The 225,632-nt window shown below is 66.4% G+C and carries 224 protein-coding genes, 1 tRNA gene, 6 pseudogenes and 1 riboswitch; of the genes and pseudogenes, 122 read left to right on the top strand and 109 right to left on the bottom strand.

The window, feature by feature from the left end; genetic code table 11:
• The 3 genes and pseudogenes from AWC06_RS00760 to AWC06_RS00770 all read right to left on the bottom strand — a co-directional run.
• Window positions 1-98, bottom strand: a pseudogene (locus AWC06_RS00760) (WXG100 family type VII secretion target); the annotation flags it as partial.
• 117 nt (window positions 99-215) lie between these two features.
• On the bottom strand, window positions 216-1,400 hold the full coding sequence (locus AWC06_RS00765; RefSeq protein WP_085193430.1) for a PPE family protein: 1,185 nt from the start codon (window positions 1,398-1,400) through the stop codon (window positions 216-218).
• A 37-nt stretch (window positions 1,401-1,437) separates the two neighbouring features.
• The gene (locus AWC06_RS00770) at window positions 1,438-2,346 is read right to left on the bottom strand and encodes a PPE family protein, SVP subgroup (RefSeq protein ID WP_085193432.1); all 909 of its coding nucleotides are present in this window, start codon (window positions 2,344-2,346) and stop codon (window positions 1,438-1,440) included.
• Between the two features lie 222 nt (window positions 2,347-2,568).
• On the opposite strand from AWC06_RS00770, the gene AWC06_RS00775 reads away from it, so the two are divergent.
• Window positions 2,569-2,642, top strand: a tRNA-Leu gene (locus AWC06_RS00775).
• A gap of 33 nt (window positions 2,643-2,675) precedes the next feature.
• Here the strand turns inward: AWC06_RS00775 and AWC06_RS00780 are convergent.
• Window positions 2,676-3,893 (bottom strand): class I SAM-dependent methyltransferase, encoded by a 1,218-nt coding sequence (locus tag AWC06_RS00780; protein WP_085193434.1) that lies wholly within the window; start codon window positions 3,891-3,893, stop codon window positions 2,676-2,678.
• A 528-nt stretch (window positions 3,894-4,421) separates the two neighbouring features.
• Between AWC06_RS00780 and AWC06_RS00785 the strand changes: the two genes are divergently transcribed.
• The 6 genes from AWC06_RS00785 to AWC06_RS00810 are packed head-to-tail and all read left to right on the top strand — an operon-like array spanning window position 4,422 to window position 10,443.
• Entirely contained in the window at window positions 4,422-5,459 is a 1,038-nt protein-coding gene (locus AWC06_RS00785) for a YncE family protein (RefSeq protein ID WP_139819838.1), read from the top strand.
• 46 nt (window positions 5,460-5,505) lie between these two features.
• Window positions 5,506-7,137 carry a long-chain fatty acid--CoA ligase gene (locus AWC06_RS00790; RefSeq protein WP_085193438.1) on the top strand — a complete coding sequence of 544 codons (1,632 nt, stop codon included), beginning with the start codon at window positions 5,506-5,508 and terminating at the stop codon, window positions 7,135-7,137.
• Between the two features lie 27 nt (window positions 7,138-7,164).
• Window positions 7,165-8,226, top strand: a complete 1,062-nt coding sequence (locus AWC06_RS00795) for an NAD(P)H-dependent amine dehydrogenase family protein (protein ID WP_085193440.1) — start codon at window positions 7,165-7,167, stop codon at window positions 8,224-8,226.
• Window positions 8,226-8,705: an SRPBCC family protein gene (locus AWC06_RS00800; protein WP_085193442.1), complete on the top strand. Its 480-nt coding sequence runs from the start codon at window positions 8,226-8,228 to the stop codon at window positions 8,703-8,705. Before AWC06_RS00795 ends, AWC06_RS00800 begins: the two co-directional genes overlap by 1 nt.
• An 11-nt stretch (window positions 8,706-8,716) precedes the next feature.
• On the top strand, window positions 8,717-9,586 hold the full coding sequence (locus AWC06_RS00805) for a class II glutamine amidotransferase (protein WP_085193444.1): 870 nt from the start codon (window positions 8,717-8,719) through the stop codon (window positions 9,584-9,586).
• Window positions 9,583-10,443, top strand: coding sequence for a patatin-like phospholipase family protein (locus AWC06_RS00810; RefSeq protein ID WP_085193446.1), 861 nt, complete (start codon window positions 9,583-9,585; stop codon window positions 10,441-10,443). The genes AWC06_RS00805 and AWC06_RS00810 overlap by 4 nt, the downstream gene beginning before the upstream one ends.
• Window positions 10,444-10,458: 15 nt before the next feature.
• On the opposite strand, the gene AWC06_RS00815 is transcribed toward AWC06_RS00810, so the two are convergent.
• Both AWC06_RS00815 and AWC06_RS00820 read right to left on the bottom strand, forming a co-directional pair.
• A complete protein-coding gene (locus tag AWC06_RS00815; RefSeq protein ID WP_227370943.1) occupies window positions 10,459-11,031 on the bottom strand; it encodes a TetR/AcrR family transcriptional regulator in 573 nt (190 codons plus the stop codon).
• A gap of 71 nt (window positions 11,032-11,102) precedes the next feature.
• On the bottom strand, window positions 11,103-12,095 hold the full coding sequence (locus tag AWC06_RS00820) for an NAD-dependent epimerase/dehydratase family protein (RefSeq protein ID WP_085193450.1): 993 nt from the start codon (window positions 12,093-12,095) through the stop codon (window positions 11,103-11,105).
• A 78-nt stretch (window positions 12,096-12,173) separates the two neighbouring features.
• Between AWC06_RS00820 and AWC06_RS00825 the strand changes: the two genes are divergently transcribed.
• Window positions 12,174-12,983, top strand: coding sequence for an SDR family NAD(P)-dependent oxidoreductase (locus AWC06_RS00825; protein WP_085193452.1), 810 nt, complete (start codon window positions 12,174-12,176; stop codon window positions 12,981-12,983).
• Here AWC06_RS00825 and AWC06_RS00830 read toward each other — a convergent pair.
• Window positions 12,980-13,768 (bottom strand): SDR family NAD(P)-dependent oxidoreductase, encoded by a 789-nt coding sequence (locus AWC06_RS00830; protein ID WP_085193454.1) that lies wholly within the window; start codon window positions 13,766-13,768, stop codon window positions 12,980-12,982. The two genes, AWC06_RS00825 and AWC06_RS00830, sit on opposite strands and share 4 nt — an antisense overlap.
• An 84-nt stretch (window positions 13,769-13,852) precedes the next feature.
• Here AWC06_RS00830 and AWC06_RS00835 point away from each other — a divergent pair, with 84 nt between their 5' ends.
• Both AWC06_RS00835 and AWC06_RS00840 read left to right on the top strand, forming a co-directional pair.
• The gene (locus AWC06_RS00835; RefSeq protein ID WP_085193456.1) at window positions 13,853-14,413 is read left to right on the top strand and encodes a carboxymuconolactone decarboxylase family protein; all 561 of its coding nucleotides are present in this window, start codon (window positions 13,853-13,855) and stop codon (window positions 14,411-14,413) included.
• Between the two features lie 54 nt (window positions 14,414-14,467).
• Window positions 14,468-15,208, top strand: coding sequence for an alpha/beta fold hydrolase (locus AWC06_RS00840; RefSeq protein ID WP_085193458.1), 741 nt, complete (start codon window positions 14,468-14,470; stop codon window positions 15,206-15,208).
• Window positions 15,209-15,301: 93 nt separating this feature from the next.
• Here the strand turns inward: AWC06_RS00840 and AWC06_RS00845 are convergent, their stop codons facing one another.
• The 4 genes from AWC06_RS00845 to AWC06_RS00860 all read right to left on the bottom strand — a co-directional run bounded on the left by AWC06_RS00845 (window position 15,302) and on the right by AWC06_RS00860 (window position 19,889).
• Entirely contained in the window at window positions 15,302-16,591 is a 1,290-nt protein-coding gene (locus AWC06_RS00845; protein ID WP_085193460.1) for an amidohydrolase family protein, read from the bottom strand.
• Between the two features lie 80 nt (window positions 16,592-16,671).
• On the bottom strand, window positions 16,672-18,360 hold the full coding sequence (locus AWC06_RS00850) for a CocE/NonD family hydrolase (RefSeq protein WP_085193462.1): 1,689 nt from the start codon (window positions 18,358-18,360) through the stop codon (window positions 16,672-16,674).
• Between the two features lie 2 nt (window positions 18,361-18,362).
• Complete coding sequence (locus AWC06_RS00855) at window positions 18,363-19,391, bottom strand: patatin-like phospholipase family protein (protein WP_085193464.1); 1,029 nt, start codon at window positions 19,389-19,391, stop codon at window positions 18,363-18,365.
• 72 nt (window positions 19,392-19,463) lie between these two features.
• Window positions 19,464-19,889, bottom strand: coding sequence for a lipoprotein LpqV (locus AWC06_RS00860; protein ID WP_372457974.1), 426 nt, complete (start codon window positions 19,887-19,889; stop codon window positions 19,464-19,466).
• A gap of 111 nt (window positions 19,890-20,000) precedes the next feature.
• Here AWC06_RS00860 and AWC06_RS00865 point away from each other — a divergent pair, with 111 nt between their 5' ends.
• Together AWC06_RS00865 and AWC06_RS00870 are read left to right on the top strand one after the other, a co-directional pair.
• Window positions 20,001-20,561, top strand: coding sequence for a cysteine dioxygenase (locus AWC06_RS00865; protein ID WP_085193468.1), 561 nt, complete (start codon window positions 20,001-20,003; stop codon window positions 20,559-20,561).
• A complete protein-coding gene (locus tag AWC06_RS00870) occupies window positions 20,558-20,944 on the top strand; it encodes a rhodanese-like domain-containing protein (protein WP_085193470.1) in 387 nt (128 codons plus the stop codon). Before AWC06_RS00865 ends, AWC06_RS00870 begins: the two co-directional genes overlap by 4 nt.
• A 270-nt stretch (window positions 20,945-21,214) precedes the next feature.
• Here the strand turns inward: AWC06_RS00870 and AWC06_RS00875 are convergent, their stop codons facing one another.
• Window positions 21,215-21,988 (bottom strand): enoyl-CoA hydratase, encoded by a 774-nt coding sequence (locus tag AWC06_RS00875; RefSeq protein WP_085193472.1) that lies wholly within the window; start codon window positions 21,986-21,988, stop codon window positions 21,215-21,217.
• Complete coding sequence (locus AWC06_RS00880; RefSeq protein ID WP_085193474.1) at window positions 21,985-23,046, bottom strand: enoyl-CoA hydratase/isomerase family protein; 1,062 nt, start codon at window positions 23,044-23,046, stop codon at window positions 21,985-21,987. The genes AWC06_RS00875 and AWC06_RS00880 overlap by 4 nt, the downstream gene beginning before the upstream one ends.
• Before the next feature lie 219 nt (window positions 23,047-23,265).
• On the opposite strand from AWC06_RS00880, the gene AWC06_RS00885 reads away from it, so the two are divergent.
• Together AWC06_RS00885 and AWC06_RS00890 are read left to right on the top strand one after the other, a co-directional pair.
• Entirely contained in the window at window positions 23,266-24,117 is an 852-nt protein-coding gene (locus tag AWC06_RS00885) for a Bax inhibitor-1/YccA family protein (RefSeq protein WP_085193936.1), read from the top strand.
• A gap of 105 nt (window positions 24,118-24,222) precedes the next feature.
• The gene (locus tag AWC06_RS00890) at window positions 24,223-25,077 is read left to right on the top strand and encodes an endonuclease domain-containing protein (RefSeq protein ID WP_085193476.1); all 855 of its coding nucleotides are present in this window, start codon (window positions 24,223-24,225) and stop codon (window positions 25,075-25,077) included.
• 54 nt (window positions 25,078-25,131) lie between these two features.
• Here the strand turns inward: AWC06_RS00890 and AWC06_RS00895 are convergent, their stop codons facing one another.
• Window positions 25,132-26,349, bottom strand: coding sequence for an acetyl-CoA C-acetyltransferase (locus AWC06_RS00895; RefSeq protein ID WP_085193478.1), 1,218 nt, complete (start codon window positions 26,347-26,349; stop codon window positions 25,132-25,134).
• 68 nt (window positions 26,350-26,417) lie between these two features.
• The gene (locus AWC06_RS00900) at window positions 26,418-27,356 is read right to left on the bottom strand and encodes an SGNH/GDSL hydrolase family protein (protein ID WP_264479784.1); all 939 of its coding nucleotides are present in this window, start codon (window positions 27,354-27,356) and stop codon (window positions 26,418-26,420) included.
• Window positions 27,357-27,620: 264 nt separating this feature from the next.
• On the opposite strand from AWC06_RS00900, the gene AWC06_RS00905 reads away from it, so the two are divergent.
• Genes AWC06_RS00905 through AWC06_RS00920 form a run of 4 tightly spaced genes read left to right on the top strand, consistent with a single transcriptional unit; the run spans window position 27,621 to window position 31,915 of the window.
• Window positions 27,621-28,673 (top strand): alpha/beta hydrolase, encoded by a 1,053-nt coding sequence (locus AWC06_RS00905; protein WP_085193938.1) that lies wholly within the window; start codon window positions 27,621-27,623, stop codon window positions 28,671-28,673.
• Between the two features lie 35 nt (window positions 28,674-28,708).
• Window positions 28,709-30,103, top strand: a complete 1,395-nt coding sequence (locus tag AWC06_RS00910) for a cystathionine beta-synthase (protein WP_085193481.1) — start codon at window positions 28,709-28,711, stop codon at window positions 30,101-30,103.
• A gap of 13 nt (window positions 30,104-30,116) precedes the next feature.
• Window positions 30,117-30,758: an RDD family protein gene (locus AWC06_RS00915; protein ID WP_085193483.1), complete on the top strand. Its 642-nt coding sequence runs from the start codon at window positions 30,117-30,119 to the stop codon at window positions 30,756-30,758.
• A complete protein-coding gene (locus AWC06_RS00920) occupies window positions 30,755-31,915 on the top strand; it encodes a cystathionine gamma-synthase (protein WP_085193485.1) in 1,161 nt (386 codons plus the stop codon). The genes AWC06_RS00915 and AWC06_RS00920 overlap by 4 nt, the downstream gene beginning before the upstream one ends.
• On the opposite strand, the gene AWC06_RS00925 is transcribed toward AWC06_RS00920, so the two are convergent.
• From AWC06_RS00925 to AWC06_RS00935, 3 genes are all read right to left on the bottom strand, one after another.
• The gene (locus AWC06_RS00925; RefSeq protein WP_085193487.1) at window positions 31,903-32,577 is read right to left on the bottom strand and encodes a GOLPH3/VPS74 family protein; all 675 of its coding nucleotides are present in this window, start codon (window positions 32,575-32,577) and stop codon (window positions 31,903-31,905) included. The genes AWC06_RS00920 and AWC06_RS00925 overlap by 13 nt on opposite strands.
• A 42-nt stretch (window positions 32,578-32,619) precedes the next feature.
• The gene (gene greA / locus AWC06_RS00930) at window positions 32,620-33,111 is read right to left on the bottom strand and encodes a transcription elongation factor GreA (RefSeq protein ID WP_085193489.1); all 492 of its coding nucleotides are present in this window, start codon (window positions 33,109-33,111) and stop codon (window positions 32,620-32,622) included.
• A 257-nt stretch (window positions 33,112-33,368) separates the two neighbouring features.
• Window positions 33,369-33,803, bottom strand: a complete 435-nt coding sequence (locus tag AWC06_RS00935; RefSeq protein ID WP_085193491.1) for a DUF4307 domain-containing protein — start codon at window positions 33,801-33,803, stop codon at window positions 33,369-33,371.
• A 65-nt stretch (window positions 33,804-33,868) separates the two neighbouring features.
• Between AWC06_RS00935 and mca the strand changes: the two genes are divergently transcribed.
• The 4 genes from mca to AWC06_RS00955 are packed head-to-tail and all read left to right on the top strand — an operon-like array spanning window position 33,869 to window position 37,382.
• Entirely contained in the window at window positions 33,869-34,741 is an 873-nt protein-coding gene (mca, locus tag AWC06_RS00940) for a mycothiol conjugate amidase Mca (protein ID WP_085193493.1), read from the top strand.
• The gene (locus AWC06_RS00945; protein WP_085193495.1) at window positions 34,738-35,022 is read left to right on the top strand and encodes a hypothetical protein; all 285 of its coding nucleotides are present in this window, start codon (window positions 34,738-34,740) and stop codon (window positions 35,020-35,022) included. The genes mca and AWC06_RS00945 overlap by 4 nt, the downstream gene beginning before the upstream one ends.
• Window positions 35,006-37,000, top strand: coding sequence for a thioredoxin domain-containing protein (locus tag AWC06_RS00950; protein ID WP_085193497.1), 1,995 nt, complete (start codon window positions 35,006-35,008; stop codon window positions 36,998-37,000). Before AWC06_RS00945 ends, AWC06_RS00950 begins: the two co-directional genes overlap by 17 nt.
• 10 nt (window positions 37,001-37,010) lie before the next feature.
• Complete coding sequence (locus AWC06_RS00955) at window positions 37,011-37,382, top strand: nuclear transport factor 2 family protein (protein ID WP_085193499.1); 372 nt, start codon at window positions 37,011-37,013, stop codon at window positions 37,380-37,382.
• 10 nt (window positions 37,383-37,392) lie between these two features.
• On the opposite strand, the gene trhA is transcribed toward AWC06_RS00955, so the two are convergent.
• On the bottom strand, window positions 37,393-38,133 hold the full coding sequence (gene trhA, locus AWC06_RS00960; RefSeq protein WP_085193501.1) for a PAQR family membrane homeostasis protein TrhA: 741 nt from the start codon (window positions 38,131-38,133) through the stop codon (window positions 37,393-37,395).
• Window positions 38,134-38,197: 64 nt separating this feature from the next.
• Here trhA and AWC06_RS00965 point away from each other — a divergent pair, with 64 nt between their 5' ends.
• The 3 genes from AWC06_RS00965 (at window position 38,198) to AWC06_RS00975 (ending at window position 40,930) form a co-directional block, all read left to right on the top strand.
• Window positions 38,198-38,986, top strand: a complete 789-nt coding sequence (locus AWC06_RS00965) for a (2Z,6E)-farnesyl diphosphate synthase (protein ID WP_085193503.1) — start codon at window positions 38,198-38,200, stop codon at window positions 38,984-38,986.
• 31 nt (window positions 38,987-39,017) lie between these two features.
• Window positions 39,018-40,370 carry a hypothetical protein gene (locus tag AWC06_RS00970; RefSeq protein WP_085193505.1) on the top strand — a complete coding sequence of 451 codons (1,353 nt, stop codon included), beginning with the start codon at window positions 39,018-39,020 and terminating at the stop codon, window positions 40,368-40,370.
• A 140-nt stretch (window positions 40,371-40,510) separates the two neighbouring features.
• Window positions 40,511-40,930: a hypothetical protein gene (locus AWC06_RS00975; RefSeq protein ID WP_085193507.1), complete on the top strand. Its 420-nt coding sequence runs from the start codon at window positions 40,511-40,513 to the stop codon at window positions 40,928-40,930.
• Window positions 40,931-41,078: 148 nt separating this feature from the next.
• Here AWC06_RS00975 and coaA read toward each other — a convergent pair whose 3' ends face one another.
• Window positions 41,079-42,017, bottom strand: a complete 939-nt coding sequence (gene coaA, locus AWC06_RS00980) for a type I pantothenate kinase (protein WP_085193509.1) — start codon at window positions 42,015-42,017, stop codon at window positions 41,079-41,081.
• Between the two features lie 67 nt (window positions 42,018-42,084).
• Between coaA and AWC06_RS00985 the strand changes: the two genes are divergently transcribed.
• The 6 genes from AWC06_RS00985 to AWC06_RS01010 all read left to right on the top strand — a co-directional run bounded on the left by AWC06_RS00985 (window position 42,085) and on the right by AWC06_RS01010 (window position 49,407).
• Complete coding sequence (locus AWC06_RS00985) at window positions 42,085-43,296, top strand: DUF885 domain-containing protein (protein ID WP_085193511.1); 1,212 nt, start codon at window positions 42,085-42,087, stop codon at window positions 43,294-43,296.
• A 4-nt stretch (window positions 43,297-43,300) separates the two neighbouring features.
• Window positions 43,301-44,740, top strand: a complete 1,440-nt coding sequence (locus AWC06_RS00990; protein ID WP_085193513.1) for a glycine hydroxymethyltransferase — start codon at window positions 43,301-43,303, stop codon at window positions 44,738-44,740.
• A 91-nt stretch (window positions 44,741-44,831) separates the two neighbouring features.
• On the top strand, window positions 44,832-46,112 hold the full coding sequence (gene glyA, locus AWC06_RS00995) for a serine hydroxymethyltransferase (RefSeq protein WP_085193940.1): 1,281 nt from the start codon (window positions 44,832-44,834) through the stop codon (window positions 46,110-46,112).
• 52 nt (window positions 46,113-46,164) lie between these two features.
• Window positions 46,165-46,992 (top strand): acyl-ACP desaturase, encoded by an 828-nt coding sequence (locus tag AWC06_RS01000; RefSeq protein ID WP_085193515.1) that lies wholly within the window; start codon window positions 46,165-46,167, stop codon window positions 46,990-46,992.
• Between the two features lie 191 nt (window positions 46,993-47,183).
• Window positions 47,184-48,491: an RNA 5'-3' helicase PhoH2 gene (gene phoH2 / locus AWC06_RS01005; RefSeq protein WP_085193517.1), complete on the top strand. Its 1,308-nt coding sequence runs from the start codon at window positions 47,184-47,186 to the stop codon at window positions 48,489-48,491.
• Between the two features lie 31 nt (window positions 48,492-48,522).
• Window positions 48,523-49,407: a polysaccharide deacetylase family protein gene (locus tag AWC06_RS01010; protein WP_085193518.1), complete on the top strand. Its 885-nt coding sequence runs from the start codon at window positions 48,523-48,525 to the stop codon at window positions 49,405-49,407.
• 13 nt (window positions 49,408-49,420) lie between these two features.
• Here the strand turns inward: AWC06_RS01010 and AWC06_RS01015 are convergent, their stop codons facing one another.
• Genes AWC06_RS01015 through glpX form a run of 4 tightly spaced genes read right to left on the bottom strand, consistent with a single transcriptional unit; the run spans window position 49,421 to window position 53,346 of the window.
• Window positions 49,421-50,392: a hypothetical protein gene (locus AWC06_RS01015; protein WP_085193520.1), complete on the bottom strand. Its 972-nt coding sequence runs from the start codon at window positions 50,390-50,392 to the stop codon at window positions 49,421-49,423.
• Between the two features lie 19 nt (window positions 50,393-50,411).
• Window positions 50,412-50,888: an ester cyclase gene (locus AWC06_RS01020; RefSeq protein ID WP_085193522.1), complete on the bottom strand. Its 477-nt coding sequence runs from the start codon at window positions 50,886-50,888 to the stop codon at window positions 50,412-50,414.
• A complete protein-coding gene (locus AWC06_RS01025; RefSeq protein WP_085193524.1) occupies window positions 50,885-52,291 on the bottom strand; it encodes a class II fumarate hydratase in 1,407 nt (468 codons plus the stop codon). The genes AWC06_RS01020 and AWC06_RS01025 overlap by 4 nt, the downstream gene beginning before the upstream one ends.
• A 26-nt stretch (window positions 52,292-52,317) precedes the next feature.
• The gene (glpX, locus tag AWC06_RS01030; RefSeq protein ID WP_169715266.1) at window positions 52,318-53,346 is read right to left on the bottom strand and encodes a class II fructose-bisphosphatase; all 1,029 of its coding nucleotides are present in this window, start codon (window positions 53,344-53,346) and stop codon (window positions 52,318-52,320) included.
• A gap of 55 nt (window positions 53,347-53,401) precedes the next feature.
• On the opposite strand from glpX, the gene AWC06_RS01035 reads away from it, so the two are divergent.
• Complete coding sequence (locus tag AWC06_RS01035; protein WP_227370944.1) at window positions 53,402-54,046, top strand: DUF4245 domain-containing protein; 645 nt, start codon at window positions 53,402-53,404, stop codon at window positions 54,044-54,046.
• Complete coding sequence (locus tag AWC06_RS01040; RefSeq protein WP_085193528.1) at window positions 54,047-54,844, top strand: dienelactone hydrolase family protein; 798 nt, start codon at window positions 54,047-54,049, stop codon at window positions 54,842-54,844.
• Here the strand turns inward: AWC06_RS01040 and AWC06_RS01045 are convergent.
• The 4 genes and pseudogenes from AWC06_RS01045 to AWC06_RS01060 all read right to left on the bottom strand — a co-directional run bounded on the left by AWC06_RS01045 (window position 54,825) and on the right by AWC06_RS01060 (window position 58,124).
• Window positions 54,825-55,924, bottom strand: a pseudogene (locus AWC06_RS01045) (AI-2E family transporter). The gene AWC06_RS01040 and the pseudogene AWC06_RS01045 overlap by 20 nt on opposite strands.
• Before the next feature lie 32 nt (window positions 55,925-55,956).
• Entirely contained in the window at window positions 55,957-56,796 is an 840-nt protein-coding gene (locus AWC06_RS01050) for an SDR family NAD(P)-dependent oxidoreductase (RefSeq protein WP_085193943.1), read from the bottom strand.
• Complete coding sequence (locus AWC06_RS01055; RefSeq protein WP_085193530.1) at window positions 56,793-57,038, bottom strand: hypothetical protein; 246 nt, start codon at window positions 57,036-57,038, stop codon at window positions 56,793-56,795. The genes AWC06_RS01050 and AWC06_RS01055 overlap by 4 nt, the downstream gene beginning before the upstream one ends.
• 18 nt (window positions 57,039-57,056) lie before the next feature.
• Window positions 57,057-58,124 (bottom strand): NAD-dependent epimerase/dehydratase family protein, encoded by a 1,068-nt coding sequence (locus AWC06_RS01060; protein WP_085193532.1) that lies wholly within the window; start codon window positions 58,122-58,124, stop codon window positions 57,057-57,059.
• Window positions 58,125-58,183: 59 nt separating this feature from the next.
• Between AWC06_RS01060 and AWC06_RS01065 the strand changes: the two genes are divergently transcribed.
• Complete coding sequence (locus AWC06_RS01065; protein WP_085193534.1) at window positions 58,184-58,462, top strand: DUF1876 domain-containing protein; 279 nt, start codon at window positions 58,184-58,186, stop codon at window positions 58,460-58,462.
• A gap of 4 nt (window positions 58,463-58,466) precedes the next feature.
• On the top strand, window positions 58,467-58,991 hold the full coding sequence (locus tag AWC06_RS01070) for a 2'-5' RNA ligase family protein (protein WP_085193536.1): 525 nt from the start codon (window positions 58,467-58,469) through the stop codon (window positions 58,989-58,991).
• Window positions 58,992-59,008: 17 nt separating this feature from the next.
• Here AWC06_RS01070 and AWC06_RS01075 read toward each other — a convergent pair whose 3' ends face one another.
• The 4 genes from AWC06_RS01075 to AWC06_RS01090 are packed head-to-tail and all read right to left on the bottom strand — an operon-like array spanning window position 59,009 to window position 62,231.
• A complete protein-coding gene (locus AWC06_RS01075; RefSeq protein WP_085193538.1) occupies window positions 59,009-60,130 on the bottom strand; it encodes a 3-beta-hydroxysteroid dehydrogenase in 1,122 nt (373 codons plus the stop codon).
• Between the two features lie 55 nt (window positions 60,131-60,185).
• Window positions 60,186-60,428, bottom strand: a complete 243-nt coding sequence (locus AWC06_RS01080; RefSeq protein WP_085193540.1) for an exodeoxyribonuclease VII small subunit — start codon at window positions 60,426-60,428, stop codon at window positions 60,186-60,188.
• Window positions 60,418-61,662, bottom strand: a complete 1,245-nt coding sequence (xseA, locus tag AWC06_RS01085; RefSeq protein WP_085193542.1) for an exodeoxyribonuclease VII large subunit — start codon at window positions 61,660-61,662, stop codon at window positions 60,418-60,420. The genes AWC06_RS01080 and xseA overlap by 11 nt, the downstream gene beginning before the upstream one ends.
• The gene (locus AWC06_RS01090) at window positions 61,659-62,231 is read right to left on the bottom strand and encodes a lipid droplet-associated protein (protein ID WP_085193544.1); all 573 of its coding nucleotides are present in this window, start codon (window positions 62,229-62,231) and stop codon (window positions 61,659-61,661) included. Before AWC06_RS01090 ends, xseA begins: the two co-directional genes overlap by 4 nt.
• 87 nt (window positions 62,232-62,318) lie before the next feature.
• On the opposite strand from AWC06_RS01090, the gene AWC06_RS01095 reads away from it, so the two are divergent.
• Window positions 62,319-63,320 (top strand): 4-hydroxy-3-methylbut-2-enyl diphosphate reductase, encoded by a 1,002-nt coding sequence (locus tag AWC06_RS01095; protein ID WP_085193547.1) that lies wholly within the window; start codon window positions 62,319-62,321, stop codon window positions 63,318-63,320.
• Window positions 63,321-63,329: 9 nt separating this feature from the next.
• On the opposite strand, the gene AWC06_RS01100 is transcribed toward AWC06_RS01095, so the two are convergent.
• Window positions 63,330-64,373 (bottom strand): DUF6542 domain-containing protein, encoded by a 1,044-nt coding sequence (locus AWC06_RS01100; protein ID WP_139819839.1) that lies wholly within the window; start codon window positions 64,371-64,373, stop codon window positions 63,330-63,332.
• Between the two features lie 106 nt (window positions 64,374-64,479).
• Between AWC06_RS01100 and ychF the strand changes: the two genes are divergently transcribed.
• Window positions 64,480-65,553 carry a redox-regulated ATPase YchF gene (gene ychF / locus AWC06_RS01105; protein ID WP_085193551.1) on the top strand — a complete coding sequence of 358 codons (1,074 nt, stop codon included), beginning with the start codon at window positions 64,480-64,482 and terminating at the stop codon, window positions 65,551-65,553.
• On the opposite strand, the gene AWC06_RS23845 is transcribed toward ychF, so the two are convergent.
• Together AWC06_RS23845 and AWC06_RS23850 are read right to left on the bottom strand one after the other, a co-directional pair.
• Window positions 65,550-65,930: a DUF742 domain-containing protein gene (locus tag AWC06_RS23845; RefSeq protein WP_264479792.1), complete on the bottom strand. Its 381-nt coding sequence runs from the start codon at window positions 65,928-65,930 to the stop codon at window positions 65,550-65,552. The two genes, ychF and AWC06_RS23845, sit on opposite strands and share 4 nt — an antisense overlap.
• Window positions 65,910-66,446, bottom strand: a pseudogene (locus AWC06_RS23850) (peroxiredoxin); the annotation flags it as partial. The pseudogene AWC06_RS23850 and the gene AWC06_RS23845, both read right to left, overlap by 21 nt.
• Before the next feature lie 90 nt (window positions 66,447-66,536).
• On the opposite strand from AWC06_RS23850, the gene AWC06_RS23920 reads away from it, so the two are divergent.
• Both AWC06_RS23920 and AWC06_RS01120 read left to right on the top strand, forming a co-directional pair.
• A complete protein-coding gene (locus AWC06_RS23920) occupies window positions 66,537-66,863 on the top strand; it encodes a hypothetical protein (protein WP_085193555.1) in 327 nt (108 codons plus the stop codon).
• 85 nt (window positions 66,864-66,948) lie between these two features.
• Entirely contained in the window at window positions 66,949-67,269 is a 321-nt protein-coding gene (locus tag AWC06_RS01120; protein WP_085193557.1) for a DUF732 domain-containing protein, read from the top strand.
• Window positions 67,270-67,275: 6 nt separating this feature from the next.
• Here AWC06_RS01120 and AWC06_RS01125 read toward each other — a convergent pair whose 3' ends face one another.
• Window positions 67,276-67,956, bottom strand: a complete 681-nt coding sequence (locus tag AWC06_RS01125) for a guanylate cyclase (protein WP_372457982.1) — start codon at window positions 67,954-67,956, stop codon at window positions 67,276-67,278.
• 75 nt (window positions 67,957-68,031) lie between these two features.
• On the opposite strand from AWC06_RS01125, the gene AWC06_RS22845 reads away from it, so the two are divergent.
• Entirely contained in the window at window positions 68,032-68,193 is a 162-nt protein-coding gene (locus tag AWC06_RS22845; RefSeq protein WP_139819840.1) for a hypothetical protein, read from the top strand.
• Here AWC06_RS22845 and AWC06_RS01130 read toward each other — a convergent pair.
• Window positions 68,190-68,996: an adenylate/guanylate cyclase domain-containing protein gene (locus tag AWC06_RS01130; RefSeq protein ID WP_139819841.1), complete on the bottom strand. Its 807-nt coding sequence runs from the start codon at window positions 68,994-68,996 to the stop codon at window positions 68,190-68,192. The genes AWC06_RS22845 and AWC06_RS01130 overlap by 4 nt on opposite strands.
• A gap of 120 nt (window positions 68,997-69,116) precedes the next feature.
• Here AWC06_RS01130 and AWC06_RS01135 point away from each other — a divergent pair, with 120 nt between their 5' ends.
• Together AWC06_RS01135 and gnd are read left to right on the top strand one after the other, a co-directional pair.
• The gene (locus AWC06_RS01135; protein ID WP_085193563.1) at window positions 69,117-70,523 is read left to right on the top strand and encodes a glucose-6-phosphate dehydrogenase; all 1,407 of its coding nucleotides are present in this window, start codon (window positions 69,117-69,119) and stop codon (window positions 70,521-70,523) included.
• A gap of 15 nt (window positions 70,524-70,538) precedes the next feature.
• Entirely contained in the window at window positions 70,539-71,561 is a 1,023-nt protein-coding gene (gnd, locus tag AWC06_RS01140; protein WP_085193565.1) for a phosphogluconate dehydrogenase (NAD(+)-dependent, decarboxylating), read from the top strand.
• Here gnd and AWC06_RS01145 read toward each other — a convergent pair.
• A complete protein-coding gene (locus AWC06_RS01145) occupies window positions 71,558-72,421 on the bottom strand; it encodes an alpha/beta fold hydrolase (protein WP_085193567.1) in 864 nt (287 codons plus the stop codon). The genes gnd and AWC06_RS01145 overlap by 4 nt on opposite strands.
• A gap of 111 nt (window positions 72,422-72,532) precedes the next feature.
• On the opposite strand from AWC06_RS01145, the gene AWC06_RS01150 reads away from it, so the two are divergent.
• The 5 genes from AWC06_RS01150 (at window position 72,533) to metX (ending at window position 76,268) form a co-directional block, all read left to right on the top strand.
• Complete coding sequence (locus tag AWC06_RS01150; protein WP_085193569.1) at window positions 72,533-73,015, top strand: VOC family protein; 483 nt, start codon at window positions 72,533-72,535, stop codon at window positions 73,013-73,015.
• Between the two features lie 28 nt (window positions 73,016-73,043).
• Window positions 73,044-73,559 carry a hypothetical protein gene (locus AWC06_RS01155; protein ID WP_085193571.1) on the top strand — a complete coding sequence of 172 codons (516 nt, stop codon included), beginning with the start codon at window positions 73,044-73,046 and terminating at the stop codon, window positions 73,557-73,559.
• The gene (locus tag AWC06_RS01160; RefSeq protein WP_085193572.1) at window positions 73,556-74,053 is read left to right on the top strand and encodes a hypothetical protein; all 498 of its coding nucleotides are present in this window, start codon (window positions 73,556-73,558) and stop codon (window positions 74,051-74,053) included. The genes AWC06_RS01155 and AWC06_RS01160 overlap by 4 nt, the downstream gene beginning before the upstream one ends.
• Before the next feature lie 35 nt (window positions 74,054-74,088).
• On the top strand, window positions 74,089-74,994 hold the full coding sequence (locus AWC06_RS01165) for an alpha/beta fold hydrolase (protein ID WP_085193574.1): 906 nt from the start codon (window positions 74,089-74,091) through the stop codon (window positions 74,992-74,994).
• Between the two features lie 146 nt (window positions 74,995-75,140).
• A complete protein-coding gene (gene metX, locus AWC06_RS01170; RefSeq protein WP_085193945.1) occupies window positions 75,141-76,268 on the top strand; it encodes a homoserine O-acetyltransferase MetX in 1,128 nt (375 codons plus the stop codon).
• A 210-nt stretch (window positions 76,269-76,478) separates the two neighbouring features.
• Here the strand turns inward: metX and AWC06_RS01175 are convergent, their stop codons facing one another.
• On the bottom strand, window positions 76,479-77,081 hold the full coding sequence (locus tag AWC06_RS01175) for a TetR/AcrR family transcriptional regulator (RefSeq protein ID WP_085193576.1): 603 nt from the start codon (window positions 77,079-77,081) through the stop codon (window positions 76,479-76,481).
• 129 nt (window positions 77,082-77,210) lie between these two features.
• On the opposite strand from AWC06_RS01175, the gene AWC06_RS01180 reads away from it, so the two are divergent.
• On the top strand, window positions 77,211-77,972 hold the full coding sequence (locus AWC06_RS01180; RefSeq protein WP_085193947.1) for a hypothetical protein: 762 nt from the start codon (window positions 77,211-77,213) through the stop codon (window positions 77,970-77,972).
• A gap of 142 nt (window positions 77,973-78,114) precedes the next feature.
• A pseudogene (locus AWC06_RS23475) lies at window positions 78,115-78,261 on the top strand (Rv2629 family ribosome hibernation factor); the annotation flags it as partial.
• A gap of 8 nt (window positions 78,262-78,269) precedes the next feature.
• On the opposite strand, the gene AWC06_RS01185 reads toward AWC06_RS23475, so the two are convergent.
• Window positions 78,270-79,637 (bottom strand): HNH endonuclease signature motif containing protein, encoded by a 1,368-nt coding sequence (locus AWC06_RS01185; protein ID WP_085193577.1) that lies wholly within the window; start codon window positions 79,635-79,637, stop codon window positions 78,270-78,272.
• Window positions 79,638-79,731: 94 nt separating this feature from the next.
• On the opposite strand from AWC06_RS01185, the gene AWC06_RS01190 reads away from it, so the two are divergent.
• Window positions 79,732-80,970, top strand: a complete 1,239-nt coding sequence (locus tag AWC06_RS01190; RefSeq protein WP_372457976.1) for a WS/DGAT domain-containing protein — start codon at window positions 79,732-79,734, stop codon at window positions 80,968-80,970.
• 1 nt (window position 80,971) lies between these two features.
• Here AWC06_RS01190 and AWC06_RS01195 read toward each other — a convergent pair whose 3' ends face one another.
• From AWC06_RS01195 to AWC06_RS01205, 3 genes are read right to left on the bottom strand one after another with little or no spacing between them, the layout of a single operon-like run.
• Window positions 80,972-81,565 carry a MarR family transcriptional regulator gene (locus AWC06_RS01195; protein ID WP_085193579.1) on the bottom strand — a complete coding sequence of 198 codons (594 nt, stop codon included), beginning with the start codon at window positions 81,563-81,565 and terminating at the stop codon, window positions 80,972-80,974.
• Window positions 81,558-83,051: a pyruvate, phosphate dikinase gene (locus AWC06_RS01200; RefSeq protein ID WP_264032969.1), complete on the bottom strand. Its 1,494-nt coding sequence runs from the start codon at window positions 83,049-83,051 to the stop codon at window positions 81,558-81,560. The genes AWC06_RS01195 and AWC06_RS01200 overlap by 8 nt, the downstream gene beginning before the upstream one ends.
• 30 nt (window positions 83,052-83,081) lie before the next feature.
• A complete protein-coding gene (locus tag AWC06_RS01205; protein ID WP_085193583.1) occupies window positions 83,082-83,690 on the bottom strand; it encodes an NADPH-dependent F420 reductase in 609 nt (202 codons plus the stop codon).
• A 101-nt stretch (window positions 83,691-83,791) separates the two neighbouring features.
• On the opposite strand from AWC06_RS01205, the gene AWC06_RS01210 reads away from it, so the two are divergent.
• Window positions 83,792-84,115: a winged helix-turn-helix transcriptional regulator gene (locus tag AWC06_RS01210; RefSeq protein ID WP_085193585.1), complete on the top strand. Its 324-nt coding sequence runs from the start codon at window positions 83,792-83,794 to the stop codon at window positions 84,113-84,115.
• A 15-nt stretch (window positions 84,116-84,130) separates the two neighbouring features.
• Window positions 84,131-84,637: a DoxX family protein gene (locus AWC06_RS01215; RefSeq protein WP_085193587.1), complete on the top strand. Its 507-nt coding sequence runs from the start codon at window positions 84,131-84,133 to the stop codon at window positions 84,635-84,637.
• Here the strand turns inward: AWC06_RS01215 and AWC06_RS01220 are convergent.
• Complete coding sequence (locus tag AWC06_RS01220; RefSeq protein WP_085193950.1) at window positions 84,621-85,988, bottom strand: flavin monoamine oxidase family protein; 1,368 nt, start codon at window positions 85,986-85,988, stop codon at window positions 84,621-84,623. The genes AWC06_RS01215 and AWC06_RS01220 overlap by 17 nt on opposite strands.
• Before the next feature lie 10 nt (window positions 85,989-85,998).
• Window positions 85,999-87,429 (bottom strand): short-chain fatty acyl-CoA regulator family protein, encoded by a 1,431-nt coding sequence (locus tag AWC06_RS01225; RefSeq protein WP_085193952.1) that lies wholly within the window; start codon window positions 87,427-87,429, stop codon window positions 85,999-86,001.
• Between the two features lie 128 nt (window positions 87,430-87,557).
• Between AWC06_RS01225 and prpD the strand changes: the two genes are divergently transcribed.
• The 3 genes from prpD to AWC06_RS01240 are packed head-to-tail and all read left to right on the top strand — an operon-like array spanning window position 87,558 to window position 91,080.
• Complete coding sequence (gene prpD / locus AWC06_RS01230) at window positions 87,558-89,063, top strand: 2-methylcitrate dehydratase PrpD (RefSeq protein ID WP_085193589.1); 1,506 nt, start codon at window positions 87,558-87,560, stop codon at window positions 89,061-89,063.
• Complete coding sequence (gene prpB, locus AWC06_RS01235) at window positions 89,060-89,959, top strand: methylisocitrate lyase (RefSeq protein ID WP_085193591.1); 900 nt, start codon at window positions 89,060-89,062, stop codon at window positions 89,957-89,959. The genes prpD and prpB overlap by 4 nt, the downstream gene beginning before the upstream one ends.
• On the top strand, window positions 89,959-91,080 hold the full coding sequence (locus tag AWC06_RS01240; RefSeq protein ID WP_085193593.1) for a bifunctional 2-methylcitrate synthase/citrate synthase: 1,122 nt from the start codon (window positions 89,959-89,961) through the stop codon (window positions 91,078-91,080). The genes prpB and AWC06_RS01240 overlap by 1 nt, the downstream gene beginning before the upstream one ends.
• Here AWC06_RS01240 and AWC06_RS01245 read toward each other — a convergent pair.
• Window positions 91,060-91,401 (bottom strand): thiol-disulfide oxidoreductase DCC family protein, encoded by a 342-nt coding sequence (locus tag AWC06_RS01245; RefSeq protein ID WP_244898990.1) that lies wholly within the window; start codon window positions 91,399-91,401, stop codon window positions 91,060-91,062. The genes AWC06_RS01240 and AWC06_RS01245 overlap by 21 nt on opposite strands.
• Window positions 91,313-91,825 carry a hypothetical protein gene (locus AWC06_RS23480; RefSeq protein ID WP_227370956.1) on the bottom strand — a complete coding sequence of 171 codons (513 nt, stop codon included), beginning with the start codon at window positions 91,823-91,825 and terminating at the stop codon, window positions 91,313-91,315. The genes AWC06_RS01245 and AWC06_RS23480 overlap by 89 nt, the downstream gene beginning before the upstream one ends.
• Window positions 91,826-91,913: 88 nt before the next feature.
• Between AWC06_RS23480 and AWC06_RS01250 the strand changes: the two genes are divergently transcribed.
• Complete coding sequence (locus AWC06_RS01250) at window positions 91,914-93,650, top strand: DUF3556 domain-containing protein (RefSeq protein WP_085193597.1); 1,737 nt, start codon at window positions 91,914-91,916, stop codon at window positions 93,648-93,650.
• Between the two features lie 109 nt (window positions 93,651-93,759).
• On the opposite strand, the gene metE is transcribed toward AWC06_RS01250, so the two are convergent.
• Window positions 93,760-96,033, bottom strand: coding sequence for a 5-methyltetrahydropteroyltriglutamate--homocysteine S-methyltransferase (metE, locus tag AWC06_RS01255; protein WP_085193598.1), 2,274 nt, complete (start codon window positions 96,031-96,033; stop codon window positions 93,760-93,762).
• Between the two features lie 107 nt (window positions 96,034-96,140).
• Window positions 96,141-96,367, bottom strand: a riboswitch (cobalamin riboswitch).
• A 2-nt stretch (window positions 96,368-96,369) separates the two neighbouring features.
• Entirely contained in the window at window positions 96,370-97,014 is a 645-nt protein-coding gene (locus tag AWC06_RS01260) for an SDR family oxidoreductase (protein ID WP_085193599.1), read from the bottom strand.
• A 44-nt stretch (window positions 97,015-97,058) separates the two neighbouring features.
• Here AWC06_RS01260 and AWC06_RS01265 point away from each other — a divergent pair, with 44 nt between their 5' ends.
• Genes AWC06_RS01265 through AWC06_RS01275 form a run of 3 tightly spaced genes read left to right on the top strand, consistent with a single transcriptional unit; the run spans window position 97,059 to window position 99,834 of the window.
• Window positions 97,059-97,847, top strand: coding sequence for an adenylate/guanylate cyclase domain-containing protein (locus AWC06_RS01265; RefSeq protein ID WP_085193601.1), 789 nt, complete (start codon window positions 97,059-97,061; stop codon window positions 97,845-97,847).
• 47 nt (window positions 97,848-97,894) lie between these two features.
• Window positions 97,895-99,043, top strand: coding sequence for a thiolase family protein (locus AWC06_RS01270; RefSeq protein ID WP_085193603.1), 1,149 nt, complete (start codon window positions 97,895-97,897; stop codon window positions 99,041-99,043).
• The gene (locus AWC06_RS01275) at window positions 99,040-99,834 is read left to right on the top strand and encodes a crotonase/enoyl-CoA hydratase family protein (RefSeq protein WP_085193605.1); all 795 of its coding nucleotides are present in this window, start codon (window positions 99,040-99,042) and stop codon (window positions 99,832-99,834) included. The genes AWC06_RS01270 and AWC06_RS01275 overlap by 4 nt, the downstream gene beginning before the upstream one ends.
• Before the next feature lie 4 nt (window positions 99,835-99,838).
• On the opposite strand, the gene AWC06_RS01280 is transcribed toward AWC06_RS01275, so the two are convergent.
• Together AWC06_RS01280 and AWC06_RS01285 are read right to left on the bottom strand one after the other, a co-directional pair.
• Window positions 99,839-100,855, bottom strand: a complete 1,017-nt coding sequence (locus AWC06_RS01280; protein ID WP_085193607.1) for an NAD(P)/FAD-dependent oxidoreductase — start codon at window positions 100,853-100,855, stop codon at window positions 99,839-99,841.
• Window positions 100,852-101,352 carry an isoprenylcysteine carboxyl methyltransferase family protein gene (locus AWC06_RS01285; RefSeq protein ID WP_085193609.1) on the bottom strand — a complete coding sequence of 167 codons (501 nt, stop codon included), beginning with the start codon at window positions 101,350-101,352 and terminating at the stop codon, window positions 100,852-100,854. Before AWC06_RS01285 ends, AWC06_RS01280 begins: the two co-directional genes overlap by 4 nt.
• Before the next feature lie 95 nt (window positions 101,353-101,447).
• Between AWC06_RS01285 and AWC06_RS01290 the strand changes: the two genes are divergently transcribed.
• Both AWC06_RS01290 and AWC06_RS01295 read left to right on the top strand, forming a co-directional pair.
• Entirely contained in the window at window positions 101,448-102,587 is a 1,140-nt protein-coding gene (locus AWC06_RS01290) for an NAD(P)H-binding protein (RefSeq protein ID WP_085193611.1), read from the top strand.
• Entirely contained in the window at window positions 102,584-103,300 is a 717-nt protein-coding gene (locus AWC06_RS01295; protein WP_085193613.1) for a CPBP family intramembrane glutamic endopeptidase, read from the top strand. Before AWC06_RS01290 ends, AWC06_RS01295 begins: the two co-directional genes overlap by 4 nt.
• Window positions 103,301-103,403: 103 nt before the next feature.
• Here the strand turns inward: AWC06_RS01295 and AWC06_RS01300 are convergent, their stop codons facing one another.
• The gene (locus AWC06_RS01300) at window positions 103,404-104,204 is read right to left on the bottom strand and encodes an enoyl-CoA hydratase (protein WP_085193615.1); all 801 of its coding nucleotides are present in this window, start codon (window positions 104,202-104,204) and stop codon (window positions 103,404-103,406) included.
• Window positions 104,205-104,299: 95 nt separating this feature from the next.
• Between AWC06_RS01300 and AWC06_RS01305 the strand changes: the two genes are divergently transcribed.
• Together AWC06_RS01305 and AWC06_RS01310 are read left to right on the top strand one after the other, a co-directional pair.
• Window positions 104,300-105,382, top strand: a complete 1,083-nt coding sequence (locus AWC06_RS01305) for a CaiB/BaiF CoA transferase family protein (RefSeq protein ID WP_085193617.1) — start codon at window positions 104,300-104,302, stop codon at window positions 105,380-105,382.
• A 36-nt stretch (window positions 105,383-105,418) separates the two neighbouring features.
• A complete protein-coding gene (locus tag AWC06_RS01310) occupies window positions 105,419-106,171 on the top strand; it encodes a 3-hydroxyacyl-CoA dehydrogenase (protein WP_085193619.1) in 753 nt (250 codons plus the stop codon).
• Window positions 106,172-106,326: 155 nt separating this feature from the next.
• On the opposite strand, the gene AWC06_RS22850 is transcribed toward AWC06_RS01310, so the two are convergent.
• Window positions 106,327-106,482 (bottom strand): hypothetical protein, encoded by a 156-nt coding sequence (locus tag AWC06_RS22850; RefSeq protein ID WP_169715265.1) that lies wholly within the window; start codon window positions 106,480-106,482, stop codon window positions 106,327-106,329.
• A gap of 343 nt (window positions 106,483-106,825) precedes the next feature.
• Between AWC06_RS22850 and AWC06_RS01315 the strand changes: the two genes are divergently transcribed.
• A complete protein-coding gene (locus AWC06_RS01315) occupies window positions 106,826-109,180 on the top strand; it encodes an MMPL family transporter (RefSeq protein WP_085193621.1) in 2,355 nt (784 codons plus the stop codon).
• Window positions 109,173-109,874, top strand: coding sequence for a TetR/AcrR family transcriptional regulator (locus AWC06_RS01320; RefSeq protein ID WP_139819844.1), 702 nt, complete (start codon window positions 109,173-109,175; stop codon window positions 109,872-109,874). The genes AWC06_RS01315 and AWC06_RS01320 overlap by 8 nt, the downstream gene beginning before the upstream one ends.
• Here AWC06_RS01320 and AWC06_RS01325 read toward each other — a convergent pair.
• On the bottom strand, window positions 109,871-110,584 hold the full coding sequence (locus AWC06_RS01325) for an NAD-dependent deacylase (protein WP_085193625.1): 714 nt from the start codon (window positions 110,582-110,584) through the stop codon (window positions 109,871-109,873). The two genes, AWC06_RS01320 and AWC06_RS01325, sit on opposite strands and share 4 nt — an antisense overlap.
• A 52-nt stretch (window positions 110,585-110,636) precedes the next feature.
• Between AWC06_RS01325 and AWC06_RS01330 the strand changes: the two genes are divergently transcribed.
• Window positions 110,637-111,002, top strand: a complete 366-nt coding sequence (locus AWC06_RS01330) for an Rv1152 family transcriptional regulator (protein ID WP_085193627.1) — start codon at window positions 110,637-110,639, stop codon at window positions 111,000-111,002.
• 5 nt (window positions 111,003-111,007) lie between these two features.
• Here the strand turns inward: AWC06_RS01330 and AWC06_RS01335 are convergent, their stop codons facing one another.
• A complete protein-coding gene (locus tag AWC06_RS01335; protein ID WP_085193629.1) occupies window positions 111,008-111,529 on the bottom strand; it encodes a DUF1697 domain-containing protein in 522 nt (173 codons plus the stop codon).
• Window positions 111,526-112,350, bottom strand: coding sequence for a class I SAM-dependent methyltransferase (locus AWC06_RS01340; protein ID WP_085193953.1), 825 nt, complete (start codon window positions 112,348-112,350; stop codon window positions 111,526-111,528). Before AWC06_RS01340 ends, AWC06_RS01335 begins: the two co-directional genes overlap by 4 nt.
• A 40-nt stretch (window positions 112,351-112,390) precedes the next feature.
• Here AWC06_RS01340 and AWC06_RS01345 point away from each other — a divergent pair, with 40 nt between their 5' ends.
• Window positions 112,391-112,834, top strand: a complete 444-nt coding sequence (locus AWC06_RS01345) for a PPOX class F420-dependent oxidoreductase (protein ID WP_085193631.1) — start codon at window positions 112,391-112,393, stop codon at window positions 112,832-112,834.
• 21 nt (window positions 112,835-112,855) lie between these two features.
• Window positions 112,856-113,032 carry a DUF5302 domain-containing protein gene (locus AWC06_RS22855; protein WP_139819845.1) on the top strand — a complete coding sequence of 59 codons (177 nt, stop codon included), beginning with the start codon at window positions 112,856-112,858 and terminating at the stop codon, window positions 113,030-113,032.
• A gap of 45 nt (window positions 113,033-113,077) precedes the next feature.
• Here AWC06_RS22855 and AWC06_RS01350 read toward each other — a convergent pair whose 3' ends face one another.
• Both AWC06_RS01350 and AWC06_RS01355 read right to left on the bottom strand, forming a co-directional pair.
• On the bottom strand, window positions 113,078-113,731 hold the full coding sequence (locus AWC06_RS01350) for a nitroreductase family protein (RefSeq protein ID WP_227370952.1): 654 nt from the start codon (window positions 113,729-113,731) through the stop codon (window positions 113,078-113,080).
• A 75-nt stretch (window positions 113,732-113,806) separates the two neighbouring features.
• Window positions 113,807-114,517, bottom strand: coding sequence for an alpha/beta fold hydrolase (locus AWC06_RS01355; protein WP_085193634.1), 711 nt, complete (start codon window positions 114,515-114,517; stop codon window positions 113,807-113,809).
• 112 nt (window positions 114,518-114,629) lie between these two features.
• On the opposite strand from AWC06_RS01355, the pseudogene AWC06_RS01360 reads away from it, so the two are divergent.
• Window positions 114,630-114,734, top strand: a pseudogene (locus tag AWC06_RS01360) (HhH-GPD-type base excision DNA repair protein); the annotation flags it as partial.
• A gap of 90 nt (window positions 114,735-114,824) precedes the next feature.
• Here AWC06_RS01360 and AWC06_RS01365 read toward each other — a convergent pair.
• Complete coding sequence (locus AWC06_RS01365; RefSeq protein WP_085193636.1) at window positions 114,825-115,877, bottom strand: class I SAM-dependent methyltransferase; 1,053 nt, start codon at window positions 115,875-115,877, stop codon at window positions 114,825-114,827.
• Window positions 115,878-116,706: 829 nt separating this feature from the next.
• On the opposite strand from AWC06_RS01365, the gene AWC06_RS24040 reads away from it, so the two are divergent.
• Window positions 116,707-116,955: an Mtp family mycobacterial-type pilin gene (locus AWC06_RS24040; protein WP_483406798.1), complete on the top strand. Its 249-nt coding sequence runs from the start codon at window positions 116,707-116,709 to the stop codon at window positions 116,953-116,955.
• Window positions 116,956-117,087: 132 nt separating this feature from the next.
• On the opposite strand, the gene AWC06_RS01375 is transcribed toward AWC06_RS24040, so the two are convergent.
• Window positions 117,088-117,648 carry a phage major capsid protein gene (locus AWC06_RS01375; protein ID WP_085193640.1) on the bottom strand — a complete coding sequence of 187 codons (561 nt, stop codon included), beginning with the start codon at window positions 117,646-117,648 and terminating at the stop codon, window positions 117,088-117,090.
• Window positions 117,649-117,795: 147 nt separating this feature from the next.
• Here AWC06_RS01375 and AWC06_RS01380 point away from each other — a divergent pair, with 147 nt between their 5' ends.
• Window positions 117,796-118,383, top strand: coding sequence for an HhH-GPD-type base excision DNA repair protein (locus tag AWC06_RS01380; protein ID WP_085193642.1), 588 nt, complete (start codon window positions 117,796-117,798; stop codon window positions 118,381-118,383).
• A complete protein-coding gene (locus AWC06_RS01385) occupies window positions 118,380-118,526 on the top strand; it encodes a DUF1059 domain-containing protein (protein WP_085193644.1) in 147 nt (48 codons plus the stop codon). Before AWC06_RS01380 ends, AWC06_RS01385 begins: the two co-directional genes overlap by 4 nt.
• A 30-nt stretch (window positions 118,527-118,556) precedes the next feature.
• Here the strand turns inward: AWC06_RS01385 and AWC06_RS01390 are convergent, their stop codons facing one another.
• Together AWC06_RS01390 and AWC06_RS01395 are read right to left on the bottom strand one after the other, a co-directional pair.
• Complete coding sequence (locus tag AWC06_RS01390; protein ID WP_085193646.1) at window positions 118,557-119,480, bottom strand: Rv1157c family protein; 924 nt, start codon at window positions 119,478-119,480, stop codon at window positions 118,557-118,559.
• Window positions 119,481-119,548: 68 nt separating this feature from the next.
• The gene (locus tag AWC06_RS01395; protein ID WP_085193648.1) at window positions 119,549-120,193 is read right to left on the bottom strand and encodes a hypothetical protein; all 645 of its coding nucleotides are present in this window, start codon (window positions 120,191-120,193) and stop codon (window positions 119,549-119,551) included.
• Window positions 120,194-120,343: 150 nt separating this feature from the next.
• Here AWC06_RS01395 and AWC06_RS01400 point away from each other — a divergent pair, with 150 nt between their 5' ends.
• Window positions 120,344-121,594, top strand: coding sequence for a mannosyltransferase (locus AWC06_RS01400; RefSeq protein WP_139819846.1), 1,251 nt, complete (start codon window positions 120,344-120,346; stop codon window positions 121,592-121,594).
• Here AWC06_RS01400 and AWC06_RS01405 read toward each other — a convergent pair.
• The gene (locus AWC06_RS01405) at window positions 121,581-121,865 is read right to left on the bottom strand and encodes a 4a-hydroxytetrahydrobiopterin dehydratase (protein ID WP_085193651.1); all 285 of its coding nucleotides are present in this window, start codon (window positions 121,863-121,865) and stop codon (window positions 121,581-121,583) included. The two genes, AWC06_RS01400 and AWC06_RS01405, sit on opposite strands and share 14 nt — an antisense overlap.
• A 27-nt stretch (window positions 121,866-121,892) precedes the next feature.
• Between AWC06_RS01405 and AWC06_RS01410 the strand changes: the two genes are divergently transcribed.
• The 8 genes from AWC06_RS01410 to AWC06_RS01445 all read left to right on the top strand — a co-directional run bounded on the left by AWC06_RS01410 (window position 121,893) and on the right by AWC06_RS01445 (window position 134,068).
• Window positions 121,893-122,294 (top strand): (deoxy)nucleoside triphosphate pyrophosphohydrolase, encoded by a 402-nt coding sequence (locus AWC06_RS01410; RefSeq protein ID WP_085193652.1) that lies wholly within the window; start codon window positions 121,893-121,895, stop codon window positions 122,292-122,294.
• 418 nt (window positions 122,295-122,712) lie between these two features.
• Entirely contained in the window at window positions 122,713-126,411 is a 3,699-nt protein-coding gene (locus tag AWC06_RS01415) for a nitrate reductase subunit alpha (RefSeq protein WP_085193654.1), read from the top strand.
• A gap of 1 nt (window position 126,412) precedes the next feature.
• On the top strand, window positions 126,413-128,002 hold the full coding sequence (narH, locus tag AWC06_RS01420) for a nitrate reductase subunit beta (RefSeq protein WP_085193656.1): 1,590 nt from the start codon (window positions 126,413-126,415) through the stop codon (window positions 128,000-128,002).
• Window positions 127,999-128,652 carry a nitrate reductase molybdenum cofactor assembly chaperone gene (gene narJ, locus AWC06_RS01425; protein WP_085193658.1) on the top strand — a complete coding sequence of 218 codons (654 nt, stop codon included), beginning with the start codon at window positions 127,999-128,001 and terminating at the stop codon, window positions 128,650-128,652. The genes narH and narJ overlap by 4 nt, the downstream gene beginning before the upstream one ends.
• Window position 128,653: 1 nt before the next feature.
• Window positions 128,654-129,412, top strand: coding sequence for a respiratory nitrate reductase subunit gamma (gene narI, locus AWC06_RS01430; protein WP_085193660.1), 759 nt, complete (start codon window positions 128,654-128,656; stop codon window positions 129,410-129,412).
• A 24-nt stretch (window positions 129,413-129,436) separates the two neighbouring features.
• Entirely contained in the window at window positions 129,437-131,311 is a 1,875-nt protein-coding gene (gene typA / locus AWC06_RS01435; protein ID WP_085193662.1) for a translational GTPase TypA, read from the top strand.
• A 23-nt stretch (window positions 131,312-131,334) separates the two neighbouring features.
• Entirely contained in the window at window positions 131,335-133,239 is a 1,905-nt protein-coding gene (locus AWC06_RS01440; protein ID WP_085193664.1) for an ABC transporter family substrate-binding protein, read from the top strand.
• A 91-nt stretch (window positions 133,240-133,330) separates the two neighbouring features.
• Window positions 133,331-134,068, top strand: a complete 738-nt coding sequence (locus AWC06_RS01445) for a class I SAM-dependent methyltransferase (RefSeq protein ID WP_085193667.1) — start codon at window positions 133,331-133,333, stop codon at window positions 134,066-134,068.
• 2 nt (window positions 134,069-134,070) lie between these two features.
• Here the strand turns inward: AWC06_RS01445 and AWC06_RS01450 are convergent, their stop codons facing one another.
• Window positions 134,071-134,670: a TetR/AcrR family transcriptional regulator gene (locus AWC06_RS01450; RefSeq protein ID WP_085193669.1), complete on the bottom strand. Its 600-nt coding sequence runs from the start codon at window positions 134,668-134,670 to the stop codon at window positions 134,071-134,073.
• Between the two features lie 93 nt (window positions 134,671-134,763).
• Here AWC06_RS01450 and mshB point away from each other — a divergent pair, with 93 nt between their 5' ends.
• The 5 genes from mshB to AWC06_RS01475 all read left to right on the top strand — a co-directional run bounded on the left by mshB (window position 134,764) and on the right by AWC06_RS01475 (window position 140,296).
• Entirely contained in the window at window positions 134,764-135,669 is a 906-nt protein-coding gene (gene mshB / locus AWC06_RS01455; RefSeq protein ID WP_085193955.1) for an N-acetyl-1-D-myo-inositol-2-amino-2-deoxy-alpha-D-glucopyranoside deacetylase, read from the top strand.
• 91 nt (window positions 135,670-135,760) lie between these two features.
• Complete coding sequence (locus tag AWC06_RS01460; protein ID WP_372457980.1) at window positions 135,761-136,210, top strand: hypothetical protein; 450 nt, start codon at window positions 135,761-135,763, stop codon at window positions 136,208-136,210.
• An 89-nt stretch (window positions 136,211-136,299) separates the two neighbouring features.
• Window positions 136,300-138,870 (top strand): bifunctional FO biosynthesis protein CofGH, encoded by a 2,571-nt coding sequence (locus AWC06_RS01465; RefSeq protein ID WP_085193959.1) that lies wholly within the window; start codon window positions 136,300-136,302, stop codon window positions 138,868-138,870.
• Window positions 138,871-138,898: 28 nt separating this feature from the next.
• Window positions 138,899-139,663 carry a maleylpyruvate isomerase N-terminal domain-containing protein gene (locus AWC06_RS01470; protein WP_085193670.1) on the top strand — a complete coding sequence of 255 codons (765 nt, stop codon included), beginning with the start codon at window positions 138,899-138,901 and terminating at the stop codon, window positions 139,661-139,663.
• A 45-nt stretch (window positions 139,664-139,708) separates the two neighbouring features.
• Window positions 139,709-140,296 carry a YbhB/YbcL family Raf kinase inhibitor-like protein gene (locus AWC06_RS01475; protein ID WP_085193672.1) on the top strand — a complete coding sequence of 196 codons (588 nt, stop codon included), beginning with the start codon at window positions 139,709-139,711 and terminating at the stop codon, window positions 140,294-140,296.
• A gap of 5 nt (window positions 140,297-140,301) precedes the next feature.
• On the opposite strand, the gene AWC06_RS01480 is transcribed toward AWC06_RS01475, so the two are convergent.
• Window positions 140,302-142,320: an NADPH-dependent 2,4-dienoyl-CoA reductase gene (locus AWC06_RS01480; protein ID WP_085193674.1), complete on the bottom strand. Its 2,019-nt coding sequence runs from the start codon at window positions 142,318-142,320 to the stop codon at window positions 140,302-140,304.
• Window positions 142,317-142,862: a PadR family transcriptional regulator gene (locus AWC06_RS01485; protein ID WP_085193676.1), complete on the bottom strand. Its 546-nt coding sequence runs from the start codon at window positions 142,860-142,862 to the stop codon at window positions 142,317-142,319. The genes AWC06_RS01480 and AWC06_RS01485 overlap by 4 nt, the downstream gene beginning before the upstream one ends.
• 152 nt (window positions 142,863-143,014) lie before the next feature.
• On the opposite strand from AWC06_RS01485, the gene fdxA reads away from it, so the two are divergent.
• Genes fdxA through AWC06_RS01505 form a run of 4 tightly spaced genes read left to right on the top strand, consistent with a single transcriptional unit; the run spans window position 143,015 to window position 148,575 of the window.
• A complete protein-coding gene (fdxA, locus tag AWC06_RS01490; protein WP_085193961.1) occupies window positions 143,015-143,341 on the top strand; it encodes a ferredoxin in 327 nt (108 codons plus the stop codon).
• Window positions 143,342-143,364: 23 nt separating this feature from the next.
• The gene (gene dapC / locus AWC06_RS01495) at window positions 143,365-144,453 is read left to right on the top strand and encodes a succinyldiaminopimelate transaminase (RefSeq protein ID WP_085193678.1); all 1,089 of its coding nucleotides are present in this window, start codon (window positions 143,365-143,367) and stop codon (window positions 144,451-144,453) included.
• A 22-nt stretch (window positions 144,454-144,475) separates the two neighbouring features.
• Window positions 144,476-146,251, top strand: coding sequence for an acyl-CoA dehydrogenase family protein (locus AWC06_RS01500; RefSeq protein WP_085193680.1), 1,776 nt, complete (start codon window positions 144,476-144,478; stop codon window positions 146,249-146,251).
• On the top strand, window positions 146,248-148,575 hold the full coding sequence (locus AWC06_RS01505) for an APC family permease (RefSeq protein ID WP_085193963.1): 2,328 nt from the start codon (window positions 146,248-146,250) through the stop codon (window positions 148,573-148,575). Before AWC06_RS01500 ends, AWC06_RS01505 begins: the two co-directional genes overlap by 4 nt.
• Here the strand turns inward: AWC06_RS01505 and AWC06_RS23375 are convergent, their stop codons facing one another.
• Genes AWC06_RS23375 through AWC06_RS01520 form a run of 3 tightly spaced genes read right to left on the bottom strand, consistent with a single transcriptional unit; the run spans window position 148,576 to window position 152,337 of the window.
• A complete protein-coding gene (locus AWC06_RS23375; RefSeq protein WP_211281872.1) occupies window positions 148,576-149,037 on the bottom strand; it encodes a hypothetical protein in 462 nt (153 codons plus the stop codon).
• 31 nt (window positions 149,038-149,068) lie between these two features.
• Window positions 149,069-151,744 (bottom strand): cytochrome P450, encoded by a 2,676-nt coding sequence (locus tag AWC06_RS23855; RefSeq protein ID WP_169715268.1) that lies wholly within the window; start codon window positions 151,742-151,744, stop codon window positions 149,069-149,071.
• On the bottom strand, window positions 151,741-152,337 hold the full coding sequence (locus AWC06_RS01520) for a TetR/AcrR family transcriptional regulator (RefSeq protein ID WP_139819848.1): 597 nt from the start codon (window positions 152,335-152,337) through the stop codon (window positions 151,741-151,743). Before AWC06_RS01520 ends, AWC06_RS23855 begins: the two co-directional genes overlap by 4 nt.
• Window positions 152,338-152,435: 98 nt before the next feature.
• Here AWC06_RS01520 and AWC06_RS01525 point away from each other — a divergent pair, with 98 nt between their 5' ends.
• A complete protein-coding gene (locus AWC06_RS01525; protein ID WP_085193966.1) occupies window positions 152,436-153,704 on the top strand; it encodes an alpha/beta hydrolase in 1,269 nt (422 codons plus the stop codon).
• Window positions 153,705-153,851: 147 nt separating this feature from the next.
• Here the strand turns inward: AWC06_RS01525 and AWC06_RS01530 are convergent, their stop codons facing one another.
• Genes AWC06_RS01530 through AWC06_RS01545 form a run of 4 tightly spaced genes read right to left on the bottom strand, consistent with a single transcriptional unit; the run spans window position 153,852 to window position 160,896 of the window.
• Window positions 153,852-154,928, bottom strand: a complete 1,077-nt coding sequence (locus tag AWC06_RS01530) for a PDR/VanB family oxidoreductase (RefSeq protein ID WP_085193683.1) — start codon at window positions 154,926-154,928, stop codon at window positions 153,852-153,854.
• Window positions 154,929-154,938: 10 nt separating this feature from the next.
• Window positions 154,939-156,690 (bottom strand): SDR family oxidoreductase, encoded by a 1,752-nt coding sequence (locus AWC06_RS01535; protein WP_085193685.1) that lies wholly within the window; start codon window positions 156,688-156,690, stop codon window positions 154,939-154,941.
• A gap of 13 nt (window positions 156,691-156,703) precedes the next feature.
• Window positions 156,704-157,612 (bottom strand): metal-dependent hydrolase, encoded by a 909-nt coding sequence (locus AWC06_RS01540; RefSeq protein ID WP_085193687.1) that lies wholly within the window; start codon window positions 157,610-157,612, stop codon window positions 156,704-156,706.
• Between the two features lie 20 nt (window positions 157,613-157,632).
• Complete coding sequence (locus AWC06_RS01545; RefSeq protein WP_085193689.1) at window positions 157,633-160,896, bottom strand: thioester reductase domain-containing protein; 3,264 nt, start codon at window positions 160,894-160,896, stop codon at window positions 157,633-157,635.
• Window positions 160,897-161,629: 733 nt separating this feature from the next.
• Here AWC06_RS01545 and AWC06_RS01550 point away from each other — a divergent pair.
• Window positions 161,630-161,893: a hypothetical protein gene (locus tag AWC06_RS01550; protein WP_227370945.1), complete on the top strand. Its 264-nt coding sequence runs from the start codon at window positions 161,630-161,632 to the stop codon at window positions 161,891-161,893.
• A 2-nt stretch (window positions 161,894-161,895) separates the two neighbouring features.
• Here AWC06_RS01550 and AWC06_RS01555 read toward each other — a convergent pair whose 3' ends face one another.
• Window positions 161,896-162,903: a diacylglycerol kinase family protein gene (locus AWC06_RS01555; protein WP_085193968.1), complete on the bottom strand. Its 1,008-nt coding sequence runs from the start codon at window positions 162,901-162,903 to the stop codon at window positions 161,896-161,898.
• A gap of 125 nt (window positions 162,904-163,028) precedes the next feature.
• Between AWC06_RS01555 and AWC06_RS01560 the strand changes: the two genes are divergently transcribed.
• Complete coding sequence (locus AWC06_RS01560; RefSeq protein ID WP_085193970.1) at window positions 163,029-163,898, top strand: oxidoreductase; 870 nt, start codon at window positions 163,029-163,031, stop codon at window positions 163,896-163,898.
• Between the two features lie 88 nt (window positions 163,899-163,986).
• The gene (locus AWC06_RS01565) at window positions 163,987-164,916 is read left to right on the top strand and encodes a DMT family transporter (RefSeq protein ID WP_085193693.1); all 930 of its coding nucleotides are present in this window, start codon (window positions 163,987-163,989) and stop codon (window positions 164,914-164,916) included.
• Here AWC06_RS01565 and AWC06_RS01570 read toward each other — a convergent pair.
• Window positions 164,890-166,473, bottom strand: a complete 1,584-nt coding sequence (locus AWC06_RS01570; protein ID WP_085193695.1) for a PucR family transcriptional regulator — start codon at window positions 166,471-166,473, stop codon at window positions 164,890-164,892. The two genes, AWC06_RS01565 and AWC06_RS01570, sit on opposite strands and share 27 nt — an antisense overlap.
• 84 nt (window positions 166,474-166,557) lie before the next feature.
• Here AWC06_RS01570 and pruA point away from each other — a divergent pair, with 84 nt between their 5' ends.
• Both pruA and AWC06_RS01580 read left to right on the top strand, forming a co-directional pair.
• A complete protein-coding gene (gene pruA, locus AWC06_RS01575) occupies window positions 166,558-168,192 on the top strand; it encodes an L-glutamate gamma-semialdehyde dehydrogenase (RefSeq protein ID WP_085193697.1) in 1,635 nt (544 codons plus the stop codon).
• Window positions 168,192-169,211 (top strand): proline dehydrogenase family protein, encoded by a 1,020-nt coding sequence (locus AWC06_RS01580; RefSeq protein ID WP_085193699.1) that lies wholly within the window; start codon window positions 168,192-168,194, stop codon window positions 169,209-169,211. Before pruA ends, AWC06_RS01580 begins: the two co-directional genes overlap by 1 nt.
• Window positions 169,212-169,469: 258 nt before the next feature.
• On the opposite strand, the gene AWC06_RS01590 is transcribed toward AWC06_RS01580, so the two are convergent.
• Genes AWC06_RS01590 through AWC06_RS01600 form a run of 3 tightly spaced genes read right to left on the bottom strand, consistent with a single transcriptional unit; the run spans window position 169,470 to window position 171,528 of the window.
• A complete protein-coding gene (locus tag AWC06_RS01590; protein ID WP_085193702.1) occupies window positions 169,470-170,921 on the bottom strand; it encodes an MFS transporter in 1,452 nt (483 codons plus the stop codon).
• Window positions 170,922-170,950: 29 nt separating this feature from the next.
• On the bottom strand, window positions 170,951-171,334 hold the full coding sequence (locus AWC06_RS01595; RefSeq protein ID WP_085193704.1) for a type II toxin-antitoxin system VapC family toxin: 384 nt from the start codon (window positions 171,332-171,334) through the stop codon (window positions 170,951-170,953).
• Entirely contained in the window at window positions 171,331-171,528 is a 198-nt protein-coding gene (locus tag AWC06_RS01600; protein WP_085193706.1) for a type II toxin-antitoxin system VapB family antitoxin, read from the bottom strand. Before AWC06_RS01600 ends, AWC06_RS01595 begins: the two co-directional genes overlap by 4 nt.
• A gap of 91 nt (window positions 171,529-171,619) precedes the next feature.
• On the opposite strand from AWC06_RS01600, the gene AWC06_RS01605 reads away from it, so the two are divergent.
• Window positions 171,620-172,420 carry an esterase/lipase family protein gene (locus AWC06_RS01605; RefSeq protein ID WP_085193707.1) on the top strand — a complete coding sequence of 267 codons (801 nt, stop codon included), beginning with the start codon at window positions 171,620-171,622 and terminating at the stop codon, window positions 172,418-172,420.
• Here the strand turns inward: AWC06_RS01605 and AWC06_RS01610 are convergent.
• The 9 genes from AWC06_RS01610 to AWC06_RS01650 are packed head-to-tail and all read right to left on the bottom strand — an operon-like array spanning window position 172,417 to window position 180,146.
• Window positions 172,417-173,031 carry a TetR/AcrR family transcriptional regulator gene (locus AWC06_RS01610; RefSeq protein WP_085193709.1) on the bottom strand — a complete coding sequence of 205 codons (615 nt, stop codon included), beginning with the start codon at window positions 173,029-173,031 and terminating at the stop codon, window positions 172,417-172,419. The two genes, AWC06_RS01605 and AWC06_RS01610, sit on opposite strands and share 4 nt — an antisense overlap.
• On the bottom strand, window positions 173,028-174,098 hold the full coding sequence (locus AWC06_RS01615) for a zinc-binding dehydrogenase (protein WP_085193711.1): 1,071 nt from the start codon (window positions 174,096-174,098) through the stop codon (window positions 173,028-173,030). The genes AWC06_RS01610 and AWC06_RS01615 overlap by 4 nt, the downstream gene beginning before the upstream one ends.
• 11 nt (window positions 174,099-174,109) lie before the next feature.
• Entirely contained in the window at window positions 174,110-175,273 is a 1,164-nt protein-coding gene (locus tag AWC06_RS01620; protein ID WP_085193712.1) for a lipid-transfer protein, read from the bottom strand.
• Window positions 175,270-175,728, bottom strand: coding sequence for a MaoC family dehydratase (locus tag AWC06_RS01625; RefSeq protein ID WP_085193714.1), 459 nt, complete (start codon window positions 175,726-175,728; stop codon window positions 175,270-175,272). Before AWC06_RS01625 ends, AWC06_RS01620 begins: the two co-directional genes overlap by 4 nt.
• Window positions 175,725-176,831 carry an acyl-CoA dehydrogenase family protein gene (locus AWC06_RS01630; RefSeq protein WP_085193972.1) on the bottom strand — a complete coding sequence of 369 codons (1,107 nt, stop codon included), beginning with the start codon at window positions 176,829-176,831 and terminating at the stop codon, window positions 175,725-175,727. Before AWC06_RS01630 ends, AWC06_RS01625 begins: the two co-directional genes overlap by 4 nt.
• Before the next feature lie 5 nt (window positions 176,832-176,836).
• Window positions 176,837-177,238, bottom strand: coding sequence for a Zn-ribbon domain-containing OB-fold protein (locus AWC06_RS01635; protein ID WP_085193716.1), 402 nt, complete (start codon window positions 177,236-177,238; stop codon window positions 176,837-176,839).
• On the bottom strand, window positions 177,238-177,780 hold the full coding sequence (locus tag AWC06_RS01640; RefSeq protein ID WP_085193718.1) for an FAS1-like dehydratase domain-containing protein: 543 nt from the start codon (window positions 177,778-177,780) through the stop codon (window positions 177,238-177,240). The genes AWC06_RS01635 and AWC06_RS01640 overlap by 1 nt, the downstream gene beginning before the upstream one ends.
• Window positions 177,777-178,985, bottom strand: a complete 1,209-nt coding sequence (locus AWC06_RS01645; protein ID WP_085193720.1) for an acyl-CoA dehydrogenase family protein — start codon at window positions 178,983-178,985, stop codon at window positions 177,777-177,779. Before AWC06_RS01645 ends, AWC06_RS01640 begins: the two co-directional genes overlap by 4 nt.
• A 3-nt stretch (window positions 178,986-178,988) precedes the next feature.
• Window positions 178,989-180,146: a cytochrome P450 gene (locus AWC06_RS01650; RefSeq protein WP_372457983.1), complete on the bottom strand. Its 1,158-nt coding sequence runs from the start codon at window positions 180,144-180,146 to the stop codon at window positions 178,989-178,991.
• 177 nt (window positions 180,147-180,323) lie between these two features.
• Between AWC06_RS01650 and AWC06_RS01655 the strand changes: the two genes are divergently transcribed.
• Together AWC06_RS01655 and AWC06_RS01660 are read left to right on the top strand one after the other, a co-directional pair.
• Complete coding sequence (locus tag AWC06_RS01655; protein WP_085193722.1) at window positions 180,324-181,787, top strand: aldehyde dehydrogenase family protein; 1,464 nt, start codon at window positions 180,324-180,326, stop codon at window positions 181,785-181,787.
• Window positions 181,784-184,087: a CaiB/BaiF CoA-transferase family protein gene (locus AWC06_RS01660; protein ID WP_085193724.1), complete on the top strand. Its 2,304-nt coding sequence runs from the start codon at window positions 181,784-181,786 to the stop codon at window positions 184,085-184,087. Before AWC06_RS01655 ends, AWC06_RS01660 begins: the two co-directional genes overlap by 4 nt.
• Before the next feature lie 91 nt (window positions 184,088-184,178).
• On the opposite strand, the gene AWC06_RS01665 is transcribed toward AWC06_RS01660, so the two are convergent.
• The 3 genes from AWC06_RS01665 to AWC06_RS01675 form a co-directional block, all read right to left on the bottom strand.
• A complete protein-coding gene (locus AWC06_RS01665) occupies window positions 184,179-184,715 on the bottom strand; it encodes a pyridoxamine 5'-phosphate oxidase family protein (protein WP_085193726.1) in 537 nt (178 codons plus the stop codon).
• 30 nt (window positions 184,716-184,745) lie between these two features.
• Entirely contained in the window at window positions 184,746-185,282 is a 537-nt protein-coding gene (locus tag AWC06_RS01670; RefSeq protein ID WP_085193728.1) for an NUDIX domain-containing protein, read from the bottom strand.
• A 78-nt stretch (window positions 185,283-185,360) separates the two neighbouring features.
• A complete protein-coding gene (locus tag AWC06_RS01675; RefSeq protein ID WP_227370954.1) occupies window positions 185,361-187,019 on the bottom strand; it encodes a transposase in 1,659 nt (552 codons plus the stop codon).
• Between the two features lie 131 nt (window positions 187,020-187,150).
• Between AWC06_RS01675 and tnpA the strand changes: the two are divergent.
• The 3 genes and pseudogenes from tnpA to AWC06_RS01690 all read left to right on the top strand — a co-directional run.
• A pseudogene (tnpA, locus tag AWC06_RS01680) lies at window positions 187,151-187,393 on the top strand (IS200/IS605 family transposase); the annotation flags it as partial.
• A 9-nt stretch (window positions 187,394-187,402) separates the two neighbouring features.
• Window positions 187,403-188,794, top strand: a complete 1,392-nt coding sequence (locus AWC06_RS01685) for an acyl-CoA synthetase (protein WP_085193730.1) — start codon at window positions 187,403-187,405, stop codon at window positions 188,792-188,794.
• Window positions 188,785-189,135: a VOC family protein gene (locus AWC06_RS01690; RefSeq protein WP_085193732.1), complete on the top strand. Its 351-nt coding sequence runs from the start codon at window positions 188,785-188,787 to the stop codon at window positions 189,133-189,135. The genes AWC06_RS01685 and AWC06_RS01690 overlap by 10 nt, the downstream gene beginning before the upstream one ends.
• Before the next feature lie 19 nt (window positions 189,136-189,154).
• On the opposite strand, the gene AWC06_RS01695 is transcribed toward AWC06_RS01690, so the two are convergent.
• The 4 genes from AWC06_RS01695 to dapD all read right to left on the bottom strand — a co-directional run bounded on the left by AWC06_RS01695 (window position 189,155) and on the right by dapD (window position 191,747).
• A complete protein-coding gene (locus AWC06_RS01695) occupies window positions 189,155-189,508 on the bottom strand; it encodes a VOC family protein (protein WP_085193734.1) in 354 nt (117 codons plus the stop codon).
• Between the two features lie 2 nt (window positions 189,509-189,510).
• Window positions 189,511-189,912, bottom strand: coding sequence for a VOC family protein (locus AWC06_RS01700; RefSeq protein WP_085193736.1), 402 nt, complete (start codon window positions 189,910-189,912; stop codon window positions 189,511-189,513).
• Window positions 189,866-190,708, bottom strand: a complete 843-nt coding sequence (locus AWC06_RS01705) for a helix-turn-helix domain-containing protein (protein ID WP_085193978.1) — start codon at window positions 190,706-190,708, stop codon at window positions 189,866-189,868. The genes AWC06_RS01700 and AWC06_RS01705 overlap by 47 nt, the downstream gene beginning before the upstream one ends.
• Before the next feature lie 85 nt (window positions 190,709-190,793).
• Window positions 190,794-191,747, bottom strand: a complete 954-nt coding sequence (dapD, locus tag AWC06_RS01710; RefSeq protein ID WP_139819850.1) for a 2,3,4,5-tetrahydropyridine-2,6-dicarboxylate N-succinyltransferase — start codon at window positions 191,745-191,747, stop codon at window positions 190,794-190,796.
• A gap of 48 nt (window positions 191,748-191,795) precedes the next feature.
• On the opposite strand from dapD, the gene dapE reads away from it, so the two are divergent.
• Entirely contained in the window at window positions 191,796-192,860 is a 1,065-nt protein-coding gene (dapE, locus tag AWC06_RS01715) for a succinyl-diaminopimelate desuccinylase (protein ID WP_085193737.1), read from the top strand.
• On the opposite strand, the gene AWC06_RS01720 is transcribed toward dapE, so the two are convergent.
• The gene (locus AWC06_RS01720) at window positions 192,857-195,055 is read right to left on the bottom strand and encodes an AAA family ATPase (RefSeq protein ID WP_372457984.1); all 2,199 of its coding nucleotides are present in this window, start codon (window positions 195,053-195,055) and stop codon (window positions 192,857-192,859) included. The genes dapE and AWC06_RS01720 overlap by 4 nt on opposite strands.
• A gap of 117 nt (window positions 195,056-195,172) precedes the next feature.
• On the opposite strand from AWC06_RS01720, the gene AWC06_RS01725 reads away from it, so the two are divergent.
• The 7 genes from AWC06_RS01725 to AWC06_RS01755 all read left to right on the top strand — a co-directional run bounded on the left by AWC06_RS01725 (window position 195,173) and on the right by AWC06_RS01755 (window position 200,648).
• Window positions 195,173-195,736: a TIGR00730 family Rossman fold protein gene (locus AWC06_RS01725; RefSeq protein ID WP_085193739.1), complete on the top strand. Its 564-nt coding sequence runs from the start codon at window positions 195,173-195,175 to the stop codon at window positions 195,734-195,736.
• A gap of 55 nt (window positions 195,737-195,791) precedes the next feature.
• On the top strand, window positions 195,792-197,549 hold the full coding sequence (gene fadD6, locus AWC06_RS01730) for a long-chain-acyl-CoA synthetase FadD6 (RefSeq protein WP_227370946.1): 1,758 nt from the start codon (window positions 195,792-195,794) through the stop codon (window positions 197,547-197,549).
• 114 nt (window positions 197,550-197,663) lie between these two features.
• A complete protein-coding gene (gene folP, locus AWC06_RS01735) occupies window positions 197,664-198,488 on the top strand; it encodes a dihydropteroate synthase (RefSeq protein ID WP_085193984.1) in 825 nt (274 codons plus the stop codon).
• Window positions 198,485-199,423 carry a glucosyl-3-phosphoglycerate synthase gene (locus tag AWC06_RS01740; RefSeq protein ID WP_085193743.1) on the top strand — a complete coding sequence of 313 codons (939 nt, stop codon included), beginning with the start codon at window positions 198,485-198,487 and terminating at the stop codon, window positions 199,421-199,423. The genes folP and AWC06_RS01740 overlap by 4 nt, the downstream gene beginning before the upstream one ends.
• 32 nt (window positions 199,424-199,455) lie before the next feature.
• Window positions 199,456-199,800, top strand: a complete 345-nt coding sequence (locus tag AWC06_RS01745; protein ID WP_085193745.1) for a DivIVA domain-containing protein — start codon at window positions 199,456-199,458, stop codon at window positions 199,798-199,800.
• Window positions 199,797-200,366 (top strand): DNA-3-methyladenine glycosylase I, encoded by a 570-nt coding sequence (locus AWC06_RS01750; protein WP_085193747.1) that lies wholly within the window; start codon window positions 199,797-199,799, stop codon window positions 200,364-200,366. The genes AWC06_RS01745 and AWC06_RS01750 overlap by 4 nt, the downstream gene beginning before the upstream one ends.
• A 114-nt stretch (window positions 200,367-200,480) precedes the next feature.
• Window positions 200,481-200,648 carry a DUF3117 domain-containing protein gene (locus AWC06_RS01755; RefSeq protein WP_003406247.1) on the top strand — a complete coding sequence of 56 codons (168 nt, stop codon included), beginning with the start codon at window positions 200,481-200,483 and terminating at the stop codon, window positions 200,646-200,648.
• 3 nt (window positions 200,649-200,651) lie between these two features.
• Here the strand turns inward: AWC06_RS01755 and glgA are convergent, their stop codons facing one another.
• Window positions 200,652-201,815, bottom strand: a complete 1,164-nt coding sequence (gene glgA / locus AWC06_RS01760; protein WP_085193749.1) for a glycogen synthase — start codon at window positions 201,813-201,815, stop codon at window positions 200,652-200,654.
• 164 nt (window positions 201,816-201,979) lie between these two features.
• Between glgA and glgC the strand changes: the two genes are divergently transcribed.
• Entirely contained in the window at window positions 201,980-203,194 is a 1,215-nt protein-coding gene (gene glgC / locus AWC06_RS01765; protein WP_085193751.1) for a glucose-1-phosphate adenylyltransferase, read from the top strand.
• A gap of 12 nt (window positions 203,195-203,206) precedes the next feature.
• On the opposite strand, the gene AWC06_RS01770 is transcribed toward glgC, so the two are convergent.
• From AWC06_RS01770 to AWC06_RS01795, 6 genes are all read right to left on the bottom strand, one after another.
• Entirely contained in the window at window positions 203,207-203,881 is a 675-nt protein-coding gene (locus AWC06_RS01770; RefSeq protein ID WP_085193753.1) for a methyltransferase family protein, read from the bottom strand.
• 2 nt (window positions 203,882-203,883) lie between these two features.
• Entirely contained in the window at window positions 203,884-204,558 is a 675-nt protein-coding gene (locus AWC06_RS01775; protein WP_085193754.1) for a methyltransferase family protein, read from the bottom strand.
• Between the two features lie 10 nt (window positions 204,559-204,568).
• A complete protein-coding gene (locus tag AWC06_RS01780; protein WP_139819852.1) occupies window positions 204,569-206,209 on the bottom strand; it encodes an ABC transporter permease in 1,641 nt (546 codons plus the stop codon).
• Window positions 206,206-207,147 carry an ABC transporter ATP-binding protein gene (locus AWC06_RS01785; RefSeq protein ID WP_085193756.1) on the bottom strand — a complete coding sequence of 314 codons (942 nt, stop codon included), beginning with the start codon at window positions 207,145-207,147 and terminating at the stop codon, window positions 206,206-206,208. Before AWC06_RS01785 ends, AWC06_RS01780 begins: the two co-directional genes overlap by 4 nt.
• On the bottom strand, window positions 207,137-207,787 hold the full coding sequence (locus tag AWC06_RS01790; protein ID WP_085193758.1) for a TetR/AcrR family transcriptional regulator: 651 nt from the start codon (window positions 207,785-207,787) through the stop codon (window positions 207,137-207,139). Before AWC06_RS01790 ends, AWC06_RS01785 begins: the two co-directional genes overlap by 11 nt.
• Before the next feature lie 80 nt (window positions 207,788-207,867).
• The gene (locus tag AWC06_RS01795; RefSeq protein WP_085193759.1) at window positions 207,868-208,536 is read right to left on the bottom strand and encodes an O-methyltransferase; all 669 of its coding nucleotides are present in this window, start codon (window positions 208,534-208,536) and stop codon (window positions 207,868-207,870) included.
• A gap of 232 nt (window positions 208,537-208,768) precedes the next feature.
• Here AWC06_RS01795 and sigE point away from each other — a divergent pair, with 232 nt between their 5' ends.
• From sigE to tatB, 4 genes are all read left to right on the top strand, one after another.
• Window positions 208,769-209,545, top strand: coding sequence for an RNA polymerase sigma factor SigE (gene sigE, locus AWC06_RS01800; RefSeq protein ID WP_085193761.1), 777 nt, complete (start codon window positions 208,769-208,771; stop codon window positions 209,543-209,545).
• A gap of 106 nt (window positions 209,546-209,651) precedes the next feature.
• On the top strand, window positions 209,652-210,047 hold the full coding sequence (gene rseA, locus AWC06_RS01805) for an anti-sigma E factor RseA (RefSeq protein ID WP_085193988.1): 396 nt from the start codon (window positions 209,652-209,654) through the stop codon (window positions 210,045-210,047).
• Between the two features lie 84 nt (window positions 210,048-210,131).
• Entirely contained in the window at window positions 210,132-211,634 is a 1,503-nt protein-coding gene (htrA, locus tag AWC06_RS01810; protein ID WP_085193763.1) for a serine protease HtrA, read from the top strand.
• A complete protein-coding gene (gene tatB / locus AWC06_RS01815) occupies window positions 211,635-212,006 on the top strand; it encodes a Sec-independent protein translocase protein TatB (RefSeq protein ID WP_085193764.1) in 372 nt (123 codons plus the stop codon).
• An 83-nt stretch (window positions 212,007-212,089) separates the two neighbouring features.
• Here the strand turns inward: tatB and AWC06_RS01820 are convergent, their stop codons facing one another.
• The 4 genes from AWC06_RS01820 to AWC06_RS01835 form a co-directional block, all read right to left on the bottom strand.
• Window positions 212,090-213,268: an Mrp/NBP35 family ATP-binding protein gene (locus AWC06_RS01820; RefSeq protein ID WP_139819853.1), complete on the bottom strand. Its 1,179-nt coding sequence runs from the start codon at window positions 213,266-213,268 to the stop codon at window positions 212,090-212,092.
• Between the two features lie 9 nt (window positions 213,269-213,277).
• On the bottom strand, window positions 213,278-214,672 hold the full coding sequence (locus AWC06_RS01825; RefSeq protein ID WP_211281874.1) for a lytic transglycosylase domain-containing protein: 1,395 nt from the start codon (window positions 214,670-214,672) through the stop codon (window positions 213,278-213,280).
• Window positions 214,673-215,024: 352 nt separating this feature from the next.
• Complete coding sequence (locus tag AWC06_RS01830; protein WP_085193769.1) at window positions 215,025-215,570, bottom strand: DUF1003 domain-containing protein; 546 nt, start codon at window positions 215,568-215,570, stop codon at window positions 215,025-215,027.
• Entirely contained in the window at window positions 215,567-216,862 is a 1,296-nt protein-coding gene (locus AWC06_RS01835; protein WP_085193771.1) for a magnesium transporter MgtE N-terminal domain-containing protein, read from the bottom strand. Before AWC06_RS01835 ends, AWC06_RS01830 begins: the two co-directional genes overlap by 4 nt.
• 25 nt (window positions 216,863-216,887) lie before the next feature.
• Between AWC06_RS01835 and AWC06_RS01840 the strand changes: the two genes are divergently transcribed.
• On the top strand, window positions 216,888-217,850 hold the full coding sequence (locus AWC06_RS01840) for an HpcH/HpaI aldolase/citrate lyase family protein (RefSeq protein WP_139819856.1): 963 nt from the start codon (window positions 216,888-216,890) through the stop codon (window positions 217,848-217,850).
• Between the two features lie 3 nt (window positions 217,851-217,853).
• On the opposite strand, the gene AWC06_RS01845 is transcribed toward AWC06_RS01840, so the two are convergent.
• On the bottom strand, window positions 217,854-218,312 hold the full coding sequence (locus tag AWC06_RS01845) for a DUF4190 domain-containing protein (RefSeq protein WP_085193775.1): 459 nt from the start codon (window positions 218,310-218,312) through the stop codon (window positions 217,854-217,856).
• A 2-nt stretch (window positions 218,313-218,314) separates the two neighbouring features.
• Window positions 218,315-218,749 carry a DUF4190 domain-containing protein gene (locus AWC06_RS01850; RefSeq protein WP_085193776.1) on the bottom strand — a complete coding sequence of 145 codons (435 nt, stop codon included), beginning with the start codon at window positions 218,747-218,749 and terminating at the stop codon, window positions 218,315-218,317.
• Window positions 218,750-218,839: 90 nt separating this feature from the next.
• Between AWC06_RS01850 and AWC06_RS01855 the strand changes: the two genes are divergently transcribed.
• From AWC06_RS01855 to AWC06_RS01880, 6 genes are all read left to right on the top strand, one after another.
• The gene (locus AWC06_RS01855) at window positions 218,840-219,367 is read left to right on the top strand and encodes a YflT domain-containing protein (RefSeq protein ID WP_085193778.1); all 528 of its coding nucleotides are present in this window, start codon (window positions 218,840-218,842) and stop codon (window positions 219,365-219,367) included.
• 98 nt (window positions 219,368-219,465) lie between these two features.
• Window positions 219,466-220,878, top strand: coding sequence for an ABC transporter substrate-binding protein (locus tag AWC06_RS01860; RefSeq protein ID WP_085193780.1), 1,413 nt, complete (start codon window positions 219,466-219,468; stop codon window positions 220,876-220,878).
• Window positions 220,875-221,786, top strand: a complete 912-nt coding sequence (locus tag AWC06_RS01865; protein WP_085193782.1) for a carbohydrate ABC transporter permease — start codon at window positions 220,875-220,877, stop codon at window positions 221,784-221,786. The genes AWC06_RS01860 and AWC06_RS01865 overlap by 4 nt, the downstream gene beginning before the upstream one ends.
• A 4-nt stretch (window positions 221,787-221,790) precedes the next feature.
• The gene (locus AWC06_RS01870; RefSeq protein WP_139819868.1) at window positions 221,791-222,615 is read left to right on the top strand and encodes a carbohydrate ABC transporter permease; all 825 of its coding nucleotides are present in this window, start codon (window positions 221,791-221,793) and stop codon (window positions 222,613-222,615) included.
• Window positions 222,616-222,619: 4 nt separating this feature from the next.
• Entirely contained in the window at window positions 222,620-223,801 is a 1,182-nt protein-coding gene (locus tag AWC06_RS01875; RefSeq protein ID WP_085193786.1) for an ABC transporter ATP-binding protein, read from the top strand.
• The gene (locus AWC06_RS01880; RefSeq protein WP_085193788.1) at window positions 223,798-224,406 is read left to right on the top strand and encodes a suppressor of fused domain protein; all 609 of its coding nucleotides are present in this window, start codon (window positions 223,798-223,800) and stop codon (window positions 224,404-224,406) included. The genes AWC06_RS01875 and AWC06_RS01880 overlap by 4 nt, the downstream gene beginning before the upstream one ends.
• A gap of 13 nt (window positions 224,407-224,419) precedes the next feature.
• Here AWC06_RS01880 and corA read toward each other — a convergent pair whose 3' ends face one another.
• Entirely contained in the window at window positions 224,420-225,526 is a 1,107-nt protein-coding gene (gene corA / locus AWC06_RS01885; protein WP_085193790.1) for a magnesium/cobalt transporter CorA, read from the bottom strand.
• Between the last annotated feature and the right edge of the window lie 106 nt (window positions 225,527-225,632).

The raw sequence follows: 225,632 nt of genomic DNA on the forward strand, positions 1-225,632 counted from the left end.
ATCTTGCGGGCCTCGTCCTCCACCGTCTGGGCGTGCACATCAAAACGGCCCGCCATCGCCCGCATCTCGTGCGGGTCGGTCATAAAGCGTGTGGTCATTGGTTTCTCCTAACTAACTCGAAGTCTCGAATACGGTGTCGTCGGCTTAGCGTCAGGTTACGACGTGCCGATGAACGGCTGGCTTCTAATGCGTGACATGTTCTCTTCCCCTTCCCATCACACGAGAACCTGCTTGGGCATCACGGTGGGTTTGACGCCGTAGCGCGGCGCTCCAAAGCCATAGCCGCCGCGTCCGGCCGAGGCCATCGCCGGCATACCGGCCGGCACGGCTGCGACCTCGCTCTCCTCAGCCGCAGCGGTCCAGCCCGAGCCGGCCAGGGTGGCGCCGGTGCCCGCCGGCGTTGCCGCGGACCAACTGGCCGGCACTGACAGGCCGCCGACCGAGGACGAGGCGCCCAAACTGGCCAACACCGGTGCCCCACCAAAGCCGCCGACCGCCGGTCCCGTCGAACCCGCCAGGGTCATGCCCATGCCCAAACCGGCGCCGAGTGGGGTGACGTCGCTGATCGTGACGCCTGCCGGCGCGTTGGCCATGAAGTGGCCGAGGGTTGCCATGGCCGAGATCGTCATCATCGTGCACCAGGCAGCTGTGACATCAACGCCGTTGATGGTGTTCGCCACCATCGGGACACCGAAGAAGCCCTGGATAGCGTCCATGAGGCCGCTGAGTCCGCCGCTGCTGGCCGCCGGGCTGGCCAGCGCACTCAGCCCGCCCTGCAGGTTGCCGAGCAGCCCGGTCAGCCCCGACGTGGCCGCGTTGCTGCTGGCGGCGTTGGTGACGGCCGCAGCTTGTAGTCCCGCCCCGGCCGGGTTGGTGTTCTGCACCGGCGGCGTCAACGGTGACAGCATTGCGGCGGCCGACGAGGACGCGGCGTAGGCAAACAGGGCGGACGCGTCTTGCGCCCACATCTCGAAGTAGCGAGCCCAGTTGGCGGCGATCGCCGGCGTGTTCTGTCCCAGGATGTTCGTTGCGACGAGGACCGCCAACTCAGCCCGGTTCTCCGCGATCACCGGTGGCGGCACCGTCGCCATGAACGCGGTCTCATAGGCCCCCGCAGAGGCCATGGCCTGGGAGGCCGCCTGCTGCAGCTGCCCGGAGGTGGTGTTCAGCCAAGCGATGTAGGGCTGTGCCGCGGCGGCCATCGCCGCCGAGGACGGCCCGAGCCACTCCGAGCCGCTGAGCTGGGAGATCACCGCCTCATAGGAAGCCGCGTTCGTGCTCAGTTCCGCGCTCAGGCTGCTGAACGCCGATGCGGCGGCCATCATCGGCCCCGCCCCGGCACCGGCGTACATCAATGCGGAGTTGACCTCCGGCGGTCGCGCTGCGAAATCGAAGAACATTTCTTAGACCCCGTTTCTCTAATCGCCCGACTAGTTCCTAGGTGACCGTCGGCTTCGGCATCGCCGGCATCACCTTTGGCTTGACGCCATAACGCGGGGCTCCGAAGCCCATGCCTCCGCGACCAGCCGAGGCAACTGACGGCATGCCGGCGGGCATGGCCGTCACCCCGCTGGTCTGCGCTGCGGGCACGGTCCAGCTCTGACCCGCCAGGGTCACGGGTGTGCTCGCACCGGGGACTCCGGCCCAGCTGGGCGGCACCGAAAGGCCGCCGACTGACGCCGCCTGGCCGAGCCCGGCCAGAACCGGTGCCCCGCCGCCGACTGCGCCGAGGCCACCGGCCGCCGGAGCGACCGTCCCGTCCAGTCCGGCTGCCAGGCCGCCAAGGTCGCCGGCGGCCGATTCGGGGAGCGCCGTCAGCAGACCGCCGCCGGCCATACCGATAAGGTCCGAGCCCGCCGACGCCCAGTTTCCGGCCTGAATGTTGAGCAGGTTCGCGATGTTGCTGTTCAGCGGCGAGGCACTGAGCGCGCCGGTGATGCCGTTGATCAGGTTTGTCAGGTCATCTATCGGTGAGGCCGCAGCAGGAGCCGCGGCCGAAGTCGCCGACGATGACGCCCCGAACAGCGATCCGAGGCCCGACACCGGAGTCGAGGCGGCCGCGACCTGGTTGGCCACCTCGGTTTCTCCGTAGGAGCCGCTGCTGGTCGCGAGCAGGTTCACAAATTGCTGGTGAATGGCCTGCGCTTGGGCGCTCACCGTTTGGTAGAGCTGGCCGTAGGTAGAGAACACACCCGCCTGCAGGGCCGACACCTCGTCGGAGGCTGCGGGAAGAATCGTTGTAGTCGGGGCTGCGGCGGCCGCGCTTTCCGCGGAAAACGAGTTGCCGATACCCTCCAGCTGGGCCGCGGCTGCAGCTAGCGCCTCGGGCAGTGTTTTCACGAACATGTATGTCTCCTGGTGGAAATCGGCCGACCCGGTAAGAGGGGTCGGCCACGGTGATCAGTGCTGGTGTCTGGCAACGGATCCACGGCTCCACCTTGGCTTATCCAGAGGCTTAGGGGGTAGCGGGTTAATGGCTTCTTAACGTCCGCGGGCAAACTTTTAACACATCTCATGCGCTTCGGGCGCTCGGCCTCCTCCGGCGCCGACGCGCTAGATTCATCGAAAGCCCCCATAGCCCAATCGGCAGAGGCAGCGGACTTAAAATCCGCCAAGTGTCGGTTCGAGTCCGACTGGGGGCACGTTAAATCCTCGTTAAGCTCGCGACCGCCGGACTACCGGGGGCTCAAGGCGATCGCAAGAAAATCGAGACGCCACAGCGACTGGAACAGCTTGCGCGCGAAGTGCTCGAGGTCAGCAGTGGCGGCGGGGGATGTTTCGCTATCCTGCGCTACGCGCTCGGCGATCTGCCGGATCGTGCGACGGCCATCGATGTTCTGCACAAAAGGTAGCTGGGCCGGACTGAGAGCCATGCGCGCACCCGGCCAAAAAATCTCGGCGCCGGAGACACCGCAGCGGGTGCGCATCATCGGCACGTAGTCGAGAGACTCATCCGTCGAGAAATCAATTGTGTAGCTCTCTTTCGGACGCTCGGGACGGCACGACATGAAAAAATGGCAACCGTTCAATGTCTGGACACGTTCCATCACCGACCAGACCTTGTTCTCCGGCAACGCATTTACGGCCGGATAGAACTCGTTCGCCGGTGCAAACAAATCGTGGGGGTAATACGGCGTCTTGTGGAACCACCCCTGAAACACGAGTCCGGCCGAGGTGACCAGATCGATGCATTCATCGACGGTATAGTCACGCGTGCGCGCGGGCAGAAACGTATCCACCAGGGCGGCATCGGATTGCAAATCCCGCGCTATTTTGAGATAGCTTTGGGCGGGATGATCCGGCGGTAGCGCCGAGATCGTGTCTTTGATTATTTGCACCGATTTATCGTCGTCCCCCAGGCCCAAGTCCCGAAACACCGATTCCAGCAGTTCGACTCCGATTCGGCCGTACTTCGCATAGAGCATCACGGCTACAACGCCATCGGGTCGCACGCATCCTGCCAGTGCTTTCATGCCAGCCAGCGGATCTGCCATGTGATGCAGAACGCCGGTCGATACGACCAGGTCGAAGTCGAGTCCCAGCGACGGCAGCTCTTCGATCGGAAGCGAACGCAACTCCAAGTTCTGCAGTCCGTGCTTGTCTTTCAGGTGCCGCTGATGGCCCAGCGACGACTCACTGATATCGACCGCCACTACTTTGGCCGCACGGTTCATGAACGCAAAAACTGCGGCCTGATTGGTGCCACAACCCGCGATCAGGATATCCAGGTCAGGTTTGTATTCCCGGTCCGGCCATAGGATTCGGTGAGCATGCGAAGGGTCGAACCATTCCCAGTGACCGGCGCTCCATGCCTCGAGGTCTTCGATAGGGCGGGGGTATACCCAGCGTTCGTACTGGCGGCGGACAACATCGCCGTCCCCATCGTCGTTCACTGCGGCAAGGCTCCTTCGGGGCGAAGGCTTGATTATGGTTTACCGTCACGTCGCGGGCAATCCGACGTGCTAGGTGACGGCGACGCCGTGGTCGGTTGGCCCTGCTGCGCTCGACCAGGGTCCGTCCCGCGCATGGCGGGCCTGAGGCGTGCCCGATGTGATTTGGGCCTCTTTTTGTCGCTAAGGCTAAGAAATCCTTATTTATGCTAGCCGGCGCTCATGATGTCGGCGGCTTAGCTGATATCGGCAAGCCGCCTGGGATATCGGTCTAACGCGTTCGCTGTATGGCCGCAAGACAGGTCTGTGAAAATTGCTCCTTAAGTATTTTCTGAGCTCGCGAGCTTACTTGCGCCACAGCAGTCAAATCGCGCACTTTCGGTGCAAATTCTCCCGCTAGACTCGGCCGGAAAGGCGGCGTCACCGGGCGTCGCGTCCCACGACTCCGGGTCCGCCGAATTGCGGCAGTGTTTGACCGCCCGCGGGTCGACGTCCGCCCACCCCGGACGAACGAGTAAGGCTGGTGCCACTGTGAGCGATGTTAGCTATGTGAACGGCGTGGGAGCCGCCACCGGGGATTTCTCGGTGGTTGCCGAAATCGCCGTTGGGCAGGGCGCGATCAGCGCCATCGCGATTAGCTCCGACGGCGGGCGGCTGATGGCCACGCATTATCAAAACGATCGTGTCTCGGTGATCGCCAGCGGTGACCGCCCGCAGGTGCGCAGTGTCCTTGAGGCCGGCGAGCCGTTCGCCGTCGCCCTGGCGCACACCCGTCGCGGCTACATCAGCACCACGTCGACCGCGTATGACTCGATCGTGGCTTTGGACCTGAACACCGACCGCGTCGAGGCGGTGTATCCGGTGGCGCATGCCGTGACCGACTTGGCGGTAAGCCCGAACGGTAGGCACCTGTATGCCAGCCGCAATGCGGTCAACGGCGCCGACGTCGCGGTGCTCGACACCAAGACCGGCCGAGAGGATGCGATCGCTATCGCGGCCGCACCGGGAACCACCACCGAATGTGTGCGCGTCAGCCCCGACGGCAACCGGCTGTACGTCGGGATCAACGGGCCATCTATGGCGGAGCTTCTGGTGATCGATGCACACCAAAAGCAAGTGCTGAGCACGATTCAGATCAGTTCGCCGATCAGGGATGTCGCGGTCAGCCCGGATGGTGCCACCGCGTACGTCGCCAGCTGTGCCGCCGACTTTTCGGCAGTGCTCGACGTCGTCGACACCCGTACCGGCATGGTCGCCAGCACCCACAAGGTCGGCGAGATCACCGGCTGCCTCACGCAATTGGCACTGAGCCGCGATGGTGAGCGCGGGTATCTGGTCAGCGACGAAAGTGTCATGGTGCTGGACACATTGACGGCCAACGTCATCGCGAGCGTCGCGGTCGGTTCGCAGCCGTCCTGTGTGGTCGAAAGCCCGGATGGAAGTCGCCTTTACATCAGCGACTACGCCGGCTCGGTCACGGTGCTCGCGATCACGTCGTACGACGAGCCCACCGCTCCGCACCATTGGGCCCTCCCCGACCTGCCGGCGCTCGAGTCGGCCATGACCTAACCGAACCCCGGGCACCGCCCAGCCGCGGATCATAAGCTGTACGTCGATGTACAGCACAATGCAGCAGTTGCCGCTGACGATCACCGCCATCCTGCGACACGCCTCGGGTGTACATGGCGCACGGCGTGTCACGACCGCGACCGGTGATGATTACCGCACCTCCACCTACGCCGAAGTTGGTCAACACGCCGCACAGCTGGCGAACGCGTTGCGCCGCCTCGGCGTCACCGGCGACCAGCGGGTCGCCACCTTCATGTGGAACAACACCGAACACCTGACGGCCTATCTGGCGGTCCCGGCGATGGGCGCGGTGCTGCACACCCTCAACATCCGGCTCTTCGCCGAGCAGGTCGTCTATGTCGCCAACGAAGCCGAAGACCAGGTCGTACTGGTCGACCTGTCGCTGGCCAAACTGCTGGGGCCGATACTGGCCAAGCTCGACACCTTGCACACCGTGATCGCGGTCGGCGACGGCGAAACCGCGCCGCTGGAGGAATCGGGCAAGACGGTGCTGCGCTATGCCGACGTTTTGGCCGGCGAGTCACCCGAATTCGACTGGCCGCGGATCGACGAGAACTCCGCAGCTGCGATGTGCTACACCAGCGGCACGACGGGCAACCCGAAAGGCGTTGTCTACAGCCACCGTTCGAGTTACCTGCACACCATGGCGGCGTGTACGGCAAACGGCATCGGGGTCGGGTCCAGCGATTGCGTGCTGCCGATCGTGCCGATGTTCCACGCCAACGCCTGGGGTCTGCCGTATGCGGCGTTGATGGCCGGCGCGGACCTCGTGTTGCCGGACCGCCACCTGGATGCTCCGTCGCTGATCGACATGATCGAGACGTTGCGGCCCACGGTGGCCGGTGCGGTTCCGACGATCTGGAACGACGTCATGCATCACCTCGAGAAGGACCCCGATCACGACATCTCGTCCTTGCGGCTGGTGGCCTGCGGCGGCTCCGCGGTCCCGGTGTCGTTGATGCGCGATTTCGAAGAGCGACACGGCGTGCAAATCCGGCAGCTGTGGGGGATGACCGAAACCTCGCCGATGGCCACCATGGCCTGGCCGCCACCGGGCACGCCCGACGACCAGCATTGGCCGCTGCGCGGCACCCAGGGCCAACCGGTGTGCGGCGTGGAAGCCCGCATCGTCGACGACGAGGGCAACGTGCTGCCCAACGACGGCGAAGCCGTCGGCGAGCTGGAAGTGCGCGGGCCGTGGATCACCGGCTCGTACTACCGCGGGCACGACGAGTCCAGCTTCCAATCCGGTTGGCTGCGCACCGGCGACGTCGGCCGCATCGACGAACGTGGCTTCATCACGCTGACCGATCGGTCCAAGGACGTCATCAAATCCGGCGGGGAGTGGATCTCCTCGGTCGAATTGGAGAATTGCCTGATCGCCCACCCCGACGTGGTCGAGGCGGCCGTGGTCGGGGTTCCCGACGAACGGTGGCAGGAACGCCCGCTGGCCGCCGTCGTCGTCAAAGAGGGCGCATCCGTCAGCGCCGAGGATTTGCGAAAGTATCTGGCCGACAAGGTAGTTCGCTGGTGGCTGCCGGAGCGGTGGACGTTCGTCGATGAGATCCCACGCACCAGCGTCGGCAAGTACGACAAGAAGACCATCCGATCCCGCTACGCCGAGGACGGCTACCAGGTCACCGAGGTACGAGACTGAGCGCGCAGATCACGCGGAAGGAGTGACATGAGCTTGCGGGTTGTGCAATGGGCAACCGGGTCGGTGGGGGTGGCCGCGATCAAGGGAGTGCTCGAGCATCCCGAGCTCGAACTCGCCGGATGCTGGGTGCATTCGGAGGCCAAGAGCGGCAAGGACGTCGGCGACATCGTCGGCATGCCGCCGCTGGGAGTGAAGGCGACCAACAGCCTCGACGACATCCTCGCGCTGGATGCCGACGCGGTGATCTATGCGCCGCTGATGGCCAATGTGGACGAGGTGGCCGCGCTGCTGCGCTCCGGCAAAAATGTCGTCACGCCGGTTGGTTGGGTGTACCCCAGCGAACGGTCGGCTGCCCCGCTGGAAGTGGCCGCGCAGGCCGGTAATGCGACGCTGCACGGCGTCGGCATCGCACCCGGTGCCGTCAGTGAGCTGTTCCCGCTGATGCTCTCGGTGATGTCCACCGGCGTGACTTTCGTTCGCTGCGAAGAGTTTTCGGATTTGCGGACCTACGACGCTCCGAACGTATTGCGCCACGTGATGGGCTTCGGGGGGACGCCCGACAGCGCGTTGACCGGGCCGATGCAGAAAATGCTCGACAGTGGCTTCATCCAGTCGGCCCGATTGTGCGTCGACCGGTTGGGCTTCGCCGCCGATCCCCACATCCGCTCATCGCAAGAAGTGGCCGTCGCCACCGCACCCATCGACTCGCCGATCGGCGTGATCGAGCCCGGGCAGGTGGCCGGACGCCGCTTCCACTGGGAGGCGCTGGTCGGCGATACGCCGGTGGTCCGGATCACGGTGAACTGGCTCGTGGGCCAGGAAAACCTCGACCCGCCTTGGTCTTTCGGGCCTGCAGGGGAGCGATACGAAATCGAGGTCCGCGGAAACCCGGACACTTTCGTCACGGTCAAGGGCTGGCAGCCGGAGAGCGTGGAGGCCGGCCTGAAGAGCAACCCCGGCGTCGTCGCGACCGCGGCGCATTGCGTGAACGCGGTGCCGGCGACATGCGCGGCCCCGGCAGGTATCCAGAGCTTCTTCGATCTACCGCTGATCACTGGGCGGGCGGCGCCCGGATTGGCACGCCGCTGATGGGCAGGCCGCTGACTGTGGAGCAGTCGCGGGCAATCCCCGTTTCTGTCGACGACGCCTTCGCAGGCACGATGCCGATACCCCTCCCCACGCTGTTCCGTCATCGCTACGGGCCGATCCCGCCGATCAAGGAGGTGCGCGGCCAAACCGGCGACTGGAGTTCCGTCGGGCAGACGCGCACTGTGCTGTTGGCCGGCGGGGGCAGCATGCGCGAGGAGCTGACCAGTGTGGACCCACCACGGTCGTTCGGCTACACCCTGACCGACATCACCGGCCCGATGTCCCCGCTGGTCCGTCTGGTCGAGGGCGAGTGGATCTTCACTGCGGCGGGCGCCGGAACCACCGTCACCTGGCGCTGGACCATCCACGCCCGCTCGGCGCTGGCGGCACCGCTGGTGCCGGTGCTGGGCCGGCTGTGGAAGGGCTACGCGCGGCGGTCACTGGAGGAGTTGTCGAAGCAACTGGCTGGGAGTCGCTAACCTCGAAGGCCATGTGCCGACTCTTCGGGCTGCACGCCGGGACCGACGTTGTCACCGCGACGTTCTGGCTGCTGGACGCACCGGACAATCTCGCTGCGCAGAGCAGACGAAACCCGGACGGAACCGGTCTGGGTGTGTTCGACGCCCAGGGCCGCCCGCAGGTGCGCAAGCAGCCGATCGCGGCGTGGCAGGACACCGACTTCGCCACGGAAGCGCACGACCTGACCGGCACCACGTTCATCGCGCATGTGCGCTACGCGACCGCGGGATCGCATGACGTGGTCAACACCCATCCGTTCCTTCAGGACGACCGGATCTTCGCGCACAACGGCGTGCTGGAAGGTCTGGATGCGCTCGACGAGCGGCTGAGTGCGGTCGGAACCGCGGATTTGGTGTTGGGACAGACCGATTCAGAGCGGGTGTTCGCGTTGATCACCGCCTCGATCCGCGCGAGCGGCGGTGATGTCGGGGCGGGTCTGGTCGACGCGATGCGATGGCTGGCCGCGAATGTGCCGATCTATGCGGTCAACGTGCTGCTGAGCACGGCCACCGACATGTGGGCGCTGCGCTACCCGGAAGCACACGAACTGTATGTCTCGGACCGCCGCGAGACCCCGCCGGACAGCACATTCAGTTTGCGCACCGAACGCATTCGGGCCGACTCCGACCACCTGCGCTCTCGGCCTTCGGTGGTGTTCGCCAGTGAACCGATGGACGATGACCCACGATGGCGCCTGCTGGCGCCAGGAGAGCTGGTTCATGTCGACGCCGGGTTGCAGATCAAGTGCGACGTGGTGCTGCCGGATCCGCCCCGGCATCAGCTGCGCCGTGAGGATTTGAGCGCCGCCGCTCAGGCCGCCCAGCACACCCAAAGCGCGTGACGGCCAAACGCGCACTGGTGCTCGGCGGCGGCGGTGTGGCCGGGATCGCTTGGGAGACAGGAGTTCTGCTCGGCATCGCGGACGAATCGCCCGGTGCCGCGCGGGCATTGCTCGAGTCCGACATCCTGGTGGGGACGTCGGCCGGCTCGGCGGTGGCGGCGCAGATCGGCAGCGGCCGTACCCTCGACGAGCTGTTCGCCCGGCAGGTCGACGAACGCTCCGCCGAAATCGATCCCGGCGTCGACATCGAGGCCATCACGGAGCTTTTCCTGGCCGCAATGTCGGAACCGGACACCAACGTGCCGCAGAAGAGGCAGCGCATCGGGGCGGTCGCGCTGGCAACCGAAACCGTCGCCGAACCGGTCCGCCGCCAGGTGATCGCCCATCGGCTACCCGAGCATGACTGGCCGGAACGGGTAATCCGGGTCACCGCAATCGATGTCGCGACCGGGGAACTGGTGGTGTTCGATTCCGCCTCGGGTGTCCACCTGGTCGACGCGGTGGCCGCCAGCTGCGCGGTGCCGGGGGCATGGCCGCCGGTGACGATCGGGCAGCGGCGCTACATGGACGGCGGGATCGGCAGCACGATCAACCTGGACGTCGCCGACGACTGCGACGTCGCCGTGGTGTTGGTGCCCGCGGGCGTTTCGGCGCCGTCGTCGTTCGGGCCCGGACCCGCCGCGGAGATCGCCGCGTTTCGTGGTGCGGCACATGGTGTTTTCGCGGACCACCAGTCGCTGGCGGCATTCGGATCAAACCCGTTGGATCCGCGTTGCCGCATCGCCTCGGCTAGAGCCGGACGTGCGCAAGGCCGGCGCGAGGCCGCAGCGGTCGCGGCGTTCTTAGCGGGCGGCTGACGCGCGAGCCGCCGACTACCGAGCGGGTAGTCCTGCTCCGGCACGGATCTGACGGCGTGCGGCGTCAGCATCGACATCAGGAAAGATGTAGTGGCTCAGCGCTATTCGCGCGATGGCACCCGCCATGTCACGCGGGGCAACGGGAAAGACGATGTCTGCCTCATCGCCGCATTGGGTGAGAACGGCCGCCAACACGTCGGTCACCATCGGCAGCACATGCGCCATTTCATCGTTGACGAATCCAGGATCGATGTCGACCAGGCTGCGGGGCGGCTGTTCGCGAAGGAATGTCGCCACGACATCGACTGCCGCCTCGAGCCGCCGCAGGCCCGATAGACCCGAGATGGCCTTTTCCATGGCCAGATTGAGCCGGCGGTATTCGAGCTTCCCCAAGGCAGTGAGTAAGTCTTCCTTAGACGGGAAGTAGCGGTAAAGGGTAGGCCGCGAAACACCTGCAAGCGTGGCGACGTCCGTCAAGGACAATCTGCGGGCGCCCTGCTGGAGCACCAGCCGCCGCGCTGCGGTGAGTATTCGTTCGGCCGCATCACTGCGATCCGACGGGGATTGCGGTGATCGGGACGAGCTCACGACTGCGGTCGCTGTGTGCCCAGAGTCTCTCGCCGACCGCCGCTGGCGGTGAACCGGCGCGCCGCGTCGGCTCATTGGAGCCGACCGACTTTGCGCAGCCAGTCAATGAGCAAGCGCAGCCCGTCGTCGAAGGACATCGGCTGGTAGTTGAGCCGCCGACTCGTCAGGTTGTCGTCCGGTCTGGGCCTACGCACGTCCTTGGCCGCGGCTTCGGCGATCGCCATTAACGTCGGACCGAATTCGGCGGTCAATGCCTGCGGATCGGAGCGATAGTCGAGGTCCTCCACGCGGTGGTCGATCCCGGCTATCTCACACGCGCGATTGATGCCGGCAGCGGTGCTGAAGGTGTCCTCGGGCCGGCCGATCAGCAAGTAACGCTCGCCCGCCACCCCTCGGTCGAGGGCTGCGATCGATCCCGCTGCGACGTCTGCGCCCGCCACCCACGTCACCGGGAAAGCCAGATACCGCTTGATCCGTCCTCGCATCCCGGCCAACAGCACACGGTTGAAGCTGGTTCGGTGCAAGGCACGCTCGACGACCAGACCAGGACCGAAGATGGCACCCGGATGACAGGTCAGCACATCCTCGCCCGCCTCGGCGCGCTTGCGCGCCTCGGTAAATGCGGCCAGTTTGGTGACCGTGTAGGGGTCGCCTGGGGGATTGTCGAGGACCGGCGCCTCCTCGAAAGGCGCGTCCGTGCGCAGATTGAAGAACGTGGACGTGCTCAGCGCGACCACCCTACGCAAACCCAGCTTCTGGGCCGCATCCAGGACGTTCGTCGTGCCAATCGTGTTGACGGCCTTGAAGTCGCTTAAGTCTTGGCTTGCGCCCCCAAGCAGCGCCGCGCAGTGAATCGCGGCGTCGGCTCCGGTAGCCGCGCGTAGGACATCGTCGGCATCGGAGACGTCACCCTTGACGATCTCGACGCCGATCTCGGCCAATGCGGCGGCCTCGTCAGGGTTGCGCACCAGCGCGCGCACGTGATCGCCGCGCTCAACCAGCTGTTGGCAGACGTTGGACCCGGTCTGGCCGGTGGCGCCGGTCACGAGGATGCTGCTGGGCACGATAGGCCACCCTTTACATTCGCTACATCTGACGTAAAGAAAGTAACACGTCAGCTGCGCGTGTTCTAGGGTTGCTCCATGTCTATCGACCCTTCGAAGATCCTGCTGACTGACCGTGTTGCGGTGGTCACCGGCGGCGGCGCGGGCATCGGGCGCGGTGTTGCGGCAGGTCTCAAAGCGTTCGGCGCCTCGGTCGCAATCTGGGAGCGCAATCCCGAGTCGTGTGCCGCCGCGGCAGCACAGATAGGCGCACTGGGGATCACCACCGATGTCCGCGACAGCGCACAGGTCGACGCCGCGCTGGCGCGTACTGTTGCCGAACTCGGACCGGTGACCATCCTGGTGAACAACGCCGGCGGGGTGTTCCACTCCTCCATCCTCGAAACCAGCGAGAATGGCTGGGACGCCCTGTACAGGGCCAACTTGCGCCACATCTATCTGTGCACACAGCGGGTAGCGCGCGGAATCGTCGAGCAGAACCTGTCGGGGAGCATAATCAGCGTGAGCTCGATCGAAGGCATCAGGGCCGCACCGGGATTCGCGACTTACGCGGCCGCCAAGGCCGGCGTCATCAACTACACCAAGACTGCCGCCCTGGAGCTGGCTCCCCACGGCATCCGGGTCAACGCCCTGGCACCCGATATCACGCTCACCGAGGGCATCGCTGCGATCGCAGGCCCGGGTGCCGGCCAACAGTTCGGCTTCGTTGTGCCGATGGGCCGGGCGGGCCATGTCGATGAAATGGCCAGCGCCGCAGTCTTTCTGGCTTCCGATATGTCCAGCTACATCACCGGCCAGACCATCCACGTCGACGGCGGAACCCAGGCGTCGTGCGGCTGGTACCACCACCCGGATACACGTGAGTACGTTCTCGGCCCAACGCGCTAACGGTCAGTCCTGGCCGCGACGTGGGCCGACATACCACCGTCGATGCGGATCATCTGACCGGTGATGTAACGCGATTGATCCGATGCCAGAAACACCACGAGGTCTGCAATGTCCGCGGGCCGTCCTACATAAGGCGTCAACGTGGCTTTCGCCAGGCCCGTCAACGTATCCTGCCCGAGATGCGCTTTGACGGCGTCGGTTAGGATCAGGCCCGGCACAACGGTATTCGCCCGAACACCCTGCTTGCCGTGACTGGTCGCAACGTACATGGTCAGTGTGTTGACACCGGCCTTGGCGACGGCGTAGGCGACGCGGGTACTGTCAGCCGACAGCGCCGCGCCCGACGACATGTTGATGATCGAACCTCCACCGGCACGAACCATTGCGGGGATGGCGTGCTTGCACATCAGCATTTGGGAGCTGAGGTTCACAGCCACCGAGCGCTCCCATACCTCGAGGGCCATTTCGGTCACTGTGGTGTCGCGGGACAGAAAATCCGAAGCCGTCAGGGCAGCGTTGTTGTGCAGAATGTCCAGCCGGCCAAAGCGCGCGAGCGTGGACTGCACTGCCGCCGCCGCATCAGCTTCCACCGATAGGTCACCGCCGAGGGCGATCGCCTCGCCTCCCGACGCGATGACCTCCGCCGCGACGTCGGCCGCCTTGGCCTCGTCGACGTCGACGACAGCAACCGAGGCGCCGTTGCTTGCCAGCGCCTGCGCCGTCGCCCCGCCGATACCACCGGCGCCACCGGTCACAATTGCCACCTTGCCGACCAGTCGGGACACCTGCGCCGCCTCCCTCCATCATCGGCCCGCCACCAATTGGACAACCGCCGCCGGAAATGGCCCGGACGGCGATACTGTCAAGCTATGCCACGCATCGCACCGATCCCCATGGATCAGCTCAGCGAACAGTCTCGCGAAATAGTCGAGGGCGGTGTAGCCGACGGGCTCTACGCCACGCCGGTGCCGCTGCAGATCTTTGCCTATCGCAGCGCCCAACTCGCCCAGGTGAATATGGCGCGCAAATATCTGGGCGCCGACTCGCTACTGGGCGGCCGACTGTTGGAGCTCATTCGCATCCGCAGCGCGCAACTCGGCGAATGCGAGCCCTGCAGTCAATCGCGCAAGCACGACTCGATCACCGACGAGGACGTCGCGTGTCTGCTCGCCCCGGGCCACGGCACGCTGACGCCGCAGGAGCAGATCGCCATCGAGTTCATCGATCTGCTCTCAGCCGATCACCACGCGATTGATGACGCCTTCTACAAGCGTCTCGGCGAGCACTTCACGGCAGCCCAAATCGTCGAACTGGGCTTCACTTGCGCGTCGGCCATGGGGTTACACCGCTTCATTCACACCCTTGATATCTACGGCGACTCCGCTCCCGCCATCGAGTACTCCCCCGACCAGATCGACCGCGCCGTCTGACACCCAGCGTGATAAGGCTGCGGTTCTGCGCTCAAGGCGCTTGAGGGGTCCGCGATGGCACTGCCGACGTTGGTTCTGGTACACGGCGGTGGCCATGCCGCCGACTGCTGGGAACCCACAGTCGAGGAAATCCATCGCCAGGCGCCGGACCTGAAAGTGCTTGCGGTCGATCTGCCCGGCCGGCGTGGCAAGCCGGGTGACCTGCTGAAGATGACCATCGCCGACTTCGTGGATTCCGTGGTCGGCGACATCGAGGAGGCCGGGCTGGACGAAATTGTTCTCGTCGGTCATTCGATGGCCGGGCTCACCGTACCGGGCGTCCTCACCAAACTCGGATCTACCAGAGTGCGCGAGCTAATCCTCGCGACAGCATTCGTCCCCCCCGAGGGCAAGACCCTCGTAGACACGCTGACGGGACCGTTCGCGCGGCTCGCGCGGCGCGGAGCCCAGAAAGGCGAAGTTGGGGGGATGCCCGCCGCGCTGGCTAGGTTCGGATTCTTCAACGGAATGACCCGTGCCCAACGCCAATTCATAGCCCGCAAGCTCTGCGCGGATTCTACGAGCATTCTCACCGAGAACGTATCCCGGAAAGGCATGCCGAACGATGTTCCGCGCACCTGGATCCTTACCCTGCGCGATCGCGCTCTTTCGCTGAGGTCTCAGCGCCGCAGCATCGAGGCCATCGGCGGTGTGCAGACGGTCATTCCGATCGACACCTGTCACACGCTAATGGTCAGCAAGCCCAGAAGACTAGCGGAGATCCTTGTCGAACGCTGCGGGCTGTACGCAGAGTAGCGATGATCGATTCCGTACGAATTCCCCTAACGGGCTGCAGCAGAGGCAATTTCAAGGTCGGGATGGCGTCTCCATTGGCGTGCCGGCCCCTGGTTAGCGCACGTTAGACCGGTCCAGTTGCGCCTGCAACGCCGATGCTCCAAGGCTTGAGTCTTTCGCATGATGGGACATCGAGTGGATGGAGACATCGTGGCCTTCGGCGGCTTTGCGGAGGGCACCCACGGTGGCCTGTTCACGGTTGATGTGGGTGAACGGGTCGAAGTGATACCACCGCATCGCGTTCTCGAACGTCATCTTGTTGACCTCATCGTCGGGCACATTGTTGCGGGTCAGCACCTCGTGCAGCTGCTCGGGGGCACCCGGCCACATGCTGTCGGAATGCGGGTAGTCGGCTTCCCAGCAGATGTTGTCGATACCGATCTCGTTGCGCAGCGCGACCCCAACCTGATCGGAGATAAAACACGTCAGGAAGTGTTCACGGAACACCTCGGAGGGCTTTTTGCCGTTGAAGTCCTGACCCGTCCACGTCGAATGCATCTCAAATGTACGATCAGCGCGCTCCAAGAAATACGGAATCCATCCCGTGCCACCCTCGGCCAGCGCGATCTTGAGATCCGGATACTTCTTGATCGGCTTGGACCACAGCAGATCGGCGGCGGCCTGCACGATGTTCATCGGCTGCAGAGTGATCATCACATCCATCGGCGCATCCGGGGCCGTGATCGCCAACCGGCCTGAGGACCCGATGTGCACATTCATCACCGTTTCGGTGTCCACCAGGGCTTCCCACAACGGCGTCCAATACTCGTCATGGAAGCTCGGATACCCCATGGCGGCCGGGTTTTCGGTGAAGGTCAACGCATGCACCCCGCGGTTGGCATTCCTGCGGACTTCCTTGGCGCAGGCCTCGGCATCCCAGATCACCGGCAAACACATCGGGATGAACCGCGCCGGATAGGCCCCACACCACTCCTCGACATGCCAATCGTTGTAGGCCTGCAACAACGCCAATGAAAACGCTGGATCCTCTGTCACAAATAGGCGACCCGCGAAGCCCGGGAAGGTCGGGAAGGAGATCGACCCCAGCATGCCCCCGGCGTTCATGTCCTTGATCCGCTCGTCGACGTTGTAACAGCCCGGCCGGATCTCATCCAGCCCTTGCGGTTCGAGGCCGTACTCCTCTTTCGGGCGGCCGGCCACTGAGTTCAGGGCGACGTTGGGGATCACCACATCGCGGAACTGCCAGGTATCGCTGCCGTCGGGGTTGTGCACCAGCCGCGGCGCCTCATCCAGATATTTCTTCGGCAGGTGGTTCTTGAACATGCCCGGTGGCTCGACGACGTGATCATCAACGCTGATCAGGATCATGTCTTCTTTTTTCATGTCTGTGCCCCTTTACCGTATGGACGACAGCATAGACAGAACATGAGCGCGTTCTTGATCAATCAGGTCATCTGCGATCCTCAGCGGATCACCGGAATGAGCAAGCGGGCGTCGCGCTGCGGGCCCCAATGCAGGGCGCATCTGGTGCGCGGCCCAAGCTCATAGGCCGCGGGGAATTGCCCGGTGAGCGGATTGCGCGGCCATAGCCACCGACCCGCGACGACAAGCCGAAGTTGCTCGCCGGCCCGAAACAACGTCGCTGACGGTCCAAGTGGGATGTCGACTGGCACAACCTCTCCCGGCTGCAGCGGGCGTCGTGCATCGAGGGCAGGCACCGGCTCGAAGGGGCGGGAAGCAGCTTCGTCGAGTGTCCGCATGGACGTCCTCAACCAGCCGCAGGTGATCCGGTCGCGACCGAAGCCGTAGGAGCCCTCGAACGGCACATACTCGGTCCCGCGCCACTTTTCGACACCGACGAACAGGTCAATGTCGTCGCCGTCGTCTGCTTCGACGAATAGCCGTAGTGCCATCGGGCCGGTGATCTCGGTGTCGGCGGTTACGGTCCAGCCGAAACGTGCCCCGCCGGAACGGGTGTCGAATGTAATCGAGCCTTGCTGTTCCGACGGGGCGCTCGACAGGCCGGCCTCGGTCAGATGCAGCGGCGTCCATTCGGTGGATTCCAGCGGCCAGCTGGTTTCGTCACGAACGGTGACGACGCGGTCGCGGTCCTCGCGAACCTCCAAGCGCACCCGAGGCAGCGGCGCATCGGTCCCACCGCGCAGATGACGGTCCAGGAATGCCAGTTGCGTGCCCAGGGCGGACTCGGAATAAAACGTCGTCCACTTGCCGCCGCGATGGGTATACAGGTGCTTCTCGGCCGACTTGATCTGCTCGAAGCCGCGGACCGATCCGCGGCTATGCAGAAGGTTGTCGGAGAAGCTGCCGCAGATCAGCGCAGGCACCTCGATCTTGGACAGATCAGGAACCAGCGATCGCCAGAACTCGTCGCGCAGTGGCCGATTCGCATTCTTTTCGCCCAGTTGATATTTCAACCGGACGCCCTTCAGGCCGCGGCTCCAGATTTTGATGAAGCCGATCTCCTTGATTCCACCGGGGCGCGCCAGGTCGCGGTATGCGTCGGTGAATCCCTCCCACGGAACGATCGCCTTCAGGTGCGGCGGTCGCAGCGCGGCGGCCTTCCATTGTGAGATGGCAAGGTAGGACACCCCGATCATGCCGACCGCCCCGGTGCTCCAGGGCTGCGATGCTGCCCACTCGATGAGGTCGTAGACGTCCTCTCCTTCCTGATCGGAGAGCAGCGAGCCCACGCCCTCGGATCGGCCCGCGCCGCGCAGGTCGCAGTTCACCACTGCGAAGCCGTGGGAGGCCCACCACACCGGATCCGGCGCCTCCCAGGTGGTCAGGCTGGAAAACTGCACACGCGACGGTTGGCGCAACACGCGGTACTGAAACGGCACAGAGTAGCCGCGGCCCCGTTTCTTGGTGGGCAGCTTGTCCTTGCCGTACGGATGTGCGCACAACAGCACCGGGAACGGGCCCGCACCCGGCGGCCGGTAGACATTGGCGCGCAGCACGGTTCCGTCGCGAGCCGTCGCCGCCACGTCCTCGTCGACCACCACGGCACCGGGCGCCGGCGGGTAAACGATTGCGGGAGAACGCACAAAGCCGCGCAGCCGCTGCATCATGTAGCGAACCGATCCGGGCCGCTTCCACGGTCTGTCATGAGCAGGCGCGTCGAATGCGGCCATGCCTAGTCCTTCTCGCCGTCTTCGCCCGGTGCATCAGTCTCGAGACTGTCCAACGTCCGCGCGGCCAGCGTCCGGCCGATGTCTATCACCTCAGCCGCGCGGTGGAATTCCAGGCCGCGGCACGCCGAGCGCGGCACCTCGATCAGCAAGTCGGGTGGATAGGCGGCGAGCGTGTGGCGAGCCAACGCCGCCTGAGCGATGTCGATGGTGCGGTTCATCACTTCGAAGCTGCCCAGCCTGGGCACTTCCGGGGTCTCCTCGGGGTAATCCACCGGCTCTTCGGCGGATTCGGCATCGGTTTCGGGGTTCTCCGGGATCGAAGCGCCGAACCGGTTGAGCACCGCGCGCGCCGTCGGCCGGTCGAGCAGTGACCGGGCCGCGGAAGCGTCGAACAACGCAGAAGTGCTGCGCAGCATGCGATTCAGCCACTCGGTGGTGGGCCGGGGGTCGGCCTCGCGTTCGCCTTCGCTCTCGCTGCCGGACAGACTGACAGCGATGGTCAGATCCGCGTTGACCGCCGCAATCGGAGCCATCGGCAGCGGGTCGAGGATCCCGCCGTCGGCGAGCAGGCGCCCATCGTGGACGTGCGGCGCGATCACCCCCGGAATGGCGATCGACGCCCGGATGGCCTCGTCGACCGGCCCGCGCTGCAGCCACACCGACCTGCCGGTCAACAAATCTGTGGCGACAGCGGTGTATGGGACCGGAAGTTGCTCGATGGTCACCGCGCCCAGGATGTCGCGCACCGCGTCGAGGATTTTCTCGGCCCGCAGCACGCCCGCCGCGGTGATCGACGGATCCAGCAGGCGCAGGATGGCGCGCTGCGTCAACGACCGCGCCCACTCGGCGAACTCGTCCAGCCGTCCCGCCGCCTGCAAACCGCCCACCAGTGCGCCCATCGACGAACCGGCGATCCCGACAATCTCGTAGCCGCGGTCGTGCAGCTCATGGATCACCCCGATGTGGGCGTAACCGCGAGCCCCGCCGCTGCCGAGCGCCAGCGCCACCCGAGGCGGTGACGAATCGGCCATGGCTTCATTTTCGCCCCATGCTCGTCGACTTTTTTCAGCCGTGATCCGAATTCCGTCAGAGCCGGCCCGACTTCAGCCGCACTCGCCGTTGGCGGCCGCTCGGACTGCCACGATCACCGCCGCTTGCCGCGCCGGCGTCAGGTCCTTCCACGCGGTGTTCCAGGTGCCCCCGCCGGCGGCACCGGGCGCTTGAACCGTCGCCAGGTACGGCTCTATCAGCGCCTGACGGTTGCCGGGTCGGACCTGCATCCACACGTGCGCGGCATGGCAGGCCTGGAAGTATTCGCCTTCCGTCGACTTCGCCGGGACGCCGACTCTCGTCGTCACGCCGGCGGGCGAAACACCGACGGCCCCGGGCGGCAAGCTCGCCGCGGCATGGCTGGCGGTGGGCGTGTCGGAGGGCGCCCGCGACGATGCCGAGCAGGCCGCCACCGCCGACACGGCGGCCACGACGACGACCGCGCGCCACATCACCGGGCGTTCTGGGCAGCACCGCACCTTGTCAAGCTATGCAACACTGGCTGCCGTGATGGAGCGAATTGCATTTCAGGAGTGTTGTCGGCCCTAGCCTGCCGCCGCCCCTGACCCGCCCATCCTTCGGAGTTCGCCATGGTTTCCGCCAACCTGGTCGCCGATCCTGTCCGGCCCCGCCCTCCGGTCGTCCGGTCCGTCCCCGGACCCACCCGGCTGCGGCTCGCCGACCTGTTGCACACCACCGACCTCACCGCCGACGAAGTGCTGAGCGGCCGTTACGACCACCTGCTGCCGCCGGGTAGCGTGCCGACCGACCAGCGTTGGTTCGCCCGCCTGCATGGCGACGACGAAGTCGACGTCTGGCTGATCAGCTGGGTGCCCGGGCATTCCACCGAGCTGCACGACCACGGAGGATCGCTGGGTGCATTGACGTTGTTGTCCGGGTCGCTCGACGAATTCCGTTGGGACGGCCAACGATTGCGCAGCCGTCGCCTCGACGCCGGCGACCAGGCCGGGTTCCCGCTGGGCTGGGTGCACGACGTGGTTTGGGCGCCGAGCGGCCCTCCGGCCGGGCCGACGCTGAGCGTGCATGCGTATTCGCCGCCGCTCACCGTGATGTCTTACTACGAGATCGCCGACGACGACTCGCTGCGCCGCCGGCGCACCGAACTGACCGACCAGCCGGAGCGGCGATGAGCCGCATCGACCGGACACTGGAGGCCGCCCGCGGCCGGTTGCGGCGTCTGGCCGCCGACGAGGTACCCGATGCGCTGCGCCGCGGCGCGTTGCTCGTCGACATCCGGCCGCAGGCCCAGCGCGAACGTGAAGGGGAGGTGCCCGACGCCTTAAAGGCGTTAGTCATCGAGCGCAACGTGCTGGAATGGCGCTGCGACCCCACCAGCGACGCGCGGCTACCGCAAGCCGTCAGCGACGACGTGGAGTGGGTGATCCTCTGCTCGGAGGGCTACACATCGAGCCTCGCGGCGGCAGCACTGCAGGATCTGGGCCTGCGTCGCGCCACCGACGTCGTCGGCGGTTATCACGCCCTGGTCGCCGCCGGCGTGCTGGCCGGACGTTAGTACGTCTCAGGCGCCTGCGCCAGCGCCACCGCCGGTAGCAATGTCGATGCTGGTGTCATACCAGCTATCCCCAGGTGGGGGCGGTGCCGGTGCGGCGGGCGACGGAGCCGGGTCCGGCGGATCGGTGGGTGGAGCCAGCGCGATAAGCACGCCAGCCAGCGCAATCGTGGTAATGCTGCGGAGGCATGACGACATCGACTAATCGTGCATTTACCTGATCGACGGGGTAGTACTTCTTTACGGGTTCTTTACGGCGGGCTTGCTTGCGCCTTACCGGTGGCTGAAGTTCGGCGGCCGTTTCTGGATGAAGGCGGCCATTCCTTCGGACTGGTCGTCGGTCGCGAATGCCGAATGGAAGATTCGACGTTCGTAGAGCAGCCCTTCGGCGAGCGTGGTTTCAAAGGCGCGGTTAACCGCCTCCTTAGCCATCCGGGTCGCCGACAGCGACATCCCCGCGATGGTGGTGGCGACGGCCTTGGCCTCAGTGAGCAAGTCGTCGGCGGGGACCACCCGCGACACCAGGCCGCTGCGCTCGGCCTCGGCGGCGTCGATGGTACGGCCGGTGAGGATCAGGTCCATCGCCTTGGCCTTGCCGATGGCCCGGGTCAGCCGCTGTGAGCCGCCCATGCCCGGCAGCACCCCGAGCTTGATCTCCGGTTGGCCGAATTTCGCTGTGTCAGCGGCGATTAGCAGATCGCACATCATCGCGAGTTCACATCCGCCGCCCAGCGCGTGCCCGGCCACCGCAGCGATGGTCGGGGTCCGGACGGCTGCGAGCTTCGACCATGTGGCGAAAAAGTCGGAGCCGAAGACGTCGGCGAAGGTAAGGCTCGACATCTCCTTGATGTCCGCGCCGGCGGCGAACGCTTTGGCCGAGCCGGTGATGATGATCGCGCCGATACCCGGGTCCTGGTCGAATTCGGCTGCGGCGCCAGTGACTTCGTTCATCATCTGACTGTTGAGAGCATTCAGTGCCTGCGGCCGGTTCAGAGTGATGACACCGACGCGCCCGTCGCGGTCGACCAGGATGGTCTCGTAACTCATGACTTCTCCTCGAACGTCAGGTCCGGATCTGCGGGTGCGAAATAGGCCTCCACGTCGGCCGCGCTGACCTCGGCGAGCGTGGCCGGATCCCATTTCGGGTTGCGGTCCTTGTCGACAAGTTGAGCACGGATGCCCTCGATCAGGTCGTGTGAGCGCAGCGATCCGCACGACACCCGATATTCTTGCGTCAGAACGTCTTCCAAGGTGTCAAGCTTGGCGGCGCGGCGCACTGATTCCAGTGTCACCGACAGCGCGATCGGAGAGCGGGTGGCGATCAGCTTGACCGCGTCCTGAGCAGGTCCACCGCCCGGCCCGGCGTCATGGCCCCGCAGTGCGGCGACGATGTCGGCGACGGTGTCCCCGGCGTAGCACTGGTCTATCCAATCACGTTGTGCGGCAAGGCTACTCGGTGGCGGTTCGACGGCATGAGCCTCGAGTGCACCCTCGACGCCGTCAGTGACGATCGCTCGGGTCAACGCGTCGAGCTTGTCGTGGGGCACGTAGTGGTCGGCGAAGCCTAGCGCGATGGCGTCGGCACCGGAAAACGGCGCGCCGGTCAGCGCCGCATGCAGGCCCAGCGAGCCCGGCGCCCGGGACAGCAGATACGTGCCGCCCACGTCGGGGATGAACCCGATGCCGACCTCGGGCATCGCCATTTTGGTGGTATCGGTGACCACCCGCGTGTCCGCGTGCGAGCCGACGCCGACCCCGCCGCCCATCACGATGCCGTCCATCAACGAGACGTATGTCTTGGGGAAGCGGCCGATCTGGGCGTTGAGCAGATATTCGTCGTACCAGAAGCGTCGCGCCGCGACCCCGTCGGCGCGGGCGCTGTGGTAGATCGCCACCACGTCGCCGCCGGCGCACAAGCCGCGTTCGCCGGCGCCGGCCAGCACCACCGCGCGCACCGCGTCGTCCTGCTCCCATCCGGTAAGCACCGCGCTCAACTCGTTGACCATGGTCTGGGTCAGCGAGTTGATCGCCTTGGGGCGGTTGAGGGTCAGGAAGCCGATGCCGTCTTCGACGCGGGCCAAGATCTCGTCGGATTCGCCCGTCACGAGCGCGCTCTCCCCTCGTCGAACGGTGGGTTTAAAACAGGTCAAGCCTCGACGAGCAATCTAGATCGTTACCCCCTCCGAGGCGCCCGCGGGTAAGGTTTATCTCGAAGGTCCGGACCACAGCTGCGACGCCACCAGGTAGTTGGGAACCCGACCGGACCACGGTTCGTTGACCAGGTGTTCGCAGAACTCGAACTCCACGCAAGAGAGGATCCGACGGTGCGGGAGACTAGCAACCCGGTATTTCGCTCGCTGCCCAAGCAGCGCGGCGGATATGCGCAATTCGGTAGCGGCGCCGGCGCCGCAACCCAGTACGGGTATCAAGCCGATCCCTACCCGGCTCCGTACGTCGACCAGCGGGCCGGCGTCGCTCGTCCGCTGACCATCGACGACGTCGTCACCAAGACCGGTATCACGCTGGCGGTGCTGTCGGCGGTGGCCGTCGTCTCCTACTTCATGGTGGCGTCCAACCTGGCGCTGGCGATGCCGTTCACCTTCATCGGCGGGTTCGGCGGGCTGGCGTTGGTGCTCATCGCCACCTTCGGACGCAAGCAGGACAGCCCTGCGATCGTGCTGACCTACGCCGCACTCGAGGGGCTCTTCCTCGGGGCCATCTCCTTCGTCCTGGCCAACCTCTCGGTGTCGACCACCAACGCCGGCGTCCTCATCGGGCAGGCGGTACTCGGGACTATCGGGGTTTTCGCCGGGATGCTCGTCGTCTACAAGACCGGCGCCATCCGCGTGACCCCGAAGTTCACCCGGATGATCGTTGCGGGCTTGTTCGGTGTGCTGGCCCTGATGCTCGGCAACGCGCTGCTGGCGATGTTCCACGTCAACGGCGGTGAGGGCCTGGGGCTGCGCAGCGGCGGCCCGCTGGCGATCATCTTCTCGCTGGTGTGCATCGGCCTGGCGGCGTTCAGCTTCCTCATCGACTTCGACGCCGCCGATCAGATGATCCGCGCCGGAGCTCCCGAGAAGGCGGCCTGGGGTATCGCGCTGGGCCTGACCGTGACGCTGGTCTGGCTCTACATCGAGATCCTGCGCTTGCTCAGTTACCTACAAAGTGACTAGTCCCCGGTGCGTTGACTCTGCGCTGACGGCGCGGGTTACTCGCACTTTTGCGCCATAGACGCAGAGTCAACGCCATCTGTCAGTGCGCATTGCGACCATGCCTGCATGGGGTGGGAGGGTCAACCGTTCATTGGCAGTGGGGCGCTCGCCGCGGGCGCCGTGAGTCGGCACGAGCTGCGCAAGTACTACACAGCGATCATGCCGAACGTCTACATCGACAAGCACGTCGAACCGTCGCTGCGACAACGCACCACCGCTGCCTGGCTCTGGTCACGCCGTGAAGCAGTGATCGCCGGTGCTGCCGCCTCGGCGCTGCACGGCGCGAAATGGGTTGACGACGACGCGCCCGTCGAGTTGATCTGGCGCAACGCGCGCACGCCGCAGGGGGTCGTGACGCGGGACGAGCTGCTTTTCGATGACGAATTCCAGACGCTCGACGGCCTGTGCGTGACGACGCCCGAGCGCACAGCGTTCGACATCGGCCGGAGGGGACCCATTGGTCGCGCGGTTGCGCGCCTTGACGCGCTCGCCGGCGCTACCGGCTTCAAGGTGAGCGATGTCGAGGACCTCGCCGGCAACCATCCGCATACCCGTGGTCTGCGCAAGTTGCAGATGGCGCTGGGTCTCGTCGACGCGGGAGCTCAGTCGCCGAAGGAAACCTGGTTGCGGCTGTTGCTCATCCGTGCTGGGTTCCCGAAGCCGCGGACGCAGATTCCCGTTCTGAGTCCCGACGGCTATCCGCGGTACTTCATCGACATGGGCTGGGAAGACATCATGCTGGCGGTCGAATATGACGGCGATCAACATCGGACGAGCCGGCCGCAGTACGTCAAGGACGTCGAACGGCTCGAGTACATAAACCGGATCGGCTGGACCCATATCAGGGTGCTCTCTGAGCACGGTGGCCGCGATGTCATCAGCCGTGTTCAGCGTGCCTGGGATGCGTTGACTCTGCGCTGACGGTGCGGGTTACTCGCACTTCTGCGCCATAGACGCAGAGTCAACGCCATAAAGCTAGGACAGCCGCTCCATCACCATCGCCATCCCCTGACCGCCGCCGACGCACATGGTTTCCAGGCCGAACGTCTTGTCATGAGTCTGCAGGTTGTTCAACAGCGTGGTTGCGATGCGGGCGCCGGTCATGCCGAACGGGTGGCCCAAGGCGATCGCGCCGCCCGAGACGTTCAGCTTGTCCTCGTCGATTCCCAACTCGCGGGCGGAGCCGAGTACCTGCACAGCGAAGGCCTCGTTGATCTCGAACAGATCGATGTCCTTGATCGACATGCGGGCGTTCGCGAGCGCGTTTTTGGTTGCCTCGATCGGTCCCAGGCCCATGATCTCCGGGGACAACGCGCTCACCCCGGTGGCCACGATGCGCGCCAACGGTGTCAGGCCGAGTTCTTTGGCCTTGGTGTCGCTGGTGATCACCACCGCGGCGGCGCCGTCGTTGAGCGGGCAGGCGTTGCCCGCGGTCACCGTGCCATTGGGCCGGAACACCGGTTTGAGCTCGCTGACCTTCTCGTAGGTCGTTCCCGGTCGCGGGCCGTCGTCCACGCTGACGGTGGTGCCGTCGGGCAGCGTGACCGGTTCGATCTCGCGCTCGAAGAACCCGCTCTTGATCGCCTCCTCCGCCCGGTTCTGGCTGCGTACACCCCAGTGGTCCTGGTCTTCACGGCTGATTCCGGTTAGCAGGGCGACGTTTTCGGCGGTCTGACCCATCGCGATGTAGATATCGGGCACGGCCTCATCGGTGCGCGGATCATGCCACTCGTCGGCGCCCTCAGCGGCGGCGGCGGTACGTTGCTGGGCGTCGTCGAACAGCGGGTTCTTGGTGTCCGGCCACGAGTCCGAGTTGCCCTTGCCGAATCGAGACACCGTCTCCACGCCGGCGGCGATGAACGCATCGCCCTCACCGGCTTTGATCGCGTGGAAGGCCATCCGCATGGTCTGCAGTGACGACGAACAGTATCGGTTGACGGTGGTGCCGGGCAGGAAGTCGTAGCCGAGTGCGACGGCCACGACCCGGGCCATGTTGAAGCCCTGCTCGCCGCCCGGCAGACCGCAGCCCAACATCAGGTCCTCGATCTGGTGCGGGTTCAGCGCCGGCACCTTGTCGAGTGCGGCGCGCACGATTTGGACGGCCAGGTCGTCGGGCCGCATGCTGACCAGCGACCCCTTCATGGCCCGGCCAATCGGCGAGCGCGCGGTTGAGACGATGACAGCTTCCGGCATGACGGCTCCCTCCAGCCCAGTGGTCTGCGACCGAATCTAGCCCGCCGACGATGCGCGGCGTCGCGGGACTACCCGCTGGCAGGTACGACGAGGGGTGCAGGCACGCCGGTCGTGGGCCGCCGCCACAACCGAGATATCAGGCCGGTGGTGCGTCCGGCGTCGGATTCGGTGGCGGCCACCGAGCGCAGCGCCGGCTCCTGCGCGTCAGTGGACTCGCCGAGCGCGCGGCACAAAGCCGGCAGCAGCTGACTGGCCGCGAGCGCGTAACCGGCCGCCGACGGGTGGTATTGGTCGTCGGACAGCATCAGTTCGGGTGCGTGCCGAAACTCGGCGGTCATCAGCGAAGCCAGCGGCACCGGCACACCACCGGCCGCCTTGACGGCGGCCGACTGCGCGCGGGCAAGCCGCAGCCCCCGCGTGCGTGCCGTCCAGCGCAGCGGCTGCGGGATCGCGGTGATGACCCCGAAATCGGGACATGTGGCGACGACGACCACGGCGCCGCTGGCGCACAACCGCCGCACTGCGGCCCCGAGCCGGCGCGCCGAGGCGCCGATGCCGTTGAGCGCGGTGACGTCGTTGGCGCCGACCATGATCACCGCCGCATCCGGCGGCGGGCCGGCCACGAACATGGCGTCGACCTGACCGGACAATCCCTTCGATGTGGCACCCACGATCGCTTTGGTGCTCAACCGTATGCGTTTGCCACTCTGCTCGGCGAGCCCGCGCGCGAGTAGCACACCGGGCACTTCGTCGGCGCTGCGGCAGCCGTATCCCGTTGCCGTCGAGTCGCCGAAGATCATCAGGTGCAAGTCGAAGGGGACCCCGCGTTCCCAGCGCTGCACCGGCCCGCCGCCCGGGCCGTATACGCCGTCGGCGCGCGGCGGAATGTCCCACGACTTCGGGATGACGCTGCGCGCTCGTTGCGCCTGGACGATCAGCAGGTTGCGTGCGCCCAGATAGGCCGTGCCCGTCGACGCCAACGCACCCGCTGCGGCCAGCGCGATCATCGAACGCCGCGGCGCGCGTAGCTTCACATGATCATTTTAAGGTGCACTGGGCCGGTGCTCAGGGACCCGAAGGCCGACATGATCACAGAGCGGATCAAATGCGGTATCGAATCAGATTCTTTGATTGTTGAAGTTCTTATAGGTGTCAAGCTAGGTTTGCGAGGTTAGCTGAGCGCCCGTGTCGGGTACACCACATGGACCAGGGCTGAACCGGATGCTCTGCTACTTCGTCGACTGACTACAACGGCGTAGGAAGTGGTGAGCATGACCGCACCGAGCAAGGTACCCAGCCTTCCCCGTGATGATCTCCGCGCCATAAAGGCGCTCCGAGCACGCAGGTTTCCGGTCAGCGACGGCACCCCCGTCGAGGTCGTCGAAAGTGGTCCCAGCATCCCCGCCAGATTGTTGTCGCTGGCGTCGTGGCTGACGATCAGGCCGGCTCTGGCGGTTGGCAGCTACGTCCCCCGCATGCCTTGGCCGTTTGGCCTCATCGACTTCGCGTCGCGGGTGTTGCTGCCCGCTCCGGGAACCATCCGCAAAACGGTCGAGCTGCCCAACGCGACCGCACAGCTGGTGCGCGCCCCGGGGGTGCTGCCGGCCGATGGCAAGCGCCGCATCGTTCTCTATCTGCACGGCGGCGCTTTTTTGACTTGTGGAGTGCACTCGCACAGCCGGGTTGTCAACGCCATCTCGCGATTCGGCGACGCGCCCGTCCTCGTCGTCAACTACCGGCTGATCCCCAAGCACTCGGTCGGCATGGCGCTGGATGACTGTCACGACGCCTACCGCTGGTTGCGGCTGCGCGGTTACGAGCCGGAGCAGATCGTCTTGGCCGGTGACTCCGCGGGCGGCTACCTCGCGCTGGCGTTGGCGCAGCGGTTGCAGGAAGACGGCGAGGAGCCCGCAGCCATGGTGGCCATCTCACCGTTGATGCAGCTGGCCAAGGAGCCCAAACAATCACATCCCAACATCAAGACCGACGCGATGTTTCCTGCCAAGGCATTCGACGCATTGGTCGCGCTGGTTGCCAGCGCCGCCGCCAAGCACATCGTCGACGGCAAGCCAGAAGAGCTCTATGAGCCGCTCGACCATGTCGAGCTTGGGCTGCCGCGGACATTGATTCACGTCTCCGGGTCTGAAGTGTTGTTGCACGACGCGCAGTTGGCTGCCGCCAGGCTGGCAGCCGCCGGTGTGCCGGCCGAGGTGCGGATCTGGCCCGGCCAGATCCATGACTTCCAGCTCGCCGCACCGATCGTGCCGGAAGCGACGCGGTCACTGCGGCAGATCGGCGAGTACATCCGCGAGGCCACCGGGTGAGGCGCAGCGGCTGATCACCTGAGACGATGTGGGGCATGCGGATTGCCCGGCACATCAGCGAACTCATCGGCAATACCCCGCTGGTTCAGCTGAACTCGGTTGTTCCGCCGGGATCGGGCCAGGTTGTCGCCAAGGTCGAATACCTCAATCCGGGTTTGAGCAGCAAGGATCGGATTGCCGCGAAGATGATCGACGCCGCCGAGGCCAGCGGGGAGCTCCAGCCGGGCGGCACCATTGTCGAGCCCACCTCGGGGAATACCGGTGTCGGGTTGGCGCTGGTCGCGCAGCCGCGCGGCTACCGGTGCGTGTTCGTCTGCCCCGACAAGGTCAGCGAGGACAAGCAGAACGTGTTGCGTGCATACGGCGCCGAGGTCGTGGTGTGCCCGACAGCGGTGCCGCCGGAGCATCCTGACAGCTACTACAGCGTCTCCGATAGGCTGGTCGCCGAGATCGACGGCGCCTGGAAGCCCGACCAGTACTCCAATCCGGAGGGGCCGGCGAGCCACTACGAAACCACCGGCCCGGAGATCTGGGCCGACACCGACGGCCAGGTCACCCATTTCGTCGCCGGCATCGGCACCGGCGGGACGATCACAGGCGCGGGCCGCTACCTCAAGGAGGTCTCCGGCGGGCGAGTGCGCATCGTCGGCGCCGACCCGGAAGGGTCGGTGTACTCCGGCGGCAGTGGCCGGCCTTACCTCGTCGAAGGTGTCGGCGAGGACTTTTGGCCGGCGGCCTACGACCGGAACGTGCCCGACGAGGTCATCGCGGTGTCGGACGCCGATTCGTTCAACATGACTCGGCGGCTGGCCCGCGAGGAGGCCATGCTGGTCGGCGGGTCCTGCGGAATGGCGGTGGTGGCCGCGCTGAAGGTTGCCGAGGAGGCGGGCCCGGATGCGTTGATCGTGGTCCTGTTGCCCGATGGCGGCCGCGGCTACATGTCAAAGATCTTCAACGACGCCTGGATGTCGTCCTATGGATTCCTGCGCAGCAGGCTGGACGGCAGAATCGAGCAGCCGACGGTCGGCGATGTGCTGCGCGGGAAATCCGGTGTGCTGCCTGATCTCGTGCATACCCACCCATCGGAGACCGTGCGCGACGCGATCGGCATCCTGCGTGAGTACGGGGTATCCCAGATGCCCGTCGTCGGCGCCGAGCCGCCGGTGATGGCCGGCGAGGTCGCGGGCAGCGTGTCCGAGCGTGAACTGCTGTCCGCCGTCTTCGAGGGCCGTGCCAAGCTGGCCGACGCCGTGGGGCTGCACATGAGTCCGGCGCTGCCGATGATCGGAGCCGGCGAGCCGATCGGCTCGCTGGCAAAAGCACTGCGGGACTTGGACGCTGTGATGGTCGTCGAGGAAGGCAAACCGGTCGGGGTTATCACCCGCTACGACTTGTTGGGTTTTCTGTCCGAAGGTCCGCGACGCAAGTAAGGGAAAGGCGTTCATGACCGACCAACCGTCCCCGCCGCCGGGTGAGGCAGCCCCGCCGTCATCGGCTCCGCCACCGCCGCCGCCCGGAGGTGCATACCCACCGCCGCCCCCGTCCGCGGGCGGCTATGCGCCGCCGCCGCCAGGGCCGGCGATCCGCGGCCTGCCGCGGGAGGCCTACACGTCGTGGTTGACCCGGGTCGGGGCGTTCATCATCGACTCCATCCCCTACGTCATCATCATCGGCAGCGGTTTGCTGATCCTGCAGAGCACTTACGAGTCCGCATGCCTCGTCGAAACGATGTCCTACGGGGCGGTCGAAGTCTGCGACGCCGGATACTCGACGCTGGGTTGGACGGTGTTCTGGCTGGCGGTGTTGGCGGGATTGGGGTATCTGGTGTGGAACTACGGCTACCGGCAAGGCGCCACCGGTTCGAGCATCGGCAAATCGCTGCTGAAGTTCAAAGTCGTCAGCGAGACCACCGGGCAGCCAATCGGTTTCGGAATGTCGGTGCTGCGCCAGATCGCCCACGTCGTCGACACCCTCACCTTCTACATCGGTTATCTGTTTCCGCTGTGGGATGCCAAGCGCCAAACGTTGGCCGACAAGATCATGTCGACGGTTTGCCTGCCGCTGCAGCCCGTTGATCGCTCATGAGCGAGCAGCGCCGCGCCGGACTCGCTACCAAGGCCATCCACGCCGGTTTCCACACCGACCCGGCGACCGGAGCGGTCAATCCGCCGATCTACACGACCAGCACCTTCGCTCAGGACGGCGTCGGCAAGTTGCGCGCGGGATTCGAATATTCGCGCTCCGGCAACCCGACTCGGGCGGCGCTGGAGGCGTCGCTGGCCGCCGTCGAGGACGGCAGGTTCGGCCGTGCGTTCAGCTCCGGCATGGCCGCCACCGACTGTGCGCTGCGCGCGCTGCTGCGTCCCGGTGACCATGTGGTCATTCCCAACGACGCCTACGGTGGCACGTTTCGGCTGATCGACAAGGTGTTCACCGAGTGGGGCGTCGAGTACACGCCGGTTGCGCTGTCCGATCTCGACGCGGTCCGCGCGGCGCTCACCCCGCGCACGCGGTTGATCTGGGTGGAGACGCCCACCAACCCGCTGCTCTCGATCGCCGATATCGCGGCGCTCGCCGGGCTGGGTGTCGAACGCTCGGCGAAAGTGCTGGTGGACAACACATTTGCGTCACCCGCGCTGCAGCAGCCGTTGACGCTCGGCGCCGATATCGTGCTGCACTCGACCACCAAATACATCGGCGGGCACTCCGATGTGGTGGGCGGAGCGCTTGTCACAAACGACGAGGAGTTGGACGCCGCGTTCGCGTTCCTGCAGAACGGTGCCGGCGCGGTGCCGGGGCCGTTCGATGCCTATCTGACCCTGCGGGGCCTGAAGACGTTGGTGCTGCGGATGCAGCGACACAGCGAAAACGCCGCCGCCGTAGCGGAATTCCTTGCCGGGCACGCAGCGGTGAGCGCCGTGCTGTATCCGGGATTGCCGAGCCATCCTGGCCATCAGGTCGCCGCGCGGCAGATGCGGGATTTCGGTGGCATGGTGTCGGTGCGGATGCGCGGCGGCCGGAGCGCGGCCGAGGCGCTGTGCGCCAACACGTCGGTGTTCATCCTCGCCGAGTCGCTGGGCGGGGTGGAGTCGCTGATCGAGCATCCGGGCGCGATGACCCACGCATCGACCGCCGGTTCCCAGTTGGAGGTTCCCGACGATCTGGTGCGGTTGTCGGTCGGCATCGAGGACGTCGCCGACCTGCTTGCCGACTTGGATCAGGCGCTGGCTCAGCTTCGCTGAGACTGCAACGCCTGACGGATGGCCGCGGTCGTCACGGCCAGATTGACCTCGGCGAGTCCGGGTTCGGACTCACTCACCCAACCGGCGCTGGCGATGTCACCGGCGCGGCTGTGTACCCAATCCCAGCCCCGCTCGTTGAGGCTCAGTATTGCGCCCAGCCCGTCGATAGTGTGTAGCAGCGAAACGATGCTCGCCGTCGTAGGGTCGGGGCTGCGGTGATCGAACAGCGTGGCCATCAGCGCCGCGCGAGCAGCGTTCACCCGGGTGCGGTCGACCAACGGCCAGGCCTGCGCTCGCCGGAATCCTTTGCCCTGCAAGCGAACCTGCTGTATCTGACCGTCCTGCTCGAGCTGCCGCAGCACAGTCGCCGGAATATCGCGCCGCAGCTTGGCGATCGCGGCCGCTGGGCTGATGGGACGACGCGAGAGCAGCTCCAAGGCCGGCGCCAACACCGGGTCGGCCGGATCCGGTCCGTTGAGCACAATCAGCAGTCCGGACTGCACCGGCTCGCGCTCCACCGCCGGACGGATGCGACAGGCATACGCCAGATCGAGCAGAGCGGCCGCGGTGAGGACGCGTTCGCGGCGAGCCCGGTCCAGCCCCGGCTGCGCTGACGCATTGTCGAGCAGCAGCAGAAGTAAATCCTCGGCGATGCGCGCCACCAGCGGACTTGATCCCGCCCGGTTCCCCGACCCGTGCCGTGCTCAGGAGTGGTATGGCTCCGCGCTGACCAACGTCACTTCGATGGTGTTGCCGTTGGGCACGGTATAGCTGCGGGTCTCGCCGACCTTGGCGTCGATCAGGGCCCTGCCCAGCGGTGAGTTCGGCGAGTACACCTCGAGCTTGCCGACGTTGACACCCTCTTGGCGGGTGGCGATCAGGAAGGTCTCGGTGTCGGTCTTGTCGCCGTTGTAGTAGACCTTCACCACCGAACCGGGCAGCGCCACACCGGACTGCTTGGGAGCTTCGACCTTCGCGTTGGACAGCAGGTCCTGCAGCTGGCGGATGCGGGCCTCCTGCTGGCCCTGCTCTTCGCGCGCGGCATGGTATCCGCCGTTCTCGCTGAGATCACCCTCCTCACGCCGGTCGTTGATTTCCGCGGCGATGACGGGACGGTTCGCGATCAACTGGTCGAGCTCGGCCTTGAGTTGGTCATGTGACTCCTGGGTCAACCAGGTCACCTGAGTGTCCGTCATCTCGTCGTGCTCCTTGTTGTCGGTTTCGCGGCATGCGCCTCGGCGTTTTCGCTGTCTTGCTGCCGGGCGGTTCCACCGCGTGTACTGCCGACCCCAGTAGTCGGGCGGAACCCCTGAGCGGCGCGTATGGCCGCTAATGCAGCAATACACGGTCCCAGCAGGAACCGTGCATCCAAATAGGATACCACCGTCCGCGCAGGCGCCGAACTCATTTTCGCAGCTGGGCGTTAATTACAGGCTGCGCAAACCCTATGCGGTCAGGGCGCGCGCAGGTAACCGGGCACGTCGGTGCCGCAGCCGTAAACATCTCCCAGCACCGCCGGTTTCGAGGATTTCACGATCGTCGTCACCTGGACGGTCGCCTGTGACGCAGGGGGAACCAGCACCTCGCGTCGACCGGTTTCGCTGCCGTCTTTCGAGCGGACGCGCACGATGCAGTCGACCGGACGCGACGGGTCCGACCGGGTCACGCTGATCGTCACCGACACCGTATGGTCGTCGATCAGCCGATAGCCGGCCAGCTTGCCCTCGACGTCGCTGCTGCCCAGCCGCCGGTATCCGATGACGGCGACCACGACGCCGACGGCGACGACCAGGACCGCCAACGCGATCGCCACTCGACGCCGCGTCGCCCGCGACAGCCGGGGCCGCCCGTAGCGGGTCGGCGGGGGCCGGATGGACCCTTCGGTCATGGAACTATTAGAACTGGAACTATCGGGCCACACGCCCGGTCGACAAGCACACGGACAGGGAGCAGGTGAGCGAACTGCGGTTGATGGCGGTGCACGCCCATCCCGACGACGAGTCCAGCAAGGGCGCTGCCACCCTCGCCCGTTACGCCGACGAGGGCCACCGCGTGCTGGTGGTCACGCTGACCGGTGGCGAACGCGGCGAGATTCTCAACCCCGCGATGGACTTGCCGGAAGTGCACGGGCGCATCGCAGACATCCGCCGCGACGAGATGGCGAAGGCGGCCAAGATCCTCGGGGTTGAGCACACCTGGTTGGGCTTCGTCGACTCCGGCCTGCCCAAGGGCGATCTGCCACCGCCGCTGCCGGATGGCTGCTTCGCACTGGTGCCGCTGGAGGTGTCCGCCGAGGCGCTGGTGCGGGTGGTGCGCGAGTTCCGGCCGCATGTGATGACCACCTACGACGAGCACGGCGGCTATCCGCATCCCGATCATGTTCGCTGCCACCAGGTTTCGGTGGCGGCCTACGAAGCGGCCGCGGACTATTGCCGCTTTCCCGACGCGGGTGAGCCGTGGGCGGTGTCAAAGCTGTACTACATGCACGGCTTTCTGCGCCGGCGGATGCAGGTGCTGCAGGACGAGTTCGCCAGGCACGGTCAGCAAGGGCCGTTCGAGAAATGGTTGCAGTTATGGGACCCCAAACATGACGTGTTCCCGCACCGGGTGACCACCCGGGTGGAGTGCTCGGCGTATTTCAGCCGGCGCGACGACGCGCTGCGCGCGCACGCCACCCAGATCGACCCCAACGCCGAATTCTTCGCCGCACCGATCGAATGGCAGCAGCGGCTGTGGCCGACCGAGGAGTACGAGCTGGCCCGCTCACGCGTCCCGGTGAGTCTTCCGGAGACCGACCTGTTCGCCGGAATCGAGCCTGCCCAATGAGTCAGATGGTTCTGAACATCGCAATCGCCGTTCTGGCCGACGACGCTCCGCGCAACACCGGGCCCGACTTCGGCAAGGCCAGCCCGTTCGGGCTGCTGGTCATCGTGCTGCTGATGCTCGGCACGTTCCTGCTGGTGCGGTCGATGAATCGGCAGCTGAAAAAGGTCCCCGAGTCCTTCGACCCTGACCACCCGGAGCCCGACCAGGCCGCCGACGAGGGCACGGTCGGCCCCGATCTCCCCACGGGCCGCGACGGATCACCGCGTGAGCCCGGGGACTAACACGCTCGCCGGGGCCGCCAGCCCCTACCTTCGCCAGCATGCCGACAACCCGGTGCACTGGCAGCAATGGACGCCGCAGGCGCTGGCCGAGGCCGCCGAGCGCGACGTGCCGATCCTGCTTTCCGTCGGCTACGCCGCATGCCACTGGTGTCACGTCATGGCCCACGAGTCCTTCGAGGACGACGAGGTGGCCGCCGCAATGAACGCCGGGTTCGTCTGCGTCAAGGTGGACCGCGAGGAACGGCCCGACATCGACGCGGTCTACATGAACGCCACCGTCGCGCTCACCGGGCAGGGTGGCTGGCCCATGACCTGCTTCCTGACGCCCGACGGACGTCCCTTCTTCTGCGGTACCTATTACCCCAAAGCCGCATTCCTGCAGCTGCTTTCGGCCGTCGTCGATACCTGGCGGAATCGTCGCGACGAGGTTGAGCAGGCCTCCGAGCGTATCGCCGCCGAACTGCAGTCGATCGCTGGGGCACTCCCAGGGGGCGGCCCGGAGATCGCGCCGACCCTTTGTGATCACGCCGTCGCCGCCGTGCTGCGTGACGAGGACACGGCGCGCGGCGGTTTCGGCGGCGCACCGAAATTCCCGCCCTCGGCGCTGCTGGAAGCCCTGCTGCGGCATGCTGAGCGGACGGGGTCAACGCAGGCGCTGGACGCGGTTCGTCGTTGCGGAACCGCGATGGCCCGCGGCGGAATCTATGACCAGCTGGCCGGCGGCTTCGCGCGCTACAGCGTCGACAACGCTTGGGTGGTTCCGCATTTCGAGAAGATGCTCTACGACAACGCGTTGCTGCTGCGGGTCTATGCGCACTGGGCGCGACGGACCGGGGACGGGTTGGCGAGGCGGGTCGCCGGACAGACCGCGCGGTTCATGCTCGACGAGCTGGGCGAGGCCGATATGTTCACCTCGTCGCTGGACGCCGACGCGGCCGGCCTGGAGGGCTCGACATATGTGTGGACGCCGCTTCAGCTGACCGAGGTGCTGGGCGTCGACGACGGACGTTGGGCCGCTTCGGTTTTCGGAGTGACGGAGGCGGGCACGTTCGAAGCCGGCGCATCGGTGCTCCAGTTGCGAACCGATCCCGACGACCCGGACCGCTTCGAGCGGGTCCGCACCGCGCTGCTGGCGGCCCGGCTCACCCGGCCACAGCCGGGCCGCGACGACAAGGTCGTCACCGCCTGGAACGGGCTGGCCATCACCGCGCTGGCCGAGGCCAGTGTGGCGTTAGCGGCGCCGGAGTTGGCCGATGCCGCGGCCAGATGCGCGACGGCGCTGATAAACCTGCACCTGGTGGACGGCCGGCTGCGGCGGGCCAGCCTGGGCGGACGGGTCGGCGACAGCGCCGCGATCCTGGAGGACCACGCGATGCTGGCCACCGGCCTGCTGATGCTCTACCAGCTGACCGCCGACGACGCCTGGCTGACGACGGCAACCCGCCTGCTCGACATCGCGCTCGCGCGCTTCGCTGATCCCGACCGCCCCGGCCGCTGGTTCGACACCGCCGATGACGCCGAGCAGCTGATGTTGCGGCCGGCCGACCCGCTGGACGGTGCGACGCCGTCCGGGGCGTCCTCGATCGCCGAGGCGCTGCTGATCGCCGCCCACCTTGCCGCTGGAGACCGGGCCGACCGGTATCGGCAGGCAGCTGCTGAGGCGCTGCAGGCGCACTCCCCGTTGCTGGCCGGCGCGCCGCGCTCGGCCGGGCATTGGCTGGCGGTCGCCGAAACCGCGGTGCGCGGGCCGCTGCAGATCGCCGTGGCCTGCGACACGCCGGGTTCGTCGCTGCTGGCCCAGGCGCGCCGGCTCGCACCCGGCGGCGCGATCGTGGTCGGCGGCGAAGCGGGCTCATCCGAGCTGCTGGTCGGCCGCGACCGGGTGGCCGGCGCCGACGCGGCCTACGTGTGCCGCGGGCGAGTGTGCGACATGCCCGTCACCACCACCGAGGATCTGGCGGCCGCGCTGGCGCGGTAGCCTGCGTGCCATGCCGAGCGCCGAAGACATCGCCCACACCGTCAACCGCTACATCGGACTGCTTGCCAAGGGCAGCGCGGACGATCTCGTCGAGTTGTACGCCGACGACGCCACCGTCGAGGATCCGGTCGGCGGCGAGGTGCACATCGGGCAGCAAGCCATCCGCGGTTTCTACTCCGCTATCGAAGGCGCGGAGCGAGAATGCGAGCTGGTCTCGCTGCGAATCGCCGGCAACGAGGCTGCCTTCCAGTTCCGGCTGACCGTCAAGGCCGGCGACGGCGGACTGGTGATCGAGCCCATCGACGTGATGGCGTTCAACGACGACGGCAAGGTCGCCGCGATGAAGGCCTACTGGGCAGCGGATAACGTCACCCAGCTGTAGCGGGTTCCGGCTACGCCGGGTGGCCGACGTAGAACACCGCGAGCCACATGGCGATGTAGTGCAGAATCGCCGCGATCGCGGTGAACGCGTGGAAGAACTCGTGGTACCCGAACGTCCTAGGCCACGGGTCGGGCCAGCGCAGCCCGTAGAGCAGGCCGCCGAGACTGTAAAGCGCGCCGCCGACGGCCAGCAGCACCATCGCCGCCACGCCGGCGACGTGGATGATCGTCGGCGCATACCAGACGGCCACCCAGCCCAGCAGCAGATACAGCGGCACGCCCACCCAACGTGGCGCCGTGGGCCAGCACACTTTCAGCAAAATCCCAGCCAGCGCCCCGCCCCACACGATCCAGAGCACCAGCTTTCCGGTGTTGTGCGGCATGGCCAGCCGCGCGAACGGCGTATAGCTGCCCGCGATGAACACGAAGATCATCGAATGGTCGAGCCGCTTCATTCGCGTGCGGGCGATCACCGACTTCCAGTGCACCCGGTGATAGGTAGCGCTGACGGCGAACATCGCCACCGTGGCCGCCGCATAGATCAGCGTCGCGTGGCCCGCACGCGGCGAATGCACCGCCCACGACACCGACACCAGAGTCGTGCCACAGACGATCGCCAGCCACGCAGAGTAGAAGTGGATCCACCCGCGCATACGCGGCTTGGTCAGGACCTCGGTGGCGCTTTCGACGACATCCTCGGTGAAGTCCTCGACCGCGGCGATCGGCCCGGAGTGTTCGGTCTGCTGGCTCATGTCCCTTCCCGGGTTGCGGCTGGGTTGCCGGTAACTACTGCGTTCCACAGTAATCTGGATCCCTGTGGAGATCATTCCGCCGCGCCTCAAGGAACCGCTGTATCGGATCTACGAGTTACGGCTGCGGCAGGGCCTGGCAGCATCCAAATCGGCGCTGCCCCGCCACATCGCGGTGCTGTGCGACGGCAACCGGCGCTGGGCACGCAGCGCTGGTTACGAGGACGTCAGTTACGGCTACCGGATGGGCGCGGCCAAGATCGCGGAGATGCTGCGGTGGTGCCAAGAGGCCGGTATCGAGATGGCCACCGTCTATCTGCTGTCCACCGAGAACCTGCGACGCGACCCCGACGAACTGGCTGCGCTCATCGAAATCATCACCGACGTCGTCGAAGAGATCTGCGCGCCGGCCAACCGCTGGAGCGTGCGCACTGTCGGCGATCTCGAGCTGATCGGGGAGGAACCCGCGCGCCGACTGCGTGACGCCGTAGAGGGAACCCCGCCCGACGCCGGCTTTCACGTCAACGTCGCGGTCGCCTATGGCGGCCGCCAGGAGATCGCCGACGCCGTTCGCGCGCTGTTGAGCAAGGAACTCGCCAACGGCGCCACCGCGGAGGAGCTCGTCGACGCGGTCACCGTCGACGCCATCTCCGAGAACCTGTACACCTCCGGGCAGCCCGACCCCGACCTGGTCATCCGGACGTCGGGCGAGCAGCGACTGTCCGGTTTCCTGTTGTGGCAGAGCGCCTACTCGGAGATGTGGTTCACCGAAGCGCACTGGCCCGCTTTCCGCCGGGTGGACTTCCTGCGCGCGTTGCGCGATTACAGCTTGCGCCACCGCCGTTACGGCATGTAAATCGGCTCACGGCGCATGTCACACTTGAGACATGGCTGCGCTGTCGGCGGTGGTGTTCGCACTGAGCTGGTGGCTGGGGGCGTATCTGCTGGCCCGCGACCCACGCAAGCCCGCGCTTGTGCTGGCCTCCGTCGGGCTGTGTGGCTTCGCGGCCGTGGTTGCGCTGGACGCGGTGCGGCTCGTTGCGCACAGTGGCCTGCTCAGCCAGATCGAGATCTACCTGGCGGCCGTCCCCGGTGTGGCGTGGTTCGCGGTGCTGCTCGAGCTCGCCCGGCCGTGCGACAGCTGGCGGGCCCGCACCGGTGAGCTGCTGCTGGTGGGCGCCGTCGCGGCGCTGACCCTGATCGGCGCGACGATGGCCGGCAGCGTCGACGGCCCGCTGCGGTTGGGCCATTGGGTGATGTTCGCGGTGATATCGCTTTCCACCCTCGGCGCCATGGCCAAGGCCCTGACCCGGCCCGCCCAGCCGATCCCGGTGGCCGGCCTTGTCGTGGTGGCGACGTTGTTCTTCGCGCTGAGCAACGCGATCCTGATCATTCCGCTGGGTCTGGTGCCCAGCTGGCTGGCGTTGGCGTCGACGGGATGCGACGTGCTGGCGCTCGGTATTGCGGTGGCCCTTTGGGATGCGTTCGACGAGGGTCAGGCGCTGCGCGCCGACATGCTGCGGTCGTTTTGGGGCGGCGTCGCGGTGGCGGTGCTGTTCGGCGGACAGGTGCTGGTCGGCATCGCGTTGACAGGCCCGCAGACCGCGCTGATGGTGCTGCTGTTCACCAGCTTGGCGATCGCGATCGACGTGCAGGTGCTTGCCGACCCGTTGGCCGGCATGCTGGACCGGATGGCGTTCTTCCGTTCGCCGGCATTGCGCGCCGATCGGGCGACGTTGCGGCGCACCGAATCCGCGCTGCCGCTGCGATCGGCCGATCCGCTCGACGACGTCGACGACGACACATTCGCTCGGCTCACCCGCCGCGCGCTCGGCCACTACGGCGACCTCTCCAAGTTGGTGGCCAGCCCTCTGACCGCGCTGCCGGAGATCGACGAGCGGCTGGCCGCCCGCGGCGCGCCCGACCAGCCGCTGGAGCGGGCCATCGAACTCAAGGCTGTGCTGGCCGACCGCATCGCGGCACTCAAGCCGCGCGACGGCGGCGACTTCGGCACCACCGAGGAGTGGCGCCACTACAACTCGCTCTATTTCCCCTACGTCGTCGGAGTGCGCGCCTACGCGCAGAACGCCACCGCTTCGGGCCTGGACCCAACAGCCCGACGGGCCTGGCAGTGGTTGGTCACCGAGGTGCCGCAGCGTTCGCTGCACAACTGGCAGAACGCGGCCGCCCGGTTGATCGCCGCCGACCTGCGCGGACGCGTCACGGTACCCAGCAATTGAACCGACGCGGGAATAGCCGCGTATTACACACAAGTTGACCTGCGCATGGCAGTGCTTGGCAGTGTCATGTGTCGATCTGGCAATTACCAGACCGCAGGCTCAATGGTGTCCACCCGAACCGCATCCCCTAGGAGTTCGACATGACCGCTGTTTATGGTCTGCCAACCCGGCCCTTGTACGACTCGACCGATTCGTTGCTGCGCTTCGCCATGCGCGCCGACGCCACCCTTACGGGGCTGGCGGGCCTGATCGTCGCGGCGGCGGCGGACCAGATCTCGTCGCTGACCGGGCTGAGCTCGGCCGCCGAATACGGCTTGGGCGCGTTCTTTGTGCTCTACGGGTTGGTGGTGTTCACCCTCGCGGCAGTACCCGACCTGCGTCGGGCCGGGATCGGCGTCGTCATCGCCAACGTCGTCTACACCGTGGCGGCGATCGCCGTCGTGGCCGCCGGTGCGCTGCCGCTGACTGTGGTGGGTGTCATCGCCACACTGGCCAGCGGTGTCTACACCGCCCTCTTCGCCTACCTGCAATACCTCGGAGTGCGCCGACTGCCGGCGTGACTCCCTTCCCGCCGGTGCGGGGCGCTGCCGTCAGAGGTTGCGGTGGGTGGCCCCGCATCGGCTCGTTGCCCTTTCGCCCAACGTCGAGTTGTTGTTGAAATTTCGCGATTTTCGCCCAACAACTCGACGTTCGCGCCGGGGGGAGGGGTTAGAGCTTGCGCAGCCGCAGCCGGTTGATCGAGTGGTCGGCGTCCTTGCGCAGCACCAGGGTGGCCCGCGGGCGGGTGGGCAGGATGTTCTCGATCAGGTTCGGGCGGTTGATCGAGCGCCAGATGTCGCGGGCCGCGATGATCGCCTGCTGGTCGTTGAGCCCGGCGTAGTGGTGGAAGTGCGACGCCGGGTTGGCGAACGCAGTTGAGCGCATGGCCAAAAACCGCGACACATACCACTGCTCGATGTCTTCGACGCGGGCGTCCACGTACAGCGAGAAGTCGAACAGGTCCGACACCATCAGGGTGGGCCCGGTCTGCAGCACGTTGAGGCCCTCGAGGATCAGGATGTCGGGGTGGCGGACCACGTGCTTGGCGCCGGGCACCCGGTCGTAGTGCAGGTGTGAGTACACCGGCGCGCACGCGTACTCCGAACCCGACTTCACCGAGGTGACGAATCTCATCAGCGCGCGGCGGTCATAGCTTTCCGGAAACCCCTTGCGGTGCATGAGGTTTCGTCGCTCCAGCTCAGCATTCGGGTAGAGGAAACCGTCGGTGGTCACCAGGTCCACCCGCGGATGATGGTCCCAGCGGGCCAGCAGCGCCTGCAGCACACGGGCCGTGGTCGACTTACCGACCGCCACGCTGCCGGCCACCCCGATGATGAACGGCACGGGCCGGTCCGGGTTTTGTTGTGGTTCGCCGAGGAATTCGGCGGTGGCGGCGAACAGCCTCTGCCGGGCGGCGACCTGAAGATGCAGCAGACGGGCGAGCGGCAGATACACCTCTTCGACTTCGCGCAGGTCGATCTGCTCGCCGAGACCCCGTAACCCGACGACTTCTTCCTCGGTCAGCGGTAGCGGCGTCGACATGCGCAGCGCACGCCACTGACTTCGGTCGAACTCCACATAGGGGCTCGGCTCGCTCAGCCGCGGCATGACTGTCAGTCTTGCAGCCGCGGCCATACGGGCCTCGGCTGGGGCGACCCCGATAGCGTTAGCCGGTATGGAGCCTGCAGCGCTGATCCGCGAGTACCTGATGCTGGGTTTGCGCTTCGACCGGATCGAGTCCGGCTACGTCGACGCGTTCACCGGCGACCCCGCGCTGCGCCAGACCGTGTCGGCCGAGCCTGCGCCCGACCCGTCGGCGCTGGTCCGCCAGGCCGAGCGGCTGACCGCCGCGCTTCCGGATGTGCCGCGCCACAACGGATTCGACGACGCGCGTGCCGATTACCTGCATGCACACCTGCGGGCGCTGGCGTGCGCCGGACGGAAGTTCGCCGGCGAGAACATCGGCTTCGTCCAGGAGGTGCGCGACTACTTCGACGTGGACATCGCCAAGGGAGATGTGGAGACCTACCGGCAGGCTCACGCCCGGCTCGACGAGGTGCTGGGCGGCACGGGCCCACTGGCCGAGCGGATGATCTCCCACCGCGCCGCCGAGGAGATCCCGCCTCAGCGGCTGGCCGAATGCATCCACGCGTTCTCTAGCGCGCTGCGGGATCGGGTTCGCGCCGAATATCCACTGCCGGACACCGAAACCATCGATTACCAGGTGGTGACCGACAAGCCATGGTCGGGATTCAACTACTACCTGGGCGACTACCGCTCGACGGTGGCCGTCAACGCCGACGTCAAACAGCTGATGTCCAACCTGCCGCGGCTGGTCGCCCACGAGTCCTATCCCGGACACCACACCGAGCACTGCCGCAAGGAAGCCGGGCTGGTCCGCGGCCGCGGCCAGGACGAGCAAACCATCTTTTTGGTCAACACCCCTCAGTGCCTGATCGCCGAGGGACTGGCCGACCTGGCACTGCACGTCGCGATCGGCCCGGGCTGGGGGCGTTGGGCCGCCGACATCTACGCCGACCTGGGATTGCGTTTCGACGGCGACCGGGCCGAGGCGATCTCGGAGGCGACGGCGGCGCTGGCCGGCGTCCGCCAGGACGCGGCGCTGATGCTGCACGACGAACACCGCGACGCCGACGAGGTGGCCGATTTCCTGCGACGCTGGCTGCTGGTCACCGACGAGCGGGCCCACCAGATGCTGCGGTTCCTGTCCTCGCCGTTATGGCGCGCCTACACCAGCACCTACGTCGAGGGTTACCGGCTGTTGTGGCGCTGGCTGGATGAGCGTCCCGGCGGCATGAGCCTCATCCAGCGGTTCGGCCGGCTGCTGGACGAGCCGCTGATCCCGTCAGCGCTACGCATAGGCTGAACCCATGGCTGCCGATTACCCCGATACCGCGAGCGGCGCCTACCGCGCGGTACTGCAGGTCATCGAGTCCGTCGAACCGCGCATCGCCGCTGCTACGCGCAAAGAGCTTGCCGACCAACGTGATTCGCTCAAGCTGATCGCCAGCGAGAACTACGCCTCGCTTGCGGTTCTGCTCACGATGGGCAGTTGGCTGTCGGACAAGTACGCCGAGGGCACCATCGGGCACCGCTTCTACGCCGGCTGCCAAAACGTCGACACCGTCGAGGCCGTGGCCGCCGAGCACGCCCGCGAGCTGTTCGGCGCGCCCTACGCCTATGTCCAGCCGCACTCGGGTATCGACGCCAATCTCGTTGCCTACTGGGCCATTCTGGCCACCCGGGTGGAGGCGCCCGGCCTGGCCGACGCGGGCGTCAAGCACGTCAACGACCTCTCCGAAGCGGACTGGGAAGCGCTGCGGCACAAGCTGGGCAATCAGCGGCTGCTGGGCATGTCGCTGGATGCCGGGGGCCATCTCACGCACGGCTTTCGGCCCAATATCTCCGGCAAGATGTTCCATCAACGCAGCTACGGCACCGACCCGCAAACCGGGTTGCTGGATTACGACGCGCTCGCCGCGGCGGCCCGGGAATTCAAGCCGCTGATCATCGTCGCCGGATACTCGGCCTACCCGCGGCGAATCAACTTCGCCGCGATGCGCGAGATCGCCGACGACGTGGGCGCCACCCTGATGGTCGACATGGCGCACTTCGCCGGGCTGGTTGCGGGCAAGGTGTTCACCGGAGACGAGGACCCGGTGCCGCACGCCCACGTCACCACCACCACAACGCACAAGTCGCTGCGCGGTCCGCGCGGTGGGCTGATCCTGGCCCAGCCGGAGTACGCCGATGCCGTCGACAAGGGCTGCCCGATGGTGCTGGGCGGCCCGCTGGCGCATGTCATGGCCGCCAAGGCGGTTGCCTTGGCCGAGGCTCGGCAGCCGGCGTTCCAGACCTATGCAAAGCGGATCGCCGACAACGCCAAGGCGCTGGCCGAGGGCTTCCTCAGCCGGGGAGCGCGGCTGGTCACCGGTGGCACCGACAACCACATCGTGCTGCTCGACGTCACGTCGTTCGGGCTGACCGGGCGTCAGGCTGAATCGGCACTGCTGGACGCCGGCGTCGTCACCAACCGCAACTCGATCCCGGCCGACCCGAACGGCGCCTGGTACACCAGCGGCATCCGGTTCGGCACTCCGGCGCTGACGTCGCGCGGCTTCGGCGCCGCCGACTTCGACCGGGTCGCCGAACTCGTGGTCGACGTGCTGAAGAACACCCAACCTGCTGCGGGAGCGCGCGGCACGTCCAAGGCGAAGTACACCTTGGCCGACGGCACCGCGCAGCGGGTGCGCGACGCGGCCGCCGAGCTGCTGGCCGCCAACCCGCTCTACCCGGGGCTGACGCTATAGCGGGCCGGACGTGGCCCACACTTCGTCGGCGCCGCATGCCAGACTGGCCGTCGTGACCGCCTCACCCGATACCCGCACCGCCGCGTCTGTGCTGTCCGCCCCGCTCGCGGAGGTCGATCCCGACATCGCCGAGCTGCTCGACAAGGAGTTGGGGCGCCAGCGCGACACGCTGGAGATGATCGCGTCGGAGAACTTCGTGCCGCGCTCGGTGCTGCAGACCCAGGGCAGCGTACTGACCAACAAGTACGCGGAGGGGTTGCCCGGGCGCCGCTACTACGGCGGTTGCGAGCACGTCGACGTCGTCGAGAACATCGCGCGCGACCGCGCGAAAGCATTGTTCGGGGCGGAGTTCGCCAACGTCCAGCCGCATTCGGGCGCGCAGGCCAACGCCGCGGTGCTGGCTGCGTTGATGTCGCCGGGGGAGCGGCTGCTCGGCCTGGACCTGGCCAACGGCGGCCATCTGACCCACGGCATGCGGCTCAACTTCTCCGGAAAGCTCTACGACGTCGGTTTCTACGGCGTCGACCCCACCACGCACCTGATCGACATGGACGCCGTGCGCGCCAGTGCGCTGGAATTTCGCCCGAAGGTGATCATCGCCGGCTGGTCGGCTTATCCCCGGATTCTGGACTTCGCGGCGTTCCGGGCGATCGCCGACGAGGTCGATGCCAAGCTCTGGGTGGACATGGCGCACTTCGCAGGGATGGTCGCGGTGGGCCTGCACCCGTCGCCGGTGCCGCACGCCGATGTGGTGTCCACCACCGTGCACAAGACGCTTGGCGGCGCGCGCTCCGGCATGATCCTGGGCAGGCAGGAATACGCCAAGGCGATCAACTCCGCGGTGTTCCCGGGCCAGCAGGGCGGGCCGCTGATGCACGTCATCGCCGGCAAGGCGGTCGCACTCAAGATCGCCACCACGCCAGAGTTCGCCGACCGTCAGCAACGCACCCTCTCCGGGGCACGGATCATCGCCGAACGGCTGCTGGCCGCCGACGTGGCCAAGGCCGGCGTGTCGGTGGTCAGCGGCGGCACCGACGTCCACCTGGTGCTCGTCGACCTGCGTAACTCGCCGCTGGACGGCAAGGCGGCGGAGGATCTGCTGCACCAGATCGGCATCACCGTCAACCGCAACGCCGTCCCCAACGACCCGCGCCCCCCGATGGTGACCTCGGGTCTGCGGGTGGGCACGCCGGCACTGGCCACCCGTGGCTTCGGGGACGCGGAGTTCAGCGACGTCGCCGACATCATCGGCACCGCGCTGGCGGCAGGGGGTTCGGCCGACATCCCCGCGCTACGCGCGCGGGTCACCCGTCTGACCAGGGAGTTTCCGCTTTACGAGGGCCTGGAAGACTGGACTTTGGTCGATCGCTGACGCGCCGTCGCCCAATTTCACGAAACCTGTTACGCAAGTTACAGTTACTTTTATGGCAATCAAACCTGTCGCTAACGCATTGACCCAGGAGCTCGAGCCGGTCGTCGAAGCGAACATGGACCGCCACCTCAACACCGAGGACCTCTGGTTCGCTCACGATTACGTGCCGTTCGACCGGGGCGAGAACTTCGCCTTCCTCGGCGGACGCGATTGGGACCCGTCCCAGGCCACGTTGCCCCGGGTTTTCACCGACGCCTGCGAGATTCTGCTGCTGGTCAAGGACAACCTGTCCGGTCATCACCGCGAGTTCGTCGAGCACTTCATCCTCGAGGAGTGGTGGGGGCGCTGGATCGGCCGGTGGACCGCCGAGGAGCACCTGCACGCCATCGCGCTGCGGGAGTACCTCGTGGTGACCCGGGAGGTGGATCCGACCGCGAACGAAGAGGCCCGAGTCGAGTATGTGATGAAGGGCTACCGGGCCGACCACTACAGCCAGATCGAAACCTTGGTGTACATGGCGTTCACCGAGCGCACGCACGCCGTTTTCTGTCGCAACCTGGCCGCGCAGCTCGAGGAGCCCATCTTGGCCGGTCTCATCGATCGGATCGCCAGAGACGAGACGCGCCACGAGCTGTTCTTCTCGAACCTCGTCGAGCACTGCCTTGGCTACGCGCGTGACGAGACGATCGCGGCGATCGCCGCCCGCGCCGCCGAGCTCCATGTCGTCGGAGCCGACATCGACGCGTACCAAGACAAGGTGCAGAACGTCGCCGAGGCAGGCATTTTCGGCCCGGAGCAACTGCGCCAAGCGATCTCCGAGCGCATCACCGAATGGGGATTGGCCGAGCAGCCCGAACTGAAGCAGTTCGTCATCGGCTAGCCGGCTCGTCACGGCGCGCCTGCACGGTTGACCCGCGCGGGCGAGGGTAGCGTCATATCCGATGGCTAGCGACATGCTCTGCTGTCTAGACGGCACCTCTTGTCACGACTACGTCGGGACCGGCCCCGGTCCTGGTGCCGCCGCCCCGCCGAATCACCTGCGCGGGGCCGCGCGGGCTCGAGGAGCGCTCCGTGACTGATATCCGGACGTATGTGCTCGACACCTCCGTGTTGTTGTCGGATCCGTGGGCCTGCACCCGATTCGCCGAGCACGATGTGGTGGTTCCCCTGGTCGTGATCAGCGAACTCGAAGCCAAGCGCTATCACCACGAGCTGGGCTGGTTCGCTCGTCAGGCATTGCGGTTGTTCGACGACCTTCGGCTGGAGCACGGACGGCTTGACTTGCCTATTCCGGTTGGGACGCAGGGCGGTACGCTGCATGTCGAACTGAACCACAGTGATCCGGCCGTGTTGCCGGCAGGGTTTCGAACGGACACCAACGACTCTCGGATTCTCAGTTGCGCCGCCAACCTCGCCGCGGAAGGCAAGCGAGTCACGTTGGTGAGCAAGGATATTCCATTGCGAGTCAAGGCCGGTGCGGTCGGCCTGGCCGCCGACGAGTATCACGCACAAGACGTCATCATCTCCGGTTGGACCGGGATGGCCGAGATCGAAGCCGCGGCCGAGGACATCGATGCGCTGTTCGCCGAGGGCGAGGTCGACTTGGCGGCGGCCCGAGACCTGCCCTGCCACACCGGGATCCGGCTGCTCGGCGGCAGCTCGCATGCGCTCGGGCGCGTCAACGCGCACAAGCGCGTCCAACTGGTACGCGGTGACCGCGAGGCATTCGGGCTGCGCGGCCGCTCCGCCGAGCAGCGGGTGGCGCTGGACCTACTGCTCGACGAATCGGTGGGCATCGTGTCGCTGGGCGGCAAAGCTGGCACCGGCAAGTCGGCGTTGGCATTGTGCGCGGGGCTGGAAGCCGTGCTGGAGCGGCAGACCCACCGCAAGGTGGTGGTCTTCCGGCCGCTGTATGCGGTCGGCGGCCAGGAGCTGGGCTACCTGCCCGGCAGCGAGAGCGACAAGATGGGCCCGTGGGCGCAGGCGGTATTCGACACCCTGGAAGGCCTGGCCAGCCCGGCGGTGCTTGACGAAGTGCTTGCGCGCGGCATGCTCGAGGTGCTGCCGCTGACCCATATCCGGGGCCGCTCATTGCACGACTCGTTCGTCATCGTCGACGAGGCGCAGTCGCTGGAACGCAACGTGCTACTGACCGTGCTGTCGCGGCTCGGTGCGGGCTCGCGGGTGGTGTTGACCCACGACGTCGCTCAGCGTGACAACCTGCGCGTCGGCCGCCACGACGGGGTCGCGGCGGTGATCGAGAAGCTCAAGGGGCACCCGCTTTTCGCACACATCACGCTCCTGCGCAGCGAACGCTCGCCGATCGCCGCGCTGGTCACCGAGATGTTGGAGGAGATCAGCCGGGCACCGCTGCCCTAGTGTTCGTCCCCCGCTTCGGTAGGCTTCGGGCGTGCCGAGACGACCGGACACCCAGGTGCTGCGGTACTGGCGCACGGTTGCCGGTGTCGTGGCCGGCGCCGCCGTCGTCGCGATCGGCGCATTCACCGGGCACGTCAGGCTCGCCGAAGCTGACGACGTCGTCGACTGCTCGAAAGTCAAGTGCGTGGCGTTGACGTTTGACGACGGGCCCACCCCGTTCACCGACCGACTGCTGGGCATCCTGAACGACAACAACGCCAAGGCGACGTTCTTCGAGATCGGCAACAAGGTCGCCGCCAACCCGGCCGGCGCCAAGCGGGTCGTCGACGCCGGCATGGAGATCGGCAACCATACCTGGGAACACCCGAACATGACGACGCTCCCACCGGCCGATGTTCCCGGCCAGTTGTCCAAGGCCAACGACGCGATCGCCGCCGCCACCGGCGTGCGGCCGAAACTGTGGCGGCCTCCCGGCGGCCTGACCGACGCGGCGGTGAACCAGCAAGCCGCAAACGCCGGTCTGGCCGGAATCCTTTGGGACGTCATCCCGTACGACTGGATCAACGACTCGAACACGGCAGCCAGCAGATACCTGCTCATGACGCAGATCAAGCCGGGTTCGGTGGTGTTGCTTCACGACACCTACTCCAGCACAGTCGATCTGGTCTACCAGTTCATTCCCGTGCTCAAGGCCAACAACTATCACCTGGTGACCGTCAGCCAGTTGCTCGGGCCGCGAGCGCCCGGCAGTGTCTACGGCAGCCGTGACAACGGGCCTGCGGCCAACGCCCTGCGAGACGTTCCCCCGTCTGATATCCCGTCGCTGCCCAACACACCGTCACCCAGGCCGATGCCCAACTTCCCGATCACCGACATCCCGGGCCAGAACTCAGGCGGATCCAACAACGGCGCCTGACCGCCGAGCGACCTCAAGTCGTGGTGATCTTCAGCGCCCCAATCACTTTGTCGATGGTGGCCCGGGCATCCGCGTCGCCAATCGGCGATGCGCCCAGGAAGAACGTGACGGGCTTGGTCTTGACCGCGATGATCGTGACGGAGTCGCCTTTCACGTTGCGTGAGGTATCGCCGATCGTCACGTCGGCGTCCACCCGGGCGGCTTCGATGCCGTCGACAGTTGTCGACGACGTATGCGTCGGGCCCAGCGTGGGCGAGACGTCTGCGTAACCGGGACCGTTGGACACACAGGTCATCAACTTCGATGCTTGATCGGCGACGTTCATGCTGGTGACGAAGTTGGTAATCGCGACCTCTGCCTGCATGACCCACTGTTGGGCATCGGGCACCTCTTTGGCCACGCCCACCGCGTCGATGGCGTTCGGGAGCGAGTTGTCGGCGAACGGCGTCCATCCGGGGGCCGCGCTGATCGGGAACGACAGCGCGCCCGCGCTGACATCGTTGCCGCTGGGCTCCTCACCCGCGGACACATTGGGTGTGCAGTCGGTCGCGGTCTGTTTGGAATTGCTCGGCGCCGACGTCGGAGCGCTTGTCGTCGCCGACGGCGCGGACTTGGTCGGCTTGTTTTCCTTGCCGACGTTGACCACCAGGATCACCGCCAGTGCGATGACGGCCAGCACCGCGATGCCCGCGACAATCAACCAGGGCAGTTTCGAACGTGGCCCCTGCGGCGGTGGCCCTCCGGGATAGGGTCCGGGCGCCCAGCCGGGCGGAAACTGCTGGCCGGGTTGGGGATACTGCGGAGGCGGATAGGGATACGGGCCACCGGGCGGATAAGGGTACTGCCCACCCGGCGGCGGACCGCTCTGCTGCGGACCGCCCTGCTGCGGACCGCCCTGCTGCGGGCCGCCCCAATATGGGCCTTGCCCATACGGATTCGTACCGGAGGGATCCTGACCGTAGGGTCCGCCGGGAGGAGTCGTCATTGCTGAATCACACTCACTTTCATCGGCCACCTTCCTGACCGGGTAGCTCACCCGCCGCGGCGAAGGCCATCAGCTCGCTGCGGCCGATCTGGCTGATCAGACTGGCGGAGTCGAAGTAGATGCGCTCGTTGATGATTCGATCGCCGTCGAAGAAGAACACCGCGATGATTGGGACCCGGAACGCCTTGCCGGTGGGCGGCAGGCCATAGAACTCACCGAGATTGGTGCCCAGCAAGTCGAATTCGGTGATGATCGCGTCGTCGGCGACGTGGTAGCGCACGTTGTCGTGGCGCTGGTCGGGGAAGGCGGTGCGCGTGGTCCGGTAGTAGCCCATCACCTCGTCGTCACCGTCGAAGACCTGCCCGGTGGCCATGATCTCGTAATGCGGGTGCCCGTTGAATGTCGCCAGTGTCCGGTCGAATTCCTTGGTCACTTCGGTGTTCATGTGCTCTTCGATGGTCGCCAGGCGGCGTCGCCGAAGCTCGTCGCTGATCATGTCGGCTCGTCGGTCACTTTGGTCATGGCCAGGACGTCCAGCCGGCGGTCGAGTTCCTCTTCGGACAGCTTGTCGCCGATCAGCCCGCGATCGATCACGGCCTGGCGGATGGTCTTGCGCTCCTTGAGCGCTTCCTTGGCCACCGCGGCGGCTTCTTCGTAGCCGATCGCCGAGTTCAGCGGCGTCACGATCGACGGCGACGACTCGGCCAGCTCCCGCAGATGCTCCACGTTGGCGGTCAGGCCGCTGATGCACCGCTCGGCGAACAGCTTCGACACATTGGTCAGCAACTTGAACGACTCGAGCATGTTGCGCGCCATCATCGGGATGTAGACGTTGAGCTCGAAGGCCCCGTTCGCGCCGCCCCAGGCGATCGCGGCGTCGTTGCCGACCACCTGGGCTGCGACCTGGGTAACCGCCTCCACCAGAACAGGATTCACCTTGCCCGGCATGATCGAGCTGCCCGGTTGCAGATCCGGCAGCTGAATCTCAGCCAACCCGGTCAGCGGGCCGGATCCCATCAAGCGGACGTCGTTGCCGATCTTGGTCAGCGACACCGCAATCGTGCGCAACGCGCCGGACGCTTCGACCAGCCCGTCGCGGGCGGCCTGGGCCTCGAAAGAGTTGACGGCCGGACGTAATTCGGTCAGCCCGGTCTCGGCCACCAGCACCTCGACCACCTTGGCGCCGAAGCCATCGGGGGCGTTGAGGCCGGTGCCCACCGCGGTCCCGCCGATCGCCAACTCACCCAGCCGGGGAAGGCACGCGCGCACCCTTTCAATGCCGGCCTCGACCTGCCGGGCGTATCCGGAGAACTCCTGACCGAGCGTCACCGGAACGGCGTCCATCAAATGCGTGCGGCCCGATTTCACCACAGTGCGCCACTCGCGAGCCTTGGCCGCCAGTGCGTCGTGCAACACCTGCAGCGCTGGAATCAGATGGCGCACAGCGGCTTCGGTGGCCGCGATGTGGGTGGCGGTCGGGAAGGTGTCGTTGGACGACTGCGACCTGTTGACGTCGTCGTTGGGGTGCACGGTGACCCCGTTGGCCGCCGCGATTGACGCGATCACCTCGTTGGTGTTCATGTTGGAACTGGTGCCCGAGCCGGTCTGGAACACGTCGATGGGGAACTGGTCGTCATGCTGGCCGTCGGCGATCTCGTTGGCGGCGGCGATGATCGCGTCGGCCTTCTCCGGACTCAATAGCCCGAGGTCCTTGTTCACTTGGGCGCACGCGCCCTTCAGCAGACCCAACGCGCGGATCTGGGCGCGCTCCAGCCCTCGCCCGGAGATCGGAAAGTTCTCCACTGCGCGCTGAGTCTGGGCTCGCCACAACGCTTTCGCCGGCACCCGGACTTCGCCCATGGTGTCGTGCTCGATGCGGTATTCGGCGCTGTCGGCCATAAGGTGTGGTCCTCGCTAATGTCGGTTTACGGCAGTGGATATTGCGCGTTGGAATCGCCGGTGAAGTCGATGGCGGAGTATTCGTTCAGCTTCGACAGCCGGTGATAGGCCTCGATCATGCGCACCGTGCCGGACTTCGAGCGCATCACGATGGACTGGGTGGTGCAGCCGCCGGGGTAGTAGCGCACGCCCTTGAGCAGGTCGCCGTCGGTGACCCCGGTGGCGCAGAAGAAGACGTTCTCCCCGGACACCAGATCCTCGGTGGTCAAAACCTGGTCGAGGTCGTAGCCGGCGTCGCGCGCCTTCTCTCGCTCGGCGTCGTCCTTGGGCGCCAGCTGCGCCTGGATCGCGCCGCCCATGCAGCGGATCGCCGCCGCGGCGATGATGCCCTCCGGGGTGCCGCCGACACCGGCAAGCATGTCGGTGCCGGAGTGTGGTCGGCACGCGGAGATCGCGCCGGCCACGTCACCGTCGGTGATCAGCCGGATACGCGCGCCGGTGGCACGAACGTCGTCGATCAGCTCCGCGTGCCGCGGCCGCTCCAGAATGCACACCGTCATGTCGCGCACCGAGAGGTCCTTGGCCTTGGCGACCGCACGGATGTTGTCGGCGATCGGCGCGGTGATGTCCAGCACATGCGCGGCCTCGGGGCCCACCGCGATCTTGTTCATGTAGAACACCGCCGACGGGTCGAACATCGCGCCACGGTCGGCCACTGCCAACACCGAAATGGCGTTGGGCATGCCCTTGCTCATCAGCGTGGTGCCGTCGATCGGGTCGACGGCGAAGTCGCAGTCCGGACCGTCGCCGTTGCCGACCTCCTCGCCGTTGTACAGCATCGGCGCGTGGTCTTTCTCACCCTCGCCGATGACGACCACGCCCCGCATCGATACCGAGTTCACGAGTTCGCGCATCGCGTCGACGGCGGCCCCGTCGCCGCCCTCCTTGTCGCCGCGGCCCACCCAGCGGCCCGCCGCCATCGCCCCGGCCTCGGTTACCCGCACCAGTTCCAGAGCGAGGTTGCGATCCGGGGCTTCACGACGAGACGCGCTCATGGTTGCTGATTGTCCCAGAAGCGGGTCGGCGCTCGGGAGCTGGGATACTCGTGATGTGACCAGCCAGCCGCAGCCGACGGCCAAACCGGCCAAGCCCCGGCTGCTGCAGGACGGTCGGGACATGTTCTGGTCGATCGTGCCGCTGGTGGTCGCCTGCATCGTGCTGGCAGGCATGGTCGGGATGTGCACGTTTGCCCCCGGCGGGACCAACCGCGGAACGGTGCCGTCCTACGACGCGGCCGGCGCCTTGCGGGCCGACGCGCAGACGCTGGGATTCCCGGTCCGGTTGCCTCGGCTGCCCGCGGGCTGGCAGCCCAACTCGGGCAGCCGCGGCGATATCGAAAGCGGTCGGACCGATCCGTCGACCGGTCAGCGGCTGCGGGCGGTGACGTCCACGGTCGGATACATCAGCCCCACGGGGATGTATCTGAGCCTGACGCAAAGCGACGCCGACGAGGACAAGCTGGTGGGTTCGATCCACCCGTCGGCGTACCCGACGGACACAGTCGACGTCGACGGCACCCGGTGGATCGTCTACCAGAGCGAGAGTAGCGCCGAGCCGATGTGGACCACCCGGCTGGACAGTCCGGCCGGTCCCGCGCAGATCGCGATAGCCGGTGCCGGCAGCGTCGACCAATTCCGTATCCTGGCCGCGGCCACCCAGTCGCAACCCCCGTTGCCGTCGAAGAAGGGACCCTAGATGACAGCACCCGAGGCCGATCTGACCGGCTGGTCAGCCGCTCCGTTCACAGCCGGGGGGTACACACACGACGTCTACCGCAAGGGCAAGGGGCCCGGCGTCGTGCTGATACCCGAGATACCGGGCATCCATCCCGGAGTGCTGGCCTTGGGAAATCACCTGGTGGACAACGGCTTCACGGTCGCGATCCCGTCGTTGTTCGGCGAGCCTGGTCGGCCGATCTCGCCAGGCTATGTGCTGCCCACCATTGCACGCGCTTGTGTGGCAAGGGAATTCGCAGCATTCGCGACGGACAAGCAGCGGCCGGTGTCGGTCTTCTTGCGCGCCTTGGCCCGCGACCTCAAGGCGTCGGCCGGCGGAAAGGGCGTCGGGGTGATCGGCCAGTGCTTTACCGGTGGCTTCGCGCTGGCCGCCGCGGTCGACGACAGCGTGCTCGCGCCGGTGCTGAGCCAGCCGTCGCTGCCGTTGCCGTTGACGCCGAAGCAGCGGCGTGACGCCGGGGTGTCCCGGGTGGAGCTCGACGTGTTCGCCGACCGCGCCGCGAACGATGGCTTGTGCGCGATGGGACTGCGGTTCAGCGAGGACAAGATGTCACCGGGCGAGCGGTTCAAGACGCTCAAAGAACGACTCGGTGACGCGTTCGAGGTGATCGAAATCCCTTCCGGCGCAGGCAATGAGCACGGCTTCAGCAAGGCTGCGCATTCGGTGCTCACCGACGAGGTCCGTGAACTGGAAGGCCATCCGGCCTATGAGGCCCGCAAACGGGTGGTCGAGTTTCTCACTCAGCGGCTGTCGTAGCCGATTCGTCGCCCTGGACGAGCTCGGCGCCCCTGTATACCGCGAGGTAGACCTCGATGGTGGTGACCACGACGATCATCAGCACCGGGCCGATAACGATGCCCCATGGGCCGAACATCGCGATGCCCGCGAACACCGCAAGCAGCATCAGCGCGGGGTTGAGCCGGGCATCGCGCGGCACCAGTATCGGCCGCAGAAAGTTGTCGAGGTTGGTCACCACGATGAGATGCCAGAGCACGACGAACACGCCACCGGCGCTGTTGCCGAAGAACACCATCCCGATGCCGACGGAATCGTGACGATGCCCCCACCGAGCGGAATGATCGATAGCGCGGTCAACAGGATCGCGAAAATAAAGAAGCCGTGGTGAAATCCGGCGATGTAGATCGACGCAGCGCCCGCCACGCCTTGGCACGCCGCGATGACGAACTGGCCACTCACGGTGCCGCGCACCATCGAGCCCATCTTCTGCAGGTACAAGTCGGTGACTTCTTCGCCGAGCGGATTGAGACGCCGGATCAAGTCGAGCAGTTTCTCGCGATGGGTGAGCAGCGCGACGAACACGTACAAGAAGATGATCGCGGAAGTGACGGCGCCGAACAGGCTTCCGGCGGCGTGTTGCAGGAACTGCAGCAACCACTCGCCCATCTTCTGCGCAACGGTCACCATCGCTTTTCGCAGCGACTCGGCGGTGAGGGTGGTGTGCACGAACGGCACCTGCGCGAGCAGATCGTTGGCGACGTGCAAAGCCTTTTCGCCGAGCTTGCTCAGATCGGTCCGCTTCACCCAGTCGGCGACCTGGGCGACCATGCGCGAGATCTGCACGATTGCCAACAGCACCAACAGGCCAACGGGCACGATGACGGCGATCAGTGCCGACAGCAGCGTGCAGGTGGCCGCCAAGCCGGTGGACAGCCGCCGATCGAACCACTTGAAAAGTGGGGTGAACAAGTACGCGCCGACGGCGGCAACGACGACGAGGACGAAATAGGTCCGCAGGAAGTACGCCGCGAAGAGCAGGGCGATGACGGTGAAGATTGCCAGCGCGCGTTTTTGGGTGAGCGTGAATTCGGTGTACATCGCCGCCCTCCGCGTCGCTACGTCGTGAAACGTTAGCGCCGCACGGCTGATCCAACGGCCTGACGCGCCCGTTGCTGGGCGATGAATCGGATCGACAGGCGCTGCAGGAGACCGGGCGCCACACGGGCGAACAGCCACGAGGCGTGCGCGCGTCTGGGCACCACCAGCAGCGCCTTGTTGCGTTCGATCGCCTTCAGCGTGTCGCGGGCCAGCCGGTCCGGGTCGTAGGCCTTTCTCATGCCTTGGCCGCGCAGGTAATAGTCGCGGCCGACGAATCCACCGATTGCGCCCTTGTCCAGGATCGGGGTCTCGACGGCGGCCGGGCATACGGCCAGCACACCGACCCCACGCGAGATGGCCTCGGAGCGCAGCGCCAGCGACAGCCCGACGACCGCGTGCTTGGTCATCACGTAGCTGGTGATCTGCCCCGCGGCGGTCAGCCCGGCCATCGACGCCGTGTTGACGATGTGCCCGTGGCCCTGCTGCAGCATCACCGGGTAGGCGGCGGCGACCCCGTGCACCACGCCGCGGATATTGACGTCGATGATCGCGTTCCACTGGTCCAGCGTGAGCAGTTCGGTGTCGCCGCCCCAGGCGATGCCGGCATTGTTGAATATCAGATCCAGCCGACCGGTGCGGGCGACGACGTCGTCGACGGCGGCCTGCACGGCGGCCGCGTCGGTGACGTCGAGGGTGGCGGCGCGTGCGCTGCCCCTACCCGCCAGTCCCGCAGCGGTTTTCGCGGCGGCGTCGCCGTCGATGTCGGTGCAGACGACGTCGGTGCCGGCGGCCACCAGCGCCCGGCACAGCGCCGCGCCGATGCCCGAGCCTGCGCCGGTGACGATCGCCTGTTTGCCGGTGAAAGATTTCAACACGGCACTACGAGCTGACGGCAATGCTGCCCGAACCTGCCCGCAGGTTTACATGAAGTCTGAATGCAAGTGTTTTCTTCAGGCAGGAGAGCCTTTTCCACGGCTCCAAAAACGTCAACGTAGTCCCTCTCGGTGAAGAACCCGGCGAAGAAGGCCACCGTGATGACCGCGACGACCAACACGACACCGGCCACGACGCGCGCCCAGGCTGCAACACGGTTGACCGTCTTCTGCGGTCGCATCAACCGATCGTATCGCGGTCAGGCAGGGGTTCCCTCGGGCCGTGGGTCGTTCCATTTGGCGCGCAGCACTGCCCAGGGGTTGGCGTAGCGGCCCGGGTAACGGTAATACGGCGACCGCCGCTTGAGCAGCTCGTGTGCCAGGGGAGCTGCCAGCCGTACCGGATAGCGGAGCCAGCCCATCCGATCGGCGGCCTCGGCAAGCAGTTGCGGCCACGAAATCCGTTGGAATTTAAGGACTTCCGCTGACCGTGAAGTATCCATCCAGTCGGTGGCGAACCAATCATCGTCGCTGTCAGGGTTGCCCTTGCGGCCCGCGGGCACCGCGCCGACGAGGCCCATCGCGGCCGCGACTGTCGGGGCGAGATCGCCTTGGAGCCGCCGGTGCGAGTCGTCGCCGCCGATCAGCAGTGTCTCGTCGATCACCGGTGCAGTGGTGGCCGCGACGAACGCGCGGGCCACGTCGCGCACGTCGACGGTCTGGATGCGGCCGTCGACGGGCAGCGAAGCCTCGAAGTAGAGGGTGTCCAGGTCGATGTCAAACCGCGGTTCCGCGGTGAGCACGCCGCCCAGCCGCAATATCACCCAGTCCAGCCCGGAGCCGCGCACCAGCTGCTCGGCTTCCACCTTGTGAGCGCCGTAGTTGTCGGATGGTCGCAGCGGGGTCTCCGGAGTGAGCAGGTCGGTGACCCGATGCGGATTGCGGGCGCCGTAGGTGGCCACGCTCGACGCCAGGACGAAGCGCGGCGGCGTTGGCAGCGCCTTGGCGGCGTTGACCAGAAACCCGGTCGCGTCGACGTTGACTTTGCGGGCCAACGCCGGCCGCGCGTAACACAGCGGCGGGATGATCGCGGCGAGGTTGATGATCGCCGCGGGAGAGACCGCCTGCAGCAACGCGTTCACCGCGTCCGGATCGGTGAGGTCGGCCCAGTGAACGTCGGCGGCGGGCAGCAGGGCGGCCGCCTTTTTGCGGTTGGCCGGGATGTCGAGGTCGGTGGCGACGACGTGGCGGCCGTCGGCGATCAACTGCCGCACGGTCGCGGATCCGACCAGCCCGAACGCGCCGGTGACCAACACAGTCTCGGCCATGGTCCTCCTTTGACTGGGTAAACACGTCGACACTTGCATCTTCGCGGGAGAATGGGCAAATGTACGACCGCAATTTGGACTACAACTGGCACGTCGACATCGAATTCGACGAGGACGATACCCATACCCATGCGACGGTGCGCGCCGAACTCGGTGGCGGCGAGACGATGACCACCCTGGGCGACGCCTACCGCCATCCGAAGGACGCCAGCCAGCCGATGATCGGTGAGGAGATCGCGGCCGCCCGCGGCCTGATCGCGCTGGGCACCGAGCTGCTGCAGGACGCCTCGACGCGGATCGAGCAGGTCACCCACCAGCCGGTCCACCTCAACCGCTGACTCTGTGGCGCTGGCCGTTTGCCTGCTCTTCGACCGGCGATCCGAGCGCGCGATCCGTGCGCTGTGGGATCGAATCGAAGACCGTGGCGTGCCGAGCCTGCGCTCGCACACCCACGGTCGGCACGTGCCGCATGTGTCCTATGCGGTACTGCGGAGCTGGGATCAGCCGGCGGTGACGGGGGCGTTGACCGACCTGCGCGACGGGTCGCCGGTCGAGCTCAGCTTTGAGGGCGTGGGGTTGTTCCGGCGCGGCCGGACGTGGTTGGTCGCCGGGGTTAGCGCGGATTTCGTCGCACGCCAATCACGGGTCGTCGAGGCCGTCACCGCCACCGGCGCGGAGCTGCACAAGCACTACGTGCCCGGAACCTGGCTGCCGCACTGTTCGCTCGCGCCGCGCGCGATGCTGGCTCAGCTGCCCGAGGTGGTGGGCGCCGTGCTGGACGTATTGCCGCTGCGGGCACGGCTGGACCGCGCCGCGTTGGTCAATAGCGCGACGGGCGAAGTCTGCCCGCTGCCGTCGCTGCCGTGACTCGAGATGCCTGAACGCTATTCTGCTGGCGCCGCGGCGACAACCGCCGCCAGGTGAGGATGGCTTGCCGCCTTGACCTGCTCGAACAATTCGCAGTAGTAGGGCAGGCACTCGGCCATCGCCTGCTCGGTGGTGAATAGCGGCTTATAACCCAAGTCGCGCTCCGCCTTGGCGATGGAGAAGTAGTTGTCGAGGTAAAGCCGTTCCACCGCAAGGGGTTCCAGCGGGGGCTGCGGTAGGCCAAACCGGAAGTGCAGCCGCTGCCATACCGACATGACGTCGCGCACCACTCGGCCCGATACTCGCGCGCGTGGCCAGGACACGCCACACTCCTCGACGATCGGTCGGGCGAACTCGAACATGTTGATCGGCTCGCCGTCGTTGATGAAGTAGGCCTGCCCGGGCGCGGTGCCGCCCGGCACTAAGTGTTCGGCGGCCAGGATAAAGCCGTGAATCAGGTTGTGTACGTATGAATTATCAAGCTTGGCGTTCTTGCTGCCGATGAGCACCTTGACGTGGCCGGCGACAACGCTTTCGAACAGCCTGCGAAACATCGTCTGGTCGCCGCGGCCCCATATGCCGCTGGGACGGATGGAACAGGTCAGCAACCCGTTAACGCCGTTTTGAGACAACACGAACTTCTCGGCGACCACCTTGGTCTCCGTGTAGAGGTCGTTGAACCTAGCGGTGTAGGGCAGCGTCTCGTCGCCGCCGGCGATGCGCTGCCCACCCATCACCACGCTGTTCGACGCGGTGTAGACGAACCGCTTGACCCCGGCCTGCTGCGCCGCATGCACCAGGTTCTTGGTGCCGTCGACATTGACCGCGAAGCTGCGCCGGCGATACTCGTCGCTGACCGACGCGCCCCCCATCAACTCGATGATCGCTGCGGTGTGGAAGACGGTGTCGACCCCGTCCACCGCGGCTGCGACGGTGTCGGGGTCGCAGATGTCGCCTTCGAGCACTTTCAGCCCCGGTCGCGCGGGCAGCGGAGACGGCGCCCGGTCGAAGGAGCGCACCTGGTAGCCGCGGTCGAGCAGCGTCGTCACCAGGTTGGCGCCGACGAAGCCGGAGCCGCCGGTGACCAGGACGCGGCCGAGTTCAGTGGTCAGCGATGCATCACCCATGCCGGCGAGCATAACTGAAACACGTTCCAGTTTCGAGCACGAGTGCTCAAGCTGGTTGCCGATTCAACTATTTGTCAGCGTCTTCGTTCTCGCTGGCAGCCAACGCGTCGGCCACCCGTTTGCGCGCTCCAGCTAAGTACTCCTCGCATCGTTTAGCCAGCTGTTCGCCTCTTTCCCACAACTTCAGCGACGCATCGAGGTCGAGCCCGCCCTGTTCGAGTAGCCGCACGACCTCGATCAGCTCGTCACGGCATTGTTCGTACCCGAGCTGACTAATGGGCCTAGCCTTGTTCTGCTCGTTATCGGCCATCGGTCGGTCCTTCGCTCACCGCCGCCACGGCCCCGTCGCCCACCCGCACCCGCAACCGGGTCCCGGCCGGGGCGTCGTCGATGGAGCGCAACACCACAGCAGGCCCCTCCGCCGGCACCCTCTGCACCACCGCGTACCCACGCGCCAGCGTTGCCGCCGGGCCCAGCGTGGCCAGCCGAGCCGCCAGGTGACCGATGCGATCGGTCTCAGCGGCCACCAGCCGGGTGATGTCCCGGCGCACCGCGGACCGGGCGCGGTGAATCTCGTCGGCCCGTGCTGTCAGCGCCGCCAGCGGCTCGGCCAGCACCGGGCGACTGCGCAACTGGGCCAGCGCCCGTTCTTCGCGGGCCACCCAATTGCGCAGCGCCCGCGCGCTGCGGCGGCGCAGGTCGTCGAGCAACTGCTGCTCGGCCGCGGTGTCCGGCACGATCTTCTTCGCCGCGTCGGTTGGGGTGGCGGCACGCAGATCGGCGACCAAGTCGCACAAGGGGTTATCGGGTTCATGACCAACCGCACTGACCACCGGGGTGCGGCAGGCCGCAATCGCCCGGCACAGCGTCTCGTCGGAGAACGGCAGCAGGTCCTCGACGCTGCCGCCGCCGCGGGCCACCACGATCACATCCACATCCGGGTCGGTGTCGAGCTCTCGCAGCGCGTCGACGATCTGCGGGACGGCGTTCGGGCCCTGCACGGCGGTGTTGCGTACCGCGAAGCGCACCGCGGGCCAACGCGAGGCGGCGACTGTCGTCACGTCGTGTTCGGCCGCGCTGGCCCGGCCGGTGATCAGCCCAATCATGGTGGGCAGGAACGGGATTGGCCGCTTGAGCCGCGGGTCGAAGAGCCCCTCGGCGTCCAGCAGCCGGCGCAGTCGCTCGATGCGTGCCAGTAGCTCGCCGATGCCGACCGCGCGAATTTCGGACAAGCGCAACGAGAATGTGCCACGTCCGGTGTAGAAGGTGGGCTTGCCGCAGACCACCACCTGGGTGCCCTCGGCCAGTTTTACCGGGGCATCCAGCACCAGGTCACGCGGGCAGGTCACGGTCAGGCTCATGTCGGCCGCCGGATCACGCAGCACCATGAACACGGTCTTGGAGTCCGGCCGGATGTTGATCTGGGTCAGCTGTCCCTCGACCCAGACCGTGCCGAGCTTGTCGATCCAGCCCGCCACCCGGATGGCCACCGCGCGAACCGGGAACGGGTTCTCGGCCGAGCTCCCCGGCGCAGCTACAGTCACTTCGCGTTCGCGCGGGTGATCCTGTTGGCCAGCAGCGTCTGGAACGGCGCACGCGCCCTGGTGGCCTCCTCGTAGGCCAGTAGCGCCTCGAGTTCGTCGACGTCCAGCGTGTTCAGCCGGGCCCGCAGTTGGGCCAGAGTCAGCGTCTCGTAGTCGAGTTCGTCGGCCACGGGCGGTGCCGGCACCGTCGACGTCGGCTTCCTGGCGTGCCGTGGCAGCGGCGCGGTCGGCGGATCGGCCGGCGCATCGGACGTCGAGTAGAGCGCGAAGCGTCCGTCGGCGCGGCGCCCATTATCCACCGGCTCGGGCGCCTGCTCCTCACCCAGGTCCTCGTCGAACGTCGCCCACTCCGGCTGCTCCTCCTTGGGCGGGAACAACGACTCCAGGGTGGCGTCGCCCTTGATCACCAGGTCGGCCATGTTCTGCTGGAATCGCATCACGATGTGCGCGGCCTGGCTGGCCAGTGTCATCGGGTACATCAGGATGGTTTTCGGCAGTTTCATCGTCTCCTCGACGGCGACCGTCGCCGCGCCCACCAGCAGCCGAACCCCATACGGTGCAGTAGCCATGCGTCCCAGCCTGCCTCAACCGGCGGTCAACTCCAAGCTGGCGGCGCAGTGTCGTCGGATAGGCCCGCGGAAAGTACCCTGGTGGCCATGCCCCCGACCGTCAACATGGGGATCCCAGGCGCAACTCGCCCGGCGGCCGAGCCGGTCACCGGAAAACGGGTGCTGCTGGCCGAACCCCGCGGATACTGCGCCGGCGTGGACCGCGCCGTCGAGACGGTCGAGCGTGCGCTGGAAAAGCATGGGCCGCCCGTCTACGTGCGCCATGAGATAGTGCACAACCGGCACGTGGTGGACACGCTGGCCAAGGCGGGGGCGGTGTTCGTCGACGAGACCGACGAGGTCCCCGAGGGGGCCATCGTGGTGTTCTCCGCCCACGGCGTGGCCCCTACCGTGCACGCGTCGGCCGCCGAACGTGAACTGCAGGTCATCGACGCTACCTGCCCGCTGGTCACCAAGGTGCACAACGAGGCCAAGCGGTTCGCCCGCGACGACTACGACATCCTGCTCATCGGCCACGAGGGCCACGAGGAAGTGATCGGAACCGCCGGCGAAGCCCCCGATCACGTGCAACTGGTCGACGGGCCCGGCGCCGTCGAGGAGGTGACGGTCCGCGACGAGAACAAGGTCATCTGGCTATCGCAGACCACATTGAGCGTCGACGAGACGATGGAGACCGTGCAGCGGCTGCGCGAGCGCTTCCCGAAACTGCAGGATCCGCCCAGCGATGACATCTGCTACGCGACCCAGAACCGCCAGGTCGCGGTCAAAGCGATGGCGCCGGAGTGCGAGCTGGTGATCGTGGTCGGATCGGCCAATTCGTCGAACTCGGTGCGGTTAGTCGAGGTCGCGCTGGGCGCCGGATCGCGGGCCGCGCATCTGGTGGACCACGCCGACGACATCGACCCAGCCTGGCTGGATGGGGTCACCACCGTCGGCGTGACCTCCGGCGCGTCGGTTCCGGAGGTGTTGGTGCGCGGTGTGCTCGAGCGGCTGGCCGAGCACGGCTATGACGTGGTGCAGCCGGTGACCACGGCCAACGAGACGCTCGTGTTCGCCCTGCCGCGGGAGATCCGCCCGGCCCGGTCCTGACGGCTCGCGTCACGTGTCGTCGTCGTCGCGGGCTGATCCGCGATAGCGGACCCGCGAAATGGGGTGATGCGTCGCGGTGGCGCCGGACGTTCCATTCGGCACCGGCCGGCGGCGTGGCTCCACGGGGGGCGGAGGTTCGTAGGGCTCCATCGGCTCGTAGGGGTCGAAGCGGCTGCTGCGGCGGGGTGGCTGGCCCTTGCGAAGATGCGGATCGCGGCGGATTTCTCGCGGTGGCCGACCGCGCAGGTCCGGATCGCGCGGCAGCCGGCCCCGCCGGGGCGGTTCGACGGCGTCGAGATCGCGGGTGCGTGTGGGGCGGCGCCGACGGGTCCGATCGACCGTCGGATCGGGCGCGTCGTCCAGCGGCGGCCGGATGTGCCGGGAGCGTGACGGCGCCGGACGCTTGGCGGCCCGCTTGCTGTCGGTCGGCGACCCGGATTTTGCGGACCTCGCGGTACGACCGACGGCGTGGGCCCGCTGCGGACCGGTTCCCGTGCCCTCGCCGGCCGAGTCGACGTCGGCGGAACTCACGCCGAGTATCGATGCCAGTTTCCCGGCGAACCACGTCGTCTGCTTGGCGCTGCTCGCGGTGTCGGCTTCGGACCTTGCGGTCGTGCGGGCCGCCATGCCCTGGTACCAGCGGACCAATCCGATCAGCAGCACTCCAGCCGACGTAAACAGCATCAGCGGGAATCGCTCGATCAGCGGATAACCGCAGTTGATCAACAGGTCCTTGAGTTTGGCGATCTTGGCCCCGTGGAACAGCCAGTACGCCCCGGGCACCGCGCAGAACAAGATCAGCGGCGGCTGGACTACCGCTGTGAAGACACCGGACTGGCGCACGGCCAGCACAGCCGCCACACACCCCACGACATAGAGCCCGGAGAAGACGGTCGTCAGCTCCTTGTTGCCCGATCCGGCGTCGAAGGCGAAGCCCACGGCGGTCGTGGTCACCGCGACGACGACGGCCGCCCACCACGGAACACCGGGGACATTGGGGTGAATCGAGCGATGACCCCCGGCAACCGACGATCTAGCCCGTGCTGCTGACACACGTTGACCGTACCGGCTCAGCGCCGGAACGCCCGTAAAGAGCTCGTTACCATGCTCATGGCGTGCCACCTGAGTTGTGGCTCGGCTCTCCTACACTTGAGTCCCTGTGAGCTTGAGCCTCGGGATTGTCGGGTTGCCGAATGTCGGCAAGTCAACGTTGTTCAACGCATTGACCAAAAACAACGTGGTGGCCGCCAATTATCCGTTCGCGACGATCGAACCCAACGAGGGCGTGGTGCCCCTACCGGATCCCCGGTTGGCGAAGCTGGCCGAGATGTTCGACTCGCAGCGGATCGTCCCGGCGCCGGTGACGTTCGTCGACATCGCCGGCCTGGTCGCGGGCGCGTCCGAAGGGGCCGGGCTGGGCAACAAGTTCCTGGCCAATATCCGCGAGTGCGACGCGATCTGCCAAGTGGTGCGGGTGTTCTCCGACGACGACGTGGCCCACGTCGCGGGGCAGGTGGACCCCAAATCCGATATCGAGGTCGTCGAGACCGAGCTGATCCTGGCCGATCTGCAAACGCTCGAGCGCGCCGTGCCGCGGCTGGAGAAAGAGGCCCGCAACAACAAGGACCGCAAACCGCTGCATGAGGGCGCTCTGGCCGCCCAACAGGTGCTCGACGGCGGGAAGACGCTTTTTGCGGCCGGGTTGGCGGACTCGATGCCGCGGGAGCTGAACCTGCTGACCACCAAACCGTTTCTGTACGTTTTCAACGCCGACGAAGCGGTGCTCACCGACGCGGCGCGGGTCGCGGAGCTGCGCGAGCTGGTCGCGCCGGCCGACGCGGTGTTCCTGGACGCGAAGATCGAGGCGGAATTGCAAGAGCTCGACGACGAGTCGGCCGCGGAACTGCTGGAGTCCATCGGGCAGACCGAACGGGGACTCGACGCCTTGGCCCGCGCCGGCTTTCACACGCTGAAGTTGCAGACCTTCCTGACGGCGGGGCCGAAGGAGGCGCGGGCATGGACCATCCATCAGGGCGACACCGCGCCGAAGGCGGCCGGGGTGATCCACAGCGACTTCGAGAAGGGCTTCATCAAGGCCGAGATCGTGTCCTACGACGACCTGGTTGCCGCCGGGTCGATGGCCGCGGCCAAAGCCGCCGGCAAGGTGCGGATGGAGGGCAAGGACTACGTGATGGCCGACGGCGACGTCGTCGAGTTCCGGTTCAACGTCTAGCTCGAAGATCCGGCCTTGAGTGCTCGTAGGCCATCTAGGGTCCTTCTTATCAGCTCACGTCGTTCATCAATTGGCGTCGAGTCACCGAGGGGGGCGTGCACCCGCAAATAACCCTGTGTCACCAGGTCGTCGACCAGGAACCGCGTCGCACCGAGCGGCAATGACAGGCGAGCGGCGATCTCTGCGACGGAGGGGTGGTGCGCGCAAGACGTCAGGATCTGGCCTCGCACATCGTTTCGCCGCCAGCGCGGCGGCTTCGCGGTGGTGCTGAGTGCTTCGATCGGAGCCTCGAGTGCCAGGCTCGGCTCATCCGCGGTTTCCGGTTCTGTGAACCAGTCGCCACCGGCGTCGCTGTGCGACGCCTTGCGGTTCTCCAAGAACCACAGGGCCTGGTCGGCGTGCACCGACGCTCGCACCTCGTTGGAGACGACCTTGAGTATGGTGCGGTCGGTGTCGATGACGAATGTGGTCCGTTTGACCGGCAGCAGCCGGGCCAGCAGGCCACGGCGCCGAGTGTGCCGGCCACGCCAGGCCTCCTCACGCGCCACGACGGATCTACGCAGCTTGGCGAGCCTGCCCCGGCGCACCCCGAACAACTCGGACACCACGCCGTCCGCGTCCGAGAGCAGCGGATAGTCGAACGAACGCTGTAGGGCGAAGTGGGCCTGTTTGTCGACGGTGTCGGTGCTGATGCCAACACGCTGGGCGCCCACCCTGGCGAATTCGTCGCTCAGGTCCCGAAAATGACAGGCCTGCGCTGTACAGATCGGGGAGGACGCTATTGGAAAGAAAAACAGCACAACCGGCCCTTTGGAAAGGAACGCCGACAGTGTCCGAGGCCGACCGGTGTGGTCATACAAAGTGAAGTCAGGCGCCTTATCGCCCGCAATCATCGGCAAAGAATAACGCGGGAAGCGGCTGGCTATTGAGAAAGGCATATCCTGGGGTAGTTATCTGCGCCGAACAAGGGACGGCGAAGCACGGTGGATCCGAGCGCGTCACACGACTTCGACAAGCGTGCCGATGCCCTCGCGCGGCGTGAATCTGACGTCAGGCAGCGCGAATGGCTCGCGGATGAACGCGACCGTTTCGCTGATGAGCGCGATCGCATCGCTGACGAGCGCGAGCGGATAGCCGACGAACGCGAACTGCGCGCCGACCAGCGTGAGGGCACGGCCGCGGAACGGGAACGTGAGCGCATGCAGCGTGCCGAGCAACGAGCCGAACGCGGGAAAGCCAGTGTGCGGCGTGATCAGGCCGAGATCCAGCGTGAGATTGCCTCAACCCAACGAAGGCGTCTCGAAGACTGATCTGTATCTGGGCCTCCACCATGGCACTCAGCAAGCCTGGGCATACTGCTATTGACCAAGCCGGCCGGACTGGAGGGAATCGACGATGACACGAGGGGTAGCGGCCTTGCGGCTGCTCTGCTGCGCGGCAGCGGCCACATTCGTGGCCGTATTCGGCGCTGGGGTGGCGCACGCCGACGAGGACGGCTACCTGAATCAGTTGAGCCGGCATGGATACCAGGTGGTGCCGCAGTCGCGGGAATTCCTGCTCGGCAGTGGCCACGCCATGTGCAACGAGCTGGAGGCGGGGCACTCGCCACAGGACGTTGCCAGAAACTGGACGTACCCGAACGCGTCGTACCAGAACCTGCTGGACATGGCGAACGCGGCGCAAGACAACCTATGCCCCGGCCGTTCGGCTCGGTGATTTGAATTAGTCTGGAATGACGGCGATTTCGCCGCCCAGCTTATAACCCGGCACCAGCGGAAGGGTGTCTCCGCTCCAAAACGACCCTGGATCGAACCAGTTGACGTGCTTCTCGGTTTCGATCAGCCCCATCTCTTCGTACGTCACTGCCACCGTCTCCGCGCAATACGCAGATTCGAAGCCGCCCTGTCGCTCAGACGCCCGGTGCCGCCGAGCCGATTCGCGAACCTTCTTGTCCACCACGGGGATTCCTCGCACCCAGTCGTACCGGGTCGGAAGTCGACCGCGTAGCCAACGCAGCGTGAGTCGCGCCGAGCTTGGAAACGGGGTGCCGTCCATCCGGGCGATGACGCGCAGCAGTCGATCCTCCTGCTCACGGTTGGCGTACGGCTCCAGCTGACGCAGCCAGCATCGCTGTCCGTAGCGCTGCATCCACCGCTCGACCGCTTGCCGGGCGTCGTTGAGTTGCACACCGCGGTGGTTGGTGCCTGCCCAGACGTCGATTAATTTGTCGCCGAGTTCGGCATGCCAAATCAACGGCGGCAGATCCTCGATCGCGACGGTCATGCCGACGTGGTTGACCGGGCTGTTCGACAACGTCTGGATGGCACGATCAGGTCCGGAGCGGCCGCGAAACAGCCAGATGTCACCGGTGCGGGTCTCATCCAGCGCGCGATCCAGGGTCACCGTGCTTGCTTCCACGAGAGCACCATATGCACATACCGGTCGTGCCGGGGACAGCCGCGCGAATAGCCTGAGCCCATGCGCACGATTTGGAAGCTGCTGGGGTTGGCCGGCGTCCTCGGTGTCGCCGCCGGGGGAGTGCTGGTGGTCCGCGATCAGCGGCGGCGGAAAGCGTATACGCCCGACGAGATCCGGGACCGGCTACACCAGCGCCTGGCCGAAGCGGGCGATCAGTCCTAGAGGCCGGCGACGGCGTAGAGGCGCTGAGTGCCGCTGAAGCCCTTCAACTCCGCGTCGCGGCCCTGGTCGAAGGAGATGTCCTCGCAGTTGCTGACGGCGTCGCGCACAGCCTCACTCACCAGAATCTCCCCGCCGCCGGCCTGCCCGGCGACTCGTGCCGCCATGGCCACGTTGCGGCCGAACAAGTCGTCGCCGCGGCGCACCGACCGGCCCATGTGGATGCCGATCCGCACCCGAAAGCCGTTGCGTCGCTTGCGATGTGCATCCCTCTGCAGCGCGTGCTGGATGTCGATGCCGCAGCGCACTGCCTGCTCGGCACGGGCGAAGGCAATCATGAATCCGTCACCCTGGCTCTTCACCACATGCCCGGAGCGCTCTGTGACCAGTTTGCGGACCAGCTTGTCGTGCTCGCCGATCAACTTGACAAAAGCCCGGTCACCGACCCGCTCATTGAGCGCGGTGGACTCCTCGATATCGGAGAACAGGATTACCACCTTGCCGTCCGGAGTTACCCGAGCCAAATCGGGGCGTTCCACCTCGGCCCAATCGGCGAGGTCTTCGATGCTGCTGCGCACCGCGGCGCCCAATCCCTCCTTGCGCACTAGGTTCGCGGTCTGCCACACGGTCTTGACCGCCTCCCGGCCGCCGGAGAGCAGCCGGCTGCGGCTATCAGCTCGTCTCCGTAGGGCTTCGAGCTCGCGGCGACTGCGGGCCAGCATTACCCACATGGCGGCAAGGCCGGCGGCTTCGATCACGGCGACGCCCGCCAGGACGTAGAGCGCAAGCGTCACGGGGACATGCATGCTTTGCATCTTTCCCGATCATGGCTCGCGATAGGCGCGACAGGTGCCCCTGTTTGGCTGCCCGAAAAACGGATACCTTGAGCCTGATCTGATTGGCTGATTTTCCTGGAGGTCCCGCGATTGACCGAATCCGCTGGTAGCCACTCAGACTTGCTGGTGATCTTCGGCATCACTGGCGATCTGGCCCGCAAGATGACTTTTCGCGCGCTGTACCGGCTGGAGCGCCGGAAGTTACTGCAGTGCCCGATCGTGGGCGTAGCGAGCGACGACATAGCGGTCGAGGAGTTGGTCAAGCGGGCCCGCGATGCGATCAAACAGGCCGGCGAAGAAATCGACGACAAGGTGTTCGACCGGTTGGCGGATCGGTTGTCCTATCTGTCCGGCGATGTCACCGATGACGCGCTCTACAACACGCTGGCCGAGCGGATCGGTTCGAAGCGTAACTGCCTGTACTACCTGGAAATGCCGCCGTCGCTGTTCGCGCCCATCGTCGAGAACCTGGGTAAGGCCGGCCTGCTGGAGCAATCGCGCGTAGCGGTGGAAAAGCCGTTCGGCCACGATCTCGCGTCGGCTCGTGAACTCAACGCCCGGCTGCGCGCTGTGCTCGACGAGGAGCAGATCCTGCGTGTGGACCACTTCCTGGGTAAACAACCCGTCGTCGAGCTGGAGTACCTCCGGTTCGCCAACACGACGATGGCCGAGCTGTGGGACCGCAGCAGCATCGCCGAGATCCACATCACGATGGCCGAGAATTTCGGCGTCGAGGACCGGGGCAAGTTCTACGACGCGGTCGGCACATTGCGCGACGTCGTGCAAAACCATCTGTTGCAGGTGCTCGCCTTGGTCGCGATGGAGCCGCCGGTAGGTCCGAGCGCCGACGACCTCAATGACAAGCGGGCCGAGGTGTTCCGCGCGATGCCGGCCCTGGACCCGTCTCAGTACGTGCGCGGCCAGTATCGCGGCTATACCGACATCGACGGGGTGGCCAAAGACTCCAAGACCGAGACGTTCGTTGCACTGCGGACGGAGATCGACAACTGGCGGTGGGCCGGGGTGCCGATCTTCCTGCGCGCCGGTAAGGCGTTGCCCGAGAAGGTGACCGAGGTTCGGCTGTTTACGCAACGCGTTCCTGCATTGGCGTTTCTGCCCAAGCGCGAACGGGCCGCGCGTAACCAAATCGTGCTGCGCGTCGATCCCGATCCGGGAATGCGCTTGCAGTTGGTGGCCAAAGACGGGGACTCCTGGCGCGATGTCCACCTCGACTCCCTGTTCGCTCAGGACCTGGGCGAGGCGATCCAGCCCTACGAGCGGCTGTTGTATGCCGGGTTGAGCGGTGACCGCGAGTTGTTCGCGCGGGAAGACAGCATCGAGGAGACTTGGCGGATCGTGCAACCGCTACTCGATACCCCTGGCCAGGTGCACCCTTACGAGCCCGGATCGTGGGGGCCCGATGCTGCACGGTCGCTGCTGCGGGGCCACCACGGCTGGGAAGAGCCGTGGATGCCGGGGAATAGCCATGCGAAGTAAGGAGAGCAGGAGAACATGCAGCTAGGGATGATCGGCTTGGGCCGAATGGGTGCGAACATCGTCCGCCGCGTGGCCAAGGACGGGCATGAATGCGTTGTGTACGACCACGATCCCGACGCGGTCAAGGCGATGGCCGGCGAAGAGCGGACCACCGGGGTGTCTTCGATGGCCGAGCTCGCCGAGAAACTGAACAAGCCGCGCGTGGTCTGGGTGATGGTGCCGGCAGGTGACATCACCACCGGGGTGATCAAGGAGCTGGCCAAGACTCTCGACAAAGACGACATCGTGATCGACGGCGGCAACTCCTACTACCGCGACGACATCCAGCACGCAAAGCTACTGTCCGACAAGGGAATTCACCTCCTAGACTGCGGCACCAGCGGCGGTGTGTGGGGCCGGGAACGCGGCTACTGTCTGATGATCGGTGGCGACGACGACGCGTTCACCCACGCCGAGCCGATCTTCGCCAGCGTCGCGCCCGGCGTGGACGCGGCACCGCGCACCCCGGGCCGCGACGGCGAGGTCGCGCAGTCGGAGAAGGGCTATCTGCATTGCGGGCCGTCCGGCGCGGGGCACTTCGTCAAGATGGTCCACAACGGCATCGAGTACGGGATGATGGCCTCGCTGGCCGAAGGGCTCAATGTTCTGCGCAACGCCGACGTCGGCAAGCATGTGCAGGAGGGTGACGCCGAAACCGCGCCGCTGACCTACCCCGAGTTCTATCAGTACAGCTTCGACATCTCGGAGGTTGCCGAGGTGTGGCGGCGGGGCAGCGTGATCGGCTCGTGGCTGCTGGATCTGACCGCGATCGCGTTGCAGGAGTCGCCGGAGTTGAAGGAATTCTCCGGTCGTGTCTCCGACTCGGGGGAGGGGCGCTGGACTTCCATCGCCGCGATCGACGAAGGCGTTCCCACCCCGGTGCTGACGACCGCGTTGCAGTCCCGCTTCGCGTCGCGCTCCCTGGACGACTTCGCCAACAAGGCGCTGTCGGCCATGCGCAAGCAGTTCGGCGGACACGCCGAGAAGCCGGCGAACTAAGAGTTGACGAACTCGACGACGACGTCGCTGAAGGCGTCGTTGTCGTCGCCGGCCGCGGTGTGCCCGGCGTCGGAGAGTTCGACGAACTCCGCGCCCGGCACCGTATCGAGGAAATGCCGCACGCCCTCCGGGCTGACCACATCGGACAGTTTGCCGCGGATCAGCAGGACCGGAATCGTCAGATGCTTGGCGGCCTGCTCGAATTTCTCCGTGCGCAGCTGGGGGTCGTCGCCGGGCTTGGTCATGAACGCCGGATCCCAATGCCAGTACCAGCGGCCGTCGCGCAGCCGCAGATTCTTCTTCAAGCCCTCCGGGCTGCGCGGCTTGGTCCGATGCGGCAGGTACGCGGCGACGGCGTCGGCGGCCTCTTCAAGCGAGTCGAACCCGTGGAGGCCGCTGAACATGAATTCGCGGATGCGGGCGCTGCCGTTCTTCTCGAACCGCGGCACCACGTCGACGAGGACCAGTCGGGTGACCTTGTCCGGCCCGGCCCGATCCGCGACCAGAATGCCGGTCAACCCGCCCATGCTGGCGCCTATCAGCATGACGGGCCGGCCGATGGCATCGAGCACATGCATGACGTCCTCGGTCAAGGTCTCGACGTCGTAGTCGGCGTCCGGAGCCCGATCGCTGTCACCGTGACCACGGCTGTCGAGCGCGACCACGTGGAACCCCTCGTCGGCCAGCACCTGCCCGGTGTTCTTCCAGGAGAACCGGTTCTGGCCGCCGCCATGCAACATCAGAATCGACGGCCGGTCGGCCGACGTGCCGGAGCCGCGATTCCACTCGTCAGCGACCAGGGTGATGCCGTCGACGCCCGAATACTCGACCGTCTGCGGAGTGCTGCTCACAGTAGTCACGGGCCTCCTCTCGGTAGGTATCCCGCCTGACGTTACCGTCCGCGCCTCCCGGCGATGAGTTTCGGACCTTGGACGGGTCGATCATGATCGAACCGACAAAAAGGAGACGACATGCCAGCGATCACGCCGTCGCTATGGTTCGACAACAACCTGGAGGAGGCCGTCGAGTTCTACACGGCGGTCTTTCCGAACTCGCACATCGAGGCCCTGCACCGCTACACGGACGCCGGTCCTGGTGTACCGGGTGAGGTGGCCTGGGGAAGCTTCGTGCTGGACGGCACCCGGTTCATCGGCATTAACGGAGGCCCGCAGTTTCCGTTCAGCGAAGCGGTGTCGTTCACGGTCGACTGCAAGGACCAGGATGAGGTCGACTATTACTGGGAGCGGTTGACCGATGGTGGCGAGGAATCGCAGTGCGGTTGGCTGAAGGACCGCTACGGGCTGAGCTGGCAGATCACCCCGCAGCGGCTTATCGAGTTGGTCAACGATCCCGACCCGGCGCGCGCGACGGCGGCGACCAAGGCGATGCACGGCATGCGCAAGATCGTCATTGCGGATCTGGAAAACGCGGTGGCAAACGTGGCGCACGACTGAGCCAGGGCTGCTGGAATACGTTGGAGCCGTGCGCGCGGGAACCAACGTTTTATCCACCAAACCCGCGGGGCCGACGGAGCGGACGGCGCTAATCGCGGGCCTGATCGGGGCGGCGGTGCTGGCAGCGCTCGTTGGCTGGCTGGGCTTTCGAGCGTATGAGGCCCACACCATCAAGGCGCAGCGCGACCTGTTCGTGCAAACGGCTCGGCAGGCAGCGGTGAACCTGAGCACGGTCGACTACGAGCATGCCGCCGACGACGCGCAACGGATCCTCGATTCGGCGACCGGCAAGTTCTACGACAGCTTCTCTCACCGCAAGCAGTCCTACATCGACAACGCCACGCAGACGCGGTCGAAACAGACCGGTGCCGTCATCGACGCCGGATTGGAATCGCAAACGAGAAACGCGGGCCGGGTGCTGGTGGCGGTGGCAGTGCGCGATGCGAGCCGGGCCGAACAGGAGCCGCAGTTCTGGCGGATGCGGATCACGGTGCAGAAGACGGGCGAGGTCGGCAAGGTTTCCGACGTGGAATTCGTGCCATGACCAAATACCGGGTCAACTGGTTGCGGGTGCTGGTCTACGGTCTGCTTCCCGGTATGGCATTGCTGCTGGCGATGGCCGCGGGCTTTCTGAAGTGGCATGACTCGTCGATTCGTGACACTGACATCGCCCGCAGCCAATCCGTCAAGGCCGCAAAGGATTCCGCCATCGCACTGCTTTCCTTCCGATCCGACACCATCGAGAAGGACGTGGCTGCCGCGCGGGAGCGGTTGACTGGTGGCTTCCGCGACAGCTACACGCAAGTGACACAGGAAGCGCTCATTCCTAATGCGAAAGAGCAGCACGTCTCCGCGATCGCCCATGTTCCCGCAGCGGCGTCGGTGTTGGCGACCGAGAATCACGCGGTGGTCCTGGTATTCGTCGACCAGATGGTGACCATCGGCAACTCGCCGCCGGCCGATAGCTCCTCGAGTGTCCGGGTGACCCTCGATAAAAGCGGGGAGCGGTGGCTGGTCTCGGGCTTCGACCAGTTCTGAGAGGCTGGGCGCGGAGGATAGCGGAGGATGAAGCGATGACCGGACCCCGCTGGATCGACGTTCAGGCACCGACCGTCGACTTGAAGGCCCTGACCTGGGGGCCACCCGACGGCCCGATCGCATTGTGCCTGCACGGATTCCCCGATACGGCGTACAGCTGGCGCAAGTTCGCTCCCAGGCTGGCCGAGTCGGGCTGGCGGGTGGTGGCGCCGTTCACGCGTGGGTATGCGCCGTCGTCGATTCCCTCCGATGGCAGCTATCACATCGGCGCGCTGATGGACGATGCGCTGCGGGTGCGGTCGGCGGCCGGCGGCTCTGATCGCGATGTGGTCATCGGTCACGACTGGGGTGCGATCGCCGCGACGGGGTTGGCCGCGCTGCCCGACAGCCCGTTTGCCAAGGCGGTGATCATGTCGGTGCCGCTGGCGGCGGCATTTCGACCGCTGCGGCGGGTGCCCGACGGGGGCCGGTTACTCGCTCAACTGCCCCACCAGCTAGTGCGCAGCTGGTACAGCATGTACTTCCAGTTGCCTTGGCTACCAGAACGTTCCGCGTCCTGGATAGTGCCGCGGCTGTGGCGGCGCTGGTCGCCGAACTATGACGCCGAGGAGGATCTTCGCCACGTCGACGCCGCGATCGGGACCCCGGAGAGCTGGCGAGCCGCGCTGGGAACCTACCGAGCCACGCTCCGCAACACGCGGCCGCCTGCCCAGTACGCCGAGCTGCACCGGCGCTGGAAGTCGGCACCAACGCTGCCCAGCCTGTACTTGCATGGTCGCGAAGACGGCTGTTTTGCACCGGTTTTCGCGCACTGGACGGAAAAGGTGCTTCCCCCCGGGAGCGACGTGGCCATCGTCGAACACGCCGGGCACTTTCTACAGCTCGACGAGCCGGAGAAGGTTGCCGATTTGGTGTTGAGGTTCACCGGCTCAGCGGGCTAGGGAACGTCGTCGTCCTCGTCCGGGCCCGGCCGTCCGGGGTATTTGAGCCGGTCAGTGGCATGATCCGCAAGGCCCTCGACTTGGTCGATAACGAAAGCGCGTGACTCGCAGACAGTGGCGGCTGCATTGTGATGAACTCGGAAACGATGATTTCCGACATTCCCAGCCAAACACTGCCCCCGGAAGCCGAAATCGGCTTCGTCGACCTCGGCCCGCTGACCCTCGAAAGCGGTGCAGTGATCGACGATGTCCGTATCGCCGTGCAGCGCTGGGGTGAATTGTCGCCAACGCGTGACAACGTGGTGGTTGTGCTGCACGCGCTCACCGGCAATTCGCACATCACCGGCCCCGCCGCGTCCGGGCATCCCACGGTCGGCTGGTGGGAGGGGGTGGCCGGGCCGGGTGCGCCGATCGACACCAACCGCTGGTGCGTGGTGGCCACCAATGTGCTGGGCGGTTGCAATGGTTCTACCGGGCCCGGCTCGCTTGCCCCGGACGGAAAGCCATGGGGCTCGAGATTTCCGCACATTTCGATGCGGGATGTGGTTGAGGCGGATGTCGCGGCGCTTGCGGCGCTGGGTATCGACGAGGTTGCCGCCGTCATCGGCGGATCCATGGGTGGCTTAAGGGCTTTGGAGTGGATCGTGAGCCACCCGGACCGAGTCCGCGCCGGACTGCTGGTGGCAATCGGCGCTCGCACCCCCGCGGACCAGATCGCTCACATGACCACCCAGATTGCGCTCATCAAGGCCGACCCGAACTGGCAGGGTGGCGATTATTACGGCACCGGGCGCAAGCCCGATTTCGGGATGTCCATCGCCCGTCGCTTCGCGCACCTGACCTACCGAGGCGAGGCCGAGCTCGACACTCGGTTCGGCAACGACAGCCAGGCGGGCGAAGACCCGACGAACGGCGGCCGTTACGCGGTCCAAAGCTACCTGGAACACCAGGGCGACAAGCTGGTGGACCGCTTTGACGCCGGAAGCTACGTGGCGTTGATGGCGTTGTGCAACCACCATGACGTAGGCCGTGGCCGCGGCGGGTTGCGAAAAGCGCTGCGGGGGTGCCCGGTACCCGTCGTGGTCGCTGGTATCACCTCCGACCGGCTCTACCCGCTGAGGTTGCAGGAGGAGCTGGCCGAGCTACTGCCCGGCTGCACCGGCCTGCACGTGATCGAGTCCGCCTACGGGCACGATGGCTTCCTGGTGGAATTCGAGGCGGTCAGCGACTTGATCCGCGAGACCCTCGAATTGGCAGAGAACGGGGGCGCGTGACGACCGGGTAGGCGAGCGCTTACCACTCGTCATCGTCGTCGGCGAGGAGTTTTTCGGGGTGGTGGAAGGTGTTGGTTCGGCGTTGGCCGCGAACTTCTGAAGTACCTTTTAATCGGCACAAGGTTAAGGCAGCTGCCAGGGTGTTAGCCACACCCAGCGCCCGCAGGACGATGCATGGCCGACGGCTATGGCTGGTAGTCAGATCTGCGCTCAGCGATGCGCATCGATCAGATCGGCAACCGCCTTCTGGGCATCTTTTGTGGACAGCGGGCGAGCGTCGAACATCTCCCCGATCATCATCGCTACCGGTGCAGTCCATAGCAGCATGCTCAACGCGACGGCATGTTCGCCATCGGTGGCGGCATTTAATCGCGCCATCATGTTCGCCAGCGCCACGCCCAGACGTTGCATGGGTTGCCCCGCAAGCGCGCCACGCAACTGCTTGGTGGAGATGAGAATTTCCAATCCCGCCATCGCTTTCGGATTGGCAAACGCTTCCCACGTAGTCCGCACCAACTCTTCCGTGCCCGTGACTTGCGCCGGATCGGCTAACAGATCAAGTGATGCGCCGAGGCGATCAACTGCATCTTCGATTACCGCAGTCAACAGGCCATCGCGGTCGCCGAAGTGATGTTGGATGACACCCCAACTCAGGCCGGCTCGTTCAATGATGTGCCGTGCGCTAGCCGCCGAGAAACCTTCCTCGCGAATGCACCGGACCGTCTCGTCGATGAGTAAATCGCGGGTCCGATCCCCACGCTCCTGCCGCCCGGTACTTGGACGACGCGGGGCGGTTCGTGCTCTGTCAGCCATCTCCGCAGTACGCCCTGCTCAGCGCCTTCCATCTCATTCACAGCACCTTAGATCACGGCTCTTGCCCTTAAAACATTGCATGTGCCATTCTTCAGGCATGCAGCTACCCAAGCGAACGGTAGGGGGGCCATGACGGAGACGATTAACGCCGACGAACACCAGGGATCGCGGCAGAGGCGCGGTCTCTCGTCACTGCAAAAGTCGTTGTTCGGAGTTCTGGCGTTCTTCTTCGCCATCCATATCGTGTTCTGGTACCTCGAATTTCACGCCGGGGTTTCCCATATGGTCGCTTCCACCGGATTGGTGGTTGTCGTCGTTGGCTGTTTCTTGACGGCGCTTGCTCTGCCGTGGCTGCCGCTTGCGGGCCGTCGCGACTGGACCACGTCGGAGCGGCTGAGCGCGATGGTGATCGTGTGGGTGTTCATCGCTCTGATCCCACGATTCATCTGGGAGTTGCCGTGGCTCCTTCTGTTCGACCAGATCAGGGCCGGCGTACAGAAAGGCGCTCTGTGGACGTATATGTGGGCGCCCATCCTGCTCGGAGGCGATGCACGCTACTTAAACGGTGACCCGCTCATCGTCGTCCTTGAGTGGATTGCCTTCTTCGTCGGCCTCTTCGAGGCTTACGCGATGGTGCAGTTCTTCCGGAATGGAGAGCGATTCACCAGCACTCAACTCTCCTTCATCATGGGCGGAATGATCGTGGAGGTCACGCTGCCAGCGGTCTACTTCGGGGTAGAGATCGCGAACAATCTGCAGAGCATGAGCAGTCCCGTTGAGATGTGGATCAAGTTCGTGGTCCTGAACCTCTTGTGGTGCACCATGCCCTTCGTCACCTATTTCTGGGGCGTGCACAGGTTGGCGCGGCAGGATCTTGCGGTCAAGTTTTAGCTTGTTTGATGGTGCGAATTGCCCGCGATGGACGTGGGCGGAGTACGGTGCGCGACCCCATGATCGGTCAGGACTCAAGTTCGAAGATTGAGGCACGCAGCAACTGACCGGCGATCCGAGCGGCTGGCTCGAAGGAAGCCGCGCAGCCCCGGCTCGCACGTTGCGAGCCGACGAGGCGTTGCCGATGTTCGCGATATCCGTCGGCGCATCGCTGGTCCGCAGCGACGAGCGGATCGCCCCGGCCGACGGTGTTGGCGCGGTGCTGCGGTACGCGCCGACGCTGCACTAGCGCGCGCGTCACGGTCCGTCGTCGTCTTCGTCGTCGCGGAGGAGTTTCTCGGGGTGGTGGAAGGTGTTGGTGCGGGGTTGGCCGTAATCCAGATGGGGTGGGGGGATCCACTCGGTGTCGCCGTTGGCGTTTTTGCGGGTGGTCCAGCCGTCGTCGGTGACCAGTTTGTGGTGGGGGCCGCAGGCTTGGGTGAGGTCGTTGACGTCGGTTACGCCGCATTGGGCGTAGGCAGTGGCGTGGTGGGCTTCAGTGAGGTAGCCCGGCACGTCGCAATTCGGAAATGAGCAGCCGCGGTCCTTGGCGTGCAGCACAATTCGCTGGCCCGGTGAGGCCAGGCGCTTGGTGTGGTAAAGCCCGATCGCCTTGCCCTTGTCGAAAATGGCCAAGTAATGGTGGGCATTACTCGCCATGCGGATCACATCGCTCATCGGCAGCAGGGTGCCGCCAGCGGTGAGCGCTTTACCGCACCTGGATTCGAGCTCGGCCAGGGTGGTGGACACGATGATGCTGGCGGGCAGCCCGTTGTGTTGGCCCAGATCACCGGAGGCCAACAGCGCACGACCCGCCACAGTGAGCGCGTCATGGTTGCGTTGGCCGGCGCTTCGGGTGTCGTTTTCGATGGCTTGCTGCGATGGTGTTCCGCTCACACAGGGATCGGGATCGTCGGGTTTGCACATGCCGGGCGCGCCCAGCTTGGCGACGACCGCGTCGAGGGTGGCGCGGGCCTCGGGCGTCAGATAACCGGTGATCGGGCTCATGCCGTCGAGGCCTTGTTTGCCGATGATGAGGCTGCGCCGGCGGGCCCGATCGTTGTCGGTGAAGTCGCCGTCGGGGTTGAGGCAGTCGGTAAGCTTGTCGGCCAGCTTGCTCAACTCGTCTGGGCGATGCTGGCCGCCCAACCGGGCCAGCTGCTCCTCGGCTTTCTGACGGGTTTCCACGTCGACGAAGTCGGGGAGGCGGTGGACAAAGCCGCGGATCACCGCCACATGTGCGGTCCCGATGCGTCCGGCCCGCTGGGCCTCAGCGGTGGCGGTCAGTAGCGGCGGCAATGGTTCGCCGGTGATGGCCGTGCGCGGCCCCAGATCCTCCGCTTCGTGGATGCGCCGTGAGGCTTCGGCGCGGGTGATGCGCAGCCGGTTGGCCAGCGCGGACGGCAGCTTGCCGCCCAACTCGGTGGCATCGGCCTGCTGGGCGACCTGGTTGATCAGCGGATGCTCGACGGCCGGAAGGCGGCGGCGGAAGGTCTCGCAACGTTGGAGCATCACCAGCCGCTCCGGCGTGGTCAGCGCGTCGAAGGACAACTCCAGGGCACGGTCGAGGTCGGCCTCGAGCGCGTCGAGGACCTCGACGATCTCATCCCGGCTGCTCGAACACATGTTCGAATATTATCCATTCAGGCCGACGCGCGGCCACCGACAATGCGCCGTCTGTGGATATAAGTCGGACTGTGGACAACTTAGGGTGGGTGTCATGCCGGCCCGGATGGCCGCGGTTGACGCGCAGTTCTATTGGATGTCGGCCAAGATCCCCAGCGACCAGTTCCTGCTCTACGCATTCGACGGCGAGCCGGCTGACTTCACGCGCGCCGTCGAGGAGGTCCGCAGCCGCGCCCACGCCTGTCCAGACTTGACGATGCGCGTCGACGACGGATCGGCGTGGACCTATCCGCGGTGGGTGCCGGCGGCCGTCGAGTCCGATCAGCTGCTGCGCCATCGCCTCGATGACGACAGCTGGCGAGGCTGTCTGGAGGCCGTGGTCCGGCTCGCCGATGACCAGCTCGACGTCCGTCGAGCCCAGTGGCGCTTGCACCTGTTCTCGCCCGTGTACGGCATTCCGGGCGCCGCCGGCTCGGGCACCGTCGGGGTCATGCAGGTCGCACACGCGCTGGCCGACGGGGCGCGCGCCTCGGCGCTGGCCGCCTGGTTGTTCGGCCGGGCAGAACCCGTACCCGAGGTGACGAGGTTGTCGCCGGGCTTCCTGCCGTGGCGCGCCGTGAACGCGGCGCGCACCCACCGCAAGCTCGTGCGCGACACCCGCGCCGGGATCCTGCGCCCTCCCGCCCCGTCACGGCCCGTGCTGTCCATCAATGCCCGGCCCGCGGGCAAACGCACGGTGCGCACGCTGGTGCGCAAACGCGCGCAGCTGCGTGGCCCCACGGTCACCGTCGCCGTGCTCGCCGCGGTGTCCGGTGCGCTTGCCGGGCATCTCGGCGATTCGGCCGGACCGCTGGGCGCCGAGGTGCCGATGGCCAAACCCGGTGTGCGCCATGCCCATAACCACTTTGCCAACGTCCCGGTCGGGCTGTATCCGGACCTGCCTTGGCAGGCCCGGGTCGAGCGGATCGCCGCGGACCTGGCCAACGCCCGGCGCCGCTCGCAGCACCCGGCGGTGCGCGCGGCCGACCGGGCCTTCGCCGCGGTGCCCGCTCCGCTACTGCGCTGGGGCGTCAGCCAATTCGACCCGAACGTGCGACCCCCGCAGGTGTCCGGCAACACCGTGGTGTCAAGCGTTGACCGCGGGCCCGCGGACCTGCGCTTCGGCGACGCGCCGGTGCTGCTGACCGCCGGCTATCCGGCACTATCACCGGCGATGGGCCTCACACACGGTGTACACGGTATCGGCGACACGGTCGCGATCAGTGTCCACACGGCCGAATCGGCGATCGGCGACGTCGACACCTACGTGCAGCGCCTGGACGCAGAGCTGTAACTCACTGGTCCTCAACGGAGTTCCGGGTCAGGCCGATAGCGAGGATCAGATCCTCGTGCAGTTCGAACCACACGGTGTGGTAGGAGTCGATGAGCGGTCGGGACAGCCAGGAGTTGTCACCGCCGCGCAGCTTGTCGAGTGCCGCTTGCAATTTCTCCGCATAGCGGCCCAGCCGCGGCAGCTGGGCCGCGGCCGCGGTGATGATCGGCAGCGCCTGCTGGTGCAGACGGTCGAGGCGGGCGATGACGGCCGCGTCGTAGTCCGCGTCCTCGTGGGTGTTGGGCTGGCCGTCTTTGACCTGCCAGTCGGTGACCAGAGCCTTGAATTCGGCGTTGACCGAACGGAAATCGTCGTAGGTGGCGGTCAACGCCGCCGCGTCAACGGCCTCGCGCTCTTCGGCGAGCAGCTCATTGAGGCGCTGGCGCCCTTCGGGGCTGATTCGCAATTGTTTCCCGTCGACGAGCAATCCGGACCGGGTGAGCTGCTCAACGGTGGCGGCGACGTCGATCGGATCCTCGCCCAAGGTCGCGGCCAAATCGGCGTTGCTCACGCGGCCCTTGAACCGAAGTGCCTGCAGCACAGTCAATTCACTCATGGTTGTTGCTCAGCAGTGCGCTGAGCATGGCGATCAGCGGACCGCCGCGCAGCGGACTTAGTCGCTGTGCGATCTCGGTCAACTCGCGCAGCTCTGGCGTGTCATCCTCCGACCAGGCGACCAGTTCCAGTGCGCCGTCGCGTACCTCGCCTTCGTTACCGTCGACGGTGATCAGCCGGCCGGCCAACGATTCGACGACCCCGGCGCCGCAGCCCACCACGGCCACCCGGCCCAGTTCACGGCTGACCACCGCGGCGTGGCTGGTTACCCCGCCGGTTTCGGTAACGACGCCCCGCGCGACCAGCATGCCGTGAATGTCATCGGGGCTGGTGTGATTGCGCACCAGGATGACGTCCTCGCCACGCTCTGCGGCATCCACCGCGGCGTCCACCTCGGTGTATGCCCGTCCCGTTACCACCCCAGGACTCGCAGCCAGTCCGCGAGCTAAAAGTGTTGCGGCCAAACGTGTTTCCGGCTGCAGTAACGGCTGAAGCAGCGCCTGCACGTGGTCCGGGGTCACCCGGCGCATGATCTCCGCGTCATCGATCAGCCCGTCGCGGCGCAGGTGCAGCGCCAGTCGCACCGCGGCTTGCGCGGAGCGCTTCGCCGGCCGTGTCTGCAGCAGCCAGAGCCTGCCGTCCTCTACGGTGAACTCGATCTCCTGCACGTCGCAGGTGAGCCGCTCCAACGTGCGGGCAGCCACCGCCAGCTCGTCGTAGACGCGCGGCTGCTGGTCACGCAGCGCGCTGATCGGTTGGACGTCGACCATGCCCGAAACCACGTCGTCGCCCTGCCCGCGGGGCAGCCACTCGCCGAACTCGTCGTCGGTACCGGTCATCGGATTGCGGGAAAACACCACGCCGGCACCGGAATTGGCGTCGAGGTTGCCGAACACCATCGCCTGTACCACTGCAGCGGTGCCGCCGCGGTCGTCGAGCCCGTGATGGGCGCGGTATGCGACCGCGCGCGGCGAATTCCACGACGCGAACACCGCCTCGATCGCGGCGCGTAACTGTAAGTAGGGGTCGTCGGGCACGGTGTCGGCGACGATGCGTCGGTAACCGCCAATGAACCGCCGACGCGTATCGCGGGCAAACGCCGCGGTCCCGAGCGCCTGTTCGACCTCGTCGCTTATGCCCAGATCCAGCACCGTGTCCATCATCCCGGGCATCGACACCGCCGCACCGGAGCGCACGCTGACCAGCAGCGGCCGGGGCCCCCGCCCGAATGTGCGCGCTGTCGCGGCTTCGAGCCGACGCAGGCCGTCGAGCACGTCGTCCCAGACCGCGTCCATCGTCGACTCGGGGTCTGTCAGATAGCGGGCCCCGACGTCCGTGGTGATGCAAAAGGCAGGCGGCACCGGCAGGCCGTGGCGACGCATGGTGTCGATGGCGTACCCCTTGTGGCCCAGCATCTCCGGCGTAGTGCCCGCGCCGCCGTCCAATAACAGCACGGCACGTGGCTGGGTGGAGGCACGTCGTGACACCCACCGAGGTTACCTTTCGGCAAAGTCGTGTCAGGAACGCAGCAGGCCAAACCCGAAATTTGTGCCGAGCCCTCGCCGTAACGCGAGGTGGATCCAGAGCAGGGCGTACGGCTCGAGCAGGCGGGCCAGCGTCAAGTCGCCGACGTCAACGGTTTCGAAACCGAGCTCGGCGACCAATCCGGCGGTCACCGACTTTGCCTCGTCATCGTCACCGCAAACGAACATCACCGGCTTGCCGGGCAGTTGGGGGCCGTCCATCATCGGTGCACCGATCTGGTTCATCGCCTTGCAGACCCGGGCGCCGGGCGCCCATTGCGCTACGTGCTCGGCGGCGGAGGTGGTGTGCCCCACCTCGAGCCCGGTGATGTCGGGCGTCAGCGGGTTGGTGCAGTCGACGAGGATCTTGCCGGACAGGTCGCCACTGGCCTGGAGGGCCTGCTGGGTGCCCTGCCACGGCGTGCACAGCACGACGATGTCGGCTGGCGCTGCGGCTGGTTCGTTGGTGGTGACGGCGTCGAGCGACGCGTACTTTGGGTCATCGGGGTTGCGCACGCCGAATGTGACGTCGTGGCCGCGGTTTCGCCACGCGGTGCCCAGCGTCTTTCCGACGTTGCCGGCGCCAATGATCGCGATTTTGATGGCTAACTCCTTTGTGGGCTTGCGGTGATGGGGACGCTACGTTGAACCTGAACACCGGACAAGAACGTACTTTCAAGTGGGTAGCTGAGCCGGAGGTTAGTGTGGACGAGAACTTCGAGTGTCCGGTCGAGGCGACGCTGGCGGTCATCGGTGGCAAGTGGAAGGCCGTGCTGATATTCCATCTGATGACCGACGGCGCACAGCGGTTCGCCGAATTGCGCCGCAAGACCCGCGGGATCAGTGACCGGGTTCTGGCGCGACAACTGCGCGAGCTGCAAACCGACGGCATCGTCCGTCGCGAGGTCTTTGCTGACGTGCCGCCGCGGGTCGAGTACTCGTTGACCGAATACGGGGAGTCACTGCGGCCGGTGACCGAAGCGATGTGCCAGTGGGGCAAGCGGCATATGGCCGTCGGCGCGGCATGATCTAGGTTGGCGTCTATGACTGCCTACGATGTCGGGTTACTGATCCTGCGGGTCGTGCTGGGGCTGACTCTGGCGGCCCACGGTTACAACAAGTTCTTCGGGGGCGGCCGCATCCCGGGCACCGCGCGCTGGTTTGAAAGCATCGGCATGAAGGCCGGCACGTTCCAGGCGGTGGTCGCGGCGAGCACTGAGATGAGCGCCGGGTTGGGGCTGGCCGCCGGACTGCTTACCCCGATTCCGGCCGCCGGCTTCGTCGCGCTGATGTTCGTGGCGGCCTGGACCGTCCACCGGCCGCACGGATTCTTCATCATCAACGAAGGCTGGGAGTACGTCATGGTGCTCGCCGTCAGCGCCGTGGCGGTGGCAACGGTGGGCCCTGGGGAGTACAGCCTGGACTGGCTGCTCTTCGGGTGGCGCTACTTCGGCTGGAAGGGTCTGCTGATCTCGGTGCTGCTGGGGTTGGGCGGCGGCATCGGTCAGCTGCTGCTGTTCTATCGTCCGCCGGTCAAGCAGGAGCAGTAGCTGTTTCGCGTGCCATCACCTCGGTGGCGGCGCGCTCCCCGGAGCGGACGGCGCCGTCGACCCATCCGCACATGACCGCGGAGCTCTCCGTTCCGGCCCAATGGATGCGACCGCACGGCTCACGCAGCGCGGGCCCGAACTCCGTCAACACCCCCGTGGGGGCGTGGCTGATCATCCCGCCGCCGGAATAGCGCTCGACGGTCCAGTCCTGCTCGTGGTAGCCGACGGGAGAGGCGGCCTTGGCGCCGAACCGGTCGACCAGTTCGCGCACGATTGTCGCTCTGCGATCGGCTTCGTCAAGCCGTCCCAATGCCCGCGCCGCGGGGCCTTCGGTGATGACGCACAGCACGCCCGGCGTGCCGGTGTCCGTGCAGGCGTCGATGGTCAGGGTGACCGGCGATCCGGGCGAGACGGTCTGGCCGGACAGACCGTCGGCGCGCCAGAACGGCTCGTCGTAGACGACCGAGACCTTGACGATCGCGCCGCCCGGCATCCGCTGATGCAGAAACCAGCGATCGGTCGGCAGCATCGGCTCGTAGCGGATCTGGCCGGCGATCGCCAGCGGAACCGCGACGATCACCCGGCGGGCACGCACCGTCAGGTCGTCGGAGCGGACCGCGACGCCGTCATCGTCCTGCGCGATGAACCGCACCGGCTGCGACAACTGCAGCGCGTCACCGAGTTCGGCGGCCATCGGCCGGTAGATCGCGCCCATCCCACCGACCGGGCGCGAATCCTGGGCGCCGCCCTTGCTCGACACCACAAAGTCCGGTCCGCCTCCCGACGCCATCTGGTAGAGCATCCACAGCAACGACACCTCCGATGCGGCCGAGGTGTACGGGCCGGCCAGGGCCACGTCCAGCATGTCGCGGGCCTGGCCGGACATCAGGTTCTTGTCCAGCCACGCGCCCAGGCTGATCTTGTCCCATTCGGCGGCCTTGCGCGCTTCCCACGGCGCTTCCAGGGGAATCGATCTGCACATCTGGCGGATCTTCATCAACCCGATGCCGAGATTCATCGTCGCCCATGGGCTTACCGTCCACGGGATCGTGCCGGCATACCGGTGCTGCTTGCCGTCGACGACCATCATGGATTTGCCATCGGTGTATTGCTTGTAGGACGGCACACCGAACTCGTTCATCAGCGCGTAGATCCGATCCTGTCCCGGACCGATCCACGCGCCGCCGCGATCGACCCAGGACCCGTCGGCGAGCACTTCGGTGTAGGTGCGCCCGCCGACGCGGTCACGAGCCTCCAGCACGGCCACCGCGCGGCCCGCCTGTTTGAGCCGCAGTGCGGCGGTCAAACCGGCGAATCCCGCACCGACGACGCAATAGTCAACCTCTGGCACCAGCAGCAAGCTACACCGATCGCGATGCCTCGCGTCGATTACTCGGCGAATACGGCAGGCTGCTGCCGGTGTTCTCGTCCACGATCACGCGTCCGCCGAGGTAGGGAAATGCGCGCTGCGGACACGCCGACCGGTTGCAGATCTTGCAGCCCGCCCCGATCGGCACGGCGGTGTTGGGGTCGTCGAGGGCGACCCCGGTCGAGTACACCAGCTTGTCCGCGTGGACCAGATCGCAGCCCAAACCGACGGCGAAACTCTTGTGCTGGCCCAGATAACCCCGCCCCTCCGGCGCGGTGGTCTTGGCGATCCAGAAATACGAGCGGCCGTCGGGCATCTGTGCCACCTGGGTGACGATCCGGCCCGGCTGGGCGAAGGCGTCGTGCACTATCCACAAGGGGCAGCTGCCGCCGACGCGGCTGAAGTGAAATGCCGTGGCTGACTGGCGCTTTGAGATGTTCCCGGCCTTGTCGGTTCGCACAAAGATGAACGGCACACCCCGCAGCTGCGGGCGCTGCAATGTTGAAAGCCGGTGACACACGGTCTCGAAGCCGACCTCGAACCGGCGGGCCAGTAGGTCGATGTCGTAACGTAATTCTGTTGCGGCGCGGTGAAATTCGCGGTAAGGCAATAGAAACGCGCCGGCGAAGTAGTTGGCCAGCCCGACCCGGGCCACCCCACGTGATTCTGGGCTGAGCTGGTCGTCAGTCGCGACGAGTGCCGACAACAAATCCGACTGGCTCAGCAGTGCGAGTTGGGTGGCGATCTGGAAGGCCCGCTGGCCCGGCAGCAGCCAATGCGCCACCCGCAGCACCTTGGTGCCCGGGTCATAGGACCGCTTGGCATGTTCGGCGAGGCCGCCGTCAACCGCCACCGTGACGTCGAATCGCTCCCGCATCAGTGTCGCCAGCTGAATGTCCAGCCCGCCGATGGTCATCCCGTTCTCGGTGAACATCTGCTCGGCCGCAATGTCGAGTTCACCGATGTAGTTGTTGCGGTCGTAGAAGAAGTCGCGAACTTCCTCGAACGGCATCGGGCCCTCGAGGGGCATCGATGTTTCGGTGGTCGCGCGGGAGCGATAGGCCTCCAGCTCCTCGGTGGCATCGCGCAGCCGTCGGTGCATGGCAACCAGGCTGCGGCCAACCTCGGGCATCCGGGCGACCAGTTCTTCGATTTGAGCCGGGCTGACCGTCTCGTGGGCCGCCGTGGCGGTGAAGACGTCGGACAGGTCGGCCACCAACCGGGCGTCGGAGTCGGAGGAGAAGTAGTGCGGCGGCAGGTCGAAACGCTCGGTGAGCGCAAGCAGCACCGACACGGTGATGGGCCGCTGGTCGTTCTCCAGCTGGTTGACGTAGCTGGTGGACAGGCCGAGCGCCCGGGCCAGCGCGACCTGTGTGAGGCCGCGCTCGTCGCGCAGCCGTCGTAGCCGCGCGCCGGAAAACATCTTCGCCACGATCGAGATGCTACCCCGCTTGCCTTTTGCAACTTTCGCAATCTGCGCCGGCTGAGGACACAAAATTACGCATGTGCTGGGACTTTCATTTGATATCCGCATTGCATAGTGTGCGGATTATGTTGATCCATTCCGTCCGCACTCACCGCAGCGCCGACGACTTTCCGCGCACCGAGCAGCTGGCCTACAAGATCGCGGAGGTCGCGGCCGACCCGGTGCCCGTGCCCGCCGAGTGCGAGGCGATGGTGATCAACCGGATGATCGACAACGCGGCGGTCTGTGCGGCGTCGGTGTTGCGGCGACCGGTCGCCACCGCCCGTCAGCAGGCGCTGACGCATCGGGCCCAGCCGGGTGCGACGGTCTTCGGCGTCGACGGCGGCTACTCGGCGGAGTGGGCGGCGTGGGCCAACGGCGTCGCGGTGCGCGAACTCGACTTCCACGACACGTTTCTGGCCGCAGAGTACTCCCATCCCGGCGACAACATCCCGCCGTTGGTGGCGGTCGCCCAGCAACTCGGCGTGCGCGGTGCCGACCTGATTCGCGGGCTGGCCACCGCCTACGAGATCCAGATCGACTTGGCCCGCGGAATCTGTCTGCACGAGCACAAGATCGACCACGTCGCGCACCTCGGCCCGTCGGTGGCCGCCGGGCTGGGCACGATGTTGCGGCTGGACCCCGAGACCATCTATCAGTCGATCGGGCAGGCGTTGCACCTGACCACTGCCACCCGGCAATCCCGCAAGGGGTCGATCTCCAGCTGGAAGGCATTCGCACCCGCCCACGCCGCGAAGGTGGCCATCGAGGCCGTCGACCGCGCGATCCGCGGCGAGGGTTCGCCCGCTCCGATCTACGAGGGCGAGGACGGCGTAATCGCCTGGCTGCTCTCGGGTCCCGAGCACACCTATGAGGTGCCCCTGCCCGCGCCTGGGGAGCCCAAGCGGGCGATCCTGGACAGCTACACCAAGGAGCATTCCGCGGAGTATCAAAGCCAGGCACCGATCGACTTGGCGCGCCGGCTGCGCGAGCGCATCGGCGACCTCGAACAGATCGCGTCGATCGTGTTGCACACCAGCCACCACACCCACGTCGTGATCGGCACCGGCTCCGGCGACCCGCAGAAGTTCGATCCGGACGCGTCGCGGGAGACGCTGGATCATTCGCTGCCTTACATTTTCGCTGTCGCGCTGCAGGACGGCAGCTGGCACCACGAACGCTCGTATGCCCCGGAACGGGCGCACCGCGCGGACACGATCGAGTTGTGGCACAAGATCTCCACCGTCGAGGATCCGGAGTGGACCCGCCGATACCACTCGACGGACCCGGCCGAGAAGGCGTTCGGGGCGCGCGCTGAGGTGACGCTCAAGAGCGGTGAGGTGATCAGCGATGAGCTGGCCGTCGCCGACGCACATCCGTTGGGGGCGCGGCCGTTCGGACGGGAACAATATGTTGCCAAGTTCACCGAGCTCGCTGAAGGTGTCGTGGATGCCACTGAGCGGCAACGGTTCCTGGACACCGTGCAGCGTGTCGGTGAGTTGAAAGGCGGCGAGCTGGGCGCGCTGAATGTGCGAGTCGCGCCGGAGGTGCTGGACAAGGCTCCGACGATTCCGTCGGGAATCTTCCGATGACCGGGTTGCTGGCGGCGGCTTCCAGCGCCGCCGACAAGCGCCTGGTGTTGCGCGCCGGGCTTGATTCCGGTCGGCTGCAACGGTTTCCGGGGGCATTCTCACCGCTGGTAGCCAAGCTCGTCGCCGAGATCGGATTCGACGGTGTCTACGTCTCCGGCGCCGCGCTGTCGGCCGACCTCGGGTTGCCCGATATCGGGTTGACCACCCTGACCGAGGTCACGGCTCGCGGGGCGCAGATCGCCGCGGCCACCGACCTGCCCACCCTGATCGACGCCGATACCGGATTCGGCGAGCCGATGAACGTCGCGCGTGCCGTCACCGTTCTGGAGGATGCCGGACTGGCCGGCTGCCACCTCGAAGACCAGGTCAACCCCAAGCGATGTGGGCACCTCGACGGCAAGGCCCTCGTCCCGACCGCCGAGATGGTCAGACGGATACGCGCGGCGGTGGCCGCGCGCCGGGACCCCAACTTCGTGGTTTGTGCCCGCACCGACGCCGTCGGCGTCGAGGGCTTGCCGGCCGCGATCGACCGGGCCCGTGCCTACGCCGACGCGGGCGCCGACATGATCTTCACCGAGGCGCTGTCCGAGGCGGACGAGTTCGAGCAGTTCCGCGCGGCGATCGATATCCCGTTGCTGGCCAACATGACCGAGTTCGGCAAGTCGCCGCTGCTGAGCGTGCAACAGCTCACCGACATCGGCTACAACGTCGTGATCTACCCGGTCACCACACTGCGGCTGGCCATGTTCGGCGTCGAGGCCGGCCTTCGTGAAATGCAGGCGGCGGGAACACAATCCGGACTGCTGGATCGCATGCAGCAGCGCAGCAGGCTCTACGAGCTAGTGCGCTACGCGCAGTACACCCAGTTCGACAACGAAATCGCGGGAGGCGACTGATGACTGTCCACAAGGGCCTGGCCGGTGTCGTGGTCGACACCACGGCCATCTCCAAGGTGGTGCCCGAGACCAACTCGCTGACCTACCGCGGGTACCCGGTCCAGGATCTGGCCGCGCATTGCAGTTTCGAACAGGCCGCCTATCTGCTGTGGCACGGCGAACTTCCCACCGACGGCGAGCTGGCGCTGTTCTGCCAACGCGAACGCGCCAGCCGCCGGCTGGACCGCTCGATGCTGTCGCTGTTGGCCAAGCTGCCGGACAACTGTCATCCGATGGACGTAGTGCGCACCACAATCAGCTATCTGGGCGCCGAAGATCCCGACGAGGATGACAGTGCCGAATCCGCGAATTACGCGAAGGCGCTACGGATGTTCGCGGTGCTGCCGACAATCGTCGCCGCCGACATGCGCCGGCGTCGCGGTCTGGCGCCGATCGCGCCGCACAGCCAGCTGGGCTATGCCGAAAACTTCCTGCGGATGTGTTTCGGCGAAGTGCCCGAACCGGTCATCGTCTCCGCGTTCGAGCAGTCGATGATCCTCTACGCCGAGCATGGCTTCAACGCATCGACTTTCGCGGCGCGGGTGGTGACCTCCACGCAGTCGGATATCTACAGTGCGGTGACGGCGGCGATCGGCGCGCTCAAGGGCCGGTTGCACGGCGGCGCCAACGAGGCGGTCATGCACGACATGATCGACGTCGGCCATCCCGACAAAGCGTCGGAATGGTTGCACGGCAAGCTGTCTCGCAAAGAGAAGGTCATGGGCTTCGGGCATCGCGTCTACAAGAACGGCGATTCACGGGTGCCGACGATGAAAGAGGCGCTGACCCGGGTCGCCGCGGTCCGCGACGGCGCGCGCTGGCTGGACATGTATCGGGTGCTGGAAACCGAGATGTTCGCCGCCACCGGAATCAAACCCAACCTCGATTTCCCCACTGGCCCGGCGTACTACCTGATGGGATTCGACATACCCAGCTTCACACCGCTGTTCGTGATGAGCCGAATCACCGGGTGGACCGCTCACATCATCGAGCAGGCCGGTTCCAATGCCCTGATCCGTCCGCTGAGCGAGTATTCGGGCCGGCCGCAGCGATCGCTCAGCTCAACAGGCGGTCGGGTGTGACTCGCAGTACGGCGTCTTTCCGGGGAATCGGTAGCGGTGTCCGGCCACCCAGCGGTAGACGGCGTCTTGCAGAGACCGGATACCGGGAATTCGATACAGCTTCAGCGGCAGCGTGGTGCCGATCGCGGCCGACACGGCCGCGTTCGTTGCCTCTGCGCCAGCGTATACCGCTCCCGACGTATCCAGCCACCAGTTCGATTCGAGCAGCTGCGAGGGCGGAATACGTAGTCGCTCAGCGACTCCCGGGCCCTGCAGCGGTTCGATCTGCAGGTCTCCCGTCCGATTGAGCTTCAGGATCGAATCCACCGCCCTGGTACACATTCCGCACGCGCCGTCGAAAAACAGAATCCCTGACACCGGCCACCTCCCGTAAGCCGACCAACCCGAAAACGATGCCGGTGCCGATCTCGGCGACGGCGCTGAACCACGATAGCCAAGTCACGTTGATGTGCGGTGGCGAGATGAAGCTGTCCTGGTAACCGGGCAAGAACGTCGGCAACAGATGCGCATAGGTGAACACCAGCGCGCTGCCGAACCCGACCGCGATCGCGGCCAGCGGTGCGCGCGGGCGACACATGAGCACCAGCGCCACCGCCAGCACCACGAACAGCCCCTGCACGGTGCCGCCGACCATGATGAACGGTGGTGATGCCGACATACCGCGACGCAGATGGTCCAGGCCATGCACCGTGAACCCGATCGCGAATGCGACTGCCGCCCAACGCAGGTTCTCCGGTGGTTGCATAGACTCTGTCTACTACTACAGCAAGTAGTAGTCAATAGGGCCGTCAACCCCGTTTCATCGGTCTAGAACACGTTCTAATCTGTCGGCCATGGGATTCCTCAAGCCCGAACTGCCGCAGGTCGACATGGCGGAGTGGAGCAAGGGCACCCGCAGCGAAAAGATCCGTCCGATGGCCAAGCACTGGGCCGAGGTGGGCTTCGGAACGCCGGTGGCACTGCATCTGTTCTACGTCGCCAAAATCCTGCTCTACATCCTCGGCGGGTGGCTGTTTGCCTCTGTCACCAACGGACTCGGCTTCACCGACGTCGCATCCTGGTGGTCCGAGCCGATTGTCTTCGAGAAGGTCGTGCTCTACACGATGCTCTTCGAGGTGATCGGGCTGGGCTGCGGCTTCGGCCCGCTGAACAACCGATTCTTCCCGCCGATGGGCTCGGTCCTGTATTGGTTGCGACCCGGCACCATTCGACTGCCACCGTGGCCGCGCCAAGTCCCGTTGACCAAGGGCGACGCCCGCGGCCCAGTCGATGTCGCGCTCTACGCGGCGCTACTGGTGATGACGACCTGGGCGCTGTTCTCGGACGGCACCGGCCCGGCACCGGAATTGGGCACCACGGTCGGGTTGCTGCCGATGTGGCAGATCGTGACGATCCTGGTCCTCGTCGGCGTGCTGGGGTTGCGCGACAAGGTGATCTTTTTGGCCGCCCGCGGCGAGGTCTACGTAACGATGACGGTGACGTTCCTGTTCGGCGGCGCCGACATGATCGTCGCCTCCAAGCTGGTGTTCCTGGTGATCTGGATAGGCGCGGCGACCTCAAAGCTCAACAAGCACTTCCCGTTTGTGATCTCGACGATGATGTCCAACAACCCGCTGGTGCGACCGCGCTGGCTCAAGCGGCGGTTCTTCGAGAGCTTCCCCGACGATCTGCGGCCCGGGCGGCCGTCGCGGCTGCTGGCTCACATCAGCACCGCGATCGAGATGTTGGTGCCGCTTCCGCTGTTCTTCTGCCACGGCGGCTGGCCGACCGCGGTGGCGGCTTTCGTCATGGTCTGCTTCCACCTGGGGATTTTGGTGTCGATCCCGATGGGGGTCCCGCTGGAGTGGAACGTCTTCATGATCTTCGGGGTGTTGTCGTTGTTCGTCGCTCACGCGCGACTCGGATTGAGCGACCTGAAACACCCTGTGCCGGTGGCGATTCTGTTTGTCGTCGTCGCCGGAATCGTCGCGCTGGGCAACGTCTTCCCGCGAAAGGTCTCGTTCCTGCCCGGCATGCGGTACTACGCGGGGAACTGGGACACCACACTGTGGTGCATCAAGCCGTCGGGCAACCAGAAGATCGAGGACGGCATCGTGGCAATCGCCAGCATGCCTCAGGCCCAGCTGGAGCGGTTCTATGGCAGCCCCGAGGCGGCGCAGATCCCGATCTACATGGGATATGCGTTCCGCGGCTTCAACACTCACGGCCGAGCGCTGTTTACGCTGGCCCACCGGGCGATGGCCGGCCAGAACGAGGACGACTACGTCATCATCGACGGCGAACGGATCTGCTCCACCGCCATCGGCTGGAACTTCGGCGACGGCCACATGCACAACGAGCAACTGATCGCCGCCATGCAGGAGCGCTGTCACTTCGAGCCGGGCGAGGTGCGAGTCGTATTACTCGACGCGCAGCCGATCCACCGCCAAACCCAGGCCTATCGGCTGGTCGACGCTGCCACAGGCGAATTCGAACGCGGATACGTCCGGGTCGCCGACATGGTGACCCGCCAGCCGTGGGCCGACGACATGCCGGTCCAGGTGGACGACAGCGTCGCCCGGCAGGTGTGAGGCTCGGCGCCCGATCGAGTGTGTACTGGTGGCGGCGAATCGGCGAAAAGCCCGCCCTGTACGCACACTCGATGCCGTGAGCGCACACTCGTTGCCGCCGGGCGCCACGCTAGCCGGCTCTGGCCCGCACCTCTTTCGCCGCGGCGACCAGGTTGCTCAGCGACGCGGTCACCTCGTCGGTGTTGCGGGTCTTGAGCCCGCAGTCGGGGTTGACCCACAGCCGGTCAGCCGGAACGGCTTTCAGGGCGGCCTGCAGCGACGTGACGATCTCGTCGCTGCTCGGCACCCGCGGCGAATGGATGTCGTAGACGCCCGGCCCCACGCTGTTGGAGAAGCCGACCGCGTTCAGATCGTCCAGCACCTCCATGTGCGAACGGGCCGCCTCGATCGAGGTGACGTCGGCATCGAGGTCGGCAATCGCGCCGATCACCTCACCGAATTCCGAGTAGCACAAGTGGGTGTGGATCTGGGTCGAGTCGGCGACTCCCGACGTCGCCAGCCGGAACGCGCCGACCGCCCAGCGCAGGTAGTCCTCCTTGTCGGCGTTGCGCAACGGCAGCAGTTCGCGCAGTGCGGGCTCGTCGACCTGGATGACGGCGATGCCTGCTGATTGCAGGTCGACGGTCTCATCCCGGATGGCCAGCGCGACCTGGTTGGCGGTGTCGGCCAGTGGCTGGTCGTCGCGGACGAACGACCAGGCCAGGATCGTCACGGGTCCGGTCAGCATGCCCTTGACCGGCTTGTCGGTCAGCGACTGGGCGTAGGTGATCCATTCGACCGTCATCGGGTGGGTGCGGACCACGTCGCCGTAGAGGATCGGCGGGCGCACGCAGCGGCTGCCGTAGGACTGCACCCAGCCGTTCTGGGTGGCGAAGAACCCGTCGAGTTGCTCGGCGAAGTACTGCACCATGTCGTTGCGTTCCGGCTCGCCGTGCACCAGCACGTCGAGGCCGAGTTGCTCCTGCAGCTTGATCACGTCGGCGATTTCGGCCTTCATCCGCCGCACGTACTCGTCCTGGTCGATCTCGCCGGCCCGCAGCGCGGCGCGGGCCTTGCGGATCGCGGAGGTCTGCGGGTAGGAGCCGATCGTGGTGGTCGGTAGCGGGGGCAGGTGCAGCCGCGCGTTCTGGGCCTCGCGGCGTTCGGCCGCCGGCCCGCGATGCGTGCCCGACGCGGTGATCGCGTCGATGCGTGCGCGGATCTGTGCATTGCGCAGCCGGGGATCCGCGCGCCGCGATGCCATTGCGGCGGCCGACGCCGCGATCTCGTCGGCCACCGCGTCACGGCCGTCGCGCAATGCGCGCGCCAAGGTGACCACCTCGTGCACCTTCTCCGCGCCGAACGCCAGCCAGCTGCGCAGCTCGTCGTCCAGATCGGTCTCGGCCGCAAGGGAATAGGGCACGTGCAATGTCGAGCACGACGTGGACACCGCCACTGCCTCCACCGACCCCAGCAGCGTCGCCAGTCGGCCGAGCGCCGCTTCCAGGTCGGTGCGCCAGACGTTGCGCCCGTTCACGATGCCGGCCACCAGCGTCTTGCCGGCCAGCTCGGGAACCGACGCGACTGCAGTGTCGGCGCCGCGGACCAGGTCGACGCCGATCGCCTCGACGGGTGTACGCGCCAGCGCGGGCAGGGCCGCGCCTGGGTCACCGAAATAGGTGGCGACGTGGATCGCCGGCCGCTTGGTCACCGACCCGAGCGCGGTGTAGACCCGTTCGGCCAATCCGGGCGCGTCGTGGGAGATGTCGGTCACCAGCACCGGCTCATCGAACTGCACCCATTCGGCGCCGTTGTCGGCGAGCAGGCCGAGCAGCTCGGAGTAGAGCGGGATCAGCTCGTTGAGCCGCTCGATCGGTACGCCCGCACCATCGACCGCCTTGCTCAGCAATAGGAAGGTGATGGGGCCGATGAGCACCGGCCGCGCCGGAACCTGTTGCTGCAGTGCTTCTTTCAACTCTCCTAGCACCTTGTTGGGGTTCAGCATGAATCGGGTGCCGGGCCCGATTTCGGGGACGATGTAGTGGTAGTTGGTGTCGAACCACTTGGTCATCTCCAGCGGCGCAATGTCATCGGTGCCGCGGGCCGCGGCGAAATAGCGGTCCAGTTCGTCGCCGACGGTGCGCACCCGGGCCGGCAGCGCGCCCAGCAGCACTGCGGTGTCGAGCATCTGGTCGTAGTAGGAAAAGGTGTTCACGGGCACGGAATCCAGGCCGGCGGCCACCAGCTCGGCCCAGGTGTCGCGGCGCAGGGTGGCGGCGACGTCCTCCAGCTCGGATCGGCTGGTTCGCCCGGCCCAATAGCCTTCGGTCGCGCGTTTGAGTTCGCGTTTCGGGCCGATGCGCGGGGAGCCGGTGACGGTGGCGGTAAATGGTTTAGCGGTCACGAGTTGGTCCTAACACTCGAGGTGGTGGTCATCGCCAGACGGACGCACGGCACTACAACCGCTACAGCCGTTCGCCCATTCCACGAGGCGATGAGCCGCCAGGCGCGGCACGCCCGGCACAGCCGGCAGGTCTTCGGACTCGCAGGCACGCACCGGGTGGTGCTCCTAGTGGCCGTCGCTTCCCGGTCCCAAGACCAGTGCTGATGACGGCGGTCGTTCCTGCATACCGCTGCGGGTCAGTCCCGGACTCTCACCGGGTTCCCTCTCGCGAGACATATTCAACATGCCTCGCTCGATGCCGACACTCGTGCCGGCAGACCAGCTGCGTCGTCGAGATTACCCGGCGGCCAGCGCCTCGGCGATGGGGACGTCCCCATTGTTGAACTCGATGGTGCGTCGGATGGTGGAGTCGTCGCTCAGCGCGGCGGCGACGACTTGCGCGACGTCGGCCCGCGAGACTTCACCTTTCGGCTCGCCGACTGCGATCCGCCCCGTCGGGGGTTCCAGCGTGAGCCGCCCGGGCCCCAGCACGGTCCAATCGAGGTCGCTGGCGCGCAGGTGGGCGTCGGCGGCCGCCTTCGCCTCGGCGTAGGGGAAAAACGAATTGTCTTGCGGTACACCATGGTCCGGCCTAGCGCCGAAGTACGACACCATCACGAACCGGCGCACACCCGCGTCTCCGGCCGCGTCGATCGTGCGGATCGCGGCGTCGCGGTCGACGGCGTAGGTCCGCGCCGGGTTGCCGCCACCGGCACCGGCGGAGAACACGACCGCGTCGTGCCCGGCGAGCAACTCGGTGAGCGCGGCGGTGTCGAGCTGCTCGATGTCGGCGACCACCGGACGAGCACCGGTCGCGGCGACGTCGTCGGCATGGTCGGGATTGCGGAACACCGAGGTCGCCTCGTCGCCACGCTCGGTCAAGATGCGGGCCAGATGCAACGCGACCTTGCCGTGGCCGCCGATGACGACGATGCGTGACACGTTCGACGACGCTACCCGCCGCAAAAGCGGATAATGAGTCGACCATGACTGACCCCGCTGAGCAGTGGGCGCATGTGCTCACAGATGGTCATGCCTCGCTGGTCAGAACGCGACATCTGTTTCGCTACCTGCCGTCGGCGCCGCGCTGCAAGCTGTGCAATAACCCGTTCGGCGGGCCGGCGGGGCGAGTGCTGGGAGTCGCGGGTTTTCGGCAGTCGCGCAAAAACCCCAACCTGTGTACGCGCTGCTGCGACTCACTGCCGAGCGGGGGAGCCGAAGTCGACATCGCGGTGCTCTTCGCCGACGTGCGCGGCTCCACCGCGATCGGGCAGTCGGCCGAGGCAGCCCACTTCGCCGCGTTGCTCAACAGGTTCTACGCTGCGGCGACGCAGGTGCTGCTGCGCCACGGCGGGGTGATCGGCAAGCTCATCTGTGACGAAGTGATGGCGTTTTTCGTGAAGGGCATCAGCGGGCCGGACTATCGCCGACGGGCGGTGCAGGCCGCGACGGACCTGCTGGCGGCCATCGGCTACGGCACGCCCGAGGGGCCCTGGCTGGACGTGGGTGTCGGCGTCAACGCCGGCGTCGCCTACGTCGGCAACGTCGGCGACGCGGTGGTCGACTTCACCGCGCTCGGTGACCCGGTGAACACCGCTGCGCGACTGCAGCAAGGCGCCGCGGGCGGAGAGGTGGTTGTCGCGCGCGGCGTCGCCGACGATGTCGCGGCCCAAGGCACCCCCCGCACGCTGCATCTTCGCGGTCACGAGCAGCCCGTCGACGCGTTCGTATTGAGCGCCAGCCCGGCCCGCGGCGGTGCGCCTGCGACCGGCTGATAAGAATCAGTACAGAGCATTCAAGCCTCATCGAAAGGACAATCGCCATGGCTGAAGCCGTAATCGTCGAGGCAATCCGTTCACCGATCGGCAAACGCAATGGTGGGCTGTCCGGCGTACACCCCGCCGACCTGTCCGCACAGGTTCTCAATGGACTCGTGGAGAAGGCCGGCGTCGACCCCGAGATCGTCGACGACGTGATCTGGGGATGCGTCATGCAAGCCGGCGAGCAGGCCGTCGACATCGCGCGCACCGCGTTGCTGACCGCCGGCTGGCCGGAGACCGTTCCCGGTGTCACCGTCGACCGCCAGTGTGGGTCGAGCCAGCAGTCGGTGCACTTCGCCGCTGCCGGCGTGGTCGCCGGGCACTACGACGTCGTCGTTGCCGGTGGGGTGGAATCCATGTCGCGGGTGCCGATGGGGGCCTCGCTGGCCAATGGTGGACGGCCGTATTCCCAGGCGTTCCTGGACCGCTATGACGGCGCAATCCCCAACCAGGGTCTCGGCGCGGAGATGATCGCCGAGCAGTGGGGATTCGACCGCACGACGCTTGACGAGTTCTCGCTCGGCTCCCACGAAAAAGCCGCGGCGGCACAGGATTCCGGTGCGTTCGACGACCAGATCGTCGGCATCAAGGATCAAGACGGCAACGTTGTGCTCAAGGACGAAGGCATCCGTCGCGGAACGCCGATGGAGAAGATGGCGCAACTGAAGCCCGCCTTCAAAGAGGACGGGGTGATTCACGCCGGGAACTCCAGCCAGATCTCCGACGGTTCGGCCGCGCTGCTGTTCATGTCGGCCGAGAAGGCGAAGTCGTTGAAGCTCAACCCGATTGCCAAGGTGCACACCGCAACGCTGGCCGGCGCCAACCCGGTGATCATGCTGACCGCGCCAATTCCGGCCACCCAGAAGGCGCTCAAGCGTTCCGGGCTGAAGCTCGAGGACATCGGGGTGTTCGAAGTCAACGAGGCGTTCGCGCCGGTTCCGCTGGCGTGGCTGAAGGACATCGGCGCTGACGAGAAGAAGCTCAACCCCAACGGCGGTGCGATCGCGCTCGGCCATCCGCTCGGCGGCTCCGGTGCCCGGATCATGACCACGATGCTCTACCACATGCGGGACAAGGGAATTCGCTACGGACTGCAGACGATGTGCGAGGGCGGTGGTCAGGCCAACGCCACCATTGTGGAATTGCTGTGACGCAGACGGCGCCCGCGGCGCTCACCGAGCGCCGCGGCAACGTCCTGGTGATCACGATCAACCGGCCCGAGGCCCGCAACTGCGTCAACGGCGCGGTCAGCACCGCCGTCGGTGACGCGCTGCAGCAGGCGCAGGACGACCCCGAGGTGCGGGCCGTCGTGATCACCGGTGCCGGCGACAAATCCTTTTGCGCCGGAGCAGATCTCAAGGCGATCGCTCGGCGGGAGAATCTGTACCACCCGGATCACGGCGAGTGGGGGTTCGCCGGCTACGTGCACCACTTCATCGACAAGCCCACCATCGCCGCGGTCAACGGCACCGCGCTCGGCGGTGGCACGGAGCTGGCCCTGGCCAGTGATCTGGTGGTGGCCGAGGAACGTGCGCAATTCGGGCTTCCGGAGGTCAAGGTCGGGCTGATCGCCGGTGCCGGTGGCGTGTTCCGCATCGTGCACCAGCTGCCCCGCAAAGTCGCACTCGAGATGATCCTCACCGGTGAGCCGATCAGCGCCGCCGAGGCCGCCCGATGGGGCCTGATCAACCAGGTCGTGCCGAACGGCACCGTGCTGGAGGCGGCGCTGGCGCTGGCCGAACGGGTCACCGTGAACGCGCCCCTGTCGGTGCAGGCCAGCAAGCGGATCGCGTATGGCGTCGACGACGGCGTCATCCCCGACGAAGAACCGGGCTGGGCCCGCACCACGCGTGAATTCGCCACACTGCTGAAATCCGAGGACGCCAAGGAAGGCCCGCTGGCGTTCGCCGAAAAACGCCAGCCGATCTGGAAAGCGCGCTAAGCCCTCACCGCGCAAGCCTATTGACCGCACGGCCGAATACGCCGGGGAGCAGCGTGGCCGCCGGAACGACGGCACACCGGCCAACGCGCGGGGCGGTGGTGAGCACCAATGTGCGGGTGAGCAGCCGGTAATCGCGGGTGATGCGCTGCCACGCCGCCACATACTGCGACGGCGCCTCGTCGACAATGGCGGCCACCGCCGCGCCGGCTTGTTTGACGGCCAGGCTGATGCCTTCGCCGGTCAAGGCATCCTCGTACCCCGCTGCGTCGCCGACCAGTAGCACCCGGCCCGCAACCCGGCGGGAAACCACCTGCCGCAGTGGACCGCAGCCGCGGGCCCGTCCGCGGTCCGCCCTTTGCAGCTGCTCGGACAGCCGCGGAAACCACGTGATGTCGGGGCGATGGGAGGACAGAATCGCCACGCCGACGAGGTCCGGCTCCACCGGTGTCACATAGGCCTCGCCCCAGCGCGACCAATGCACTTCGACGAAGTCGGACCAGGCCGGCACGCGGAAGTGCCAGCGCACGCCGTAACGCCGCGGCTTGCCCGCGACCGTCTTGATTCCGATGGCACGCCGCACCGTTGAGTGCAGGCCATCGGCCGCCACCAACCATTTGGCCCGCACACCGGCGGCCGTCACCCCGTGCGCATCCTGGTCGACGCCGGTGATGCGTGTCGAAATCCATTCGGTGTCTTGCTCTTTGGCGCGTGCGGCCAACGCAGCGTGCAACGTCGTGCGCCGCACGCCCCGGCCGGGCCCGTTGCGAAAACGCGCTTCGGTCCGTCGGCGCCCGTCCAGATAGGCGATGCCCTGGAAGGGCAGACCGGCCGGATCCACGCCTAGCGATGCCAGCACCGCCAGACCGCCTGGCATCAGACCCTCACCGCATGCCTTGTCGATCGGGCTTTCGCGAGGCTCGGCGACGATCACTGAAAGCCCAAGGCTACGAGCGTGTAACGCGGTCGCCAGGCCGGCCGGACCGCCGCCCGCGATCAACAAGTCGGTGTCGTAAGCGCTCATGTGTAGCCCAGCGCCGAGTTCTCCACCCTGATCCGCACCGCGAGCACCAGCGCGTTGGCCAGGGTGAAGCACACCGCGGTCAGCCATGCCGTGTGCACCAGCGGCAGTGCTACACCTTCGGCGACCACAGCCACGTAGTTCGGATGATGCAGCCACCGGTATGGACCTCGATGCACCAATGGCGCCTCCGGCACGACGATCACCAGCGTGTTCCACCGTCGGCCCAGCGTTGCCACACACCACCAGCGCAGCGCTTGGCTCAGCGCAACCAGCACGAGCATCGGCCAGCCAAGCCAGGGAAGGAACGGACGGTGCAACGCCCAAACCTCGACGACGCATCCGAGCAGAAGTCCGGCGTGGATGCTCACCATCACCGGATAGTGACTACGGCCGAATTCCTTGCCGCCCTGGGCAAAAGCCCACCGCGCGTTGCGCTTGGAGACGATCAGCTCCGCTAGCCGCTCGACGCCGACCGCCAAGATCAGCAGGTAATACATGGGCTAGCAATCGTATCCATGTAGTGGGTCACGCCGGGGCGGGTTGGTCGGTTCAACTGCTCGCCAATAGCTTCTGGGATCGCTAGGTTGGGGGCGTGCGGATTCTTGTGACCGGCGCAACAGGCTATATCGGATCCCGCCTAGTCACAGCGTTACTCGCCGAGGGCCACGAGGTGCTGGCCGCCACCCGCAACCCCGAGCGCCTGGGGAATCTGGGCTGGTGCGACGACGTCACAGCCGTCCTGCTCGACGCCAGCGATCCGGCGTCTGCCCGGACGGCGTTGGCCGTGGCCGGACCAGTCGACGTCGTCTACTACCTGGTGCACACGATCGGTCAACCGGATTTCCGCGAGGCAGACTTGCGCGCGGCGGCCAACCTCGCCGCCGCTGCCAGGGACACCAGCGTGCATCGGATCGTTTATCTGGGCGGCTTCCTCCCTGACGACGAAGTAGTGTCGGAACACCTGGCCAGCCGTGCCGAGGTGGCCGACGCGCTGGTCGTCGACGGCGGCCCGGAAGTCGTCTGGCTGGGCGCGGCGATGATCCTGGGCGCCGGCTCGACGTCGTTCGAGATGCTGCGCTACGTCGGCGACCGGTTCCCCGTCATGCCGATACCGCCGTGGATGGACAACCCGATCGACCCGATTTCCATCCGGGATGTGCTGCACTACCTCGTCGCCGCCGCCGATCCGGGACAGGTGCCGGCTGGCGCCTACGACATTTCCGGCCCCGACAGCACGTCGTACAGCGAGCTGCTGAAAACCTATGCGCGTATTTCCGGCCAGTGGCACACCGGTCTGCCGGTACGCGGCGTGCACACCACGATGGCGTCGTGGATCACCGCGATCGCACTTCCGGTTCCCGACAGACTGGCCGCCGACCTGGTGGAGTCGCTGGATCACCCGATGCGTGCCTCCAGCACCGGCCTGCGCGATCTGGTTCCCGACCCACCCGGCGGCCTAATCGGTGTCGAGGACGCGATCACACGGGCACTGTCAAGCCGGGAGCCCAAGCCTGTTAACGCGCTGGCCGACCCGCACCACCTGGCAGACAGCGACCCGGTGTGGGCCGGCGGCGACACGCTGCGCATCCGGCGGCTCGCGAAAGCCGTGACACCAACGCTCGCCCATCCCGGTCTCGGGCTGCTGGATGCCGTCCCCGGACCCATTGCCGGCGCCGTGCGAACCGGCCTCGACATGCTGATCACTCTGACCCCGAAAGTGCGTCCCGCATGACCGATCTGAGCACCCGCCCCAGCACCCTCGACGAGATTCGCCGCGCGATCACGAATGTCGCTGTGCCGCACCATGAACCGCCTTCGGTCGTGCGTCGCCGGCGCATCGTCGTCGCGGTCGTGCTGGTGCTCGGCGCCGTCGTGCTCGGGCTGTCCATGACAAAACATCCGGGCGAGGCCAGCTTCTACTGGCTGACGTTGGCGTTGTCGGCGGTGTGGCTGATCGGGGCATTCGCCTCCGGGCCGCTGCACCTGGGCGGCATCTGCTGGCGCGGCCGCAACCAACGCCCGGTCATCACCGGCAGCGCCACTGGCCTGGGACTAGGCGCCATCTTCGTGCTCGGTGGGCTGATCGCCAAGCAGATCCCGGCGGTCTCCGAATTGATCACCAAGGTGCTGCAGTTCGCCGACCAGGGATCGTGGCGGCTTACCCTGGCCATCGCGTTGTTGGGCGCCATCGCCGAGGAGTTGTTCTACCGCGGCGCGCTCTACACCGCGCTGGGCCGGCACCATCCGGTGCTCATCTCGACCGTGCTGTACGTCGCCGCCACTCTGGCCAGCCAGAACCTCATGCTCGGCTTCGCGGCGATCATCCTCGGGACGGTGTGCGCAATGGAGCGCCGCGCGACGGGTGGGGTGCTCGCGCCGATACTGACCCACTTCGTGTGGAGTCTTGTGGTGATACTCGCGCTGCCGCCGCTATTCGGGTTCTAGACGCTGCTTCTAACGCTTCGAGTGTGCATCCAGGGCGGGAAACTCGCGAAAATCCCGCCCTCAGTGCACAGTCGACGCCCTCGGCGCACAGTCGACGCCGGAATCAGCTGTCGGTGAAGTTCGGGGTGCGACGCTGCTGGAAAGCCGTTGCGCCTTCGATGAAATCGTGTGACTTCAACAGTGCCGACTGGCCCTGCAGTTCGCGTTGCAGCGCTGCTTCCAACTCGGTGAGCGTCGCCGCGTTGATGGCGTCCTTGGTCTTGGCGAATGCGACCGCGGGGCCAGACAGCAAGCCGGACACCACTTTTTCCACCTCCGCCTCGAAGTCGTCGGCGGGATAGACCGCGCTGATCAGGCCGGCGGCCAGTGCGTCGGCGGCCGGCAACCGCTCGGCCAGCAAGGCCATCCGCATGGCCCGTGTCCGGCCGATCGCTGCGGCGACCAGCGCTGAGGCGCCGCCGTCGGGCATCAGCCCCATCTTGGTGAAGGCGAGCATGAAAAACGCTTTCTCCGAAGCCAATACGAGATCACAGGCCAGGGCAAGGGAGACGCCGACGCCGGCAGCCGGCCCCTGAACGACGGCGACCACGGGGCGGGGCAGCGCGACGATCGACCGCACCGCACGGTTGGCCTCCAAGATGATGTCGGTGTCCGGGCCGCGGTCGGCCACGTCGTCGGCGCTCATCCCGGCTCCGGAGCTGAATCCACGGCCGGCACCGCCCAGGCGCACCACTTTCACCCGCGGGTCGGTGGCCGCATGCTCCATGGCATCGGCGATCCCCGCCAGGACCGACGTTGTCAGCGAGTTCAGGCTCTCCGGACGGTCGATGGTCACCGACAACACTCCGTCGGCCAGGGTGACGGAAAGACCCGCGACGGACGTCAGGGAGGCTGAATCCAACATGGGGATCACCTTAAGTGACCGGGGTGCAGGGCTCCGGCGGGCGGCTGCGAAGATGCGAGCTACAGCTGGTTGTCCCTCGACAAGGAGGTCGGTAGATGGCGGGACCGCTAGAAGGGCTGCGAGTCATCGAGCTCGCCGGAATCGGGCCCGGCCCGCACGCCGCGATGATTCTCGGCGATCTCGGTGCCGACGTTGTGCGTATCGAACGGCCCAACCAGGCAACCGGTGTAGCGCGGGACGCCATGCTGCGCAATCGACGCTTCCTCACCGCCGACCTCAAGTCCGAAAAGGGACGTGATCTGCTGCTGAAGCTCGTCGCCAAGGCCGACGTGCTGATCGAGGGCTACCGCCCCGGGGTCACCGAGCGGCTGGGACTGGGCCCCGAGGACTGCGCCCGGGTCAACGACCGGCTGATCTATGCCCGGATGACCGGGTGGGGCCAATCGGGTCCGCGCAGCCAGCAGGCCGGTCACGACATCAACTACATCTCGCTCAACGGGGTACTGCACTCCATCGGCCGGGCGGGCGAGCGCCCGGTGCCGCCGCTGAACCTGGTCGGGGATTTCGGCGGCGGCTCGATGTTCTTGCTGGTTGGCATCCTGGCCGCGCTGTGGGAACGGCAGACCTCCGGCAAGGGTCAGGTCATCGACGCCGCGATGATCGACGGGTCGTCCGTGCTGGTGCAGATGATGTGGGCGATGCGGGCCATGGGAATGTGGACCGACGAGCGCGGCACCAACATGCTGGACGGCGGCGCACCCTACTACGACACCTACGAATGCGCCGACGGCCGCTACGTCGCGGTGGGCGCCATCGAATCGCAGTTCTACGCCGAGCTGCTCGAGGGCCTCGGCCTGAACGCTGCCGATCTGCCGGGGCAAAACGACCGCAGCCGCTGGCCGGAGCTGCGGGCACGGCTGACCGAGGTGTTCGCCTCGAAAGATCGCGACCACTGGGCCAAGGTGTTCGCCGACTCGGACGCGTGTGTCACGCCGGTGCTGGCGTTCGGGGAAGTCGAAACCGAGCCACATGTCACCGAGCGGAAAACCTTCTACCGGGTAGGCGGCGGGCTGCAGCCGTTGCCGGCGCCGCGGTTCTCGCGGACCGTGCCGGGCGAGCCGCGACCCCCCGGTACACCCGGAGCCGACACCGAGGCCGTCCTCCGCAACTGGTTATAGTGCCACCCGACCAATTGACCGAAAGGAAATACTCGCGTGGAGATCAAAGGCGCCGGCGCACTTGTGACCGGTGGAGCGTCGGGCCTGGGGCTGGCCACTACCAAGCGGCTGCTCGACGCCGGTGCGCAAGTCGTGGTGCTCGACCTCAAGGGCGAGGAAGTGGTCCGCGAGCTCGGCGAGCGGGCGCGTTTCGCACCGGCCGACGTCACCGATGAAGCCGCCGTCACCGCCGCCCTCGATCTCGCCGAGTCGATGGGCCCGCTGCGCATTGTCGTCAACTGCGCCGGCACCGGTAACGCCATCCGGGTGCTGGGCAAGGACGGTGTCTTCCCGCTGGACGCATTCCGCAAGGTCGTTGACATCAACCTGATCGGCACGTTCAACGTGTTGCGGTTGGCCGCCGAGCGGATCGCCAAGACCGAGCCGGTGGGCGAAGAGCGCGGCGTCATCATCAACACGGCGTCGGTGGCGGCCTTCGACGGCCAGATCGGTCAGGCAGCTTACTCGGCGTCCAAGGGCGGCGTGGTCGGCATGACCCTGCCCATCGCGCGTGACCTGGCCGGCAAGGGCATCCGCGTGGTGACGATCGCTCCGGGCCTGTTCGACACCCCGTTGCTTGCCGGCTTGCCCGAGCCGGCCAAGGAGTCGCTCGGCAAGCAGGTGCCGCACCCCAGCCGGCTGGGCAAGCCCGACGAGTACGGCGCACTCGCTGTGCACATTGTCGAGAACCCGATGCTCAACGGCGAGGTCATCCGGCTGGACGGCGCGATCCGGATGGCGCCGCGATAACCCCGACGCGTGGTCCGGCCGCAACGAGCCGCAAAAAGAGAAAGAACCCCGACTAGCGGGGTTCGAATCAATAGGGAAACGGCAAAGGTGCGATCGCGGTAACACTCACCTCGTCGCGGACGCGTCCACAGCAGCGGGCGCGTCCTCCGCGGAGCTCAGCTTGCGGTGGGCAGCGGGTGCCAGTCGTCGAACTGCTCCGAGGTTTCGCCCTCTACCAGCACGTCGCCGTGATAGAGAGCCTCGAAGTCGGCCTTGATGACGTCGGCACTCGAGTCGTCGATCCACATGTTCATGAGCGTATGGGTCTCCATTAAGGAATCGTTGAGTCACGATTCGGAAAATCGTGGCAATTATTACCGCTGGGTAGGGTCGACCGGCGGCGCCGGCTCCGCCCGCGATTGACACGTATTTACGAAGACTCCACGAAGAACAAGTTCGTCCGGCTTGTCGGACTAGACCTATTTGGCAGATGTGCAACCGATACTGTCTGCGGGTGTGTCCTGGCTGGTCGGTGCAGCGGTGAACCATTCCGCATGCCGGCGTCGTGTCTATTGCTGGAGCGCCGAAAGCGAAACATCACGTCGGCGGCGTCGACTTATCGCCGATAACTTAGCGCCGGTACCGACCTGGGAAGGGCCGAGGGAGGGATTAGGCATGCTGCAGCGCATCGCTCGACTTGCCCTCGTCGCTCCCCGGCGCGTCCTCGCGGTCGCCGTCCTCGTCCTGGTCGCAGCCGCCGTGTTCGGCATACCGGTCGCCAAGAGCCTCTCGGCCGGCGGTTTTCAGGATCCGACGTCGGAGTCGGTCCGGGCTATCGCGCAGTTGACGGAAAAGTTCGGACAGAGCGATCAGCAGCTGCTGATCCTGGTGACGGCACCTAGCGGCGCCCGTGGTGACCAGGCCCGCGCGGTTGGCACCGAGATCGCCGACCAGCTGCAACGGTCGTCGCTGGTACTTAGCGTGTCCTCGGCGTGGACGTCACCGCCGCAGGCCGCTGGCGACCTGGTGAGCAAAGACGGCAAGTCCGGCCTGATCGTGGCCAACCTCAAGGGCGGCGAAAACAACGCACAGAAGTACGCCAAGACCCTGGCGGGCAAGCTTGTGCGGGATCGGGATGGCGTCACGGTCCGCGCCGGTGGGGTGGCGATGGTCTATACCCAGATCAACCATCAGAACGAACGCGACCTGTTGCTGATGGAGTCGATCGCGATTCCGCTGAGTTTCGTCGTGCTGGTCTGGGTGTTCGGCGGGCTGCTGGCGGCAGCGTTGCCGATGGCCCTGGGCGGGCTGGCCATCGTCGGCTCGATGTCGGTGTTGCGGTTCATCACCTTCAGCACCGACGTGTCGATCTTCGCGCTCAACCTCAGTACCGCGCTGAGTCTGGCGCTGGCCATCGACTACACGTTGCTGATCATCAGCCGCTACCGCGACGAGTTGGCAGACGGCGCCGCTCCAGATGAAGCGCTCGTCCGGACGATGGCCACCGCCGGCCGCACGGTGCTGTTCTCGGCGACCACCGTGGCGTTGTCGATGGTGGTGATGGTGCTGTTCCCGACCTACTTCCTGAAGTCGTTCGCCTACGCCGGCGTCGCGTCGGTGGCATTCGTCGCGCTCGCGGCCATCCTGGTGACCCCGGCCGCGATCGTGCTGCTGGGGCCGCGACTGGACTCGCTCGATGTGCGTCGGCTCGGGCGCCGGTTGCTGCGACGACCCGATCCCGCGCCCAAGCCGGTCGAGCGCCTGTTCTGGTATCGGTCGACGAAGTTCGTGACGCGCCGGGCCGTGCCCGTCGGTCTGGCCGTCATGGCGCTGCTGTTGCTGCTCGGGGCTCCGTTCCTCGGAGTCAAGTGGGGGTTCCCCGACGATCGTGTGCTGCCACGATCGGCGTCGGCGCATCAGGTCGGCGATCAGTTGCGCAACGACTTCGCCGACGACTCGACTACGGCGGTGCCGGTCGTCGTCCCGGATGCCCGGGGCCTGAGTCCCGCCGACCTCGAGCGCTACGCCGCCGACTTGTCCCGAGTCCCCGACGTTTCGGCGGTCTCCGCACCGACCGGGACGTTCGTCGCCGGTAAGCGAGTCGGGCCGCCGGCCGCGGCGACAGGCTTAGCCCACGGCAGTGCGTTTTTCACGGTCGCCAGTACGGCGCCACTTTTCTCGCAAGCCTCCGCCACGCAGCTCGACCGGTTGCACGCGGTGACCGGGCCGAGCAACCGGTCCGTCGAAATGGCGGGCTTGGCGCAGATCAATCGCGACAGCGTGCACGCCGTCACCACGCGGCTGCCGGCGGTGTTGGGGCTGATCGCCGTGATCACCTTCCTGCTCCTGTTCCTGCTCACCGGAAGCCTGGTGTTACCCCTAAAGGCGTTGGTGTGCAACGTGTTGTCGCTGACGGCGGCGTTTGGTGCGCTGGTGTGGATCTTCCAGGACGGCCATCTAAATGCGCTGGGGACCACCCCCAGCGGGACACTGGAAGCCAACATCCCGGTGCTGTTGTTCTGCATCGCGTTCGGGCTGTCCATGGACTACGAGGTGTTTCTGGTCTCCCGGATCCGTGAGTACTGGCTGGCTTCCGGTGCAGCCCAGGCGGCGACGTCCGACAGGGCCGCCAGGCGCGCCGCCAACGACGAGAGCGTAGCGCTGGGGCTGGCCCGCACAGGCCGGGTGATCACCGCCGCAGCGCTGGTGATGTCGATATCGTTCGCCGGTCTGATCGCGGCTCAGGTGTCGTTCATGCGATGGTTCGGGGTCGGCATGACACTGGCCGTCCTGATGGACGCGACGTTGGTGCGGATGGTTCTGGTTCCGGCGTTCATGCATGTGCTCGGCCAGTGGAGTTGGTGGGCGCCCGGACGACTCGCCCGGCTACACGAGCGGTTCGGTATCAGTGAGGCGGCCGCGGCGAAGCCGTCACCGCCCGCCCATCGCACGTCGGGACGGCACCGCCCCGAAAACGTGCGACCGGCCGACGATCTGCGGACCGCGGCGAAGGTTGGTGACAGTGGCTAGCCCAGAAACGGCGGAGTTCCGCCGTCGGCGAGCGCCGCGCGGGTCCGGTGATCTACTTCGCGACCAGATCCTCGACGCTGCAACCGAACTCCTGCTGGACACCGGTCAGGCCAAGGCGGTGTCGATCCGCTCGGTGGCAAAGCGCGTCGGCGTGACACCGCCGTCGATCTACCTGCATTTCGAGGACAAAGATGCGCTACTGGACGCGGTGTGCGCACGTTGGTTCGCAAAGCTGGATCAAGAAATGCAGCGCTTAGCGGCGGGGCAGCCGTCCACCCTGGAGGCGCTGCGCGCGCAGGGGCTGGCCTACATCCGGTTCGCCATCGAGAGCCCGGAGCTCTATCGAATCGCAACCATGGGGCGGTGGCGGGCCGGTAGCCACGTCGACGCCACCCTAACCAGCTCGGCGTTCGAGCACATGCGGGCCGCGGTGGCGGCGCTCATGGACGAAGGCTTCTATCAGCCCGGCGACGCGACGACCCTCGCGCTGCAACTATGGACCACGTTGCACGGGGTGGCAGCATTGTTGATCGCCAAGCCACACCTGCCGTTCGGCGACGCCGACACGTTCGCCGATCAAGTGCTCAGGGCCGCGCTTTCCGGCCATATGGTGGCAGGGCTCGTCGGCGCCGACGCCACACCAGAGCAGATAGCCGAATGGCTGACGGCAGTTAAAGTTTCGCGAACCGGTTAGTCGAGCAGCGCGGGCAGTCGCTGCAGCAGTGTGGGCAACGCCTTACTCGCGGTCTCTCGCACGGTGATGGTGGCACTATCGGACAACGGCGTCGGCTCGGGATTGACCTCGATCACGACCGCGCCTCGGGCCAGCGCCAGGTCGGGCAGGCCGGCCGCCGGGTAGACGATGCCCGACGTTCCCACCACGACCAGCACATCAGCGGCCGCGGTCGCCTCGACAGCGTGCTGCCAGGTGTCGTCGGGCAGTGGCTCGCCGAACCACACGATGTCGGGCCGGATCAGCCCGCCGCAGCCGCAGGTCGGCGGCTCGACTTCCACCGCCGGCTCAGTCATCTCAGGTAAGGCTTCCGTATACGGCTTAGCGCATGTGGCACAACGGAATTCGAACAGGCTGCCATGCAGATGATGCACCGGCGTGCTGCCGGCCCGCTCGTGCAAGTCGTCGACGTTCTGGGTGACCACGCTGACGTTGGCATGATCCTGCCAGGCGGCGACGGCGCGGTGTCCATCGTTGGGTTCGACATGGCTCACCAGGTAATGCCGCCACAGGTACCAACCCCATACCCGCTCGGGATGTTGCAACCAGCCCTGGGTGCTTGACAGCTCATACGGGTCGAACCGGGCCCACAGGCCGTTCTTGTCGTCGCGAAAGGTCGGCACACCGCTTTCGGCGGAGATCCCCGCGCCGCTGAGCACCGTTATTCGCACCCCCCCAACATAGCGGCGATCGCAATCTGCGGGACTGGGAGATACTGGGCACGTGGAGTTGGGGGAGTGGCTACGGTTCGACGGGCGAGCGGGTCGCCCACTGTTCGACCAGCTCCGAAACCAGATCATCGACGCGATTCGAACGGGCAGATTGCCGCCCGGCACCCGTCTGCCCACGGTGCGTGAGCTTGCCGGTCAGCTTGGCCTGGCGGTCAACACCGTGGCGCGCGCCTACCGCGAACTGCAGGCGGCCGGCATCGTCGAAACCCGCCGTCGTTTCGGCACATTCGTCGCCCGAGCCGACCCGTCGGACAGTGCAATGGCGGCAGCGGCGCGAGCATATCTGGACGTTGCACGCGGACTCGGGCTGGGCAAGGCGGAGGCGAAACGCTACCTGGACGCCGCGCCGGACGAGTAGACCGCTCAGCGCAGTACTTTTGCCAGCGTGCGCAGGTTGCGGGTAGTGGTCGACGATTTGTAGCGCTTTTTGCCCATCGTCTTGCCGATGGTGCTCTCCAGGGTGGCGCCCTTCGGCACCTGCCAGTAGATGACGCCGGCGCCGCGGGCGATCTTTTCGTCGGCGCCGGCATCATCCGCGAGCGCCGCAAGCTCGTCGAGCACCGCAGGATCCGCGACGAGCGTGACGTAAGACTGGTATCCCTCCACCTCGGGGTCGAACGGGTAGCCATCGACGATGGACCGCACAGTATCGAGGTCGTAGACCAGCACCCAGGCGTCATAGCCGAAGCGCCGTCGCAGCGTGCTCTCGGCCTTGGTCCGCACCGCGTCGGCGGCCGACCGCGACTCCAGTAACACGTTGCCGGTGGCCAGGATCGTGCGCACGTTGGCGAACCCCGCGTCGGACAACGCCGCCGCCACGTCGGCCATCTTGAGGTTGACGCCGCCGACATTGACGCCGCGCAGGAACGCCGCGTACCGGGTCATGAGTCGAATTCCAGCAGCGTGACACTCGAGCGGGTCCGGCGCAGCGGACCGATGCGATCAACCGGCGGCCAAGCCAGTAGCCTGGCCCGTCCGCGACCAGGATGCAGCGCGACATCGCGGGCCGCTCGCACGCCGGGGATTGACCGGCCGAACGCGACGCTCTCGTCTGCTGTCTGGGCGAACGGCATCGGCGGTAGGGCATACCGATCCGACAGCTGCCAGCCCTTCAGTGTCCGGCGGCTGGCCCAGTGCGGCACGGAGTCGAACACCATTTGACCGCCGGGGAATTTGGCAGCGCAGTCGGTGACCAGACCGCGCGCGTCGGCGGGGTCCAGATACATCAGCAGCCCCTCCGCGGTGATCAAGACACCGTGGCCGGCGTCGACGCGGTCCATCCAGCTGCGATCCAGAGCCGACTGGGCGAGTTCGACAATGCGGTCATCGCGCGGCAGCAGCTGCTTGCGCAGTGCCATCACCGGAGGCAGGTCCACGGAGTACCAGGTCAGCTCGTCGGCCAGGCCGGTGCGATCGAGTCGCCAGAAACTGGTCTGCAAGCCCTCGGCCAACGCGACCACCGAGGCTTTCGGGTGAGTGGTGAGATAGGCAACGGTGACGGCGTCGAACGTCAGCGCCCGCCGCGGGTGATATTGATGCGGGTTGCCGAACTTGCCGTAGTCATAGTCGATGTCGTCGAAAAGCTGGACCGCCCACGGGTCGTCGAGCACGCCGTCGGCGCGCTGGGCTTCGGCGGCGCGGTTGCGCAGTGTCCACAGTGTGGTTGCCGAAACCCCGGCCAGGATGTTGCCGTCGACCGTTGTCATAGCGGTGATGGTAGCGATGCTGGCGACGTAGGCTTTCGACATGGGACGCCAAGTGTTCGACGACAAGCTGCTGGCCGTGATCGCCGACAACTCGCTCGGGGTGCTCGCCACCGTCAAGCGCGATGGGCGTCCACAGCTGTCCAATGTGCAGTACTACTTCGACGCCCGCAATTTCGCCGTCCAAGTGTCGATCACCGAACCGCGGGCCAAGACGCGCAACCTGCGCCGCGACCCGCGGGCCTCGCTCTTGGTCAGCTCCGACGACGGTTGGTCATATGCCGTTGCCGAGGGCGACGCCCAGCTCACTCCGCCGGCGGCCGCGGTCGACGACGACACCGTCAAGGCGCTGATCACGTTGTACCGCAACATCGCCGGTGAACACCCGGACTGGGACGAGTACCGGCAAGCAATGGTCACCGACCGCCGGGTGCTGCTGACGCTGCCGATCACCCACGTATACGGCATGCCGCCGGGCAAGCGGTGACCGCGGAGTAGGCTGCCGGGCATGGCTGCATCTAATTCCGCGCCGGAGGACGGGATCAAGCGCAAGTTCCGCGAAGCCCTGGATCGCAAGCGAGCCAAGTCGTCGAGCGGATCGGACCACAAGGATGCCGGTGCCAAGCAGCCGCGTGCACACGGGCCGGTGGAGAACCGCCGGGAATTCCGTCGCAAAAGCGGTTAGTCGCTGCGCGCCAAGGTCTTTCGGTGCGACGGCTGCTCGGCCCGCCTACAGGAACGCTCGGTTGCCGTATCTGTCGAGCGAGACGAGCTCTCCAACTGGCCGACGCGTCGTGGGACCGTATTTGCCAATCGGCCAGCCGAGAGGGATTACGGCACACGGAGTGACATTCCACGGCAGGCCCAGTGCGCGTCTGGCCAGCAGCTTGCTCCACAGCGGCAAGGTAATCAGCGCCGCGCCCAATCCGGCCGCACGCGCCGCCAGCAAGAGGTTCTGCACTGCGGGATAAATGGAGCCGTAGGAGCTGCTTGCGGCCGCCGACGGCCAGGGTGGGATGACGCCTTTGAGGCATGCCACGACGACGACAGGGATCGCATCGAAGTGATCCGCCTGCCATCTGGCTGCCTTCAGTATCCGGAGCATCTTCTCATCACCGCGGCGCTCGAGTATGCGTGCGCCAATCGCGCTGTACACGTTGAAGGCACGGCGATTCAAGCGGCCTAGTTTCGCGACCACTTCGCGGTCCTTGACGACGATGAACTCCCAATTCTGCGCGTTCGAACCGGTCGGCGCCTTCATCGCCAGTTCGAGAATGTGAAGCACCAGCGAGTCGTCGACCGGGTCACTCTTGAGCCGACGGATCGCCCGTTGGGTACGTATCGCCTCTTCGAGCGGCATTGTCAAAGGTTCTTGCTGCGTCATGACCATGATTCCAACACGCTCGGACGAGCTGCGCGACTAGCCAGTGATCCGGCCGCCGATGCGCTGCTCGGGGCCTCAAAGTGTGCTGTCCGCGATACGCAACAGCACCTCGGCAACGGATTGCGGTCGTGAGAGTAAAGGTGAATGACTACCTGGAAGCTCGATGATTTCATCGTCAAGCCTGTCGTGTGCCACCCGCTTCGACCATTCTGGGGACAGGAATCTGTCCTGGGTGCAGACCACGTAAGTACTTGGCACGGCAGGGAATTGAGTCAGCGAGAGTGGTAAGCGCTGGGGATACAGTGCTTGTGGGCGAAGGCGACGAAAGGCTGCGTCCGCGGTGCGGTCGTCGCAATCGTGATAGATCACCCGTCGTGCGATGTCGGCGTCAACCCACACCGTTCGTGTTTGTTGGTCAGGTCCAGCCACGCCCTGCTGCCAGAGCGGATTAAGCATGCTTGGCTCGTCACGCAATTGATCGAGAACGCTTTGGCCGATCGATGGGACTACACCACACAGGTAGACCACATGTCGCACCGACCGACGCTCGGCGACAAGCGGCACGGTGTGGCCCCCGAGGGAATGCCCGACGAGCACGACGTCGTCGTCGCAACCCGCGAGCGACGCACACACCACATCTGCGTAGACATCAAAACTCGCCGACCCGTCCTCGCATGGCAAATCCATGGCGACCACACGTTGGCACGCTCGCTCAAGCAGCGGTGTCACCAATTCCCAAGACCACGCGCCGAGCCATGCACCGTGCACCAACGCAAACGTCGTCACGCGGCAAGGGTACGAGCAATTCGCTCCGCGAACGGCGAAACGCGCACGGAGGGGAGATGTGCCGAGCTGACGATTTGACCGCGTTACCGCCGCTCCGTCCTACACTGACCGAGTGCCGAAACTGCGACTAACCGGTGATCCGGCGGCTGACGCCCTGCTCGGGGCCGACCCTTTCGCGTTGTTGGTCGGAATGCTGCTCGACCATCAGAAGTCCATGCGGATGTTCATCTACCGGAGCCAGACATTCCCGGCCTCGAGGAGCGTCACTGCGACGAGGATTTGTACAAGAGCGATGTCCTGACAGCCATTACGGCCGCGCCTCGAATATCAGGTTGAACGGCGTCTGTGTCGCCCTCCGGAACCGGGTGAAACCACCGTCTTCGACCATCACCTTCCGCAACCGCTGCTCTCCCGCTTGTGCGCCGAGCGCCGGTCCGTGCTGCGCCAGCGACACCGGAACACAAATCAGCGACGATGCGCCGTAGTACAGCCGGCCCACTGGATTCAAGTTCTCCAAGACGCTGTCGCCCGCGAACGGTTCGACGAGCAGGCAGTGGCCATCGGGTTTCAGTGCAGCTCTCGCATGGCGAGCCGCGCCGGACGGGTCCGCCATATCGTGCAAGCAGTCGAAGAACCCGACAAGGTCATAGTCATCGCCGCGGTAGGACGTGGCGTCGGCCAGCTCGAAGCTCGCGTTGTCGACGCCCGCTTTCGCTGCCCGCTCGCGCGCGGTTTCGATTGACGGGCCGTGATAGTCGATGCCGACGAACTGCGAATTCGGAAATGCCTGCGCCATAAGGATTGTGCTCGCGCCGTGTCCGCAGCCGACGTCGGCGGCGCGGCCGCCTGCGGTTAGCTTCTCAACGACGCCGTCAAGCGCGGGCAGCCACGACGAGACCAAATTTGCATTGTAGCCGCCCCGGAAGAATCGCTCGGTGCCGTCGAACAGGCACCGATGATGTTCGCCCCATTCCATGCCCTTGCCGCTGCGGAAATTCTCCACCGCACGCTCACGTACGTAAAACAGGTCTTGGACGATCTGGTATGCGCCCACCAGGTCGACGGGACCGTTCGCGTTGGCGAGGCACAGCTCCTGTTCGTCATTCAAGTAATAGGTCTGGCTGGCTTCGTCGTATTCGACATAGCCGCCGGCGGCCTGATTTGCCAGCCACTCGCGGATGTAACGCGCGTTCGTCCCGGTCTTTTGCGCCAGCTCCTCGGCCGACAAGCGGTGCCGGGCGAGCGCCGTATATAAGCCGAGCTCGTCGCCGATCAACATCAGCACCGCGCTCACCGACGCGCCGAGATCGCCGACCGCCTTGCCAAGAAATGTATTGAGTTTGTCTTCGGTAACGGTCATCGCAAGCTCCTTTGCTCACCGTGGCCAACGCTAGGCTCCTGGGCACGGCCTTGTCAGCACGAAGGCGTCGATCGGATCCTCATGTCCGCCCGAACTCGGGTGCCCGCAGTCCTAGACTGGCCGAGTGCTGAACCTGCGACTAAGCGGGTCTTGCTCCATTCTCGGAAATAACTAACTGACCGGCCAAAACTCAGGGCTGCGATTCGCAGCGGATCGGGGCGCAGCATTACCGACCGGTCGCGTAGGCGCGGGCAGGGTGTCCCCCGTGGGGGGCCTGCCCGCAGGAGGAGCGAGCGGGTACCCCCTGCACGCTCTGCCGAGCGGGCGCCTGCCCGCCTGCCTGTGTGCCCGAATGTCCCTGTGCTGCAAGCGGAGCCCTGCGTGCTGCCTGCCTGCACGCCTGCACCCCGAGCGCTCTCCCCCCGCGTGGGGGTGTGCCATGACTCGGGCACGCCTATGTCCGAGTGCCTGCCCCCGCTACCTGAGTGCCCTGCTGGGCGGGGTGCCCGTAGCTAGCCCGCCAGGAGGCGGGCGACGCCTAAGCGCAAGAAGCTCCACTGCTAAGCGCCACCCCTGCCGCCTGCGCGCGTGCATGGCTAGCCGTGCACGCTGCCCTACCCCGAGGAGGCGGGCAGGACCTCCTCCGAGGTCTACTACGGAGAGACAAATTTCCGGACAAAGCGTTTGGGCGACCGTTATTGGGTGGTACTCAACACCGGTGCGAAACATCAAACAATTTGCAGCCGCGACTGCTTTGGCCACGGGTCTTGGACTTGCCGGTCTGGGCGCGGCGAGCGTAGCTGAAGCCCTTCCCGGCCCTACCGGACCGATGCCGGCCGACTGGTGCCCTGGACAGTATTGGGACCCGGGCTGGGGTAATAACTGGGACTGGAACAACTGCCACGCTGGCGGGCCGGGTTTCATGCCCAACGGCGGCCCCGGGCCCGGCCCGGTCGGCCCCAATGGGATGCCCAACGGTGGTCCGGGACCCGGCCCGTACGTGCCTAACGGCCCCGGCGGTCCGGGCGGCTTCAACGGCGGTCCGAATGGTGGAGGCGGCGGCCACGGCGGCCACTGACCGGTAGCCATAGCGGTCGCTTCGCAGACACGCTGAGCGCGGTCCAGCTCGACTGCTGGTATGAGAAGCCCCCGGTGCCGAACCACCGGGGGTCTTCCGTTAAGCTATTTAGTTGTCCCCGTTAGGGTTCGATCACGGAGCGTCGTAGAGACGCGCCACACCAGCCGGGTTAAGGAACCCTAGACGGATGCGGCTGATCGCCCGGACGTACTGTCCGTCGTTGGTCACCGAGGGGAACCGCTCGACGGTCGTACCCTTCCGCAGCACGTAACTCTCTTGGGTGCTGTCAACACCCCAGGCCACGGTCGCAGCGTCCACGCGGGTGGAGGTCAGGACTGGCAGACCGGGGACGGTGATCCCGTCCTCCACGAATTGCAGCAACGGCTGGTTGCTGTCGCTCGCGGTCTTGAGCTTGGACAGAGCCTCGGCGGTAGCCGGGGAGGTCAGCCAATGGGTTAGCTTGGCCCCGTTGGCCCCACCCGCGTACCGGGCCTCGATGAACGGGTCCAGGTTGGCCAGCGTGCCAGCGGTATCAACCGTGGCCGTGGTCAGCGACAGCAGACCGTTCGGCCCCTTGGTGGTCGTAGCCGCGAAGTATGCGGCGTCGATTCGGCACCATTGCGCATACCGGGACGCTGTGCCCGGAGAGCGGCGTTTGGCAGTCTCAGGACTACCCGAGCACGACCGCGCCAATCGCTGCGGGCAACGTCATGCCGCCGCACAATGGCAGGGCGGTCAACTGGAAGTTGATCCGCTACGCCTGATCATCCACTAGGAAAGCGGCACCTCTGTGATGGGCGGTGCCGTTTTCTCTGGCCGGCGCAGTTCTAGACTGGCCGAGTGCCCAATCTGCACCTAGCGGGTAATCCGGACGCCGATGCGCTGCTGAATGAGAATCCTCTCGCCCTTCTCATAGGTGCATTGCTCGACCAGCAGGTCCCGATGGAAACCGCCTTTGCGGGCCCCAAGAAGATCGCCGACCGCATGGGCGGATTCGATGCCACCGACATCGCCAACCACGATCCGGACAAGTTCGCCGCACTATGCTCGGAAAGACCTGCGGTACACCGCTTTCCGGGCTCAATGGCCAAACGCATCCAGGCCTTGGCACAGATCATCGTGGACCGCTACGACGGCGACGCGGCCGCACTGTGGTCGGCCGGTAACCCCGACGGGCCGGAAGTGCTGCGGCGGCTCAAGGAATTGCCGGGCTTCGGTGACCAGAAGGCGCGGATCTTTCTCGCGTTGCTTGGCAAGCAGTACGCCGTGACCGCCAAGGGCTGGCGCGCGGCTGCCGGCGAGTACGGCAAAGCCGGCTCACACCTGTCTATCGCCGATGTCGTCGACGCCCGGTCACTGGAGCAGGTGCGCTCATACAAGAAGCAAATGAAGGCGGCCCAGAAGGTCAAGGGAAAGGCGGCAACGTGAAGACACATCTGAACTGTCCATGCGGCGAGGCCATCGTTGGCAAGGACGAAGACGAACTGGTCGAGCTGACCCAGGCGCACCTTGCGAGCGTTCATCCCGGCCTGGAGTACGACCGCGACGCCATCCTGTTCATGGCGTACTGACCCGCGCCAAGGCGCCAAAGACAACCTGGGTTACGGCACCACCGTCGAACCGATGGTGGGCATGAATTGGCACTGCTTGTCCTTGGTGGTGACCTGCCCGAAGATCGTCGACATGATGCTGCCCGAGCCGGTGTCGGCGATGGCCGTCAACGTGGTGGGCCCGTTCGGATTGATGTCCGGTTGCGGCTTGAGCGTCGCGCTTCCCGACTTCCCGGTGGTCAGATTCACCCACGTCACATTCAACGGCAGCTTCTGCACCTCTGCGGGCCCGGACGTGCCGATCGCGGTGAACACGTAGGCGGTCTGGCCCGGTTTGGGGCCGGGGGTCGGAATCTTGGCCGGCCCAGCCACCGACAGCGCGGTCGCCAGGGCGTTACCACCGTCCGGCAGACAGCCGTTGCCGATCGAGGGATACATGAATTCCTGTGTCGGCGGCGCGTCCGGGCTGAAACCCGGAGCCGCCGCCGGGGCGGGAGCGGGTGGTTCCGCCGGCGGTGCCGCCGCCGCGACCGGTGTGGCGGCCGCGGGGCCAGGCGCGGCCTCGGGCGCGGGGCCCGCGGCATGCGCCGGGTCGATACCGGTGGGCAGGTGCGCCTGAGCGCCCGGTTCCACACCGGGCGGGACGGTGTGCGCCACCGGGGCCGCCTCGGTAGGCCCCTGCACGAATTGGTTCACCGACGACGCAACGTTTTTCGATTCGCCGGGCGCTGCCGGGTTGTGGGTGAACGCCGACGCCGCGGCCATCAGCAGCTGCGAGGCCTGCTCGGGATTGCCGGCGGCCTGCTGGATGATGGGGCTCAACTCGGTGAGCGCCGGCAGCCCCGGAACCTGTTGCGAGGGCAGCGGTGGAGGCGGAGCCGGGTCAGCGGCCGCGCCTGGGCAGATCACCAGTGCGACGCTCGATGCGACGGTCGCGGCGGCGAGGCCGTTGATCAGATTCCTGGTGATTGCCACGGTGTTCTCCCGGTCTTGGTTGAAGGGTGGCCGGCTAGTAGGGGCGCACTAGCCGGCCAACGTGCATGTCAGGGCAGGCCGGACAGCGGCAGCAACAACGGGTTCGGCGCCACGGCCGGAACCGAGGTCAGCGCCGTCGTCGGCTGGGCGACACCACGAGGAACCGGGACACCGCCGGGCGCCACCGAGGCCAGGTCGCCGGGCAGTGAGACCTGCTGCGGCAGCGGCACCGGAAGGAACGGCACCTGTGGCAGGTCAACTTGCGCGCTCGGCAGCAACCCTGTCGGTCCGGCCGCAGGCGCAGGAGCGGCCGGCGCCGGAACGGTCGGTGCCAACCCGGGGATACCGCCGACCCCGGGCGCGGCGTTCGTCGCCGCCGGGGCTGCGGCGGTGGCGCCGGGAATGAGCGAGGTCTGGCCTGGGACGGCGGGGGCGGTGCCCGGAAGGCTCGCGGGCGTCGGCTGCGGCACTTTGATACCAGCGCTGGCCAACGGCGGCTGCGCCGGCGGCTGGGCGCCCAGCGCCGTGGCAAGGTTTTGCAGCACTTGCGGCGCATTGGCCGCCGAGGTGACGAGCTGCTCGCCGATATTGGGTGCGGGTATCGGCGGCGCCGGGTCGGCATGGGCTGTACCCAGCAGACCGCCCACGATTAACGCGGCCGACGTGCCCGCCACAACGGTGGTGGCGCGTACCAACGTCCAAAAGGTTGACATGGCTCTCCCTGGTTCTCGACGACAGGTCCCGCGCTGAACGTAACGCGATACCAAAGTGACTCAAGTGACACGTGTGGCGGTTATTCGATCGTTACGCAGACGAGCGGTTGCAGTGACCGGACGCCGTCGCACCCGTCGCGCCCCGTTAGCATCGAGCAGATAGACACCACCTCGGCCGCCCCGGCGGCATCAAGCACCCGCCGGCGGGCGTTTTCGCGCAACGCCGTCGGGCCGGTGCTGTTGGTGTTGAGCGTCGCCGCGCGGCTGGTCTGGACATATCTGGTCCCCAACGGGGCCAACTTCGTCGACCTGCACGTGTACGTCGGCGGCGCCGCGGCGATCGACCACCCGGGAACGCTCTACAGCTACGTCTATGCCGACCAAACGCCCGATTTCCCACTGCCGTTCACCTACCCGCCGTTCGCCGCGGTCATCTTCTACCCGCTGCACTTGTTGCCGTTCGGACTGGTCGCCTTCTGCTGGCAGATCGGGACCATGGCCGCGCTCTACGGCGTGGTCCGGATCAGCCAGCGCTTGCTCGGCGTCCCGGCCGGCGAGGGCCACCGCGTCGCGATGCTGTGGACCGCGGTCGCCATCTGGCTCGAGCCGCTGCGCAGCACCTTCGACTACGGGCAGATCAACGTCCTGTTGGCGCTGGCCACGCTGTGGGCCGCCTACACCACCCGGTGGTGGCTCTCGGGCCTCTTGGTCGGCGCCGCCGCCGGCGTGAAGCTGACCCCGGCGATCACCGGCCTGTACTTCGTCGGCGTCCGGCGCTGGGGCGCGGCCGTGTTCTCCGCGGTGGTCTTCCTGGCCACCGTCGCGGTGTCGGCACTCGTCGTCGGCGACCAGACCCGCTACTACTTCACCGATCTGATTTTCAAGACCGACCGGGTCGGACCGATCTGCACGACGTTCAACCAATCCTGGCGGGGCGGTATCTGCAGAATCTTCGGCCACGACTCCGGCTACTCGCCGCTGGTGCTGGCCGGGATCGCCGTCACCGCGGTGCTGGCCATCCTGGCCTGGCGCGCGCTGAGCGCTACCGGCGCCGACGGGTCCGATGGAACCGACCGCCTAGGGCTGCTGCTGGTGGTGGAGCTGTTCGGACTGCTGTTGTCACCGATTTCCTGGACACACCACTGGGTGTGGCTGGTGCCGTTGATGATCTGGCTGATTCACGGGCCGTTATCCGGACGCCGTGGAACGCGGATTCTCGGCTGGAGCTGGCTGGTGCTAACCGTCATCGGGGTGCCGTGGTTGCTCAGCTTCGCCCAGCCGACCATCTGGCAGAACGGCCGCGCGTGGTATCTGGCCTGGGGCGGGATGGTCTATATCGTGGCCAGCCTGATGACGTTGGGCTGGATCGCGGCAACGGGCCGCAGCGTCAGCTCCCGATAATCCCGTCGATGTCGTGTGCCATGTCGATGTCGTTTTGCGTGATGCCGCCCGCCGAGTGCGTCACCAACGCGAAAGTCACTGTCCGCCAACGGATATCGATGTCGGGATGATGGTCCTTGGCTTCGGCGTGCTCGGCTACCCGGCGCACGGCGTCGATACCGTCCAGGAACGACGGGAACTTGATCGACCGGCGCAGGGCACCCTCGGCGCGCTTCCAGCCATTGAGTTCGGGCAGTGCGGCGTCTACTTGTTCATCCGTTAACACAGCCATACATCCGACGGTATACCGTCACCCGCGATGCAGAACCAGATCGTTGTGGCCGGGGCCGTCATCTCCGGGTCGGCGGTGCTGCTGGCACAACGGTGTCGGCCGCCGGAACTGGCCGGGCGCTGGGAACTGCCCGGCGGCAAGGTGATGGTTGACGAGACCGAGCCGCACGCATTGGCGCGCGAGTTGGCCGAGGAACTCGGTGTAGACGTCGACGCGGTCGCGGTCGGCGAACGGCTGGGTGCCGACATTCCGCTGAACGAAACAACGACGCTGCGGGCGTATCAGGTGACGCTGTTGCGCGGCGAGCCACACCCGCACGACCATCGTGCACTGCGCTGGGTGACAGCCGCCGACCTGCACGACGTCGACTGGGTGCCCGCCGACCGGGAGTGGTTGCCCGCGTTGGCGCGGATGCTTGAAACACCGTAAAGCCCAGCGCACACAGGAGTTTGCCAGAAACACCACAGCAACATTCAAGCTGCGGCCCGTGATTTGGTTTTTACATGCCAACACGGAACATTAACGTTGCGTTGTCATGCTGATAGCGGTCCGGCTGGTTACCTGTAACGCGTGGGTACGGCGACCACGCCGGATGGTGGAGCACGCCGACGTAGGAACTCGGCACCGCCTGTCGACTACCCGTCGGCAACCGTCTTGGTCGGCCCGTGTCCCACCCCCTATGCTGATGAACGGTTGCTGACCAGCGCGGGCCGCCGATGGTGATGGCCACGACGAAACTGGTCGGAAAGATCGGCGAGATCGCAGTCGAGTCGCCGAGCGGTCCCAAATACCAACCCACGCACGGCTCGACGACGTGGCGCGCCCGTACCGGTGAGGAGGTCCTTCCTTGACTGCGACGCCGCATGTCGGAGGCGCACTGGAGGAGTTGTTGGGGCGCAGCGGGCGCTTCTTCACTCCGGGCGAGTTCTCCGCCGACCTGCGCACCGTCACCCGGCAGGGCGGCCGTGAGGCCGACGTCTTCTACCGCGACCGGTGGAACCACGACAAGGTGGTCCGTTCGACGCACGGCGTCAACTGCACGGGATCGTGTTCGTGGAAGATCTATGTCAAGGACGGGATCATCACCTGGGAGACCCAGCAGACCGACTATCCGTCGGTGGGTCCGGACCGCCCCGAGTACGAGCCGCGCGGGTGTCCCCGGGGTGCGTCGTTCTCCTGGTACAGCTATTCGCCGACCCGGGTGCGGTATCCGTACGCCCGGGGCCTGTTGGTCGAGATGTTCCGGGAAGCCAAAGCGCGCCTGGGTGATCCGGTGTTGGCGTGGGCAGACATTCAGGCCGACCCTGAGCGTCGCCGCCGCTATCAGCGGGCCCGCGGCAAGGGCGGGCTGATCCGGGTCAGCTGGGCCGAAGCCACCGAGATGATCGCCGCCGCCCATGTGTACACCATCAAGGCGTACGGGCCGGACCGGGTGGCCGGTTTCTCACCGATACCGGCGATGTCGATGGTCAGCCATGCTGCGGGTTCGCGGTTCATCGAGCTGATCGGCGGCGTGATGACGTCGTTCTACGACTGGTATGCCGACCTTCCGGTGGCCTCGCCCCAGGTGTTCGGCGACCAGACCGATGTGCCCGAGTCGGGGGACTGGTGGGACGCAGCGTATTTGGTGATGTGGGGTTCCAACGTGCCCATTACCCGCACGCCCGACGCGCACTGGATGGCCGAGGCCCGCTACCGCGGCACCAAGGTGGTGAGCGTCAGCCCCGACTATGCGGACAACACCAAGTTCGCCGACGAGTGGATGCCGTGCGCGGCCGGCACCGACGGGGCGCTGGCCATGGCGATGGGCCACGTGATCCTCTCGGAATGCTATGTCAAACAAGAGGTTCCGTTCTTCGCGGACTTTGCGCGTCGCTACACCGATTTACCGTTTCTGATCAAGCTCGAGCAGCGCGGCGACGCGATGGTGCCCGGAAAGAACCTCACCGCAGCCGACATGGGTCAAGCCGTGGAGAACGCGGCGTTCAAACCCGCGATATTGGACTCCGCTACCGACTCCGTCGTAATCCCGCACGGCTCAGTCGGATTCCGCTACGGCGAGGACGGCGTCGGGAAGTGGAACCTCGACCTGAATGGAGTGACTCCCGCGCTGAGCGTGGAGCGCCCGCACGCGTCCAACGGCGACCGCGCTACCGCGCTGGTGCAGTTCCCCGGCTTCGACACTATCGACGGGCACGGCGAAACCGTGACGCGTGGCGTACCGGTGCGCCGCGTCGGCGAGCATGTGGTGTGCACAGTGTTCGACCTGATGCTCGCCCACTACGGGGTGGCGCGCCCCGGGCTTCCCGGCGATTGGCCCACCGGTTACGACGACGCCACCCAGGCCAACACCCCGGCCTGGCAGGAGCCGATCACCGGCGTGTCGGCTGCGCAGGCGATCCGTGTCGCAAGGGAATTCGCCCGCAGCGCTGAGGAATCCGGCGGGCGGTCGATGATCATCATGGGCGGCGGTATTTGCCACTGGTTCCACGGCGACGCCATCTACCGTGCGGTGCTGGCGTTGCTGATGCTCACCGGGTCGATGGGACGAAACGGCGGCGGCTGGGCGCACTACGTCGGTCAGGAGAAGGTTCGTCCGCTCACCGGGTGGCAGACGCTGGCAATGGCCACCGACTGGGCGCGGCCCCCAAGACAGGTCCCCGGCGCGTCTTACTGGTATGCGCACACCGACCAGTGGCGCTACGACGCCTACGGGGCAGACAAGCTGGCCAGCCCGGTCGGCCGTGGCCGGTTCGCCGGAAAGCACACCATGGACCTGCTGACCTCCGCGGCGGCCATGGGGTGGAGCCCGTTCTACCCGCAGTTCGACCGTTCCAGCCTCGACGTCGCCGACGAGGCGCACGTGGCGGGTCGCGACGTCGCCGAGTATGTGGGCGAGCAACTCGCGCAGCGCAAGCTCAAACTCGCGATCACCGATCCCGACAATCCGGTGAACTGGCCACGGGTGCTCACCGTGTGGCGGGCGAACTTGATCGGCTCGTCCGGCAAGGGTGGCGAGTACTTCCTGCGGCACCTGTTGGGGACCGACTCCAACATGCAGGCTGAACCAACCGCGGACGGGGTCCGGCCTTCCGATGTGGCCTGGGACAACGAGATTCCGGAGGGCAAGCTCGACCTGATGATGTCGATCGACTTCCGGATGACGTCGACGACACTGATGTCCGACGTGGTGCTGCCGGCGGCGACCTGGTACGAGAAGGCCGACCTGTCCAGCACCGACATGCACCCGTATGTGCACGCGTTCAGCCCGGCGACCGATCCGCCGTGGGAAACCCGTTCGGACTTCGACGCGTTCGGCGCGATCGCCCGAGCCTTCAGCGCGATGGCCAAGCGCCATCTGGGTACTCGCAGCGATGTTGTGCTCACCGCGCTGCTGCATGACACCCCCGACGCGTTGGCGTATCCCGATGGCACCGAACATGTCTGGTTGCACGCCGACGAAGTGCCGGTCCCGGGCAAGACGATGAGCAAGCTCACGGTCGTCGAGCGCGACTACGGCGCGATCTACGACAAGTGGGTGACGCTGGGTCCACTGGTCGAGAAATTCGGGCTGACCGTCAAGGGCTTCACAGTGCATCCCTTCCAGGAGGTCGAGCAGCTGGCCGCCAAATTCGGTGTGATGAATTCCGGTGCCGGTCAAGGCCGCCCGGCGATGACGACGGCCGACCGAATGGCCGACACGATATTGATGCTGTCGGGCACATCCAACGGCCGGCTCGCGGTCGAGGGTTTCCTGGAGCTGGAGAAGCGCACCGGCCAGAGGCTGGCCCACCTGGCCGAGGGCAGCGAGGAAAAGCGCATCACCTACGCCGACACCCAGGCGCGTCCGGTGCCGGTGATCACCAGCCCGGAATGGTCGGGCAGCGAGACCGGCGGCCGCCGCTACGCGCCGTTCACCATCAACATCGAGCACCTCAAGCCTTTTCACACGCTCACCGGACGGATGCACTTCTATCTCGCTCACGACTGGATCGAGGAACTCGGCGAGCACCTGCCGGTCTATCGGCCACCGCTGGACATGACCCGGCTGTTCAACGCGCCCGAGCTCGGCCCGACCGAAGACGGCATCGGATTGACCGTGCGGTATCTGACGCCGCACTCGAAGTGGTCTTTCCACTCCACCTACCAGGACAACCTGTACATGCTCTCGCTGTCCCGCGGCGGCCCGACCATGTGGATGAGTCCGGGGGACGCCGCGAAAATCAATGTGCGCGACAACGATTGGGTCGAGGCGGTCAACGTCAACGGCGTATACGTATGCCGGGCCATCGTCAGCCATCGCATGCCGGACGGAGTGGTGTTCGTCTACCACGTGCAGGAACGCACCGTGGACACGCCGCGCACCGAGACCACGGGTAAGCGCGGCGGTAACCACAACGCGCTGACCCGGGTGCGGATCAAGCCCAGCCACCTCGCCGGCGGCTACGGCCAGCACGCGTTCGCGTTCAATTACCTGGGTCCGACCGGCAACCAGCGCGACGAGGTGACGATTGTGCGCCGGCGCAGCCAGGAAGTGACCTACTGACATGAAGGTCATGGCGCAACTGGCGATGGTGATGAACCTCGACAAGTGCATCGGCTGCCACACCTGTTCGGTCACCTGCAAGCAGGCCTGGACGAATCGCAGCGGCACCGAGTATGTGTGGTTCAACAACGTCGAAACCCGCCCCGGCGTCGGCTATCCACGCACGTACGAAGATCAGGAACGGTGGCGCGGCGGATGGATGCGCGACAAAAAGGGCCGGCTACGGCTGCGCGACGGCGGGCGAATCTCCAAGCTGCTGAGGATCTTCGCCAACCCGAAGCTGCCGAGCATCGGTGACTACTACGAGCCGTGGACCTATGACTACGAAAACCTGACGTCGGCACCGCTGGGCGACACGTTCCCGACCGCCGCGCCGCGCAGCCAGATCAGCGGCGAACCGATGAAGATCGAGTGGGGCGTCAACTGGGATGACAACCTGGCCGGATCGACGGAGACGTTGCGCGACGACCCGGTGCTGAAGAAGGTGAGCGACGAGGTCAAGCTTCAGCTCGAAGAGACCTTCATGTTCTACCTGCCCCGGATCTGCGAGCACTGCCTCAACCCCTCCTGCGTGGCCTCGTGCCCGTCGGGTGCGATGTACAAGCGCAGCGAGGACGGCATCGTGCTCGTCGACCAGGACCGCTGCCGTGGCTGGCGGATGTGTGTGTCGGGATGCCCTTACAAGAAGGTGTATTTCAACCACAAGACCGGCAAGGCCGAGAAGTGCACGATGTGCTACCCGCGCATGGAGATCGGCCTGCCGACGATCTGCTCGGAAACCTGCGTGGGCCGGCTGCGCTATCTGGGCTTGATGCTCTACGACGCCGACCGGGTGCTGGAGGCGGCGTCGGTGGAACGGGACACCGATCTCTACCAGGCGCAGTGCCGCGTTTTCCTGGACCCGAATGACCCGACGGTGATCGCCGCCGCGCGCGCAGAAGGCATCTCCGATGAGTGGATCCAGGCGGCGCAACGCTCACCGATCTATGCGTTGATCAATAAATACAAGGTGGCGTTGCCGCTGCACCCGGAATACCGGACCATGCCGATGGTCTGGTACATCCCGCCGCTGTCGCCGGTGGTCAATGCCGTCAGTCGCGACGGTCACGACGGCGAGGACCTCGGCAACCTGTTCGGCGCGCTGGAGGCGCTGCGCATCCCCATGCAATACCTGGCCGAACTGTTCACCGCGGGCGACACCGCCACCGTCGAGCAGGTGCTGCGCCGGCTGGCGGCGATGCGCTCCTACATGCGTGATATCAACCTCGGCCGCGAAACCCAGCCGCACATACCGCATTCCGTCGGGATGACCGAAGAAGAGATCTACGAGATGTACCGCCTGCTCGCGATAGCGAAATACGAAGAGCGGTACGTCATTCCAACCGCGTACGCGCCCCAGGCCCGTGATCTCGAACAGATGGCGGGGTGCTCGCTGGACGGCGATGGCGGCCCGGGCATGTACGAGGACGGGCCGGTGCCGGTGTCGGTGGAGGCCTTTCACGCCATGCGTCCACGGTCGCAGGTGAACCTGCTGACGTGGAACGGCCAAGATGTCCCGTCCGAGATGTTCCCCCAAGAGCAGAAGCAATGAAACTACTGACAAGGTCGCGCGGGCCGCAGCTTTCCGACCGGTTGGTCTGGCAGGCGGCCTCGCTGTTGCTGGCCTACCCGGATGAACAGCTCGAGGAGCGGCTGGAGACGGTCGAGACGCTGCTGACCCATATCGACGGGACCGCGGCGGGGTTGCTGGCCCGCACGCTCGCCGCAGTGCGGGCCGCCGACCCGCTGACAGCGGCCACCGAATATGTGGAAACCTTTGATATGCAGCGTCGCTCGACCATGTACTTGACGTACTGGACGGCCGGCGACACCCGCAACCGCGGGCGCGAGATGCTGGCGTTCGCGACGGCCTACCGGGAGGCCGGCGTAACGCCGCCGACCAGCGAGGCCCCGGACCACCTGCCGGTGGTACTCGAGTTCGCCGCCAGGGTCGACCCCGAGATGGGGCGTCGGCTGATGATCGAACATCGGGTGCCCATCGACGTGCTATTGCAGGCGTTGACGAAAGCCGGGTCGCCCTACGCGCACGTTGTTGCCGCGGTGTGCGAAACGCTGCCACCGGTGACTGATCAGGAGGTTGCGCGGGCGCGCCGGCTCGCTGAATCCGGCCCGCCCGCGGAAGCTGTTGGGCTGCAACCGTTCACGTTGACCGTGCCACCCAAGCCAACCGGCGGGAATTGATATGGCCAACACAAGCCTCGCCGAGGTCTTCTGGGACGTCGCGCCGTACGTCTCCTTGTCGATAGCCGGCGTCGGCACCTGGTGGCGGTACCGCTACGACAAGTTCGGCTGGACCAGCCGCTCGTCGCAGATTTACGAGTCGCGGCTACTTCAGATCGGCAGCCCGCTTTTCCACTTCGGCAGTCTGATGGTGATCGCGGGCCATGTCATGGGCCTCTGCGTCCCCGAGTGGCTAACCGAGGATTTCGGGATGAGCGACCACTTCTACCACTTGCAGGCGCTGATTCTCGGCGCGCCGGCCGGGTTGGCGGCCCTGATCGGCATCGGGTTGCTCATCTATCGGCGATGGACCCGAGGACCGGTGAGCCTGGCCACCAGTCTGAGCGACAAGCTCATGTACCCGGTGCTGGTGTGCGCGCTGGTGGCCGGCATGTGCTGCACGTTGATGGGCGCCACGCACTACGGCGAGGTCCACGACTACCGGCAGAACGTGTCGGTCTGGTTCCGGTCGATATTCATCCTGGACCCGCGTGGCGACCTGATGCACCAGGCGCCGATCTATTTCCAGGTGCATGCGACGATCGCGCTCATTTTGTTTGCGATGTGGCCGTTCACCCGGCTGGTGCATGCGTTCAGCGCACCGATCGGATATCTGTTCCGGCCCTACATCGTTTACCGCAGCCGCGAGGCTTACCCCAGCCGCGAGGCGGTTGAGAAGACGCAGCTGGTCGGGTCGGCGCCGCGCAAGCGCGGCTGGTGACGGACTGACTGGCACAATCACCCGGTGCAGTTTCGCAACATCGCCATTGTGGCTCACGTCGACCACGGCAAGACGACCCTGGTCGATGCGATGCTGCGGCAGTCCGGAGCGCTGCACGAGCGGGGCGGCCTCACGGAGCGTGTGCTGGACACCGGTGATCTGGAGCGCGAAAAGGGCATCACGATCCTGGCGAAGAACACCGCCGTGCACCGCCATCACCCCGACGGCAGCGTCACCGTCATCAACGTCATCGACACGCCGGGGCACGCCGACTTCGGCGGCGAGGTGGAACGCGGACTGTCGATGGTCGACGGAGTGCTGCTGCTGGTCGACGCCTCCGAAGGCCCGTTGCCGCAGACCAGGTTCGTCTTGCGCAAGGCACTGGCCGCCCATCTGCCCGTGATCCTCGTAGTCAACAAGACCGACCGCCCCGACGCGCGCATCGCCGAGGTGGTCGAGGCCAGTCACGACCTATTGCTCGACGTGGCAGCCGATCTCGACGACGCCGCGGCCAAGGCCGCCGAGGAAGCGCTCGGCCTGCCGACCCTGTACGCGTCCGGGCGCGCCGGGGTGGCCAGCACCATCCAGCCACCCGACGGTCAGGTGCCCGAGGGGGACAACCTGGATGCGCTGTTCGATGTGCTGCTGCAACATATTCCGCCGCCCAGCGGGGACCCGGACGCGCCGCTGCAGGCGCTCGTGACCAATCTGGACGCGTCGGCATTTTTGGGCCGGCTGGCGCTGGTCCGCATCTACAACGGGCGGTTGCGAAAGGGTCAGCAGGTGGCCTGGCTGCGTGAGAGTGGCCCCAGCACCGCGAAAATCACCGAACTGCTGGTCACCGAGGGCGTCGAGCGTTCACCGACCGAGGAAGCGCAAGCCGGTGACATCGTCGCGGTTGCCGGGATACCGCAGATCATGATCGGCGACACTCTTGCCGACCTCCCGAATCCCGTTGCGCTGCCGCGTATTACCGTCGACGAGCCGGCGATCTCGGTGACGATAGGGACAAACACTTCGCCGTTGGCGGGCAAGGTGTCCGGGCACAAGCTCACCGCGCGGATGGTCAAGACGCGGCTGGACACCGAACTGGTGGGCAACGTCTCGATCCGGGTGGTCGACATCGGCCGTCCCGATGCCTGGGAGGTTCAGGGCCGCGGCGAGCTGGCGCTTGCGGTGCTCGTCGAGCAGATGCGCCGCGAGGGATTCGAGCTGACCGTCGGTAAGCCGCAGGTGGTGACCAAGACGATCGACGGCAAGCTGCACGAGCCGTTCGAGGCGCTCACCATCGACTGCCCCGAAGAGTATGTCGGCGCGATCACCCAGCTGATGGCGGCCCGCAAGGGCCGAATGGTCGAGATGGCCAATCACGCCACCGGGTGGGTCCGGATGGATTTCTCGGTGCCCAGCCGCGGGCTGATCGGGTGGCGCACCGATTTCCTCACCGAGACCCGCGGCACGGGCATCGGCCACGCAGTGTTCGACGGATATGGGCCGTGGGCGGGCGAGATCCGCACCCGGCACACCGGGTCGCTGGTATCCGACCGGTCCGGCATCATCACGCCGTATGCGCTGATTCAGCTCGCGGACCGCGGCCAGTTCTTAGTCGAGCCCGGGCAGGAGACCTATGAAGGCATGGTCGTCGGGATCAACCCGCGTCCGGAAGACCTCGACATCAACGTCACCCGCGAGAAGAAGCTGACCAATATTCGGTCCTCGACCGCCGATGTGATCGAGACGCTCACCAAGCCCATCGAACTCGACCTGGAGCGGGCGATGGAATTTTGCGGGTCCGACGAGTGCGTCGAAGTGACTCCCGAGGTGGTGCGGGTCCGAAAGGTGCAGCTGGAGGCCACCGAGCGGGCCCGCAGCCGGTCCCGGGCAAAGGCGCGGGGCTAATTGCACCGGGCCCGGATACCCTAATGCTCGTGCCGAAACGAGCTCGCCGCGCCCGCGTGACCGCCGGCGTGCTGGTTTCGTTGCTGGCACTGGCGGCGTGCACCGTCAGTCCACCGCCGGCGCCGCAGAGCACCGAGACCTCGAAGAGTACGGTGCCGCCGCCGCAGCGCAAGACGCAGATCATCATGGGCATCGACTCCATCGGCGCCGGGTTCAACCCGCACCTGGTGTCCGACCTGTCGGCGGTCAACGCCGCGATCGGCGCGCTGGTGCTGCCCAGCGCGTTCCGGCCGGTGCCCGACCCCAACACGCCGACGGGGTCGCGGTGGGAGATGGACCCGACGCTGCTGCTGTCCGCCGAGGTGACCAACGACAACCCGTTCACGGTGACCTACAAGATCCGGCCGGAGGCCCAGTGGACCGACAACGCGCCCATCGCCGCCGACGACTTCTGGTATCTGTGGCGGCAGATGGTCGGCCAGCCCGGTGTGGTCGACCCGGCCGGCTACGACCTGATCACCGGGGTGCAGTCGATCGAGGGCGGTAAGCAGGCGGTCGTCACGTTCTCCCGGCCGTATCCGGCATGGCGGGAGTTGTTCAGCAACATCCTGCCGGCACACATCGTCAAGGATGTGCCGGGCGGATTCCCGGCCGGGCTGGCGCGTGCTTTGCCGGTCACCGGCGGACAGTTCCGGGTGGAGAACATCGACCCGCAACGTGACGAAATCTTGCTCGCCCGCAACGACCGCTACTGGGGTTCGCCGGCCAAACCGGATCTGATCCTCTTCCGCCGGGCCGGGGCGCCGGCGGCGTTGGCCGACTCCATGCGCAACGGCGACACCCAGGTGGCCCAAGTACACGGTGGCTCAGCAGCTTTCGCGCAATTGTCCGCGATCCCGGATGTGCGCACGGCACGGATCATGACACCGCGAGTCATGCAGCTCACGCTGCGCGCCAACGAGCCCAAGCTGGCCGACCGGCAAGTGCGCAAGGCGCTTTTGGGCCTTCTCGACGTCGATCTGCTGGCCGCGGTGGGCGCCGGCAGCGACAACACCGTGCAGTTGGATCAGGCGCAGATCCGCGCGCCCAGCGACCCCGGCTACGTGCCGACCGCGCCGCCGGCGCTGACCAAAACGGCGGCGCTGGCGCTGCTGGAGTCGTCGGGATACCAGATCGAAAACGACACGTCGGCGACCGTCGCTCCTCCACCGTCGGCTGGGCCGGAGACCGCGCCGACCAGTACCGGGCCGCCGGAGATGACGCGGGGGCGCATCAGTAAGGACGGCAAGCAGCTGTCACTGGTCATCGGCGTGGCGAGCAACGACCCGACGTCGGTGGCGGTGGCCAACACCGCTGCCGACCAGCTGCGCAACGTCGGCATCGCCGCGACGGTACTGGCCCTCGACCCGGTGGCGCTGTACCGCGACGCGTTGGTCAACAACCGGGTGGACGCCATCGTCGGTTGGCGACAGGCCGGCGGGAACTTGGCGACGCTGCTGGCATCGCGCTACAGCTGCCCGGCATTGGAGGCGACGGCGGTGTCCACCGCGGCGGCGCCGACGGCCTCATCGGATCCGGCTCCCACGTCGCGAGCGAATCCGGCCACTGCGCCGACGACACCGACGTCGACGCCGCCCAGCCGGGCACAGGAACCGGGCGCGCTGGTGCAGGCGCCGTCGAACATCACCGGCATCTGCGATCGCAGCATCCAGGCGAACATCGATGCCGCGCTGGCCGGCACCCAGAACATCAACGACGTCGTCAACGCGGTGGAGCCGCGGCTGTGGAACATGTCCACCGTGCTGCCGATCCTGCAGGACACCACGATTGTGGCTGCCGGACCCAGCGTGCGGAACGTCAGCCTCACCGGGGCTGTGCCGGTCGGAATCGTCGGTGACGCCGGGCAGTGGGTGAAAACCGCGGACTGATCGTCTTGGCGGTCCCGTTTCCGTAGTAGTCGCTAGCGTTCCTTGTGCTAAGCGATTACGTTGGCGGTCAGACATAGCAGAGGAGCTAGATATGGCAGACGACGTCGACCCGATGTTCGAGCAACTCTACGGGAGAGAGCGCTCGGGCGAGGGGCTGATCCCGTGGGATATCGGTGGCCCGCAGCCGGTGGTGCAGCAGTTGGTCGCGTATGGGGCCGTGCGCGGTGAAGTGCTCGACCCGGGCACCGGGCCGGGTTATCACGCGATTCACTATGCCTCACAGGGCTATTCGGCAACCGGCATCGACGGGTCGCCCTCGGCGATCGAGCAAGCCAAACGCAATGCCGAGCGGGCCGGGGTGAAGGTGGATTTCCAGGTTGCCGACGCGACGGTCCTGGATGGCCTCGAGAACCGATTCGACACCGTCGTCGACAGCGCCTTCTACCACGTGTTCATGGACGACGAGGAAACGCAGACCCGGTACGCGCAAGCGCTCCACCGCGCCACCAAGCCCAGTGCGCGGCTGTTCATGTTCGAGTTCGGCCGCCACAACGTCAACGGACTGCAATTCGACGGGCTACCGTCCGACAACTTCGAGCGGGTCCTCGGCGCCGGCGGGTGGCGCGTCGACTATGTGGGCACCTCCACGTACGTGGGCATTTTCAGGCCGGAAACGTTGGAGTTCATGCAGCAGGCGATGGGTAACGATCCGGTCATGGCGAAGCGGTTTCAGCCACTGCAGGAGCGACTGAAAGTGCTTGGCCCGCTTTTGGATAACCACCGCGTGCACTTTCCGGTTTGGGCGGTCGCCGCTACCCGCATCGACTAGCCTTAGCCGGCACCCGCCGGGGCGGAATGGGCGAGCACAGTGTCGACGATGTGCACGAGTTGCCGCCGGTTCGGTGGCGCCCCGGTGAGCAGGAGCTGCTGGTTGATCAATGCCGGTCCCACTCGTCCGGTAAGTGGCGTGAGCGCCGTCGCGTCGATTTCGCCGTTGGCCACACCGGTCTGCAGAATCGATTCGATGATCCGCAGCCGGGGAGCCACCACGGCGTCCGCGAAAATGGCACGCAGTTCCGGTTCGTGAATGAGCTGGCCCATGATGGCCAGGCTGGGAAACGCTGTCTTGCCGGCCAATACGTCGCAGTGCGCGCCGAAGACGGTCAGCAGGTTCTCCCGGGCCGATCGGTCGGCTCGGGGCTCGGGCAACGGCGGAAGCGCATAAAGCAGTGCCGCATGCACCAAGGCGTGTTTGGTCGACCACCGTCGATACAACGCGGCTTTGCCGGTCCGGGCCCGAGCCGCGATCCCCTCCATGGTCAGCCGCCCGTACCCGACGTCGGCCAGTTCGGACAGGGTCGCGTCGTAGAGTGCGTGCTCGAGTTCCTTGCCGCGGCGGCGCGTGCGGATCACCTCGGTCTGCTGTGGCATCCCACGATAGTAGCCACGAGCGTTTCTTGGCGCGGGCGGCTTTGCGGCGGAAAGTCAAGCCCGCGTCGGCGGTAGGGTGCGTCCATGCAGTCCATGCAGGAGACGCCGCGGCTGCTGTTCGTGCACGCCCACCCGGACGACGAGAGCCTCACCAACGGTGCCACGATCGCTCACTATGCCGCCCGCGGGGCTCATGTGCAGGTCGTTACCTGCACGCTCGGTGAGGAGGGCGAGGTCATCGGCGAGCGCTGGGCGCAGCTTGCGGTCGACCACGCCGACCAGCTCGGCGGTTACCGCATCGGCGAACTCACCGCCGCGCTGCGCGCCCTCGGTGTCGGCGAACCGATTTTTCTCGGCGGACCGGGGCGCTGGCGTGACTCGGGCATGGCGGGCACCGCGCCACGACGCCAGCAACGCTTCATCGACGCCGACGAACGCGAAGCCGTCGGCGCCCTGGTGTCGCTGATTCGCACGCTGCGCCCACACGTCGTGGTCACCTACGACGCCAACGGCGGCTACGGGCATCCCGACCATGTGCACGCGCACGTCATCACCACGGCGGCGGTCGCGGCCGCGCGCACCGACGAGTACCCAGGCACGCCGTGGACGGTGCCGAAGTTTTACTGGACTGTCATCGCCCGCAGCGCGTTCATGGCAGGGTGGGCGGCGCTCGGCCCTGACGATCTACAGCCTGGGTGGGTGATGCCGCCACTCGACGGCGACTTTGACCGGATGGGCTACTCAGACGAGGAGATCGACGCCGTCGTCGACGCTGCCGACGCGCTGCCGGCCAAGGCGGCGGCGCTGGCCGCGCACGCCACCCAACTCGTCGTCGGTCCCACCGGTCGCGCCTGCGCATTGTCGAACAACTTGGTATTGCCGATCCTGGGGGAGGAGCACTATATTCTCGTTTCCGGCGTCGCCGGAGATCGCAACGAGCGAGGCTGGGAGACCGATCTGCTCGCCGGGCTCGACCTCACCGAATCCGCGACGCGGTAAGCTTCCGACCAGGCAGCCGCGGAAGGAACGGTATGGACCCGGATCTGGATTACAACCAGCAGCACTGGCAGGACCGGCTGGACAGCTTCCAGTGGGTATTAGGTTCCCTGGTCGCCCAACTGGACAGCATCCCGACCTGACCGCCACCAAACCGCGCGCCGGACGAATCGACGACACCGGCACGACGGACCCTGCAATTCGTTACGTCGTCTTGACGTTGCTCGCCGTCGACGGGATTCTCTCCGCGCTCGCCGGGGCCCTGCTGTTGCCTGCCTACATCGGTTCTGTCCCGTTTCCGATCAGCGCGTTGGTCAGTGGCTTGGTCAACGCCGCGCTGGTCTGGGCCGCTGGGCGGTGGACCAAATCGACGCGGGTGGCCGCGTTGCCGTTGTGGACGTGGCTGTTGACGATCGGCGCGATGAGCCTGCCCGGACCGGGTGACGATGCGATCTTCCAGATGAATTACACGCCGTTGCTGCTGATCGTGCTGGGCTTGACGCCGCCGGCGTGGGTGCTCTGGCGGCGCCCGACCCGACGCTGACGACCTGGCGCTACTGTTGCGCGTATGGCACGGGCCGAGGACTCGATGGACGCGCGGATGAAATCCGACCGGGCGGAAGTTACACCAACGTGCCGTTGACTCCGGGCGAACGACAGACTGTCCTGCCCAGCCCTGTGGTGCCTCCGCAACCAAGTACGTCGGCGATGCGGAGAGTATTGCGACGGGCCCGCGACGGGGTGGCGCTGAACGTCGACGAGGCGGCCGTCGCTATGACGGCACGCGGCGACGATCTCGCCGACCTCTGTCACAGCGCTGCGCGGGTGCGCGACGCGGGTCTGGAATCGGCGGGACGGCGCGGACCGCTCGGGCGACTGCCGGTCAGCTACTCGCGCAAGGTGTTCATCCCGGTGACTCATCTGTGCCGGGACACCTGCCACTACTGCACGTTCGTCACGGTGCCGGGCAAGTTGCGCGCCCAGGGTGCCGGCATGTATCTGGAAGCCGACGAAATCCTCGACATCGCTCGCCGCGGTAGCGAACTCGGTTGCAAGGAAGCCCTATTCACTCTCGGTGACCGGCCCGAGGAGCGCTGGCCGGAGGCTCGGACGTGGCTGGAGGAACGGGGTTACGACTCCACGCTGTCCTATGTGCGGGCGATGGCGATCCGGGTGCTGGAGGAAACCGGACTGTTGCCGCATTTGAACCCTGGCGTGATGAGCTGGTCGGAGTTGTCGAGGCTCAAGCCGGTGGCGCCCTCGATGGGCATGATGCTGGAGACGACGTCGCGACGGCTGTTCGAAACCAAGGGACTCGCTCACTACGGCAGCCCCGACAAGGATCCGGCGGTGCGGCTGCGGACCTTGACCGACGCGGGCCGGCTGTCCATTCCGTTCACCACCGGTCTACTGGTCGGCATCGGCGAGACGCTGCACGAGCGTGCCGAGACGTTGCATGCGATTCGTAAGTCGCACAAGGAGTTCGGTCACGTCCAAGAAGTGATCGTGCAGAACTTCCGCGCCAAGGAGCACACGGCGATGGCCGCGATGCCCGACGCCGGCATCGACGATTTTCTGGCCACCGTGGCGGTGGCGCGGCTGGTGCTCGGCCCTGGCATGCGCATTCAGGCGCCGCCCAACCTGGTGTCGGCCGACGAGTGCCTGGCGCTGATCGCCGCCGGTGTCGACGATTGGGGCGGCGTCTCGCCGCTGACCCCTGACCACGTCAACCCCGAGCGGCCCTGGCCCACTTTGGACGATCTGGCCGCTGTCACCGCCGAGGCGGGCTACGACTTGGTGGAGCGGCTGACCGCGCAGCCCAAGTACGTTCAGGCCGGGGCGGCCTGGATCGACCCGCGGGTGGCCGGACATGTTGCGGCGCTGGCCGATCCGGGCACCGGGCTGGCCCGCGATGTCAAACCGGTGGGCATGCCCTGGCAGGAGCCCGACGACGTGGCGTCGATCGGCCGGGTCGATTTGAATGCCGCGATCGACACCGAGGGCCGGGCCGCCGAGGCCCGCAGCGATCTGGACAGCGCGTTCGGGGACTGGGACTCGATCCGCGACCATGTCCACCAGCTGGCCGCCCGCGCACCCGAACGCATCGACACCGACGTGTTAGCCGCGCTGAGTTCGGCGGAACGCGATCCCGCGGGCTGCACCGACGCAGAATACCTGGCGCTGGCCACCGCCGAGGGTCCTGCGCTGGATGCTGTTGCTGCATTGGCTGATTCGCTGCGCCGCGAGGCGGTCGGTGATGACGTGACCTTCGTGGTGAACCGCAACATCAACTTCACCAACATCTGTTACACCGGCTGCCGGTTCTGCGCCTTCGCGCAGCGCAAGGGCGACGCCGACGCCTATTCGCTGTCCACCGCCGAGGTCGCCGAACGTGCCTGGGAGGCCCACGTCGCCGGCGCCACCGAGGTCTGTATGCAGGGCGGCATCGACCCCGAGCTGCCGGTCACCGGCTACGTCGATCTGGTGCGCGCCGTCAAGACACGGGTGCCCTCGATGCATGTGCACGCCTTTTCCCCGATGGAGATCGCCAACGGCGCTACCAAGAGCGGGCTTTCGGTCAGGGAGTGGCTGATCAGCCTGCGCGAGGGGGGACTGGACACCATACCCGGTACCGCGGCGGAGATCCTGGACGACGAAGTGCGTTGGGTGCTCACCAAGGGCAAGCTGCCCACGTCGATGTGGATCGACATCGTGACCACCGCGCACGAGGTGGGGCTGCGGTCGTCGTCGACGATGATGTACGGGCATGTCGATAGCCCGCGGCACTGGGTCGGTCACCTTAAGGTGTTGCGCGACATCCAGGACCGCACTGGAGGATTCACCGAGTTCGTCCCGCTGCCGTTCGTGCACCAGAGTTCGCCGCTGTATCTGGCCGGCGCCTCGCGGCCCGGGCCCAGCCATCGTGACAACCGCGCCGTACACGCACTAGCCCGAATCATGTTGCACGGCAGAATTTCTCATATCCAGACCAGTTGGGTGAAGCTCGGCACCCGGGGCACGCAGGTGATGCTCAATGGTGGCGCCAACGACCTGGGTGGCACGCTGATGGAAGAGACGATCTCGCGGATGGCCGGCTCCGAACACGGATCGGCCAAGACCGTGTCGGAGCTGGTCGCGATCGCCGAGGCCATCGGCCGGCCCGCGCGTCAGCGCACCACCACCTACGCCCCGCTCGCAGCGTAGATGTGCGGTCGGAGGGTATACCGGCAGAATGCCATCGAACATCGACACCGACCGATTCCCCGAGTGGCGGCCATTTATCGACGCGGTGCAGCAGCGCCGGCCGGACACCGGGACGTGGTGTGAGGCCTGGACCGTGCGCGACATCGTCGTCCATCAGGCCGGTAATGCCGAGGAACTCGCGCGGGTGCTGAGCGCGCATCTGGAAGGCCAACCGGTTGGCACCCGTGGCTTCGAGGAACGCGAGGGGCCACTGCGCGCGATGAACGACACCGATTTGTGGGCGGCGTTGCACGACAGGATGGCGACGCTGAACGAGATCGCCGAAGCGGCCGACGATGTGCCGGCCGATACCGACGTCGGCTGGACCGGCCGCACCATGAAAGTGCCCTGGTTCGCCGAGCACATGCGCGAAGAACTCGTGCTGCACACCTGGGACATCACCGGAGACAACGCCGCGGCTCAGCGGCAGCTGGCTCAGGCGTGGATGACGACACACAGCGTGATCGCAGTGGGAAAGCCGCTGTTGGCCAAGGGTGTCAAGCAATTGCAACCCGGGGAGCGCATCGAGGCGCGGCTGCGGGTTTCCGGCAGCGAGGATGTCGTGATCGATGCCGACGCGGAGCGCACCACGATCAGCCTCGCGGAGCCTGACGGTCCGGCCACCCTGGAAACCGATGCCGCTGCGCGGGTCCTGCTGTTGTGGGGCCGCCGGCCCGCCGACCCGTCGCGAATCTCCAGCAGTGTCGGGCCGGAGACGCTGGGCCGGGTGCGCACCCTGCTTTCCGGTTACTAAGCAGGCCCTTTACGCCGTGCGCCGTGAGCGGGTATACAGGCGCTCATGAGACGGGCGCTGACCGCTCTTGCGCTGCTGATCCTGACGGTGGCCGGGTGCGGCGGCGGCGGCAAAGAGCATCCGCGGCCCGCCACGTCGGCAACGAGCTCGCCGACAACGAGCTCGTCGTCTGCGGCCGGCCCCGCGAAGTTCGCGGTGAGCAGTCCCGCCTTTGCGGATAACGCGCAGGTCCCGGTCGAATACTCCTGCAAGGGCCGAAATGTACCTCCGCCGCTTCGCTGGCAGAACGTGCCGCCCGGCACCGAGTCGCTGGCCCTGGTGGTCGACGATCCCGACGCGCCCGCCGGGCTCTATGTCCACTGGGTCGTCACCGGCATCCCGCCGTCGACCACCGAAATCGGCGAAGGCCCGCTACCCGGCGGCGCCAGCGTCAGCCTGAACTCCAGCGGGAAGGCGGAGTATTTCGGCCCGTGCCCGCCGGCAGGCAGCGGCGTCCATCACTACCGTTTCCAGTTGTATGCCCTGAACAAGCCGTTGAAGCTGGTGGCGACCACCCCGGCGCGTGAAGCAACCCAAACAATCGCGAACGCGGCCGTCGCCGACACTCGCACGGTTGGCCTGTTCAGCGGCTGACCGCCCTATAACCGCGCCGCCAGCTCGGTGCCCTGGCGGATTGCGCGCTTGGCGTCCAGCTCGACCGCCAGCGCCGCGCCGCCGATGATGTGTGGCTTAATGCCATTGCAGCGCAACCCGTTCTCGAGGTCACGCACCGGCTCCTGGCCCGCGCAAACCACAACGTTGTCCACCGCGAGCAGCCGCAGGTGTTGCCGGTCTGTACCGAAGCTGATGTGCGACCCGTCATCGCTGATGCGCTCGTAGTTCACCCCGGAAAGTTGCTGCACGCCTTTGGCTTTCAGTGACGCTCGGTGTACCCACCCAGTTGTCTTGCCCAGCCGCTTGCCCTGCGGGCCCTTGCTGCGCTGCAGCAGATACACCTCGCGGGTCGGCGGCGCCGGGATCGGAGTCACCAGTGCACCTCGGGCTTCTTGCGGGTCGGCCGCGCCCCATTCTGCTTTCCATTCCTTTAGGTTCAGCGTCGGTGAGAGGTCGGTGACCAGGAACTCGGTGACGTCGAACCCGATACCGCCGGCGCCGATCACCGCCACCCTCTTGCCCACCGGCTTGACGCCGGCGATCGTCTCCGCGTAGGTCAACACCATCGGGTGATCAATGCCGGGAATGTCCGGGATCCGGGGCGCTACGCCAGTGGCCAGCACGACGTCGTCGTATCCGGCCAACTCATCGACAGCCACCCGGGTGCCGAGTCGCACGGTGACGCCGTGCTTGTCCAGCATCGTCGTGAAATACCTGATCGTTTCGCGGAATTCCTCTTTACCGGGAATCCTTCGTGCCAGCTCGAATTGACCGCCGATGAAGTCGTTAGCCTCGAACAGCGTGACGTGATGGCCGCGCTGCGCGGCGTTGACTGCGACGGCCAGGCCGGCCGGGCCGGCCCCGACCACCGCCACCGTACGTGCCCGCCGGGTGGGGGACAACACCAGCTGTGTCTCATGGCCGGCGCGGGGATTGAGCAGACACGACGCCGTCTTGTGCACGAACGCGTGATCCAGACAGGCCTGATTGCAGGCGATGCAGGTGTTGATCTCGTCGGCGCGGTCGGAGGCGGCTTTACGCACCCACTCCGGGTCGGCGAGCAGTGGCCGGGCCATCGAGATCAGCTGCACGTCGGTATCGGCCAGGATCTGTTCTGCGGCCTGCGGCATGTTGATCCGGTTGGACGCCACCACCGGAATGCTGACCTGTCCGGCGACGGCATGGCTGATGTCGACGAAAGCGCTGTTCGGGACCGAGGTGACGATCGTCGGCACCCGCGCCTCGTGCCACCCGAAGCCGGAATTGATCATGGTCGCTCCGACGGCCTCCACTTCGGTTGCCAGCGCGACGATTTCGTCCCAGCTCTGGCCGTCCTCGACGTAGTCGGCCATCGACATCCGGTAGCAGATGATGAAGTCGGATCCGACGGCAGCTCGGGTGCGGCGCACGATCTCCACCGGGAACCGACGCCGGTTTACGGCATTGCCGCCCCAGGCGTCGGTGCGCCTGTTGGTGCGGGGCGCCAGAAACTGGTTGAGCAGATACCCTTCGCTGCCCATGATTTCGACACCGTCGTAGCCGGCCTCGCGGGCCAGCACCGCGCACCGCGCGAAATCGTCGATCGTGCACTGCACGCCACGCGAGGTCAACGCTCGCGGACGAAACGGATTGATCGGCGCCTTGATCGCCGAGGCGCTCACCGACAGTGGATGGTACGCATAGCGTCCGGCGTGCAGGATCTGCAGCAGGATCTTGCCGCCGGCTTCATGAACTGCCGTGGTGATGCGCCGGTGCCGGCGCGCCTGCGCCGAGGAAACCAGCTCCGAGGCGAACGGCAACAGCCAGCCGGTGCGGTTGGGTGCGTAGCCGCCGGTGATGATCAGGCCGACGCCGCCGCGTGCGCGTTCGGCGAAATACTCGGCGAGCCGGTCGATGTGACGGGCACGGTCTTCCAGTCCGGTGTGCATCGAACCCATGACCACCCGGTTGCGCAACGTCGTGAAGCCGAGATCCAAGGGGGACAACAGATTCGGATAAATCATAGTGCCGCGGTCACCTCGTCGAGCCAATCGATCGCGCTCTGCTGCGCGCGGATGCCGCCGCGCAACACCAGATATTGATGCAGTGCGCTGCCCCGCAGCGCCGACGGGTCGGGGAACTGCTTCTTCTCGAATCCGCGGTAAATGTCCAGCAGCTGGGAATGTTCGGCGCGCAGCGCGGTTATCTGTGCGCGCAGCGCGTCCGGGTCGCCGTACGCGGCGCCGCGTAGCTTGACGGCGACATCGCGGGTGCGAGTGTCGCCAAGCGCGCCGCCTCGTCCGGTTAGCGGCTCGGCGATCCAGCGAGCCAATTCGGCGCGGCCGGTGTCGGACACGGTGTAGACCTTTTTGTCCGGCCGCCCGTGCTGCACGACCGTCGTCGCCTGCACCCAACCGTCGTCTTCCATCGTGCGCAGCGTGCGGTAGATCTGCTGGTGTGTGGCGGTCCAGAAATAGCCGATCGAGCGATCGAACCTGTGGGCGAGCTCGTAACCCGAGCCGGATTGCTCGCACAAAGAAACCAGGATCGCGTGCGGTAGGCCCATCCGGGCAGCGTAGGGGCGACGGCGTGCCTATGCAACTAGTTGCAGTGCACCGAGGCGCATAGGGGGTAGCGCTTGGTTGCTTTTTGTCTGCAACGTCTAGTATCAGTAATCAACGGATCCGCGTCATTGAACAGGACATGGAGGAGACCTTCGTGACGTACACGATCGCCGAACCCTGCGTCGACATCAAGGACAAGGCATGCATTGAGGAGTGCCCGGTCGACTGCATCTATGAGGGCGCTCGGATGCTGTACATCCATCCCGACGAGTGCGTGGACTGCGGCGCCTGCGAGCCTGTCTGCCCCGTCGAAGCGATCTTCTACGAAGACGATGTGCCGGATCAGTGGAGCAACTACACGCAGATAAACGCCGACTTCTTTGCCGAGCTCGGCTCGCCGGGCGGCGCGGCGAAGGTGGGCCTGACCGAGAACGATCCGCAGGTCGTCAAGGATCTGCCGCCGCAGGGCGAGGGCGACTGAGCGAGACAGTGATTCGCCGGCCAGTGTCGGCGTCGTTGCCGGTGTTCCCGTGGGACACCCTGGATCAGGCACGGGCGCTGGCCGAGTCGCACCCGGACGGCATCGTCGACCTGTCCGTCGGCACTCCGGTCGACCCGGTCGCGCCGCTGGTTCGCGATGCGCTCGCCGCGGCCAGCGCATCCCCTGGATATCCCGCCACCGCGGGTACCCCACAGCTTCGCCGGTCCGCGGTCGCCGCGCTCGGGCGCCGTTACGGCATAACCGAGTTGAGCGAGTCCGCGGTGCTCCCGGTCATCGGCACCAAGGAATTCATCGCCTGGCTGCCGACGCTGCTGGGCCTGGGCGCCGCCGACCTGATCGTGGTGCCCGAGCTGGCGTATCCGACCTACGACGTCGGCGCGCGGCTGGCCGGCACTCAGGTGCTGCGCGCCGATTCGCTGACTCAGCTCGGTCCGCAGTCACCGGCGTTGGTGTACCTGAACTCGCCGAGCAACCCCACCGGCCGGGTCCTCGGCGTCGATCACCTGCGCAAGGTCGTCGGCTGGGCGCGGGAGCGCGGCGCGCTGGTGGCATCCGACGAGTGCTATCTGGGACTGGGCTGGGACGCCGAGCCGCTGTCGATACTGCATCCGTCGGTGTGCGACGGCGACCACACCGGTCTGCTGGCCGTGCATTCGCTGTCCAAGAGCTCCTCGCTGGCCGGCTACCGGGCCGGTTTCGTCGCCGGGGATGTCGACGTGATCGCGGAGCTGCTCGCGGTGCGCAAGCACGCGGGGATGATGGTGCCCACGCCGGTGCAGGCGGCGATGGTCGCCGCGCTGGATGACGACCCCCACGAGCGCGAGCAGTGCGAGCGCTACCGGCGCCGCCGCGACACGTTGCTTCCGGCCTTCCGCTCGGCCGGTTTCACCATCCACCACTCCGAGGCCGGGCTGTACCTCTGGGTCACTCGCGGTGAGCCGTGCCGCGACACCATCGAGTGGCTGGCAAAGCGCGGCATCCTGGCCGCGCCCGGCGAGTTCTACGGCCCGGGCGGCGAACGGCATGTCCGGGTGGCCCTGACCGCCACCGACGAGCGGATCGCCGCGGCGGCAACACGGCTTAGTTCTTAGCGCCGTGTAATACCGTCGCAGCATGAGCGACTACGACGTCGAGGCGGTGGACCGGCTGCCGTTTGCGACTCCGGCGAAATCCGAGCGGTACCGCACCGAGAACTACCAGGGCGCCGTCGGCCTCAACTGGTACCGGACCGATCCGACCCTGCAGCTCACGATGGCCTACTACCTGCAGCCCGACGAACTGGCCGTCGCAGAGCCGCACCTGGACCGTATCGGGGCGCTGATGGGCGGCCCGGTGACGCGGTGGGCCGAAGAGACCGACCGCAACCCGCCGCGGCTGGAGCGCTACGACCGCTGGGGTCACGACGTCAGCCGGGTGGTCCAGCCGACGTCGTTCACCGAGTCCAAGCGGGCCGTCCTGGCCGCGCAGCAGGCGCTCAAAGACGATATGCGGCGCGCCGGGTTAAATCCGACGATGCCGCTGTTCGCGGCCAACTATTTGCTCAACCAGGCCGACATCGGGATGGGATGTGCGCTGGGCACCGGCGGTGGCATGGTCAAGTCGCTAGTCGCGGCGTATGCCCCCGCCGACGTGCGGGACTATGTGCTGGGCAAGTTCGAGTCCGGCGAATGGGAGGGCGAAACCGCCCAGCTGTTGACCGAACGCACCGGTGGATCCGATCTCGGCGCGCTGGAGACGACGGCGACGCGACACGGAGATGCGTGGCGGCTCAACGGTTTCAAGTGGTTCGCGTCCAACTGCGACGGCCAGGTGTTCGTCGTCCTGGCCAAACCTGAGGGCGCGCCCGACTCCAGCCGAGGCGTGGCGAACTTCCTGGTGCTGCGGACCCGCCGCGACGGCAGCCGCAACGGCGTGCGGATCCGCCGTCTGAAGGACAAACTCGGCACTCGGTCGGTGGCCTCCGGCGAGGTGGAATTCGTTGACGCCGAGGCCTTTCTGCTCACCGGCGAACCGTCCAGCGACACCGGCTCGCACGACGGCAAGGGCCTGGCCCGGATGATGGAGCTGACCAATGCGGCCCGGCTGGGCATCGCACTGTTCGGCCTCGGCAACGCGCGCCGCGCCCTGGTCGAATCGCTGTGCTACGCGCGCCAACGCCGCGCGTTCGGCGACGCGCTGATCGACAAGCCGTTGATGCGCCGCAAGCTCGCCGAGATGATCGTCGACGTCGAAGCCGCCCAAGCCATGGTGTTCGACGGCGTCGGTTTGGCCAACCACCGCCAACCCCGGGCGGTGCGTCAGCGCATCGCCGTGCCCATCACCAAGCTCAAGGTCTGCCGGCTGGGCATCACGATGGCATCGGACGCGATCGAAATCCACGGCGGCAACGGCTACATCGAAACCTGGCCGGTGGCAAGGTTATTGCGCGACGCGCAGGTCAACACGATCTGGGAGGGCCCCGACAACATCCTCTGCCTGGACGTGCGGCGGGGGATGGAACGCATGCAGGGCCATCAACCGCTGTTGGAGCGTCTGCATGACGCGGTGTCGGTGTCCGACGACGATGACACGCCGCGGCTCGTGCGCCGCCGCGTCGACGATCTCGATGCGGCGATCACCGCGTGGAGCAAGCTCGACGGCGCCGTGGCCGAGGCGCGACTGTTCCCACTCACCCGGTTCATGGGCGACGTGTACGCCGGCGCCTTGCTCACCGAGCGGGCTGCCTGGGTCCGGGAGACCCGCGGGGCTGAGCACGACGCGCTCGTCGCCCGTTTATACGCGCAGCGTTATCTGGCCGATCATGGGCCGCTTCGGGGCATCGACGTGGAAGGCGACGGGGCGATCGAACGTTTCGACGAACTCGTCGACGGAACGCTGGTGTGGTCGTGACGACACCGGTCGGCGGGCGGACGGTCCCGCTGTCCTTTGCGGATGTATGCAAGCGAGTCTTTCTCGGCAAGCCGCTGATCACCGAGGAGCTGTCAACCGAGAGGTTGTCGAATCCCGTTGCCCTCGGGGCGCTTTCACCCGACGCGATCTCATCGACGGCCTACGGTCCCGAGCAGATCCTGATCGAGCTGTTGCCGCGAGCAGGGCTTGCCGCGTTTGTGTTGTTGCTTCCTATCACCGGCGTCATTTTGTTGATCCTGGCGCTGGTGGCGGCATCGTATCGGCAGGTCGTCATGGCCTACACCCGAGCCGGCGGTTCTTACATTGTCGCGCGGGACAACTTCGGGCCGCGCGTGGCTCAGATCGCCGCCGCCGCGCTGCTGATCGATTACATCGTCACGGTGGCGGTGCAGACGGCGGCGGGCACGGTGGCGGTGGTGTCGGCGATACCGGTACTGGGCCCCTACAGCCTGGAGATCACCGTCGGAGTGGTGATCGTTATGTGTTACGCGAACCTGCGCGGGTTGCGGGAAGCGGGCCGGTCGTTCGCGGTATCGACCTACTCCTTCGTGATCATGATGATACTGATGATCATCACTGGCGTCGTTCGCGAAATCTTCTGGGGCCTACCGACATACGACCCACAGCACATCCCGGGGGCGGTGCCCGTGCATCAGGGGACTGGGTTGGTGATGGGCGCGACGATCCTGGTATTACTGCGAGCGTTCGCCAACGGCGGGTCATCGCTGACCGGAGTGGAGGCCATCTCCAACACCGTCAATGTCTTCCGAAAGCCACAGGGCCGCAACGCGCGCCGGGTCCTCACCGCTATGGCTTGCATTCTCGGGTTCTTGTTGGCGGGTTTGTCCTACCTGGCCTACGTCACCCACGCCACTCCCTATGTCGACGAATACCCGTCGGTGCTGTCTCAGGTTGGCCGGGTGGTCTTCGGTCACGGGGTGATCGGTCAGGCCCTTTATCTCCTGCTTCAGGTTTCGACCGCGGCGATCTTGTTCACAGGCGGGAACACCAGTTTCAACGGTTTCCCCGCACTGGCGAGTTTCGTCGCAGAAGACCGCTTCCTGCCCCGGCAGCTGACGAAACGCGGTCACCGGCTGGTGTTTTCCAACGGCATCATCGCGCTCACGGCACTCTCGGTGGCGCTGCTGGTCGTCACTGGTGGGTCGGTCAATGCGCTGGTGCCGTTCTATGCGATCGGCGTGTTCACCGGCTTCTCGATGGCTGGTTACGGCATGACCAAACACCATCTGACCCACCGCGAGTCAGGCTGGCGACACAAGTTGGCGATCAATTTCTCCGCGGCGATCTTGTCAACAGTCGTGGTGGGCATTTTCGCGGTGGCCAAGTTCACCGAAGGTGCGTGGCTGGTTGTTGTTGTGTTCCCCTTGCTGGTGTTCGTGCTGATCCGACTCAACCGCGAGTATCGGGCCGAGGCGGCGATTCTCGAGATGTTCCGCACGGACCGACCCGAGGTGGTGAAATACGCTCGACACCGCGTGTTTGTCTTCGTCAGCTCGCTTGACCTCGCGGTGCTCGAGGCGCTGCGCTACGGCAAGGGACTGCGAGCCGACGAGTTGATCGCGGTGCATTTCATGGTCGACGCGGCGCTTGCCGAGCGGCTACGGAAGCGTTGGGATCACTTCGATCTCGACACCCGGCTGCGGGTGGTGGACTGCCCGGACCGCCAGATCAACAGGGCCGCACAGGAACTGGTGCTGCGGGCGCTGAGCGAGCATCCGGACACCAACGTGACGGTGCTGCTGCCGCGCCGCACCTACGCGCCGCTGCTGGGGCGGCTGCTTCATGACCGCACCGCGGACAAGATCGCGCGGGCCGTCAGCCGAATCCCGGACGCGGCCGCGACGATCGTGCCCTACGACGTGCAGTCCCGGATCGCGGAAGCGTTCCCCGAACTTTTCGAGCAGCGGGTTGCTCGCGAACTCGAGAGGATCGAAGCGCGGATCTCCCGCGGTGAACAGCAGACCGTCCAGCAGTACGAGCACCCGGACCGGCCGGCGACGGTGATTCCGGTGGGCGGGCTCATCGAGGGACAGCGGGCCACCATCGAAGGCCGGGTCAGCCAGGTCGAGGACATCACAAGACGTCGAGGAACCTTCCGCTGGATCATCGTCGGTGACGACAGCGGCGACGTTCGCGTCACCTTCCGGCCCGGGCACGGCGGCGACGACATTCAGCCGGGCCAGCTGTTGCGCATCACCGGAAAGGTGCGTCAAAGCGGCAACCACCCCGTCGAGATGGTCGACCCGAACTATCAGCTGATCGAGGAATCAGAGGAGTCGTAGTCACATCGTCGTGTTCGACGGGCGCGGCCGATGCGAGCGATACTTGCGATCCAGCAGCTCAGCGGTTTTCAGGTTCGTGTCTTCGGGCGGTGCCGTGGGGCCGCTCGAAGCGGGAGCACTCGGCGAGCCGCCGCGCGTCCATGCCACCAACTGCGGGATGAGGATCAACGCGCCGACGGCGGACAGCGAGGTTGTCCAGACCCGCCGGGGCAGCAAAGCGCTGTTGCACTGATCGACGTAACTGGTGGCCGGGCGGCCACTTGATGCGGCGCGCTGGTCATCATTCGTCGCCTGCAGCAACTCGGAGCTATAGCCGTTGCCGCATTTGATCTGGATTCCCCACTGGTCGTATGCGTGCAGGTAGACGGGGAAACACAACGCGAGCAGGCCGGCGGCGAGCAGGGCGGCGCCGACGAGCATGGCTAGCCAGGGCCGGGTGATCACCTTGGCCGATGTGTCCATGACCCTATGATGCGACGCGCGTCCCGTCGCGTCACGAAGTCAGGATGTAGTCGTCGTCGCGGGGCCGGGTCAGCATGCTGGTCAGCCGCTTGCGGCCGAACGGCCACAGGTCGATGTGGTTGTCGTCGGCGAAGTACCAGGAGTTGCAGCCGGTGTTCCAGACGGTCGGGCCCATCGCCTCGGCGACGTCGTCGGCGAACCGGCTGGTGGCTTCCTCGGTTATCTCGACGGTGGTGATCTCGCCGTCGCTGAATCGGCGTAGCCATCCGACGATGTAGCGGGCGGTCAGTTCGGCGACGTGTTGAAGTGACATCGACCCGGAGGGGGAGTTGGGGCCGAGAACCGTGAACAGATTGGGGAACCCCGGAATCGCCGTCATCGCCCAGGCTCGCGGACCCTTCGCCCAGGCGTCGTCGATAGACAGGCCGTCGCGCCCGCGCAAGCTCATCGGGCGCATGTAGTTGTGGGCCTGGAAGCCGGTGGCCAGCACGATGACGTCGACGTCGTGGTCCACGCCATCGGCGGTTCGTATCCCGGTCGGGGTGACCGCCGTGATCGGCTCGGTGACGAAGCTGGCGTTTGGCCTGCCGATGCGGCGGTAGTAGCTGCCGGAGACCACCTGCCGCTTGCAGAACGGTTGGTAGCCGGGGGTGAGGCGGACACGAAGGTCCTTGTCGCGCACCTGAACTCGCAGGCATAACCGTGCATAGCGCTGAGCCAGCCGTCGCCGCCAGGTCGGCCGGGTAACCAGGTCGACGACAAGATCGGAACCGATGCGCTGCCCACGGTCCACGGTCCACGCGAACCCCGGCATCGCCCGCAGCAGCCGCCCGACGACACGCGGTTGCCGCAGCCCCGTCGGCATCCACATCACCCACTGCGGAGTGCGGACGAAATGCGTGATGTGCGCCGCAGCGGGCTGCAGCGCCGAGAACACCTGCACGCCAGTCGAACCGGTGCCGATCACCGCCACCCGTCGGTCCGCGGTGTCGACGTATGTCCAGCGGGCGGTGTGCACCACAGGGCCGGGAAACGAGTCCAGACCGGGGATATCGGGTATCGACGGGTGGTGCAAGACGCCGGTGGCGGCGACGAGGAAGTCGGCGTCGATCTGCTCACCGCCGGCGGTGGATATCCGCCAGCGGTTGTCGGTGAACACCGCCGAAGTGACCTCGCATTCCAGTCGCAGGTGGCGGTCCAGTTGCAGGCGGTCGACGACATCGCGGTGGTATTGCCGGATCTCCTCGGCGGTGGCCCATACGTGTTTCCAGTCGGGTTTGGGCGCGAACGCAAACTGGTAGGTGTGCGACGGCACATCGCATCTCAGGCCGGGGTAGCGGTTCCAGTGCCAGACGCCACCGACCTCGGAGCCCTTTTCCAGAATCGTGAAGTCGGTGAAGCCGGCCTGGCGGAAGGTGTGCGCGGCGGCGATACCGGCCATGCCGGCGCCGACGATCACGATACGAGGCTCACGTCTGGGCTCGACGGCGACCGGAAGCGACCGAAGCCCGCGCAATACCGGGCTGGCAATTCGCGTCGGCTCTCCGGCGGGCGCGAGGTGCGGCAGCCGGCGGGCCAGCATCTCGATTGCCGCGCGGCCTTCGATGCGGGCCAGCGCGTTGCCGATGCAAAAGTGGATGCCGGAGCCGAACGCGATGTGCTCGTTGGGTTTTCGGTCGAGCCGAAATTCGTCGGGATCATCCCAGTAGCGGGGGTCGCGATTCGCGGAGGCGATAAGCGGCAGCACGCTGGCGCCGGCGGGGATCGTCGTTCCGTCGATCGTCACATCGGTGGTGGCGACTCGCAGTAGCCCTTGGCCGGGCCCGTCGAACCGCAGTGTTTCCTCCACTGCTGCTGCGGCCAGGGCGGGATCGGCGGTGATCTGCTGCCAAAGCGCGGGACGGTCGAACAACGCCAGCATCGCGTTGGAGACCAGGTTCGTCGTCGTCTCGTTGCCGGCGACCAGGAGCAGGACACAGAAGTTGATGAGTTCGCCGAGGCTCAGTGCATCTGCGTCATCGTCGCCGGCAATCAGCAGGCTGACGAGGTCGTCGCCGGGATCGCGGCGCCGCTGGCGCACCGTTCGCGCGAAGAACCACGCGATCTCGGCGGCGCTGGTCAGCATCCTCACCTTGCTGCCGCCGGTGAGCAGCCCGTTGACCAGGTTGTCCGACCAGCGCTTGAAGTCATCGTGTCGGTCGGCCGGGATGCCCATCATCTCGGCTATCACGATGGTAGGCAGCGGGGAAGCCAGCTCAGCGACCAAATCGATTGATTCGCCGGAGACTTTCGCGGCGATGTTCTCGACGAGGCTTTCGGCGATCTCCCGAATCCTTGGTTCCCAGGCGCTGATTCGTCTCGGGGTGAACGCTCGGCGCACCTTGCGACGCAGCTGGGTATGGTCGGGCGGGTCGCTGGTCAGCAATGTGCGATGCGGCACCACTCGACCGAGCACTCCGGCGAGCCCGCCCGGGACCTTCATCGCCGGGTTGAACGGGTTGCTGTCGAAGCGCGACGCGTTGTCGAGGTCGGAGGAGAACCGCTTGGCATCCCGCACCGCGAGCGCCACGTCATCGTGGCGGCTGAGGATCCACAGATCGGGATTGTTGCAGTGGTAGACCGGTGCTTCGTCGCGCAGCCACGCATAGTGTGGGTAGGGGTTTTCTATGACCGCCGGGTTGTTCAAATCGAAATGCGTTCGCGTCATTTCGCTGCTCTGATCGCGGTCATCAGGGTATGCACCCATTGCCGAACGAAGCGGTCCTCGTCGATTCCGAACGGCCGGTCGTCGTGGATCGACGTTGCGATCCAGTAGTTCTCGATCGCCCCGAGCCAGATCACGGTAATCGCTTGGAAGTCGCGATCCGGTGAACCGTCTGCAGGCGCTTTCTCCTCGAGCCACTTGGCCAGGAACTGGCGCGACTGTGCGAACAGCCGATCGCGGGCATCGGCCATCACCTCCGGGAACCGCTCGCCTTCCTTCGCCATCACCCGAATCAGGTCACGCCAGCTGGTCATCAGCACCAGCGATCCACGGGCAACCAGCGTCAGCTCGGCCTCCAGATTGCCCAGCGAAAGCATCGGCGCGAGGCTGAAACTCGCGTCTGCGGTCTGAATCGCCCGTTCGACCGCCGCGGACAGCACCTGTTCCTTCGAGCCGAAATGCGTGTAGAGGGCTCCCGAGTGCGGCGACAGCCCGGCTGCTTCCTCGATCGACGCGACGGATGTGCCGGCATAGCCGCGGTCGGCGAATAGCCGCAGCGCCTCATTGAGGATCCGATCGCGGGTGCTGTCGGCCACAGACGTCGCTCCAATCAAGCGCTTGGGTATTCCAAGCATATGCTTGTCCGGCCGCCTCCACAAGAGGGGTCCAGTCGGCGGGTGGTTAAGTGACCGGTGTGAAAAGACTGGCAGCTGTACTGGGCTCCCTGACCGGCTCGGCGTTCACCGCCAATGGCTATCGACCACTGAGCAAGCGCGGCTACCCCTCGCTGTACGCCTTCGCCTTCGGCGTTTTCGCTTCCGAACTTCCGCTGCAGATGCTCGGCGGCCAGGTGGCTCTGCTGACCGCGGTGAACCGCAGGCTCTCGCCGCGGGTGCGCTGGTTCAGCTGGCTGGTATCGGCGGCGTCGTGGCTGGGACTACTGGGCCTGCACCGCATCGGTCGCCAGGCCGACGCGCCCCTGACCGCCGCGCTGGACGCCGGGTTGGGCACCGACCGTCGCACCGAGTCGGGTGATTTGTGGAAGCGGCCGGAGGGCGCCGGCACCGCCAAGACGCCCGGAGTGATCCGCATGATGCGGATCTATCGCGACTATGCGCACGACACCGACATCAGCTATGGCCCTTATGGCTCGCGGAACCATCTCGACATCTGGCGACGGGCCGATTTGGACCCGGACGGACGGGCGCCGGTCCTCCTGCAGGTTCCCGGCGGCGCCTGGATGCTGGGCAGCAAACGCCAACAGGCGTATCCGTTGATGAGTCATCTCGCCGAGCTGGGCTGGGTGTGTGTGGCGATCAACTACCGGCTCAGTCCACGCTCGACGTGGCCCGACCACCTCGTCGACGTCAAACGCGCACTGGTCTGGACCAAAGAGCACATCGCCGAGTACGGCGGCGATCCGGACTGGATAGCGATCACCGGCGGCTCGGCGGGCGGCCACCTCAGCGCGCTGGCGGCGCTCACCGCGAATGATCCACAATTCCAACCGGGTTTCGAGGACGCCGATACCAGCGTGCGGGCCGCTGTCCCGTTCTACGGCGTCTACGACTTCACCCGAACGGACACCTCGATACACCCGTTGTTGGCGCCGACGCTGGCCAAGTACGTGTTCAAACTGTCGCGCTCCGAAACCGCCGAGGCATTCCGCGCCGCCTCGCCGATCACCCACGTCGGTCCCGACGCACCACCGTGTTTCGTGCTGCACGGACGCAACGACTCATTGATCCCGGTCGAACAGGCCCGGGCCTTCACCGCGCGGCTGAGCGAAGTCAGCAACCAGCCCGTCGTCTATGCCGAATTGCCCTGCGCGCAACATGCATTCGACATCTTCGGATCGGCGCGTGCCGCGCATGCGGCCGTGGCCGTAGAGCAATTTCTCGCCGAAATCTACGCATCGGGCCGCGCAGGCACCGGTGTCGAGCGCCGGGGAGCCAGGGGTTAACCGCACGGCAGCTGGTACACCTTTTGCCCACCTTCGAGCGACAAATCCCTTGTGGGCCTTAGATTGTCGCTATGAGGCGGGCAAATTGCATACCTCTTCGGTCCAGGGACTCCTGTGACAGAAGTGATCGCCGCCCTGCGTGTGGATCTACGCGTCGATTACTACGCGACCGCTTTTCGCCCGCGAGACGCAGACCAGCATTTCGTCATCGCCCTCTGCAGTGCGCCCCCGGCGATCGACCTCCCCGGCCAGCACCTTGACCTTGCAGGTGCCGCAGAACCCTTGCTGGCAGGAGTAGGCCGTCGTCGGGTCGCGGTCGAGCATGACGCTCAGCGCCGACCGATTCGCGGGCACGCTGAGCACCTGCTGCGAGCGCCCGAGTTCGAGCTCGAAGGGGATACCGTCGACGACCGGCGGCGGACTGAACCGTTCATAGTGCAGTGGCGCATTGGCGTGTTGGTCGCGCAGTGTGCGTACCGACTCCAGCATGCCGGTCGGCCCGCAAACATAGACAGCTGTCGTCGGCCCCGCGTCGGCGAGCAGCTCCTCCGCGGTGGCGAAACGGCCGCGCTCGTCGTCGGCCCATACAGTCACCCGATCCGGCGCCACCGCCACCACCTCGTCCAGCAGCGGCATGTACTGACGGCTGCGGCCGGCATACACTGCGCGCCAATCGACTCCATGCTGCGCGGCCAGCCGGATCATGGGCAGGATCGGCGTCACCCCGATGCCGCCGATCAAGAACAACACCTCACGCTCATCGGTGACGAGATAGAACGCGTTGCGGGGACCCTCGAAAACCAGTGTGTCGCCAGCGTCGAAGGCTTCATGCATCTCAATTGAACCGCCGCCGCCATCGGCGATCCGGCGCACGGCGATGCGGTAGTCGGTGCGCCGCCCGGGCGGACCGCACAGTGAATACTGCCGGCGGCGACCCGAGGGCAGCCGAACATCGATGTGCGCGCCGGGCGTCCAGGAGGGCAGCAATCCGCCGTCCGGGTCGGCCAGCGTCAAAGCGACCACATCGGGCGCGAGCAGTTCGCGTTTGGTGACCACAGCGGTATTGGTGCGCTGCACCGGCACAACCCGTGACGGCCTCCACCGCGAAGCCGACGCCAAGCCCCCGAACAGCGCGCCCACGCCGACCAGCGCCGTGTAGAGCCGGTCGCGCTTGCGGCGGCCATAGAGGTCGGCTGGCCTGCTTTCCCAAATGCTTTGCGTCACAGTATCTCTCTCAGGTCTGTCGAATGTCGAATCGCGCGAACAGCCGGACCAGCGAAGGGCTGACGCGGCGCATCGCGTACCCGATTCTGGATTCCGCCGCGATCGGCACTACCGGCGGGCCGGTCTTGACAGCCTTGACAATCGCCTTGGCGGTGGCTTCCGGCGTGTAGTTGCGCCGCCGATACGCGGCGTCGGCCCGCTGCCGGGCCCGCTCTTGCTCGTCCGGTGACATACCGGCGTACACCGTGCTTTTGGCGATATTGGTATTGACGAAACCCGGGCACACCGCGGTAACCGTGATGCCCTCGTCGGCGAGGTCGGCCCGCATCGATTCGCTCAACGCCAGCACCGCCGCCTTCGTGGTGCCATAGGCCACCATCGATTTCGAGGGCAGAAATGCAGCGGCCGACGACACGTTGATGATCGTGCCGCCCTGCCCGCGCTCGACCATCTGAGCACCGAAGGCTCGGCTGCCGTTGATGACGCCGCGCACATTGACTCCCATGATGGCGTCCCAGTGCTCCGGCGTCGTCTCCAGGAACCGGCCCGCCATCCCGATGCCGGCGTTGTTGACCAGGATGTCGACAATGCCGTGCTTGTCGTGCACTTGTGCCGCAAGGTTATTCATCGCAGCTTCGTCGCTGACGTCGACCTGATAGACGGCGGCCTCGGCCCCCTCCGCCCGGACTGCTTCCGCGGTTGCGTTGGCGCCGACGATATCTCGGTCGACCACCACGACGGTGGCCGCACCCTGGCGGGCCAGCTCCACGGCGGTGGCCCGGCCGATCCCGGCGGCCGCGCCGGTGACAAGCGCGAGTTTGCCTCGCACGTCACGAGGTCCGGTCCCGACAAGGGATTCGCCGGACGGCGTGGCGCCCTCGGTCACCGAGTCGACCCACTCGCTGGTCAGCCGGGCGATAATGTCGGGACGCGAGGCCACCACCCAGTGGCCGCCCTCGATCGGGACGACGCGGCTGCCCCTCGGTATCGAGCCGGTGAACCGCTGTAGGGGCGGCGACACGAAATAATCCTTGCGCGGCACCAGCACCTGTACCGGGACGCTGGTCTGCGGCAACTGCTTTCCCGGAGCCAGCAGAGGGCCGGGCATGTTGGCGCGGTACAGGTTGAGCCCATTGACGTAGTCGTGCATCGAGCGGGGGACCGCGCCACGGTGGCTACGGGTGCTCGATCCGCCGATACGGCCTACGGCCTCAAAGACTTTGGACGTGGCCCCGGATCGGATCGCGATTTCAGGCACACCCGGACACAGGAAGAACCAGATGTAGGAGGAGGCCAGGAACTGTTTGGCGACGTCGGCCATGGCACGCGGGGTGCGCGGTGAGCGCAGGAACTTGCCGGCATAGTTCAGGTGCGGCCCGGAGATCGACGTGAACGAGGCGATCCGGTTCATCACCGCGTCGTCAGTGACCGCCGCCCAGCCCTGAATCGAACCCCAGTCGTGGGCCAGTAGGTGGACGTCGTCCACCCCGAGGCTGTCGATCACCGCTGCGATATCCGAAACGAGTTGGGGGAGCCGGTATCCCGATCGGTCGGTCGGCGCCGACGATTCACCGATCCCGCGCACGTCGTAGGCCGCGAAATTGTATTTGTCACCGAGATGCTCGGCGACCCCGTCCCACACGTGGTGGTTATCCGGGTACCCGTGGATGGCCAGGACGGTCGGGCGCCGTTGGTCGATCTCGGTGTAGGCGTGGACCGCCAGGGTGACGCCGTCCGACGCCGTCACAGAGCTGCTGATCATGGCTCCTCGATGCTCAGTGCGACGCGCGGGCAGCGGGCGACCTCGCCAAGTACTCGACCGCGCGTCCCACCCCGCCCAGCTGGCTCGGGTGGAAACTCGGCGTGTAGTAGGCGCCGATGACGCGCAGGAACTGGAAAGGCCCGGGCACCAAGCCTCGCCGCGCCGCGTCGAAGTAGTCCCGCCAGCGCGGTTTGGTCCCGGGCGGCAGGTGCGGGTCGACCGAGTACATGAATCGCACACCGCGGACGAACAGCCACAGCATCGCCGGCGTCACCAGCAGCTGGGTGCGCACCTGCCGCCAGTACCCGGCCTGCAAGTGCTTCATGGTGTCGAAGGCGACCGCTTTGTGTTCGACTTCTTCCGCGCCGTGCCAGCGCAGCAGGTCCAGCATCACCGGGTCGGCCCCGAGTGCGTCGAGTTGCGGGGTGTCGAGAATCCATTCACCGAGGATGGCGGTGTAGTGCTCGAGGGCGGCCACGATCGACACCCGTTCGAGTAACCAGCTCTGCTGTCGTCGCTTGCTCCACCGCGGCCGGTCGCCGACGAGCTTGTTGAACATCCAACGGATCTGGTCGGTGAACGGCGTCAGATCGATGCCTTTTGCGGCGAAGTGCTCGGCCACACCGGCGTGCGCCTGGGAATGGAGGGCCTCCTGGCTGATGAAGCCCTGCACGTCCAGCCGCAGCTGGTCGTCCTTGATCAGCGGCAACGCCTTCTTGAAGACGTCGACGATCCACTCCTCGCCCGCCGGCAGCAGCAGGTGCAGGACGTTGCAGAAATGAGTCGCGAAGGGCTCGTTGGGCACGTAGTAGAACGGCAGCTTCGCCCAGTCGAACTCGACGTCACGCGCCTGCAGCACAATCCGCTCATGGTCGAGTGACGCGTCATGCGGACCCGCCGCCTGGTCATCGACAGTGAACATCATCAACTCCCTTACAGACGCTAGGCTACTGCGTCGCCGCCGAGGCTCCCCCTCTCAGCCTCGGCGACTAGACGCTCGCATCGCAGGAACCGGACGAGATTGTCGACCGTCTCGGTCAGGGGCGGCTCGTGCGTGCGGACCTTGGCCAGTTCGCGGGCATGCCGGTACTGGGTGTTGTCGTAGCGCTTGTCCCGCATCGCTGCGATTTTGTCTGCCGAGCGGGTGAGGAAGTCAACCAGCGGATACATCGGATCGCGCGGTGTGCATCGCTGGTTCAGCAGCTCGGCGAAGGACGGGATGTCGTGGTACTCGAACCGGTAGCCGTAGCGTTCGGACAAGACCCGGGTGATATCCCGCAGGTTGTAGTAGTCATCCGCGGTCATATTGAAGACATGACCGCACTCGGCGCGTGCCTCGGCCGGCAGGCTCATCAGCGCGACGATGTGATCGGCGATCAGGTCCGCCGGCAGCAGGCTGACCTGGTTGAGGGCGCCGACGGCCAGGCCGTGCTCGATCATGAACGCGGTGAGGCGCACATAGATGTCGTCCTGGCTACCAAAGCCCGCGCTGGTCGGACCGATGAGCGAGGGTCGGTAGATGCGCACGTCGAGGCCTTGCCGCAGCGCGTTGAGCGACAGCTGCTCGGCCACCCACTTGGTTTGCGAGTAGCCGAAGTCCAGGCCGCTCATTTCCTCGTTCGCGTACGCCTCGCCGACGACCGGCATGGTGCTCCAGCCGTAGATGAAGGTGCTGGAGACCAGGTGGAAGGTCTTCCGGTGCGACGTCATGGCCAGGCGCAACAACTCCCACGTGCCGCCGACGTTGGCGGGCCGCAGCGCGTCGTACGTGCGGACGTAGTTGACTAGGGCGCCGTTGTGCACGATCGCATCGACGGACTCGGCCAATCGCTGGAACTCCGCCTCGCCGATTCCCAAGTGCGGCTCGGCCAGGTCGCCGCAGATAACCCGGACCCGCGCCCGCACTTCGACTTCCAGTGCCGGGGACCAAAGCCGAGCCCGGCGCAGCGAGGCGACGATCCGGTCCAGGCCGTGGGCCGCATCGGTGGCGCGGACCAATGCATGGACGGTGTAGGAGGTCTGCTCGAGCAGGTTGCTCAGCAGGAAGGGCCCCAGGAAGCCGGTGGCACCGGTCAGCAGGATGTCGGTCGGCACGCCGTCGCGCGCCGGCGGAAGCTCCGGCAGGGGCAGCTGTGCGTCGGCGCGCATCTTCGCGGTCTCGTATTCCTCGTACTCGGCGGAGATCTGATCCAGCGCGTGGCGCAGCGCGTCGAGCGGTTGTCCGGATCCGTCGCCGAACTGCCGCATGAGCCGGAAGAACTCGGCGACTGTCAGGCGCTGCAGTAGCCGGGTGTTGACCTCCTCGGCCAGCTCCCCGGCGCCGTGCTGTTCCAGCAGGGCCTGCATGTCCGCGCGCAGCTCGGCCAGGGCCAGCGAGTCGATGCCGAGATCCGCGAAGGAGCAGTCCTCGTGGCCGGTCAAGTCGTAGCTCTCGATGAGATGCCGGAAGCGTTCCAGCGGACCCGCGGCGGCGTCGAGGCTGTCATGGGTTTGATGCGTGTAACTCGCCAGCACGGGCAGCTCACCATCCAGCCAAAGTTGGCGGGTATGAGCGCGCCGGATCTTGCCGGAGGTGGTTTTCGGGATGCTGCGCGGCGGCGCGAACAGGATGGTGTGCGGATCTATGTGGCAATGCCTGCGGATTGCTCGCGCCAGGGCCTTGGCGTCTGGGAGCACGTCTTCGTCGCGCACCTCGGCGACAACGACCAGCGCTTCCTGTTCGTTGCGCTCGACCGAGAAGGCGGCGACACAGCCGCCGCGGATTTGTGCGGCCGACCGTTCCACGACGCCCTCGATGTCGGCGGGGTAGCAGTTCACGCCGCGGACGATGATCAGATCCTTGCTGCGTCCGCAGACGAACAGCTCACCCTCGTACAAGAAGCCGAGATCGCCCGTCCGCAGATAGGTGTGTGCTTCGTCGCCTGCGATGCGGGCTTCGAAGGTCTCTGCGGTTTGCTCGGGGCGGCGCCAGTAGCCGCCTCCCTTGGACGCTCCGTCCACCCAGATCTCGCCGATCCGGCTCTCGCCCAGATCCTGCCTGGTTTGCGGATCGACGATGCGGACCCGGTTTCCGTCAATTGGCTTGCCGCAGCTGACGACTGCGCTCTGGTTGTTGTTTTCGGGCAGGGCCTTTTCGACCCGCACCAGATTCTGTTCCAGCGCTCGCTTGTTCACCGCGAGGGTCTGACGCCCCCGCATGGACACCACAAGGGTGTTTTCCGCCAGGCCGTATGCGCCGGTGAGCGCATCGGGCCGCAAGCCGTATGCGGCGAACCGCTGCCGGAAGCGGGCAAAGCTCTTGGCCCGCAATGCCTCTGCCCCGACGACGAGGCTGTCCAGGCTGCTCAGGTCTATCCCGGTCAGTTCGGACGTCGGCAGCTTGTCTTCGCGCAGGCAGTAGTCGAGGGCGAAGTTCGGCGCAGGGGAGTGGGTAGCGCGCACGTCGCTGATGAGCCGCAACCAGGCCGAAGGTCGGGCCAGGAAGTCGACCGGCGACATCGCATGCGTGGTTCCGCCGTTCACCAGCACGAACAGGTAGGCGGAGATCAAGCCCATGTCGTGGTGCTGCGGGAGCCAGCTGACGCACACTTCACCGCCCGCAAACGCCGAGCGGTTGGCGATGATGTTGGCGTGGCTGACGATCACGCCCTTGGGATCGCTGGTGGAGCCGGATGTGTACTGCAGGAAGAGAACCGAGCCGGGCGTGTCCGGCACCGGGGCCCCGCCAAAGTCCTGCGTGCCGTCCGTGGCGAACCAGGGCAGCGCTGGCGGCCGCTCGGCATCCTGCCACGGGAGCGCGCCTTGCCGGTGACCGAGCAGCTGGCGGTAGTCGTATTCGAACTGCTTGGTTGACAGCACCGCCTTGGCCCGGGAGTCCCGCGCGATGAAGCCGAGCTTGGCCAGCCCCGCCTCGAACGCCATCGGCAGCGGAGGGCTGACCGGCACGGCGATCACCCCGATGCGCGCGCAGGCGTAGAACGCCGCAACCATCTCCAGACCTGGCGGGTAGACCAGTAGCGCCCGATCCCCCGGCCTCAGCCCGGCCTCTGCGAAGAGATAGGCGGCCAGCTCGCGCGTGCGCTCGGCGAAGCTCTGGTACGTGTAATGCTCGAGCTCTCGGCCTTCGGCGTCGACGAACCGGTACAGGGTCTGGTCCGGTTTTCGGGCTTCCCACATCTGCAGGTAGTCGATAAGCGTCTCCGCCATCGGAGTCACTCCCCCTTCCGGGCTCGGGTCAACGAAGCCAACAGAGCTCACAGAATAGAGCAATTTGCTTCACGTATTTCGTACAATGACAAAACCGATTCTAAGCTGCCTACTGAGGTCAAGCAAACACTTTTTGCCGCTTTCGGCTGTTGGACATCAAAACTCACAAGAACTTCACAGGCTGATTCTTGGCGGCGGTGAAGTGCGACCTTCCCGGCCAGCCCGGGCCGAGTTTCTTCGGTGGTCAGATGTCACCGCGATTCTGAATTCATGACCTCCGTAAGTGCGACTATCAGTAGATCAGTAGATCGTAAACCACCAGCTCACAGCCCTGCATCCGTGAATACTCCGTTACTGGAGTACGTATTTCCGCATTTCCGTATTCCATGACCGCGGACTGCTCAATCGGCTCCCTGCTGATTCGGAGGGCCCTATTGCGAACGATTACATTAAGGCTGAATTCACAAGAAAAGAATGGTATTTCTTAATGGGCAATATGCTTTGAGCGCTGATACGCCAGCAACCTCTGCTCACGCGAACTGGCAAAAAGCCGCTGCAGCCGGGCGTCGAAGCCGGGTACGGTAGCGCACGCGCCGCGCGCGACTCGGGGGGCCGGGCGCCTCGGCCGGGCAGGGCCAGCAGCAGGATCCGGCGCCCGCGAATTGGCGGAAGTCATAGTTTACTGATATACGGATATAACAGACTACTGACAGGCCTTGCCGAAGGAGATCACATGGACAGCACCGGCAACCGCATCGCCGCTGCCCCGACCGAACCCGTCTCCATCGGACGGACCCGCAGTGGCCGAACACGACGAACCGTCGACCTCTCGCCGGCCCAGCATCGAGCGCTGGACATCTGGCAGCGAGACGCCGCCGACCGGCTCGGACTCGCCCGCGTCACCGGACAAGAGGTGCTGTCCGCACTCGTCGACCAACTACTGGCCGACCCGAAACTCTCGGCACAGATCACCCACACCATCCGGACCCGCAGATAGCCTCACGAACGGGTTGAGGACGGTACCTGGGCGATGCGGATCCGCGGCCCGGGGCGGGCGGTGAGGTTGACGATGCCAACAAATCGTTCGCCGTCGATGATCGGCGACAGCGGCTCGTCCTCGGCCTCGATGATCATCTCGTGGCCATTGACGTCGCACAGCCGGCGACCGCGGATCGCTCCGCTGGTGAGCGCCACGGGAAGCTGCGCGACGATCAACGACGGCCTGAGCTCCCCGGCTTGGAAATGCAGGGCACCGGGTTCGCTCGCCTTCGGGAATAGCCGAAACGGACCGCCGATACGGAGATCTATCGCGCCGGCGTGAAGCAAGCGGTGTGTCCGCGTCGGGAGCTCCTCGCCGTCGATTACGACGCGGGCGCGCGTCGGAGCGAACAGACGGGTTGCGTAGTTGGGCGTCTTTGCGTGGCTGGGAACGACTTTGTTGGTCACGTAGTCGGCGAATGAGCGGGCGATCACTTTGACGACGTCTGCCCGGCCATGAGTGTGGTTCTCGTAGTACTTGTCGTAGAACCGGTTGCCGACACCTCCGGCGGCGAGCCCGAAGCAAAGCCGGTGGAACTTGGCGCCATCCGAGGTTTCACCGTCAAGCGTCAACGTGTCGAGGTGAACTTCGGGCGGGGCCTGATCGGTCTCTGCCGCAGCGGTCAGTGCGCGCAGAATCACTTCGGGCCGTCCGCGTACGTGCGCTTTGCGCGCGACGGCGTTGACACTGCCGCCGTTACTGGGCACGAATGCCGGCCAGCGTTGCGGATCGCCGACGCAGTGCTGGACTTCGTTGATCAGCCAGTGCAGCGCGCCGTCGCCGCCGTCGCTCACCAGGTGGGTGACCCGCGGACACAGCTGCTCGACGGTGTTGCGCAGCTCCTCGACGGAGGCCGTCTCGTGCACCTCGCCCCACCGGCCGACAATGCGACGCAGCTCGGCGCTGCGGTCGCCCCGCGCAGCAAGATTCTTGCGTGCTTGCGGATTGACGATGACGCCTAGATACATCCGGACGTACTCCTCGACGAGGGACGGAGGCGCCCAGATGGCATCTTGCGCGCCAACCCAGGACGATACCTGCGACGTCATCGTCGACGAGCAACGCCTGGCAACGGCCGATTATGGTGGCTGCCATGCCCGCTTGGACCGCAGCAGACCTGCCGTCGTTCGCCGGACGCACCGTCATCGTCACCGGCGCCAACGCGGGGCTGGGCGAGGTGACCGCGCGCGAGTTGGCCCGAGTCGGCGCCCACGTCACCCTGGCCGTGCGCAATGTCGAGAAAGGCAAAGCGGCCGCGGCGCGGATGACCGGGCAGGTCGAGGTGCGTCCACTCGATTTGCAGGACCTGTGCTCGGTGCGGGATTTCGCCGACGGTGTCGACGCGGTTGACGTCCTGGTCAACAACGCCGGGATCATGGCCGTCGACTTTGCGCTCACCGTCGACGGCTTCGAGCGCCATATCGGCACCAATCACCTCGGGCATTTCGCGCTGACCAACCTGCTGTTGCCCAAGCTCACGGACCGGGTGGTGACCGTCTCGTCGCTCATGCACATGTTCGGCTACATCAGCCTCAAGGATCTGAACTGGCAGTCCCGGCCGTATTCTCGGTGGCTGGCGTACAGCCAGTCGAAGCTGGCCAACCTGCTGTTCACCAGCGAGCTGCAGCGGCGCCTGGAGACCGTCGGCACGTCGCTGCGCGCGCTGGCCGCCCACCCCGGCTGGTCGCATACCAACCTGCAAGGCCAATCCGGACGCAAAGTGAGCGACGCGGTGGTGATGGCCGTCGATCGGGTGGTGTCCACCGATGCCGACTTCGGCGCCCGGCAGACGTTGTACGCGGTGTGGCAGGATCTGCCCGGCGACACGTTCGTCGGCCCGCGATTCGCGTTTTATGGTCGCAGCCAGCCGACCTGGCGCAACTGGCCCGCGAAGCGCGCAACTACTGCCGCGGCGCTGTGGGAGCTGTCCGAACAGCTCACGAGTACTAAATTTCCGCTTTGAGACAGCAACTAGTGCGCTAGCCTGTGCCAACGTCACGGGTGGCGAGTACGGACGGCTTGCGGCCGGACGTCGGCGAGGAGGTCACCCCATGTCGAATACCGATATCGCGGGCTTTCTCGCCCTGTGCGCGGCGCTGGCGGCCGCCATCGGCAGCGTGGTCCGTCAGCGCATTGCGCAGCAGATCACCGACGAACGGGTCGGCCACTTGGCGCTGTTCGGCATGTTGGTGCGCGACGGTCGGTGGTGGCTGGGCGGTTTGGGGGACATCGCCAGTTACTGCCTGCTTGCTGCGGCGCTCGACAAGGGCTCGGTCATGTTGGTCACGGCGCTGCAGGTGACGGTGCTGCTGTTCGCCTTACCCATCTACGCGCGGGTGACCGGTCATCGGATAACCCGCTCGGAGTGGATCTGGGCGGTAGTGCTGGCCGCGGCATTGGCGGTGGTCGTCACGGCCGGGGATCCGACGGCCGGCCAATCCCGCGGTTCGTTGGAGGCTTGGATCGTCGTGGCCTTCGTCATGGGCCCGGCGTACGCGTTGTGTGTGGCGGGCGCCCGGATTTGGTCTGATCGCCCGGCCTCGGCGGTGCTGCTGGCGGCGGTGTCGGGTTCGTCGTTGGCGCTGTTCGCCGTGCTGACCAAGGGCGTCGTCGATGTGCTCGAACACAAGGGCAACCTTCTGCATGCCCCTGAGTTGTATGCCTGGATACTCGCCGGGGTGGCCGGGATGATCTTTCAGCAGTCGGCATTTCGCGCTGGCTCGCTGACCGCCTCGCTGCCGACGATGACCGTGGCAAAGCCGGTGGTCGCCGTGGCGCTGGGGGTCACAGTACTCAACGAGACGCTGGAAGCTTCTGGTCCGGAGTGGGTCCTGTTGGTGGCGGCGGTTGTGCTGGTGATCGTCTCGACCGTGGCCCTGGCTCGCGGCGAGGCCGCGGCCATGTCGGCAGGCGCGGGGCGTGACGCGCAAGTGGCCGCCGAGCCGGAAGCGCCGTCATCCCGAGCGCTCGATAGCCCGTAGCCCGAGCGAAAGCACAAGCCGCACATCCGGATCGGCCAGCGACGTCGACAGTAGTTTCTCGATCCTGCGGGCCCGATAACGCACTGTATTTGGGTGCACGTGCAGCTGCTGCGCGGCGGCACCGACGTCACCGAAACTATCCAGATGGGCCCTCAATGTCTGGGCCAGCACCGGGTGGTGGGCCTGCAGGTCGCGCAGGCGTGGGTCGACGAACCGCTCGTCGGCGCCGACCATTGTGACGATCTCGTCGAGCAGCACCGTGGTGCGCGCTTCGGCCAGCGACGTCACCTCGCCGATCGAATCCGGGTGGCGCCCAGCGCTGTCCAGCACGCGGTCCACCTCCGCGCGTGCTGCGGGCAAACCGGCGAGGCCCGTGAGCGGCGCGGCGATGACGGCCCGCAACCGCAGTCCGAGCTCGCTGCGCAATGCGGCGATGGTGCCGCGAATCCAGGAGGTCAGCGAACCGATCTTCGCGATCTGCGGCAGCAGCACATATACGCGTGAACCGCGCGCCGCGACCTGGGCATCGGCCCGAAAGGCGTTGGCGCTCAGCGCCAGAACGTCGGGCAGTCGGGCATGTCGGTCGATGGCATCGAATCCGATCAGCGCGGCGTTTCCGTCGGCCACGATCCCCAGCTCACCGGCGATCGCGACCACGTCGACAGGTCCGCCGTCAACCAGTCCCAGAAGCTGCTGCGCCCTTAGCGCATGCGTGGACGGCCTGGCCGCCAGCCGCGACATGATGCGGGCGGCCAGCACCGCGGCGCCACGCAGCACCTCCTCGGCGTCGTCCGCCAATGGTCGGGAACCCTGCTGCACCCAAATGGTTCCGGCGAAGACCGGCGCGCGGCGGGCGTCGACGGCGGGCTGATGGATGCCGATTGCCAGCCGTGGCCGCAGGCCCAACTCGGGGCGCTCCGCGACACGGACAACATCTTCGCTGGCCCGCAGCGCATCGAAGATTCCCCATTGGGCGATCCACTTGAGATGCTCCGGCGGCCCGGCACGACCCAGGATGGACAGCCGCCGCAATTCGTCGGCTTCGTCGTTGGATGCCGAATAGGCCAACACGTGTGACTGCTCGTCTTCGATGCTGACCATGCCGTGGATGCGATCGGCCAGGGACTGCGCCAGCCCGAACAAGTCGGTGCCGGAGTCGTAGCGCGGATCGCCGCGGTCCCCGTGATGCTCGAAGACGTGATTGACCAACCGGTACAGCCGTTCCCACCGGGCCCGCGGGTCGACGGCCACCACCGCCGTCCCGGCTGCGATGGCCCGGGCCACCAGCGCATCGGATGGCTTCTTGGCGAAGACGGCCACGGCCGGACTTGGCTGGCGCTCGATCCACCGCTGCGCCTCGTCGTCACCGACGCCGAGCAGGAAGAACACGTCGGCCGAGTCCGCGCCGGTCGCCAGACCGAGTCGCACGTCGTCGGAGTCGACCAGCGCAGCCGACGCCACCGGGAGGTCGAGGCCGCGAGGCGCCTCGATCAGGCTCGCGACGGTTGTATCCAGGGCCAACAGCAGCTGGCCCAGGCCGACTCCGGTTGACCGCATATTGTGTGATTCTACTAGCTGAGCGCCTCACTCTTGTCCAATAGGACAAGTCGTGGCAGGCCCTCGGCGCGCATTCTGAGGGGCATGGACGCGATCAGCGATGTCCCCCCGCCCGCCAACGAGCCGATCCACGACTACCTGCCGAGTTCGACCGAACGCGCCCGACTGCGCGCCGCGTTGACCTCGCTGGCTGATCATCCGATCGACCTGCCACACGTCATCGGAGGCAGGCACCGGATGGGCGGGGGTGAGCGGATCGACGTCGTGCAGCCGCACCGCCACGCCGCGACGCTCGGTACGCTGACCAACGCCGAACACGCTGACGCCGCCGCGGCCATCGACGCCGCCATGAGCGCGCGGGACCCTTGGGCGGCTATGCCTTTCGACGAGCGGGCCGCGATCTTTCTGCGCGCCGCCGACCTGCTCGCGGGCCCGTGGCGGGAAAAGATCGCCGCCGCAACGATGCTCGGCCAGTCCAAGACCGCCTACCAGGCCGAGATCGACGCACCGTGCGAGCTGATCGACTTCTGGCGATTCAACGTCGCCTTTGCGCGTCAGATTTTGGCGCAACAGCCGATCAGCGGCCGCGGTGAGTGGAACCGCACCGACTACCGGCCGCTGGACGGATTCGTCTACGCGATAACGCCGTTCAACTTCTCCTCGATCGCGGGCAACCTGCCCACCGCACCGGCGCTGATGGGCAACACCGTGGTGTGGAAGCCGTCGATCACCCAGACCCTGGCGGCCTATCTGACCATGCAGCTGCTCGAGGCGGCCGGCTTACCGCCCGGAGTCATCAACCTGGTCGCCGGCGACGGGTACGCGGTTTCCGATGTGGCGCTCGCGGATTCACGGCTGGCCGGGATCCACTTCACCGGGTCGACGGCCACCTTCCAGCACTTGTGGCGCGAGGTCGGCACGAACATCGGGCGCTATCACAGCTATCCGCGGCTGGTCGGCGAGACCGGCGGTAAGGACTTTGTGCTCGCCCACGCCTCGGCGCAGCCGGATGTGCTGCGCACCGCGCTGATTCGCGGCGCGTTCGACTATCAGGGCCAGAAGTGCTCGGCGGCGTCGCGGGCATTCATCGCGCGCTCGGTGTGGCAGCAGATGGGTGACGACTTCCTGTCCGCCACCGCCGAGCTGCGCTACGGCGATATCACCGACTTCTCCAACTACGGCGGCGCGCTGATCGATGAGCGAGCCTTCGCCAAGAACGTCAACGCCATCGAACGGGCGAAGGGTGCAGCCAGCGTCACGATCGCGGTCGGCGGCGAATACGACGACAGCGAAGGCTATTTCGTACGCCCCACGGTTCTTTTGTCGGACGATCCGGCCGACGAGGCGTTCGCAACCGAGTACTTCGGCCCGCTGCTGGCCGTGCACGTCTACCCCGACGATCAGTACGACCGGATCCTCGACGTCATCGACACCGGATCCCGTTATGCGCTCACAGGCGCGGTGATCGCCGACGACCGCGACGCCGTGCTGGTCGCGCAAAACCGGCTGCGGTTCGCGGCAGGCAACTTCTACGTCAACGACAAGCCGACCGGCGCGGTGGTGGGCCGCCAGCCGTTCGGCGGGTCGCGCGGATCGGGTACCAACGACAAGGCGGGCTCTGCGCTGAACCTGCTGCGCTGGACATCGGCGCGCACGATCAAGGAGACGTTCGTGCCTGCCACCGACCACAACTACCCGCACATGGCGGGCGAACAGTAATGACGCCCGGGCGATCGCAAGCGCGGCGAAGCCGGGCGCGGCGGGTCGTCCGCATCAAACCCGGGTTGTTCGCCAACACGCTGCGGCCCGCGATTCTGGCCGCGGCCGGGTCCGACGGGCTGCGGCGCGCCGTCGAACGCCTACCGGTCACCAGCAAGGTGGTACACCGATTCGTCCCGGGGGAGACACTCAGCTCGGTGCTGGACAGCGTTGCGGCCTTGCGTAATTCGGGGCGCCTGGTCAGCATCGACCACCTGGGCGAGGATGTCACCGACGTCGACGGTGCGAACGCCGGTATGGACGCCTATCTTCGCCTCCTCGACGCGTTGGGCCGGCGCCCCGATGTCAGTCACGATGGCGTGCGCCCCCTCGAGGTATCCCTCAAACTCTCTGCCCTGGGACAGGCACTCGACCGCGACGGCGAGAAGATCGCCCTGGAGAATGCGCACACGATCTGCGAGCGCGCCGAGCACATCGGCGCCTGGGTGACCCTCGACGCCGAAGACCACACCACCACGGATTCGACGCTCTCGATCGCCGCGGATCTGCGGGCCGATTTCGATTGGCTGGGTGTGGTTTTGCAGGCCTACCTACGGCGCACGCTGGGCGACTGTGAACAATTCGCCGCCTCCGGGGGCCGGGTCCGGCTCTGCAAAGGCGCCTACGACGAACCCGCGTCGGTGGCCTACCGGGACGCCGCCGAGGTCACCGACTCCTACCTGCGCTGCCTTCGGGTGCTGATGGCCGGATCGGGCTACCCGATGGTGGCCTCGCACGACCCGGTGATCATCCACGCGGCGGCCGAACTTGCGAGCGAATCCGGCCGTAGCGCCGGCGATTTCGAATACCAGATGCTGTATGGCATCCGCGACGGCGAGCAGCGGCGATTGGCGCACGCCGGCAACCACGTGCGGGTGTACGTGCCATTCGGCACGCAATGGTACGGATACTTCATGCGGCGCCTGGCCGAGCGTCCGGCCAACCTGATGTTCTTCCTGCGGGCACTGGCCAAGCGCTGACACTCATCGACGCCGACGTAGCCTGTGCCACAACCGAAGTGGGAGCAGTCCGATCAACGGTGCCCGCTTGCCGAGCTCGCCCCTGTGGTCAAAGGCGGTGGCGTATTGGCGCGCCTGCGCGGCGGTCGAATACACCTTGGATCCGTTGGCTTGGCCGCAGCCCCGCTCACATTCCCAGTGCATCGTGCGGCCCTCGACGCGGAAACGCGGTCGATGGCCCAGCAAGCGGCATGCCCACGGCGTAGCAGTCATGAGCCGTCATGTGGCTTCCGCGGTCGTCAGCGGCATGGCAAGGTCTTCAAGCTTTTGCCCTTCGGCCTTGACCCCGAAGATCAGTTCGACCACGCCCCCGACTGCCATCACCGCGGCGCCGATCAGGAATGACAGCGCGGCTTGATGGCGGTCGCCGGATTCGATCAGGTCGCCGAACAGCAGCGGTCCGGTGATGCCGCCGATGGCGGTACCGACCGCATAGAAAAAGGCGATCGCCAACGCCCGGGTCTCCATCGGGAAGATCTCACTGACCGTCAAATACGCGGCGCTGGCACCGGATCCGGCCAGGAAGAAGCACACCATGAGAACGCCGAGAAACGTCCAGACGCCGCCGAATTGGCGCAGGAAGACGCCGGCCAGCACGACCGCCACCACGGCCGAGCCGAGGTAGGTCAGCGAGATCATCGGCTTTCGTCCGACCGTGTCGAAGAGCGGTCCGAGTAACACCGGCCCCGCGAAGTTGGACAGCGCCCACAGGATGAAGAACACCGGGACCATCCCAGAGGCGACCGAGTAGAAGCCACTCAACAACGTGCCGAGGTTGAAGGTGACCCCGTTGTACATGAACGCCTGCCCGATGAAGAGTGCAAGACACAAGATCGCGCGGCGGGGATACAGCGTGAAGGCCACCTTGGCGATTTCGCGGAACGGGATGGACTTGCGCTGCCGGATCGTCAGCGATCCCTCTGGCTCGGGCAGCTTTTCGTGCGTCTGGCGCTCGATGTCGTCCTCGATGCCGCCGACGATCCGCTCGGCCTCCTCTTGGTGGCCGTGAATGAAGAGCCAGCGCGGACTTTCCGGAACGTTGCGGCGCACCACCAGCACCGTCAAACCGAAAACCGCGCCGACGCCGAAGGAAATTCGCCAGCCGATATTGAGAGGAAAGATTGACGTGTTCAAGAGCACCAGCGCAGCGGCGGCGCCCATCGCCGATCCCAGCCAATAGGAGCCGTTGATGGCCAAATCGACGCGCCCACGGGCCCGCGCGGGGATCAGCTCGTCGATCGCGGAGTTGATCGCGGCGTATTCACCGCCAATGCCGCTGCCCGCGAAGAACCTTGCCGCGAAGAAGTACCAGGGTGCGAAGGAGAACGCCGTCGCCGCGGTGGCCGCAAGATAGATCGCCAGAGTGGTGATGAACAGTTTCTTCCGACCGAAGCGGTCGGTCAGCTGACCGAAGAACAGCGCACCCGAGCACGCACCGGCAATGTAGAAGGCGGCGGCAACGCCGATCTGCGCGGCGCTGATCTTGATGCCGCTGCCGGGTTCGGTCAACCGGGCCGCGACATTGCCCACCATGGTGACTTCGAGGCCGTCGAGAATCCACACGCCGCCCAATCCGATGACCACCCGCCAGTGGAACCGCGACCAGGGCAGCCGGTCCAGCCTAGCCGGTACCTGCGTCGTAATAGTGGCGGTCTGTACTTCTGAGGTCATCGCGGCAACATACCCCGATCGGTCACGATTCATCCGCTGGTGGACGACTCGTCGAGGTAAGAGATCCCGACATCACGGCACGCAGCCACCAGCCGCTTGTCGCGCGTCCAGAGCTGCGCCCCGTCGATGAGTGCCACGGAGCCCATCAAATGAGCATCAACGGCACTCAAGCCACGCCCGAAGAGATGGCGGTGGTCGACGAACGCCATCACCTCGGTGTGACGAAGGAGCGGGAACTGGTGCAGGCTGCCGAGCAGCTCCAAGATCACGGTGCGCTGCCTGATCGATCCGAGAGCCAATTCTTCGATCACGGATGGGTGAGACCCGACCTCATCCGCTTCCAGTAGGGCGACCAAACGTCGGTCGGTGTTGTGGAGATGGTCGATCCACACCGAAGTGTCGACGAGGATCACCCCGCGGAGCCCCGCCGCCGGGGGGCCGCAGCGGCCTGCTTTTCCGATCCGCCGAGAGCGGACAGCCGACGGGCACTTTCGACGCGTATGAGGGTGGTCAACCCGTCGCGCAGCAGTGCTGACTTCTCCGTGATGCCCGTGAGTTCACTCGCGCGGGCCAGCAGTTCGTCGTCGATGGTTACCGTCGTCCTCATCACGTACCTCCTGCATCAAATCTAGCATCATTTGATGCGCTGAATGATGAACGCCATGAGCTCAGTCTGCCAAGATGGCAGGCTGGATCCTATGGCTGAGCCGATGTTCGAACCGTTCGAGCGTCCGCGGCGATCCGGCGCCCCGCCATTGCCGCTCTCGGTGACCGATCCCGCGCGAGCGGTAGTCGAGTTCGGTCTGCTGCTCACCTCCCTGCCGCTGCGGCGCGCGTTGCCGAGCGGCGACGGGCATCCGGTGCTGGTGCTGCCCGGCCTGCTGGCCGATGACATATCGACGCTGGCGCTGCGGCGCATTCTGCGCGGCCTGGGATATCGGGTTCATGGCTGGCGGCTGGGCCGCAACATCGGCCCGACGCCGCAAGCGGTCGCCGGGATGGGTGATCGCCTGCGTGACCTGCACACCCGGTACGGCACTCCCATCAGCGTGATCGGCTGGAGCCTGGGCGGTATCTACGCGCGGGCGATGGCTCGGCGGCGGTCGTCGTCGGTGCGGCAGGTGATCACCCTGGGCAGCCCGTTTCGCCTCACGGATCGAAACCAAACGCGGGCCAGCGCGGCCTTCAACCGCTTTTCGCACCTGCACGTCGAGCGAACCGCCGCCCCGCTGGACCTGGAGACCGAGCCCCTCCCGGTCCCGGCGACTTCGATCTACTCCAGATACGACGGGGTGGTGGCCTGGCAGGCCTGTCTCGATCTGCGATCTCCTCGTGCCGAAAACATCGCGGTGGTCGGCAGCCACTTCGGTTACGGGCACAATCCCGCGGTGGTGTGGGCGGTCGCGGACCGACTGGCGCAGCCGCGTGGGCAGTGGGCCCCGTTCCGGCCGCCGGCGGCCCTGCGCCCGCTTTTTCCGCGACCGGACTCACCCGACTAGGGGTTGACCGCCCGTCGAGGCCGGGAACGATCGTTGCCGAACCCACGCACCACATGCGCGCGCACGAACTCGGCGACAACCTCAGGGTCGTCCATGTCCAGTGTCGACGACGGTGTACTGAACAGCGAGAACAAGATTCGCGCGAACCATTCACCCGCAGACGCGACGTCGAGGTCTTTACGAACCTCGCCGGTGAGCTTGGCGGCCGCGAGATATGGAGAGAGGAAGTCGACGCATTCGCGCAGCAGTACGCCGGCATCCTTGGTCAGCAGCAGGCTGATCGCGTCCTGGTCGAAGTACTTCTCCGATGCGATGGCCCGCCGTGCCTGGGCCACGAAAACCGCTGCGCGACTCAGCTTTTCCTCCAGCGAGCCTCCGCGGTCCATGGCTTTGGACATCTCGCGGTAGAACCGTTCGGACGCGTGCTCGGCGCACGCTTCGACAATGGCGGACTTATCGCGGAAGTACTCGTATACGGTGCTGCGGGACACGTTGGCCACCCGCGCGATGTCGACGATCGTCGTCTTCTGCATCCCGTCCTTGCGGAAACAGGCGTACGCGGACTCGACGATGAGCTCGCGGGTATCAATCGCGGTTTCCTGGATCGTCACGGCACCAACGCCCCTCGGGGCACCAGTCCGGCGTCTGCCGACTCGAAGGCGGCGTTGACATCGACCAGATGGAACGGCTTGGGCATCAAACGGGTAAACGGAAAGCGGGTGTGCTGCAGGAACGACAAGCCGACGGCCAGTGTGACCGGGTCGTAGAGCATCACGCCGCGAACCGACTTGTTGCCGTAGACAAGGACGCTCGGGTCGAGTTCGAATGTGCGCCCCGTTCCGATGTTGCCCACCTCCAGCAGCGTGCCGCCGTGGTTGAGGAATCCGATCCCGTCGGGAATGACACCCGGTACGCCGACGACCTCGAGCACCCAGTCGGCGCCGATGCCGTCGGTGCTCTGTTGGACCCGCTCGGTGATCTCCGCGGTCGAGATCCCGCTGGCGTCGATGCAGTGCGTGGCGCCGAAGTCCGCTGCGACGTCGAGTCGTTCGGCGATCTTGTCGATGACGATGACCTCGGCCGCACCTGCGGTGCGCGCGACCGCGGCGGCGTTGATGCCCAATCCGCCCGCGCCCTGGATGACGACGGTATCGCCCAGGCGCACGTCGCGCAGCGCGAACAACACCTGCGCCAGCGCGCAATTGAGCGGCGCGACGGCCTCGTCCGGAAGGTCTCCGGGCACCTTGTAGAGCGGCTGGCGGCGGGTGGTGTAGTAGTACTCGGCGTGCGCGCCGACGAAATGCGGGGGCTGGTCGTGGGTGCGGAATTCGCCGGCCATCAGGTTCTGGCAGGCGTATGACCGGCCGCGGGCACACGCGTGGCATTGACCACAGGTCCAAAAGTATGGCGTGACCACACGATCACCTACCGCGAGCGGCTTGCCGGTGGCGTCGGTAGTCAGGCCCTCGCCGAGTTCGACGATCTCGCAGACCATTTCGTGGCCCATCGCGAAGGGGTAGAACAACGGGAGCTCGCCGCGGAAGATGTGCAAGTCGGATCCGCAGATGCCGGCCATCCGCAGTTTGAGCGCCGCGGTTCCCGGCGCCGGGGTGGTAAGCGGAAACTCGGCGAGCTCAATCGGCCCGCCGGCGGCGGTCAAGAGCGCGATCTTGGGCATGATCGTCCTCCCTAGCCGGCCGGGGCGAGAATCAGTCCACTGGTCGGCACGCCGGTGCCCGATGTGACCAGTACGTGCTCGACGTTGTCGACCTGGTTGTACGAAGTACCCCGCACCTGGCGCACACCCTCGGTAATCCCGTTCATGCCATGGATGTACGCCTCGCCGAGCAGGCCGCCATTGGTGTTGATCGGTAGCGACCCGCCCATCGACAGGCGCTCGACGGTGGCGAAGTCCTTGGCTTCACCGCGCCCACAGAACCCGAGTTCCTCGAACTGGGTGAACACGAACGGCGTGAAGTGGTCGTAGATGAACGCGGTCTGGATGTCCTGCGGCTTGAGGCCCGAATCCTTCCACAGCTTGTCGGCGACCACACCCATCTCGGGCAGCCCGGTGATGTCCTCGCGGTAGTAGCTGGTCATCATCTCGCCCTCGGAGGCGGCGCCCTGGGCCGCGGCGGTGATCACCGCAGGCGGCTGACGAAGGTCGCGGGCGCGTTCGGTGCTGGTGACCACCAGCGCGACCCCGCCGTCGCTTTCCTGGCAGCAATCCAGCAGCCGCAGCACGGGTTCGATGATCCAGCGCGAATTCTGATGGTCCTCCAATGTGATTGGGCGCTGGTAAAACCAGGCGTCGGGGTTGGTGGCGGCATGCGCGCGGTCGACGATGGCAATCGTGGCGAAGTCCTCGTTTGTGACGCCGTAGGTCGACATGTAGCGCTGGGCGTGCAGGGCGACCCATGCTGCCGGAGTGAGCAATCCGAACGGCGCGTAGGGCGCCATGAACAGCGGGGTCTCCGCGCTTGTGCGCCCGGTGCCTCCGAAGCGCATACCGGAGCGCTCGTTGAACGCGCGATAACACACCACTACGTCGGCGACACCCGTCGCGATGGCCATCGCCGCGTGCACCACGGTGCCGGCGGCCGCCCCGCCGCCGTGCGGCACTCGCGAAAAGAAAGTCAGGTCACCGATGCCGACGCTGCGGGCGACGTCGATCTCGTCGCTGGCGTCCATGGTGAACGTGACCATGCCGTCGACGTCAGCCGGCGCCAAACCCGCGTCGTCGATGGCGGCACTGACCGCTTCACAAGCCAATTGCAGCTCGCTGCGCCCGGATTCCTTGGAGAATTCCGTCTGGCCGATGCCCACGATGGCTGCGCTGCCGCCCAGACTCATGCTTCGTTCCTTTGGAGGGCTGCGTCGAGCAGGCTGAGCACCGCGGTGCCCGAGACGTGGTCGCCAAGGCTGTTGGCGCCCTTGAAGGTTACTTCGACGAAGTTCTCGCCGCCCTTGCCCTCGGTTTTGCCGGTGACGCTGCCGGTGAAACGCAACGGATCGTCGGGGAAGCAGGGCACACCCAATCGGATGGACAGGTTCTTGACCATCGCTTCCGGTCCGGCCCAGTCGGTGAGGAAACGCACGCAGTATCCATTGGTGGTCAAGATGTTCATGAACAGGTTGGGCGAGCCCTGCTTGTTGGCGAAGTCGCGGTCGTGGTGCACCGGCATGAAGTCGCGCGACGCGATAGCCCCGGCGACGATCAGCGTCGTGGTGACCGGGATCTCCAGCGGCGTCACCACGTCACCGACATTGATGTCGGCCCACTTCAGCGTCGTGGTGCTCGTTGTCATGGTTGGCCTTTCGGGTAGGCGGCGCCGAGATGGGCGAGCTGCAGGGATCCCGGGCCGAGGGCGAGCTCGTTGTGCTTGGCCCACAGGAAATAACGATGCAGGGGATAGGTGGTGTCGATCCCGATCCCGCCATGCACTTGCTGGGTGGTGGCCGCAACCCGCGCACCGGCCTCTGCGGCCCAGAACTTCGCGATGCGGGCGGCCCGGTCGGCGGGCCGGCCCTGTTCGATCAGCCAGGCGGCATGCCACGTGGTCCACCGGATCGCCTCGACGTCGATGAACGCGTCGGCCATTCGCTGCTGCACCGCCTGGAAGCTGCCGATGGGTCGGCCGAATTGTGACCGTCCGGTGGTGTAGTCGGCCGCGATCCGCAACGCCCGTTCGGCGACTCCGAGCTGAATCGCGCACAGCCCGACCAGTGCCCGGGTGTGCAGCGACTCGACCTGTCCAGCGAGCCTGTTTGCGTAGGAAACCGTTGCACCCTCGAGGAACACGTCGGCATGCGGCTGGCCGTCGGTGGTCTTCACCGGTCGAATCTCGACACCGCCGGTATTTGCCTCCAGCAGGTAGAGGCCGATGTTCCCGTCGTCGGTGGTGGCCGGAATCAGCACGGTGTCGGCGAGTTGCGCGGCCGGCACCAGCTCTTTGGTCCCGTCCAGCCGCCAGTTCGATCCGTCGCGCCGTGCGGTGGTAGCCGGGTGGATGACGTCTGAGCGGCCCGGCTCGGCCAAAGCCGCAGTCAGGATTCGCTTTCCGGCAATCACGTCCGGCAGGAACCTCTGTTGTTGCTCGGCGGTGCCGTGCCGGGCGATCGGGTCGGCGCCCAAGACCAGCGTCGGGTAGACCGGCACCGGAGCGACGCTGGCGCCCACCTCGGCCAGCAGGACCCCGAGCTCGACGAAGCCGCCGCCGTTACCGCCGAGCGCTTCCGGCAGCGCGGTGCCCAACAGGTCGAGCGACGCGAGTTCTTTCCACAGCGCGTCGTCGTAGCGAACCTCGCCGGCTTCGAGCTCCGCGAGCCGTGCGGGGGTGGCTCTGCGCTCGAAGAGTTCTCGGGCGAGCTTGCTGATGGTCTCCTGCTCTTCGGTGAACGTGAAATCCACGAACGTCACCCGCCTGCAGGCCGAAACTGGTGCAGTACCAGATCGTTCTCGAAGGTTTGATAGCAGACCTGCACCGGCATGCCGACCGTGACGTCGGCAGGCTCGATGTCGACCAGATTCGAAACCAGCCGCACCCCTTCGTCGAGCTCCACCAGCGCAACGATGTAGGGATATTCGAAAAACGGAAACCGGGGCTGGTGTGGCATCACATAGCTGTAGACGCTGCCGCGCCCCGACGACTCGATGGTGTCCCATTCCAGTGAACGGCATTTCGGGCACATGGGCCGCGGTGGGTTGCGCAGCGCGCCGCATCCGGTGCAGCGCTGGATCAGCAGTTGATGTTCCCGCAGGCCGTTCCAGAAGAACGCGGTGTCCGGGCTGATCGTCGGGGCGAGTCGGGTGGCCATCAGCTTTGCGGCCTGAATCGCAGCACCCGGAATCGTTGCCGGCCCAGGACTTCGCCGTTCTGGTCGGTGTAGGTCGTCAGCCAGGTCAGGAAGAAGCCGGCGCCCAGCGCGGTCTGCTTCTCGTCGGAAACCGACTCGTATACCGTCGTCGCGCTGACGACATCGCCCAGTCGCGGGTAGCGTTCGATCTCGAACTCGGAGTTGGTTGCCACGGTGCTGGTGTACCCGGCCTCGTCGAGGAATGCTGTTGGATTGGCCTTGATTTCGACCGGCGCGCCGCCTCGTTCCGCGATCCCTTCGAGTTTTGGTGCAGGCATCGTCCAGGTCTGCAACATGACCGGCGGGGAGACGATACCGCCGAACCGCGACGAGGCCGCGAACTCCGGGTCGAGGTAAACCGGATTCAAATCGTCGAGCGCATGCGCCCAGTGCCGGATCATCGGCTGATTGACCGGATCCGGCGCTACCGACGGCTTTCCGGTGCCGCCGGTCGGCTGGCCGACGAGGGCCCGCAGTTTCGCTTGCAGCTCTGGGTCGGTCACCGGGTAGGTCCTCCTGAGTTTGTGATCGTAGCTCGAAGGTCGCGGGGCGCTCGTGGCATGCCCAACCCGGCCATGGCGATGATGTCGCGCTGAATTTCGTTGGCGCCGCCGCCGAACGTGTTGATGACCGCGAACCGGTATGCGGATTCCAGGGCTCCCCGCAGTGGCGCATCGTCGCCTTTGCGTAGCCCGTTACGGTCGAGCACTTCCAGCAGCTGACGGGCGACCTGCTGCGTCAGCTCGGTTCCGAACACCTTGGCGGCGGATGCCTCGCCCATGTTCAGTACGCCTTTGGTCATCGCCGCGTTGACCCGCAGGTTGACGAGTTTGTATGCAGCGACCTGTGCCTCGACCCGGGCGAGCGCGAGCTGCACCCACGGCTGGTCGATGACGCGCCCGTCGTCGAGCTCAGTCGTGGTGGCCCACTGCAGGGTCTTCTCGAACAGCGGCTCCAGCGCGCCGAGGTTGCCCAGCGCTGCACGCTCGAAGTTCAGCTGGGTGGTGATCAGCTGCCACCCTTGGTTTTCGCCGCCGACGAGAGCGCTGGCCGGGACCCGCACATTGTCGTAGAACGTGTAGAAGGTGGAGATGCCCGGCATGGTGTGCAGCGGCTGCCAGGAAAATCCGGGTGATGAAGTCGGCACGATGAAGATAGAAATCCCTTTGTGCTTCTTGGTGTTCGGGTCTGTTCGTGCGGCCAGCCAGATGTAGTCGGCGTACGCGGCGCCGCTGGTGAACATCTTCTGGCCGTTGATCACGTAGTGATCACCGTCGCGGACTGCGGTGGTGCGCAACGACGCGAGGTCGCTGCCGGCCTCCGGCTCGGAATAGCCGATCGCAAATTCCACACTGCCGTCCAGGATCGCCGGCAGAAACGTCTGCTTTTGCTCATCGGTGCCGCACTGCATCAGGGTCGGCCCGACCGTGTTGAGAGTCACCAGCGGGACCGGCGCGTTGACCCGCTGCGCCTCTTCGGCGAATATGAACTGCTCGATTGCCGAGAAGCCCCGTCCGCCATACTCTTTGGGCCATCCGACGCCGAGCAGATCAGCCTCCGCCAGCGCCCGAATGCATTCCCTTACTTCGGGACCACCTTCGACGCGGTCGCTGATCGCGGCGCAGCGTTCCGGCGTCATCACCCGTTCCAGCGCGGCGCGGATCTCGGCGCGCAGCTGCTGCTGCTCGGGCGTGTAGTCGAAGTCCATCGGTCAGGCTCCCAGCCGTATCGGCATCCGTTTCACACCGGGGATCATGGTGGCCCGCATCCGGTCCACCTCGCCGACCAACTCCAGCCTGGGGAAGCGACGAAGCAGCTCCTCGAACAGGACGCACGCCTCCAGGCGCGCTAGTTGCGCGCCCAGGCAGGAATGTTCGCCGCACCCGAACGCGATGTGTGGGTTCGGGTGGCGGGTCACCTTGAATTCTTCTGAGTCCCAACCGAATATGTCCTCGTCACGGTTGGCCGAGCCATAGAGCATCACCACCACCTCGCCCTGGGAGATCAGCTGTCCGCGAATCTCGACATCGGTGGTAGCGGTGCGCGCCATGTGAACTACCGGGCTCTTCCACCGCAACATTTCTTCGACGGCGCCCGGAATCAGCGTCGGATCGTCGATCAGCAGGCGGCACTGGTCGGGATGCTCGATGAGCGCGAGAGTGCCCAGCGCGATCAGGTTGCGGGTGGTTTCGTTGCCGGCCACCAGCAGCAGGTAAGCAAATTTGAGTAGGTCCTCGTCGCTGAGCCGGTCTCCGTCGATCTCGGCATTGACCAGAACCGACAACATGTCGTCACGCGCTTCGGCACGCCTGGCGGCGATCAGTTTCTGGAAATACTGGTAGCACTGGCCGAGCGCCACGAACGTCTCGAGTTCTATCTCCGGGTCGGCGGTTCCGGTGGCCGCGTCCGACCAGGCCCGGAATTCCTCCCAGTCGTCGGGCGAGGCGCCGAGCAGCTCGGCGATGATGCGAGTGGGCAGGGGAGCGGCGATCTCTTCGGCGAACTCGTGGGTGGATCCGGGTTCGACACCGTCGATGATTCCCCGCACGATCTCACGGATCTTCGGCTCGAGGATGGATACGTGGCGCCGGGTGAACCCGGAGTTGATCAGCTTGCGCAGCTGCCGGTGCCGCGGCGGGTCGGTGAAGATCAGGCTGCCCTCCTGTACCGGGTTCGGCATCGCCGGGTCGGGGATGGTGATGCCCTTGGTCGAGGAGAACAGCGCCGGATTGCTTGATACAAACCGGACGTCTTCGTACTTCAGCAGCGCCCAGAATTTCGTGACGTCGTTCCAGCACACCGGTGATGTCGCGCGCAGCTCACGGTAGGTGGGATACGGGTCGCCGGCGTAGAAGTCCGGGGAGTGCAGCGGGAATTTCGATTGCACCGAGCCTCCCTCAAGGTGATGGCAATCCGACATTTCGGGATGATCTGTCCGGATCACTCTGTTTACTCTGACGGCACCGAAGCTGTCAATATGTCCGTGTATAAGTCAAATACGCGTGAGCATTGACGACAGTGACCCGACAGGTGTAGACCAAGTGTCATGTCAGGCTCGCGCTCGCTGATCGACAGCTACCAGGTCTACATCGACGGGCGGTGGGTCGAGCCACAGAACGGCCGCTACGACGACATCTGCCCTGCCACCGAGGCTGTGATCGCCTCGGCTCCCGACCCCAGTCATGCCCAGGTCGACGCCGCCATCGCCGCTGCGCGCGCCGCGTTCGACTCCGGGCCGTGGGCCGACGCCGGACCCGAGCAGCGGTCGGGCTGGCTCAACCAGCTCGGCCAGGCGTTACTGGAACATGCCGACGACTTCTACGCGTTGGCGCAGCAGGAGTGGGGCTGCACCGCCAACGAGCGACTGGTCCACATCGACGGACCCCCGTTCATGGCTTTGCAGGCGGCCGAACTCGCCAGCCATCCGGTCGAAGAGGAGATCGAAGCATACGGTGCCGCCGGGAAAGCGGTGCTGCGCTACGAGCCGCTCGGCGTGGTGTCGATCCTGACGCCGTGGAACTTTCCGCATACCCTCAACGTGATGAAGGTGACCGCCGGACTGGCGGCCGGCAACACCGTCGTACTCAAGCCGTCGCCGCTGGCTCCGCTGGCCGGCCTGGCGCTGGCCCGAATCATCGACGAGCACACCGACATTCCGCCTGGTGTGGTCAACGTCGTCACGCCCTCGGACATCGAGTCCAGCAAGCTGTTGACCGTCGACCCACGGATCGACATGGTCAGCTTCACCGGAAGCTCAGCAGTGGGCAGGGAAGTGATGGCCGCGGCCGGCGGCACCATGAAACGACTGTTGCTCGAATGCGGCGGGAAGTCGGCCAGCATCGTGCTCGACGATGTCGGTCTGAGCGACGAGTTGCTGGAGCGGATGCTTTTCGAGTCCTGCTCGTTCCACGCCGGACAGGCCTGCATCCTGCACAGCCGGCTGCTGCTTCCCGATCCGATCCACGACGAGGTCGTCGATCGGCTGGTAACGCTGGCCCGCGAAGTGAAGGTCGGCGATCCCACCGACCCGCAGGTGCAGATGGGTCCGCTGATCAGCGCCGCGCAGCGCCAGCGCGTCCAGGCACACGTCGACGGCGCCCTCAACGACGGCGCCAAGCTCGCGACCGGCGGTGGGCGACCGGCCGGCTTGGATACCGGCTACTACTTCGAACCGACGATCCTCACCGACGTCACACCGGATTCGACGATCGCGCAGGAAGAAGTGTTCGGCCCGGTGCTGTCGGTGCTGCGCTACCGTGACGACGACGACGCGGTGAGGATTGCCAACAACTCGCAATACGGGCTTTCCGGCGCGGTGTGGGGCACCGACGTGGACCGTGCGGTCGGCGTCGCCCGCCGCGTTCGCACTGGCCAGATCACGGTCAACGGCAGCGGTCCCGGCGGTGCTCCGTTCGGCGGCTTCAAACAGAGCGGCTTCGGCCGAGAAAGCGGCGGTATCAGGGGAATTCGTCAGTACATGGAGCCAAAGGCCATAGGACTGCCGGCGTGACCGCAGCCCTACGCGGGCTCCGCGTCGTCGAGATCGCCAACGAGATCTCGGGTCCCTACTGCGGCAAGCTATTCGTCGACCTCGGCGCCGAGGTCACCAAGATCGAACCGCCATCGGGTGACCCGCTGCGCCGATGGGGCCCGTTTCCCGCCGGCCGGCTCGATCCCGATCGCTGTGGGCTGTTCGAGTACCTCAACGCCGGAAAGCGCAGCGAGGCCCGCGATTTCGCCGATGAAACCGACCTGGCGGGGGTCCGTGAGCTCGTCGGCGACGCCGATGTCCTCATCGACGCCCTTGCGCCTGGAACCCTCGACGGGGTCGATCCTCGCCGGGTCGTTGTGCGCATCTCGAACTTCGGGCGGCACAGTTCATTTCGTGATCGAGCGGCCACGCCGCTGACCATGCAGGCGGCATCCGGCTGGGTCAGCACACGCGATCCCGACCGCCCTCCCGTGCAAGCCGGCGCCCGGATCTCCGAATTCGTCGCGGGCGCATACGCTGCCCTGGGTGCACTGACCGCGCTGCGCATCGCACCCGCCGATCGAGTGACCGAGGTCGACGTCTCGGTGTTGGAGGCGTTGCTGTCCACGCTGCCGTACCCGATGCTGCTGGCCGAGAAAATGCGCACCCTGGGCCTGCCGGTCAATACCCGGTCTGCCCCGATGCTCGGTGTCGTGCGGGCCGCCGACGGCTGGGTCGGGATCAACTGCCTGACCGGGCAGCACTGGCTCGACGTGTGCGCCATGGTCGGACTGCCGGAGTTCGGCGAGCATCAGTTCGCGATCATGATGGGTGGCCCCGAGCGCGCCGACTTCTTCGCCAAAGCCCAACCGTGGCTTGCCGAGCGAACCGTCGCCGAGATCGTCGAACTCAGTCAGGCGCTGCGCATTCCGGCTGCGCCGGTCGCCGACGGCGCCGGCACGCTGGAATGCCCGCAATACCTCGAGCGGGGATTCTTCATCGAAGGTGGCGGCGCCGATTGGTCGTTTCGACGTCCCGGGCCGCCGTTTCGGTTTTCGAACACTTCGGCGCGCGGTGAGCCATGGCGGGAAGCCCGGCCGGTCGCCGCGGATCCGTCCCTGCCATTCGCGGGAGTGAAAGTCCTTGATCTCAGCACGTTCTGGGCGGGTGCGTACCTCACCTGCTACCTCGGAGCCTTCGGTGCCGACATCGTCAAAGTCGAGTCAATCCAGCGTCCAGACGGTTTCCGGTATTCGGGCGCATATCCGCACGAGGGCGAGGACTGGTATGAGCGCAGCGCGCTGTGGCAGGCCACCAACCTCAACAAGCGCGACCTCACCCTCGATCTCACCTCGCAGCGCGGCCGCGACCTCGCGCGCCGGCTGGCTGCCGACGTCGACGTCGTCGTCGAGAACTTCTCCCCTCGGGTGGTGGAGCAGTTCGGGCTGGACTATCCGTCGCTGGTATCGATCAACCCCGACGTAATCCTGGTCCGCATGCCGGGATTCGGCCTGGACGGCCCGTGGCGCGACTACGTCGGCTGGGCGTTGAACATCGAACAGGTCTCGGGCATGTCGGCGGTCACCGGCTACGCCGACGGCCCGCCCTGCAACGTGCAGGGCCCGGCCGATCCCATCGTCGGTGTGCATGCCGGCGTGGCACTGCTCGGCGCGCTCGAGCACCGCCGTCGCACCGGCGAAGGTCAGCAGATCGAGGTCGCGCAGATCGAAGTCGGCGCCGCCGTCACGGCCGAACCGGTGATCGAGTACTCGATGAACGGAATCGTCAAGCCGCGGGAGGGCAACCGCCGGCGCGGCTACTGCCAAGGTGTCTACCCGACCGCCACCGACGACGCTTGGGTGGCGCTGTCGGTGCGCGACGACGCCGACTGGTCGGGGCTGGTGGACGCGATGGGCCGCCCAGAACTGCTCGAGGATGGCCGGCTGGCGTCGGCCGACGGGCGCGCCGACGCCCACGACGTCTTCGACGATGTGGTCGGTTCCTGGACTAGGACGCAAATGCCGGCGAATATTGTTGCGGCGCTTCGGATACGCAACATCCCCGTCGAGGAGCTGCTCACTTCAGATCAGATGTATGACGTGCCTGCGCTGGATGAGCGCGGCTACTACGAGGACTTCCAGCACCCGGTCACCGGTCGGCACCGCTATCCGGGGTGGCCGTTTCGCATCAACCCGGGGCCGCGTCGTCATCACCGATTCGCCCCGCCGACGCTTGGCCAGCACAACGACGAGATTTTGCGCGCCATGGGCCTATCCGACGACGAGCTCGCCACGCTGCGCCGTGATCGTGTCATCGGCGAGCGGGTGACGGGCTCCTAGCCGGCTATCCGCAAGGCTTCGTCGACTGGGCGCCGCTCCGCTACCCGGGCCAGAGCAGAAAGTCCTTCGCGACGAGGGACTTCCTGCCGGCTCAGTCTTCAGAGACCTCGAAGCGGGTGGCGCCGAAAGGCTCAGCGGTTCCGAACGCGTACACCGTCGTCGGCGTGATCCGGTACGCATACCATGGCGGCGGACCGGCTGACGGGGCGCTGTAGTCGGCCGTCAGCGCGCCGTCCCGCACCTCGGCGGGCCAGCCTTCCCGAACGAAAGATGCTGCGACGGAGTGTAATTCGGCATCATCGGTGACCACGTTGGCTGTGCCCTCCACGACAAGGTCGAACTCAGCTGTCGCCACGCCGACGGTGCAGCGCGGATCCGCTGCGATGTTGCGCGACTTACGGGTGTGCGGACCGGAGCTGAAATACCAGACGCCGCCGATCTGGGTGATGCCCACCGGGGTCAGATGTGGGCTGCCGTCCGCGTTGAGCGTCGTCAGCCACACGGTGTGTCGATCGGGACCTCCGGTGCCGGGTGCTTGGGGCAGGTCGCGTGCCAGCGTGTCCCGCACCCGGTTCCAGTCGATTGGCGGCGCCCCGTACCCGTCGAGGTTGCGATGTGAGATCTGCATGCCAATACAGACCGACCCGCGTGGCAGAAGTCATCGCTCCGACAGCAGAAGCAGCGTCCATGCGGCGATCGACTGGGCATCGGTGATCTCCCCGTCGGCGATCATCCGATCCACTGCCTCGCGGGAGAACCAGGCGCTGTGCATGTCCTGCTCCTCGTGCTCGCGTTCGTGTTCACCCTCGGTGACGCCGGTCGCCAGGAACACCCGACCACGCTGGCTGCTCATCCCGGCGGCGACGTCGAGGATGCCGAGAGGATGCATGGCTTGCGCGCGCAGGCCGGTCTCCTCACGCAGTTCTCGCGCCGCGAGAGCCTCGGGGTCGAGGTCCGCAAGATCGGGTGCGGTGCCCTGCGGGAACTCCCACCGGCGCATGGCGAGCGGATAGCGGTATTGCTCGACGAGGCAGAACCGGTCGCCGTCGCGTGCGATCACCAGCGCGTAATCCGGCTTGTCGATGACGCCGTAACTGCCGCGACTGCCGTCGGGACGACGGACCTCGTCCTCCCGCACGCTCATCCAGCGGTTTCGATACACCTCACGCGACGCGACGCGCACGATCGGATCCATCCGTCCAGTATTCTTGACGTCCTCCCTGCAGTGAAACTGCGGGGATTCCTCGTGCCGGCCGGCTGTCTCGATGGCCGCTCATGCGGCTATCGCCGTGGGCTGGTCGGTAGTGGAGGTTCGTGCCGAGCGGCTCTGTCGCATCACAGTTTTGGCTTTACGCCTCGCTTTGATGCGCGCCACTGACCTCCGCGACGGCGGATGTCTGCGGCCTCGCCGCTTGCGTGCTGATGCACTACGGCTGGACTTCGGCGACTCGTCGACGTCCTGACAATGCCGCCAGCCCTTGCGGGCTGACGGCAAGTCCAGCCGATCGACCCCATCGACCCCGGTGCGGACATGAAGTCCCAGGTAGGCCGAAAACAGGTCGCGATCCTCGCGAATGCCGCACGCGCAGCGGTGCACCCGTTGCGAAAGCGGCTTGTTCTTTTTCATCCCGCACAGACAGGTTTGCGACAAGGCGGTGGTTCGTGGGTTGTACTCGTAGAGCTGCTGGCCGCCGGCACTTTCAGCCTTGCGGCGCAACCTGTCTACCAGCAACCCCGGTGCCCGGTCACGCACACTGCGCGGGAAGCTCTTCTGCCACGACACGTAATCAAGTCGCTCACAGGCGATATCGGCGCCGTGGCCCAACAATCGGTTGCCCAGCGCCCCATGCAAGGATTTGCGGTGCTCGGCCAACCGGCGATGCAACTCGGCCACCTGCCTGGTGGTCCGCATCGCAGCCGCCGAACGCTGCCAACCGCACCGCACCCACGTGTGAGTGCCATCGGCGCGGAAGCATTCCGGTGAACCGGCACGGTGCTGACGATCCAGACGCCGCTGGGCGCGGCGCAGCCTCTTGGTATCCAACCGGATGCCATCAGCCAACGGTTCCACCCAGCCCGACCAGCTACCATCACCGCGCTGCACGGCGATCGCGATCTGGCTCGGGCCGAGGTCAAACGACACCCGACCCGCCCCCACCGGGTGCCGCTGCGTTGGGCGCCCATCACACACCAACTGCATGCGGTAGGTATCACGGCCGTCGATCACCGTGCGCACAATCCGGGTCGACAACACTTTCCCGGCCGCGATCAACACTTCGATCTCACCGAGCTCGGCCCGCTGCTCACGACCACGGCGACCCCCCATCGCCACCGGCGCGATCGGGATCACCAAACCCGCGCCCCACTGCAACCCAACCAACCGCCAAGCATCATCGGTGTTGGGCCGCAGCGCACCATTGCCGTCCTTGGCTGCCACCGAATGCAGACCGCGCCGCGCGTTCTTAAACCGCGGCTTGCCCTTCTTGCCGACGTGCCACTGGCGCACCGCATCAAACGCTCGCGCCCCCAGATTCTGGGTCTCCTGCGCCGGCAGATGTTCACGCACCCACGACGTGCGCAGCGACGACGCGAACGACTGCGCAGCATCAGCGGTGAACCCGTGCCCAGCCTGCACCGCCCCAAACGCGGCACCACGCTTCTTACGCTCGGCGGCTGTGCGCCGCGGCAATTCGCGCGCCGCCTGCCAGGCTGGATCGGCCTTCACCGCGCGGCTACGCCCGATGAACTCGCCCAGCACCGCGTTATACACCCGCACCCCGGTGAACAACCGAGTGCCGATCTGGCGGCACTGCGTTGGGGTCGGCCGCAGCGGCCACGACCGCACACGCGTCGGCGCACCCCGGGCCCGCTTGCGCGCACGAGGCTTACCCACCGCCTCGACGGCCGGTGTCGCTGCCATGCGGTCCGACATAGCCACAGCACAACCGTAGAGGCGACCACTGACACCAACGACGTCTCGCCGTAAACGCCACAGCGTGTCGCGACTGCACGCCCACCTCGTCTTCGAAACCACCATGCGCACCGTACGCCGAGCTCGATGTCGAGTTGGTCGAGTTCAACGGCGAGGCCGACCACGCGCACCCGCTCGTGGCTTATCCGCCCACACAGGCGATCTCGACGCTGATGCAACGCCTCAAAAGCCGCACGGCTAACTCCGTTCGCCGGGAATCCACCGGCGCATGTGTGCCCGCCCCCATGTGCAGCCACCTGTGGTCGCCGTCCTACTTCGCCGTCTCCTACGGCGGCGCACCCTCATCGATCATCAAGCAATACATCCGAAGGTAACCTGCTCACGTGCTGCTGACCTCGCTCGCCGCAGGCCGCGACATCGGCGACGCCGTCCGCATCGGCGACGTCACGCTCAGCCGCAGCGATTTCGTGGGCGCCGCCACGTCGGTGGCCGAACGGGTCGGCGGTGCGGACCGAATGGCGGTGCTGGCCACCCCGACCGCGTCAACCGCGCTGGCCGTCGCGGGTTGCCTGATCGCCGGTGTGCCGGCGGTGCCGGTGCCCGCCGACGTCGGTCAGGCCGAGCGGCGTCACATCCTCACCGACTCTGGCGCGCAGGCCTGGCTGGGTCCCGTTCCCGACGAGCCGGAGGGCCTGCCGCACGTCCCGGTGCGCCTGCATGCCCGCTCCTGGCACAGCTATCCTGATCCACCTCCTGAGGCCACCGCGCTGATCATCTACACCTCCGGCACCACCGGCCCGCCCAAGGGGGTGCAGCTGAGTGGAAAGGCGATCGCCGCCGACCTGGACGCGCTGGCGCAGGCTTGGCAGTGGACACCGGAGGACACCCTGGTGCACGGACTGCCGCTTTTTCATGTGCACGGTCTGGTGTTGGGTCTACTCGGGTCGCTACGCGTCGGAAACCGCTTCGTGCACACCGGAAAACCCACGCCAGAAGGTTACGCAGCAGCAGGCGGCACGCTGTATTTCGGTGTTCCCACGGTGTGGTCACGTGTGGTGGCCGACCCAGGGGCGGCCGAAATGCTAAGGCCGGCACGACTGCTGGTGTCCGGCAGCGCTCCGCTGCCGGTGCCGGTATTCGACCAGTTGGTCGCGCGCACCGGCCATGCGCCCGTCGAACGATACGGAAGTACCGAATCGCTGATCACGCTGTCCACCCGCGCTGACGGCGAGCGCCGTCCGGGCTGGGTCGGCCTGCCGCTGGCCGGCGTGCAGACCCGGTTGGTCGACGACGCAGGTGCTCCGGTAGCGCACGACGGGGAAACCATTGGGCGACTGCAGGTTCGCGGCCCCACCCTGTTCGACGGGTATCTGAACCGGCCGGACGCCACCGCGGAGGCGTTCGACGCCGACGGCTGGTACCGCACCGGAGATGTCGCGGTCGTGGACGGCGACGGTATGCATCGCATCGTGGGTCGTGAGTCGGTCGACCTGATCAAGTCCGGCGGATACCGGGTGGGCGCCGGTGAAATCGAGACGGCGCTGCTCGGCCATCCCGGTGTGGCCGAGGCGGCGGTCGTCGGCCTGCCCGACGAGGACTTGGGCCAGCGGATCGTGGCGTTCGTCGTCGGTGACGGTGATCCGCAGGCCCTGATCGACTATGTGGCTCAGCAGCTTTCGGTGCACAAGCGTCCGCGTGAGGTGCGGATCGTCGAGGCGCTGCCCCGCAACGCGATGGGCAAGGTGCTCAAGAAGGAGCTGATGACGTGGCGCTGACGTTCGACGAGATCTGCGTGGACGCGGTGGATCCCACCGCGCTGGGCGTGTGGTGGTCGACGGTGTTGGGCTGGTCGCACGACATCGACGATGAGGGCGACGTGCTGCTGCACGCCCCGGCGGGCGCCGGCCCGAACTGGATGTTCCTCGGCGTGCCCGAGGGCAAAGTCGCCAAGAACCGCATCCACTTCGACTTTCGGCCCGACAACCAGCAAGCCGAGGTCGATCGGGTGGTCGGGCTGGGAGCGCGTCGCGTTGACATCGGTCAGGGCGACGACGCAAGCTGGGTCGTGCTGGCCGACCCCGAGGGCAACGAGTTCTGCATCTTGGCGGCGGAATAGGCCAGGCGTAACGGCCGGCTCAGTCGCGGTGGCTCACGATGTTGAGGACGTTTCCATCCGGTGCCCGCACGAAGAATCGGCGCACGCCCCACGGCTCCGTCGTCAGCGGATGCACAATCTGGTAGCCCAGCTTCCGGGCTTCGTCGTAAGCTCCTTCGACGTCGTCGGTGTGGACCGAGATGACGGAGTCTTCGGGCGCGGTGGCGTCGCGGCTTACCAGCTGGACGACTGCCTTGGTGTCGGGCGAGGTGTATCGCGCCACCCAGCCCAGGTTGAACTCCTCGGTGCTCAGGCCGAGGTAATCGGTGTAGAAGCGCTTCGCTTCTTCGACATCTGCGACGCCGAGGTTGGCGGTGATACGGGTCGCACGCATGGTCAGCTCGACACGGGTTCACCGGCGTAGTCGCCGAATGACCACAAGTTGCCTTCAGGGTCGCGCACCGCGAATTCGTTTGCGCCGTAATCGGTTTTGGCGAGCGGGCGCACGATATCAGCCTGGTGTGATAGGACGCGTCCGTAGAGTGTGTCCGGGTCGCGGGTGACGACGTATCCGCCGGCGGTTCCAGGTTCACGCGACCAGTCCGCGCCGGGTTTGTGGCTGCCCAGCATGATGCCGCCGCTGCCTTCGGGCCAGTTCAGCTGGGCGTGATCCACCGTGTCGCCATCGCCGTATCGCGCCGCGACGACGAAGCCGAACACCTCCACGTAGAAGTCGATGAGCTTGGGAGCGTTATGCGCCTGTAGCGTCGACCAGACAGTCGGATTCGAGGTAGTCATGGTCCCACTCTGATCCGAACGAGTGCCCGCCGTCTTGGATATTTCGGAACTCTTCGGCCAACCAGGCGCGCGGCGGGACTCCGGCGAACCGGACGAACTCTCTCGTCAGGTGGGCCTGGTCGTAATACCCCCTGTCGACCGCGACCGCGGCCAGGTCAACCCGGCCGTGCCGCCGCGCCGACGCCGCGATCGCCGTCGTCGCGTGCTCAAACCGCATCAGCATCGACACGGTCTTCGGCGTCCGGCCAACCTCCTGCTGGAACAGCGTTGTCAAATGCCGTGCGCTGACCCCGACACGATCTGCCAAGGCGCCCACCGCAATTCGGCCCTCGGTGCGCTCCAGCAGACGCCAGGCATAGGCGACCTCGGGCCGCACCGTCACGCCGTCGCGGCGCCGTCGGGCGTTGGCCAGATACTCCGCGACGGTCGCAAACACCTGTGGCCATCGGCGCGCTGCTGCCACCCGCTCGGGGAGCTCGCCTGCGCGTCGACCGAGCACGTCGAGTGCGTCGTACTCGGTGACGGGCAGCTCGGCGCTGGGCATCCCGAACAACGCCCGCGAGGCCAGGGGATGCACCGCCAGCTGCACACCTGCCTGGCCACACCGTTGGCGCACATGGCTTGCCTGCACGTGCAGACCGCCAAGGATCAACGGGTTGGGCCGGGCCACCGCCAGCGCGTCGGCGCTGTGCGCGGCCTCCACACCATCGTCGAGGCTGACGATGAATGTCAGCGTCGACGATGGCATGCCGCGATGCACCGTCTCGGGCACATCCAGCGCGCGGTAGCCGACCATCGACATGATGCCGGGCGCGCTATGCGGCGGCGCCACCACGAACTCCCAGCTGCGCTGCGCTTCGTCGACCATCACAACACCGGCTTCAGTTGGCGTGCAGGTCCTCGTTGAGCTCGATGCCCCGACCGTCGCGGGACACTACCTCGACGGCGCCGGTCACCGAGTTGCGGCGGAACAGCATGTTATTCCCGCCGGATAGCTCGCGCGCCTTGACCGAGGTTCCGTCCGGCATGCTGACCTTGGTCCCCGCAGTGACGTACAGGCCGGCCTCGATCACACAGTCATCGCCCAACGAAATTCCCAGCCCGGAGTTGGCGCCGAGCAGACAATGCTTCCCGATCGAAATCACGTCGGTGCCACCGCCGGACAGTGTCCCCATGATCGAGGCGCCGCCGCCGATGTCGGAGCCGTCGTCCACCACCACGCCTGCCGAGATGCGACCCTCCACCATCGAGGCGCCCAGCGTGCCGGCGTTGTAGTTCACGAATCCTTCGTGCATCACCGTGGTGCCCGCCGCCAGGTGCGCGCCCAGCCGCACCCGGTCGGCGTCGGCGATGCGCACCCCGGTCGGGACCACGTAGTCGACCATTCGGGGGAATTTGTCCAGGCCGTACACCGTGACGGGTCCGCGGCGGCGCAGCCGTGCCCGCACCGTCTCGAAACCCTCGACCGCACACGGCCCGTGGTTGGTCCACACGACATTGGACAAGATCCCGAAGAAAGCGTCGGCGTTGAGCCCGTGCGGCGTGACGAGCCGATGCGAGAGCAGATGCAGCCGCAGATAAGCGTCGTAGGCATCGATGGCCTTGTCGTCCAGCGAGCCGATCACGGTGCGCACCGTGACGGTCTCGGTCCCGCGGTCGTCGTCGCGGCCGGTGAGCGCCGCCAAGTCGTCGGGCACCTCGGCCACCGAGAGCCGCACCGTGCCGCTCTCGCCGGACTCGATCAGTTCCGGTGCGGGAAACCAGGTATCGAGGACCGACCCGTCGGCGGCAATCGTCGCCAACCCAATACCCGAAGCTCCAGTCACGCTGGCCACGCTACTGTCCTGGGCCGCGTAGCCGCAAAAGGCCTCTACGCTGGGATCGTGCTGGATCTACGTGGTGACCCGATCGAGCTGACCGCGGCATTGGTCGACATCCCCAGCGAGTCCCGGAACGAGGCGCGCATCGCAGATGAGGTGGAAGCCGCGCTGCAGGCGCAGACGTCGGATTTGGAGGTCATCCGCAACGGCAATGCCGTGCTGGCGCGCACTGCGCTGGGTCGGCCGTCGCGGGTGCTGCTGGCCGGGCACCTCGACACAGTCCCGGCGGCCGACAATCTGCCCAGCCGCCGAGACGGCGACCTGCTGCACGGCTGCGGCACCGCGGACATGAAATCCGGTGTCGCTGTCTTCCTGCATCTGGCCGCCACGCTCGCCACGCCCGCGCATGACTTGACGCTGGTGTTCTACGACTGCGAGGAAATCGAGTCGGCGGCAAACGGTTTGGGTCGCATCGAGCGTGAGTTGCCGGAATGGCTGGCCGCCGATGTGGCCATCCTCGGCGAGCCAACAGGCGGCTACATCGAGGCTGGCTGTCAGGGCACGTTGCGGGTCGTCATCAGTGCGAGCGGAACACGGGCGCATTCGGCGCGACCCTGGCTGGGCGACAACGCCATTCACAAGCTGGGCGCTGTGTTGGACCGGCTAGCGGGCTATCAGGCCCGCAACGTCGACATCGACGGCTGCACCTACCGGGAAGGCCTGTCGGCGGTGCGCATCGACGGCGGTGTCGCCGGCAACGTCATCCCCGACGCGGCGTCGGTGACGGTGAACTTCCGCTTCGCACCGGACCGATCGCCGGACGCCGCGCTGCACCACGTCCACGAGGTATTCGACGGGCTCGACGTGCGGATGGAGCAGACCGATCTTGCGGCCGGAGCGCTGCCCGGGCTGTCGAAGCCGGCCGCCAAGGCCCTCGTGGAGGCGGCCGGCGGGCAAGTGCGGGCGAAATACGGCTGGACCGACGTGTCGCGGTTCGCGGCCCGGGGCATCCCCGCGGTCAATTACGGGCCGGGTGATCCCAACCTGGCGCATCGGCGCGACGAGCGGGTTCCGGTCGGCCAGATCACCGCCGCCGCGAACATGTTGCGGCGATATCTGAGCCCTTAGCTGCGCTGCGCCTGGGCGGCGGCGTCGGCGGCCGCGGGTTGTAGTCCCCGATCGGCCAGGTCGGCCGCGACGTCGGCCAGCGCCGTGGCATCGCCGGTCGCCAGCGCGCGCGCATGGGCCAGCGTGAGCCTTCCCAGCACGCAGTCCACCTCGACGGCCAACCGCTCGGCCCGATACACCGCCCGGTTGTCACCGAGCCGCGTCGCGTCCTGCAGCGCGCGCAGGGCGATCGCCGACTGTCCGCCGCGCTCGGCCGCCTGCACGGCCTCACGGGCGGCCTCGATCGCGCCCGTCGTGTCGCCATGGGCCGCCTTCGACCACGCCTTGGCCAGCGCCAGCTCGGGCGCGAACAGCCTGGACTTCATGCCGTGCCGAGATTCCGCGCGGCTCAACGCCTTTGCCGCCGCGAGCTGTTCACCTCGTTGGCCGAGCGCCTGCGCCAGCAGAGTCAATGACAGCGGGCCCCATGAATACCCGGTCCGCGCCAGCGGATCGGCGGCCCGCTGCAACAGCGCCACCGCGGCGTCGAAATCGCCTTGGGCAATTGCCACGTAACCCACCAGCGTTTCACCGATCGCCCTGCCGGGCTGCTGCAGCTCGGCGAAGTCGGTGTAACGCTGCGCCAGCTCGCGAGCCGCCCGCAGCCGGCCCGCCATCAGCAGCGCGGTGATCCGGGCGAAGCCACTGGTGAACCTCAGCAATCCCGGATGCTCGCCGGCGGTCGCACGAGCGGCCAGCGCCTCGACGTCGTCGAACCGGCCGGTACGCGCCGAGGACAGCGCGGCGGCCGAAGCCGCCCAGCCCACCGCCACCTCGTCGGCGTGCGGTGAGGCCAGCACCTCCTCGGCGATGCGCAGCGCACGCAGCGGCGTGCCCGCGTTCATCGCGAACGTCGCGGCGAGCGCGTCGACCGTGGCCCGCGCCGTCGGCACCTCGATCTGGTTGCGCGTCGTCTGCAGAAAGGCGGTCGCCCGTTCCGGCTCGTCCTGCATCCAGAACTGGTTCGCCGCGCGCGGCAGCGCCCAGGCGATCAGCTCGGATTGCGACAGCTGGTCGGGATCCACCGCGGCCAGCACCGCGCCGGCCTCGCGTCCGCGGCCCTGCCAGGCCAGTGCGTAGCCCAGCGCCAGGCGTGCCGCGAGCCCGCCGGAATGCTCCAGCGCGGCCTGCGCCAGTCGTTCGGCCAGCTCCAGCTCACCCAGCCGGAGGGCGTGCTGGGCCGCGGTGGCGTCGGCGAGCGCACCGGGAGCGTCGCTGTCGACGGCCAGCGCGGCGCGTCGCAGCTGCTCGCCGACGTTCTCGGAAGGCTGGGACGCCAGCTGTTCGAGCAGCGATGTGCGCAATCTGCGCGCGGTGTCCGGTTCCTGGGCGGCGCGGGTGCGGGCGGTGTAGAGCGGATGGGCCGCTCGCACCATGCCGTCGTCATCGGCGGTGACCGCCCCGATGGTTTCCGCGTCGTTGACGGTGTCCTCACCGGCCAGCGCGGCGAGGTCGCTGCGGCGCAACGGTTCTGCGATTGCCAGGTAGTCCAGTACCGTGCGGGCCGGCGCGGGCAGGGCGTTGAGATAGCGGTCGATCAGACCGGAAAGCGATGGGCTGTCGGCCCCCTGATCGCCGTTTTCGAGCAGACGCCGCACGTACAACGGGTTGCCCTGGCTGCGGGCGAAGACGTCATCGACGTCAGCGGACGAGCCGGCGGACTCGAGCAGCGCCGCCGTCTGCGATCTGTCCAGCGGCTCGATCTCGATCCGGGTGAGCAGATCGTCAGTCCACAATGCCGCGACGGCGTCGGGCGGCTCCGCCTCGGCACGGACCGTGACAATCAGCCGTGCGGAATGATCCAGCGCAAGCTGATACAGCAAGGTGGCCGACATGTGGTCCAGGTCGTGTGCGTCGTCGACAACGACGAGCAGCTCTGCGCCGTCGCGAATCAGCGAGTCGCGGGCGGTGCGCAGGAGCTCAGCGGGCCTACCGTCGTCGGCTGCCAAAACGTCGGTCAGGCGACTGAACGCGCCGAACGGGATGCTCCGCTCCGACGCGGTCCCCGCCACCCATCGCACCACGGCCGACGGCCGCCGCGCGGCGAACCTCTCCGCGGCAGCGCGGGCCACCGAAGTCTTGCCGACGCCGTCGGCTCCCACCAACACCGCGCCGCGCCCGGCACCATCCAGGCTCGCCGCCACCCGGTCCAGCACGGCATCGGGCGGCGTGGCAGCCCAACCAGTCGGCACGGCCGAATTATTGCCCACTCTGCGTTCGTCCCGGCGACAGGCCCAAATGCGGGGGAGGGCAGCCTGGTCTACGTTTCGACTGTGCGCCCCAAACGTGATGCGCCCCACCAGTGGGCGATCTGTGTGTACTGCGCGTCCGGGCCGACGCACCCGGAGTTGTTGGCGTTGGCCGCCGAAGTCGGCGAGGCGATCGCCGATAGAGGCTGGACGCTGGTCTGGGGCGGCGGCAATGTCTCGGCGATGGGCGCTTTGGCCACCGCCGCGCGGGCGCGCGGCGCCTGGACCGTCGGCGTGATCCCCAAAATGCTGGTGCGCCGCGAGGTCGCCGACAACGACGCCGACGAGCTGATCGTCACCGACACCGTGCGCGAGCGCAAACAGATCATGGAGGACCGCGCCGACGCGTTCATCGCGCTGCCGGGCGGTATCGGCACGCTCGAGGAGCTGTTTGAGGCGTGGACCGGCGGGTATCTCGGGGTGCACAACAAACCTGTGGTGTTGCTCGACCCGAACGGGCACTTCGACGGGCTGCGGGCATGGCTCTACGGGCTGCTCGACAGCGGTTATGTGTCGCAGGCCGCGCTGGATCGGCTGGTGGTCGTCGATGAGGTCAGCGCGGCGATGGCGGCCTGCACACCCGGCTGAGCACCGTGGCCGCCCGGGGTTAGGCTGGCCGCCAAACTCAGAAACGAGGAGAACAGTGTCCGAAGTCGGGCTGGTCGATATAGCAAGCCGGATACCTGGTGTGTTGGCCGACCTGCCGGTAATGGCGCGCGGAGCTGTGACCGGGTTGCTGGCCCGGCCCACGTCCAAGACGTCGATCGGCAAGGTGTTCCAGGACCGGGCCGCCCGCTTCGGTGACCGGGTGTTCATCCGGTTCGGTGGCCAGCAGCTGACCTACCGCGAAGCCAATGCGACCGCCAACCGGTATGCGGCGGTGCTGGCCGCACGCGGTGTCGGACGCGGCGACGTCGTCGGGATCATGCTGCGCAACTCACCGAACGCGGTGCTGATGATGCTGGCGGTGGTCAAATGCGGCGCCATCGCCGGGATGCTCAACTATCACCAGCGCGGCGAGGTGCTGGCCCACAGCCTGGGCTTGCTCGACGCCAAGGTGCTCGTCGCCGAATCCGACCTGGCCGGCGCGGTGGACGAATGCGGCGCTCCCAATGCCGTGCCGATGGCGATCGAGGAGATGGAACGGCTGGCCGCCACCGCCCCCACCGCAAACCCCGCCTCGGCGTCGGCGGTGCTGGCCAAGGACACCGCGTTCTACATCTTCACCTCCGGCACCACCGGGCACCCGAAAGCCAGCGTGATGACGCACCGCCGTTGGCTGGCCGCACTGGCGGCGTTCGGTGGGCTGGGCTTGCGGTTGCACGGCAACGACACGCTGTACAGCTGCCTACCGCTGTACCACAACAACGCCCTCACGGTCGCGGTGTCGTCGGTGATCAACTCGGGCGCGACACTTGCTCTGGGCAAGTCGTTTTCGGCGTCGCGGTTCTGGGACGAGGTGATCGCCTACGACGCGACGGCGTTCATCTACATCGGCGAGATCTGCCGGTATCTGCTCAACCAGCCAGCCAAGCCGACCGACCGTGCACACAAGGTGCGGCTGATCGCCGGCAACGGGCTGCGCCCGGAAATCTGGGAGGAGTTCACCACCCGGTTCGGCATCGCGCGGGTTTGCGAGTTCTACGCCGCCAGCGAGGGCAACACGGCGTTCATCAACATCTTCAATGTGCCCAAGACGACGGGCATCGCGCCGATGCCGCTCGCATACGTGGAATACGACCCCGACACCGGCGCTCCGCTTCGCGACGAGAACGGCCGCGTGCGTCGGGTGCCACCCGGCGAGCCCGGCCTGCTGCTCAGCCCGGTCAACAGACTTCAGCCGTTCGACGGTTATACCGATCCGACCGCCAGCGAAAAGAAGTTGGTGCGCAACGCTTTTCGCAAGGGCGACTGCTGGTTCAACACCGGCGACGTGATGAGCCCGCAAGGTATGGGCCATGCCGCGTTCGTCGACCGGCTCGGCGACACCTTCCGGTGGAAGGGCGAGAACGTCGCCACCACCGAAGTCGAGGCGGCGCTGGCGGCCGACAAGTCCGTCGAGGAGTGTGCGGTTTTCGGCGTGGAGATCCCACGCACCGGCGGCCGTGCCGGGATGGCCGCGGTCAAGCTGCGTGATGGCGCCGAGTTCGACGGGAAAGCGCTCGCCACCACGGTGTACGAGCAGCTGCCGGTGTATGCGCTGCCGCTGTTCGTGCGGGTGGTGGACTCCATGGAGCACACCACCACGTTCAAGAGCCGCAAGGTGGATCTGCGCGAGCAGGGATACGGGCCGGGTATCGAGGACCCGATTTACGTGTTGGCCGGCCGCGACGAGGGCTATGTGCCGTTCTATGCCGAATATCCCGACGAGGTGGCGGCGGGCAAGCGACCGCAGGGCTGAGCGCAGCACTGCGCGGCGACCAGGCACCATAGACGCGTGCGATCCACACCGTCGGCGTCAGCCGATCGATCCACCCTGTGCGGCCGTCCGGTGGCCGGCGACCGTCCGCTGATCATGGCGATCGTCAACCGCACCCCGGATTCGTTTTACGACCGCGGCGCCACCTACGCCGACGACGCGGCCAGGGCTGCCGCGCACCGGGTCATCGCCGACGGCGCCGACGTCGTCGACGTGGGCGGCGTCAAGGCGGGTCCGGGGGAGGGCATCGACAGCGAGACCGAGATCGCCCGCGTGGTGCCGTTCATCGAGTGGCTGCGTGACGCTTATCCCGATCAGCTGATCAGCGTCGACACGTGGCGCGCGGAGGTGGCCCGGCAGGCCTGCCGGGCAGGGGCGGACCTGATCAACGACAGCTGGGGCGGCTTCGATCCGGATATGGCGGAGGTGGCCGCCGAATACGGGGCGGGCCTGGTCTGCTCGCACACCGGGGGCGCGTCGCCAAGGACCCGCCCGTTTCGGGTCAGCTACGGGTTGACCGCGCGCGGCGTAGTGGATGACGTGGTCGGCGAGCTCACCGCCGCGGCCGAACGTGCCGTCGCCGCCGGCGTCGCCCGCGATCGGGTGCTGATCGACCCGACCCACGACTTCGGCAAGAACACGTTCCACGGGCTCGCGTTGTTGCGCCACGTGGAAGATCTTGTAAACACCGGGTGGCCGGTGTTGATGGCGCTCTCCAACAAGGATTTCGTTGGGGAGACTCTGGGGGTGGGTCTGACCGAACGGCTGGAGGGGACGCTCGCGGCCACCGCACTGGCGGCCGCGGCCGGCGCGCGGATGTTCCGGGTGCACGAAGTAGCGCCCACGCGTCGGGTGCTGGAAATGGTGGCGTCGATCAACGGAGAGCGGCCGCCTGCCCGCACGGTGAGAGGACTGGCATGACGGAGCTTCTCGCCGCCCTGCCGGGTGACACTTGGCTGTCTGATCGCAGCTGGATCCGTCCGAGCTGGACGGTCGACGAGCTGGAGGCGGCAAAGGCCGGCCGCACCATCTCGGTGGTACTGCCCGCCCTCAACGAGGAAGACACCATCGAATCGGTCATCGACAGCATCTCGCCGGTGGTGGGAGGGCTGGTCGATGAACTGATCGTGCTCGACTCGGGCTCCACCGATGACACCGAGATCCGCGCTATTGCGGCCGGCGCCCGCGTGGTCAGCCGCGAACAAGCTCTGCCCGCTATCACGCCGCGGCCCGGCAAAGGCGAGGTGCTGTGGCGCTCACTGGCCGCGACCAGCGGCGACATCGTGGTCTTCATCGATTCCGACCTGATCGACCCGCACCCGATGTTCGTGCCGTGGCTGGTCGGTCCGCTGCTCACGGGCGACGGCGTGCACTTGGTCAAAAGCTTTTACCGGCGGCCCTTGAACGGGAGCGGCAGCGCCACCGGTGGGGGTCGCGTTACCGAGCTGGTGGCCCGCCCGCTGCTGGCAGCGCTGCGGCCCGAGCTGAGCGGTGTGCTGCAGCCGCTGGGCGGCGAATACGCGGCCACGCGTGAACTGCTGATGTCAGTGCCCTTCGCACCCGGCTACGGCGTGGAGATCGGCCTACTGATCGACACCTATGACCGGTTGGGTCTGGATGCGATCGCTCAGGTCAACCTCGGTGTGCGGGCGCACCGCAACCGGCCGCTGGCCGAGCTGGGGCCGATGAGCCGCCAGGTTGTCGCGACCCTGCTCTCCCGCTGCGGCCTCCCCGACTCCGGAGTGGGCTTGACCCAGTTCTTCGTAGACGGCCCCGACGGTTGTGACTTCACTTCGCGAACGTCGACGGTGTCGCTGGCGGACCGGCCGCCGATGAACGCCGTGCGTCCACGCTGAGCTTGTCGGCAGGATGAGGCAGGATCGGTGACGTGGCGTTGGTGTTGCTGTACGTGGTGGTGCTCGTCATGGTCGCGATCGTGCTCTTCGGTGTGGCCAGTCTGCTGTTCGGCCGCGGTGAGCAACTCCCGCCGCTGCCCCGTGCGACGACGCCGACGGTGCTGCCCGCCTCCGGTGTCACCGGCGCTGACGTCGACGCCGTCAAGTTCACCCAGTCATTGCGCGGCTACAAGACGAGTGAGGTGGACTGGGTGTTGGACCGGCTCGGCCAGGAGCTCGACCTGTTGCGCGGCCAGCTCACGTCGGTGCAGGCGGCGTCGAGCGCCGAAGCCGAGCCTGATGGAGACGACGGCGAGGACAGCCAGGAGCAAACGTGAGCGCGCCACCCGACGACGGGCTGGTCCGCTGCGGTTGGGCTAATTCGGCAAGCGACCTGTATCGCGACTACCACGACCACGAATGGGGTCGGCCATTGCACGGGCGGCTGCCGCTGTTCGAACGGATGAGCTTGGAGGCCTTCCAAAGCGGCCTTTCCTGGTTGACCATCCTGCGCAAAAGGGAGAATTTCCGTCGCGCATTCTCCGGCTTCGACATCGAAACCGTCGCTCGCTACACCGAGCGTGACGTGGCCCGGTTGATGGCCGATCAGGGGATTGTCCGCAACCGGGCCAAGATCGAGGCGACGATCGCCAACGCGCGCGCTGCCGCCGACATCGAAGACCTCTCCGAGCTGCTCTGGTCGTTCGCGCCGGCGCCGCGGCCCCGGCCCGCGGACCCCTCCGAAGTGCCAGCCCTGACCGCGGAATCCACGGCCATGGCACGCGAATTGAAACGGCGCGGCTTCCGATTCGTCGGCCCCACCACGGCCTATGCGTTGATGCAGGCGACCGGGATGGTCGACGATCATTTGCGCGGCTGCTGGGTGCCGCCGCTGACGCGCTGAAGCCCGATAAGGCCCGATATGGCAGGTCCAGAGCCGGGTCTTGTACACGCGCCGTTGCCGATAGGGAACAATGGGGAGGACGACGGGCCAGCTCGAACTTGGAGGGAGCACTCGATGGCGGCGATGAAGCCCCGGACCGGTGATGGTCCGCTGGAAGCGACCAAGGAGGGGCGCGGCATCGTGATGCGGGTACCGCTGGAGGGTGGCGGTCGACTGGTCGTGGAGCTGACGCCCGACGAGGCCGCGGCTCTGGGTGACGAGCTCAAGGGCGTTACCAGCTAGCCGTTACGAGCACACCTTCCGGTAGATCTCCAGGGTCTGCTTGGCGATGTTGGCCCAGGAGAATTCCCCGATGCAGCGCTGCCGTCCCGCTCGGCCGTATCGCTGCGCCCGTTCCGGGTCGGCCACGAGGGCGTTGACGGCCTCGGCGAGCCCGGCCCGGTAGCCGACGGGGTCGTCGGCGTCATAGTGCACCAGCGAACCGGTGACACCGTCCGCCACCACCTCAGGTATGCCACCGACGTCGGAAGCCACCACCGCGGTTGCACAGGCCATTGCTTCCAGGTTGACGATACCCAGCGGCTCATAGACCGACGGGCATACGAAAACTGTTGCTGCCGAAAGTATCTCGCGTATTTTGCCGATGGGCAGCATTTCTCTGACCCAGAACACGCCGGAGCGGTTGCGAGCCAGTTCGGTTACCGCAGAGCTCACTTCGGCGGCGATGTCCGGGGTGTCGGGTGCCCCGGCGCACAGCACCAACTGCGCATCGGGGGTGAACCGTTGCGCGGCTGCCAGTAGGTGGTCCACCCCTTTCTGCCGGGTGATCCGCCCGACGAACCCCACGGTGGGCCTGTTCGGATCGACGCCTAGCTCGGTCAGTATCGAGTCGCTCGGGCTGCGCTCGGCCGGATACCACACGTCGGTGTCGATCCCGTTGCGCACGACGTGCACCCCGCCGGGATCCAGCGTCGGATAGACCCGCAGCACATCGTCGCGCATGCCTGAGCTGACGGCGATGACGGCGTCGGCGGCCGTCACCGCGGTGCGCTCGACCCATGACGACACCCGATAGCCCCCGCCGAGTTGCTCGGCCTTCCATGGCCGCAACGGCTCCAGGGAATGGGCGGTCAGCACATGGGGTATGTCATAAAGCAATGCGGCCAGGTGCCCGGCCAATCCGGTGTACCAGGTGTGCGTGTGCACCACGCTGGCGCCCGCGGCGGCGTTGGCCATGAGTAGATCGGATGAGAGCGTGGAGAGCGCCGGGTTCGCGCCCTGTAGCCGGGAGTCGGGCTGATGCACGAACACGCCCGGCCGCGGCGCGCCCATGCAGTGCACGTCGACCTCGCACAGGTGACGCAGTTGGGCGACCAGCTCGGTGACGTGCACCCCGGCGCCGCCGTAGACCTCCGGGGGATATTCCCGGGTCATCATCGCCACCCGCATACCGGCACGCTAGCTCGGCGCCGATGCGGGCCGCGCGCGGCCCGAGGAGAAGCCGAGCAAATCGGGCCCAGCGGCTGCGGGGAGCCGGCGCATCACGCCGAACCACGCTGGGCAATCACACGATTGACCTGGCAGCGGCGCCAAGCGGCCGATAGGTTTGACACATGAGGGAAGCGCCGCACGTGCTGGGCATTGTCCTGGCCGGCGGGGAGGGCAAGCGGTTGTATCCGTTGACCGCAGACCGGGCCAAACCCGCGGTTCCCTTCGGCGGCGCGTATCGGCTGATCGACTTCGTGCTGTCCAACCTCGTCAACGCGCGCTATTTGAGGATCTGTGTTCTCACCCAATACAAGTCGCATTCGCTCGACCGCCACATCTCGCAGAACTGGCGGCTGTCCGGACTGGCGGGCGAGTACATCACCCCGGTTCCGGCTCAGCAGCGGCTGGGACCGCGCTGGTATACCGGCTCCGCCGACGCGATCTATCAGTCTCTGAACCTGATCTATGACGAGGATCCGGACTACATCGTGGTTTTCGGGTCCGACCACGTGTACCGGATGGACCCCGAGCAGATGGTCCGGTTCCACATCGAAAGCGGCGCCGGCGCGACAGTGGCCGGTGTGCGGGCGCCGCGCGCGGAGGCGACGGCGTTCGGCTGCCTCGATGCCGATGACTCCGGGCGCATCCGCAGTTTCATCGAGAAGCCCCCCGAGCCGCCCGGCACCCCCGATGACCCCGAGGCCACCTTCGTCTCGATGGGCAATTACATCTTCACCACCAAGGTGCTCATCGACGCGATCCGCGCCGACGCCGAGGACGACCAGTCCGACCACGACATGGGCGGTGACATCATTCCCCGGCTGGTCGCCGACGGGATGGCCGCGGTCTACGACTTCTCCGACAACGAGGTGCCCGGCGCCACCGACCGCGACCGGGCCTACTGGCGTGACGTCGGGACACTCGATGCGTTCTACGACGCGCACATGGACCTGGTCTCGGTGCACCCGGTGTTCAACCTCTACAACAAGCGCTGGCCTATCCGGGGCGCGACGGAGAACCTGGCGCCGGCCAAGTTCGTCAACGGCGGCTCGGCTCAGGAATCGGTGGTCGGCGCGGGCAGCATCATCTCGGCGGCCTCGGTGCGCAATTCGGTGCTGTCGTCAAACGTCGTCATCGACGACGGCGCGATCGTGGAGGGCAGCGTGATCATGCCGGGCACTCGGGTCGGTCGCGGAGCGGTGGTGCGCCACGCGATCCTGGACAAGAACGTCGTCGTCGGGCCCGGGGAGATGGTCGGGGTGGACTTGGAGAAGGACCGGGAGCGCTTTGCGATCAGCGCGGGCGGGGTGGTCGCCGTGGGCAAGGGCGTCTGGATCTAGGGCAGCCCGCCACTACCACACGTACGGCACCAAGCGGGACCGCACTTTCTGCGTGTATTCGGAATATCCGGCCAACTCGTGTTCGAGCATGTTCTCCTCGTCGTCGATGCGCAGCGCGAGGACGAGCACACCGAGCACCAGGCCGACCAGCCCCCAATAGGAGCCGAGCGCCAGCGGGATGCCGATCATCATGATCAGGCCGGCAAGGTACATCGGGTGGCGAACGAATCCGTATAGGCCGGTGCTGATTACGCGCTGCTCAGCCTCGACAGTGATGTTTGCGCCGGCGTAACTGTTCTGGGCGACCGTAACGATGCCGACGCCGAGTCCCGCTGCCACCATGACGTTGCCGAGCACCGACACGGCCGTCGGCGCGCTCGACCAACCAAACCGGTGGTCCAGGGCGCTGACGACAACCAGCACCGTGAACGTCACGAAAAAGCCTGTGCTGGCGAGCTTTTGCGCAGTGCGAGTCTCGGCCACCGGGCCGCCATGCAACCGCCGCCGCAGTACGGTCGGGTTCGTGACACCCCAGTAGATGCTTGGACCGACCGCGGCGATGGCATAGACCGCGAGAAACAACCATGCCTGCCAGTAGTCGAAAGTGCCTGCCGGCCAGAACAACATCAGGCCGAGCACGACCAGTACGACAAATCCGTAACCCAGGGCTTGAACGATGGTCTTCACGGCTACCACACGTAGGGAACGAGTCGGTACTGAACCTGTTGGGTGTAGTCGCGGTATCCGTTCAGTTCCTGCCCGAGTAGTTCCTCTTCATCGCGGATGCGAACTGCGAGCACGAACAGCCCGGGGATGACAAAGACCAGACCCCAATACGAGCCGAGCGCGAGCGGGATGCCCAGCATCAGGATGACGTTTCCGGTGTACATCGGGTGTCGCACAAGGCCGTAAAGGCCTGTCGTGATGACCTGCTGATCCGCCTCGACGGTGATGTTGGCCGCGGCGTAACTGTTCTGGATGACGACCATCATCGAAAGCCCGAGGCCGACCGCTACCAACACATCGCCGACCAGACAGACTGTTGTGGGCACCGAGGACCAGCCGAAGCGATGGTCAAGGGCGCTGAACACGAACATGGCCGCCAGCGACATCAACGCGATAGAGATGATGATCTTCTGCACCGCTCTGGCTTCTGCGATCGGGCCGGCTCGCATGCGCCGTTCCAGGGCGGCCGGATTCGTGCGCATCAAGTAGATGCTGGGGATCCAGGTGGACAGGGTGAACACGACGATGAAGACCCAGGCCTGCCAGTAGTGGAATGTGCCGGCCGGTAAGAACAGCAACAACACGAAGGCGACAAGCCCCAACACCGCTGAAAGTAATGTCTTCCCAAGCATTTTCATGTCAGCATCCTCAGTTGCGTAGATCGCGGCGGCGGAGAGCTGCTGCCCCTACCGCGATCAGTGTCGTGTCGATCACCGATTGCCACAGCAGCGGAACCGCAGTGAAGTCGCCGCCGACCCGCGGAACGTGTGCGAACGGTTCGAGGTCGAGCAGCCACTGCGGAAAACCCGACAACGAACCAATGAGGTACAACGCGATGAATCCGACCAGCACACCCCAGGCCACCGGAGTGAACCTGGGCACCAGCCCGAACAATGCGACCGTCACTGCCGCCAGCAGCCACACCGCGGGGAGCTGCGCGGCCGCGGTGGCCACGACCGTCGGCAACTTGCCGCCGATGTCGTCGGCGGCGACGCCGTAGGTGAACCCGGCTGCGAGGCCGGCAACCAGCAGCGCGACAGCCGATCCAGCCAACGCCATTGTCAGATGACTTGCCAGCCAACGGCTTCGGCTCACCGCGCCGGCCAACAGCGTCTCAGCGCGCTGACTGGTCTCTTCTTGATGCATGCGCAACGTCAGCGAGACAGTGGACGCGGCGGCCGCCATACCGAGCATGCAGAACGCCACCGCGAGAAAGGCCCGCTCGAGCGCCGTGGTGCCACCCATCCGTGCGACGATGTCGCGGACCGAGGCGCTGCCACCGATTTCGTCACCGATACCGTGCGCGATGCTGCCGATCAGCAGGCCATAGAGGCACAGCCCGATCGTCCACAGCAGCAGCGTGCCGCGGTCCAATCGCCACGCCAGCCCGACGACGCCCCGCAGCGTCGGCGCCGCGGTGCCCGCACCTGGGCGCTCGGCGATCAACCCGGCGCCGACGTCGCGGCGCGCCAGCAGGCGGTAGGCCAGCACGGTGAGCATCACGGTCGTCGCCAGATGCAGCAGCAGCACTTCCCAGCGGTCACCGGCATACGGCCGGACCAGCAATGACCAGCCCAGCGGCGACAGCCACGACAACGTGCCCGAACCGGCGTCGCCGACGGCCCGCAGGGTGAAGGCAGCCCCCAGCACGCCGAACGCGACGCCGCGGGCGAACCGGGCGCTCGGCGACAGCTGGGCGGCCACCGCGGCTACCGCGGTGAAGACCAAGCCTGAACAGGCCAGCGCGGCCGCGAATGCCAGCGAACCGGACGGTGCGACCGCGGTGTTAAGCAGGCCGGCAGCGCCGATCATGCCGGTGATGATCGAGGCGCCAAAAGTCAGCAGCAGTGCCGCGGTCAGGCTGGCGTAGCGGCCCACCGCGGTCGAGTCGATCAGCTCGGCGCGACCGCTCTCTTCGTCGGCGCGGGTGTGGCGGATGACGGTGAGAATGACCGCCACGGCGATGAGCAGATGGAACATCCCGGCCTTCCAGATGCCGACCGCCCCGAGGCTGTCGTTGTAGACCTGCCCGTACAGCGTGCGCTGCGCCGGGCTGGCCATGATCGAGGCCGCAAAGGCGGCCCGGGCGGCCTGATCCGGATAGACCTTCTCGATGCTGCCGATGTAGACGGTGGCCAACGGCACCGAGAGCAGCAAGACCCATAACGGCAATACGATCCGGTCGCGGCGCAGGTAGAGCCGCAGCATCCCCCACGTGCCGGAGAACACCGAACCCTGTTGCTTCGCTTCGTGTGCCGGTCGATGTGGACGGTCCAGAGTGGTGGTCATGCCCGGACCTCCTGCCCGGCAAGTTCGCGCTGGCCGTCGCTGCCGACGCCGTAGTGGCGCAGGAAGAGCTCTTCAAGTGTCGGCGGCTGGCTGACCAGGCTGCGCACCCCGGCGTCACCGAGTACCCGGATGAGCTCGCCCAGGCTCTCACTGTCGACGTGGGCCCGCAGTGTGTTGCCCTCGATGCTGACGTTTTCGACGCCCTTGATGCGTGTCAGATCGCCCGGGTTGCCGATCATTTCGGCCTTGATCGATGTGCGGCTGAGATGACGCATCGAATCCAGTGAGCCGCTCTCGACCGTCTGGCCGGCCCGGATGATCGTCACCCGTTCGCACAACGTCTCGGTCTCGGCCAGGATGTGACTCGACAACAGCACCGTCACACCACGGTCGCGTGCCTCCGCAACGCATTGCTGAAACACGTTCTCCATCAACGGGTCCAGACCGCTGCTCGGCTCGTCCAACAGCAGCAACCTCGCACGCGACGAGAACGCGGAAACCAGCGAGACTTTCTGGCGGTTGCCCTTCGAGTATGTCCGCGCCTTCTTGTGCGGGTCCAGCTCGAAGCGCTCGATCAGCTCCTCGCGGCGCTTCTCGTCGATACCGACGCGCATTCGGGCCAGCAGGTCGATGGTCTCCCCACCGGTGAGATTGGGCCAGAGCGTGACATCGCCTGGCACATAAGCGATCTGACGGTGTAAAGCAACGGCGTTGGTCCACGGGTCTGCGCCCAGCATTCGGGCGCTGCCAGAGTCGGCTTTGACCACACCCAGCAATATCCGGATCGTCGTCGACTTCCCGGCCCCGTTCGGGCCGAGGAAGCCGTGTACCTCACCCTCGCGTACGGTCAGGTCGAGGCCGTCCAGCGCCCGAACCGCACCGAAGTTCTTTGTCAGGTTGCGAATTTCGATGGGGTTCTGATAGCTGTCAGCTGACATCTGCTTCTCCTTGATCGACTCGGGCTTCGGCTTGTTCGAGGAACGCGTCGTACATGGTCCGATCTGCGATCAGGCCTTCGGTGTAGAGCTCGAGCGAGGGCAATATCATTTCGTTGCCGTAGTCGCGTAAGACAGCGCGCAGATCCGTTGGGTTGTCGTGCATCTGCAGGTAGAGCAGGAAGCTGCCGCCGCCGGCGATCGCCAGGTATTTGGCCCGAGCTTTCGGGTCGCGGCTGGGCTTGAGGGTGCCGGCCCGCACGCCTTCGTCGATATATTCCTCGGCATCCTCGATCATCCGGCGCCACAACGTTTGTGCCAGCTCGCCGCCGGCCTGCATGCTGCGGACGAGGTAGGCCATCATCGGCGCGTAGGACTCGATCTCGGCCAGTTGAGCGAACCAGGTGGTGGGATCGGTCGACCTCATGGCTTCCGACTTGGCGCTACGTATCTCCTCGGCGATGTAGTCATCGCAGGCCTTGCGCAGGCCTTCCTTGGAGCCGAAATGGTGGATGACCAGAGCTGCGCTCACTCCCGCGGCTTCGGCCACCGCTCGCAGGCCGGTCGCGAAGCCGTGCTGACCGAACTGCTCGATCGCGGCATCGCGGATCCGAGCAGCTGCGGTCAAGTCGGCTGAACGCATGTTCAGTACACTAAACACTCGTTCAGTCGTGAGTCAAGGACGGCACGCGTCAGGGTCCCGTAAAGATTGGTCAGGCCCGATCAGTCTCTGACCGCGGCGAGCAGGCCGTCGCCAAGCGGTACGAGCGCCGGGGTCAGCCGCTCGTCCTCGGCGATCAGCCGCGCGGCCTCGCGAACCGCGCTGACCTCGGCATCGTGGGCCGCAGGGTCACCGGCTCGGCCGCCCAGCGCGGCGCCATGCACGACGATTGCCCCGCCCGAGCGCAGCAACCGCACACCCTCGACGACGTAATCCGGCTGGTCGATCGGATCGGCATCGATGAAAACCAGGTCATAGGACTCGTCGGCCAGGCGGGTCAGCACCTCCTGCGCCCGGCCGCTGATCAGCCGGGTCCGGGATGGCCCGATACCGGCCTCGGAGAACGCTTGCTTGGCGATGCGCTGGTGTTCGGGCTCGATGTCGATCGTGGTCAGCACGCCGTCCTCGGCCATGCCCGACAGCAACCACAAGCTGCTGACTCCCGCTCCGGTACCCACCTCGACAACGGCTTTGGCACCGCTGAGCTTGGCCAGCAGGCTCAGCAGGGCGCCGACCGCGGGGGTGACCGCCCCGGCCCCGATGTCTACCGCGCGCTCCCGCGCCGCCATCAAGATCGCGTCTTCGGAGATCGACCCCTCGGCATGCGCGGAAAGGGACTCGGCCCGACTCATCGGGCCCGGGTGGCCGGATGTGCGGTCGGTTGTGGCCATGCCCGCAGCGTAAAACCAACCGCGGTCGCGCGCGGGCAGGCGCGCCCGGTCCCTGCGCCCAGCCCTCGTCGCGCAGCTTCCCGCGACACGCCCGGAGCGGGCGGATGATCAATGTCACCTAGCGCGGAATAGGCCCAGCGCAATCGGGCCGAGTACGATGAATACACGGTTTCTCAGTGAAAGCTCAGTCCGCTCACATATCGTCCACACGCCGATACGCGACGGTATCTGCATGGAACGTCCAGCGCGCTGGTCCGGGAATAGAGCTGGGCGGCTTCGTGTTGCTCGCGATGACGAATTGCCCGACGCGGACGGCAATCTCAACTCGGAGGATCTGAACATCACCACATTGATGAGCCCGGCGAGCATGTCGCATCCGGAGCAGTATCGGGATGCCGACTGGGTCGAACCGTCTCAAGAGCCCTACGGCACCGCCGTCTTCGACGCGACCGGGGACAAGGCGACTATGCCGTCATGGGATGAGCTGGTGCGCCAGCACGCCGACCGGGTATATCGGTTGGCCTATCGGCTCTCCGGTAATCAGCACGATGCCGAAGACCTCACCCAGGAGACCTTCATCCGGGTTTTCCGGTCGGTGCAGAACTACCAGCCTGGAACCTTCGAAGGCTGGTTGCACCGCATCACGACCAACCTGTTCCTCGATATGGTCCGCCGCCGCAGCCGGGTCCGGATGGAGGCGCTGCCCGACGATTACGACCGGGTGCCGGCTGACGAGCCCAACCCCGAGCAGATCTACCACGATGCCCGGCTGGGCGCCGACCTGCAGGCGGCGTTGGATTCGCTGCCGCCGGAATTCCGCGCTGCCGTCGTGCTGTGCGATATCGAAGGTCTGTCCTACGAGGAGATCGGCGCCACGCTCGGCGTCAAGCTAGGCACCGTGCGCAGCCGGATCCACCGTGGACGGCAGGCGCTGCGTGACTATCTGGCGGCGCATCCGCAAGATGCCAAGCCCGCCGAGGCACCCACCACGCCGGACTTCATCGGCTGACACAAACGGCTTGATCGGCTGTTCAGTGGTGTTGCGCGGGGTGCGGCGCGCTACATTCGAGGTAGTGCACACCCAAGCCGTACAAGCAACGCGAGAGGAGCTGGTGATGGTCGACCGGGGACATGTGTTCCGGCGCGCATTCTCCTGGCTTCCCTCGCAGTTTGCCTCGCAAAGCGACGCGCCCGTGGGCGCGCCGCGGCAATTCGGTTCCACCGAGCATCTATCGACCGAGGCCATCGCGGCATTCGTCGACGGTGAACTGCGGATGACGGCGCACCTGCGCGCCGCCCACCACATTTCGCTGTGCCCCGAATGCGCTGCCGAAGTCGATGGCCAGAGCCGGGCACGTGCCGCGCTGCGTGACTCGCGGCCGATCAGTATCCCCAGCGAACTGCTGGGACTGTTGTCGCAGATCCCGCACTCCCCGCCGGACGACGCAATCCCGGGGCTGTCCGATCAACTCACCGACGGCAGCCCGCGTGACCGGCGCGAGCCTCGGTAGGGTGAGTACCAAGTCGGCCAAGCCGGCGGACGACGCCGTGCCGGTGCCCATTGCGCGTTTCTTGAGCGCTCGGAAGAGGATGACGTGAGTTCCGACCAAGATAAAAATGGCGCCCACCGACTGGCGCCGCGACCCGTTTCACGGCCGCCAGTGGACCCGGCCTCGCGCCAGACCTTCAGTCGTCCCGACGGCGTGCAGGGCTCGTTCGTCGCCGAGCGCGTGCGTCCGCCGAAATATCGGGATGAGGGCGAATTCACCCCGCACGACAATCCGGACGACCCTGTTCTCCTGGAAGCCTTCGGTCGTCCGTTCGCCGAAGCCGAGTCGCTGCAGCGTCACCCGATCGATGCCGGCGCGCTGGACGGTGAGAAGGACAAGGACCAGCTAGAAGAAGCCGACGATCCGTGGCGCGATCCGGGTGCGGCCGCCGCTCTCGGCGGCCCGGCCCTGGCCCGGCCGGCGCTCGACGGCGCCGCGGCGGCGCGCGGTCGGCTCGGGGTCCGCGACGTGCTGTTCGGCGGCAAAGTGTCTTACCTTGCGCTGTCGGTGCTGGCCGTTATCGCGTTGTTGATCGGAATGATCGGCGGCGTGATCGGACGCAAGACGGCCGAGGTCGTCGAAGCGTTCACCACCTCCAAGGTGACGCTGTCCACCAACGGCAACGGAGAGTCACCGGCCGGCCGGTTCGCCAAGGTGGCCGCATCGGTGTCCGACTCCGTGGTCACCATCGAGTCGGTCAGCGATCAAGAGGGCATGCAGGGGTCCGGTGTCGTGATCGACGGCCGCGGCTACATCATCACCAACAACCACGTCATCTCCGAAGCGGCCAACAACCCAAGCCAGTTCAAGACGACCGTGGTGTTCAACGACGGCAAGGATGTGCCGGCCAACCTGGTGGGCCGCGACCCCAAAACCGACCTGGCCGTCCTCAAGGTGGACAACGTCAACAACCTGACGGTGGCCCGGCTCGGGGACTCCAGCAAGGTGCGCGTCGGTGATGAAGTCCTCGCCGCGGGTGCGCCGCTAGGGCTGCGCAGCACGGTGACGCACGGCATCATCAGCGCATTGCACCGGCCCATCCCGTTGTCGGGCGAGGGTTCGGACACCGATACCGTCATCGACGCCATCCAGACCGACGCCTCGATCAACCACGGGAACTCCGGTGGTCCGCTGATCAACATGGACTCGCAAGTGATCGGCATCAACACGGCCGGCAAGTCGCTGTCCGACAGCGCCAGCGGGCTCGGCTTCGCCATCCCGGTCAACGAGGCGAAATTGGTTGCGCAGACGCTGATCAAGGACGGCAAGATCCACCACCCGACGTTGGGTCTGAGCACCCGGTCGGTGAGCAACGCGATCGCGTCGGGCGCACAGGTGGCCAATGTGAAGGCCGGAAGCCCCGCGGAAAAGGGCGGCATCCTGGAAAACGATGTCGTCGTCAAGGTCGGCAATCGGTCGGTCGCCGACTCCGACGAGTTCGTGGTCGCCGTGCGGCAGTTGACCATCGGGCAGCCCGCCCCGATTGAGGTCGTCCGCGACGGCCGCCATGTCACGCTGACCGTGACACCCGGCCCGGACACCAGCTGAGTGTTCGCCAACGTCGGCTGGGGGGAGATGCTGGTGCTCGTGGTGGTCGGGCTGGTCGTTCTCGGCCCCGAGCGGCTCCCGGGCGCCATCCGGTGGACTTCCAACGCACTGCGCCAGGCACGCGATTACCTCAGCGGGATGACTGCCCAGCTGCGCGAGGACATCGGACCGGAATTCGACGACCTGCGCGAGCCGCTGAGCGAGCTGCAGAAGTTGCGCGGCATGACGCCGCGCGCGGCCCTGACCAAGCATCTCTTCGACGGCGACGACTCGCTGTTCACCGGCAAGTTCGAGCCGCCACCGACCGCCCCGCCGGCCGCCCCGCAGCGACCAGCCGTCGAGCCGGCACCGTTCGACACCGACGCGACCTAGGACACGGATCCGCGAAATCGCCGCTGTGGTCGTAATTTTGAAGGCATCACAGCCATGGCTGCAATCTCGGTGACGGATCGGGTTTAGCGCCGGGTCGGGTCCAGGCCCAGCGACATACCGGCCAGGCCGCGGCGGCGCGACGACAGAGCGTCGGCGATGCTGCTCAGTTCCTTGCCCACTGCGGAGTCGGGGGCACTGAGCACGATCGGGACCCCGGAGTCTCCGGCGGCGACCAGCTCAGGGTCCAACGGGATCTGACCCAGCAGCGGGACGTCGGCACCGACCGCGCGGGAGAGCCGCTCGGCGACCTGCTGTCCGCCGCCCTCGCCGAACACCGGAAGCTGTGATCCGTCGGGCAACGCCAGCCAGGACATGTTCTCGACCACCCCGACGATGCGTTGCCGGGTCTGCAGCGCAATGCTGCCGGCCCGCTCGGCCACCTCGGCGGCAGCCGACTGGGGAGTGGTCACCACCAGGATCTCCGCGTTGGGGATCAGCTGCGCGACCGAGATGGCGATATCGCCGGTGCCGGGCGGCAGGTCGAGCAGCAGCACATCGAGGTCACCCCAATAGACGTCGGCCAAAAACTGCTGCAATGCCCGGTGCAGCATCGGGCCGCGCCACACCACCGCCTCGTTGCCCTTTGTGAACATCGCGATCGAAATCACCCGCACCTCGTGGGCGATGGGAGGCAGGATCATCGACTCGACCTGGGTCGGACGGTCGGTGGTGCCCATCATCCGCGGGATGGAATGGCCGTGAATGTCGGCGTCGAGCACGCCGACCGACAACCCACGGGCGGCCATCGCCGCGGCCAGGTTGACCGTGACGGTCGACTTTCCCACGCCGCCCTTGCCGGAGGCGACCGCATACACCCGGGTCAAGGATCCGGGCTGGGCGAACGGGATGACGGGCTCGCGGGCGTCGCCGCGCAATTGCTTACGCAGCTCGGTGCGCTGCTCGTCATTCATCACGTCCAGGCTGACTTGCACCTGGCCGGTGCCTGGGACGTCGGCCACGGCGTGCGTCACCCGCTCGCTGATTTCGGTCTTCTTCGGGCACGCGGCGGTAGTGAGGTAGATCTCGACGTGCACCGAGCCGTCGGGACCCACTTCGATATCTTTGACCATCCCGAGTTCGGTGATGGGACGCCGCAATTCAGGGTCGATCACCTTGGCGAGCGCGGCGCGAACGCCGGCAGTCAGGTCGGCGGCGTCATCGTGGGTCGTGGACATCACCGCCGAGTGTAGGCGTCCCTGGATATCGGTCGGTCAGCTGGCTGGGCCGGTCACCGGTCCGGTTGCCGGCGCCGGATTCCCGGCCGGCCCGGGCGGCTGCGCACCTGCTGGCGGAGCCTGAGCGGGGCCTGGCGGTTGTCCGCTCGGCGGGCCGGCAGGCGGAGCTCCGGCTGGTGGAGCGGGTGGCGCGTTCGGCGGCATTCCGCTCGGCGGGGCGCCCACAACCGGGGCGGGCGGCAAGCCGGCGGAAGGCGGCGGCGCCGCCGGTGCGAGCGGGTTGGCCGGTGGCAGGTTGGGCCAGACCTGCTGTGGCTGCACGGATTCTTGGCCGATGCAGATCACCGTGCAAGACGGTGCTCGTGGAGTGGACTGCTGCCACGGCCACATCGGTTGCTGGGCGGCGACCCCGGGTTGACCGCTGAGGTCGATCAGAGGCATCCGCGCCAACGGATCGGTGGACGACAGGCCATGGATGTTGAGCGGCAGCCCTGGACCGATGCCCTCCGGGTTCTCCAGGTGCAGATCGCCGAGCGGCGGTGGAGCGCCGACGAGTGGCGGCAGGTCGACGGGGGCGACGCCGGTGGCGTAAGCCGCGGCCCATCCCAGCACGTTGCGGGCATAGGGCATCGAGTTGTTGTAGCGCAAGATCGCGGACATCACCTGGGCTGGATCCCGCATGTTCAGCCCGCCGGTGCACAGGTAGCGCGCGGCTGCCAGCGTCGAGTCGTAGAGGTTCTGGGGATCGGCCACGCCGTCGCCGTCGCCGTCGGAGGCGTAGCGCGCCCACGTTCCCGGCAGGAACTGCATCGGCCCCATCGCGCGGGCGTAGGTGACCCGGCCGCCGGTGCTGCCCTGGACGATGACCTCGTTGCCGGGCAGCGTGCCGTCCAAGGACGGGCCGTAGATCGGTCGGACGGCCGTGCCCCGGGCGTCCGTGGCGCCGCCGTTGGCATGCATCGACTCGATGCGGCCGATTCCGGCAAGCAGATTCCAGCTGATGCCGCACGCGGGATCGGAAGCGGCCATCTTGGATTCGGCGTTGCGGTAGGCCGCAAGCGCCATCGTCGGAATGCGTAGCACGCCAGGCGAGTTCACCACGAACGTCGGTGGGGGAGCCGACATGGTTGCCGCCGCGATGTGGAATGCGGTCGGCGGGTGCTGGACGGCGATCACCAGCGGGCCCGACGGGTCGGTGGAGGCAGGCGCGACGGCGGCCACGGTCGTGATCGCGGCGTCGTGCAATGTCGACTTCGGTCCGGGAAATGGGGGAGCCGCGGCGCCGACGACTCCCGCGAATACCACGCTGGCGATCACGGCAACACCGAAGGCCGGGGTTCGGGTCGCGCGACTGACGAACTGCCCCGCGAAGGCAACGGAGGTGGCCGCGCTGGTGACAAAGCGTCCCGTGGCGGCAAGGGACGCGGTCAGGGTGGCACCGATTTCCGGGGCGCGGGGGATGCTGATCTTCGGGATGCGGGGGATGCTGACCTTCGGGACGTGAGGGATGCTGACCTTCGGGACGTGAGGGATGCTGACCTTCGGGACGTGAAGGATGCTGATCTTCGGGACGCGGACGGCGCTGATCACCCGCTGTCGCATCTTTGCAAGGGCCGGGCGTGCACCCCAGCGTCCCCCAATGCGCACTCGACCGTCCTCAGTATTCGGGCGTTTCCACGCGGTCCCGACACAGGGTCGTGAACTAAGTCACCATACATAACACTTGTGACCCCAGTGGCCACAATGGCCCAGTCTCTATCGCGATGACGACAGGCAGATGTCGCTAGCGGGACTTCTTGGCGCGGTGCTCTGCGCCGTCGGCGCTGCTCGTCGACGACTTGGTAGTCGTTTCCTGCTGCCGGTCCGTTAGCAGCGAGCGCAGTTCTTCTAGTTCACGGCGCAGGTAGTCACGGGTTTTGGCCACCTCGCCGATAGCCAGCCGCAGCGCGGCCAGTTCGCGGGCCAGATACTCGGTGTCAGCTTTGGTCTGCTCGGCCCGGCGGCGATCCTCTTCCAGCGCGATCCGGTCGCGGTTTTCCTGACGATTCTGCGCCAACAGGATCAGCGGCGCCGCATACGCAGCCTGGGTGGAGAACGCCAGGTTGAGCAGGATGAACGGGTAAGGATCCCAGCGCAGGCCGACCGCGGTGACATTGAGCACGATCCACGCGATTACCACGAGCGTCTGCAGCAGCAGGTAGCGACCGGTGCCGAAGAAACGGGCGACCGATTCGGTGAGCTGACCCACGGCCTCGGGGTCCACGCGCGGCGCGACCATACGCGAGGTGCGCGGTGTGTAGAGCCGCTGGCGCGCAGACGGCTTGGTCACGACGGCCCTCCGACGGCATCCAGCGCGGGTTCGTCGCTACGTGCGCGCCAGTCGTGGGGTAGCAGGTGGTCGAGCACGTCATCCACGGTGACCGCACCCAACAGATGGTGCTGGTCGTCGACGACGGGCCCGCAGACCAGGTTGTATGCGGCGAAATAGCGGGTCAGCGTGGGCAATGAGGTTTCGGGCGCCAGGCAGGGCAGGTCGGCATCGACAATCCCGCCGACCAGGGTGGCCGGTGACTCGCGCAGCAGCCGCTGCAGATGCACACATCCCAGGTAATGACCCGTGGGGGTGGCGGTCGGCGGACGTGTGACCAGCACCAGCGACGACAACGCGGCGGTGAGGTCGGGATCGCGAACCCGGGCCAGCGCTTCGGCGACCGACGTGTCCGGCGTCAGCACCACCGGGTCGGAGGTCATCAAGCCCCCTGCGGTGTCGGGCGAGTGCTTGAGCAGCCGGCGCACCGGGTCGGACTCGCCGGGATCCATTCGGCGCAGCAGCACCTCGGCATCGGTCGGATTCATCACGCCGAGCAGGTCAGCGGCGTCGTCGGGGTCCATCTCCTCGAGGACCTCGGCCGAGCGTTCGGTGCCCAGCTGGGTCAACACCTCGGTCTGTTCCTCCTCCGCCAGCTCCTGCAAAATGTCGGCCAGCCGCTCGTTGTCGAGTGCCTTGACCACCTCACTGCGCCGTTTCGGCGGCAGCTCGCGCAGTGCGTCGGCCACCTCGATCGGGCGCCATCCCTCGAACTGATGCAGCAGCTGCGCCACCCCCTGCCCGGGCATCGCCAGCGCCGAGGGCGTCAGGCCAGCCACGTCGTGCCAGTCCACGATGTGCACCGGCGCGCGCCGGCCGAGCCGTCGGGGCACGCGTACCGCGATCCGGGTCACCATCCAGTCACGGGTTCGGGTCTGCTCCATTCCCAGGTCGGTGATCACCACGTCGGTGTCGGCAAGGTGTGGCAGTTCGGGATCGTTGACCCGCACCCTGGTGTCGAGAATCTGGCCCAGCGCCAGCACCTCGCCGGGCCGCTGCTCGAAGCGGTGCAGCGACACGCTGGTGGTGTTGAGCGTCACCGCGTTTGGCTCGATCGCCGCGACCCGGCCGATCGGTACGAAAATCCTTCGGCGGGAAGGCAATTCGACGACGAGTCCAAGAACCCGCGGCTGCTGACGAACAATGCTGATGCTGACTACGACGTCGCGCACCCGACCGACCGACTCGCCCATAGGGCCCAGCACCAGCATTCGCGCCAGCCGCGCCGCGTACACCCTGTCGATCGACGTCATGGTGCACAGGGTAGGAGTTGATCTTGTGAACGACGCTTATCGGCCCCGACGGACCTGCCTGTCGGTCCCCGGCAGCAGCCAGAAGATGATCGACAAGGCCAAAGCTCTGCCCGCCGACGAAGTGTTCCTCGATCTGGAGGACGCCGTCGCCCCGGACGCCAAAGCGTCGGCTCGCAGCCGGGTGGCCGCCGCGCTCGCCGATCCCGGCTGGGCGGGCCAGTTACGCGGGGTCCGGGTCAACGGCTGGACCACGCCGTGGACCCATGTCGACGTCATCGAGGTGGTCTCCGCGGCCGGCGCCCAGCTCGATGTCGTGGTGCTGCCGAAGGTCTCTGACGCCGGACACGTCACCGCACTCGATTTGCTGCTGACGCAGTTGGAGACCATCCACGGGCTTCCCGTGGGCGGTATCGGGATCGACGCTCAGATCGAAGACGCCAGGGGGCTGATGAACGTCGACGCGATAGCGGCCGTGCCCCGGGTGCAGGCGCTGGTGTTGGGCCCCGCGGATCTGATGGCAAGCCTCAACATGCGCACACTGGTCGTCGGCGAGCAGCCTGAGGGTTACGACGTCGGTGACGCCTACCACCACGCGCTGATGACGATCCTGGTTGCCGCGCGTGCGCACGGCATCGCCGCTGTCGACGGGCCGTACCTCAAAGTGCGTGATGTGGAGGCGTTCCGGCGGGTGGCGGGCCGGTCGGCCGCACTCGGCTACGACGGCAAATGGGTGTTGCATCCCGATCAGATCGCCGCCGGAAACGAGATCTTCAGTCCCCGTCAGGATGAGTATGACCACGCCGAGTTGATCCTGGAGGCCTACCAATGGCACACCTCGAGCGCAGGCGGTGCCCGCGGGGCGGTGATGCTGGGCGACGAGATGATCGACGAAGCCAGCCGCAAGATGGCACTGGTGATTGCCGCCAAGGGACGGGCAGCGGGCATGCAGCGCCAGTCCGGGAAGTTCGAGCCGCCTACTGATCGGTGACGGTCACTGGCTGGACAACGGACTGAGAGCCATGGCGATCACCACGATCATCAGCACCACCAGCAGCACCAACGTGACCCCGCCGACCGCGATGCCGCCGATGGCAAGTCCGCGGCCCGGCTGGTGGGTCCGATTGATCTGATTGAGAGCGACGGCCCCGAGCACAATGCCGACGATGGGAATCAGCAGCCCGACGTAGCAAAAGACGGTCAGCGGAACTCCCAGCACCACGCCGGCGATCGAGGTGACCAGCGATCCGATGGCCAGCCCGTTGGTGCCGGAGGCCGGGAGGCGATACGGGTCGTAGGGGTCGTAGGGCGTTGGGAAGTGCGGCGGACCGCCATAACCCGGCGGCGGACCGGCCTGGTACGGCGGCGGGTAGCCGTACGGTGGCGGCGAATACGGCGGCGGATGGTACTGCCCGGCATTGGGGTCGCCGAAAGGCTGATTCGGGTCGGTCATGGCTAGCGCGGGCGGTAGGTGAGGAAGAAAATCAGGGCGACCACCAGCGTCGCGGCGCCGACCACGATGCCGGCGACCGCCATGCCGTAGCCCTCCTGCTGGGTCCGCTTGATCTGATTGATCGCAATCCCGCCCAACACGATTCCCCCGATCGGGCCACCCAGCGGGAGCAATCCGACCAACGCGGCGATCAACGACGCAATCGCCAGCGTGTTCGTCCGGGTCTGGCCGCCCGGGTAATTGGATGCGGGATAGGGCTGCTGCCCGTATTCCGGCGGCATCGGTTGGAAGGGCGGAGCGCCATATCCATAGCCGGCCGGCGGCGGATAGCCGGGCTGGGGAGGCGGATAGGACGGTGGAGGGCTTGACGGCGCCGGTTCGGACTGGCTTGCTTCGTTGTGGGCTTTCTCGCCGGGCTCGCCGCCGGGACCTGTCATGCTGTTCAACCTAGCGTGGGGAGTGAGCCTCCGGCGGACCACCAAGAAGCTGACTGACCAGCCGGCACGTCGGCAGAGGAGAATGAGACGATGACCAGCCCCTTCCAGCCCGGACAGGTGCCGGGTGCCACTCCGGGCGCCCCGGCCGCGAGCCGACGCGCCGCCTCCGGATTGCCGACTCCGCCGAAGGGCTGGCCGGTGGGGTCCTATCCCACCTACGCCGAAGCCCAGCGCGCCGTCGATTACCTGTCTGAGCAACAGTTCCCGGTGCAGCAGGTGACCATCGTCGGCGTTGATCTGATGCAGGTCGAACGGGTCACCGGTCGACTGACTTGGCCAAAGGTGCTCGGCGGCGGCGTGATCAGCGGCGCCTGGCTGGGCCTCTTCATCGGCTTGGTGCTGGGGTTCTTCAGCCCGAACCCGTGGGGGGCGTTGGCCACCGGCTTGATTGCGGGCGTGTTCTTCGGCTTGATCACCTCGGCGGTCCCCTACGCGATGGCGCGTGGCACTAGAGATTTCAGCTCGACCCTGCAACTGGTCGCCGGCCGATACGACGTGCTGTGCGACCCGCAAAACGCGGAGAAGGCGCGGGATCTGCTCGCGCGACTGGCCATCTGAGGCGGCCTCACGCGCCTGCAGCACGTGTTGCATACCACGCCTACCTGGCTCTACCGTTCTGGCGCGGGACAATCCCCCACGGGTGAGAGGCGGGTGTAGTGGCGAGTCGTCGCGGGCGTGCACGCCGGCTGGGCGTGGTCGCGCTGGCGGTGTTGACGGCCGCGTCGGTGGCACCAGCCTGCGGGAGCGGCGGCGACGGGCGGGTGATCAGCTTCTACACCCCGGCCAGCGACGCCGGCACCTTCACGGCGGTAGCCAAGCGCTGCACCGACCAGTTCCGCGGGCGGTTCACCATCCAACACTTCAGCCTGCCCAAGGGCGCTGACGCCCAGCGGCTGCAACTGGCCCGCCGGCTGACCGGTAACGACCGCACCCTGGATGTGATGGCGGTCGACGTGATATGGACGGCCGAGTTCGCGGAAGCGGGGTGGGCGCTGCCGCTGTCCGACGATCCGGCCGGACGGGCCGAGCCCGATGCCACGAGCGACACCCTGCCCGGCCCGCTCGCCACGGCCACCTGGCAGCACAAGCTCTATGCCGCACCCGTCACCACCAACACCCAATTACTTTGGTACCGGCCGGATTTGATGGACAAGCCGCCGGCAACCTGGAACGCCATGGTGACCGAGGCAACCCGGTTGCACGCTGCAGGCAAGCCCAGCTGGATCGGTGTTCAGGCCAACCAGGGCGAGGGTGTGGTGGTGTGGTTCAACACGCTGCTGGCAAGCGCCGGCGGCCGGGTGCTCTCCGAAGACGGCCAGAAGGTCACGCTGACTGATACGCCGGCCCACCGGGCCGCGACCGTGGCCGCACTACAGATCCTCAAGTCGGTGGCGACCGCGCCGGGCGCCGACCCGTCGATCATCCGGACCGACGAGACCACTGCGCGGTTGGCATTCGAACAAGGCAAGGCGGCGCTGGAGGTCAACTGGCCTTACGCGCTGGCGTCGATGCTGGAGAACGCGGTCAAGGGCGGGGTGGCGTTCCTGCCGCTCAACCGGCGTCCGGACTTGGCCGGCAGCATCAGCGACGTCGGCACCTTCGATCCCACCGACCGGCAGTTCCGCGAAGCCTACGAGGCCGCCAAGAAAGTGTTCGGTTTCGCGCCCTATCCCGGGGTGCAGCCGGACCGGCCGGCCAAGGTGACCATCGGCGGGCTGAACCTGGCGGTGGCCAGGACCACCCGGCATAAAGCCGAGGCGTTCGAAGCCGTGAGGTGTCTGCGCAGCGTGGACAACCAGAAGTATGTCTCGGTCGAAGGAGGCCTGCCGGCGGTGCGGACCTCGCTGTATTCCGACCCGCAATTCCAGGCGAAATATCCGATGTACGACATCATCCGCCAACAGCTCACCAACGCCGCGGTACGCCCGGCGACGCCGGTGTATCAGGCGGTGTCCACCCGGATAGCGGCCGCATTGGATCCGATCAACGAGATCGATCCCGACAAGACCGCCGATCGACTCACTGTGCAGGTGCAGAAGGCCATCGACGGCAAAGGCCTGCTCCCGTGACCGCGCCGGCGATCGCGAGCCCCCGGCACACCGAGAACCTGAAGTCGGAACGACGGTTGGCGTTCTTCCTGGTCGCGCCGGCGGTGCTGGTGATGCTGGCGGTGACGGCCTATCCGATCGGATACGCGGTGTGGCTGAGCCTGCAACGCTACAACCTGGCCACCCCTGGCGACACCGCGCTCATCGGCTTGGGCAATTACCAGACGATCCTGACCGACCGCTATTGGTGGACGGCACTTTTGGTGACGCTGGCGATCACAGTGATTTCGGTGACGATCGAGTTCGTGCTGGGTCTCGCGCTGGCGCTGGTGATGCACCGCACGCTGATCGGCAAGGGGCTGGTGCGCACCGCGATCCTCATCCCGTACGGCATCGTCACCGTGGTGGCCTCCTACAGCTGGTATTACGCGTGGACGCCGGGGACCGGGTATCTGGCCAACCTGCTGCCGCAAGGCAGTGCGCCACTGACTCAGCAGATCCCGTCGTTGGGCATCGTGATCATCGCCGAGGTCTGGAAGACCACGCCGTTCATGGCGTTGCTGCTCCTCGCGGGTTTGGCGCTGGTGCCCGAGGATCTGCAAAAAGCAGCACAGGTCGACGGCGCCGGCGCTTGGCGACGGCTGATCAAGGTCACGTTGCCCCTGATCAAACCGGCGATCCTGGTCGCGCTGTTGTTCCGCACGCTGGACGCCTTCCGGATCTTTGACAACATCTACGTGATCACCGGTGGTTCCGGCAATACCGGCTCGGTGTCAATCCTGGGTTACGACAACCTGTTCAAAGGCTTCAACGTGGGCCTCGGCTCGGCGATTTCGGTGTTGATCTTCGTCTGCGTCGGCATCATCGCGTTCATCTTCATCAAGGGCTTCGGCGCTTCGGCCCCGGGCGGTGACAGCGATGGCAGATGAGCGATTGGGCGCCCGACGCGCCACGAGCTGGGCGATCATCGACACCCTGGTGGTGCTCTACGCGCTGCTGCCAGTGTTGTGGATCCTGTCCCTGTCGCTCAAGCCGACCTCAACGGTCATGGACGGCAAGCTGATTCCCACATCCATCACCTTTGACAACTACCGCGGAATCTTCCGAGGCAATGTCTTCAGCTCGGCACTGATCAACTCGGTTGGAATCGGGTTGATCACGACCGGGATCGCAGTTGTGATCGGTGCGATGGCCGCCTATGCGGTTGCCCGGCTGGTCTTCCCCGGCAAGCGGCTGTTAATCGGTGCAGCGCTTTTGATTTCGATGTTTCCGGCAATCTCGCTTGTCACGCCGCTGTTCAACATCGAACGGCGGATCGGGCTGTTCAACACCTGGCCGGGGCTGATCATCCCGTATATTGCGTTCGCGCTGCCGCTGGCCATCTACACGTTGTCGGCGTTTTTCCGGGAGATCCCGTGGGATCTGGAGAAGGCGGCAAAGATGGACGGTGCCACACCGGGCCAGGCCTTCCGCAAGGTCATCGCCCCGCTGGCGGCACCGGGAATCGTGACCGCGGCGATCTTGGTGTTCATCTTCGCGTGGAATGACCTGCTGCTCGCGCTGTCACTGACCGCCACCAAGGCGGCGATCACTGCTCCGGTGGCAATCGCCAATTTCAGCGGCAGTTCGCAATTCGAGGAGCCAACCGGATCGATTGCCGCCGGCGCGATGGTGATCACCGTCCCGATTATCGTTTTTGTTCTAATCTTCCAACGACGGATTATCGCCGGGTTGACCTCCGGAGCGGTGAAGGGATAGCTCGATGGCCGAGATTGTGTTGGACAGGGTGACCAAGAGTTACCCCGACGGCGCGACGGCCGTAAAGGAACTGAGCGTCACCATCGCCGACGGCGAGTTCATCATCCTGGTGGGGCCATCCGGCTGTGGAAAGTCCACGACGCTGAATATGATTGCCGGACTCGAAGATATCTCGTCGGGCGAACTGCGTATCGGCGGCGAACGGGTGAACGAGAAGGCGCCCAAAGACCGCGATATCGCAATGGTGTTCCAGTCGTATGCGCTCTATCCGCATATGACGGTCCGGCAGAATATCGCATTCCCGTTGACCCTGGCGAAAATGAAAAAGGCGCAGATTGCCGAGAAGGTCGAAGAGACCGCGAGAATCCTTGACCTGACTGACTTTCTCGACCGCAAGCCGTCGCAATTGTCTGGCGGGCAGCGGCAGCGGGTGGCGATGGGTCGGGCGATCGTGCGCCATCCCAAGGCATTCCTGATGGACGAGCCGCTGTCAAACCTCGACGCCAAGCTACGGGTGCAGATGCGCGGTGAGATTGCCCGGCTGCAGCGCCGGCTGGGCACCACCACCGTCTACGTGACCCACGACCAAACCGAGGCGATGACACTCGGTGATCGGGTGGTGGTGATGCGCGGCGGTGTGGCCCAGCAGATCGGTACGCCCGACGAGCTTTACGAGCGACCCGCCAACCTGTTCGTGGCAGGGTTCATCGGCTCGCCGGCGATGAACTTCTTCCCCGCCACGCTGACTCCGACCGGATTGAACTTGCCGTTCGGCGAGGTGACGCTGACGCAGCCGGTCCATGATGTGCTCGCGCAACACCCCGAGCCGAAGAACGTGATCGTCGGGATACGCCCGGAGCATCTGCAAGACGCCGCCCTGATCGACGCCTACCAACGCCTCAGCTCGCTGAAGTTCGAGGTGAAGGTCGATATGGTGGAATCGCTGGGTGCCGACAAATACCTGTATTTCACCACCGAAGGTTGCGTGGTCCACTCGGAGCAGTTGGCCGACCTCGACTCCGAGCCCAGCGGCGACGAACACGAATTCGTGGCCCGGGTTCCCGCCGCGTCGAAGGTGGCAAAAGGGCAGTCTATCGAATTAGCTTTCGACACATTGAAACTCGCCATCTTCGACGGCGACTCCGGGATCAATTTGACTATCCCGCCTCCACCCGAGGCCGAGTGACGCAAATCCTGGCCAAGGTGCGCGTACACTTATCCGCGCAATTCGCCGAGGCGGGTATAACCGCGGAACCCGATGTCGCGAGAGTGACGTTTGTGGGCGCCGAGCCCATCGAGGTGCTGCGTTTCCAGCCCGCCGCGGACGGAGTGGTGTGTTACGTGTCGCTGGGCTGTGCGCGGCATCCGATGGTCGATCCGGCAACCGTGCTCGCGGACCCCTTACGTGGCCCACGCGCCGAAGTGGTTCTGCGCCTGCGTGATCCGGGCCCGGTCACCGGCCTGGCCCGCAGCCTGGCGATCATCGCGGCGAGTCCGGCCGTCGAGGGTGTCGTGCTGGCGCCGGAAGCGCTGATCGACCTGGGGAAGCCGCTGTGGACGCGGTCATCGGGCCGGGTGCCGTTCACCGCGGTGCTGTTGGGCCGCAGCGGCATCGCCGATCTGCCGCTGGACCCGCCGCGCGACCCGGTGTGGTTTCTGTCCGCGACACCGATCACCGCGACCGAGGCGGCCTGGGTGCGGCTCAAAGGTGCCGATGCGATGCGAGAGGCATGGCGAAGCGACGGCGTCGACATCCTCGATCCGAATCGACCTGCCGCACAGCCAGATTGATGTGCGCGGGGCGTTAGAGCCAGTCTCTGCGTCGAAAGTTGCGGTATAGCAGCAGGCACACGGTCGCCATGAACAGAAGCACCACCGGGTAGCCCCATTTCCAACTCAACAGGGGCATGAAGTGGAAGTTCATCCCGTAGATCCCGGCGAACATCGTGGGCACCGCCAAAAGCCCTGCCCAGGCGGATATCTTGCGCATGTCGACGTTCTGCTGCATCTCGACGCGTGCCAACGCGGCCTGCACCAGCGAGCTGAGATTCTCGTCGTAGCTCGCGATCTGGTCGGCGACGTGCGTCTGGTGGTCGGCGACGTCACGCAGGTAGCGCCGCACTTCCTTCGAGATCAGGTCCTTGTGCTCGGACTGCATCCGCTGAAATGGCAGGGACAGCGGGTTGACACAGCGGCGCAGCTCGACGACCTCACGCTTGATGTGGTAGATGGGTTCGATGTCGGTGCGGTGGCCGGGCGCGAACGCCATTTCCTCGATCGCGTCGATATCGGTTGCCATCAGGTTGGTGACCTCGAGGTAGCGATCCACCACGTAGTCGGCGATTTCGTGCATCACCGCGTACGGACCCAACCGCATGTGATCGGGGTCGGCGTCCATCCGCTTGCGCACGTCGGCGAGGCCGCCGTGTTCACCGTGGCGGACCGTGATGACGAAACGGCTGCCGACGAAGATCATGACCTCGCCGGTCTCGACGACCTCGCGGGCCAGCACCACCGATTCGTGCGGAACGTAGTTGACGGTCTTGAGCACCAGGAACAAGGTTTCGTCGTAACGCTCCAGCTTGGGCCGTTGGTGGGCATGCACCGCGTCCTCGGCGGCCAGCGGGTGCAGGCCGAAAACCTCGGCCACGTCTTGCATCTGGCTCTCGTCGGGCTCGTGCAGGCCGATCCAGACGAACGCGTCCTGGCCGTTCTCCGCTAACTCCCGCACCTTGGCTTGCGCGTCGGCGGCGGTGTATACGCCTGGCAGGCGCACCCCGTCCACATAGACGCCGCAGTCGACCAGTGCGCGCGACAACGGTCGATGATCGGCCGGCGCTGGGGGCAGGTCGGCAACCCTGTTTCGTACCGCCGGTCGCAGTGATGGAGGCAAGCCGCGAAACGATGGCATCGAGTCAACCTCCCGTCGCAGCGTAGTTGGCCGAGCCTCGTCATGCTACGCCGCGTGGCCTGAAACCGGCTGTGGGTCGCCCGTTGACCTGGGGTGATCGGACCCG

The organism is Mycobacterium fragae, assembly GCF_002102185.1.
GTDB classification, from domain to species: Bacteria; Actinomycetota; Actinomycetes; order Mycobacteriales; family Mycobacteriaceae; genus Mycobacterium; species Mycobacterium fragae.

Excerpts from the sequence above, each read along its gene's own strand:
- AWC06_RS00870 (WP_085193470.1), top strand. The coding sequence starts at position 20,558 with ATGAGCCGCATCGACCGGACACTGGAGGCCGCCCGCGGCCGGTTGCGG.
- AWC06_RS01130 (WP_139819841.1), bottom strand. The coding sequence starts at position 68,996 with ATGCATGTCCCCGTGACGCTTGCGCTCTACGTCCTGGCGGGCGTCGCC.
- AWC06_RS01165 (WP_085193574.1), top strand. The coding sequence starts at position 74,089 with ATGACCGGACCCCGCTGGATCGACGTTCAGGCACCGACCGTCGACTTG.
- AWC06_RS01060 (WP_085193532.1), bottom strand. The coding sequence starts at position 58,124 with ATGGCCGAGACTGTGTTGGTCACCGGCGCGTTCGGGCTGGTCGGATCC.
- AWC06_RS01785 (WP_085193756.1), bottom strand. The coding sequence starts at position 207,147 with ATGTCAGCTGACAGCTATCAGAACCCCATCGAAATTCGCAACCTGACA.
- AWC06_RS01215 (WP_085193587.1), top strand. The coding sequence starts at position 84,131 with ATGACTGCCTACGATGTCGGGTTACTGATCCTGCGGGTCGTGCTGGGG.
- AWC06_RS01675 (WP_227370954.1), bottom strand. The coding sequence starts at position 187,019 with ATGTCGGACCGCATGGCAGCGACACCGGCCGTCGAGGCGGTGGGTAAG.
- AWC06_RS22845 (WP_139819840.1), top strand. The coding sequence starts at position 68,032 with ATGCGCACGATTTGGAAGCTGCTGGGGTTGGCCGGCGTCCTCGGTGTC.
- AWC06_RS01875 (WP_085193786.1), top strand. The coding sequence starts at position 222,620 with ATGGCCGAGATTGTGTTGGACAGGGTGACCAAGAGTTACCCCGACGGC.
- AWC06_RS01780 (WP_139819852.1), bottom strand. The coding sequence starts at position 206,209 with ATGACCACCACTCTGGACCGTCCACATCGACCGGCACACGAAGCGAAG.
- gnd (WP_085193565.1), top strand. The coding sequence starts at position 70,539 with ATGCAGCTAGGGATGATCGGCTTGGGCCGAATGGGTGCGAACATCGTC.
- AWC06_RS01405 (WP_085193651.1), bottom strand. The coding sequence starts at position 121,865 with ATGGCTGTGTTAACGGATGAACAAGTAGACGCCGCACTGCCCGAACTC.
- AWC06_RS01740 (WP_085193743.1), top strand. The coding sequence starts at position 198,485 with ATGACGGAGCTTCTCGCCGCCCTGCCGGGTGACACTTGGCTGTCTGAT.
- AWC06_RS01670 (WP_085193728.1), bottom strand. The coding sequence starts at position 185,282 with ATGGATCCGATCGTGCGCGTCGCGTCGCGTGAGGTGTATCGAAACCGC.
- AWC06_RS01705 (WP_085193978.1), bottom strand. The coding sequence starts at position 190,708 with ATGGTCGGCTACCGCGCGCTGGATGTGCCCGAGACGGTGCATCGCGGC.
- glpX (WP_169715266.1), bottom strand. The coding sequence starts at position 53,346 with ATGAGCGCGTCTCGTCGTGAAGCCCCGGATCGCAACCTCGCTCTGGAA.
- AWC06_RS01090 (WP_085193544.1), bottom strand. The coding sequence starts at position 62,231 with ATGGCTACTGCACCGTATGGGGTTCGGCTGCTGGTGGGCGCGGCGACG.
- AWC06_RS01270 (WP_085193603.1), top strand. The coding sequence starts at position 97,895 with ATGGCTGAAGCCGTAATCGTCGAGGCAATCCGTTCACCGATCGGCAAA.
- AWC06_RS01345 (WP_085193631.1), top strand. The coding sequence starts at position 112,391 with ATGGGACGCCAAGTGTTCGACGACAAGCTGCTGGCCGTGATCGCCGAC.
- AWC06_RS01795 (WP_085193759.1), bottom strand. The coding sequence starts at position 208,536 with ATGGCCACAACCGACCGCACATCCGGCCACCCGGGCCCGATGAGTCGG.
- AWC06_RS01000 (WP_085193515.1), top strand. The coding sequence starts at position 46,165 with ATGGCAATCAAACCTGTCGCTAACGCATTGACCCAGGAGCTCGAGCCG.
- AWC06_RS01550 (WP_227370945.1), top strand. The coding sequence starts at position 161,630 with ATGGACAGCACCGGCAACCGCATCGCCGCTGCCCCGACCGAACCCGTC.
- AWC06_RS01665 (WP_085193726.1), bottom strand. The coding sequence starts at position 184,715 with ATGCAGATCTCACATCGCAACCTCGACGGGTACGGGGCGCCGCCAATC.
- glgA (WP_085193749.1), bottom strand. The coding sequence starts at position 201,815 with ATGCGGGTGGCGATGATGACCCGGGAATATCCCCCGGAGGTCTACGGC.
- AWC06_RS01335 (WP_085193629.1), bottom strand. The coding sequence starts at position 111,529 with ATGACCCGGTACGCGGCGTTCCTGCGCGGCGTCAATGTCGGCGGCGTC.
- corA (WP_085193790.1), bottom strand. The coding sequence starts at position 225,526 with ATGCCATCGTTTCGCGGCTTGCCTCCATCACTGCGACCGGCGGTACGA.
- AWC06_RS00975 (WP_085193507.1), top strand. The coding sequence starts at position 40,511 with ATGACCGCTGTTTATGGTCTGCCAACCCGGCCCTTGTACGACTCGACC.
- prpD (WP_085193589.1), top strand. The coding sequence starts at position 87,558 with ATGTTGATCCATTCCGTCCGCACTCACCGCAGCGCCGACGACTTTCCG.
- coaA (WP_085193509.1), bottom strand. The coding sequence starts at position 42,017 with ATGCCGCGGCTGAGCGAGCCGAGCCCCTATGTGGAGTTCGACCGAAGT.
- AWC06_RS01445 (WP_085193667.1), top strand. The coding sequence starts at position 133,331 with ATGGCAGACGACGTCGACCCGATGTTCGAGCAACTCTACGGGAGAGAG.
- AWC06_RS01540 (WP_085193687.1), bottom strand. The coding sequence starts at position 157,612 with ATGTTCACTGTCGATGACCAGGCGGCGGGTCCGCATGACGCGTCACTC.
- narH (WP_085193656.1), top strand. The coding sequence starts at position 126,413 with ATGAAGGTCATGGCGCAACTGGCGATGGTGATGAACCTCGACAAGTGC.
- narI (WP_085193660.1), top strand. The coding sequence starts at position 128,654 with ATGGCCAACACAAGCCTCGCCGAGGTCTTCTGGGACGTCGCGCCGTAC.
- AWC06_RS01695 (WP_085193734.1), bottom strand. The coding sequence starts at position 189,508 with ATGCGTGCGACCCGTATCACCGCCAACCTCGGCGTCGCAGATGTCGAA.
- AWC06_RS00920 (WP_085193485.1), top strand. The coding sequence starts at position 30,755 with ATGAGCGAGCAGCGCCGCGCCGGACTCGCTACCAAGGCCATCCACGCC.
- AWC06_RS01440 (WP_085193664.1), top strand. The coding sequence starts at position 131,335 with ATGCTCGTGCCGAAACGAGCTCGCCGCGCCCGCGTGACCGCCGGCGTG.
- AWC06_RS01480 (WP_085193674.1), bottom strand. The coding sequence starts at position 142,320 with ATGATTTATCCGAATCTGTTGTCCCCCTTGGATCTCGGCTTCACGACG.
- AWC06_RS01850 (WP_085193776.1), bottom strand. The coding sequence starts at position 218,749 with ATGACAGGTCCCGGCGGCGAGCCCGGCGAGAAAGCCCACAACGAAGCA.
- AWC06_RS01570 (WP_085193695.1), bottom strand. The coding sequence starts at position 166,473 with ATGCGGTCAACCGGAGTCGGCCTGGGCCAGCTGCTGTTGGCCCTGGAT.
- AWC06_RS01055 (WP_085193530.1), bottom strand. The coding sequence starts at position 57,038 with ATGCGACCGCAGAAGACGGTCAACCGTGTTGCAGCCTGGGCGCGCGTC.
- AWC06_RS01285 (WP_085193609.1), bottom strand. The coding sequence starts at position 101,352 with ATGTATTACCTGCTGATCTTGGCGGTCGGCGTCGAGCGGCTAGCGGAG.
- AWC06_RS01195 (WP_085193579.1), bottom strand. The coding sequence starts at position 81,565 with ATGAGTGAATTGACTGTGCTGCAGGCACTTCGGTTCAAGGGCCGCGTG.
- AWC06_RS00765 (WP_085193430.1), bottom strand. The coding sequence starts at position 1,400 with ATGTTCTTCGATTTCGCAGCGCGACCGCCGGAGGTCAACTCCGCATTG.
- AWC06_RS01645 (WP_085193720.1), bottom strand. The coding sequence starts at position 178,985 with ATGGACTTCGACTACACGCCCGAGCAGCAGCAGCTGCGCGCCGAGATC.
- AWC06_RS00840 (WP_085193458.1), top strand. The coding sequence starts at position 14,468 with ATGGCACTGCCGACGTTGGTTCTGGTACACGGCGGTGGCCATGCCGCC.
- prpB (WP_085193591.1), top strand. The coding sequence starts at position 89,060 with ATGACCGGGTTGCTGGCGGCGGCTTCCAGCGCCGCCGACAAGCGCCTG.
- AWC06_RS01775 (WP_085193754.1), bottom strand. The coding sequence starts at position 204,558 with ATGAAAATGCTTGGGAAGACATTACTTTCAGCGGTGTTGGGGCTTGTC.
- AWC06_RS01600 (WP_085193706.1), bottom strand. The coding sequence starts at position 171,528 with ATGAGGACGACGGTAACCATCGACGACGAACTGCTGGCCCGCGCGAGT.
- AWC06_RS01265 (WP_085193601.1), top strand. The coding sequence starts at position 97,059 with ATGACTGACCCCGCTGAGCAGTGGGCGCATGTGCTCACAGATGGTCAT.
- AWC06_RS01470 (WP_085193670.1), top strand. The coding sequence starts at position 138,899 with ATGCCATCGAACATCGACACCGACCGATTCCCCGAGTGGCGGCCATTT.
- AWC06_RS00900 (WP_264479784.1), bottom strand. The coding sequence starts at position 27,356 with ATGATCGCGCTGGCCGCAGCGGGTGCGTTGGCGTCGACGGGCACGGCC.
- AWC06_RS00835 (WP_085193456.1), top strand. The coding sequence starts at position 13,853 with ATGCCACGCATCGCACCGATCCCCATGGATCAGCTCAGCGAACAGTCT.
- AWC06_RS01565 (WP_085193693.1), top strand. The coding sequence starts at position 163,987 with ATGTCGAATACCGATATCGCGGGCTTTCTCGCCCTGTGCGCGGCGCTG.
- AWC06_RS01700 (WP_085193736.1), bottom strand. The coding sequence starts at position 189,912 with ATGACTACCTCGAATCCGACTGTCTGGTCGACGCTACAGGCGCATAAC.
- AWC06_RS01245 (WP_244898990.1), bottom strand. The coding sequence starts at position 91,401 with ATGTGTACCAGGGCGGTGGATTCGATCCTGAAGCTCAATCGGACGGGA.
- AWC06_RS23480 (WP_227370956.1), bottom strand. The coding sequence starts at position 91,825 with ATGCAACCACCGGAGAACCTGCGTTGGGCGGCAGTCGCATTCGCGATC.
- AWC06_RS01625 (WP_085193714.1), bottom strand. The coding sequence starts at position 175,728 with ATGACAACGAGCACCACGACGCTGAAGTGGGCCGACATCAATGTCGGT.
- AWC06_RS01040 (WP_085193528.1), top strand. The coding sequence starts at position 54,047 with ATGACAGCACCCGAGGCCGATCTGACCGGCTGGTCAGCCGCTCCGTTC.
- AWC06_RS01500 (WP_085193680.1), top strand. The coding sequence starts at position 144,476 with ATGAGCGACTACGACGTCGAGGCGGTGGACCGGCTGCCGTTTGCGACT.
- AWC06_RS01790 (WP_085193758.1), bottom strand. The coding sequence starts at position 207,787 with ATGCGTTCAGCCGACTTGACCGCAGCTGCTCGGATCCGCGATGCCGCG.
- AWC06_RS00825 (WP_085193452.1), top strand. The coding sequence starts at position 12,174 with ATGTCTATCGACCCTTCGAAGATCCTGCTGACTGACCGTGTTGCGGTG.
- AWC06_RS01395 (WP_085193648.1), bottom strand. The coding sequence starts at position 120,193 with ATGTCAACCTTTTGGACGTTGGTACGCGCCACCACCGTTGTGGCGGGC.
- AWC06_RS00855 (WP_085193464.1), bottom strand. The coding sequence starts at position 19,391 with ATGGCCGATTCGTCACCGCCTCGGGTGGCGCTGGCGCTCGGCAGCGGC.
- AWC06_RS01475 (WP_085193672.1), top strand. The coding sequence starts at position 139,709 with ATGAGACGGGCGCTGACCGCTCTTGCGCTGCTGATCCTGACGGTGGCC.
- AWC06_RS01185 (WP_085193577.1), bottom strand. The coding sequence starts at position 79,637 with ATGTGTTCGAGCAGCCGGGATGAGATCGTCGAGGTCCTCGACGCGCTC.
- metX (WP_085193945.1), top strand. The coding sequence starts at position 75,141 with ATGATTTCCGACATTCCCAGCCAAACACTGCCCCCGGAAGCCGAAATC.
- AWC06_RS22855 (WP_139819845.1), top strand. The coding sequence starts at position 112,856 with ATGGCTGCATCTAATTCCGCGCCGGAGGACGGGATCAAGCGCAAGTTC.
- AWC06_RS01315 (WP_085193621.1), top strand. The coding sequence starts at position 106,826 with ATGCTGCAGCGCATCGCTCGACTTGCCCTCGTCGCTCCCCGGCGCGTC.
- greA (WP_085193489.1), bottom strand. The coding sequence starts at position 33,111 with ATGACGGACACTCAGGTGACCTGGTTGACCCAGGAGTCACATGACCAA.
- AWC06_RS00945 (WP_085193495.1), top strand. The coding sequence starts at position 34,738 with ATGAGTCAGATGGTTCTGAACATCGCAATCGCCGTTCTGGCCGACGAC.
- AWC06_RS00905 (WP_085193938.1), top strand. The coding sequence starts at position 27,621 with ATGACCGCACCGAGCAAGGTACCCAGCCTTCCCCGTGATGATCTCCGC.
- pruA (WP_085193697.1), top strand. The coding sequence starts at position 166,558 with ATGGACGCGATCAGCGATGTCCCCCCGCCCGCCAACGAGCCGATCCAC.
- AWC06_RS00990 (WP_085193513.1), top strand. The coding sequence starts at position 43,301 with ATGGCTGCCGATTACCCCGATACCGCGAGCGGCGCCTACCGCGCGGTA.
- folP (WP_085193984.1), top strand. The coding sequence starts at position 197,664 with ATGGCGATCGTCAACCGCACCCCGGATTCGTTTTACGACCGCGGCGCC.
- AWC06_RS01555 (WP_085193968.1), bottom strand. The coding sequence starts at position 162,903 with ATGTATCTAGGCGTCATCGTCAATCCGCAAGCACGCAAGAATCTTGCT.
- AWC06_RS01835 (WP_085193771.1), bottom strand. The coding sequence starts at position 216,862 with ATGACGTCGATCGACAGGGTGTACGCGGCGCGGCTGGCGCGAATGCTG.
- AWC06_RS00865 (WP_085193468.1), top strand. The coding sequence starts at position 20,001 with ATGGTTTCCGCCAACCTGGTCGCCGATCCTGTCCGGCCCCGCCCTCCG.
- AWC06_RS01095 (WP_085193547.1), top strand. The coding sequence starts at position 62,319 with ATGCCCCCGACCGTCAACATGGGGATCCCAGGCGCAACTCGCCCGGCG.
- AWC06_RS00895 (WP_085193478.1), bottom strand. The coding sequence starts at position 26,349 with ATGCCGGAAGCTGTCATCGTCTCAACCGCGCGCTCGCCGATTGGCCGG.
- AWC06_RS01300 (WP_085193615.1), bottom strand. The coding sequence starts at position 104,204 with ATGTTGGATTCAGCCTCCCTGACGTCCGTCGCGGGTCTTTCCGTCACC.
- AWC06_RS00985 (WP_085193511.1), top strand. The coding sequence starts at position 42,085 with ATGGAGCCTGCAGCGCTGATCCGCGAGTACCTGATGCTGGGTTTGCGC.
- AWC06_RS01020 (WP_085193522.1), bottom strand. The coding sequence starts at position 50,888 with ATGATCAGCGACGAGCTTCGGCGACGCCGCCTGGCGACCATCGAAGAG.
- AWC06_RS01365 (WP_085193636.1), bottom strand. The coding sequence starts at position 115,877 with ATGACCGTTACCGAAGACAAACTCAATACATTTCTTGGCAAGGCGGTC.
- AWC06_RS23375 (WP_211281872.1), bottom strand. The coding sequence starts at position 149,037 with ATGGACACATCGGCCAAGGTGATCACCCGGCCCTGGCTAGCCATGCTC.
- AWC06_RS01450 (WP_085193669.1), bottom strand. The coding sequence starts at position 134,670 with ATGCCACAGCAGACCGAGGTGATCCGCACGCGCCGCCGCGGCAAGGAA.
- AWC06_RS01240 (WP_085193593.1), top strand. The coding sequence starts at position 89,959 with ATGACTGTCCACAAGGGCCTGGCCGGTGTCGTGGTCGACACCACGGCC.
- AWC06_RS00795 (WP_085193440.1), top strand. The coding sequence starts at position 7,165 with ATGAGCTTGCGGGTTGTGCAATGGGCAACCGGGTCGGTGGGGGTGGCC.
- AWC06_RS01280 (WP_085193607.1), bottom strand. The coding sequence starts at position 100,855 with ATGAGCGCTTACGACACCGACTTGTTGATCGCGGGCGGCGGTCCGGCC.
- rseA (WP_085193988.1), top strand. The coding sequence starts at position 209,652 with ATGGTCGACCGGGGACATGTGTTCCGGCGCGCATTCTCCTGGCTTCCC.
- AWC06_RS01580 (WP_085193699.1), top strand. The coding sequence starts at position 168,192 with ATGACGCCCGGGCGATCGCAAGCGCGGCGAAGCCGGGCGCGGCGGGTC.
- AWC06_RS01250 (WP_085193597.1), top strand. The coding sequence starts at position 91,914 with ATGGGATTCCTCAAGCCCGAACTGCCGCAGGTCGACATGGCGGAGTGG.
- AWC06_RS01225 (WP_085193952.1), bottom strand. The coding sequence starts at position 87,429 with ATGTTTTCCGGCGCGCGGCTACGACGGCTGCGCGACGAGCGCGGCCTC.
- AWC06_RS00970 (WP_085193505.1), top strand. The coding sequence starts at position 39,018 with ATGGCTGCGCTGTCGGCGGTGGTGTTCGCACTGAGCTGGTGGCTGGGG.
- AWC06_RS01855 (WP_085193778.1), top strand. The coding sequence starts at position 218,840 with ATGACCAGCCCCTTCCAGCCCGGACAGGTGCCGGGTGCCACTCCGGGC.
- AWC06_RS01545 (WP_085193689.1), bottom strand. The coding sequence starts at position 160,896 with ATGGCGGAGACGCTTATCGACTACCTGCAGATGTGGGAAGCCCGAAAA.
- AWC06_RS00935 (WP_085193491.1), bottom strand. The coding sequence starts at position 33,803 with ATGACCGAAGGGTCCATCCGGCCCCCGCCGACCCGCTACGGGCGGCCC.
- AWC06_RS01560 (WP_085193970.1), top strand. The coding sequence starts at position 163,029 with ATGCCCGCTTGGACCGCAGCAGACCTGCCGTCGTTCGCCGGACGCACC.
- AWC06_RS01535 (WP_085193685.1), bottom strand. The coding sequence starts at position 156,690 with ATGATCAGCAGCTCTGTGACGGCGTCGGACGGCGTCACCCTGGCGGTC.
- AWC06_RS01655 (WP_085193722.1), top strand. The coding sequence starts at position 180,324 with ATGTCAGGCTCGCGCTCGCTGATCGACAGCTACCAGGTCTACATCGAC.
- AWC06_RS00915 (WP_085193483.1), top strand. The coding sequence starts at position 30,117 with ATGACCGACCAACCGTCCCCGCCGCCGGGTGAGGCAGCCCCGCCGTCA.
- AWC06_RS00850 (WP_085193462.1), bottom strand. The coding sequence starts at position 18,360 with ATGGCCGCATTCGACGCGCCTGCTCATGACAGACCGTGGAAGCGGCCC.
- AWC06_RS01615 (WP_085193711.1), bottom strand. The coding sequence starts at position 174,098 with ATGCCCAAGATCGCGCTCTTGACCGCCGCCGGCGGGCCGATTGAGCTC.
- AWC06_RS01620 (WP_085193712.1), bottom strand. The coding sequence starts at position 175,273 with ATGAGTCTGGGCGGCAGCGCAGCCATCGTGGGCATCGGCCAGACGGAA.
- AWC06_RS01340 (WP_085193953.1), bottom strand. The coding sequence starts at position 112,350 with ATGACAACGGTCGACGGCAACATCCTGGCCGGGGTTTCGGCAACCACA.
- AWC06_RS01485 (WP_085193676.1), bottom strand. The coding sequence starts at position 142,862 with ATGGGCCTACCGCACGCGATCCTGGTTTCTTTGTGCGAGCAATCCGGC.
- AWC06_RS00955 (WP_085193499.1), top strand. The coding sequence starts at position 37,011 with ATGCCGAGCGCCGAAGACATCGCCCACACCGTCAACCGCTACATCGGA.
- AWC06_RS00845 (WP_085193460.1), bottom strand. The coding sequence starts at position 16,591 with ATGAAAAAAGAAGACATGATCCTGATCAGCGTTGATGATCACGTCGTC.
- AWC06_RS00875 (WP_085193472.1), bottom strand. The coding sequence starts at position 21,988 with ATGAGTTACGAGACCATCCTGGTCGACCGCGACGGGCGCGTCGGTGTC.
- AWC06_RS00910 (WP_085193481.1), top strand. The coding sequence starts at position 28,709 with ATGCGGATTGCCCGGCACATCAGCGAACTCATCGGCAATACCCCGCTG.
- AWC06_RS01410 (WP_085193652.1), top strand. The coding sequence starts at position 121,893 with ATGCAGAACCAGATCGTTGTGGCCGGGGCCGTCATCTCCGGGTCGGCG.
- trhA (WP_085193501.1), bottom strand. The coding sequence starts at position 38,133 with ATGAGCCAGCAGACCGAACACTCCGGGCCGATCGCCGCGGTCGAGGAC.
- AWC06_RS01075 (WP_085193538.1), bottom strand. The coding sequence starts at position 60,130 with ATGCTCGCCGGCATGGGTGATGCATCGCTGACCACTGAACTCGGCCGC.
- AWC06_RS01605 (WP_085193707.1), top strand. The coding sequence starts at position 171,620 with ATGGCTGAGCCGATGTTCGAACCGTTCGAGCGTCCGCGGCGATCCGGC.
- narJ (WP_085193658.1), top strand. The coding sequence starts at position 127,999 with ATGAAACTACTGACAAGGTCGCGCGGGCCGCAGCTTTCCGACCGGTTG.
- AWC06_RS01295 (WP_085193613.1), top strand. The coding sequence starts at position 102,584 with ATGACCGATCTGAGCACCCGCCCCAGCACCCTCGACGAGATTCGCCGC.
- AWC06_RS01635 (WP_085193716.1), bottom strand. The coding sequence starts at position 177,238 with ATGGCCACCCGACTCGCCCCGACGATCAGCCCGGACACCGCGTTCTTC.
- AWC06_RS01160 (WP_085193572.1), top strand. The coding sequence starts at position 73,556 with ATGACCAAATACCGGGTCAACTGGTTGCGGGTGCTGGTCTACGGTCTG.
- AWC06_RS01190 (WP_372457976.1), top strand. The coding sequence starts at position 79,732 with ATGCCGGCCCGGATGGCCGCGGTTGACGCGCAGTTCTATTGGATGTCG.
- AWC06_RS01175 (WP_085193576.1), bottom strand. The coding sequence starts at position 77,081 with ATGGCTGACAGAGCACGAACCGCCCCGCGTCGTCCAAGTACCGGGCGG.
- sigE (WP_085193761.1), top strand. The coding sequence starts at position 208,769 with ATGGAACGTCCAGCGCGCTGGTCCGGGAATAGAGCTGGGCGGCTTCGT.
- mshB (WP_085193955.1), top strand. The coding sequence starts at position 134,764 with ATGCAGGAGACGCCGCGGCTGCTGTTCGTGCACGCCCACCCGGACGAC.
- AWC06_RS01845 (WP_085193775.1), bottom strand. The coding sequence starts at position 218,312 with ATGACCGACCCGAATCAGCCTTTCGGCGACCCCAATGCCGGGCAGTAC.
- AWC06_RS01350 (WP_227370952.1), bottom strand. The coding sequence starts at position 113,731 with ATGACGCAGCAAGAACCTTTGACAATGCCGCTCGAAGAGGCGATACGT.
- AWC06_RS00790 (WP_085193438.1), top strand. The coding sequence starts at position 5,506 with ATGTACAGCACAATGCAGCAGTTGCCGCTGACGATCACCGCCATCCTG.
- AWC06_RS01120 (WP_085193557.1), top strand. The coding sequence starts at position 66,949 with ATGACACGAGGGGTAGCGGCCTTGCGGCTGCTCTGCTGCGCGGCAGCG.
- AWC06_RS24040 (WP_483406798.1), top strand. The coding sequence starts at position 116,707 with ATGCCGGCCGACTGGTGCCCTGGACAGTATTGGGACCCGGGCTGGGGT.
- AWC06_RS01305 (WP_085193617.1), top strand. The coding sequence starts at position 104,300 with ATGGCGGGACCGCTAGAAGGGCTGCGAGTCATCGAGCTCGCCGGAATC.
- AWC06_RS00805 (WP_085193444.1), top strand. The coding sequence starts at position 8,717 with ATGTGCCGACTCTTCGGGCTGCACGCCGGGACCGACGTTGTCACCGCG.
- AWC06_RS22850 (WP_169715265.1), bottom strand. The coding sequence starts at position 106,482 with ATGGAGACCCATACGCTCATGAACATGTGGATCGACGACTCGAGTGCC.
- glgC (WP_085193751.1), top strand. The coding sequence starts at position 201,980 with ATGAGGGAAGCGCCGCACGTGCTGGGCATTGTCCTGGCCGGCGGGGAG.
- AWC06_RS00770 (WP_085193432.1), bottom strand. The coding sequence starts at position 2,346 with ATGTTCGTGAAAACACTGCCCGAGGCGCTAGCTGCAGCCGCGGCCCAG.
- AWC06_RS23855 (WP_169715268.1), bottom strand. The coding sequence starts at position 151,744 with ATGACGCGAACGCATTTCGATTTGAACAACCCGGCGGTCATAGAAAAC.
- AWC06_RS01755 (WP_003406247.1), top strand. The coding sequence starts at position 200,481 with ATGGCGGCGATGAAGCCCCGGACCGGTGATGGTCCGCTGGAAGCGACC.
- AWC06_RS01590 (WP_085193702.1), bottom strand. The coding sequence starts at position 170,921 with ATGACCTCAGAAGTACAGACCGCCACTATTACGACGCAGGTACCGGCT.
- AWC06_RS01065 (WP_085193534.1), top strand. The coding sequence starts at position 58,184 with ATGTACGACCGCAATTTGGACTACAACTGGCACGTCGACATCGAATTC.
- AWC06_RS00890 (WP_085193476.1), top strand. The coding sequence starts at position 24,223 with ATGGGGTGGGAGGGTCAACCGTTCATTGGCAGTGGGGCGCTCGCCGCG.
- AWC06_RS01150 (WP_085193569.1), top strand. The coding sequence starts at position 72,533 with ATGCCAGCGATCACGCCGTCGCTATGGTTCGACAACAACCTGGAGGAG.
- AWC06_RS01180 (WP_085193947.1), top strand. The coding sequence starts at position 77,211 with ATGACGGAGACGATTAACGCCGACGAACACCAGGGATCGCGGCAGAGG.
- AWC06_RS01015 (WP_085193520.1), bottom strand. The coding sequence starts at position 50,392 with ATGACGACTCCTCCCGGCGGACCCTACGGTCAGGATCCCTCCGGTACG.
- AWC06_RS00800 (WP_085193442.1), top strand. The coding sequence starts at position 8,226 with ATGGGCAGGCCGCTGACTGTGGAGCAGTCGCGGGCAATCCCCGTTTCT.
- AWC06_RS01080 (WP_085193540.1), bottom strand. The coding sequence starts at position 60,428 with ATGGCCGATAACGAGCAGAACAAGGCTAGGCCCATTAGTCAGCTCGGG.
- AWC06_RS01025 (WP_085193524.1), bottom strand. The coding sequence starts at position 52,291 with ATGGCCGACAGCGCCGAATACCGCATCGAGCACGACACCATGGGCGAA.